Annotated in this window: 195 protein-coding genes, 1 tRNA gene and 5 pseudogenes (2 of these 201 only partly in view); 79 read left to right on the top strand and 122 right to left on the bottom strand. The window is 39.4% G+C overall.

The window, feature by feature from the left end:
• The 4 genes in view from RB214_RS08360 to RB214_RS08345 are tightly spaced (at most 8 nt apart) and all read left to right on the top strand, a layout consistent with a single transcriptional unit that may run on beyond the window.
• Positions 1 to 734, top strand: partial view of a MoxR family ATPase gene (locus RB214_RS08360; RefSeq protein WP_309168859.1) — the 3' portion only. The gene continues 172 nt to the left of window position 1, outside the view; only the last 734 of its 906 coding nucleotides appear in the window; the start codon falls outside the window, past its left edge; its stop codon occupies positions 732 to 734.
• Positions 735 to 740: 6 nt separating this feature from the next.
• Positions 741 to 1,727, top strand: coding sequence for a DUF58 domain-containing protein (locus RB214_RS08355; RefSeq protein WP_309168857.1), 987 nt, complete (start codon positions 741 to 743; stop codon positions 1,725 to 1,727).
• A complete protein-coding gene (locus tag RB214_RS08350; protein ID WP_309168855.1) occupies positions 1,727 to 3,697 on the top strand; it encodes a DUF3488 and transglutaminase-like domain-containing protein in 1,971 nt (656 codons plus the stop codon). Before RB214_RS08355 ends, RB214_RS08350 begins: the two co-directional genes overlap by 1 nt.
• 8 nt (positions 3,698 to 3,705) lie before the next feature.
• Positions 3,706 to 5,028, top strand: a complete 1,323-nt coding sequence (locus RB214_RS08345; protein WP_182194527.1) for a Na+/H+ antiporter family protein — start codon at positions 3,706 to 3,708, stop codon at positions 5,026 to 5,028.
• 267 nt (positions 5,029 to 5,295) lie between these two features.
• Here RB214_RS08345 and RB214_RS08340 read toward each other — a convergent pair whose 3' ends face one another.
• Genes RB214_RS08340 through RB214_RS08330 form a run of 3 tightly spaced genes read right to left on the bottom strand, consistent with a single transcriptional unit; the run spans position 5,296 to position 7,401 of the window.
• Positions 5,296 to 5,727 carry an acyl-CoA thioesterase gene (locus tag RB214_RS08340; protein WP_007582749.1) on the bottom strand — a complete coding sequence of 144 codons (432 nt, stop codon included), beginning with the start codon at positions 5,725 to 5,727 and terminating at the stop codon, positions 5,296 to 5,298.
• Positions 5,728 to 5,732: 5 nt separating this feature from the next.
• Positions 5,733 to 6,551 carry a M23 family metallopeptidase gene (locus RB214_RS08335; protein WP_182194524.1) on the bottom strand — a complete coding sequence of 273 codons (819 nt, stop codon included), beginning with the start codon at positions 6,549 to 6,551 and terminating at the stop codon, positions 5,733 to 5,735.
• Positions 6,544 to 7,401, bottom strand: coding sequence for a 6-carboxytetrahydropterin synthase (locus tag RB214_RS08330; RefSeq protein ID WP_024595367.1), 858 nt, complete (start codon positions 7,399 to 7,401; stop codon positions 6,544 to 6,546). The genes RB214_RS08335 and RB214_RS08330 overlap by 8 nt, the downstream gene beginning before the upstream one ends.
• 203 nt (positions 7,402 to 7,604) lie before the next feature.
• Between RB214_RS08330 and fabA the strand changes: the two genes are divergently transcribed.
• On the top strand, positions 7,605 to 8,120 hold the full coding sequence (fabA, locus tag RB214_RS08325; RefSeq protein ID WP_002960896.1) for a bifunctional 3-hydroxydecanoyl-ACP dehydratase/trans-2-decenoyl-ACP isomerase: 516 nt from the start codon (positions 7,605 to 7,607) through the stop codon (positions 8,118 to 8,120).
• A 65-nt stretch (positions 8,121 to 8,185) separates the two neighbouring features.
• Here the strand turns inward: fabA and rmf are convergent, their stop codons facing one another.
• Positions 8,186 to 8,356, bottom strand: a complete 171-nt coding sequence (gene rmf, locus RB214_RS08320) for a ribosome modulation factor (RefSeq protein WP_002960897.1) — start codon at positions 8,354 to 8,356, stop codon at positions 8,186 to 8,188.
• Between the two features lie 399 nt (positions 8,357 to 8,755).
• On the opposite strand from rmf, the gene RB214_RS08315 reads away from it, so the two are divergent.
• From RB214_RS08315 to RB214_RS08305, 3 genes are all read left to right on the top strand, one after another.
• On the top strand, positions 8,756 to 9,391 hold the full coding sequence (locus RB214_RS08315; RefSeq protein ID WP_290192058.1) for a TetR/AcrR family transcriptional regulator: 636 nt from the start codon (positions 8,756 to 8,758) through the stop codon (positions 9,389 to 9,391).
• Positions 9,392 to 9,440: 49 nt separating this feature from the next.
• Positions 9,441 to 10,433, top strand: coding sequence for an MDR family oxidoreductase (locus tag RB214_RS08310; RefSeq protein WP_290192057.1), 993 nt, complete (start codon positions 9,441 to 9,443; stop codon positions 10,431 to 10,433).
• A 72-nt stretch (positions 10,434 to 10,505) separates the two neighbouring features.
• Positions 10,506 to 10,922 (top strand): VF530 family DNA-binding protein, encoded by a 417-nt coding sequence (locus tag RB214_RS08305; protein WP_002960902.1) that lies wholly within the window; start codon positions 10,506 to 10,508, stop codon positions 10,920 to 10,922.
• A 98-nt stretch (positions 10,923 to 11,020) separates the two neighbouring features.
• Here RB214_RS08305 and RB214_RS08300 read toward each other — a convergent pair whose 3' ends face one another.
• Complete coding sequence (locus tag RB214_RS08300) at positions 11,021 to 11,452, bottom strand: DUF3859 domain-containing protein (protein ID WP_138489047.1); 432 nt, start codon at positions 11,450 to 11,452, stop codon at positions 11,021 to 11,023.
• A gap of 206 nt (positions 11,453 to 11,658) precedes the next feature.
• Between RB214_RS08300 and RB214_RS08295 the strand changes: the two genes are divergently transcribed.
• Together RB214_RS08295 and RB214_RS08290 are read left to right on the top strand one after the other, a co-directional pair.
• A complete protein-coding gene (locus RB214_RS08295) occupies positions 11,659 to 12,663 on the top strand; it encodes a YHYH protein (protein ID WP_309168847.1) in 1,005 nt (334 codons plus the stop codon).
• Between the two features lie 13 nt (positions 12,664 to 12,676).
• A pseudogene (locus tag RB214_RS08290) lies at positions 12,677 to 13,208 on the top strand (hypothetical protein).
• 106 nt (positions 13,209 to 13,314) lie between these two features.
• Here the strand turns inward: RB214_RS08290 and RB214_RS08285 are convergent.
• The 6 genes from RB214_RS08285 to RB214_RS08260 form a co-directional block, all read right to left on the bottom strand.
• Positions 13,315 to 15,132 (bottom strand): serine/threonine protein kinase, encoded by a 1,818-nt coding sequence (locus RB214_RS08285; RefSeq protein ID WP_309168844.1) that lies wholly within the window; start codon positions 15,130 to 15,132, stop codon positions 13,315 to 13,317.
• Positions 15,133 to 15,331: 199 nt separating this feature from the next.
• A complete protein-coding gene (locus tag RB214_RS08280; protein ID WP_309168842.1) occupies positions 15,332 to 15,781 on the bottom strand; it encodes a hypothetical protein in 450 nt (149 codons plus the stop codon).
• A gap of 267 nt (positions 15,782 to 16,048) precedes the next feature.
• The gene (locus RB214_RS08275) at positions 16,049 to 16,708 is read right to left on the bottom strand and encodes an NADPH-dependent FMN reductase (protein ID WP_024604406.1); all 660 of its coding nucleotides are present in this window, start codon (positions 16,706 to 16,708) and stop codon (positions 16,049 to 16,051) included.
• A gap of 274 nt (positions 16,709 to 16,982) precedes the next feature.
• Positions 16,983 to 17,786 (bottom strand): hypothetical protein, encoded by an 804-nt coding sequence (locus RB214_RS08270; RefSeq protein ID WP_309168840.1) that lies wholly within the window; start codon positions 17,784 to 17,786, stop codon positions 16,983 to 16,985.
• Between the two features lie 292 nt (positions 17,787 to 18,078).
• Complete coding sequence (locus RB214_RS08265) at positions 18,079 to 19,092, bottom strand: DUF5924 family protein (protein ID WP_182194502.1); 1,014 nt, start codon at positions 19,090 to 19,092, stop codon at positions 18,079 to 18,081.
• 136 nt (positions 19,093 to 19,228) lie between these two features.
• Positions 19,229 to 19,978: a spermidine synthase gene (locus RB214_RS08260; protein WP_002960918.1), complete on the bottom strand. Its 750-nt coding sequence runs from the start codon at positions 19,976 to 19,978 to the stop codon at positions 19,229 to 19,231.
• 628 nt (positions 19,979 to 20,606) lie between these two features.
• Between RB214_RS08260 and RB214_RS08255 the strand changes: the two genes are divergently transcribed.
• Both RB214_RS08255 and RB214_RS08250 read left to right on the top strand, forming a co-directional pair.
• Positions 20,607 to 21,584: a DUF1852 domain-containing protein gene (locus RB214_RS08255; protein ID WP_024604410.1), complete on the top strand. Its 978-nt coding sequence runs from the start codon at positions 20,607 to 20,609 to the stop codon at positions 21,582 to 21,584.
• 78 nt (positions 21,585 to 21,662) lie between these two features.
• Positions 21,663 to 22,691 (top strand): methionine synthase, encoded by a 1,029-nt coding sequence (locus RB214_RS08250; protein WP_024604411.1) that lies wholly within the window; start codon positions 21,663 to 21,665, stop codon positions 22,689 to 22,691.
• 113 nt (positions 22,692 to 22,804) lie between these two features.
• On the opposite strand, the gene RB214_RS08245 is transcribed toward RB214_RS08250, so the two are convergent.
• The 3 genes from RB214_RS08245 to RB214_RS08235 form a co-directional block, all read right to left on the bottom strand.
• Positions 22,805 to 23,227 (bottom strand): retropepsin-like aspartic protease, encoded by a 423-nt coding sequence (locus tag RB214_RS08245; RefSeq protein WP_024604412.1) that lies wholly within the window; start codon positions 23,225 to 23,227, stop codon positions 22,805 to 22,807.
• 101 nt (positions 23,228 to 23,328) lie between these two features.
• On the bottom strand, positions 23,329 to 23,709 hold the full coding sequence (locus RB214_RS08240) for a hypothetical protein (protein ID WP_024593617.1): 381 nt from the start codon (positions 23,707 to 23,709) through the stop codon (positions 23,329 to 23,331).
• A 635-nt stretch (positions 23,710 to 24,344) separates the two neighbouring features.
• Positions 24,345 to 24,566, bottom strand: coding sequence for a hypothetical protein (locus tag RB214_RS08235; RefSeq protein WP_002961860.1), 222 nt, complete (start codon positions 24,564 to 24,566; stop codon positions 24,345 to 24,347).
• A gap of 355 nt (positions 24,567 to 24,921) precedes the next feature.
• Here RB214_RS08235 and RB214_RS08230 point away from each other — a divergent pair, with 355 nt between their 5' ends.
• Positions 24,922 to 26,190 carry an IS110 family transposase gene (locus RB214_RS08230; RefSeq protein ID WP_002963310.1) on the top strand — a complete coding sequence of 423 codons (1,269 nt, stop codon included), beginning with the start codon at positions 24,922 to 24,924 and terminating at the stop codon, positions 26,188 to 26,190.
• A 28-nt stretch (positions 26,191 to 26,218) separates the two neighbouring features.
• Here the strand turns inward: RB214_RS08230 and RB214_RS08225 are convergent, their stop codons facing one another.
• From RB214_RS08225 to RB214_RS08190, 8 genes are all read right to left on the bottom strand, one after another.
• On the bottom strand, positions 26,219 to 26,986 hold the full coding sequence (locus RB214_RS08225) for a hypothetical protein (protein ID WP_024605402.1): 768 nt from the start codon (positions 26,984 to 26,986) through the stop codon (positions 26,219 to 26,221).
• Positions 26,987 to 27,670: 684 nt separating this feature from the next.
• Positions 27,671 to 28,441, bottom strand: coding sequence for an SDR family oxidoreductase (locus RB214_RS08220; protein WP_165744342.1), 771 nt, complete (start codon positions 28,439 to 28,441; stop codon positions 27,671 to 27,673).
• A 9-nt stretch (positions 28,442 to 28,450) separates the two neighbouring features.
• Positions 28,451 to 29,350 carry a 3-hydroxyisobutyrate dehydrogenase gene (gene mmsB, locus RB214_RS08215; RefSeq protein WP_002961865.1) on the bottom strand — a complete coding sequence of 300 codons (900 nt, stop codon included), beginning with the start codon at positions 29,348 to 29,350 and terminating at the stop codon, positions 28,451 to 28,453.
• Positions 29,351 to 29,360: 10 nt separating this feature from the next.
• Positions 29,361 to 30,512: an enoyl-CoA hydratase/isomerase family protein gene (locus RB214_RS08210; RefSeq protein WP_309168833.1), complete on the bottom strand. Its 1,152-nt coding sequence runs from the start codon at positions 30,510 to 30,512 to the stop codon at positions 29,361 to 29,363.
• Entirely contained in the window at positions 30,512 to 31,303 is a 792-nt protein-coding gene (locus RB214_RS08205) for an enoyl-CoA hydratase (RefSeq protein ID WP_165744340.1), read from the bottom strand. Before RB214_RS08205 ends, RB214_RS08210 begins: the two co-directional genes overlap by 1 nt.
• A 10-nt stretch (positions 31,304 to 31,313) precedes the next feature.
• Complete coding sequence (locus RB214_RS08200) at positions 31,314 to 32,471, bottom strand: acyl-CoA dehydrogenase family protein (RefSeq protein WP_002961869.1); 1,158 nt, start codon at positions 32,469 to 32,471, stop codon at positions 31,314 to 31,316.
• A 162-nt stretch (positions 32,472 to 32,633) separates the two neighbouring features.
• On the bottom strand, positions 32,634 to 34,124 hold the full coding sequence (locus RB214_RS08195) for a CoA-acylating methylmalonate-semialdehyde dehydrogenase (RefSeq protein WP_165744339.1): 1,491 nt from the start codon (positions 34,122 to 34,124) through the stop codon (positions 32,634 to 32,636).
• A 125-nt stretch (positions 34,125 to 34,249) separates the two neighbouring features.
• Positions 34,250 to 35,431 carry an acetyl-CoA C-acyltransferase gene (locus tag RB214_RS08190; RefSeq protein ID WP_165744338.1) on the bottom strand — a complete coding sequence of 394 codons (1,182 nt, stop codon included), beginning with the start codon at positions 35,429 to 35,431 and terminating at the stop codon, positions 34,250 to 34,252.
• A 330-nt stretch (positions 35,432 to 35,761) separates the two neighbouring features.
• Between RB214_RS08190 and RB214_RS08185 the strand changes: the two genes are divergently transcribed.
• The 9 genes from RB214_RS08185 (at position 35,762) to RB214_RS08145 (ending at position 45,568) form a co-directional block, all read left to right on the top strand.
• On the top strand, positions 35,762 to 36,196 hold the full coding sequence (locus RB214_RS08185; RefSeq protein WP_008135264.1) for a MerR family DNA-binding transcriptional regulator: 435 nt from the start codon (positions 35,762 to 35,764) through the stop codon (positions 36,194 to 36,196).
• A gap of 56 nt (positions 36,197 to 36,252) precedes the next feature.
• Positions 36,253 to 37,428 (top strand): isovaleryl-CoA dehydrogenase, encoded by a 1,176-nt coding sequence (locus tag RB214_RS08180; RefSeq protein WP_077537936.1) that lies wholly within the window; start codon positions 36,253 to 36,255, stop codon positions 37,426 to 37,428.
• A 10-nt stretch (positions 37,429 to 37,438) separates the two neighbouring features.
• On the top strand, positions 37,439 to 39,046 hold the full coding sequence (locus tag RB214_RS08175) for a carboxyl transferase domain-containing protein (protein ID WP_165744336.1): 1,608 nt from the start codon (positions 37,439 to 37,441) through the stop codon (positions 39,044 to 39,046).
• 12 nt (positions 39,047 to 39,058) lie between these two features.
• Complete coding sequence (locus tag RB214_RS08170; RefSeq protein WP_149602667.1) at positions 39,059 to 39,829, top strand: enoyl-CoA hydratase/isomerase family protein; 771 nt, start codon at positions 39,059 to 39,061, stop codon at positions 39,827 to 39,829.
• Positions 39,830 to 39,837: 8 nt separating this feature from the next.
• A complete protein-coding gene (locus tag RB214_RS08165; RefSeq protein WP_309168829.1) occupies positions 39,838 to 41,826 on the top strand; it encodes an acetyl/propionyl/methylcrotonyl-CoA carboxylase subunit alpha in 1,989 nt (662 codons plus the stop codon).
• Entirely contained in the window at positions 41,826 to 42,722 is an 897-nt protein-coding gene (locus tag RB214_RS08160; protein WP_309168827.1) for a hydroxymethylglutaryl-CoA lyase, read from the top strand. Before RB214_RS08165 ends, RB214_RS08160 begins: the two co-directional genes overlap by 1 nt.
• A 261-nt stretch (positions 42,723 to 42,983) precedes the next feature.
• Positions 42,984 to 43,682 carry a CoA transferase subunit A gene (locus RB214_RS08155; RefSeq protein WP_008135270.1) on the top strand — a complete coding sequence of 233 codons (699 nt, stop codon included), beginning with the start codon at positions 42,984 to 42,986 and terminating at the stop codon, positions 43,680 to 43,682.
• 14 nt (positions 43,683 to 43,696) lie between these two features.
• The gene (locus RB214_RS08150) at positions 43,697 to 44,353 is read left to right on the top strand and encodes a CoA transferase subunit B (RefSeq protein WP_039489749.1); all 657 of its coding nucleotides are present in this window, start codon (positions 43,697 to 43,699) and stop codon (positions 44,351 to 44,353) included.
• Positions 44,354 to 44,686: 333 nt separating this feature from the next.
• Positions 44,687 to 45,568: a LysR family transcriptional regulator gene (locus RB214_RS08145; RefSeq protein ID WP_024590165.1), complete on the top strand. Its 882-nt coding sequence runs from the start codon at positions 44,687 to 44,689 to the stop codon at positions 45,566 to 45,568.
• An 881-nt stretch (positions 45,569 to 46,449) separates the two neighbouring features.
• Here the strand turns inward: RB214_RS08145 and RB214_RS08140 are convergent.
• Both RB214_RS08140 and msrA read right to left on the bottom strand, forming a co-directional pair.
• Entirely contained in the window at positions 46,450 to 47,037 is a 588-nt protein-coding gene (locus RB214_RS08140; protein WP_309168823.1) for an amino acid ABC transporter substrate-binding protein, read from the bottom strand.
• Positions 47,038 to 47,358: 321 nt separating this feature from the next.
• Entirely contained in the window at positions 47,359 to 48,648 is a 1,290-nt protein-coding gene (msrA, locus tag RB214_RS08135) for a peptide-methionine (S)-S-oxide reductase MsrA (protein ID WP_309168822.1), read from the bottom strand.
• A 248-nt stretch (positions 48,649 to 48,896) separates the two neighbouring features.
• Between msrA and pxpB the strand changes: the two genes are divergently transcribed.
• The 6 genes and pseudogenes from pxpB (at position 48,897) to RB214_RS08105 (ending at position 54,129) form a co-directional block, all read left to right on the top strand.
• The gene (gene pxpB, locus RB214_RS08130; RefSeq protein ID WP_309168820.1) at positions 48,897 to 49,562 is read left to right on the top strand and encodes a 5-oxoprolinase subunit PxpB; all 666 of its coding nucleotides are present in this window, start codon (positions 48,897 to 48,899) and stop codon (positions 49,560 to 49,562) included.
• A complete protein-coding gene (locus RB214_RS08125) occupies positions 49,555 to 50,481 on the top strand; it encodes a biotin-dependent carboxyltransferase family protein (protein ID WP_197098677.1) in 927 nt (308 codons plus the stop codon). Before pxpB ends, RB214_RS08125 begins: the two co-directional genes overlap by 8 nt.
• Before the next feature lie 44 nt (positions 50,482 to 50,525).
• Positions 50,526 to 50,806: pseudogene (locus RB214_RS08120) on the top strand (5-oxoproline transporter, DUF979 family subunit); the annotation flags it as partial.
• Positions 50,799 to 51,467, top strand: a complete 669-nt coding sequence (gene pcp / locus RB214_RS08115) for a pyroglutamyl-peptidase I (RefSeq protein WP_309168818.1) — start codon at positions 50,799 to 50,801, stop codon at positions 51,465 to 51,467. The pseudogene RB214_RS08120 and the gene pcp, both read left to right, overlap by 8 nt.
• 153 nt (positions 51,468 to 51,620) lie before the next feature.
• A complete protein-coding gene (gene asnB, locus RB214_RS08110) occupies positions 51,621 to 53,294 on the top strand; it encodes an asparagine synthase B (protein ID WP_309168817.1) in 1,674 nt (557 codons plus the stop codon).
• Positions 53,278 to 54,129 (top strand): PhzF family phenazine biosynthesis protein, encoded by an 852-nt coding sequence (locus tag RB214_RS08105; RefSeq protein WP_309168816.1) that lies wholly within the window; start codon positions 53,278 to 53,280, stop codon positions 54,127 to 54,129. Before asnB ends, RB214_RS08105 begins: the two co-directional genes overlap by 17 nt.
• A gap of 18 nt (positions 54,130 to 54,147) precedes the next feature.
• On the opposite strand, the gene egtD is transcribed toward RB214_RS08105, so the two are convergent.
• Positions 54,148 to 55,122 carry an L-histidine N(alpha)-methyltransferase gene (gene egtD / locus RB214_RS08100; protein ID WP_309168814.1) on the bottom strand — a complete coding sequence of 325 codons (975 nt, stop codon included), beginning with the start codon at positions 55,120 to 55,122 and terminating at the stop codon, positions 54,148 to 54,150.
• Positions 55,119 to 56,390 carry an ergothioneine biosynthesis protein EgtB gene (egtB, locus tag RB214_RS08095; RefSeq protein ID WP_309168812.1) on the bottom strand — a complete coding sequence of 424 codons (1,272 nt, stop codon included), beginning with the start codon at positions 56,388 to 56,390 and terminating at the stop codon, positions 55,119 to 55,121. Before egtB ends, egtD begins: the two co-directional genes overlap by 4 nt.
• A 628-nt stretch (positions 56,391 to 57,018) precedes the next feature.
• On the opposite strand from egtB, the gene RB214_RS08090 reads away from it, so the two are divergent.
• A complete protein-coding gene (locus RB214_RS08090) occupies positions 57,019 to 58,599 on the top strand; it encodes a BCCT family transporter (protein WP_309168809.1) in 1,581 nt (526 codons plus the stop codon).
• A gap of 96 nt (positions 58,600 to 58,695) precedes the next feature.
• Here RB214_RS08090 and RB214_RS08085 read toward each other — a convergent pair whose 3' ends face one another.
• From RB214_RS08085 to RB214_RS08065, 5 genes are all read right to left on the bottom strand, one after another.
• A complete protein-coding gene (locus tag RB214_RS08085) occupies positions 58,696 to 59,406 on the bottom strand; it encodes a 3'-5' exonuclease (RefSeq protein ID WP_309168808.1) in 711 nt (236 codons plus the stop codon).
• Between the two features lie 3 nt (positions 59,407 to 59,409).
• Entirely contained in the window at positions 59,410 to 61,305 is a 1,896-nt protein-coding gene (locus RB214_RS08080; protein WP_182675597.1) for a DUF294 nucleotidyltransferase-like domain-containing protein, read from the bottom strand.
• A gap of 212 nt (positions 61,306 to 61,517) precedes the next feature.
• Positions 61,518 to 62,696, bottom strand: coding sequence for an IS4 family transposase (locus RB214_RS08075; RefSeq protein ID WP_165745053.1), 1,179 nt, complete (start codon positions 62,694 to 62,696; stop codon positions 61,518 to 61,520).
• Between the two features lie 41 nt (positions 62,697 to 62,737).
• The gene (locus RB214_RS08070) at positions 62,738 to 64,048 is read right to left on the bottom strand and encodes an IS4 family transposase (protein ID WP_309168806.1); all 1,311 of its coding nucleotides are present in this window, start codon (positions 64,046 to 64,048) and stop codon (positions 62,738 to 62,740) included.
• 129 nt (positions 64,049 to 64,177) lie between these two features.
• A complete protein-coding gene (locus RB214_RS08065; RefSeq protein WP_002961191.1) occupies positions 64,178 to 65,185 on the bottom strand; it encodes a rhodanese-related sulfurtransferase in 1,008 nt (335 codons plus the stop codon).
• Positions 65,186 to 65,393: 208 nt separating this feature from the next.
• Here RB214_RS08065 and RB214_RS08060 point away from each other — a divergent pair, with 208 nt between their 5' ends.
• Both RB214_RS08060 and RB214_RS08055 read left to right on the top strand, forming a co-directional pair.
• Complete coding sequence (locus tag RB214_RS08060) at positions 65,394 to 66,722, top strand: DEAD/DEAH box helicase (protein WP_309168804.1); 1,329 nt, start codon at positions 65,394 to 65,396, stop codon at positions 66,720 to 66,722.
• Between the two features lie 2 nt (positions 66,723 to 66,724).
• Complete coding sequence (locus RB214_RS08055; RefSeq protein WP_309168802.1) at positions 66,725 to 67,558, top strand: S1-like domain-containing RNA-binding protein; 834 nt, start codon at positions 66,725 to 66,727, stop codon at positions 67,556 to 67,558.
• A gap of 39 nt (positions 67,559 to 67,597) precedes the next feature.
• Here the strand turns inward: RB214_RS08055 and RB214_RS08050 are convergent, their stop codons facing one another.
• The 10 genes from RB214_RS08050 to gyrA all read right to left on the bottom strand — a co-directional run bounded on the left by RB214_RS08050 (position 67,598) and on the right by gyrA (position 78,409).
• Positions 67,598 to 67,951 (bottom strand): hypothetical protein, encoded by a 354-nt coding sequence (locus RB214_RS08050; RefSeq protein ID WP_309168981.1) that lies wholly within the window; start codon positions 67,949 to 67,951, stop codon positions 67,598 to 67,600.
• A gap of 114 nt (positions 67,952 to 68,065) precedes the next feature.
• Positions 68,066 to 68,770, bottom strand: a complete 705-nt coding sequence (gene pyrF, locus RB214_RS08045; RefSeq protein ID WP_309168800.1) for an orotidine-5'-phosphate decarboxylase — start codon at positions 68,768 to 68,770, stop codon at positions 68,066 to 68,068.
• A gap of 44 nt (positions 68,771 to 68,814) precedes the next feature.
• Entirely contained in the window at positions 68,815 to 69,951 is a 1,137-nt protein-coding gene (lapB, locus tag RB214_RS08040) for a lipopolysaccharide assembly protein LapB (RefSeq protein WP_002961182.1), read from the bottom strand.
• Between the two features lie 2 nt (positions 69,952 to 69,953).
• The gene (locus RB214_RS08035) at positions 69,954 to 70,235 is read right to left on the bottom strand and encodes a lipopolysaccharide assembly protein LapA domain-containing protein (protein WP_002961180.1); all 282 of its coding nucleotides are present in this window, start codon (positions 70,233 to 70,235) and stop codon (positions 69,954 to 69,956) included.
• 21 nt (positions 70,236 to 70,256) lie between these two features.
• On the bottom strand, positions 70,257 to 70,544 hold the full coding sequence (ihfB, locus tag RB214_RS08030) for an integration host factor subunit beta (protein WP_002961178.1): 288 nt from the start codon (positions 70,542 to 70,544) through the stop codon (positions 70,257 to 70,259).
• 67 nt (positions 70,545 to 70,611) lie between these two features.
• Positions 70,612 to 72,279, bottom strand: coding sequence for a 30S ribosomal protein S1 (gene rpsA / locus RB214_RS08025; protein WP_002961176.1), 1,668 nt, complete (start codon positions 72,277 to 72,279; stop codon positions 70,612 to 70,614).
• Between the two features lie 95 nt (positions 72,280 to 72,374).
• Positions 72,375 to 73,085 carry a (d)CMP kinase gene (gene cmk, locus RB214_RS08020; protein WP_002961166.1) on the bottom strand — a complete coding sequence of 237 codons (711 nt, stop codon included), beginning with the start codon at positions 73,083 to 73,085 and terminating at the stop codon, positions 72,375 to 72,377.
• A 97-nt stretch (positions 73,086 to 73,182) separates the two neighbouring features.
• A complete protein-coding gene (gene aroA, locus RB214_RS08015; protein ID WP_002961165.1) occupies positions 73,183 to 74,469 on the bottom strand; it encodes a 3-phosphoshikimate 1-carboxyvinyltransferase in 1,287 nt (428 codons plus the stop codon).
• The gene (gene serC, locus RB214_RS08010) at positions 74,469 to 75,551 is read right to left on the bottom strand and encodes a 3-phosphoserine/phosphohydroxythreonine transaminase (protein ID WP_033021486.1); all 1,083 of its coding nucleotides are present in this window, start codon (positions 75,549 to 75,551) and stop codon (positions 74,469 to 74,471) included. The genes aroA and serC overlap by 1 nt, the downstream gene beginning before the upstream one ends.
• A gap of 158 nt (positions 75,552 to 75,709) precedes the next feature.
• On the bottom strand, positions 75,710 to 78,409 hold the full coding sequence (gene gyrA / locus RB214_RS08005) for a DNA topoisomerase (ATP-hydrolyzing) subunit A (protein WP_002961163.1): 2,700 nt from the start codon (positions 78,407 to 78,409) through the stop codon (positions 75,710 to 75,712).
• Positions 78,410 to 78,585: 176 nt separating this feature from the next.
• Here gyrA and ubiG point away from each other — a divergent pair, with 176 nt between their 5' ends.
• From ubiG to yfaE, 5 genes are all read left to right on the top strand, one after another.
• Positions 78,586 to 79,296 carry a bifunctional 2-polyprenyl-6-hydroxyphenol methylase/3-demethylubiquinol 3-O-methyltransferase UbiG gene (ubiG, locus tag RB214_RS08000; protein ID WP_002961162.1) on the top strand — a complete coding sequence of 237 codons (711 nt, stop codon included), beginning with the start codon at positions 78,586 to 78,588 and terminating at the stop codon, positions 79,294 to 79,296.
• Positions 79,296 to 79,976 carry an HAD family hydrolase gene (locus tag RB214_RS07995; protein WP_002961161.1) on the top strand — a complete coding sequence of 227 codons (681 nt, stop codon included), beginning with the start codon at positions 79,296 to 79,298 and terminating at the stop codon, positions 79,974 to 79,976. The genes ubiG and RB214_RS07995 overlap by 1 nt, the downstream gene beginning before the upstream one ends.
• Before the next feature lie 408 nt (positions 79,977 to 80,384).
• Positions 80,385 to 82,667, top strand: a complete 2,283-nt coding sequence (gene nrdA / locus RB214_RS07990) for a class 1a ribonucleoside-diphosphate reductase subunit alpha (RefSeq protein ID WP_002961160.1) — start codon at positions 80,385 to 80,387, stop codon at positions 82,665 to 82,667.
• Between the two features lie 65 nt (positions 82,668 to 82,732).
• Positions 82,733 to 83,863 (top strand): class Ia ribonucleoside-diphosphate reductase subunit beta, encoded by a 1,131-nt coding sequence (gene nrdB, locus RB214_RS07985; protein WP_002961159.1) that lies wholly within the window; start codon positions 82,733 to 82,735, stop codon positions 83,861 to 83,863.
• Entirely contained in the window at positions 83,863 to 84,135 is a 273-nt protein-coding gene (yfaE, locus tag RB214_RS07980; RefSeq protein ID WP_309168794.1) for a class I ribonucleotide reductase maintenance protein YfaE, read from the top strand. The genes nrdB and yfaE overlap by 1 nt, the downstream gene beginning before the upstream one ends.
• An 89-nt stretch (positions 84,136 to 84,224) precedes the next feature.
• Here yfaE and RB214_RS07975 read toward each other — a convergent pair whose 3' ends face one another.
• Positions 84,225 to 85,514 (bottom strand): HAMP domain-containing sensor histidine kinase, encoded by a 1,290-nt coding sequence (locus RB214_RS07975; protein ID WP_309168792.1) that lies wholly within the window; start codon positions 85,512 to 85,514, stop codon positions 84,225 to 84,227.
• Complete coding sequence (locus RB214_RS07970) at positions 85,515 to 86,195, bottom strand: response regulator transcription factor (RefSeq protein WP_309168790.1); 681 nt, start codon at positions 86,193 to 86,195, stop codon at positions 85,515 to 85,517.
• A 278-nt stretch (positions 86,196 to 86,473) separates the two neighbouring features.
• Here RB214_RS07970 and RB214_RS07965 point away from each other — a divergent pair, with 278 nt between their 5' ends.
• Positions 86,474 to 86,869 carry a hypothetical protein gene (locus tag RB214_RS07965; RefSeq protein ID WP_309168789.1) on the top strand — a complete coding sequence of 132 codons (396 nt, stop codon included), beginning with the start codon at positions 86,474 to 86,476 and terminating at the stop codon, positions 86,867 to 86,869.
• Here the strand turns inward: RB214_RS07965 and RB214_RS07960 are convergent.
• The 7 genes from RB214_RS07960 to RB214_RS07930 all read right to left on the bottom strand — a co-directional run bounded on the left by RB214_RS07960 (position 86,825) and on the right by RB214_RS07930 (position 98,247).
• On the bottom strand, positions 86,825 to 88,861 hold the full coding sequence (locus tag RB214_RS07960) for a glycoside hydrolase family 97 protein (protein ID WP_309168788.1): 2,037 nt from the start codon (positions 88,859 to 88,861) through the stop codon (positions 86,825 to 86,827). The two genes, RB214_RS07965 and RB214_RS07960, sit on opposite strands and share 45 nt — an antisense overlap.
• Before the next feature lie 91 nt (positions 88,862 to 88,952).
• On the bottom strand, positions 88,953 to 91,757 hold the full coding sequence (locus RB214_RS07955; protein ID WP_309168787.1) for a TonB-dependent receptor: 2,805 nt from the start codon (positions 91,755 to 91,757) through the stop codon (positions 88,953 to 88,955).
• Between the two features lie 191 nt (positions 91,758 to 91,948).
• Positions 91,949 to 93,937: a glycosyl hydrolase family 28-related protein gene (locus tag RB214_RS07950; RefSeq protein ID WP_309168786.1), complete on the bottom strand. Its 1,989-nt coding sequence runs from the start codon at positions 93,935 to 93,937 to the stop codon at positions 91,949 to 91,951.
• The gene (locus RB214_RS07945) at positions 93,849 to 94,409 is read right to left on the bottom strand and encodes a CBM35 domain-containing protein (protein ID WP_309168784.1); all 561 of its coding nucleotides are present in this window, start codon (positions 94,407 to 94,409) and stop codon (positions 93,849 to 93,851) included. The genes RB214_RS07950 and RB214_RS07945 overlap by 89 nt, the downstream gene beginning before the upstream one ends.
• Positions 94,345 to 94,926, bottom strand: coding sequence for a CBM35 domain-containing protein (locus RB214_RS07940; protein ID WP_309168783.1), 582 nt, complete (start codon positions 94,924 to 94,926; stop codon positions 94,345 to 94,347). Before RB214_RS07940 ends, RB214_RS07945 begins: the two co-directional genes overlap by 65 nt.
• Before the next feature lie 112 nt (positions 94,927 to 95,038).
• Positions 95,039 to 96,901, bottom strand: a complete 1,863-nt coding sequence (locus RB214_RS07935) for a glycoside hydrolase family 13 protein (protein ID WP_309168781.1) — start codon at positions 96,899 to 96,901, stop codon at positions 95,039 to 95,041.
• 65 nt (positions 96,902 to 96,966) lie between these two features.
• Positions 96,967 to 98,247, bottom strand: a complete 1,281-nt coding sequence (locus RB214_RS07930; protein WP_375144343.1) for an alpha-amylase family glycosyl hydrolase — start codon at positions 98,245 to 98,247, stop codon at positions 96,967 to 96,969.
• 700 nt (positions 98,248 to 98,947) lie between these two features.
• Here RB214_RS07930 and RB214_RS07925 point away from each other — a divergent pair.
• Positions 98,948 to 99,310, top strand: a complete 363-nt coding sequence (locus tag RB214_RS07925) for a hypothetical protein (protein ID WP_309168776.1) — start codon at positions 98,948 to 98,950, stop codon at positions 99,308 to 99,310.
• A gap of 32 nt (positions 99,311 to 99,342) precedes the next feature.
• Here RB214_RS07925 and RB214_RS07920 read toward each other — a convergent pair whose 3' ends face one another.
• From RB214_RS07920 to RB214_RS07910, 3 genes are all read right to left on the bottom strand, one after another.
• Positions 99,343 to 100,545: an IS256 family transposase gene (locus RB214_RS07920; RefSeq protein WP_309168774.1), complete on the bottom strand. Its 1,203-nt coding sequence runs from the start codon at positions 100,543 to 100,545 to the stop codon at positions 99,343 to 99,345.
• 100 nt (positions 100,546 to 100,645) lie between these two features.
• Positions 100,646 to 101,074, bottom strand: coding sequence for a tetratricopeptide repeat protein (locus tag RB214_RS07915; protein WP_309168773.1), 429 nt, complete (start codon positions 101,072 to 101,074; stop codon positions 100,646 to 100,648).
• Between the two features lie 199 nt (positions 101,075 to 101,273).
• Positions 101,274 to 101,453, bottom strand: coding sequence for a hypothetical protein (locus RB214_RS07910; RefSeq protein ID WP_024592379.1), 180 nt, complete (start codon positions 101,451 to 101,453; stop codon positions 101,274 to 101,276).
• Positions 101,454 to 101,733: 280 nt separating this feature from the next.
• On the opposite strand from RB214_RS07910, the pseudogene RB214_RS07905 reads away from it, so the two are divergent.
• Positions 101,734 to 102,122, top strand: a pseudogene (locus RB214_RS07905) (YkgJ family cysteine cluster protein).
• Positions 102,123 to 102,337: 215 nt separating this feature from the next.
• A complete protein-coding gene (locus RB214_RS07900) occupies positions 102,338 to 104,707 on the top strand; it encodes a TonB-dependent receptor (protein WP_309168770.1) in 2,370 nt (789 codons plus the stop codon).
• Between the two features lie 402 nt (positions 104,708 to 105,109).
• Here the strand turns inward: RB214_RS07900 and ltrA are convergent, their stop codons facing one another.
• The 8 genes from ltrA to RB214_RS07860 form a co-directional block, all read right to left on the bottom strand.
• Positions 105,110 to 106,384: a group II intron reverse transcriptase/maturase gene (ltrA, locus tag RB214_RS07895; protein ID WP_294118655.1), complete on the bottom strand. Its 1,275-nt coding sequence runs from the start codon at positions 106,382 to 106,384 to the stop codon at positions 105,110 to 105,112.
• Positions 106,385 to 107,181: 797 nt separating this feature from the next.
• Complete coding sequence (locus tag RB214_RS07890) at positions 107,182 to 107,802, bottom strand: FKBP-type peptidyl-prolyl cis-trans isomerase (protein WP_002962890.1); 621 nt, start codon at positions 107,800 to 107,802, stop codon at positions 107,182 to 107,184.
• 69 nt (positions 107,803 to 107,871) lie between these two features.
• Entirely contained in the window at positions 107,872 to 108,258 is a 387-nt protein-coding gene (locus tag RB214_RS07885) for a hypothetical protein (protein WP_002962891.1), read from the bottom strand.
• Positions 108,259 to 108,311: 53 nt separating this feature from the next.
• A tRNA-Ser gene (locus RB214_RS07880) sits at positions 108,312 to 108,402 on the bottom strand.
• A gap of 144 nt (positions 108,403 to 108,546) precedes the next feature.
• Positions 108,547 to 108,924 carry a hypothetical protein gene (locus tag RB214_RS07875; RefSeq protein WP_002962892.1) on the bottom strand — a complete coding sequence of 126 codons (378 nt, stop codon included), beginning with the start codon at positions 108,922 to 108,924 and terminating at the stop codon, positions 108,547 to 108,549.
• A 202-nt stretch (positions 108,925 to 109,126) separates the two neighbouring features.
• Complete coding sequence (locus tag RB214_RS07870; protein WP_002962894.1) at positions 109,127 to 109,675, bottom strand: NAD(P)H nitroreductase; 549 nt, start codon at positions 109,673 to 109,675, stop codon at positions 109,127 to 109,129.
• A gap of 129 nt (positions 109,676 to 109,804) precedes the next feature.
• A complete protein-coding gene (locus tag RB214_RS07865; protein ID WP_002962895.1) occupies positions 109,805 to 110,488 on the bottom strand; it encodes a DoxX family protein in 684 nt (227 codons plus the stop codon).
• Between the two features lie 93 nt (positions 110,489 to 110,581).
• The gene (locus RB214_RS07860) at positions 110,582 to 112,543 is read right to left on the bottom strand and encodes an FAD-dependent oxidoreductase (RefSeq protein WP_002962897.1); all 1,962 of its coding nucleotides are present in this window, start codon (positions 112,541 to 112,543) and stop codon (positions 110,582 to 110,584) included.
• 219 nt (positions 112,544 to 112,762) lie between these two features.
• Between RB214_RS07860 and sppA the strand changes: the two genes are divergently transcribed.
• Both sppA and ansA read left to right on the top strand, forming a co-directional pair.
• Positions 112,763 to 114,628: a signal peptide peptidase SppA gene (gene sppA / locus RB214_RS07855; RefSeq protein ID WP_309168765.1), complete on the top strand. Its 1,866-nt coding sequence runs from the start codon at positions 112,763 to 112,765 to the stop codon at positions 114,626 to 114,628.
• 82 nt (positions 114,629 to 114,710) lie between these two features.
• The gene (ansA, locus tag RB214_RS07850; protein ID WP_002962901.1) at positions 114,711 to 115,721 is read left to right on the top strand and encodes an asparaginase; all 1,011 of its coding nucleotides are present in this window, start codon (positions 114,711 to 114,713) and stop codon (positions 115,719 to 115,721) included.
• Between the two features lie 68 nt (positions 115,722 to 115,789).
• On the opposite strand, the gene gndA is transcribed toward ansA, so the two are convergent.
• A complete protein-coding gene (gene gndA, locus RB214_RS07845) occupies positions 115,790 to 117,163 on the bottom strand; it encodes an NADP-dependent phosphogluconate dehydrogenase (RefSeq protein ID WP_002962903.1) in 1,374 nt (457 codons plus the stop codon).
• A gap of 377 nt (positions 117,164 to 117,540) precedes the next feature.
• On the opposite strand from gndA, the gene pyk reads away from it, so the two are divergent.
• Positions 117,541 to 118,977 carry a pyruvate kinase gene (gene pyk / locus RB214_RS07840; protein ID WP_002962904.1) on the top strand — a complete coding sequence of 479 codons (1,437 nt, stop codon included), beginning with the start codon at positions 117,541 to 117,543 and terminating at the stop codon, positions 118,975 to 118,977.
• A 278-nt stretch (positions 118,978 to 119,255) separates the two neighbouring features.
• Here pyk and RB214_RS07835 read toward each other — a convergent pair whose 3' ends face one another.
• The 11 genes from RB214_RS07835 to thrS form a co-directional block, all read right to left on the bottom strand.
• Positions 119,256 to 120,080, bottom strand: coding sequence for a LytTR family DNA-binding domain-containing protein (locus RB214_RS07835; protein WP_024596642.1), 825 nt, complete (start codon positions 120,078 to 120,080; stop codon positions 119,256 to 119,258).
• Complete coding sequence (locus tag RB214_RS07830) at positions 120,073 to 121,149, bottom strand: sensor histidine kinase (protein ID WP_024606563.1); 1,077 nt, start codon at positions 121,147 to 121,149, stop codon at positions 120,073 to 120,075. Before RB214_RS07830 ends, RB214_RS07835 begins: the two co-directional genes overlap by 8 nt.
• Before the next feature lie 249 nt (positions 121,150 to 121,398).
• Positions 121,399 to 122,955, bottom strand: a complete 1,557-nt coding sequence (locus tag RB214_RS07825; protein ID WP_002960702.1) for a SulP family inorganic anion transporter — start codon at positions 122,953 to 122,955, stop codon at positions 121,399 to 121,401.
• Between the two features lie 129 nt (positions 122,956 to 123,084).
• On the bottom strand, positions 123,085 to 123,543 hold the full coding sequence (locus tag RB214_RS07820) for an Lrp/AsnC family transcriptional regulator (protein ID WP_002960703.1): 459 nt from the start codon (positions 123,541 to 123,543) through the stop codon (positions 123,085 to 123,087).
• Between the two features lie 106 nt (positions 123,544 to 123,649).
• Complete coding sequence (locus RB214_RS07815) at positions 123,650 to 124,291, bottom strand: MBL fold metallo-hydrolase (RefSeq protein WP_309168762.1); 642 nt, start codon at positions 124,289 to 124,291, stop codon at positions 123,650 to 123,652.
• Between the two features lies 1 nt (position 124,292).
• A complete protein-coding gene (locus tag RB214_RS07810; protein WP_309168760.1) occupies positions 124,293 to 126,110 on the bottom strand; it encodes a M14 family metallopeptidase in 1,818 nt (605 codons plus the stop codon).
• Positions 126,111 to 126,535: 425 nt separating this feature from the next.
• Positions 126,536 to 127,846, bottom strand: coding sequence for an IS4 family transposase (locus tag RB214_RS07805; RefSeq protein WP_309168758.1), 1,311 nt, complete (start codon positions 127,844 to 127,846; stop codon positions 126,536 to 126,538).
• Between the two features lie 130 nt (positions 127,847 to 127,976).
• Positions 127,977 to 128,336, bottom strand: a complete 360-nt coding sequence (rplT, locus tag RB214_RS07800; protein WP_002960711.1) for a 50S ribosomal protein L20 — start codon at positions 128,334 to 128,336, stop codon at positions 127,977 to 127,979.
• Positions 128,337 to 128,351: 15 nt separating this feature from the next.
• Positions 128,352 to 128,552, bottom strand: a complete 201-nt coding sequence (rpmI, locus tag RB214_RS07795; RefSeq protein WP_002960713.1) for a 50S ribosomal protein L35 — start codon at positions 128,550 to 128,552, stop codon at positions 128,352 to 128,354.
• A 211-nt stretch (positions 128,553 to 128,763) separates the two neighbouring features.
• Complete coding sequence (gene infC, locus RB214_RS07790) at positions 128,764 to 129,324, bottom strand: translation initiation factor IF-3 (RefSeq protein ID WP_309168752.1); 561 nt, start codon at positions 129,322 to 129,324, stop codon at positions 128,764 to 128,766.
• Positions 129,325 to 129,383: 59 nt separating this feature from the next.
• Positions 129,384 to 131,294: a threonine--tRNA ligase gene (thrS, locus tag RB214_RS07785; RefSeq protein ID WP_309168751.1), complete on the bottom strand. Its 1,911-nt coding sequence runs from the start codon at positions 131,292 to 131,294 to the stop codon at positions 129,384 to 129,386.
• Positions 131,295 to 131,648: 354 nt separating this feature from the next.
• Here thrS and RB214_RS07780 point away from each other — a divergent pair, with 354 nt between their 5' ends.
• Together RB214_RS07780 and RB214_RS07775 are read left to right on the top strand one after the other, a co-directional pair.
• Positions 131,649 to 132,095, top strand: a complete 447-nt coding sequence (locus RB214_RS07780) for a DUF3010 family protein (RefSeq protein ID WP_002960715.1) — start codon at positions 131,649 to 131,651, stop codon at positions 132,093 to 132,095.
• A gap of 198 nt (positions 132,096 to 132,293) precedes the next feature.
• A pseudogene (locus tag RB214_RS07775) lies at positions 132,294 to 134,026 on the top strand (AMP-binding protein).
• Between the two features lie 142 nt (positions 134,027 to 134,168).
• Here the strand turns inward: RB214_RS07775 and hflX are convergent.
• The 7 genes from hflX to RB214_RS07740 all read right to left on the bottom strand — a co-directional run bounded on the left by hflX (position 134,169) and on the right by RB214_RS07740 (position 142,286).
• Positions 134,169 to 135,521: a GTPase HflX gene (gene hflX / locus RB214_RS07770; RefSeq protein WP_309168748.1), complete on the bottom strand. Its 1,353-nt coding sequence runs from the start codon at positions 135,519 to 135,521 to the stop codon at positions 134,169 to 134,171.
• A 208-nt stretch (positions 135,522 to 135,729) separates the two neighbouring features.
• Positions 135,730 to 137,082, bottom strand: a complete 1,353-nt coding sequence (gene gdhA, locus RB214_RS07765; protein ID WP_011328073.1) for an NADP-specific glutamate dehydrogenase — start codon at positions 137,080 to 137,082, stop codon at positions 135,730 to 135,732.
• 433 nt (positions 137,083 to 137,515) lie between these two features.
• On the bottom strand, positions 137,516 to 137,989 hold the full coding sequence (locus RB214_RS07760; RefSeq protein ID WP_011328072.1) for a DUF1456 family protein: 474 nt from the start codon (positions 137,987 to 137,989) through the stop codon (positions 137,516 to 137,518).
• A 134-nt stretch (positions 137,990 to 138,123) separates the two neighbouring features.
• Positions 138,124 to 139,368: a lipoprotein-releasing ABC transporter permease subunit gene (locus RB214_RS07755; protein WP_165743562.1), complete on the bottom strand. Its 1,245-nt coding sequence runs from the start codon at positions 139,366 to 139,368 to the stop codon at positions 138,124 to 138,126.
• Positions 139,358 to 140,056, bottom strand: coding sequence for a lipoprotein-releasing ABC transporter ATP-binding protein LolD (lolD, locus tag RB214_RS07750; RefSeq protein ID WP_165743560.1), 699 nt, complete (start codon positions 140,054 to 140,056; stop codon positions 139,358 to 139,360). Before lolD ends, RB214_RS07755 begins: the two co-directional genes overlap by 11 nt.
• On the bottom strand, positions 140,049 to 141,266 hold the full coding sequence (locus RB214_RS07745) for a lipoprotein-releasing ABC transporter permease subunit (RefSeq protein WP_309168744.1): 1,218 nt from the start codon (positions 141,264 to 141,266) through the stop codon (positions 140,049 to 140,051). Before RB214_RS07745 ends, lolD begins: the two co-directional genes overlap by 8 nt.
• 147 nt (positions 141,267 to 141,413) lie before the next feature.
• Entirely contained in the window at positions 141,414 to 142,286 is an 873-nt protein-coding gene (locus tag RB214_RS07740) for a LysR family transcriptional regulator (protein ID WP_309168742.1), read from the bottom strand.
• Positions 142,287 to 142,415: 129 nt separating this feature from the next.
• On the opposite strand from RB214_RS07740, the gene RB214_RS07735 reads away from it, so the two are divergent.
• Together RB214_RS07735 and fghA are read left to right on the top strand one after the other, a co-directional pair.
• Positions 142,416 to 143,537, top strand: a complete 1,122-nt coding sequence (locus tag RB214_RS07735; RefSeq protein WP_309168740.1) for an S-(hydroxymethyl)glutathione dehydrogenase/class III alcohol dehydrogenase — start codon at positions 142,416 to 142,418, stop codon at positions 143,535 to 143,537.
• Between the two features lie 68 nt (positions 143,538 to 143,605).
• Positions 143,606 to 144,448: an S-formylglutathione hydrolase gene (fghA, locus tag RB214_RS07730; protein WP_309168739.1), complete on the top strand. Its 843-nt coding sequence runs from the start codon at positions 143,606 to 143,608 to the stop codon at positions 144,446 to 144,448.
• On the opposite strand, the gene RB214_RS07725 is transcribed toward fghA, so the two are convergent.
• Entirely contained in the window at positions 144,402 to 144,776 is a 375-nt protein-coding gene (locus RB214_RS07725) for a hypothetical protein (protein ID WP_008134020.1), read from the bottom strand. The two genes, fghA and RB214_RS07725, sit on opposite strands and share 47 nt — an antisense overlap.
• Positions 144,777 to 144,851: 75 nt before the next feature.
• A complete protein-coding gene (locus RB214_RS07720; RefSeq protein ID WP_309168738.1) occupies positions 144,852 to 145,076 on the bottom strand; it encodes a hypothetical protein in 225 nt (74 codons plus the stop codon).
• A gap of 213 nt (positions 145,077 to 145,289) precedes the next feature.
• On the opposite strand from RB214_RS07720, the gene RB214_RS07715 reads away from it, so the two are divergent.
• The 3 genes from RB214_RS07715 (at position 145,290) to RB214_RS07705 (ending at position 148,570) form a co-directional block, all read left to right on the top strand.
• Entirely contained in the window at positions 145,290 to 145,706 is a 417-nt protein-coding gene (locus RB214_RS07715; protein ID WP_002960738.1) for an MgtC/SapB family protein, read from the top strand.
• Positions 145,707 to 145,855: 149 nt separating this feature from the next.
• The gene (locus RB214_RS07710; protein ID WP_309168737.1) at positions 145,856 to 147,040 is read left to right on the top strand and encodes a heparan-alpha-glucosaminide N-acetyltransferase domain-containing protein; all 1,185 of its coding nucleotides are present in this window, start codon (positions 145,856 to 145,858) and stop codon (positions 147,038 to 147,040) included.
• 156 nt (positions 147,041 to 147,196) lie between these two features.
• Positions 147,197 to 148,570, top strand: coding sequence for an IS4 family transposase (locus RB214_RS07705; RefSeq protein ID WP_024598303.1), 1,374 nt, complete (start codon positions 147,197 to 147,199; stop codon positions 148,568 to 148,570).
• 44 nt (positions 148,571 to 148,614) lie between these two features.
• On the opposite strand, the gene RB214_RS07700 is transcribed toward RB214_RS07705, so the two are convergent.
• Positions 148,615 to 150,522 carry a beta-ketoacyl synthase gene (locus RB214_RS07700; protein WP_309168736.1) on the bottom strand — a complete coding sequence of 636 codons (1,908 nt, stop codon included), beginning with the start codon at positions 150,520 to 150,522 and terminating at the stop codon, positions 148,615 to 148,617.
• A gap of 126 nt (positions 150,523 to 150,648) precedes the next feature.
• Here RB214_RS07700 and RB214_RS07695 point away from each other — a divergent pair, with 126 nt between their 5' ends.
• Together RB214_RS07695 and RB214_RS07690 are read left to right on the top strand one after the other, a co-directional pair.
• Complete coding sequence (locus tag RB214_RS07695; RefSeq protein ID WP_309168735.1) at positions 150,649 to 151,659, top strand: helix-turn-helix domain-containing protein; 1,011 nt, start codon at positions 150,649 to 150,651, stop codon at positions 151,657 to 151,659.
• 69 nt (positions 151,660 to 151,728) lie between these two features.
• Positions 151,729 to 152,964 (top strand): EAL domain-containing protein, encoded by a 1,236-nt coding sequence (locus tag RB214_RS07690; protein WP_309168734.1) that lies wholly within the window; start codon positions 151,729 to 151,731, stop codon positions 152,962 to 152,964.
• Positions 152,965 to 152,992: 28 nt separating this feature from the next.
• On the opposite strand, the gene RB214_RS07685 is transcribed toward RB214_RS07690, so the two are convergent.
• Genes RB214_RS07685 through RB214_RS07675 form a run of 3 tightly spaced genes read right to left on the bottom strand, consistent with a single transcriptional unit; the run spans position 152,993 to position 156,028 of the window.
• Positions 152,993 to 153,508 (bottom strand): MgtC/SapB family protein, encoded by a 516-nt coding sequence (locus tag RB214_RS07685; RefSeq protein ID WP_024605988.1) that lies wholly within the window; start codon positions 153,506 to 153,508, stop codon positions 152,993 to 152,995.
• 8 nt (positions 153,509 to 153,516) lie between these two features.
• On the bottom strand, positions 153,517 to 154,629 hold the full coding sequence (locus tag RB214_RS07680) for a GNAT family N-acetyltransferase/peptidase C39 family protein (protein WP_309168733.1): 1,113 nt from the start codon (positions 154,627 to 154,629) through the stop codon (positions 153,517 to 153,519).
• A gap of 4 nt (positions 154,630 to 154,633) precedes the next feature.
• The gene (locus tag RB214_RS07675; RefSeq protein WP_309168732.1) at positions 154,634 to 156,028 is read right to left on the bottom strand and encodes a RimK family protein; all 1,395 of its coding nucleotides are present in this window, start codon (positions 156,026 to 156,028) and stop codon (positions 154,634 to 154,636) included.
• A gap of 293 nt (positions 156,029 to 156,321) precedes the next feature.
• Here RB214_RS07675 and RB214_RS07670 point away from each other — a divergent pair, with 293 nt between their 5' ends.
• Positions 156,322 to 156,660 carry a zinc ribbon domain-containing protein YjdM gene (locus RB214_RS07670; protein WP_309168731.1) on the top strand — a complete coding sequence of 113 codons (339 nt, stop codon included), beginning with the start codon at positions 156,322 to 156,324 and terminating at the stop codon, positions 156,658 to 156,660.
• Positions 156,661 to 156,789: 129 nt separating this feature from the next.
• On the opposite strand, the gene RB214_RS07665 is transcribed toward RB214_RS07670, so the two are convergent.
• The 6 genes from RB214_RS07665 to RB214_RS07640 form a co-directional block, all read right to left on the bottom strand.
• Positions 156,790 to 157,089, bottom strand: coding sequence for a type II toxin-antitoxin system RelE/ParE family toxin (locus tag RB214_RS07665; RefSeq protein WP_309168730.1), 300 nt, complete (start codon positions 157,087 to 157,089; stop codon positions 156,790 to 156,792).
• Complete coding sequence (locus tag RB214_RS07660) at positions 157,077 to 157,334, bottom strand: type II toxin-antitoxin system Phd/YefM family antitoxin (RefSeq protein ID WP_010555056.1); 258 nt, start codon at positions 157,332 to 157,334, stop codon at positions 157,077 to 157,079. The genes RB214_RS07665 and RB214_RS07660 overlap by 13 nt, the downstream gene beginning before the upstream one ends.
• A gap of 322 nt (positions 157,335 to 157,656) precedes the next feature.
• The gene (locus tag RB214_RS07655) at positions 157,657 to 158,133 is read right to left on the bottom strand and encodes a GreA/GreB family elongation factor (RefSeq protein WP_096792984.1); all 477 of its coding nucleotides are present in this window, start codon (positions 158,131 to 158,133) and stop codon (positions 157,657 to 157,659) included.
• 185 nt (positions 158,134 to 158,318) lie between these two features.
• Positions 158,319 to 159,254 (bottom strand): protein translocase subunit SecF, encoded by a 936-nt coding sequence (gene secF / locus RB214_RS07650; RefSeq protein WP_165724116.1) that lies wholly within the window; start codon positions 159,252 to 159,254, stop codon positions 158,319 to 158,321.
• Complete coding sequence (gene secD, locus RB214_RS07645) at positions 159,247 to 161,085, bottom strand: protein translocase subunit SecD (protein ID WP_309168729.1); 1,839 nt, start codon at positions 161,083 to 161,085, stop codon at positions 159,247 to 159,249. The genes secF and secD overlap by 8 nt, the downstream gene beginning before the upstream one ends.
• A 107-nt stretch (positions 161,086 to 161,192) precedes the next feature.
• Positions 161,193 to 161,654 carry a hypothetical protein gene (locus RB214_RS07640; RefSeq protein WP_309168728.1) on the bottom strand — a complete coding sequence of 154 codons (462 nt, stop codon included), beginning with the start codon at positions 161,652 to 161,654 and terminating at the stop codon, positions 161,193 to 161,195.
• A gap of 101 nt (positions 161,655 to 161,755) precedes the next feature.
• Here RB214_RS07640 and RB214_RS07635 point away from each other — a divergent pair, with 101 nt between their 5' ends.
• From RB214_RS07635 to RB214_RS07615, 5 genes are all read left to right on the top strand, one after another.
• Positions 161,756 to 163,534: an ABC transporter ATP-binding protein/permease gene (locus RB214_RS07635; RefSeq protein WP_309168727.1), complete on the top strand. Its 1,779-nt coding sequence runs from the start codon at positions 161,756 to 161,758 to the stop codon at positions 163,532 to 163,534.
• 240 nt (positions 163,535 to 163,774) lie between these two features.
• Positions 163,775 to 165,853 (top strand): M13 family metallopeptidase, encoded by a 2,079-nt coding sequence (locus tag RB214_RS07630; RefSeq protein ID WP_309168726.1) that lies wholly within the window; start codon positions 163,775 to 163,777, stop codon positions 165,851 to 165,853.
• A 258-nt stretch (positions 165,854 to 166,111) separates the two neighbouring features.
• Positions 166,112 to 166,825 carry a YebC/PmpR family DNA-binding transcriptional regulator gene (locus RB214_RS07625; protein ID WP_002959761.1) on the top strand — a complete coding sequence of 238 codons (714 nt, stop codon included), beginning with the start codon at positions 166,112 to 166,114 and terminating at the stop codon, positions 166,823 to 166,825.
• Positions 166,826 to 166,866: 41 nt separating this feature from the next.
• On the top strand, positions 166,867 to 168,189 hold the full coding sequence (locus RB214_RS07620; RefSeq protein WP_309168725.1) for a leucine-rich repeat-containing protein kinase family protein: 1,323 nt from the start codon (positions 166,867 to 166,869) through the stop codon (positions 168,187 to 168,189).
• Positions 168,190 to 168,286: 97 nt separating this feature from the next.
• On the top strand, positions 168,287 to 169,255 hold the full coding sequence (locus tag RB214_RS07615) for an IS30 family transposase (RefSeq protein ID WP_309168724.1): 969 nt from the start codon (positions 168,287 to 168,289) through the stop codon (positions 169,253 to 169,255).
• A 111-nt stretch (positions 169,256 to 169,366) separates the two neighbouring features.
• Here the strand turns inward: RB214_RS07615 and RB214_RS07610 are convergent, their stop codons facing one another.
• The 6 genes from RB214_RS07610 to glk form a co-directional block, all read right to left on the bottom strand.
• A complete protein-coding gene (locus RB214_RS07610; RefSeq protein WP_309168723.1) occupies positions 169,367 to 170,491 on the bottom strand; it encodes a sterol desaturase family protein in 1,125 nt (374 codons plus the stop codon).
• A 205-nt stretch (positions 170,492 to 170,696) separates the two neighbouring features.
• Complete coding sequence (gene gap / locus RB214_RS07605) at positions 170,697 to 171,701, bottom strand: type I glyceraldehyde-3-phosphate dehydrogenase (protein WP_002959757.1); 1,005 nt, start codon at positions 171,699 to 171,701, stop codon at positions 170,697 to 170,699.
• A 9-nt stretch (positions 171,702 to 171,710) separates the two neighbouring features.
• Entirely contained in the window at positions 171,711 to 172,331 is a 621-nt protein-coding gene (eda, locus tag RB214_RS07600; protein WP_200220214.1) for a bifunctional 4-hydroxy-2-oxoglutarate aldolase/2-dehydro-3-deoxy-phosphogluconate aldolase, read from the bottom strand.
• Between the two features lie 33 nt (positions 172,332 to 172,364).
• A complete protein-coding gene (edd, locus tag RB214_RS07595) occupies positions 172,365 to 174,215 on the bottom strand; it encodes a phosphogluconate dehydratase (protein ID WP_002959754.1) in 1,851 nt (616 codons plus the stop codon).
• Between the two features lie 335 nt (positions 174,216 to 174,550).
• Entirely contained in the window at positions 174,551 to 175,564 is a 1,014-nt protein-coding gene (locus RB214_RS07590; protein ID WP_197120992.1) for a LacI family DNA-binding transcriptional regulator, read from the bottom strand.
• A gap of 38 nt (positions 175,565 to 175,602) precedes the next feature.
• Positions 175,603 to 176,595, bottom strand: coding sequence for a glucokinase (gene glk, locus RB214_RS07585; RefSeq protein WP_309168722.1), 993 nt, complete (start codon positions 176,593 to 176,595; stop codon positions 175,603 to 175,605).
• 290 nt (positions 176,596 to 176,885) lie between these two features.
• Between glk and RB214_RS07580 the strand changes: the two genes are divergently transcribed.
• Positions 176,886 to 177,905 carry a LacI family DNA-binding transcriptional regulator gene (locus RB214_RS07580; protein WP_309168721.1) on the top strand — a complete coding sequence of 340 codons (1,020 nt, stop codon included), beginning with the start codon at positions 176,886 to 176,888 and terminating at the stop codon, positions 177,903 to 177,905.
• Positions 177,906 to 178,085: 180 nt separating this feature from the next.
• On the opposite strand, the gene RB214_RS07575 is transcribed toward RB214_RS07580, so the two are convergent.
• The 6 genes from RB214_RS07575 to RB214_RS07550 all read right to left on the bottom strand — a co-directional run bounded on the left by RB214_RS07575 (position 178,086) and on the right by RB214_RS07550 (position 190,189).
• Positions 178,086 to 180,500: a glycoside hydrolase family 15 protein gene (locus tag RB214_RS07575; protein ID WP_309168720.1), complete on the bottom strand. Its 2,415-nt coding sequence runs from the start codon at positions 180,498 to 180,500 to the stop codon at positions 178,086 to 178,088.
• 9 nt (positions 180,501 to 180,509) lie between these two features.
• Positions 180,510 to 182,009, bottom strand: a complete 1,500-nt coding sequence (locus RB214_RS07570) for an MFS transporter (protein WP_309168719.1) — start codon at positions 182,007 to 182,009, stop codon at positions 180,510 to 180,512.
• Positions 182,002 to 183,861: an alpha-amylase family protein gene (locus RB214_RS07565; protein ID WP_309168718.1), complete on the bottom strand. Its 1,860-nt coding sequence runs from the start codon at positions 183,859 to 183,861 to the stop codon at positions 182,002 to 182,004. Before RB214_RS07565 ends, RB214_RS07570 begins: the two co-directional genes overlap by 8 nt.
• 88 nt (positions 183,862 to 183,949) lie before the next feature.
• Complete coding sequence (locus RB214_RS07560; RefSeq protein WP_375144340.1) at positions 183,950 to 185,704, bottom strand: alpha-amylase family glycosyl hydrolase; 1,755 nt, start codon at positions 185,702 to 185,704, stop codon at positions 183,950 to 183,952.
• A 95-nt stretch (positions 185,705 to 185,799) separates the two neighbouring features.
• Positions 185,800 to 187,296: a tryptophan halogenase family protein gene (locus tag RB214_RS07555; RefSeq protein ID WP_165724085.1), complete on the bottom strand. Its 1,497-nt coding sequence runs from the start codon at positions 187,294 to 187,296 to the stop codon at positions 185,800 to 185,802.
• Between the two features lie 109 nt (positions 187,297 to 187,405).
• On the bottom strand, positions 187,406 to 190,189 hold the full coding sequence (locus tag RB214_RS07550) for a TonB-dependent receptor (protein ID WP_309168716.1): 2,784 nt from the start codon (positions 190,187 to 190,189) through the stop codon (positions 187,406 to 187,408).
• A 661-nt stretch (positions 190,190 to 190,850) separates the two neighbouring features.
• Here RB214_RS07550 and RB214_RS07545 point away from each other — a divergent pair.
• Positions 190,851 to 192,473, top strand: a complete 1,623-nt coding sequence (locus RB214_RS07545; protein WP_309168715.1) for an alpha-glucosidase family protein — start codon at positions 190,851 to 190,853, stop codon at positions 192,471 to 192,473.
• Positions 192,474 to 192,984: 511 nt separating this feature from the next.
• Positions 192,985 to 193,227 carry a hypothetical protein gene (locus RB214_RS07540; protein ID WP_002959734.1) on the top strand — a complete coding sequence of 81 codons (243 nt, stop codon included), beginning with the start codon at positions 192,985 to 192,987 and terminating at the stop codon, positions 193,225 to 193,227.
• A 357-nt stretch (positions 193,228 to 193,584) separates the two neighbouring features.
• Here the strand turns inward: RB214_RS07540 and topA are convergent, their stop codons facing one another.
• Complete coding sequence (gene topA, locus RB214_RS07535) at positions 193,585 to 196,293, bottom strand: type I DNA topoisomerase (RefSeq protein WP_165724080.1); 2,709 nt, start codon at positions 196,291 to 196,293, stop codon at positions 193,585 to 193,587.
• A 260-nt stretch (positions 196,294 to 196,553) separates the two neighbouring features.
• Complete coding sequence (locus RB214_RS07530) at positions 196,554 to 199,991, bottom strand: hypothetical protein (protein WP_121955494.1); 3,438 nt, start codon at positions 199,989 to 199,991, stop codon at positions 196,554 to 196,556.
• Between the two features lie 193 nt (positions 199,992 to 200,184).
• Here RB214_RS07530 and RB214_RS07525 point away from each other — a divergent pair, with 193 nt between their 5' ends.
• Entirely contained in the window at positions 200,185 to 201,519 is a 1,335-nt protein-coding gene (locus tag RB214_RS07525; protein WP_309168714.1) for a dicarboxylate/amino acid:cation symporter, read from the top strand.
• A gap of 95 nt (positions 201,520 to 201,614) precedes the next feature.
• Here the strand turns inward: RB214_RS07525 and sohB are convergent, their stop codons facing one another.
• Together sohB and RB214_RS07515 are read right to left on the bottom strand one after the other, a co-directional pair.
• Positions 201,615 to 202,631, bottom strand: coding sequence for a protease SohB (sohB, locus tag RB214_RS07520; RefSeq protein ID WP_309168713.1), 1,017 nt, complete (start codon positions 202,629 to 202,631; stop codon positions 201,615 to 201,617).
• Between the two features lie 100 nt (positions 202,632 to 202,731).
• Positions 202,732 to 205,188 carry a VolA/Pla-1 family phospholipase gene (locus tag RB214_RS07515; protein ID WP_309168712.1) on the bottom strand — a complete coding sequence of 819 codons (2,457 nt, stop codon included), beginning with the start codon at positions 205,186 to 205,188 and terminating at the stop codon, positions 202,732 to 202,734.
• 206 nt (positions 205,189 to 205,394) lie between these two features.
• On the opposite strand from RB214_RS07515, the gene RB214_RS07510 reads away from it, so the two are divergent.
• Complete coding sequence (locus RB214_RS07510; RefSeq protein WP_007375386.1) at positions 205,395 to 206,141, top strand: YciK family oxidoreductase; 747 nt, start codon at positions 205,395 to 205,397, stop codon at positions 206,139 to 206,141.
• 81 nt (positions 206,142 to 206,222) lie between these two features.
• Here RB214_RS07510 and rluB read toward each other — a convergent pair whose 3' ends face one another.
• The 4 genes from rluB to RB214_RS07490 form a co-directional block, all read right to left on the bottom strand.
• The gene (rluB, locus tag RB214_RS07505) at positions 206,223 to 207,095 is read right to left on the bottom strand and encodes a 23S rRNA pseudouridine(2605) synthase RluB (protein ID WP_024595359.1); all 873 of its coding nucleotides are present in this window, start codon (positions 207,093 to 207,095) and stop codon (positions 206,223 to 206,225) included.
• Positions 207,092 to 207,682, bottom strand: a complete 591-nt coding sequence (scpB, locus tag RB214_RS07500) for an SMC-Scp complex subunit ScpB (RefSeq protein ID WP_002959713.1) — start codon at positions 207,680 to 207,682, stop codon at positions 207,092 to 207,094. Before scpB ends, rluB begins: the two co-directional genes overlap by 4 nt.
• Before the next feature lie 151 nt (positions 207,683 to 207,833).
• Positions 207,834 to 208,355 (bottom strand): EF-hand domain-containing protein, encoded by a 522-nt coding sequence (locus RB214_RS07495; protein WP_165721507.1) that lies wholly within the window; start codon positions 208,353 to 208,355, stop codon positions 207,834 to 207,836.
• Between the two features lie 226 nt (positions 208,356 to 208,581).
• Positions 208,582 to 209,013, bottom strand: a complete 432-nt coding sequence (locus tag RB214_RS07490; protein WP_024604862.1) for a hypothetical protein — start codon at positions 209,011 to 209,013, stop codon at positions 208,582 to 208,584.
• Positions 209,014 to 209,253: 240 nt separating this feature from the next.
• On the opposite strand from RB214_RS07490, the gene xthA reads away from it, so the two are divergent.
• The 3 genes from xthA to RB214_RS07475 are packed head-to-tail and all read left to right on the top strand — an operon-like array spanning position 209,254 to position 211,525.
• Entirely contained in the window at positions 209,254 to 210,060 is an 807-nt protein-coding gene (gene xthA / locus RB214_RS07485; protein ID WP_024596546.1) for an exodeoxyribonuclease III, read from the top strand.
• A gap of 5 nt (positions 210,061 to 210,065) precedes the next feature.
• The gene (locus RB214_RS07480; RefSeq protein ID WP_165742938.1) at positions 210,066 to 210,713 is read left to right on the top strand and encodes an energy-coupling factor ABC transporter permease; all 648 of its coding nucleotides are present in this window, start codon (positions 210,066 to 210,068) and stop codon (positions 210,711 to 210,713) included.
• Entirely contained in the window at positions 210,710 to 211,525 is an 816-nt protein-coding gene (locus tag RB214_RS07475; RefSeq protein ID WP_309168711.1) for a putative RNA methyltransferase, read from the top strand. The genes RB214_RS07480 and RB214_RS07475 overlap by 4 nt, the downstream gene beginning before the upstream one ends.
• On the opposite strand, the gene yfbV is transcribed toward RB214_RS07475, so the two are convergent.
• Positions 211,522 to 211,968, bottom strand: coding sequence for a terminus macrodomain insulation protein YfbV (yfbV, locus tag RB214_RS07470; protein WP_309168979.1), 447 nt, complete (start codon positions 211,966 to 211,968; stop codon positions 211,522 to 211,524). The two genes, RB214_RS07475 and yfbV, sit on opposite strands and share 4 nt — an antisense overlap.
• Before the next feature lie 277 nt (positions 211,969 to 212,245).
• On the opposite strand from yfbV, the gene RB214_RS07465 reads away from it, so the two are divergent.
• The 7 genes from RB214_RS07465 (at position 212,246) to RB214_RS07435 (ending at position 218,914) form a co-directional block, all read left to right on the top strand.
• On the top strand, positions 212,246 to 213,460 hold the full coding sequence (locus RB214_RS07465; RefSeq protein WP_165742936.1) for an acetate kinase: 1,215 nt from the start codon (positions 212,246 to 212,248) through the stop codon (positions 213,458 to 213,460).
• Positions 213,461 to 213,462: 2 nt separating this feature from the next.
• A complete protein-coding gene (pta, locus tag RB214_RS07460) occupies positions 213,463 to 215,622 on the top strand; it encodes a phosphate acetyltransferase (RefSeq protein ID WP_309168710.1) in 2,160 nt (719 codons plus the stop codon).
• 227 nt (positions 215,623 to 215,849) lie between these two features.
• Positions 215,850 to 216,236 (top strand): ACT domain-containing protein, encoded by a 387-nt coding sequence (locus RB214_RS07455; RefSeq protein ID WP_002959696.1) that lies wholly within the window; start codon positions 215,850 to 215,852, stop codon positions 216,234 to 216,236.
• Positions 216,237 to 216,239: 3 nt separating this feature from the next.
• Positions 216,240 to 216,737, top strand: a complete 498-nt coding sequence (locus RB214_RS07450; RefSeq protein WP_002959694.1) for a PTS glucose transporter subunit IIA — start codon at positions 216,240 to 216,242, stop codon at positions 216,735 to 216,737.
• 4 nt (positions 216,738 to 216,741) lie between these two features.
• Positions 216,742 to 217,089 (top strand): ArsC family reductase, encoded by a 348-nt coding sequence (locus tag RB214_RS07445; RefSeq protein WP_309168709.1) that lies wholly within the window; start codon positions 216,742 to 216,744, stop codon positions 217,087 to 217,089.
• Positions 217,086 to 218,216 (top strand): succinyl-diaminopimelate desuccinylase, encoded by a 1,131-nt coding sequence (gene dapE / locus RB214_RS07440; RefSeq protein ID WP_309168708.1) that lies wholly within the window; start codon positions 217,086 to 217,088, stop codon positions 218,214 to 218,216. Before RB214_RS07445 ends, dapE begins: the two co-directional genes overlap by 4 nt.
• On the top strand, positions 218,216 to 218,914 hold the full coding sequence (locus RB214_RS07435; protein ID WP_309168707.1) for a M15 family metallopeptidase: 699 nt from the start codon (positions 218,216 to 218,218) through the stop codon (positions 218,912 to 218,914). The genes dapE and RB214_RS07435 overlap by 1 nt, the downstream gene beginning before the upstream one ends.
• A 6-nt stretch (positions 218,915 to 218,920) precedes the next feature.
• Here RB214_RS07435 and RB214_RS07430 read toward each other — a convergent pair whose 3' ends face one another.
• The 5 genes and pseudogenes from RB214_RS07430 to RB214_RS07410 all read right to left on the bottom strand — a co-directional run bounded on the left by RB214_RS07430 (position 218,921) and on the right by RB214_RS07410 (position 223,404).
• Complete coding sequence (locus RB214_RS07430; RefSeq protein ID WP_309168706.1) at positions 218,921 to 219,790, bottom strand: DMT family transporter; 870 nt, start codon at positions 219,788 to 219,790, stop codon at positions 218,921 to 218,923.
• Between the two features lie 169 nt (positions 219,791 to 219,959).
• On the bottom strand, positions 219,960 to 221,270 hold the full coding sequence (locus tag RB214_RS07425) for an IS4 family transposase (protein WP_309167426.1): 1,311 nt from the start codon (positions 221,268 to 221,270) through the stop codon (positions 219,960 to 219,962).
• A 76-nt stretch (positions 221,271 to 221,346) separates the two neighbouring features.
• Entirely contained in the window at positions 221,347 to 222,030 is a 684-nt protein-coding gene (locus RB214_RS07420; protein ID WP_309168705.1) for a putative DNA-binding domain-containing protein, read from the bottom strand.
• On the bottom strand, positions 222,027 to 222,857 hold the full coding sequence (locus tag RB214_RS07415) for a DUF692 domain-containing protein (RefSeq protein ID WP_309168704.1): 831 nt from the start codon (positions 222,855 to 222,857) through the stop codon (positions 222,027 to 222,029). Before RB214_RS07415 ends, RB214_RS07420 begins: the two co-directional genes overlap by 4 nt.
• A gap of 89 nt (positions 222,858 to 222,946) precedes the next feature.
• Positions 222,947 to 223,404: pseudogene (locus tag RB214_RS07410) on the bottom strand (hypothetical protein).
• A 226-nt stretch (positions 223,405 to 223,630) separates the two neighbouring features.
• Here RB214_RS07410 and RB214_RS07405 point away from each other — a divergent pair.
• Genes RB214_RS07405 through RB214_RS07390 form a run of 4 tightly spaced genes read left to right on the top strand, consistent with a single transcriptional unit; the run spans position 223,631 to position 226,584 of the window.
• Entirely contained in the window at positions 223,631 to 224,995 is a 1,365-nt protein-coding gene (locus RB214_RS07405; RefSeq protein ID WP_309168703.1) for an adenine DNA methylase, read from the top strand.
• 8 nt (positions 224,996 to 225,003) lie between these two features.
• Positions 225,004 to 225,429: a YcfL family protein gene (locus RB214_RS07400; protein ID WP_002959678.1), complete on the top strand. Its 426-nt coding sequence runs from the start codon at positions 225,004 to 225,006 to the stop codon at positions 225,427 to 225,429.
• Positions 225,430 to 225,440: 11 nt separating this feature from the next.
• Complete coding sequence (gene lpoB, locus RB214_RS07395; protein WP_002959677.1) at positions 225,441 to 226,061, top strand: penicillin-binding protein activator LpoB; 621 nt, start codon at positions 225,441 to 225,443, stop codon at positions 226,059 to 226,061.
• A 55-nt stretch (positions 226,062 to 226,116) separates the two neighbouring features.
• Entirely contained in the window at positions 226,117 to 226,584 is a 468-nt protein-coding gene (locus RB214_RS07390) for a glycine zipper 2TM domain-containing protein (RefSeq protein ID WP_309168702.1), read from the top strand.
• A gap of 64 nt (positions 226,585 to 226,648) precedes the next feature.
• Here RB214_RS07390 and RB214_RS07385 read toward each other — a convergent pair whose 3' ends face one another.
• Both RB214_RS07385 and RB214_RS07380 read right to left on the bottom strand, forming a co-directional pair.
• Positions 226,649 to 227,866: a pyridoxal phosphate-dependent aminotransferase gene (locus RB214_RS07385; protein WP_024597609.1), complete on the bottom strand. Its 1,218-nt coding sequence runs from the start codon at positions 227,864 to 227,866 to the stop codon at positions 226,649 to 226,651.
• Between the two features lie 105 nt (positions 227,867 to 227,971).
• Positions 227,972 to 228,316: an Hpt domain-containing protein gene (locus RB214_RS07380; protein WP_002959674.1), complete on the bottom strand. Its 345-nt coding sequence runs from the start codon at positions 228,314 to 228,316 to the stop codon at positions 227,972 to 227,974.
• A gap of 137 nt (positions 228,317 to 228,453) precedes the next feature.
• On the opposite strand from RB214_RS07380, the gene RB214_RS07375 reads away from it, so the two are divergent.
• Positions 228,454 to 229,050, top strand: a complete 597-nt coding sequence (locus RB214_RS07375; protein WP_165742922.1) for a tRNA-uridine aminocarboxypropyltransferase — start codon at positions 228,454 to 228,456, stop codon at positions 229,048 to 229,050.
• A 24-nt stretch (positions 229,051 to 229,074) separates the two neighbouring features.
• On the top strand, positions 229,075 to 229,860 hold the full coding sequence (locus RB214_RS07370; RefSeq protein WP_309168975.1) for a CLCA_X family protein: 786 nt from the start codon (positions 229,075 to 229,077) through the stop codon (positions 229,858 to 229,860).
• A 16-nt stretch (positions 229,861 to 229,876) separates the two neighbouring features.
• Here the strand turns inward: RB214_RS07370 and dcd are convergent, their stop codons facing one another.
• Both dcd and apbC read right to left on the bottom strand, forming a co-directional pair.
• Entirely contained in the window at positions 229,877 to 230,461 is a 585-nt protein-coding gene (gene dcd, locus RB214_RS07365; RefSeq protein ID WP_002959670.1) for a dCTP deaminase, read from the bottom strand.
• 6 nt (positions 230,462 to 230,467) lie between these two features.
• Positions 230,468 to 230,686, bottom strand: the final stretch of a protein-coding gene (apbC, locus tag RB214_RS07360) for an iron-sulfur cluster carrier protein ApbC (RefSeq protein ID WP_309168701.1). It continues 858 nt past the right edge of the window; only the last 219 of its 1,077 coding nucleotides appear in the window; the start codon falls outside the window, past its right edge; the stop codon is at positions 230,468 to 230,470.

Below are 230,686 nucleotides of genomic sequence, written 5' to 3'. Positions count from 1 at the left end.
GTTTATCGTATCAGCGTATACAATTTACCAGTGATCTTCTCCCTGCTGATATTTTGGGTACTAACGTGTTTAATTCTACTGAGCACAGTTTTACGTTTCATAAAGGCCCTATTTTTAGCCAAGTTGTTTTAGCTGATGAAATAAACCGCGCAGGGCCTAAAACACAAAGTGCGTTGCTTGAAGCAATGGAAGAGCAACAAGTAACAGTTGATGGAAAAAAATATACGCTGCCAAATCCATTTTTTGTGATAGCAACACAAAACCCGCTTTATCAATCAGGTACCTACCCGTTACCTGAGTCGCAATTAGACCGATTTTTAATGCGCATTAGCTTAGGTTTTCCTCCTAAAGAAGCCGAAAAACGCTTAATTTTGAATATGCAAAAACGAGATTACAGTCAGTTACCTAAGCGTATTGACCAACAAGAGTTAGCGGCAATTCAAACCCAGATAAGCCAAATTACTTTAAGTAGCCCGGTTATTGACTACATTATAGAGCTTGTTAATTACACACGCACAAGCAATGCGTTTGCATCATCGCTATCACCTCGTGCTAGTATGGCTTTGGCTAAAGCAGCTAGGTCGTGGGCCTTTATTGATGGTCGTGATTTTGTAATGCCAGAAGATGTTCAAGCCGTATTTGCAAGTGTGTGTCAGCATCGATTAGGTTTGCATAACGAGTCAGGTGAAGCGCAAGTAAACGATATTTTAAAAAACGTATTAGTTCCGGTATAAACTTTTATGCCAAAAAAAACAGCTAAGCGCCCTTCTTTATTTAAGTCATTTAAGCAAAGTGTATTTAATAAGTTATTAAAAAATAAACATTTAAAAAACTCAATTACACTTGAACACAGAACAATTTATGTATTGCCATCATCCCTTGGTTGGTACTTTATAGTTGTAGCTATTTTAAACTTTGTGATGGGCATTAATTATCAAAATAATTTAATTTTAATAATGTCTTATCTTATGTTTGTGGTAATGATTATTGCTGTATTAATGGGCTACAGTAACGCTAAAGGCTTAACAGTTAAATTTAAAGATGCATTTAACAGCTACGCTCCTCAAAAACCGAGTATTATATTTGAATTACAAAGCCCTTCTGTTACCCAATCTATTAATTTAACATATCAAGGTAGTGAGCAAACTCACAAACATACCGGCCAAGTTGATAGTAAACCTCAGTTACTTACACTCAACTTACCCTACAGCTCACGCGGTAAGTACTCAGTGCAACGTATTAAAATAGCGAGTAACTATCCCTTTGGTTTGATAACTGTTTGGAGCTACATTCAATTACAACAAGATGTATTTGTATACCCGTCGCTTGAACAGGTTCACTGTGATGCGCATGTTTCTATGCTTGAAGAGCAAGCCGATAAAGGTATTTCTACACAATCTGGTAGCGAAGAGTTTGAGTCTCTTATCCCACACGTACCAGAAATGGGCTTGCAAAGAGTGTCGTGGAAGCATTACGCAAAAACACAGCAGTTGTTAGTTAAAGAGTTTGTAGACTTTAAAACAGCGAATGCGCTCTTCGATTTTACGTTAATGAATGGAGATACAGAACAACGGTTAAGCCAGTTATGCTTTTTAGTGTGTGAAGCAACCGAGAAAAACACCCCTTTTATGTTAAAGCTACCGAATAAAACAATAAATACAAATACCGGACAGCAACATAAGCAGCAATGCTTAGAATTCTTATGCTCATTTAATGGTGATGTGTAATGGACATACTTAAAAACGAAAAAGTAATAAATTATTCGCTTTCTTTTATATATGCATGTTTGATTGTATTTTTTGTATCACATTTACCGCTTGTTTTTGTTGGTGTACTTTCACTTATTTGTGCATGGAACTTTTACATAACGCTGAGTAATAAACCAAAGCCAAATGCTTGGCTGGCAAATATACTCGCAGGTGTGTCACTCGGTTTAATGCTCTACACAGTAGGCATGTCGGATACGGTTATTTTATTTGTGGCCATGCTGCTACTTGCTAGTTTATTTAAACTGCTACAGGCTAAAACCAAAAAACACTATCATGTAATTACAACGCTTACGTTTTTTTCACTCTCATCGGTGTATTTATTTAACCAAAGCATTTTAACAACTTTAACTGTAAGTGGTTTATACATATTAAACTTTGCAGTACTTGGCTTACTCGAGTCCAAACATAATTTAAAAATAGCCTCTAAACAAAGCGGTAAACTGCTACTTTTAGCGCTTCCTTTAGCTATATTTTTACTGCTTTTTTTGCCAAAAATGCCCGCCTTTTGGCAGCTTCCTGGGCCTAAGCTTGCTAAAACAGGGCTTTCTGAACAAGTCGATCCATTCGATATTGCAAAGCTTTCAAACTCAGATGAACTTGTGTTTAGAGCTAAATTTAACGAAGAAAAACCTGTAGCGCCTTATTATTGGCGAGCAATAGTCCATGATGAGTTTAATGGTAATGCGTGGCTTACGTCTGACTTTTTAAAATATAATAATGTAAAAACAAATACGCAGAGCGAAAATGATGAGCAACTTATTGCAAGCTACTCAGTTATTACAGAGCCTGCGACACAAAAATGGCTCTATGGTTTAGCGTATTCCAGTAGTAACTCACCAAATGTTGAAGGTAATTCACTAGGTTTATTGCGTAAAAAAAGTCTCCAAGCTAAAAACTTACAATACGATGTAAATAGCTTTAACTTCACAGCTTTACCGCTTGGCGAATTTGAAGAAAAACGCTACAAATACCTCGCTTATAAAAAGAATATAAAAACATCATTACTTGCTAAAAACTTAAAGCAAAATACACACTCTGATCGCGATTTTTATAACCGCTTATTACAATACTTTGCAGGTACGGGATTTACTTACACATTAACACCCACTCCTATGAGCGGCGATAACACCATAGATCAATTTATATTTGATAATCAACGTGGCTTTTGTGGCCACTATGCCAGTGCCGCTGCGTACATTTTTAGAACCGCAGGTATACCCGCTCGACTAGTAAGTGGCTATTTAGGTGGCGAATTAAATCAAGATAATAACACGCTCACTGTTCGCCAATACGACGCACACGCATGGGTAGAAGTATATTTACAAAACGAAGGTTGGGTTATTTTTGATGCAACCGCTGTTGTAGCTCCGGAGCGTTTAAATGGCTCGCTTTCGCAAAACGAAGAGCTGAATGACGAATTTAAAAGTAACCTTGATTTTGGTTTAGTGAGTTTAAGTAATTTCCCCGCTATTAATTGGTTAAGGTTGGAACTTGAAAACCTCGATTATCAATGGTCTAGCTGGGTACTTGGTTTTGACGAAGAAAAACAAAATGATTTTTTAAAATCAATTTTTGGTAGTAAAAATATTTGGCTTGTACCATTAATGGTTTTACTAACAGCTGGTTTTTGTTTTATAGGTTATTTTATTTATTTAAACTTGCCAAAACGCCCGTCTAAATTAGCGCCTATAGTTAAAGAGTTTTATGAAGTAAAAGCATGGGCTAAAAAACAAAAAATAAATACACCCGATAATTTAACACCGAGTCAGCAGTTAGACTTTTTTGCTGATCAACTTCCTCGTTCTGCACAATCTATAAACACTTTTAGGCAGTTATTTAACCAAGTACGCTATGGTAAAAAACCTTTTACGAAAGAGCGTAAAACTCAGGCTAAAGATCTGATAAAATTAATTAAAATTTCCAAATAGAGAATACTATGAATGCTGTTGTTATAGGCGTTATTTTAATGCTCGGGCTATCTCTGGCTCGCGTTAACGTCATTGTTGCCATGATCATAAGCGCGTTAGTTGCAGGTCTTACTGCTGGCTTGGGCATAAAAGAAAGTGTTGATGCGTTTAATTCTGGCCTTTCAGCTGGAGCTGAAATTGCACTAAGTTATGCTATGCTCGGTGCGTTTGCCGTTGCTATTTCTAAGTCGGGTTTAACACGCATTCTCGCTGATAAGCTACTTGCTAAAGTAAATGCAAAAGGCTGCGGTAATGAAACATTTTTAAGTTACTTCATTTTATTAATTATTTTGGGTTGTGCAATTTCTTCACAAAACTTAGTCCCTGTACACATAGCGTTTATTCCTATTTTAATCCCGCCGTTACTCGTTGTTTTTAATCAGCTAAGATTAGACAGGCGTGCTATAGCGTGTATTTTAACATTTGGATTAGCAACGTCTTACATGGTGCTTCCTTATGGCTTTGGGGGGATTTACTTATATTCTATTTTGCACAAAAACCTAGTTGATAACGGCCTAGATATTGTAAATACCCAAGTACCCGTGGCGATGATAATTCCTGCATTAGGTATGTTTATTGGATTACTTATTGCGGTATTTATTACCTACAAAAAACGCCGCGAATACACAGAGCTCCCATTAACAACTGTGAGTAAATCGGCTGAGGTAGAAAATCCTAAAAAAGTAATGATTGTAGGACTTTTTGCAGTACTTGCCTCACTTGTTGCACAAAACCTAAGTGGCTCAATGATTTTAGGTGGCTTAGTAGGTGTAATGATATTTAGTGTTTTTGGTGTAGTTAAGTGGGAAGAAAACGGCGACGTATTTAGTAAAGGCGTTGCGATGATGGCCATGATTGGCTTTATTATGATATCGGCACAAGGTTTTGCATCGGTTATGCAAGCCACTGGCGATGTAGCAAGCTTAGTACACAGCGCAGCCGCCCTTTTTGATGGTAATAAACCTTTGGCCGCTGGTGTTATTTTGTTAGTCGGGTTATTAATTACAATGGGAATTGGCAGTTCGTTTTCAACAGTGCCTATTATTGCAACTTTGTTTGTTCCTTTATGTTTAGACCTTGGCTTTTCTGTTATGGCTACCGCTGCGCTTGTTGGTACTGCGGGCGCTCTAGGTGATGCAGGCTCCCCTGCTTCAGACTCAACGCTTGGCCCAACATCGGGTTTAAATGCCGATGGCCAGCACGACCACATTAGAGATTCTGTTATTCCAACGTTTATTCACTTTAACATTCCGCTGCTGATATTTGGCTGGATTGCAGCAATGGTACTTTAATCACATTTATGTAAGTTTAATAAATGTAATTAAAAGCTAAATATAACCAAAAAGGTATGTTAAAAGCATACCTTTTTAGTATCCAAACCCAACAACTCTCACCCCTATCAATCCCCCTTGTATGATTACTTTTTAGTTAATACTAACTCTGTTGTTGAGGTTATATTTAATGAACACCTAGTATGATGTGTTCCTTTAAAGGATTTATATAAGCACCAATTAAGGTGCTTATATAAATTTACTTTAGCGCATATTCAAAGCTTTAAGTTAATCAAAACCATAAATCATTTTGTCGCATACTACCGGAGTCGGTCTGTGGTTATCATCGACTGCAACAAACGTAAAGCTACCACTAATGGCAGAGTGCTTATCATCTCTGTGCATAGTTTCTAATAATATATCTACGTCAACTTTTAAGCTGGTGTTACCTACATGGACTACTTTAGCAATTAACTCTGCAAAAGTACCTGCTGGTATCGCTTCTTTAAAATCAACTCTATCGGAAGATATGGTAACCAAAGGTTTACGACAAAAACGCGTAGCAGCTATAAATGCCACTTCATCCATCCACGCCAATGCATCACCACCAAATAAAGTATTGTGATGATTAGTACGCCCTGGAAACACAGTTTTAGTTACCGATGTGGTTGAGTCTTCAATACGCTGAGCAATTATTGCATCGCGATTTACGTCAGTCATAATCTCTACTTTTTGTTTGCTAATGTATCTTGCATTAGTAATGCAGGATCAAGGCGTTCGCCTTTCCAGTTAAAACGCCAATCTAGGTGAGGACCCGTTACACGCCCTGTTGCACCAATTTCAGCCACTTTGTTACCTTGCTCAATTTTATCACCCACTTTTACATCAAGCTTACTTAAGTGAATGTAAGTTGAGGTAATACCATGGCCATGATCAATAATTAATGTACCGCCAGAGTAGTATAAATCAGGTTCAGCAAATACCACGGTACCACTAATAGGCGCGTAAACAGGTGAGCCTGTTTTATTCGCAATATCTAAGCCAAAGTGCGGACGACGAGGCTCGCCATTAAAATAGCGCTGACTACCATAAACACCCGATATGCGCCCTTCTGCAGGCTTTAAAACAGGATCTAAAAAGTACAATAAATCAGACTCTACTTCTCTGGCTTTTCGTACCGCAACTGCTTCGCGGCTTATACGCGCACTAACTTCTTTTGGCGGAGAGACATATTTTTTAGCTACGCCGGTAATTTTATCAATTTTATATTCGCGCTTAGTGATAGCTATTGGCTGAGAATGCGATTTACCATTGTTATCTACCCATTTTAAAGTATGAGTAGTATCAGCGTCACGACCAAAGCCAAATACAAAATCACCATTTGCTGAAATTTTTAAGTCTTTGCCATCCAAGCTTACTGATTTAACATTTTCTAACTTTCCAGTAACTAAACCGCCCTGAGTTAAATGCCCTTTTAACTCAAGCGCCATAGCACTAAAACTAGCAGAGGCAACAAGCGCTGTTGCTAAAAGTGTTTTAAACATAACTAATCGATCCTTTTCCAACACCTTCATAAGCGGTTACTTTCACTGCTTTTTCTGGATATTGGGCTTTAATTTGGCCAGCTACATGTTCAGCAATACATTCTACAGTGGTATCTACTGGTAAAATATCGCAACGAGACTCGCTAATAGCCATTTCAAAATAGCCTTGTGCCGATGTATAAGCAAAACATACATCACCCGCTTTGGCTGTTATGTGTTTTAAATCAGCTGCGTTAATTTGATCTTCACTGGTGGCTAAGTAAATATCTTCCCACTTTTGAGACCATTCTTTTTGCAAGCGCGGCATAGAGATGCCATCTAGGCTAATACCAATTTGAGAACGATGCCCATGAATAATACGCTGGCAATTACCGTCATGCTTTTTAAGGCCATGGCTGTAATGATAGTAAAAACTTTGGCTGTGCTCTGGCTTAAGAGACAGCTCAATTTTTTCAATGTTATCTGGTAGCTTCGGTAAAATAGTCGCAATTAAAAATTCAGTAACCGATTCAACCGTTACTTCGTCTGCGTTAATCATGCAATAAGCTTGATGAGGAGCACTCATAGCTAAGTGGTTGTTTTCACCAAATGTACAGTCGAGTGTTTTATGCTCGTCAAATTCAGATACAGTGCCATTAAGGCCCGTAGGAATTGCTAAACGGTGATCAATACACTCATCTATAATGCCTTTAATTTGCTTTTTAACTAAACCAAAGTCTAAAACCATAGACTCTTCGTTAAGTTTACCGTGCAAAGTTAAATCAACAATCCAGCTCTCGCCAACGGCGCCGCGTTTGTTACATAAGTAAGAAAAATCAATCACAGTTAGTGAGTTAACAAAAAGGATCATAAACTTCCTTTAGACTGGTTATAAGACAGCGTTAATTATAATGATTTCTGATTGTAATTGCGCGGTTTTATAGTGCAAAAACCAATCGCGTTGATTGATTGATGATTTAATATGCAATATTTTGATTTTTTAACTGCTCCGAGTTGTTTAGCGTACAAGTGTACGCTAAAGTACTTGGCAATTTCTAAGCGAAGATAAGTGTTATGGAACCTAAAAATAGCTATACAAAAGAAGAGTTGATCCTGTGTGGTCAAGGTGAAATGTTTGGTGAAGGCAACTGCCGTTTACCAAGTGACAACATGTTAATGATGGACCGCATTACCTCTATTACTGCTGATGGCGGAATTCATGGTAAAGGCGAAATTGTTGCTGAGCTTGATATTGACCCTAGCCTGTGGTTTTTCGATTGCCATTTTAAAGGCGACCCAGTAATGCCAGGTTGTTTAGGATTAGATGCTATGTGGCAACTAGTTGGCTTTTACTTAGGTTGGTCTGGTGGCCCTGGTCTTGGTCGTGCCCTAGGTGTGGGTGAAGTTAAATTTACTGGCCAAATTTTACCAACTAATAAAAAAGTAACTTACCGTCTTGTAATGAAACGCGTAATTAAACGTAAATTGTTTATGGGCGTTGCCGATGGCACTGTAGAAGTAGATGGCCGAGTAATCTACGAAGCAAAAGATTTAAAAGTGGGCTTGTTCCAAGACACTAGTGCATTTTAATTTTTAAATGCGTACAAAAAGGCCTCCAACGTGGAGGCCTTTTTGCTTAAATTCGATTATTGATTTTAGGTTTTGTACATGTTGCGGTTTTCAATCGCTTCACGCCAACCTCCTAACCACTCTGATTTGGGATCTACTTGTTGATAAGGGCATAGCTCTTTTGAGCGACCTGCTAAACCTGCTTTAAAACCTTGAGAATGAGCTCTTTCTAAACGATCTCTTTTCTGTCTCTTCATCGGTAATATCCTCACCTTTTTATTTGTATATTGTGTAGCATTAGTGAAATCTACATTTAATGAATAGTTAATAAAAATGTAAAATTCAAATCGTAAAAGCAATTAAATTGTTTGACTTTAACTAAGCTGCTGATGCAAAAATGAATTAACATTTAAAAAAGTAAGTGGTCATACAACATTTAATTTGACCGGTTTTATGCTAAATAAAATGCGACTCAATAATCGCTAAAAAGCACTTATGTGCTTTATTTGTGACCGACTAATATTGACTAAGTTCCAAACAAAAATGTAATCGTGACACTTTTATTTCAGTTATTTTTATTCACCCGATTTGCATTCTTTTTGAACAATTAAATATTATACTTGATTATTTAAAGTCGACCGGTCTAATATGTGTGCATGAACAAAAATACATCAACACCAATACGCCGTGGTCGCCCACCTAAAATAGCCAGAGAGAACGCCGATACCAAAGCGTTACTTATTCGCACGGGCCTAGAAACCTTAACTGAATTTGGCTTTAGCGCCACGGGGCTCGATACTATTTTAAAAAAAGCGGCTGTACCTAAAGGCTCCTTTTATCATTACTTTAAAAGTAAAGAAGCCTACGGCATTGCCCTCGTTGATGCATACGACAGTTACTTTATTGCAAAGCTTACCCATTACCTACAGCAAGAAGATATTCCCCCACTTGAGCGAATCGTTAATTTTACCCAAAGCGCAATTAAAGGAATGAAAAAATACGATTACAAACGTGGCTGTTTAGTCGGTAACTTAAATCAAGAGCTTAACCATTTAAGTGGTGAGTTTAAAGCCAGATTAATGCAAAGCTACACCGCTTGGCAAAACCATGTAGAGGTTTGCTTAAACCAAGCTAAGCAACAAGGCACTATTGCAAGCCATGTAAATACAAAATTGATGAGTGAGTACTTTTGGATTGGCTGGGAAGGTGCGGTTATGCGCGCCAAGCTCACAAAATCAAATACCCCACTTACTTTATATACAGAAATGTTTTTACGCGCATTACTAACCTAATGCGTTTTTATTTACCAATTAAAAGACGATCGGTCTAAAAGGATATCCTATGAATAACGCAATTAAAGCCATTGTTATTAATAAAGAAGATAATAACTACAGCGCCTCATTATCGACTATCGAAAGCAGTGATTTACCAAACGAAAACGTCTTTATCGACGTGCTATACAGCACACTTAACTATAAAGATGGTTTAGCAATTACTGGTAAAGGCCCCGTTGTACGCAGTTTTCCAATGGTGCCAGGTATCGATTTAGTGGGTACGGTTACAAATTCCACCAGCGATGAATTTAAAAACGGCGATAACGTAATATTAAATGGCTTTGGTGTAGGCGAAAAACATTGGGGCGGGCTTGCTCAAAAAGCGGCACTTAATAGCGATTGGCTAATCCCCTTGCCTGCAGGTATTTCTCCAAAACAAGCGATGCAAATAGGTACAGCCGGTTATACCGCTATGCTAAGTGTTATAGCACTTGAAAAACAAGGAATAACTCCTGAATCTGGCGAAATACTGGTAACAGGTGCCAATGGTGGCGTAGGCAGCTTTGCTATTTATTTATTAAACCAGCTTGGCTACAACGTAACAGCAGCTACTGTTCGATTAGATCAAAGTGAATATTTAAAAGAGTTAGGTGCTAAACAGGTAATTGACAGAAACGAGCTTTCAAATCCTGGTAAGCCTTTGCAAAAAGAGCGCTTTGCAGCGGCAATAGATTCAGTAGGTAGCCATACACTTGCCAATATTTGTGCATCATTAAAATATGGTGGTGTAGTAACCGCCTGCGGACTTGCCCAAGGCATGGATTTACCTGCCTCAGTTGCCCCATTTATATTACGTGGAGTGTCACTAATAGGCATTGATAGCGTAATGCGCCCTAAAGCCGACAGAATTGAAGCGTGGGATCGTTTAGCAAAATTAGTTAGCGCTGATTACTTAAATAAAATTTCGACAGAAATATCACTAGAACACGCCATTGATAACGCAGAGCTACTTATGCAAGGCAAAATTCGCGGTCGTGTTGTAGTTAATTGTCAAAGTTAAGCTATTTACTCTGTTAAAGCCTCGTTATTAAATTTATAATGCAATTTGTATTTTAATAACGAGGCAACACCTATGAGCAACCAAGAACTTTTCAGTAATAATCCACTGCAAGGCGTTAAATTAGAACAAGTGGTTGAAGAGCTGGTTGAACAATACGGGTGGGAGCTCCTACACGCTTATTTACAACTTAACTGCTTTAAAAACAATCCTGATATAAAGTCAGCGGTTAAATTTTTACGTAAAACACAATGGGCACAAGAAAAAGTAGATAACTTTTACCTTTATCGTCTTAAAAACTTACCTAGACCTGATGATGTGCAATACGAATTACCGCCACGTGATCGCGTTATCCCAGCTGATCATAAACCTGGTGAGCCATGTGAGTTAAGTTTTAGTGATGCAAAACGTATTATGGAAAAAAAAGCATCAAAGCAACGTGCTCGCGATCGTAAACAACGCTCTAATTCTAGTAACCCTTGGGGTAACTAAACACGCTAATTTAATTTTGTAGAGCTATTTTAAATGGCTCTACAAGTCTCTTTTATTAATTTCTATTACATCCACACCATATAGCTAACAAATAGAAATCAATACCCTCGGTTTTTCCAAAAATCTGTTTCAGTACGCTCTACCTCTAATGCCACCTTAAAAGTTTTATCAGCAATAATTTTTCCATTTAGCTCAATCGTCATACGCCAATCACCCAACTTATTCTCTATTGGTAACCAAAGCGTGTCGCCTAAATAAAAGTTCCAATCACTGTTTTTAACGTATACGTCGCCTTCAAAGGGGTCCATTACATCACCGTCACTGTCTGGAATATCTGGATGGTATATACAATAGTGAAGCTTTTCGCCTTTACCCTTTTTAATATTTACGATTAAGCCAAACTCAACATCTACCTCAGCTATTACATTTGTTGTAAATTGCTCTATTTGTGGCAATGCTTTACTTTCGCTGTCCCACTTAGAGTAAATACCGTGACTTTGTAACGTCACTACAGGTTTTGTTTTAGCCATTAAGGTAACCTTTTATATTAGCTATTTTTGCATTAGTTTAACTTTTTGAATTTTTAAAATAAAACACAATTCAATAAAGTTAAATCTCAACTTAGCTTTAATACTTTGTCTATTTACATCATTGCTAATTTGTCATCATTGTTTACACACTATTTGCACAATTGCTGATTATTGTTTGAGTAACTTAATTGATCAGGTAAGCAGCAATGAAACTACACGCACTTAATAATAAAAACTCAAATAGGGTAAATGCTATAAAGCTAGGCACCTTGGCTCTAGTTGTTTTATCGTTAGTTGCTTGTGGAGGTGAAGAAGGCATAGTTGATACCTCAACAACTACAGATTCATCATCAACCACCTCAGATAACGGTACAGGTACGAGTAGCTCAACCCAAGGCGTGTTTTGTGAATATAGCTACAGTGAATATAACGAGTCAGAGTCAGTACAGGCCACCAGCGCTGCAGATTGGTCATGCACAGGAACTACACGCGACTTAGTAGCTAATGGGATACCTGATCACGAAGTAGGTACATTCCCTAATGCCGATAACCCAAATACTATTTCTGAACAATCAGTAAATGAAAGCTACACACTTGAGCCTGTAGAAACAACACAAGTAACCATGCTTGGTGGCCCTCGCGGAATGATAGGCGCTGTACTTAACGGCATTAAAATAGACGCCGGCACAGGCGGAAGTTGCGATGATTCAGGCACCGATTGCGATTTAGGCGACAACAGCGGTAATTGGAACATAGAAGCCTTAAGCCAAGACACGTTTAGTTTTGGAACAGACGACAACAATGCACACGTACAACCCGATGGCACATATCATTATCATGGTATGCCTGAAGGCTTTGTAACACTGCGAGGTGGCAATAGCTCCACTATGACTCTAATAGGCTGGGCAGCAGACGGCTTTCCTATTTATGCACGTTACGGCTATTCAGACTCAAATGATACAACTTCAGCGCTAACCGTAATGACCGGTAGCTACCAACACATAACATCTGTAAGCGCAAACCGCCCTTCTACCGATATATACCCACTAGGTACATTTGCACAAGATTGGGAATACGTAGCAGGCTCTGGTGATTTAGATGAATGTAATGGCCGCGTTGGCGTAACACCTGAGTTTCCTGATGGGATATACCACTACTACTCAACAGACACTTACCCGTTTTTTCAACGCTGCGTTAAAGGCGAAGTTTAATTAGAAGTAAGTTATGACTTATATGAAAAATTATCTGTTAAGTGTAACCACATTGGGCTTATTGAGTACATCAACATTAGCAAACGCGCATTTAATGGTTGCAGAGCACGGTACGCTGAATTTTGTTGATAATAACGTGTTTATTGTACTTTCAATCCCTATGTCGGCTTTTAAGGGGGTTGATGAAAACAAGGATGGCAAAGTGTCAATAATTGAGTTTAACGCTCATAAAAAGCTAATAACTAAACGAGTTAAAAAGAACGTTTATTTAGCGGATCATCAATATAAATTTACTATTGACGGACTTTTGCTAAAGCCAGAAGCGTCTCATACACATAAAAACGACAATATAGACCAAGCAACCATTACTGGGCGCTACTCTTTGCCTAGTAAACTAACCAAGGTTAACTTTAACGTTAAGCTATTTAGTAACAATGAGCACAAGCAGCACTATCAAATTACAGCGATTAAAAAAAACGCAAAAGCTAACTCATCAATTTGAGCTATCACCAACGTGGCCCTTTAGTAAGGTGTTTAATAATTAGTAATACTTACCTAAATAATTAAGTGGCAAAGAGTACAAGTTAAACCAATTTGTGCTCTTTTTTATCTTTGTCTTCTTATTTAACACTCTTTAGTGAAGTGTTCTTTCTATAAAGATACAAGCTTGGGATTTTTAGGAAAATAATGCTCTTCTTGCTGCTCACATAAACTAAACTCACGGGTGTTTTTATATGGGAGCTTCATAAAGCCCGCAACACCCACGTCCGTAATATTTACCGCGTATTGCATAAGTTTATTTAGCAAACGTTTAAACTCAACCTCTTTGCTCGAATCGAGTAAGCGGTAGTAATGGTGAATCTTCATTCTGTCGGGCAGTGCTTCAAAAATAATACACCCCGTATGATGAATTTGGTTAAGCTCAAATACGCATTTAATAACTTTTTTAGGTAGCTGTAGTTGCTCATCAGGGTCTTTACCGTCTTCAAAATATGAATGCGGGCGGGTTATATCGTTTGCCTTCATGCTTACAACTTCGTATTCAAGCTCCGGTAGGCTATCAAACTTAAATGCACCCGTGCCATCTCGCTCTAACTGAATAGTTTTACGGGCATCAAACAAACAACACTTAAATAACCCTTTTTGATTAATCGCTTGCGCAAGCATTACCGTGTTATTAATAGCATCACTAAAGGCATCACCCAATGATTCGTCATGCATAATTAAAGACGATTCAACAAACATCGACTCATCCTTCCAATGAAAACTAAGCCCACCAACAACAGGGTACTTAGCTAATCGGCTTATTGATGCTAAAAATGCTTTTTCGTTATCGCCTGTATCAAACAAAAACTCTTTATAATAACGGTCAAGTTGCGCGTCGTTTATATCTAGTAATTGCTGGTTATGATCGGCTTGGCGTAAAAACTGTTTTCGTGAACTATATACAACCGTGTCGGGTTGCTCTGCCTTGCCATACCAAAAAGGAATATCTGCTTTTTTTTGTTTTTTATCAAGCTCAGGTAAATACGCTTTAGCCATAGTTGTAATGTTACGCATAAAGTAATCACCGGCACCATCACGTTGTGCCTTACTTTTAGAGAGCATGCCATCAATCACTTTAGCCAGTTCTTTTGGGAGCCCTAAGCTGCTTGCAGGGATGGCTTGCGCACCAAAGCGACACGACTGCGCCGACGCTAGCGCATACAACGTAGCGGCTACACCTTGTTCGTCAAATCGTGGGGATGATTGCTCCCCCGACATTTGCGCTTCACCAATAAAGTACACATCGCCCATACGCGCATTAGTTGTACTTAAATCGCCCGACATTAAATCCATAAAGTTACTCGCAACAGGATTACCATCACTATCTAACTGTGCATACACAGAGCTACCCCAATCCACTAACGACAGCGCATCAGTGCTTGCATCCCATACAAGGTTTGAAGGCTTTATATCGCCATGCACTATAGGTTGTGGGCTAATGCCATTTTTATGACTGCGTAAATCAACCAGTACATTACGAAGCCTAACCGCGAGCGCCATTATTTGCGCGGCACTAAAGCGCCCTGTTTTAAGCGATACTTTTTCAAGGTCCTCTCCAATGGCGCGTGCCATCATTAAAATCCCTTGTTTTTTAATACGTTCAAAAGCATAAAAGGTAGGCACTAACGGATTATCAATTTGCGAAAGCATATACGCTTCATCTTCTAAGCGGTCACGCACACTTTGGGCAAGCGTAATACGCGAAAACTTAAATACCCAAGGTAAGCCGTTATCGTCATCTCCTGCAAACACAAAACCAAAAGCACCCGAGCCAATCATTTCTACATTTTTGTACCCCAGCAGTGTTAACTGCTTAATACAAATGTTAAGCCACTGGCGGTGTTTTTTAGCATCGCGGTGCGAAAGCAAATAAACAGATTGCTCTTCGTTGATATAAAAATTGCGGATTTCTTTGGCTTTCAATACAGGTACTCAAACTTATAAAACTAACTAATTATTAGTTTTATATAATGAGATTACAATAGGTTAAATAGGAGTTTTGAAATCGTTGAATAAAACAGCGCTAAAATAGTGCCAGAACAGTAAATTTAAGTGTAAACGTTAAAGCTCAAAGCAAGCTTTTCACAATGCACTGTATATAAATACAGTGCGTTGTTTTTTTCTAACTTTTAATAACACGAAGCTGCTTAATTGATGACACAGCTATGTGCGTTTGATAATAATATTTATTAGAGGCTCTACCACGGCTCATAAAATCGATAGTTACTCGTTTAGCTTCGCCTGTTACTTCTATTGTTTTATCAATAAAAAAGGTGTCTGCTGGTTGCCCGTATTTACTTTGAAGCTCTGCTACCACATTGGGCTGTATTGATATCGTAATAGAACGCCTATCACGATAATCAGTTTCTGTATTTAAATACAACCAACTCCCCTGAGCTCCCGCCGCTTTAATATGAAACTGGTAAGTGCCAGCAACACCCTTTGGTGCACTTTGCTCAGTTAAAGCAATAAGGTTCATATTTGCAGCCGTACTTTGGCTCATTTCAATTTTATGGGGAACAGAACTACATGCACTAAGCGTTAGCACACTTAGTAAGGCTAGATATTTCAAGACACAATTTCCTTGTTTCTTACACCAATTCGCATAATTAAGTAATCTATTTTGAAACAAGAAAATCGTGTTGATAACAAAGCAAAAATTTCGTTATTGAGTTGTTCTATATCAAAAATTTTTAATGCAGTTAGCGATTTAATCCCTTAAATTGATTAACTATTATTGAGAATTGGTATTATGCATTATTAAAAATATGTAGCGTTAATGATACCACTTTATGCAGCCATGTTTCTATAATCAATCCAAACAATTAGTTAGCGAGTATTAAGGTGCATTACGCTGAGAAGGAGCTGTTTTAAAGCTTTTTAGTAAACTTTGCGGGTCAACCACCTCGGTATGCTCTTTAGCAGCCTGCGCCCACCATATTAGTTGGCTAAACGTGCGTGAGAAATAATTAAACCACGATGATTGACTCTCTCCTGCAACAGGTTTGCCATCCTCACTAAACACATCTTGCGCTTTTGGTACGTGGATCATAGCTGATACCGGCAAACAGCCAAGTTCAGATAAAAATGTGCGCATACTAATGGCCGCTCTTACGCCACCCCACTGTCCTGCTGAGTAAGTTACTATTGCACTTGGTTTATACGAAAATAGTGAGCTACCAAAATGATTAAGTAAGTCAGCGAGGGCTGGACTCATGCTGTGATTGTACTCAGGGCTAATCATTATATAACCATCTGCGGCTTTAATTTTATCAGCTAAAAGAGTGAGCTCTGTAGGTGCATTACTTTTAGCGTATGCAAAATGTGGTTTAAATACGTTTTCGCTAGGAAAATCCAACGCATCAATTAGCTCAAACTCATGATCGCCAAAATGCTCTGTTAAGCATTCTATACAAGCACTAGAAACCCTTAAGCCCAAGCGAGCTGGTTTTGGTGGAGTGCTATCGCGTACTGTGCCTAAAAATACTAAAAACTTCATATGTAATTCTCAACTTTTTTAAACGATAGCTAAACACTAACATTTTTTAGTTATTGTGTATTACACATACGCATAGTTTATTGATTCAAAGCATAATAATAATTAAATTTAAAACTGAAATTTAGCAACAACCGCGCCGTTAAACATACTTTATCGTGTGTTACTATTTGCTCCTAAGATCTATTTAATCATGCAGCAAGGGTTTTACCAATGGGCTCTGAACTGCCTAAAAGTAAAACACACTGCTTCAAACTCAACCTTGAAAAAGCACGCCCTAGTATTGATAACTTATCCCTACACCACCCCAAAATATATTTCGAAGTGTCTCGTCACCTGTAAAGCGTTTTTCATCTTTATTAACTGCAATGCTATAGCTTGTATATGTGTATAAGGCTAACTGATTAAAAAGCTGATACGACAAGTTTGCAGTAAACTTTACGTTGTTAATTCCGTTGTGCCCATCATTAACATACCCCGCATTAAACCCCACGCCCGATTGAATATCTACTGATAGTAAATCGTTAATATAAAAATCTTTTTTTACTGCCATCTCCAAAAATATACCGCTGGCATCAAATGAATGATAAACACTACTTAATAACTGAATATCGTCTGCATAAAAATACGCAAAGTCGAGGCTTAGCTCATTATCGTGAGCATCAATGCCTTCTTCACGAGCTTTAATATAGTTATAACCTACATACATCTCTATCCGCTCAGATAAGTGAGCGGTATAAATAGCATTTAAATTCAGCTCTGAATAATCACTACTAATACCTTTTGCCGCCCAAGGGATCACCGCAAAGTTTTTATAATTAAACTCAGTAGCAATTGATGCAATACCATTACCGGCAAGGTTATCCCGACCTTCGGTTACATATCGGCTTTCCCATAATGGGTGAATATGTAAATCAAACTCTTTATTTTTATAATTTACGTTATTATTAGTATGCTTAATATTTCCGCCTACGCCCACTTCAAGCTCTTGGTAGTGCTCTTGTGATTTTGCTTGTGCGTAAGCTGCATTTACTCCCGCTAGAGTCGAAATAACAAATACATATTTTAAATAGTGAGTCATTTATTAGTGAGGTGTTCCCTATTGCAAAAACAGGAAAGCTATAAGTAGAAAGTGTAAAAAAGTGCGGTAACGGGACAAACATAGATGCAAAGTCTTTAAACTCGCTTTTATACTGCCCCAACGTTACCACTTTTAATAGCAGCCAACCGGTCGAGTAAAATAAAAAACTCAAACCAGTTTCAACAATTAGCCAAATAAAAATCTCAAAAGCAATACTCATAAACTATGTCCATTAGTTTGGAATACAAAAACTATATAAGCTATGTGTTTAAAATACAGCCAGCTAAGTTAATTAAGGTGTAACAGTAAATTTCGTTAAACCTATTAGCTGACCTGACTCGGTGACTACTTTTACTTGCCACTTACCAACAGAGTCTCTAGGAAAATTTACCTTGTGGGTCCATGCTCTGTAACCTAGCTCTCTTCCGCCATTTATATTTAACGTGATCCGATCAACTTCCTTTTTATTATGAAGCCACACGTGAAATATTTTTTCATTTAAGCCTCTTGGTGCTTTAACAGCGGTCCAACTATATAAACCTTGATGATGCAGTGTATAAGAGTCTAACTGTTTAATACTCCCAACTGGCTTTTTATGTTGTAAATCAACTTCATGAGCTAACGTAATATCGGTTAATCGCAGCGCTGCAGGAGGCACATAGCTTCTTAATTGCCACACAGCAGTGCTCAATGCACATAAAATCAATACAAGAATAGGAAAACGCCACCAGCGTGCATTAGGCATTAAATTGTTTAAACTCGGAAGAGTAACCACTACAGCCGTTACAAGGGCTGCAGCTAAACTTTGGCTCGTTGTAAGGTTTAACAAAATAGGTAAGGTAACAAGTAAAACAACGAATAAAGCAAAGTTATGAAACACACTAAATAACGTAAGGTTTTTAGCAAGCTTCTTATAATAAAAGGGGTCGATTACCGATATAACCGCACATACCACAATGAGGGAGGTAAAAAACGCTTGAGGATGGTCCCACTGCGTAACCGCTAAAAAAAACGGCAAAGCAAAAAATAGACTTTCTTGTTGTACCATTTGTAGAGCAAAACGCATTACATTAGGAGATACAGCCACACCAAATTTTTCTTCTACTTTGTCTCGTAGCCAATTATCAATAATTAGCCACAACCAACTAAAAAGTAAAAATATCGCAATAACTTGCGAAAAAGACTCTTTTCTATCTACAAGTGCAAAGCTGGCAACGCCCGACAAAAACGCCAATACAGCCAATAATCCAGGCCGCTTTTGCATCGCGCTTATAAATTTAGCGATTATATTTTTACAGTAATCCATGTATGAGTGTTTCCGTACGGGTACGTACTTTATTATTTTTATTCAGAGTATGATTAGTTTAACCAAGTTTAAATGAACAACAGATAGACGGATGGATTCAAACGCGCCATTTAACAGTACATCAAACTAACCATTTTTAATTAAATAAAAGCTCGGCATAGCGCGTCATTGTTACGTTTATTAATTTTTGTAACGTGTGAGCCTTAGCAAGTAATTCATCCTCACTAAGTACTGGCATTTTATTGTTAAAAGCAAAAACAATTTTATTGCCGCCTTCAATAATAAAACTAAAAATCTGTCCTGCAAATTCTTTATCAAGTAGTTGATCGAACTCTTCTCTTTGCCCAACTTTGGTATGGCAAATATTAAGTACTAAAACACCATCAAAAGTGAGCGCATTTTTACAATCACGTAAGTAGGATGATTGCACCTGATCTGATTCCATCCCTTCTGAGCTATATAAATCAGAAAAAATAACATCCGTTTTTATCTGCGTTTTTTTCATGTAGTTTGCCGCATCATCAATGTGAATAAACAAACGTTCTGACACAGGCAGTTCAAAATATTTTATAGCCATTTCAGCAACGGCTTTACGGTATTCAACGGTATGTATAGTTAGTGCAGGAAACGCATGATAAAGACTTTTTGCTATAGAGCCCGCCCCAAGTCCCATTATCATCGCGGTTTTTAAATTTGGTATAAAAAAAAGCGCAGCCATCATAGCTTGCGTATAAGCTAAGCTTAACCCGTTAATATTATTTAACTTAATACAGCTTTGATAAATTTTTCCGTCAAAGCTGAGAATTAGATTCTTTTTTGTTTGATATACATAAACAGGGCCATGCTCATCAATAGTTGATGCAATACAAGTGCCTTTGATATCCACGAGTACTCAATAGGTGAAGTGATAAAAAACGAGTATAACTTAGTTAACGTACTACCATTGCTACTAATATGACTAATAACGCTTTTATTAATTTACAAGCATTTATATACGTACTCAAAAAAGTCGGTTTATCATTTAGGCTAGATGAGCTGAAGTATATGCTTTTATAGCTAATTAAAACGTTTCCAGTGATGACTCTTAGTACAAGCAACGACTTAACCTACTAAAAATTTGGCTAATGTACTGTTATAGCAATAAAAAACCCCTTTGAATATTCCTCATGTTCAACATGAATAAAGTACACGCCAGCACCAAAGAAGTCTAAACGGCTAAACATCCATACCTTATTTTTATCGATTTGTGCCTTTTTTTCGCCAATTACTACGTAATCGAATCTAACAATAATGATTAATGAATATGACTCATGTTTTATGTGAAATTAAACCGTTTTTCTTCATATCCCAATCAACGTATAAATTACTCATCCCTTAGCGCTAAACACTATTGCTAACAACTTAAAGCTGCTGAATACCTAAACCAGCTAAGCCAGCTTAGTAAGTTGTGTTGTAAGGCTAGTAAAGCGCAAAGCATCAATCAGGTTTAAATTATAAAATTGGATATAAACACGATGAAAAAAGATTTTACATTTAATATAAAGAGCGTTTCACTCGACGAAAATTATCATCCATCAACTAATACGCGTATCACAACCAACTTTGCTAATTTAGCCAGAGGTGAATACCGCAAAGCAAACTTGCGTAACGCCTTAAACATGATTAACAACCGTTTTAATGCCCTAGCCCATTGGGATAACACCAAAGGTGAGCGTTATGCTGTTGAGCTTGAAATTATCTCTGTTGAAATAGGTATTGAAGATGGCGGCGAAAGCTTCCCCTCTATCGAAATATTAAAAACAAATATTGTTGACCATAAAACTAATAAGCGCATTGAAGGCATTGTAGGAAACAACTTTTCATCGTATGTGCGCGACTACGATTTTAGCGTACTTCTACAAGAGCATAATAAAGGTAAGTCTCAATTTAGCATTCCAGATGACTTTGGGGTTTTACATGGCAAACTATTTCAGTCATTCGTAAATTCGGATACATACAAACAAAACTTTAAAAAACCACCGGTTATATGCCTAAGTGTGTCAGATAACAAAACCTACAACCGCACTGAAAACCAACACCCGGTACTTGGCGTTGAATACGAACCAAATGAATCGTCTTTAACTGAGCAATACTTCAAAAAAATGGGCTTGCAGGTACGTTACTTTATGCCGCCAAATAGTGCAGCGCCTTTAGCATTGTTTTTCTTTGGTGATTTACTTAATGATTACAGCAATCTTGAGCTTATAAGCACCATTAGTACGATGGAGACGTTTCAAAAAATCTACAGACCAGAGATTTATAATGCCAACGCAACAGCGGGTAAATCATATAAACCAAACTTAAAAAACTTGGACCACTCACTAACGCAAATTGTGTATGACCGAGAAGAGCGCGGCAAGTTAGCAAACGAGCAAGGCAAGTTTGCGCAAGAGCATTTTATCAAGCCGTACCAAAGAGTTCTTGAGCAATTCTCTACTAGCTATCTGTCATAACAACTAATAGTAACAAGCAGTAATAACGCGCTTAACGATACGTTTAATAATTAACTAAAATATACGGCATTATTTATTATGAAAAAATTACTACCTACATCTACCGCTGGCAGTTTACCTAAGCCTTTATGGCTTGCAGAGCCAGAAACACTTTGGTCACCTTGGAAATTACAAGGTGATGAATTAACCCAAGGAAAACACGACGCCCTACGCTTGTCATTATTCGACCAACAACAAGCAGGCATTGATATTGTTAGCGATGGTGAGCAAACAAGGCAGCATTTTGTAACTACATTTATAGAGCATCTAAATGGCGTTGACTTTGAAAAACGTAAAACAGTAAAAATTCGTGACCGATACGACGCAAGCGTACCCACTGTTGTTGGCCCTGTTAGCCGTCAAAAGCCTGTGTTTGTTGAAGACGCTAAATTTTTACGCAAGCAAACCAAGCAATCAATAAAATGGGCATTGCCAGGCCCAATGACAATGATTGACACGCTTTACGACGATCATTATAAAAGCCGCGAAAAACTAGCGTGGGAATTTGCCATAATTCTCAATCAAGAAGCAAAAGAATTAGAAGCCGCAGGCGTTGATATCATCCAATTTGATGAGCCCGCGTTTAACGTATTTTTTGATGAAGTGAACGACTGGGGAATCGCCTGTTTAGAGCGCGCAATTGAAGGGCTTAAATGCGAAACCGCAGTGCATATTTGCTATGGCTACGGCATTAAAGCAAATACAGATTGGAAAAAAACACTAGGATCTGAATGGCGACAGTACGAAGAAGCATTCCCTAAGCTTCAGCAATCTAATATCGATATTATCTCACTAGAGTGCCATAACTCGCATGTACCAATGGATTTACTAGAACTCATTCGCGGTAAAAAAGTAATGGTAGGCGCAATTGATGTAGCAAATCATACTATCGAAACGCCAGAAGAAGTAGCTAATACGCTACGTAAAGCACTGCAATTCGTAGATGCCGACAAACTCTACCCGTGTACAAACTGCGGCATGGCTCCACTGCCTCACCATATAGCCAGAGGTAAACTAAATGCCTTGAGCGCAGGGGCTGAAATTATAAGAAAAGAACTAGAAAAGTAGCTTTAAAATACAAATTGTAAACAATAACAACTGTCGCACCATGCCATAGTAAAATCCATAAACATGGTGCGTTAGCTAAAACCGACTAAAGAACAAAGTTTAGGTTAGTTATTTTATTTTTTTTTATTAAAAAGCTCTAATCTATTTTTTGAAAAATCGATAACTGCTTGGTATTTGGTAAAAAAGGGAGAGCCTAACAAGCCATGTACTCCCTTTTCACCACCCGCTACCTGAACATGGTCAAGATTAAGTGACACAAAGTCAGGACTTTCAAACAAGGCATTTCCAAACTCAATTGAATGAACTTCTATATCTCCCATAGCGTGATCCGAAGTGCCTAAGCCTGCTGCATTCTCAACATTTAGTGTCTCTTCAATGCCTAACTCACTTAGGCATCCCCTGTCTAAAACAGATGTTCCAGCGCCAGTATCTAAAATAAAACGTAACAATTTACCGTTAATTTTAGCTTCAACAATTTGGTGGCCTGTTTCTGATATTTCAAACTCAATTACAGTTTTGCCTTCAGATAAATTCATATACGTTCCTTGTTATAAAGTTTTTAAAATCTTACTTACTATTTTCAGCTTCCCACAATTAATAGCCAAATTTTACTAGTCGCCCACCTCAGCGCGTTTTGTTAGGTAACGTTTATCACCTGAGGCTCAATATTTGTTAAAACATGGATGATTTCATTTGTAGTCATTACTGAATAATGAAACAGCTTATTGTTGTTTAAACTGAAAGTATTCGTTTTAGTTTGAGCATACTCCAATAAGCTTGAATCAGAATACACGCCGATTACGCCCGAATCACGGTTTTGATGATAGTCATGAAAATGGCTACTTTCATCATAAGTTTCAAATAAAACGGTATTCGTAAACACAACCATAAACCTTACGGGATCATCGCCTTTTATATAAGTTTTAAGGTTCAGTGTTAGTAACCCATCAACATACGATAATTTGTCTAAGCTCCAGTCTTGGTAATTATTTGTGACTTCATCGATGGCAGTATTCATTTAATTACCTAACGAGCCTGTAGATTAACTCGTTTCTATTTGTTTTTATTGATAAGCAAACCATAGCTGAGTTCCTATTTTGGTTCAATTGATTACTGTCTTTTTACACAGAATATAGAAGTGTTTGATATTGTTTTAATTGGCGTTTTGGAAGGGATTAAGGGTGGTTGAGTGGCTTTTATTTAGAGTAAGAGGGCTTACCCTTCTTAATTCATCGTGTTTTGCAGCTTTTCTATATTATGAGCAAGGCAATACAGTTGCCACACAATAAAGTAAAGGCATTGACTTTCGCTTGCCCCCGTAAGGTCAGTTTATTCATGCCTTTGTTCACTGTAATATTCCGCTTTTTATTTAAAGGAAAGCCGGTTTAATACAGCCGAGTCGTTTGCCATTCTTTAATAAACAGATATCGTAGCCCGATTGTGCTGTCTATTTTTACTTTCATTTTGTCTACATAGCTCAGCTTTTTGCGTGATTCATTATTTATAATAGTGCACTCTTCATACTGTTTTTGTTGGCTTTTTTCCTAATGATTAGGATAGGTGTCATCCTAATCATTATTTTCCTCAAAGTGATGAGGAGGTGTCCACTAAAACGGGTCAGGAGCATTGTCCTTGTTTAACAGCTTGTTATAACTAATTACCACTTCTAAGCTGTTCTTTTAAGTTAAGGTTTTCATTTTTCAATATTTCAACTTGCTGCTTGTAAGATGCAACTTCACTTTTTAAACTAGAAACATCAGACTGTATCTCATCTAGTTTTTCTACAATTTCTATGGAACGTGCATTCCCCAAAAAGAGAACAATTAACGCTATTACGAATAACGTGCCACCAGTTAACTTTACTTTTGATTCCATCCACTACAGCTCCTTTGGTTATAACGCCACCTTAAGCGGCAAAAAATTGTTTGCTAAAATGTTGAACGGAGTGAAAACAGCAAACTGTTTTTTGTCCGTTTGAAGGTCTTATAGTTACTCCGTTCCATTAATTAATGTATTTACCTATCTCATTAATACATGGAATATGCTTCTGTTGATTACGAATATTTGAGCGGAAACAATTAATGTTTGTAACAAGACTTTCGGATCAACAGGAGTAATTTGTTTCAATACGCATACTCAGGGATTGTCGTAATGCCGACTATCTATAAGACCTGCGAGAAACACTATTAGCCTCTATCTATTCTTTCACTTTACCTCTAGGAGGCCCAAAATGGAAGCCTTTAACGTCTCAGATTTTGCTGCCCTTATCGGGATCGATTGGGCCGACCGTAAACACGATATTTGTGAAATAAATCGCGACACAAATACACAACTTTTAAGTGTGATTTCCTCTGAACCTAAGTCAATCAATGCATGGGCGCTTGAGTTAAAACAACGCTACAACGGCAGACCTGTTGCTGTCGCGTGTGAGCTAAAAAAAGGCCCACTTATATATGCACTCAGTAAATTTAAGCACATTGTATTATTTGTGATTAACCCATCAAGTGTTGCTAAATACCGTGCAGCATTTACGCACAGCGGGGCTAAAGATGATCCTACTGATGCGATTATTCAAGTTGAAATTTTACAACTTCATATGGATAAATTAACGGTTATTAGACCTGACTCAGAAGACGTTAGGTGTCTTGCGCAGCTTGTCGAATATCGCCGTAAATTAGTACAAGATCGTGTTAATTTAACCAATAAAATAGCTACAACGCTAAAAAATTATTATCCCCACGTGATTGATTGGTTTAAAGAAAAAGACACTCAAATATTCTGTGACTTTTTACTGCGTTGGCCCTCTCTTACTCACGCTAAAAAAGCGAGAAAACAAACACTACTCGACTTCTTTAATCAACATAATTCCCGCTACCCACTCGTTAATGAAAAGCGGATAAAAGAAATAAAGGATGCTGAAATTCTCACCGATGATATGGCGGTGATCACGCCAAACTTATTGCTTATTGAATGCCTCGTTCCGCAACTTAAACAGCTGATGTTGGCAATAACACGATTTGATGACGAAATTAAAACACTTTATAAGCAACATGCAGATCGCGCTATTTTTGATAGTTTACCAGGTGCAGGCCCACAATTAGCACCTCGACTATTAGCCGCTATGGGGTCAAATCGTGAGCGCTATAAGTGCGCCGCTGACATACAAAAATACGCAGGCATTGCTCCAGTAACCGAACGCAGTGGCAAGAAAGAATGGATACACTGGCGGTACTCATGCACTAAGTTTTTAAGGCAAACGTTTGTGGAATGGGCTGGATTATCTGTGCGTTATTCATTTTGGGCTAAAGCATATTATCGGCAGCAAGAAGCCAAAGGAAAACCTCATAATACCATCATCAGATCATTGGCATTTAAGTGGATACGAATCCTATTTAGGTGCTGGAAAACACATACGCCCTACGATGAATCAACTTACTTAACCGCATTGAAAAGTAAGGGATCACCGCTGTTAAAATTTGCGGTGGAAAGTGAGCTTTAGCGCTTGCTGTCCACCTCAGGGCGTGTTGTTATGTGTGTTTATCGAACAAACTTGCAACAACACCGCTTTCCAGCACAACTAATACACGATCAAAGTAATTCTTTTCAATTATGTTATCAATAGCCTCTTGATACATTAATATTTGCTCATTATCGTCGTCACTAAATTTGTTTGCATAAAAATCATGTAATGCAAGCCAAACTGGTGGCTTAACTTCACTACATTTTTGTTTTTTCACACAAATGCTTTTTCTAACAATACTTTCAAATATAACGTCTAACGGTTGTATCATATTGTTTAAAAAACTATTAATGTCATTGCTTTTTCTTATGGGAGAATTTGAAAAAGACATAGGGAAATGTTGACCATTTTTTGAAGTGTTGAATTTTTTAAATGTTATTTTCACACTGTCTTCAAAAAATATATATTCATCATTTGAAAACCCTTGAGCTAAAACCCTTTGTTCAAAGAAACGAATGAATTTTTTTCTTATTTTTCCAACTTTTATACCTGAGTGACGAACGCTAATAAAGTAACTAATATTTTTCGGCAATACGCTTTGCTTTTTAGCAATCACTTCTTTAATAAAACCATGATAACTATGTGCTAAGTTTGTTCTCCTGTTTATAGAGTTTTCGTCAACTTTAGTAATTTCTACCGAATAACTAACCTGATCGATATTTAAAATAACATCAGGTGGATCTTGTGGTGGTTCACTATAAGTTACAGATTTATGACCATTATTTAAGTAATGAGTAACTAGTGCATCTGAAACGACTACTTCATCTTTTGTCATTTATATAGACCTCAGGTGCTCAAAGTTGATACACACATAACAATTTTGTCTACGACATTTGTCGTTTTATAAACCGACAAATGTCCATATATTACAGTGCATTTATCTTAACCATCAAATAAACACCTGTAAACAATTAGTTAACTGGAAAATATTTTTAATCAATGCACAAATGCACCGAAATGGTGGAGATCAGTAATATTGGATAAAATAACAAGCACTGTCTGTATATACAGTTAACTTTTACTAGAGATTCATATCATGAAATCACCTTTTTAACTATGATAGCCGAACAAATGTATCTAAAGCGTTATGCTAAAAGTACTATTAAAGCGTACTTATACTGGATAGCTTCGTTTATTTGATTTAATTCTATGAGGCACCCAACAACGATGGGAAATAATGAGGTCGAACTTTTTTTAGCTTTTTTAAACTCGTTTAGTCAACCAACAAAATGTTGCTCATAACCTCAAACACAAGCCTTAAATGCGTTGAGCTTTTTATTTAAAGAAGTGATTAAAAAGCCACTCTCATTAGGTTTTATTAAGAGCAAATGAGCAACTAATTTCACAATAAAATGCCAACGCCGTTATCAGTCCTTTTCAAGATTATAAACTCCCCGATTTAAAACAAAAAAGCACGCCCCAAAAGCCATGCTTTTTTAAATTCAACCTCAAATTTACTTTACAAACGAATACCGCCGTCTATTTCAACCACACGGCCGGTAAAAAAGTCGTTTTCGATTATGTATTGTGCAGTATGGGCAATTTCGTCGCTTTCGCCTAAACGCCCTACTGGCGTTACTGCGAGCATACGTTGTTTGGCTTCGGGCTTCATGGCGTCGGTCATGGCGGTGCTTATAACACCTGGCGCAATAGCGCCTACGCGTATACCAAATCGACCAAGTTCTTTAGCCCATGTGGTGGTAAGTGCCACTACGCCTGCTTTTGATGCCGCGTAGTTTGTTTGGCCTATGTTACCTGCACGCGCTACGCTCGACATATTGACTATAACGCCGCCTTTGCCTGATTCAATCATGTGGCTTGCAGCTTCCCGCCCTGCTAAAAACACACCGGTCAGGTTTACATCAATAACTGATTGAAATTGCTCAAGAGACATTTTTTTAACGACCTTGCCATCTTTAGCCTTTATAAACATGCCGTCGCGTAAAATACCGGCGTTGTTTATAAGCACACCAATGTGGCCAAAATCGCTGTTAATGGTATTAAATACGCTTTCTACTTCGCTCTCATTTGTTACGTTTGCGGCATAACCTTTAATATTGCTGGTTACACCTTCAAGCTGAGTTAATTGCTCGCATGCTGTGTTTACTAAATCTTGCGCCATATCTATTAAAGCAATGTTAGCACCCATAAGTGCAAACTTTTGCGCCATTGCAAAGCCTAAACCTTGTGCGCCACCGGTTATTACTACCGTGTTATTTTTAATTTCCACGCGTTGCTCCTACTTTGAAAACAGTTTAAAAATGGCACTAAAGTCATCACTACCCGCACCTTGGTGCTGTAGCATAGTGTATAAATTTTTAGCCATTGAACCCATAGGGGTTGATGAATTACTTTGCTGCGCGGCTTCCATGGCAAGGCCTAAATCTTTAGCCATTAAATCGACCATAAAGCCAGGTTTGTAATCGTTACTTGCTGGGGCTGTATCCATTACACCTGGGCAAGGGTTGTAAAGTTCAAGCGTCCAGTTACGGCCCGAACTTGCGGTCATTATGTCGCTAAGTACTTTAGGATCGAGGCCGTTATTAATACCCATTTGCAGTGCTTCGCTGGTGCCTGCCATTAAAATGCTAAGTAGCATGTTATTACATATTTTTGCTACTTGCCCTGCGCCAATATCGCCTGCATGGAATATGTTTTTACCCATATCACTCAGCACTGTATTTGCTTTATCAAACGCTGCTTTTTCGCCGCCTACAATAAAAGTAAGTGTGCCTGCGGTTGCGCCTGCAACACCGCCCGATACTGGTGCATCTACAAAGCTTATGCCTTGTTTGCCAAGTGCACTGCCTACAGTGCGTGCTGATTCTGCATCTATTGTTGAGCAATCAATTACTAATGTATTTTTGCTCAGCACGTTAATTAAACCGCTGTCGTCGTTATTTCCTAAATACAACGATTTAACATGCTTGCCTGCAGGTAACATACTAATAAGTACGTCAGCATTGGTTGCGCACTGCTTTGCATCAACTGCTGCTTTTGCGCCTTTGCTTGCAAGTTCATTTACGACCGACTGGTTTAAATCGAACACACTCACAGTATGTCCAGCTTTAATTAAGTTAGCCGCCATTGGGCCGCCCATATTGCCTAAGCCGATAAAACCGATATTGAGTTTAGTCATCGTCTTTCCTTTATTTGTGTATTGGCGTGTCTAAGCCATCGAGTGGGTGGTTTTTGCCAAAGCGATTAGCAAAAAAGCTGTCTATTATTGTTTGTGGGACATCACTAAGTGTTTTGTACTGCCAATTAGGCGCGCCGTCTTTATCTATTAATAACGCCCTTACACCTTCTTGAAACTCACCTACTTCGCCAGCACGAACCGACATACCCAGCTCCATTTTAAAACACGTTAATAAGCTTTTGCCTTTACTTGTTTTTAATTGCTCACTAACGAGTGCGCAGCTTAGTGGGCAGCCGTGTTTAAGTGATTTTTGAGCGCGTTGTAGCCATTTATCGTCAGTAGCTAACCCTAAAATATAATCAACTTGCTCCTGCAAGGTTGTAAATTCACCCAGCTTTTGAATTGTTTTTAAATTAGCTTTTATATTGCCTTTTGGCATACGCGCAGATTGGTTGTCTAAATCGGTTAATAACTTAGTTAAACGCTCATGATTTAAGCTTGCGGTTTTGCCCCATTTAGCTGCTAAAATTTGCGCAAGCATGGAATCATATTTAGTGCTGTCGATAAAGTGATCGGCAAGCGATACAAAACGCGCGTCGTCGCAGTTAATTGATGCCGTCGTTAACCCTAAAAATAGCCCCACACTTTGTGGCATTTTATGTAAAAAGTAACTGCCGCCTACATCAGGGTATAAACCTATGGTTTGCTCTGGCATGGCAATGCGTGATGTTTCGGTTACGACGCGGTGGCTAGCACCGGCCATTAACCCTAAACCGCCGCCCATTACTATGCCGTTACCCCAAACGAGGATAGGTTTATCAAAGGTATGAATAAGGTAATCAAGCTTGTACTCTAGCGTAAAAAACTCTTCAACTAAGCTTGTTGGTTTACCTTGCGCCATTGCATGATGAAGGCTTACAACATCGCCGCCTGCACAAAATGCTTTATCGCCTGCGCCTTTTAACAACACCATTGCAATAGCATCATCGTCTTGCCAAGCTCGCAATTGCGGTTCAAGTAATTTGATCATCTCAAAATTAAGTGCATTTAAGGCTTTTGGCGCGTTGAGTGTAATAAGCCCAATTAAACTGCCATTTTCTGCGGTTGCGGTTTCAAATACCACGGGCTCATCGGCGCTATTTAATAATGTTAAAACACTCATTAGCCATTTACCCAGTTAGCGCGGCGTTTTTCTAAAAAGGCATTTACGCCCTCTTGTTGATCTTCGGTATCAAATAAACCAACAAATAACTCACGCTCAAGAGGCAATACACTTGCCATTGATTGATGGCGCCCTTTTTGAATCAATGTTTTACATGCTGCAACTGAGGTGGGGCTTTGATCGGCCACTTGGTTGGCAAGTTTTAGTGCTGCCGCAAAGCTTTCACCTTTTGGTACTACTTCTTCCACTAAGCCGATTTGCAAGGCTTTATCAGCTTTTAAGCGCTCGCCGCATAAAATCATCCGTTTTGCCCAGCCTTCGCCTACAAGCCATGCTAAATTTTGTGTGCCACCCGCACAGGGTAATAAGCCAACTTTAGCTTCAGGCAATGCCATTTGTGCTTGCTCTTCCGCAATACGTATATCGCACGCAAGCGCAACTTCTAGCCCGCCGCCCATTGCATAGCCATTAATGGCTGCAACCGACACACCTCTAAAATTAGTAAGCGCTTCAAATGCTTCACCAAATACACGCGACATATCAGCGGCTACGCCTTTATCGCCACCAGCAAATACGTTTAGGTCGGCACCAGCGCTAAAAAACTTCTCGCCTTCACCAGTCAGTACTAAGGCGTAAATATTTTTGTTATTATTAAGCGCGTTAACGGTATTTTTTAAATCAACTAGGGTGTCTTTTGTCCAGGTATTAGCTGGCGGATTAGACATAGTTAAAATAGCAACATGACCTTCGGTTGTAAGTTCAATACTCGGATTAGATTTAGATTCTGACATACATTGCTCCTTATAAAACGTCGCTTGCTGACTCAGCCAAAATACGGCGCGCTATAATCACACGCATAATTTCGTTAGTGCCTTCTAAAATTTGATGAACGCGTACATCACGTACATGGCGCTCAAGCGGGTATTCTTTTATGTAACCGTAACCACCATGAATTTGCAGTGCGTCGTTACACACAGTAAAGCCAACATCGGTAGCAAAACGTTTAGCCATGGCGCAGTAAGTTGTTTTTTCAACGTCGTTATTATCAAGTTTAAATGCAGCAAGCCTAACCATTTGGCGCGCAGCTACAAGCTCGGTGTTCATATCGGCAATTTTAAATTGCAATGCTTGAAACGCAGCCAATGGCTTACCAAATTGTGTACGTTCTTTTAAATATTCACGGGCGGTATTAAGTGCTGCCTGCGCTGTACCAATTGAACATGTGGCAATGTTAATTCGACCGCCATCAAGGCCTTGCATCGCAAATTTAAAGCCTTCGCCCTCTGCGCCTAACAAGTTATGCGCAGGGATGCGCACATCTTCAAAGCTAATTAGGCGTGTAGGTTGTGCGTTCCAACCCATTTTCTCTTCAGCTTTGCCGTATTCAACGCCTTTTGCGTCGGCCGGGACTACAAATGCCGAAATACCCGCAGCGCCTTCGCCGCCTGTACGTGCCATTACCACTAATACTTCGGTTTCGCCCGCGCCCGATATAAACATTTTTGAGCCGTTAATAACGTACTCATCACCCTCAAGCACGGCTTTTGTTTTAAGTGATGCGGCGTCTGAGCCCGAGCCTGGCTCTGTTAAACAGTAAGACGCAAGTAGCTCGCCCATTACTAATTGCTCTACGTATTTGTCTTTTACGGCATCGGTACCAAAACTTGCTACCATCCAGGTAGCCATATTATGAATAGTTAACATGGCCGTTGTTGCGGTACAGCCCATAGCAAGCTGTTCAAAAATAATGCTCGAATCTAAACGAGATAAACCAAGGCCGCCTGCTTCCTCTGGCGTGTATAAACCACAAAAACCAAGCTCGCCCGCTGCTTTAATCGTGTCTTTTGGAAAAATATGCTCGCGGTCCCATTTTGCTGCATGGGGCGCAAGTTCTGACTCGGCAAATTGGCGTGCTGTTTGAGCAAAGGCTTGTTGATCTTCAGATAAGTTAAAGTCCATGTTAGACCTCTTTAATTGTGTTAGTTGTGTTGTTAGTGTTTCCCGTCACAGGGATAGTTTGTGACGAGCGGCGAAGGCTTATGTGTGTGTTGTGTGTGAAGTAGCCTTCGCGCCCATCTTTTTTATTAATTATTCTTTTATTTACTCATTTTTTAATTACGATTATTTTAAGTTAATGCTCATGTTTGGACCCGACGCAATGTCGTCTTCAAACCAACGTGAGGTAATCGTTTTAGTTTCTGTGTAAAAGCGAATACCTTGTTTACCGTACGTGTGAGTATCGCCGTAAAACGAGCCTTTCCAACCAGTGAACGAAAAGAACGGAAGTGGCACCGGAATTGGCACATTAATACCTACTTGGCCTACTTCAATTTCGTGTTGGAATTTACGAGCCACTGCGCCGCTTGAGGTAAATAACGAGGTGCCGTTACCGTAAGGGCTATCGTTAATAAGGGCGATTGCTTCATCAAGCGTGTTTACAAACATACACGCGAGTACTGGACCGAATATTTCTTCTTTGTATAAATCCATCTCTTTGGTTACATCGGTAAATAACGTTGGGCCAACCCAGTTACCTTGCTCATACCCTTCAACCGTAAAGTCAGAGCCATCAATTAAACAGGTAGCGCCTTGCTCTTTACCACCAGCAATGAGTGATAAAATACGTGCCTTTGCTGCTTTTGATGTTTGTGGACCGTATGCCGCGTTTGCATCATCCCACACGCCTGGGCGTACATTTTCAAAGCCTGCTTTAATTTCATCTACCCACTCACTTGCTTGACCTACAAATACAGCAACCGAAATACCCATACAACGCTGGCCAGCAGCACCGACTGATGCACCTACTAGGTTATTTACAACGTGCGATTTACTTGCATCAGGCATAATAACCATGTGGTTTTTAGCACCAACACACGCTTGTACGCGTTTTAGGTTTTGCGTGCCTTTAGAATAAATATAAGCACCTACACCACACGAGCCAACAAACGAAATAGCACGCACTGCTTTATCTTCTAGTAAGCGGTCTACTTGTGGTTTTGTACCGTGAACAACTTGTAATACGCCTTTTGGTGCGCCGGCTTCAATAAATAGCTCTGCTAAGCGCATTGGTGTAAGTGGATCTTGCTCAGACGGTTTTAAAATAAAGGTGTTACCACACACAATAGCCAGCGGGAACATCCAAAGGGGGATCATTGCAGGGAAGTTAAACGGGGTAACGCCCGCACATACGCCAAGTGGCTGCATGTAAGAATACGTATCGATTTTACGCGCTACGTTTTCCATTGTTTCACCCATCATTAATGATGGTGCGTTTGCTGCTTGTTCTACTACTTCAATACCGCGCCAAACATCGCCTTTTGCATCTTCAAATGTTTTACCCAATTCGTGGCAAATAATGGTAGCAAGCTCATCATGATGTTCTTTTAATAGCGCTGCGTACTTCATCATAATGCGAGCACGTTCTGTAATGGGTACGTCTTTCCATGTTTTAAACGTCTCAGAAGCTGAGGCAATTGCCGCGTCCATTTCTGATTTTGTGGTACATGGCACTTGTGCAAGTACTTCTTGAGTTGCTGGGTTTATAACATCGATAAGCTCTTTTGATGCTGATTGAATAAATTCGCCATTAATAAGTAGTGGTACTTGGTGCATGATTAAATCCTAGTGTGTGAGTTGTGTGTTCTCTTTTAAAATTGGTAGCGCCGCTTTGTTAGCATTATTAGTGCAGCGCTTTTGTAGTTATTCGTACAGCTTTCTTATAACTATTTAATACCTAGTTAATACGCTTCTACGGCCATAGCAACCGCTTCACCGCCACCAATACATAAAGACGCAATGCCTTTTTTAAGACCTCGGTTTTTAAGGGCATGAATCAGCGTTACTAAAATACGCGCGCCGCTTGCACCAATTGGGTGGCCAAGTGCACATGCACCGCCGTTAACGTTTACTTTGCTTTCATCAAGTTTTAACTCATTAATAGCCAGCATGGTTACCATGGCAAATGCTTCGTTAATTTCCCAAAGGTCAACATCGTTTACAGCCCAACCTGCTTTTTCAAGCACGCTGTTCATAGCCCCTACTGGCGCTACTGTAAATTCACTTGGTTTTTGAGAATGCGTGCTGTGCGCCACAATTTTACAAAGCGGTGTTAAGCCCTGCTCTTTTGCTTTTGATTCGCTCATTAATATAAGCGCTGCGCCACCGTCTGAAATTGACGATGAATTAGCCGCTGTAATAGTGCCGTCTTTTTTAAAAGCTGCACGTAAGGTAGGAATTTTTTCTGGGCGGGCGTTACCTGGTTGCTCATCAATCGATACTGTTACATCGCCTTTGCGTGTTTGCATCGTGTTCGGTGCAACTTCGTTATCAAAGCTACCATTTTGTATTGCTGCTTTTGCTTTACTTAATGAGCCTAATGCAAACGCATCCATTTGCTCGCGGCCAATGCCGTATTCGTCGGCGGTGTCTTGTGCAAAACAACCCATAGCTTTGTTGTCGTAAGCATCTTCAAGGCCATCGCTCATCATGTGATCTTTTATTTCGCCATGTCCCATGCGCATACCGCCACGCGCTTTTGGTATGAAGTACGGTGCGTTTGTCATGCTCTCCATGCCACCGGCAATAGCAGATTGAATAGAGCCGGCTTTAATTAAATCGTTTGCAAGCATGGCCGCTTTTAAACCAGAGCCACATACTTTGTTAATTGTCGTAGCGCCAGTGCTAAGTGCAAGGCCTGCTTTTAACATTGCTTGGCGTGCGGGTGCTTGTCCAAGGCCTGCTGGTAATACACAGCCCATAATTACTTCGTCTATTGCATCATTAGCTAAACCAGTTTGTGCAAGTGCACTTGCAATGGCGGTTGCGCCAAGCTCGGTAGACTGCGCATCACTTAACGCTCCCATAAAACCACCCATTGGGGTGCGTTTTGCTGCTACAATTACCACTGATTCTAAAGTCATAACTAACTCCATTGTATTTATATGCAAATAGTTGTTAGTATATTTGCTCTATTAATTTAGTATTCATTTATTATTTAATACCCTCACACAATACTAACGTTTACGCCAACGTCAACTAAAAACAGCTTAATTTTTAGTTTTATAAGTGTAAGGATTATTTTCCATCGGTTAGACTACACTGATGAAATAAAAATAACCCATTGAATATTAACAACATAAATCAACGCCTCGCTTAAACATCCCTTTATAAATAGTTTCAAAACAAACCAAGCTTTACCTTTACGTAAACTTCACTTATATTGGGGTTATTCGAATGAGGTAAATACAATTATGAAACCAGATAATCAAACAAACTTTGCAAGCTCAGCCAAAATGCCGGCCAGTAATGAACAAACATTTAGCATTAGCGAACTCGCTAAAGAATTTGACATTACAACCCGCTCTATTCGCTTTTACGAAGACCAAGGGTTAATAACTCCAGAGCGTAATGGTCAAACCCGTATTTATTCAAAACGCGATAAAGTGCGTTTAAAACTAATATTACGTGGTAAGCGCCTTGGCTTTACATTAGCTGAAACCGGACGTTTGTTTGAACTGTACGACGCAGATAAATCAAGCGCTAAGCAGTTGGTTACTATGCTTGACCTTATTTCAGAAAAAAAAGCAGATCTATCTCAACAAATGGACGACATTAAAGTTGTTCTTATGGAGTTGGTGACGGCCGAGCGCCGCTGCAGAGACACGCTTAATAAAATAGACGAGTAAGTTTATTTTTAAAATAAAAACACACTGACAACACACACGTCACACAGGAATGAATCATGAGCACTATTTCACTATATAAAGAAATGAACTTTGGCCTTGGCGAAACCGCCGATATGATCCGCGACCACGTAAACAGTTTTGCGAGTCAGGAGATTGCCCCGCTTGCTGAAAAAACGGACTTAGATAACGCTTTTCCAAATCAACTTTGGACTCAAATGGGCGAAATGGGCGTACTAGGTATGACCGTATCTGAAGAACTTGGCGGCGCCGGTTTAGGTTACTTAGAACATGTTATTGCTATGGAAGAAATTAGCCGTGCCAGTGCCTCTATAGGGTTGAGCTATGGAGCACATTCAAACCTGTGCGTTAATCAAATTAACCGTAACGGCACACAAGCTCAAAAAGAAAAATACTTACCTAAGCTTATTAGTGGCGAGCACATTGGTGCCCTTGCAATGAGTGAGCCTAATGCGGGCTCTGACGTTGTATCGATGAAACTCAAAGCCGAAAAAAAAGGTGATAAGTACATTTTAAATGGTAATAAAATGTGGATCACCAATGGCCCAGACGCACACACACTCGTTATTTACGCTAAAACAGATTTAAACGCTGGCGCTAAAGGCATTACCGCATTTATTGTTGAAAGTGACTTTCCTGGTTTTTCAACAGCACAAAAGCTCGACAAACTGGGTATGCGCGGCTCAAATACCTGTGAGCTAGTATTTGAAAACTGCGAAGTACCCCAGGAAAACATTTTAGGTAACTTAAACGAAGGCGTTAAAGTTCTTATGAGTGGCCTTGATTACGAACGCGTAGTACTTGCAGCGGGCCCGCTTGGCATAATGCAAGCGTGTATGGACATAGTGGTACCGTACATTCATGAGCGTAAACAGTTTGATACCCCGATTGGTCAATTTCAGTTAATTCAGGGCAAAGTAGCCGACATGTATACACAAATGAATGCTGCCCGCTCATACGTATATACAGTAGCTAAAGCGTGTGACCGTGGTGAAACGACCCGTAAAGATGCAGCCGGAGCAATTTTATACGCAGCAGAGCTTGCAACTAAAATGGCGCTAGATGCAATTCAAATTTTAGGTGGCAATGGCTATATAAACGAATACGCAACGGGTCGTCTTCTTCGTGACGCTAAATTATATGAAATTGGTGCAGGTACATCAGAAATACGCCGCATGCTTATTGGCCGCGAACTTTTCACAGAAAGCCGTTAAGGATTAAACCATGACTATTTTAAAATCGAGCGTTAATCCTCACGATCCAACGTTTGTGCAAAACCATAAAAATATGTCAGCGCTGGTGGATGATTTACGCAGTAAAGTAGCCACAATTTGCCAAGGTGGAGGCGCTGCATTAAAGGAGCGCCACGAAGGCCGTGGTAAATTATTTGTACGCGACCGCATAAATACATTAATTGACGAAGGCTCACCGTTTTTAGAAATTTCACAGTTTGCTGCCTTTGGTGTGTACGAACAAGCAATACCTTGTGCAGGCGTTGTAGCCGGTATTGGCCGTGTTAAAGGCGTTGAATGCATGATTATTGCAAACGATGCCACGGTTAAAGGCGGTACATATTTTCCGCTTACCGTTAAAAAGCATTTACGCGCACAAGATATCGCCGAGCGTTGCCACTTACCGTGTATTTATTTGGTGGATTCGGGCGGTGCAAATCTGCCAGAGCAAGATGATGTATTTCCAGATAAGTTGCATTTTGGTCGTATTTTTTATAACCAAGCCCGTATGTCGGGCAAAGGCATTCCACAAATTGCCGTGGTAATGGGATTATGTACCGCAGGTGGTGCGTACGTACCTGCAATGGCCGATGAAAGCATTATTGTAAAAGATCAAGGCACTATATTTTTAGCAGGTCCGCCCCTTGTAAAAGCAGCAACAGGCGAAGAAGTAACCGCCGAAGAGTTAGGCGGCGCCGATGTGCACTGTAAAATTTCGGGTGTTGCCGATCACTACGCTGAAAACGATGCTCATGCGCTGTCTATTGCGCGCCAATGTATTGAGCGTATTAATTACACACGCCCTACTGCCCCTCTTCTAGATGATGTAAAACCACCCCGTTACGATATAAACGAGCTTTACGGCATTGTAGGCACCGACCTTAAAAAGCCGTTTGATGTACGCGAAGTAATAGCGCGCACAGTGGACGACTCATCATTTGATGAATTTAAACGTTACTTTGGTGAAACGCTGGTCACCGGCTTTGCCAGTATTTATGGCAATCCGGTTGGCATAGTAGCTAATAACGGTATTTTATTTAGTGAGTCGGCGCAAAAAGGCGCGCACTTTATTCAGCTGTGTGCTCAGCGCAGTATTCCTTTAGTGTTTTTACAAAATATTACCGGCTTTATGGTGGGTAAAAAATACGAAGCCGAAGGCATTGCAAAGCACGGCGCTAAAATGGTGATGGCGGTTTCGTGTGCTGATGTGCCTAAATTCACTGTACTTATTGGCGGCTCTTACGGCGCAGGTAACTACGGAATGTGTGGCCGCGCATTTGAACCAACCATGATGTGGATGTGGCCTAATGCCCGTATTTCGGTAATGGGCGGCGAACAAGCTGCTGGTGTAATGGCGCAAGTTAAACAAGATGGTTTAGCACGTAAAGGCCAAAACATGAGCGAGCAAGAAATCAGTGATTTTAAAAAGCCAATTATTGATCAATACGAAGAGCAAGGTCACCCGTATTACGCAAGTGCACGCTTGTGGGATGACGGCATTATAGACCCTGCCGACACGCGTAATGTATTAGGGCTTGCGTTAACGTCTGCGAATAACGCACCAAAACGTGATTCGAAATTTGGCGTATTTAGAATGTAACCGGAGCGCAAAATGTCAGTAACACTACAAATAACAAAATCTAATGTGGCTGTACTTGTGTTAAGCCGCCCAGAAAAAAGAAATGCATTTAACAGTGAAGTAATACACGAACTTATTCAGTGTATTGAACATGCAAATACGCTTGATATTCGTGCTTTGGTTTTAAAAACAGAAGGTAAACACTTTTCAGCCGGTGCTGATTTAGCTTGGATGAAATCGATGGCGGATAACAACTACGCCGATAACCTAGCTGATTCAATGCAATTAGCTAAATTAATGCAGGTATTGGCAAGCTCCCCGCACCCTACAATTTGCGCTGTGCAAGGTGCTGCTTTTGGTGGTGCTCTGGGCTTAATAGCTTGTTGCGACATAGCCCTTAGTAAAGACGATGCTCAATTTTGTTTAAGCGAAGTAAAGCTAGGTCTTATTCCGGCGGTTATTAGTCCATACGTTATTAAAGCTATTGGTGAGCGCGCTGCTCGCAGGTACTTTTTAACGGCTGAAGTGTTTGATGCACATACTGCTAAGCAACTTGGTTTAATTCATCAAGTAACCGGTAATTTAGACTGTGCGCTCGATAATATGCTGCAAACACTGATTGATAACGGACCTGTTGCAGTAAAAGCCGCAAAAGCATTAATTAACGATGTAGCAAATAAAGAAATTACCGATGAACTCATTGAGCTTACCGCAGAACGTATTGCAAAAATTCGCGTATCTGAAGAAGGTCAAGAAGGGCTAAGTGCTTTTTTTGATAAACGCCCACCCGCTTGGCAACTGTAGGATTGATTATGAAGACACAACGATTACAAAAAATACTGATTGCCAATCGTGGAGAAATTGCGTGCCGAGTAATACGCACCGCAAAACAAATGGGCTTAACCACGGTCGCAGTTTATTCTGATGCAGACAAACATGCCCAGCACGTAAAAATGGCTGACGAGGCTTACCATATTGGTGCTGCGCCAAGTAAAGATTCGTATTTAGTAGCAGACAAAATTTTACAAGTTGCCAAAGACTGCGGCTCTGATTGTATTCACCCAGGCTATGGTTTTTTATCTGAGAACAGCGAATTTGCTAAAGCCTGCGAAGCTAATAACATTGCTTTTATAGGGCCACCAGCAAGCAGTATTGAAGCAATGGGGTCTAAAACCCGCGCTAAAGAAATAATGGCAGCTGCTAATGTACCGTTAGTACCTGGTTATTACGGTGATAAACAAGACCCTGCTTTTTTACAAAGTGAAGCTGAAAAAATTGGCTACCCTGTACTAATTAAAGCCGCCTTTGGTGGCGGTGGTAAAGGCATGCGCGTTGTACAAAAAGCAAAAGACTTTATGAGCGCACTACAAGGTGCGCAACGTGAAGCGATTGCCGGTTTTGGTAACGATTTAGTATTACTTGAGCGCTACGTTAACCAGCCTCGCCATGTTGAAGTGCAAGTATTTGCAGATAACTACGGTAACTGTGTTTATTTAGGCGATCGTGATTGTTCTTTGCAACGTCGTCATCAAAAAGTAATTGAAGAAGCCCCTGCTCCGGGTTTATCTGACGAACTACGCAAAGAAATGGGCGAAGCGGCTGTACGTTGTGCACTGGCTATAAATTATAGAGGCGCAGGTACGGTTGAGTTTTTACTGTGTGGCGATGAATTTTTCTTTATGGAAATGAATACGCGCCTTCAAGTAGAACACCCTGTGACCGAAATGGTAACGGGTGTAGATTTAGTCAATTGGCAAATTAATATTGCGGGTGGGCAAACATTGCCACTGACACAAAGTGATATTCAATTGCAGGGTCATAGCTTTGAAGCACGTGTATACGCAGAAGATCCAGCCAACGACTTTATTCCGTGCTCGGGCACTATTGAAGCACTACACACACCGCTTAACAGTGAATTTGTACGCATTGATACAGGCATTGCACAAGGCGACGAAATCAGCCCGTTTTACGATCCAATGATTGCAAAACTTATTGTGCACGACGACAATCGCGAACAAGCACTGAGCCGTTTACAACAAGCCCTTGAGCAATTTCATTTAGCGGGTTTTAGCACTAACATTGGCTTTTTACATAATTTAGCAAGCCACCCTACCTTTAAACAAGGTGCGCCAAGCACACACTTTATTGCTGAGCAAGGTGATTCGTTAGTTGCGGTTAATGAATCGTTATTACAAGCAAATCAGCTTATTGGTGCTTTTGCATATTTAGAATCGCTAACTAACACCCAAAATGCGCAATACAGTGCAAGCCCGTGGCAACAACTGAGTGGTTTTACACTCAATGCACCACAAGTAATTAAAATCCCTTTTGCCGATTTGCAGCTAAGCGCTATAAGAACGACAGCGGGCTATAGTATTACGCATAACGAGCATGTATTTAAACTACAAGGCACATTAAATAATAATCTGTGCAGTGTATTTATTAACGGTGAAAAACATAGCGCGCACGTAACTACGGTAGGTAATAGTGTGACAGTTATGAATAAAGCACTGCAAACTAAGCTTGAACTAGTTGATAAACATTATATTAGTTCGCACGAAAGCGAAGCTTTGCCACTTGCCGCGCCGCTTAATGGCACAGTAGTTAAGCACTTAGTCGACATTGGTAGCACAATTACCAAAGGCGATGCGGTTGTTATTATCGAAGCCATGAAAATGGAATACACGCTAAACGCACCGCATGACGGCATTTTAAAAAGCTACTGTTTTGGTGAAGGCGAACTGGTAACGCACGGTGCCCTGCTTGCTATAGTAGAAGATACGACTGAGGAAGGTGCATAATGAGTGCCTTTCCAAGTAAAGTACGTATTGTTGAAGTTGGCGCGCGAGACGGCCTACAAAACGAAAAAACAGTAAGCACAGCCGATAAAGTAGCGCTTATTAACGCCCTAAGTGCTGCAGGTTTAAAAGATATTGAAGCGGGCGCGTTTGTCTCCCCTAAGTGGGTGCCACAAATGGCAGACTCAGCGGATGTAATATCAGCGCTAGATTTACCCAATGTAAATTTAAGCGCCCTTACACCTAACTTAAAAGGTGCACAAGCAGCGCACGCTGTTGGCATTAAAGAGTTTGCTATATTTACCGCTGCAAGTGAGTCGTTTTGTCAAAAAAATATCAACTGCTCAATTGAGCAAAGTATTGAACGTTTTAGTGAAGTAATGGCGTTTGCTAAAGCTAATAATATTCGTGTACGTGGTTATGTAAGCTGTGTGCTAGGTTGCCCTTATGAGGGTGAAATTAACCCGCAAGCAGTACTAAGTGTATCGCAAAAGCTATTAGATTTAGGCTGTTACGAAGTAAGCCTTGGCGATACCATAGGTGTTGGCACCGCAAAAAAAGTAACGCAATTAATCGAGTTACTTTTAACGCACATTGATAAAGCCAAGTTGGCCGTGCATTTTCATGATACATACGGCCAAGCGCTCACAAATATTTACGCAGCTTTAAGCCTAGGTATTGCAACGGTTGACGCGGCAGTTGCGGGCCTTGGTGGCTGTCCTTATGCAAAGGGGGCGTCAGGAAATGTTGCCACCGAAGATGTAGTTTACTTACTGCAAGGGCTTGGCATTGAACACTCAATTGATTTACAAAGGTTAAGTGAGGCTGGCTGGGAGATAACCAAAGCACTTGGTAAGCAACCTGTGAGCAAAGTATCTGTGGCACTGCACACAAAATAACCTGATCTCTGGATAATAAATCTATCTCGAGCAGCTATTTTCAGCACTAACTGCGTTGAATTTACTTGCAATAGGTCAACTATTGACGCGTAAATTCGCCTTGTTTTCACTGAAAATCTCTGGCTAGAGAAAATAAATTTAAATATCACCCTGATTCATATGTTAGTAAATCTATTAACCAGAGTTCAGGTTAAATAGCTATCTTATGAAATGATGATTAAAGATAGTTAACAACAAATAGCACACAATGAGGAGAGACTCATGGCCGGTTTTGATAAGGTAGTTTCTAGTTACGAAGCTGCAATGGAAGGGTTAAAAGACGGCGATACCATTATTGCCGGTGGTTTTGGTTTATGTGGTATTCCTGAGGGCTTAATTAAACAAATTAAGCACATGCAAACAAAAAACTTAACCGTAGTATCTAATAACTGTGGTGTTGATGACTTTGGTTTAGGTATTTTATTACAAGACAAACAAATTAAAAAAGTAGTTGCCTCGTACGTTGGCGAAAATGCCCTATTCGAGCAGCAGTTATTAAGTGGCGAAATTGATGTAGAGCTTACGCCTCAAGGTACACTAGCTGAAAAAATGCGTGCTGGTGGCGCGGGTATACCTGCGTTTTACACCGCAACCGGTTACGGTACTCCTGTGGCTGAGGGTAAAGATGTAAAAGAGTTTAATGGTCGCCCGTATATTTTAGAAGAATCTATAACGGGTGAATTTGCTATTGTTAAAGCGTGGAAAGCCGACCGCTTTGGTAATTTAGTGTTTAGACACACCGCCATGAACTTTAATCCAATGGCGGCAACAGCGGGCAAAATTACCGTTGCCGAAGTAGAAGAAATTGTAGAGCCGGGTGAGCTTGAACCAAGCCAAATTCATACCCCGGGTATTTTTGTAAATCGCGTTATTAAAGGCAGCTTTGAAAAACGCATTGAACGTGTAACAACACGAGATTAAGCAGGAGCAAAATTATGGCATTATCACGTGAACAAGTTGCAATGCGCGTTGCACAAGAACTTCAAGATGGTTACTACGTAAATTTGGGCATAGGAATTCCGACACTCGTCGCAAACTATGTACCAGATGATATTGAAGTTATGTTACAGTCCGAAAATGGCCTTTTAGGCATGGGCCCGTACCCGACTAAAGCAGAGCTAGACGCCGATATGATTAACGCGGGTAAAGAAACCGTGACAGCAGCCACTGGTGCAGCCATATTTAATAGTGCAGATAGTTTTGCCATGATACGGGGTGGTCATGTAGACTTAACCGTTCTGGGTGCATTTGAAGTTGACCAGAATGGCAACATCGCATCGTGGATGATCCCTAAAAAGCTGATTAAAGGCATGGGTGGCGCGATGGATTTAGTCGCTGGCGCGAAAAACATTATTGTTACTATGACCCATGCAAGTAAGCATGGTGACTCTAAACTATTAGAAGCCTGCTCTTTACCGCTTACTGGCGTTAATTGCGTTAAAAAAATAGTGACAGATTTAGCCGTATTAGAAGTTAAAGACGGCGCATTTCATCTATTAGAGCGTGCTCCGGGCGTATCTGTTGATGAAATCATTAGTAAAACAGCAGGTAAATTACTTGTTGACGGTGAAGTTCCAGAAATGGTTTTTTAGGCTTTAGCTTAAAATAACGCTTTACCCTGTACCGACCTCATTCCCAGTGCCAATGGCGCTGAGTTACCCAAAATCCCTCTCACGAGGGATTTTTTTTATCTTTTGTCATTATTTTTACCGTCATTCATACATCTGTAGTAAATTTTATCTATAATACAAATATAAATTAAATGTAAGCGCTTAGATTCTTTGCACTATTTTGTGGATAGCCTGCACCCTTTTTGTGAACTAGCGCTAAATTTATTTTTAACATACTGATATTTATGTATTAAATAGTTGGTTTAAATTTTGCCTAAGTAAGGCGTCTCAATAAATTAAATAATTCTGGAAAACATGCAAACTCCTATTCGTGGCCTTCGCTCTTTTTGCTTTGCCGCAAGAAGCCTAAGTTTTAAGCATGCAGCTAATGAGCTGTACTTAACGCCGTCTGCGGTAAGCCATCAAATAAAGCAACTTGAAGAACAACTTGGTATTGAGCTTTTTCAACGTAAAACGCGTTCAATTAGCTTAACCACAGCGGGTAAAAACTTTTTTGATGCTGTGTCTCCTATCATCACAATGTTAGAGGGCACCATTAACGAGTTTAGTCAGATGCAGCAAAATACAAATTTGACGATTACGCTGCCTGAATTTTTTGCCAGCGAACTACTCATGCCTAAATTAAGTGAGTGGACGTCAGAGCATCCTAATATAAACCTGCAAATGGACACGCTTAAAACACGCAAAGAATTAACGCGTCATAGCGATTTATCTATTGTATTGTCCTCTGGTAAACCTACTGAAGGATTAGCGACTGAGTTGTTTAACCTTGAATATATTCCTGCATGTAATAAAAAATTGCTCGATCAGTGGAGGGACGATCATCGTCAAGCCCTTAACCAAGTTCCGCTAATCTTGCACAAAGCTCGCCCTTGGGCTTGGCATCAGTGGGCCGAAAAAGCAGGGATTGATGATTTTTCTCCTTCGCAGATTATTCAAATAGATAGCATGTTTGGTGTAGCGCGTGCAGCGCAGCAAGGCATGGGCATTGCACTTATTCCACTGCCTATTAGCCAAAGCTGGCTAGATGAGCAATGGCTTTACAAATTATTCGAACAGCCTTTAACAACTAAAGATAAATACTATTTAGTGCAGCACGAATCAAGCACGCCTAATCACCCACTTGATTTATTTGCGAAGTGGGTTGTAAATACGTTTAGAAAAATTCAAGAATAATCCCCTATTAGACGAGTTGAGTAATACAACCTACTCTGTGTTGTATTACTGAACTCGTCTAAACCTCTCTGCAAATTTGAATGATATTTTTTAATTAAATACATAAACTTAGCACCATACATTAGACTAAAGTCTATAGTTTAATTTTTTTCACTCATTGGTTTTGTTTTTATCGTTTGTCGAAAATAAAGTTAAATATTAAAGTTGCTTTATCAGCTCAAAACAACTTAGTTAAATTGTTTCTTAAGAGCAATAAATGCAACCTTTAGAGTTCTAGTAACTCAAACGTAGCAGTGAAAAGAATCTTATATTGTGTGTGTAAGATGTTGTCAGTGTGAAAAAGCGGTTCAAGTTAGGTGGTGACTTGGCTTGAACTGTTTTTATTTTTGGCGCAAACCACATGGTATGCAATACAAAGCTACCAAAGCGTAGTAAACAGAATCTTTATATTGTGTGTGAAGATGTTGTCAGTGTGAAAAGCAGTTCAAGTTAGGTGGTGACTTGGCTTGAACTGTTTTTATTTTTGGCGCAAACCACATGATATGCAATACAAAGCTACCAACGTGTAGTAAACAGAATCTTTATATTGTGTGTGAAGATGTTGTCAGTGTGAAAAAGCGGTTCAAGTTAGGTGGTGACTTGGCTTGAACTGTTTTTATTTTTGGCACAAACCACATGATATGTAATACAAAGCTACCAAAGCGTAGTAAACAGAATCTTTATATTGTGTGTGAAGATGTTGTCAGTGTGAAAAGCGGTTCAAGTTAGGTGGTGACTTCGCTTGGACTGTTTTTATTATTAAGCACATACATAATATAGCTATATACAGATTAATACATTTTAAAAAGCCCCGTAAGTTATAACTTACGGGGCTTTTTTAGTTAATTTTTTATTTGATACTCTTTTTTTAATTTACTTATTTGCACTTTATGTGAAAGCAAAAATGTATCAAATTGCTTAACTACCTCAGGATAGTCAATCGACGATAATAAAAAGGCTTGTAAATCTGTCGGCAATTCGTTTTGAAAATAAACGGGTCGGGTTAATTTGAAATATTTAACAATATTATAGTTTAATACATCGTTAGATATGTAAATACACTCCACTCGCTCTTTTAAAAGCATCTCTATTAATTCCATTACGTTAGCTGTTTCAATTAGCTCAACGTTTTCGTTATTCATTAAAGGTTTAAAGCTTTGAGACGTAAACCCTCTCACCGTTGCAAAACTAACGCATTCATCAATAGTGATATTTTTATTTAAACTCGCAATACCCGTTTTAGTCACAACGGTTGGCTGCGAATAAATAATTTCATTTAAATCACCAAAGGAAGCTTTATAACTTGGTTTCCATTGTGGATTATCTGGGTATTTAAAATCAACATGATGGTGATCAATGAATTCTTTATAGAGACGATTAATTGGCAGCGTGTAAAACTCAAATTCAAAATCGTGCTGCTGGGCAAACAAGGTAAGTAACTTTTGACTGAAACCATAATAGTCGCGGTTATCAGCCCCACTACCATGTAGTATGGAAGGTATTCTATATTCTCTACGCCGATGACATAGTGCGTTGCCGACTTAGCATCGGTTATAAAAATTAATAAAGCTAAAGGCAAATACATTAACTGCGTTGTTATTTTTATAAATTGATTCATTTACAACCTAAGTAATATTATTGATGTGTAGCTCAACGCTTTAATTTTAACAAATTTGCAAAGAATATGATAAATCTATTTTATTTTATGCAAAAAAAGTCTGATTAAAATCAGGCTTTACAAAGTAAAAGGTTTAGCTTTTATCTCTTGGTACAAAATCGAGTACTGTTGCGTTTATACAGTAGCGGTCTGTGCCTCTAGGGCCTTCTCCTGGGAATAAATGACCAAGATGAATACCTGTACTTTTAGAACGTAGCTCAATACGTGTTATTCCCCAGCTGCTATCGTCATGCTGCGTTACACTACTTTTTACTGGGTGCTTAAACGACAACCAACCAGTACCGGAGTTAAACCTATCGCTTGTATCAAATAGTGGCTCGCCACTTAATTTATCAACAAAAGTACCGTCAGGTGTGTTTTTAAACTCTTTGTACTCTTTGCAGTAAGGTCTATCTGTTCGTGCATCAAATGCAACTTTATAAGCATCACTGTTACCTAATTTAAAAGCGCCTAATGCTTTATAAAACTCTTCAGGCGTTGCATAACCTTGACGACCATATACCTCAATACCATTTTCTAAAAACAAAATGGTTGGTGTTGCCCACGTGGCTGACTTAATAGTTAAATCATCAAGTTGGTCAGCATGGCGAAACGACATTGGTATTGTCCCTTTGTAATCATTTGCGACTGCTTTTTTAAACTTTTCACAGTATGGGCAGTATTCACGTGAATCTAAGACTACGATTTGTTTTCCTGATAATAAAGCCGTGTTATCTACTTTTTCTACAGGTGTTTTATTAAAAACAACACCGGTAGAGTGATCGGGACAATAGCCATTAGGGTTCTTTTCTAAATAATTTTGATGATACTCTTCTGCCGATACAAAACCTTGAAGCGGTTTAATAACCGTTTCAATTTTGCCATAGCTCGCATCAGTTAAAAGCTGCTGATATTGCGATTTAACTTGTTCAGCTACTTTAGCTTGCGCATCAGTAGTCGTTAATAAAATTGAGCGATATTGCGTACCAATGTCGTTACCTTGGCGATTTTTTTGCGTAGGGTCATGACTTTCAAAGTAGTTTTTTAAGAGATCTTCTGCTGAAATTATATTGCTGTTATACATAACTTGTACAACTTCAGCATAATTGTTCTCGTCAAAACGACGAGACTGATCAGTAATGTTTCTGTAGGTAGCTTTAAAGCCATTGCCGTCAGCGTACCCCGATTCAGCATCAATAACGCCATTAAGCGCTTCGTAGCGTTTTTCGGCTCCCCAAAAACAACCCGATCCAAGTACAATGGTTTCTACATGCATGGTGGCTTCTACATTACTGTGCTCAACCTTTTCCATAGATAAAGCAAAGCTGCCTGCGCTAAATATAATAGCAGCGCCTGATAAATATAATAAATGCTGGTGTTTCATAAAGTACCTCTTAAACAAGTGCGTGCTAACTAAGACCTCCTTATCCTAATTTTCATTTCAACCTAATTACTTATTTAGTACGAAGCGTATTAAGTTTTGGTCTTCAATAAGTTAAATACGATTAATTGAATATAAAACTATTCTTAAAGTAAGTTGGGCAATAAACATAACCACTTAGTCGCAATGGTGTAAATAAATTAATAAAACTGTGTTACGTTTAAATTATGTTGTACAAATAGGTTTATTTAATGAAGCCAGCTCCTCATATTTATGCATTAACAAACAGTAGTTTACTGTTTGATGCATCGCATTTAGACGCTACAGATAGACTCTCTATTCAAAAGAAAATTTGGGCTTTAGCTAGCCACTGTAAAAGCACTGATGAATTTAGCGATTTGGTGCCCGCCATGAACTCGCTCACTCTTTATTTAAAATCAGATAAACACTTAAAACAGTGGTTACAAGTGCTACCTTCGCTGTGGGATGAAATTAAAACGAGTACTTTTAAGGGGCAGCATCACTTAATCAAAACCACATACAAGGGTGAGGACATTAATTACGTGGCTCGCTATCATAATTTAAGTGCCGATGAAGTTATTAATATTCATAGTAAAACCAAGTACCACGTTTTATTTTTAGGCTTTCAGCCCGGTTTTGCTTACCTACATGGCTTAAATGAGCAATTACATACACCAAGACGTGATGAGCCACGCATTAAAGTTCCTAAAGGCTCTGTTGCGATAGGTGCTGCACAAACCGGCATTTACCCCGCAGATACCCCAGGTGGTTGGCATATAATAGGTCATACAGATACTGTTTTGTTTGATTCGACCTCTGAGCAACCTTGTTTAATTCAACCAGGCGATACGCTTGAATTTGTTCCGCTCGTTAATAAAGGAGCAAATCATGATTAAAGTACTTAAAAGTGGTGTATTACTTACAATTCAAGATTTTGGCCGTGAGGGCTACCGCCATTTAGGTGTAAGCAAAGCGGGTAGCTTAGACCCTATTGCACAAATCATTGCTAATAGATTACTTAACAATAACGACAATGATGCCGTTTTAGAAATAACTGTAGGTTTGTGCGAACTGGAATTTACCTGCGACACAGTAATTGCGCTTCATGGTGCAGATTTGCAAGCAACCCTTGATGGACATGCAATTTATCCTGGTTGGACATACGCAGTAAAAAACAAACAAATCCTAAGTTTTGCTACTGGTAGAGCGGGCTTAAGAGCTTATTTAGCAGTGAAAGGCGGTATACAAAATGCTGAGGTTATGGGTTCTAAATCTACAGATTTAAACGCATGTTTTGGTGGTTTTGAAGGTAGATCTCTCACCACTGGTGATGAAATACCTATTACTCCTTATTATGGAGAGTTTATAAAGGTAGGCGCAATCGCTCCCGCCCAGCGCAAGCTTATACGCCTGCATCCAAGTCCTCATGCTAATTTGTTAGGCGAGACTTTACTTAGCAACTTTGTGTCTACCGCTTTTAAAGTCAGCAATAATAGTAACCGAATGGGTGTAAGGCTTGAGCATAAAAATAATTTGGGCCATTCACACTCTTTGCCATCATTAGGGGTGAGCCCTGGGAGTATTCAATTACCACCAAGTGGAGAGCCGATTGTGTTACTAAATGATGGCCAAACTACAGGGGGCTACCCTCTGCTAGGGACTGTTATTGAAGCCGACTTACGTCAATTTGCACAGTTTAGACCTTTAGATACTGTTGAGTTTAAATATGTAACGTTTGAAGAAGCAGCAAAGGCGAAGCAGAAACTTGACGGACACCTGCATCAATTGAGCCTTGCACTTAAAAATAACCTATAAAAATATTCTAAAAATAAATAGGAAAACTATGTTCGACTTAAATTATTGGCCCTGATAATCGTTTAATACTGGTTGTTTTGTATTGTGTAGGTATATTTTTAATTGAAGGTCATGGCGCAAGCCCTGCTCCATTAGTTGCGCTCGGCATGTATAGCGGCAATTGCGGTACGTTAATGACGCCTATGACAGCAAATTAAATATTATTCCTACAGCTATTTTAGACTTAAAAGATAAGTACCATGTAATAAAGGTTCAAATTCAGACGGCAATTACCTTACTCGCCGTTAATATTATTTTAATGTATAGCTTGGTGTGTAATGACTAAATCAACTTCTTCTATGGCGTGTGTATTAATTACCGGCTTTGCGCCTTTTGATGGCGATGCTATCAATCCTTCTTGGCAAGCAGTGCAAAAACTTGATGAAACTATCATCATGAAACATAAAATATGTACACTAGAACTTGCCTGTGAGTTTAATACGTCTATTAGTCAGCTTATAAACGCCATTGAGTCGCACAATCCGGCGGTTGTTTTATGTATAGGTCAAGCTGGTGGGCGCAGCGAAATATCAATTGAGCGTATTGCAATAAACGTTGACGATGCACGCATTAAAGACAATGCAGGTAAGCAACCAGTCGATTCACCAATAGAAAAAAATGGCCCTGATGCCTATTTCACTAATTTACCCATAAAACGTATGTTACAAGCACTGCACAACAGTAACATCCCTGCTGCTATTTCAAATACGGCAGGCACCTATGTGTGTAATCACGTTATGTATGGTCTTATGCATTACATAAATGATCACTGCGCTGTAATGAAAGGTGGCTTTGTGCATATTCCTTATTTACCAAGCCAAGCTGTGCACTACAATGGCGCACCAAGCATGAGCGAAGAAACCGTTATTAATGCCCTGAGAGTTATGATTGCACAAGCTTTGAACAATAATAGCGACGTAAAAATAGCAGCAGGAACCACGCATTAACCACTTTGGTGCAATTACATCTAGCTTGGTGCATAAATTATTCTTAATTAATTGTAAAAGCTATGTGACTTGAGTAATTTTTTCTGATAAAACAAGGTTTCGCAGCACAGCAAATTGGCTCTGCTCCACACATAATAGGAATGAGGAGTTACTATGTGTTCAATTTTTGGGGTATTAGATATTAAATCTGATCCCACTCAATTGCGTACCCAAGCAATTGAAATGTCAAAGCTGCTTAGACACCGTGGCCCAGATTGGTCTGGTGTATATGCATCTGAAAAAGCTATTTTAGTACATGAGCGTTTAGCTATTGTTGGTGTATCAAGCGGTGCACAGCCTTTATACAATCCTGAAAAAACAAATATTTTAGCTGTTAATGGCGAGATTTATAATCATAAAGAACTTGCAGCAGAGCTAGATGTTGATTTTACTTTTCAAACTCAATCAGACTGTGAAGTTATTTTAGCGCTTTATAAACAAAAAGGGCCTGACTTTTTAGATGATCTAAATGGCATTTTTGCATTTTGTTTATACGATGAAGAAAATGACGCTTACTTAATTGGCCGTGACCATATTGGTATTATCCCGCTTTACACTGGTAACGACGAACACGGTAACTTTTACGTTGCTTCTGAGCTAAAAGCACTTTCTCCAATTTGTAAGCATATTGAAGAATTTCCTCCTGGGCATTACCTGTACAGCAAAGATGGCAAAATGACGCCTTATTACAAACGTGATTGGGAAACATTTGATGCAGTTAAAGATAACAGCGCACAAGCGCAAGACGTTAAAGACGCATTAGAAGCGGCCGTTAAACGCCAGCTAATGTGTGATGTACCATACGGTGTATTACTTTCTGGTGGTTTAGACTCATCAGTTATTTCTGCTATTACTCAGCGTTTTGCTGCAAAACGTATTGAAGATAACGACGAAAGCGATGCATGGTGGCCTAAGCTGCATTCTTTTTCAGTAGGCCTTGAGGGCTCACCTGATTTAGCCGCTGCCCAAAAAGTAGCTGACATGATTGGTACTATTCACCACCCTATCATTTTTACCATTCAAGAAGGTATTGATGCACTGCGTGAAGTGATTTACCACATTGAAACGTATGATGTAACAACGATTCGTGCCTCTACACCTATGTACTTAATGGCTCGCCAAATTAAAGCGATGGGCATTAAAATGGTGTTATCTGGCGAAGGTGCTGATGAGCTATTTGGTGGTTACTTATACTTCCATAAAGCCCCTAACGCACAAGAGTTTCATGAAGAGCTAAACCGTAAAGTATCAAAACTGCATATGTTCGACTGTTTACGTGCTAATAAATCAATGGCGGCATGGGGTGTTGAAGCACGTGTACCGTTCCTTGATAAAGAATTTGTTGATGTTGCTATGCGTATCAACCCTGAAGCCAAAATGTGTAAAGATGGCAAAATTGAAAAACACATTTTACGTGAAGGTTTTGATGGCTACTTGCCTGATGAAGTTTTATGGCGCCAAAAAGAGCAATTTTCAGACGGTGTTGGTTACAGTTGGATTGATACGTTAAAAGAGTTTGTAAATGAGCAAGTGAGCGATCAAGAGCTTGCAAATGCTAAATTTAAATACCCTATTAATACGCCAGATTCAAAAGAAGCTTACTACTACCGTACTATTTTTGAATCGCACTTTCCGGGTGATGCATCAGCTAAATGTGTACCGCATGGTAAATCGGTAGCGTGTTCGACTCCTGAAGCACTTGCATGGGACGCATCGTTCCAAAACAATGCAGATCCATCAGGTCGTGCTGCGGGCGTTCATAACGACGCGTATGCAAGCAAAGGATAACACTCTTTGTTTAACGAAGCGTAAGCCCAAATGGCTTACGCTTCGCTTTATAAAACTCACTTCCACCGAATCTGTTTTTTATTGCCCTGCAAATAACTTAAAAGGCTCTAGTGCTTTAATTGTTATTTATAAAAATGGGTTAACATCAAAAACAATGCAATATATTGCATCACAATCAAACCACCCTGCTACCGTATTTTTAAATCAAAATGAGATGACTAAACGCCATTGTAAAATTCGCTGGTTTAACCAAACAAGTGAAATTAAACGCTGTGGACATGGTACTTTAGCGGCCGCTAATTTTTTAATAAAGTATTTTGGTTATTGCCCTGAAGTATTTACATCAATGAGTCATGAGCGCTTTACTATAAGAGTAAAAAAACAACGCGCCCAGTTGTTACTAAAAAGTATAGAGCCTAAAAAAAGCGAATTAGCTAAAGGTGAGTTAAAAAGTGTGTTTTCATACGCAATAAAAGCAGCCTACAGTACCGGTGATAAAAACGGTTATACGGTTGTATTATTTAATGAAGAATTTGGTAAAGACGATTTAAAAAGCTTACACGTTGATTTTAAAGCTTTGAGTAAACTCCACAAAAATGCAGTAATTGCCCTTAGTATAAAAAGTAAAGACAAGAAAAATGCCATAGCGCATTTTAGATACTTTGCACCCCAGTTTGGAGTAAATGAAGATAGTGCAACGGGCTCTGCAGTATCAGTTATTGCCCCTCTACTATTTAGACTATATGATTTAAATAAAGCTAAGCTTATACAGCAATCAAATAATGGCGCATTGCTAAACTATGAGTTTAACAATGCTAAAGTTGTCATTTATTAAAGATAACTTAAGTAACGTTTATAGTGGTCGTAATAAGCACAATGCAAAATAGTTACTATCGTCTTGCCATGTTTGTTCTAACTTTAAATTAGCTTGCGCTGCAAGTTGCGTAAACGATTCGAGCGTGTACTTGTGAGAGTTTTCTGTATGGATACTTTCACCTTCGTTAAACTCTATTTGCTGATCATTTATAATCACGCTTTGATTACAGTTACTTACTAAATGCATTTCAATACGGCTATGTTGCTCGTTAAAGCGTGACTCGTGACTAAAGTTATTTAAATTAAATGTGCCACTTAGCTCATTATTAATACGTTCCAGTAAATTTTTATTAAATGCAGCGGTGACTTCCGCTTTATCGTTATATGCATCAAGTAACACTTGGCGCTCTTTTACTAAATCAATCCCAATTAATACATAACCATTTACACCACATAAGCGATGAAAATTATTCATAATTTCTATGGCTTTAACTGGGGCAAAATTACCAAGAGTAGAACCTGGAAAATACACCAAATTGGTTTGACTGTCTAAAGCGGTGTCTTTTGTGAGCTGTTTAACCACTTGGCTATGTGTAAAGTCTCCTAGTAATGGCGAAATTGCCAAATCAGGAAATAACGGTGACAAATGTGCAAGTGAATAACTGAGCATCTCCTCAGAAATTTCAAACGGTACGAAGGTTTTTACGTTTGCCATGTGCGCTAATAAATACGCGACCTTTTTACCCGAACCACACCCAGGCTCAATAATAGAGAGGTTTTCAGGTAGCATTTGAGCAATCGACTGCGAATATTGCTCTAAAATAGACAACTCCGTACGTGTAACATAATACTCTTGTAAGGATGTTATTTGCTCGAATAATGCAGCACCTTTATCATCGTAAAAATACTTACACGGAAGCGTTTTTTGTTGTTGAGTTAATCCGCTTATCACATCGTTTAAAAATTCAATGTCGGTTATGTTGCTTTGTTTAATCGCTGTTACTTGGCTCATACTATATCCTTAGCTAGTCTTATCCCGCTGCACATCCACGCTTGATGTGGGTAATAAAAATTTCGGTATGTTTGTCGTAAATGGTTTTGAGGGGTAAACACACACCCGCCCCGTAACACCATTTGGTTATTCATAAATTTACCATTGTATTCCCCTGCTACTCCTTCAATAGGCTTAAAACCGGGGTACGGCAAATATGCACTGTTTGTCCATTGCCAACATGAATCCGTTAACTGGTTTATTTCAGTATCATCTTTTGCTTGTTGTGGTGTTAGGTCGTTATTATTAGTGTCTGTTAAAGGTGTATTTTTAGCTGCATATTCCCATTCGAACTCTGTAGGCAAGCGAGCCTTTACAAAATTAGCATAGGCGCTGGCCTCAAAATAACTAACATGGCTGATGGGAGCACTTAAATTTAAAGGCTGGAATCCATAGTGTGTAAACTCAAACCATTCGTTATTTATGTAATGCCAATATAATGGATGCGTTAAACGAGTGTTTTGAATATGCGCCCAACCGTCGCTTAACCAATATTGTGGATTGCTATATCCACCGGCATTTATAAAGTCTAAATATTCACCATTAGTGACCAATCTATTAGCAAAACTGAATGGATGAATTAGTACTTGGTGTTTGGGGCACTCGTTATCATATGCAAATTCATCTTCGGCATTTGTGCCGATATTAATAATGGCTTTTTCAAAATTGATAAAATTAAGGGGTTTAATATCAGCTGATTTTTTTTGGCTATTTAAAAGCGATGTTTTATATTGAGGAAATAATGGATTTACTGAAAAGTTATATTTGATGTCCATAAGCATTAGTTCTTGATGCTGTTGCTCGTGGTGTAACCCAAGTTCAATAATATCTTTAATGTGCGGGTTAACGTCAGTCTTAAGTAATTCAATCACGCGGCTATCCACATGTTCTCTGTAAGCTAGTACTTCGTCTAAACATGGCCTAGATAAGCTTCCTCTGTTTGCCCGTTTAAATTGCTCTCCAATCCCATTGTAGTAAGAATTAAAAAGCATTTTATAGTGAGGATTAAACACTGCGTACTGTTTACAATGAACACTAAGTAAAAACGTTTCAAAAAACCACGTGGTATGCGCTAAATGCCATTTAGTAGGACTGGCATCAGCCATAGCTTGTAATTGGCAATCTTCTACAGTGAGTGGTTCGATAATGGCTAGGCTTTCGTCTCTAACGCTACAAAAGCGTTTAACAAGTTCGTTTTGATTGGTATCGTTTGTAACGCTTTCACGCATAATAGTATTAATCCTTTGCCTATCTATTTATAAAATATAGCTTAGTGTTGTGTTAAATCATATTCATATTACAACTTGATTAAAGATGCTTATCGGCTTATAAATTTATAATAGCCTTGAAGAGAAATTTGCTCTTTGCTAGCCGGTCTTTGATTATTCTTACGTGCATGCAAGCATGAGAAATAACGCATAAGCTGTTACCGAACCGCTAAGCTATAAAACTAGGAGCGATTAAATTGCGCCTAGATTAAATAAATTTCAATCCTTAAAGACTAACAAGTCCTAATATTTAAGCATTAATTAAGCTACTTAAAAATGATCTTTTTTTACTTAACCAAGTAAATTAATACTTTTAATAGCAAACTAAATTTTAACGTTCACTGAATTTTTAAATTTAGGGCTTTTAAATGAAAAAATCATGAATTTGGCCATATAAACAGCGTTTTAAATACAAATTCATTTACATTTAATATTTAACTCATACACTACTAGCTGTATGATCACGCTTCAAATTAGTTAGTCTTCAAATAATTACGGTATTACTTTTTACTTAATATTTAAAGACTAATGTAATTCGATATGACGCCGAATTTATTTTGGCTTGTTAGGACAACTAAAGAGGTATTGCATGAAGGAAAATCATGACAAATATAGTATTGACAACACGGATTACACCGTAGGTCAGGACAACGTACAAAAGTGGGGGTTTGATATTCACAACCCTGTTTTTGGAACTAGTGCGGGCCTGATTGTCATCTTTTTAATCGCCATACTTGTTACCGACCCACAAGCTGCAAAAACAGCGCTTGATAGTATCAAGACCGATATTATTAATAATTTTGATGCCCTATTTATGTGGGCTGCTAACTTCTTTGTACTCTTTTGTTTAGCACTTATTGTTTCTCCTTACGGTAATATTCGCCTTGGTGGTGATGACGCTAAACCTTCTCACTCTCGCGTTTCATGGCTTGCTATGTTATTTGCTGCCGGTATGGGTATAGGCCTTATGTTTTGGGGCGTTGCTGAACCAGTTGCTTACTTTACTGGTTGGTACGAAACCCCGCTTAATGTAGCCGCTAATACACCAGAAGCTGCAAAATTAGCAATGGGCGCAACTATGTTTCATTGGGGTCTTCACCCTTGGGCTATTTACGCTGTTGTTGGTTTATCTCTTGCGTTTTTTACATACAACAAAGGTTTACCTCTTTCAATTCGTTCTATTTTTTATCCTATATTAGGTGATAGAGCTTGGGGTTGGCCTGGTCATATCATTGATATCTTAGCTGTACTTGCTACGTTATTTGGCCTTGCAACATCTTTAGGTTTAGGTGCGCAACAAGCTTCTGCTGGTATTAACCATGTATTTGGTACAGAAGGTGGTGTTGGCTCTCAAATATTAGTAATAGTGGGCGTAACACTACTAGCTATAATTTCTGTTGTGCGCGGAATTGATGGCGGCGTAAAACTTTTAAGTAACATTAATATGCTAATTGCTTTTGCTTTATTAGTGTTTGTTTGCTTAGTAGGTTTTGCTGTTGCTATGGGTAACGTACCCACTACCGTGATGGGCTATGTAGAAAATATTATTCCATTGAGTAATCCTCACGGTCGTGAAGACGAAACATGGATGCATGGTTGGACTGTGTTTTACTGGGCTTGGTGGATTTCCTGGTCGCCGTTTGTAGGTATGTTTATCGCGCGTGTATCACGTGGTCGTACAATTCGTGAATTCTTAATTGCAGTTTTACTTATTCCTACTCTAGTTACCGTTTTATGGATGTCTATTTACGGTGGTATTGCGATTGATCAAGTAGTTAATGGTGTTGGTGCGTTAGGCACTAATGGTTTAACTGATGTACCTTTAGCTATGTTCCAAATGCTTGATGAATTACCTTTATCTAATATTTTATCGTTTATTGCAATTTTATTAGTGTTGGTATTTTTCATTACGTCATCTGACTCTGGTTCATTAGTAATTGATTCAATTACAGCTGGCGGTAAAATTGATGCACCGGTACCACAACGTATATTTTGGGCATCGGTTGAGGGCGCAATTGCAGCTGCTTTACTTTGGATTGGTGGCACACAAGCAATTGAAGCACTACAAGCAGGCGCTGTCTCTACAGGCTTGCCATTTACTATTGTATTATTATTTATGTGTTTAAGTTTAGTTTTAGGTTTACGAACTGAGCCTCGCCCAGTTAAGTAATACTTTTAGTGAGTAATACTTTTAGTGAGTAATACTTTTAATTAGTAACGAAAGCGCCGCAATTTTTGCGGCGTTTTTTTGTTTGGTCATTAAAAGCTAGAGCCACAGCTCTGAGATTGGAGTATCTACACGATAATGATAACTCAGCTGCGCTTGTAAAAGTTCTGCTGTAGCAAGTGCATCCGTTAACGCATTGTGATTTTGATATGCTGGTAGGGAATAACGCGCACGGCAATCTGTTAGCCTAAGAGAACCTAATTTTGTGTTAAACAACCGCCCTAATAACCCCTGCCTTGCTTTTAGTGCTCTTTTTTCTATTTCCATTGTATCAACAAGTGCAAACTCAATACCTTCTTTAAGCCTTAACAATAACGCATTATTTAAAAAGTGACGTTCTATTGCTGCATAATGCACCACGACAACTTTACCACTGAGCGCTTCAAGTAAAGGCTCTATAATTTGATTAAAGTCGGGGGCGTCGTCCACCTCAGAGTGCGTTATTCCATGTATTAAAATAGACTCTTCATGAAGGTTTCGCCTAGGCTGCACCACCCAATGCCGACTGTGCTTACAATAAATGCGCTCTAAATTGAACGGCACTAAACCAACACTCACTATATCGTCGTTTTGGCTATTTAAGCCTGTTGTTTCAAAATCCATTGCTACAAAAGGCACGTCTTTTATTGCAGCTTTGTCTTGATTATAAGCAGCCGCATAAAAGTGTTTTAGGAGTTTATTTTTGGTGCTATTGGCAAGCTCGTTATACCTAGCTTGCCAATCAATTGCTTTATGATTACGCGGATTCATAGGCTACTTCACACCAGAGTTTGCTGTGTAGCTAAATTTTAAATAGCTTTGTGCTTTTTCTAAAATGGCGAACGCCTCTTTTAAGTTTCGTTGCTCGAACGGAGAAAGTAAATGTGGATCTAAGTCGTTATCGGGCTCTTCGCCCTTCTCTATTTGCCACGCTTGATGGCGAATTCGCATCATGGCAATATACTCAAGTGCATCACGTAAATCTTGCGCTTTACCCTGTGGTAAAAGTTTCGCTTCAATAATATCTTCTAGTCGTTCAAACGAATTTTGTTTACGTGAACCAATAGCCAATGCGTGCACGCGAATAACATCAGAAAGAGGTGCAGTCCCTCTTCGCTTTAAGTTCATTGAACGCTTATGTTGGCCATTATGCTCCATAACAAAGCCTTTAAAGAAACCTAGTGGAGGTGTTCTATTTCTAGCATTTGCTGCCATATTAGCTAAAAATACGCGATTTACTTTACTTTGTTTTGCTATAAATATTTTAAGCTCGTCGGCCCACTTGGTTTTACCCCACACACCGTCTAAGTCAAAAAATATAGAACTATTAAGCAATGCTTGTGGTTTTGGCTGCGCGATCCAATCTGCAAATTGATCGAACCACTGTGAGCGAGTTTTACGCCATTTTTTAAACGACGCCATAATTTCTCCATCACAGTAGGTGTAACCACACTGCGCTAAACCATCACACACAAAATCGGCAATATTTTGAAAATACGCGTTATGTTTTTCGTCGTCATAACTGTCATCTAAAATAAGCGCGTTGTCTTGATCGGTTACAATAAGTTGCTCGTCTCGAGCCATTGAGCCCAGAGCAATAAAACAGTAAGGCACAGGAGGTGGTCCAAACTTTTCTTCTGCTAATACAAGTAGTCTTTGTTTAAATGTACGCCCTATAACAGCCATGGCTGTACCAACCATGTGTGAGTTTGCATCTTCATTCACCATACGAACAAACACATTGGGCAATTGGCGTGCATAATGCGCCAAATCCTCTATTGTTTGTTGAGCCAGTATGCCACGTACAAGTAATAAGCTGCTTTGGGATTCATAACGCAAAATATCAGAGAGGGAGATAACGCCTATTGGGCGTCTTTTTTGTACTACTGGCAAATGATGTAAGTTATCTCTAAGCATGGCCAATACAGCTTCGAAAATATAGTCATTAGCATCTAATAGTACTAAATTAGTGGACATAATGTCTTTTGCTTGCGTGTTAAAGGCAAGCCCTTTAGCCACTACTTTAGTGCGTAAATCCCTATCGGTTATTATACCAACTACTTGTCCATCATCTTCTTCTGGGTCATCATTTATGGGTTTATTTACATCGGTTACCAACACTGATGATACCGCCTCTTCGGTCATTAATTTAGCGATATCTTGTATCGTAGAGGTTGCATCTACGGTAACTACATCTCTGTGAATTAATGATTTTACCTTCGCGGTTGTCAGGTCATTGCCATCGGCTTGCTCGACAATAGCTTGATGCAAACGCACGTTACCGTCTGTTTCGAAGTAATCAGCAAATGCATCAAACTCATCACAGTAACAATTAAAGAGCTCGACATTTATGCAATAAACTAACGTATCTTCCAGAGCAGTTGCAGGAAAACGTACCTTACGGTTCATCAATAAACCCATTTGACCAAATATACCTGCGGTAGCCAAACGATTGTACAGCTCGCCATTTCGGCGATACATTTCTACAGAACCACTTCTAATTACATACAAATCAGAAATGTCTTGTCCAAAACTCAAGATATCTGTTTTTGCTCTAAAATAAGCCACTTCTACTTGTTGAGCTAGCTCATTAAGCGCTTTTTGAGGTAAGTCATCAAAAGGAGGATGTTGTGCTAAAAATTGTGCGATTTCAACTTGTTCGGCTTGCATAAATCCCTTCCTGTATGCGCATTAAAATGACTAAATCTATTTTGCAGATTAACACTATCATCGGGGTGTGAAAACAATTACTGTACAAATTTAGGCACAAAAAAAGAGCCTAAATAGACTAATGCCAGTCAGTTAAGCTGACTGGCATCTTTCTTTTTATGGGGATACTTAGATGGTTTTGGCTTAACCCATCGGGCTGAGGGATCCCCACTTTATCCAGCGGCCTCTTTTTCGTAATTCAAAATAAAGTTTTTTAAACTTTTTTCTATATAGCTTTGTGTAATACGTCTCTTACATAGCTTTATGACTTGCTTGGCTAAGGTTAAAAATGAAAGAACTCGGCGATTCTTAACGCTATTTGCTTGAAATTTTATATGCCACTTTCTTTTTTCTGCTTCACACCCTATAAACCATAACGCAGTGCTCGCTATTGTCGCTATCAAGCATAATATTCCTATTCTATTTATGCCGGTGCTTTTACTAAAACGCCACGAAAAACCATATCTCAAACTTTTGTCATCGCGGAAATTTTGCTCTATTTGCATTCTTTTACTATATAAACCAACTACTCGCTTACTCGTCATTGTATTGTCTGATGTCGCGAGTAACCATGGCTCTTTAGCTAAGTTTTGATACATTTTTGTATCTTTCGTAAATCTGCTTTTTCCTTTTCTTCCTTTATTTTTTCCATGATATACGTGTAAAAATGCATCGCATGCTGTCGGGCTGGACTGAGTTAGTCGTGCTTGACCTAACGCCTTAGGTATATCGCTGGCACCAGCCCTAAGTTGTTTTAATGTATGCCATTGTGATTGCATGGCTAGTTTACACTTCATTGAGCCTCTTAATCGACCTATCATATGCCAACCAAGTTCGCGTACTTTACTATACCAAGGCGTAAGAAAGCCGCCGTCTGTTACAATATAGACACTAGGATGTCGTCCAAGCACTTCATAAAGTTCATCTAAAAACAGGCTGTTGGTTGCTGGGCTATCAAAATCCTTCTGCTCAACAATCATGTTATAAATCACGATAGAGCGCCCATCCACAAGTAAGCTTGCTCGCAGTAAGTGATAGTCGTGACCACAGGCACCGCTCCAGTCAACGGCAATTGCAAGCATGGGTAAAGAGTCAATAATAGGATGAGCTAATGCTTCATAGATAGCGACCCTTTCATTGTAGAGGTGAGTATTTTTTAAGAAGCGATCAACGCGTTTTATTTTATGTTTTACATCCACAGCGCCAGACAAATTTCTGCCGATTTCAGTTAAGGTAAGTTTATTGCCCGAAATTAATGCATTACTGCAGCTTAGTAATGTTTTTACTCTGGCATTATTGAATGGCGCTAATGCATGTTTAAAGTACTTATGGCAAACTGATGTCTCAGGCATAGCAGTTGTGACTTATGTGGGTTGTGGTGATTTACATAAGATCATAAATTGCTGTGCCTGTCACGTTTTGGGGATTCGTCAGCCCATCGGGGATATCTTCTATCCTCTCGTCTAGCTGGAAGCTTAAATAAGACCAGTGTATTGAGTAAGTGCTGCCAGTGTATTGGAATGTTCCCTGGACTCATTATAGATACTGACGAGAAATACTGAATGACAGCCATCGAACTGCTAGAGAAACTAAGCTGGTTAGGCCATATCCCTGTAACTGTCGCCGCCATCGTCATTATTCTTCGTATTAAATTATAGGCGAGTAACACGCCCCATAGCTCCTGACGCACCATGTCTGGACGCTTACTTCTTAAATGGTATGCGCTATCAAGCATGGTTTGTTTGATTTCTCTAAACCCAAGTTCTATCTCCCAACGATGACAATATAATTCAACAATTTCATTACCTGGATAACGCAATCTATCCGTCATCGAGGTTAATATACGGTAGCTTTTGCCCTTTATTGTTTTGCTGATTAATCTCGCTTTAATCGTTTCAGGAACATCGGGAAAGTTTTTTTGTGCATGCTTTGTGGTTTTCAATTCAATGATATGGTCATTTTTACCCGCGCTGGAGATGATTTCATACTGTAAGTCGGGCCTTGCTGGTATCAACCAGTGCCTCATCTCCCCAGTTTGGTGCCAAAGGTTTAACAGGCCTAAAGAATAATATCCTTTATCAAACATAGTCAGTGAATTATCTGGTGTACGTTCAATTAAACGCTCAGCTAATTTCATCTCGTTGGTTTTATAGTTATCAAACTCGCTACTGAGAAGTTGATGGCTGGTCAATTCCATATGACAGACCATGCGTATTTGAGGAAAGGCTGTATCACCGTATTGGTTGCTACCTGAAGAGAAGGCTTTACGATTATCAGGCGTGTCGGCTGTTCGCCACACAACACCGTCAACAGCTAATAGGTTCAAACCATTCCATGTTTCGAATGACTGTTGCTTATACATTGATTGAGCAGATTTATTGAAAACGTGTTTAACGGAATCATCACCTAACCTTTGTCTCGCCTGTACCATCGCACTTGGAGCAACGAGTTGGTTCTTGCCAGGTAACATGATATCTAGCTTATTAGCGATATTCCAAACTGATTCTTTTCGAAACAATGCCATGCCAATAACTGACCACAAAACGGCTTCAAGCGGTAATCTTCGCTTACGAACGGTTGCAATCCCTGCTTGTTGAAAACCTTGTTCAATGATTTCAGGGTCAAGAATTTCTGATAATTTTTCAAAGGTATGGTATCGGCTGCTTTCTTCAAGTGTTGCTTGCAGTGCTTGTTCTATATTCACAAAAAATCCGTAGTTAGTTTCCTAACTACGGATTTTGCATGATCGTTTGGATCGGTCAACCGGTCATTTTCTTAACTGATCGGCATTAGCCTAAATAGACTCTTTAAATGTAATACTTATTGTATAAATTTATTTACCGCGCTGAGCGTCTTTTTGGGCTTTTTTAGCTTCTTTACGTTGCTGTAAAACAGCTTGTGCTTCATTACCAATATGGCCTTCACCACGCGCTTGCGCTAATTCTATTTGCTTTTGGCGCTCTGCAAAACGTGCGCGTTGTTCATCCGTAACTTCTTCAATACAATGATGACAAGAGACGCCCTCCATGTATTCAGGCTTTAACTTTTCGTCTTCTGTAATTGGCATACGACACGCGTGGCATTGATCATAAGAGCCTTTTTGTAGGTCGTGATCAACCGCAACGCGATTATCAAATACAAAACACTCGCCTTCCCACATGGTTTCTTCTTTTGGCACTTCTTCTAGGTATTTTAAGATACCGCCTTCAAGGTGATAGACTTCATCAAAACCTTGCTCTTTCATGTAGGCTGTCGATTTTTCGCAGCGGATACCACCTGTACAAAACATCGCCACTTTTTTGTGTTTTTCAGGGTCTAAGTTTTCTTTTGCCCACTGTGGAAATTCACGGAACGTTTTGGTATTTGGATCGACCGCATTTTGAAATGTACCAATTTCAATTTCGTAATCATTACGTGTATCAATTAAAATTACTTCAGGGTCAGATATAAGTGCGTTCCACTCATTTGGTTTAACATAGCTACCCACAACTTTAAGCGGATCTACGCCTTCAACGCCCATTGTTACAATTTCTTTTTTTAGTTTTACTTTAGTGCGGTAAAACGGACATTCATCGTCGTAAGATTCTTTTGTAACGATGTTTTTTAAATTTGGTTGCTCATCTAGCCATGCTAATAAGTTGTCTATCCCTTCACGTTTTGCAGAAACAGTGCCGTTTATACCTTCGGCAGCGAGCAATAAAGTACCGCGTACTTCATTTGCTTCCATCACTTCTAGTAATGGCTTACGGATAGCTTCAAATTCAGGTAAACCTACAAACTTATACAGCGCACATACTACAAAGTGATCGCCCGTTACATTATCTTTATGAACAACAGTCATTATATTTCCTATTTTGCCTTGTTAGCCAATATTGGCGTTTACCGAATCGTAAATCCGGCGCATATGGGGCGCGTATTTTACGCTTTTTTAGTTTAATTGCAAAAAATAGCGCTATAGATTGGTTTTTACTGTTAGCGACCTAGCTGTGTAAGCTATAATGCGCTAATAAATTTATAGAGTTAATTTGCTCATTTTGGAGAAACACACATTGCAGTTTACTGATCTTGGGATTGATACACGCCTTGAAACACAATTAGCACATCAAGGGATCACCCAGCCCACCGATATTCAAGCGCATGCAGTGCCTACCGCACTTGCAGGGCATGACATTTTCGCTCAGTCTAAAACTGGGTCGGGCAAAACCTTGGCGTTTTTATTACCTGCTGTACAAAGGGTTATGAAACAAAAAGCACTCAGCAAACGCGATCCCCGTGTACTTATTGTTGCTCCTACGCGTGAGCTTGCTACGCAAGTATTTACTCAGCTGCGTTTATTAATTGCTGGCACAGCGATTAAGGCAGTTAAAATACTTGGCGGCGAAAACTTTAATGACCAAATAAAAGCACTTAGAAACGACCCACAATTCGTAGTTGCTACACCTGGGCGTTTAGCTGATCACATAACAAAACGCTCATTGCAATTGAGTGGACTAGAACTGCTTATTTTTGATGAAGCCGATCGTATTTTAGATTTAGGCTTTACCGAGCAGTTAAAAATGATTAACGAGCAAGCTAATCACCGATTACGCCAAACGTTATTGTTTTCTGCAACACTTGACCATGCACAAGTAGATGCACTATCACGTAACCTATTAAAAAAACCAAAGCAAATTACGCTAAGTGCAGCAAATGAGCAACATAGTGATATTAAACAAACGTTATACCTTGCCGATCACCTTGATCATAAAGAAGCGTTATTAGAGCATTTTTTAAACCAAGATGATGTTGGTCAATGTATTATCTTCACAGCAACGCGTTCTGACACGAGCCGTTTGAGTGAAGCCCTTAATGCTAAAGGCTTCCAATCTGTAGCGCTTGCTGGTGATTTAACGCAAAACAAACGTTTAGATATCATGGATTCGTTTAGTCGCGAAAACTTTAAAATATTGATTACCACCGACGTTGCATCTCGTGGTTTAGATTTGTTAAGCGTAACGCACGTTATTAACTTTGATTTACCAAAACACGCTGAAGAGTATGTACACCGCATAGGTCGTACAGGACGTGCTGGCTTTAAAGGAAATGCAATTTCATTAGTTGGCCCAAAAGATTGGGCAAGTTATTTAGCTATTAAAGCATTTTTAAATGACGAATTAAAATTTGCGAGCGTAGAGAGCTTAAAAGCTAAGTTTAAAGGCTTAAAAGAGAAAAAGCCTGAGGCAACGTGGGATAAATCTAAAGAAAAATCCGCCGCTGTTAAAAAGCCTGTATTTAAACGCAAAACCAAAGCTAAAAAGCCAACAGCACCTATTAAAGCACCAATGAACATTGATGGCGATACACCAATGCGCCGTAAAAAAAAGACTGAGCAGGAATAATTATGAGTTACCTAGGAACCACACAAACATTATTTGTAAAAGAAGTGAGTAACGAAGGTGCTTACTTAGACGGTCATGATTTAGGTGAAGTGTTTTTACCAAAACAAGAAATTAAACATGAGCTTGAAGCGGGCGATAGCATTAGTGTATTTATCTTTTTAGACAATGCTAATTTAGCCACAGCAACAATAAAGAAACCACATGCTCAAGTTGGCGAGTATGCCCTACTACGCGTTAAAGAAATAAATAGTATTGGGGCATTTTTAGATTGGGGGCTTGAGAAAGATGTGCTTGCACCTTTTAATGAACAAAAGCCACGCATGCAAGAAGGCCATTCTTATTTAGTACGCCTGTACCTTGATAATGCAAGCCAACGTATTTGTGCCTCAAACAATTTTAATCGTTTCTTATCAAAAGATGAGCCGCAATATACTCACTTACAAGAAGTGGATTTAATTGTTGCTGGCAAAACAGATATTGGCTACAAAGTATTAATTGAAGAGTCGCACTTCGGTGTTGTTTTTTACAATATGGTATTTAAAAGCTTATTTGTGGGTCAAAAGCTTAAAGGCTATATTCAAAAAGTACGTGACGACGGAAAAATTGATGTTGTACTAGAAAAGCCAGGTATGGGAAAAGTAAGTGACCTTGGTGAAACTATTATGCAAAAGCTTAAAAACGAAGGCGGTGCTATTCCACTTGGTGATAAGTCTGATCCTGAAGCAATAAAAAAGATGTTTTCTACAAGTAAGGCTAATTATAAAAAAGCAATTGGTGGCTTATTTAAACAAGAGTTAATAGATATTGAAGCGAAATCCATTCGCTTAAGATCTTAATTATAATTGGCTGTAATTACTAATAATACCTGTTTGTAATTAACCTAAAATATATTTATAAGGCAATGTACATTGCGTATATTGCCTTGAATAATCAAGCACTTCAACTTCCGACTCAAGATTGAGCGGCGCCAAACGAAAAACCTTTTTTTCACATTCTGTTTTTTTATCATCAAGCTTTGATATACATTCACTAACGCTTACATGCTGAGATATGAGTGTATCTTCATTTTTGTAACACAGATGATGAGCATAATCTTGCATTGTTTTTTTAAAATCAAACATATCGACTGGGTACGTTGGAATTATATCTGTAACGGTTGTTACACCATCGTATGCTTTATTAGAAAAAACGTACTTATTTACTGAAAAACCCGCAATAACAATTACTATAGAACCAAAAAATAACTTAAAAACAAACCCCTACTTCATTTTGATTTTATTAATGTAACATAAAACTCACATAAGGTAAGGGGTTTTAGCACTATATGACTGCTTAATGTTAAATTAAGCTATAGAGTTATTAACATCACTAAGCACTTTTACAGGATTATCTGCTTGAGTAATCGGTCTGCCTATAACTAAATAGTCACTTCCTGAATCTATAGCTTGCTTAGGAGTCATTATACGCTTTTGATCACCCGCATCACTCCCTTCAGGGCGTATACCAGGCGTAACAAGCTTAAAGCTATCACCTAACTCTGTTTTTAAAGCTTTTGCTTCTTGTGCAGAGCACACAACACCATCAAGCCCAGCTTCCTTTGCAAGCTTAGCTAAATAGATAACTTGCTCTTGAGCTGATTTATCAACACCTAAACGCTTAAGTTCTGTTTCATCCATACTTGTTAATACAGTAACAGCGATAAGTAATGGCGCTTTGTCACCAAATTGCTCTAGAGCCGATTTAGCTTTGCTCATCATTTCAAAGCCACCAGAAGCATGAACGTTTACCATCCACACCCCCATTTTAGCAGCTGCAGTAACCGCTTTAGCTACTGTATTAGGAATATCATGAAACTTTAAATCTAAGAAAACATCAAAACCTAAATCAATTAACTCTTTAACAAATACAGGTCCAAAATAGGTAAACATTTCTTTGCCGACCTTGAGACGGCAAGTATCAGGAGAAAGTTGTTTAACAAAGTTTAAAGCAACTTCTTGATCATCGTAATCTAATGCAATAAGAATTTTTTTTGAGTGTTCGAAAGACATAACTATCCTAGTGAATGGCAGTAAAGTTATTAATTATGGGGTTATTAAAATCCGTCTAAGCCTCGACTTGGAACAATGGTTTCCCAATGCTTACAAGAAGGGCAGTTCCAATATATGGTGTAGCTTGTAAAACCACAATGCTGGCATTGAAAATCTGGTTTTGTAGCAATATAAGAGGTTACAAGCTTATCAATTTCGTTAAGTACTTCTTTAGTATTTTTATTTTGGTCACCCATTAATTGCAGTAAAAAACTAAAACCACGAATAGTAGGTTGACGTTTTAAGCTATCAGTTAAAAATTCAAAGGCTTGCTTGGTGTGACCTTGCTCAAGTAATGCTTGGCAATGCTTTATTTTAATTAATACACCGCCCTTCTCTAACAAGTCACTGACTAACTCGTGAAATTGATGCGTCAAATTCAATTGTTTATAACTGTGTGCAAGCTCATCAATAAACAACGGAGCAAACAAGGTAAATTGAGAGACAAGTTCACGCCAGTAATAAATAGCTTTAACGTAATCTTCTTTTGCGTAAGCAACTAACCCTAACTCGTAAAGCGGACGCACGGCTTTATAATTTAAGCTAATCGCTTTTCTCATTAGTTGGGGTGTATTGTCACTTAAAGCTGACTCACAATAAAAATTAGCAATTGCTTTAAATTGCTGTTCTTTTGAAAATAGTTCGCTATGGGCTTCAAACATGTTGATGCCTTTTTCCCACTCACGGGTTTGCGAATATAAAGTGATAATAGGGTCCAGCGCTTCTACATGCCCTGCTTTAACTAACCAAACTAAGTGCTCTTCCGCACTATCTAGTAGTCCGGCCATTATATAATCTTCGGCTAGTTCTAAACGGCTAGTTGCAGCTTGTTGTTCATTTAAGCTTGGGTGTTTTAATAGAAGTTCATGAATTTTTATTGCGCGGTCTAATTCACCTCTACGGCGAAACATGGTGGCAAGTGTAGAATAGTGTTCAACCGAGTCGGCTGAAACTTCAAGTAAGTTGATTAAATGCTCTAAGCCTTGATCTTCTTCTCTATCGAGTAGAAATTTTAAGCCTTTGCTATATTCAGAAGTGATCTGACGATTAAGTTGATGAGCTTGGTTTTTAGCACTGTTTTTACCCATAATCCAACCGTAACCAGCGGCAACAGGTAATAGTAAAAACAAAAGCTCAATCATAGTTAGGTGTCTTTATTCGCGGCAAGCTTTTTTTTATCTTTTTCAGGCGCTAATTTCTTTTTTAAGCGGTAGTTTTGCCACTTTAATTGCGAAAACAATTTAAAGCTAATAAAACAACCAATCAAAACACCTAATAAAAAGCAGATACTTATTATTACAGCTAAAGGTAGTGTATTACTGGCTATAATGTAATTTACTTGTACTAACTGTGGGTTTTGTGACCCTAATACAAATGCACTGATAAGGCATAGTGCAACCAGAATAATTTTTAATACCTTGAACAAGTAACTACTCCACTAAGTTAACTAGGCAATGCTTTCATTCACGCGGTCGCGCAATTCTTTGCCTGGTTTAAAATGAGGTACATGCTTTCCTTCAAGCTCAACTGTATCGCCAGTCTTAGGATTACGACCTGTGCGAGGAGCGCGGAAATGCAAAGAGAAACTACCAAAACCTCTGATCTCAATACGATCTGAAGTAGATAATGAGCCGGCCATTTGTTCAAGAATTTCTTTTACAGCATTCTCAACATCTTTCACTGGAACGTGTGCGTGTTGTTCCGCAAGTATTTCTATCAATTCTGACTTAGTCATAGCGTTTCCTTAAAAAGAGATATAGGAAGGGCAAAAAATGCCCTCCCAACTAAAAACTAATTATATATTAGTCTTTTTGTGCATTTGCGAAAGCAGCTGCCATTGCGTTTTCAAACACTGGCTCTTCTTTCTTAAGCTTCTCTAGTACTTCTTTCTCTTCTGCTTCGAAAAGAGCTTTTACAGATAAGCTTAAAGTGCGGTTCTTACGATCAACACCAACGTATTTAACTTCAATCTCGTCGCCTACAGAAACAACAGTAGTTGCATCTTCAACGCGCTCTTGAGCGATATCAGCTACACGGATGTAACCTTCAACGCCTTCGATAAGTTCAACAGTTGCGCCTTTCGCATCAACTTCAGTCACTTTACCTTTAACAATAGCACCTTTTTTGTTTGCATCAAGGTAGTTATTGAATGGGTCAGCTTCGATTTGCTTAACACCTAGAGAGATACGTTCACGCTCTGGGTCAACTTGCAATACGATAGCAGTGATTTCGTCGCCTTTCTTGAATTCACGTACAGCTTCTTCGCCAGGTGTATTCCAAGAAATGTCTGAAAGGTGTACAAGACCGTCAATACCACCGTCAAGACCGATAAAGATACCGAAGTCAGTGATTGATTTGATCTTACCAGTAACTTGATCGCCTTTGTTTTGTAGACGAGCAAATTCCTGCCAAGGATTAGCAATACATTGCTTAAGACCAAGAGAAATACGACGACGTTCTTCGTCAATTTCTAAAACCATAACTTCAACAGTGTCGCCAAGGCTTACAACTTTTGAAGGATGGATGTTCTTGTTAGTCCAATCCATTTCAGAAACGTGTACTAAACCTTCAACGCCTTCTTCGATTTCCACGAAACAGCCGTAATCTGTAAGGTTAGTAACACGACCAGAAAGTTTAGAACCTTCTGGGTAACGACCAGCGATAGCTGCCCATGGATCTTCACCAAGCTGTTTAAGGCCTAGAGAAACACGAGTTTTATCTTTGTCGAATTTTAGAACTTTAACTGCGATTTCGTCGCCAACATTAACGATTTCTGAAGGGTGCTTAACACGCTTCCAAGCCATATCAGTAATGTGTAGTAGACCATCAACACCACCAAGGTCAACGAATGCACCGTAGTCAGTAAGGTTCTTAACGATACCTTTAACTTCTTGGCCTTCAACAAGGTTAGCAAGAAGCTCTTCACGTTCTTGTGAGTTTTCAGATTCGATAACTGCACGACGTGAAACAACAACGTTGTTACGTTTTTGGTCAAGCTTGATTACTTTAAATTCAAGCTCTTTGCCTTCAAGGTGAGTTGTGTCACGTACTGGACGAACATCAACAAGTGAACCAGGTAGGAAAGCACGGATTGAATCAACTTCAACTGTGAAACCGCCTTTAACTTTACCGTTGATAACACCAGTAACAGTCTCTTGCTCTTCACATGCTTTCTCAAGACGGATCCATGCTTCGTGACGCTTAGCTTTCTCACGAGAAAGGATAGTTTCACCGAAACCGTCTTCAATTGCATCTAGTGCAACATCTACTTCGTCGCCTACAGCAACTTCTAGTTCACCAGCAGCATTTTTGAACTGCTCTGCAGGGATAGCACTTTCTGATTTAAGACCAGCATCTACAAGTACAATGTTATTCTCGATAGAGATTACTGTACCTTTAACGATAGAGCCTTGCTCTGCTTCAAAACCCTTTAAGCTTTCTTCAAATAACTGCGCAAAATTTTCTGACATACGAATATACGTCTCATATATTAATACCAATAAGCAACCATGCTGCATGGGGTTGTTAAAATAGCACTGGCATCCTGCTGGCGCATAAAATGTGTTTAGCTTCGTTTAGGAAGCTTACCTTCAGAGATAGCAATATCCAATAAAGTTATTACCTTATCAAACACTTGCTGTGCATTAAGATCGCTAGTATCAATCTCAATAGCATCCTCTGCAGGTACAAGCGGAGCAACGGTGCGATTCATATCGCGCTCGTCACGAGCTTGAATGTCCTGTAATAGACCACTTAGTGTAACATCAAGGCCGCGCGTATTCAACTCAACAAAGCGTCTACGAGCACGCTCTTGTGCACTTGCTGTTAAATATATTTTTAACGGCGCATCTTGAAAAACCACAGTGCCCATATCACGGCCGTCGGCAATTAAGCCATTTTCAGTGCGAAATGCACGCTGGCGACGTAATAACGCTTCACGAACGCGAGGTAATGCTGCAACTTTTGATGCCGCAGCGCCTACTTCTTCATTACGAATAGTAGTGGTGACATCTTCGCCTTCTAAAATAACTTTTCCTGCATTAGTTTGGCTATCTACCAAAAACTGCACATCTAAATTTGCAGCAAGCGGGACAAGCCCTTCTTCATTGTCTAATGCAATTTGGTGATGAAGTGCAGCTAAAGATAAAACACGATAAATCGCACCGCTATCTAATACATCCCACCCTAACTTGTCGGCTAACAAGCGACAAACAGTTCCTTTACCTGAACCACTTGGGCCATCAACGGTGATCACGGGCATTAATAACGCCTGCATTTAAAACCTCCTGCAATGCACACCTAAATAAACCGCGACATTATACGTCAGTTATTAAAATATATCTGCTATTAGTGTGTAACTTTTGTAATTACTTCTAATTAGCGTATTCACTGACTGACGCTAAAACATTGAAAAATGTAGGAAATGTTTTATAGGTACACTTTGGATCATTAATTGTTATTGGCTTTCCACCAACGGCAACCATTGCAAAACACATGGCTATACGGTGATCGTCGTAAGTATCAACAGCAACATCATTAAATGTTTCAGGTGGGGTGATCTCTATAAAATCTTCACCTTCTACAACCTGTGCGCCTACTTTACGAAGCTCAGTTGCCATTGCATATAAACGGTCTGTCTCTTTTACTCGCCAGTTATAAATGTTACGAATGGCTGTTGGGCCTTTGGCAAAAAGAGCAACAGTTGCAAGAGTCATGGCTGCATCAGGAATTGCATTGGCGTCAATATCCACGCCTTTTAATTCGCCTTTGCGAACAACTAAACGTTCATCATACCAATCAATTTTTGCGCCTACTTGCTCCATTACTTTGGCAAAGCCTATATCACCTTGAACCGATTTAGCGCCAACGCCCTTAATTTCAATCTCACCGCCTGCAATTGCAGCCGCAGCAACAAAGTAAGAAGCAGAAGATGCATCGCCTTCAACCATTATGCGATCTAATGATTGATATTGTTGACCACCTTTAACTTTAAAAGTTGCATAATCACTGTGCTCAACATTAACCCCAAAACGTGCCATTACATCAAGTGTAATATCAATATAAGGTTTAGAGACTAAAGTACCTTTAATAGTTATTGTTGTATCACCGTTAAATAATGGCGCTGCCATTAATAGAGCGGTTAAAAATTGACTTGAAATACTGCCGTCAATTTCAACTTCACCGCCTTTTATTTGGCCACCCACAATTTTAAGTGGTGGGTAGTCTTTGTGCTTTGTATAAGTAACATCACCACCCAATGCTTGCAGCGCGTCAACCAAGTGCCCTATTGGGCGCTCTTCCATACGTGGCTCGCCTATTAGCTCGTACTCACCAGCAACGGCAGCAAGTACTGCCGTTAAAGGTCTATAAGCAGTACCCGCATTACCTAAAAACAATGGCTCAGTCGGTGTATTAAACACACCACTAACACCCTCTACGGTGGCTACAGTGCGTTCATCATTTAAAGTTACATTTACACCTAATAACTTTAAGGCGCCCAGCATATGGCGTATATCGTCACTATCAAGTAAGTTTTCTACAACGGTAGTACCGCTTGCAAGTGCTGCTAATAATAAAATTCTGTTCGATAGACTCTTTGAACCTGGTAGGGTTACTGTGCCATTTACTCTAGAAATAGGTTCTAAACGAAGCTGCTCCATTAGCTGTGCTCCTTTGCAAAAGCAGCCATAAAGTCTACAAGTGCTTGAACACCTTCAATAGGCATTGCGTTATAAATACTTGCGCGCATACCGCCCACAATTCTGTGGCCTTCAAGAGCAAGTAACCCTGCATCTTTAGACTGAGCAACAAACTTATCATTTAAGCTTTCATCATTAAGCCAAAACGGAACATTCATACGTGAACGGCAATGTTTAGCTACTTTATTGGTATAAAAGCTCGATTCATCAATAAAGTCATAAAGTAGCTGCGCTTTAGCAATATTTTGAACTTCCATCGCTTTTACGCCACCATTACTTTCAAGCCATTGAAATACTTCAGCAGCTAAATACCAAGCAAATGTAGGAGGCGTGTTAAACATGCTGCCTTGTTTTGCTTCTAATGCGTAATCTAAAATGCCTGGCTTAGGTAAGCCTTCACGCTCAAGTAATGTTTTACGAACAATAACGATTGATATGCCCGACGGGCCGATATTTTTTTGCGCACCAGCGTAAATTAAATCAAATTTATTAACGTCTATTTCGCGTGATAAAATAGTTGACGACATATCAGCAACGATCGGTGCAGTTGGGTGGCTTGGTACATCAAAAATTTCTAAGCCGTCAACCGTTTCGTTAGGGCAATAGTGAATGTAAGATGCATCTTCTGGTAACACCCAATCAGCAACCTGTTTAATAGAAAACTCGCCATTGTCATCATTACGCACATCAATAGAGGTTGCTTGAGTAAACTTGTTGGCCTCGTCTGTTGCACTTTTTGACCACACGCCGTTTTCGCAATAAACCGCAACTTTGCCTTCTTGGTGTAAATTTAATGGCACAGCACTAAACTGACCACGACCACCGCCATGCATAAACAGCACTTCAAATTCATCACTGATATTCATTAGACGACGAAGGCTGGCTTCACATTTAGCTGTAAGGGCTAAAAACTCTTTGCTACGATGGCTTATTTCCATCACAGACACACCTAAATCTTGCCAATCTAGAAACTCTTTTTGTGCTTTTTTCATAACCGCTTGCGGAAGCATAGCTGGCCCCGCACAAAAATTATATTTACTCATTACCTTTGCCTCATTCCAGTAATTTAACTACTAAGCATGAACGCTCAATACCCACTCACTAAACCTTTGAGTTTTAGTGAGTGAATATAACTTCACACCCTATTAATTTTTTTCAACAACATTAAAAAAAGCGGCCAAGGCCGCTTTTTCAATATCAATTATTCTGAAGGAGGATTATCATCCGCTACTTCATCAATAACCGTATCTACAGTTTCAACGTCTTCAATATCAATCAAGTCACTTTCTGTAACTTCAATCTCTTCTATACGTTGTAAACCAACTACTTGCTCTTCGTCAATAGTTCTGATCAAAATAACACCTTGGGTGTTACGTCCAACCGTAGAAACTTCATTAACGCGAGTACGTACTAAGGTACCACGATTTGAAATAATCATGATTTCGTCGTTGTCATCAACTTGTACAGCACCAACAACAGCACCGTTACGCTCACTCACCTTAATAGATACAACACCCTGTGTTGCACGGCTCTTAGATGGGTAATCTTCAAGTTGTGTACGCTTACCGTAACCATTTTCAGTTACCGTTAAAATAGCACCGTCAGTTTTTGGTACAATTAACGATACTACGCGTTGATCATCGGCCATTTTAATACCACGAACACCTGTAGCAGTACGACCCATTGGGCGAACACCTTTGAAGCGAATCTCAGGGTTACCTTCTTCGTCTAATACTGGGTTACCGTTTTCATCAACAACTGTTGTTTCTTCAGCTTCTTTAAAGCGTACAACTTTACCTGCATCAGTGAACAACATAATTTCGTTGCTACCATCGGTAATATCAACACCAATCAAGCTATCGCCATCATTTAAGTTAACAGCAATAATACCGCTTGCACGTTGACGGCTGTAAGCCGTTAATGGTGTTTTCTTAACTGTACCAAACGCTGTTGCCATAAAGATGTATTTATCTTCTGCGTACTCGCGTACTGGCAATATAGCAGTAATACGTTCATCAGCTTCAAGTGGTAACAAGTTAACAATTGGCTTACCGCGCGCTGCACGACTCGCTAGTGGTAACTGATACACTTTAAGCCAATATAAACGACCGGCCGTAGAGAAACACAATATAGTATCGTGTGTATTTGCAACTAATAGACGCTCAATGAAATCTTCATCTTTCATCTTCGTTGCTGACTTACCTTTACCACCACGACGCTGTGCTTCGTAATCAGACAATGCCTGATACTTCACATACCCTTCGTGAGAAAGCGTTACGACTACGTTTTCTTCAGTAATTAAGTCTTCAAGGCTGATATCGTGAGCAGCTGCATTAATTTCAGTGCGACGCTCATCACCATATTGCTCTTTAATTTCAACTAGCTCGTCACGAATAACTTCCATTAAACGCTCAGGAGTTGCCAAAATATAAAGTAGTTCAGCAATTAGTTCTAATAACGCTTGGTATTCGGTTAAGATTTTTTCGTGTTCAAGACCTGTTAGCTTATGTAAACGCAAATCAAGAATTGCTTGAGCTTGTTGCTCAGAGATATAATATTGACCATCGCGAATACCAAGTTCGCTTGCTAACCAATCTGGACGAGCAACATTATCTTCACCTGCTTTTTCAAGCATACCTTGTACATTACCTAATTCCCACGGACGCGCTGTTAAAGCAATTTTAGCTTCAGCAGGTGTAGGGGATTTACGAATAAGTTCGATAATTGGGTCAATGTTTGCAAGCGCAATCGCTAAGCCTTCAAGCGTGTGTGCACGGTCACGGGCTTTACGTAAATCAAATACTGTACGACGAGTTACTACTTCACGACGGTGAATAATAAACTCTTCTAACATTTCTTTTAAATTGAAACATTTAGGTTGGTTATTAATTAGCGCAACCATATTCATACCAAACACAGTTTGTAACTGAGTTTGTGAATACAAGTTGTTTAAAATAACTTCGCCTACGTCACCACGTTTAATTTCAATAACGATACGCATACCGTCTTTATCTGATTCATCACGTAGCGCACTAATACCTTCAATTTTCTTATCTTTAACCAGCTCAGCAATTTTTTCAATTAAACGAGCTTTATTAACCTGATAAGGAATTTCGTGAACGATGATTGTTTCACGGCCTGTTTTTTCATCGGTTTCGATGTCGGCGCGTGCACGCATGTACACTTTACCACGGCCAGTTAAGTAGGCTTGTTCAATACCCTTCTTACCGTTGATAATTGCAGCCGTTGGGAAATCAGGACCAGGGATATAATCCATTAACTCTAAAATAGTTAAATCTGGATTTTGAATAAGTGCCAAACAACCATTTACAACTTCAGTTAAGTTATGTGGTGGTATATTTGTAGCCATACCTACTGCAATACCTGACGAACCATTCACTAATAAATTAGGAACTTTCGTTGGTAAAACATCAGGGATGAACTCAGTGCCATCGTAGTTAGGAACGAAATCAACCGTTTCTTTTTCAAGATCGGCTAATAACTCATGCGACATTTTAGCCATACGTACTTCTGTATAACGCATTGCCGCTGCTGAATCACCATCAACCGAACCGAAGTTACCTTGGCCATCTACTAGCATATAACGCAGTGAGAATGGCTGAGCCATACGAACTATCGTGTCATAAACTGCACTGTCGCCGTGTGGGTGGTATTTACCGATTACGTCACCGACCACACGGGCCGATTTTTTGTAAGGCTTGTTCCAGTCATTACTAAGCTCGTTCATTGCAAACAAAACGCGGCGATGAACAGGTTTTAAGCCGTCACGTACGTCTGGTAATGCACGTCCTACAATTACGCTCATTGCGTAATCTAAGTAGGAGTTTTTTAACTCGTCTTCAATATTGACTGGCAGAATTTCATTGGCGAGATCAGTCATTTGATATCACATTCCTTCAGTATCAGCTCTCAACAACCCGGTATTGGGTATTAAGAGTATTGTTATTATTTCTAACAGCCATGCTATCACAATTAATTTTAATTTACAGGCGCAAAACTTTGCGATTTATCAATTTAGCCCTATATAATGGCCTCAGATTGACGAGGAAGTATTTTATGACCGAACATCAAAATGTAGATCACGCAGAAATAGCAAAATTTGAAGCCATCGCCGAGCGTTGGTGGGACCTAGACGGAGAATTCAAACCTCTTCACGAAATTAACCCGTTACGTTTAGACTTTATAGCAAACAAAACGCAAGGCTTATTCGATAAAGAAACACTCGATGTTGGCTGTGGTGGCGGTATTTTAAGCCAAAGCATGGCGCGCATGGGCGCAAAAGTAACTGGCATCGACATGGGGCAAGAGCCTTTAACTGTTGCTAAGTTGCACAGTTTAGAAACTGGCGTAAATGTAGATTACATAAAAGTGCCAGCAGAAGAGTTTGCATCGCAACACCCAGAGCGCTTTGATGTAATAACCTGTATGGAAATGCTTGAGCACGTTCCCGACCCAGCATCTATCATTCATGCCGTAGCTGCACTTGCCAAACCAGGCGCAGACGTGTTTTTTTCAACCCTAAACAAAACACCTAAGGCATATTTATACGCCATTGTTGGCGCTGAAAAGCTTTTAAAAATGGTCCCTGAAGGTACACACGACCATAAAAAGTTTATAAAACCTGCGCAGCTTATTGCATGGGCAGAGCAAGCGGGTTTAAAAGTTCGTGCAAGTACAGGCCTTTCTTATAATCCACTATCAAAGCAATATACGCTCAATAGTGACGTTAGCGTAAATTACATACTGTACTTTGAGAAGTTAGCTTAATGGCTAACTCTCAAGCCCCCCTCTCCCTTATTGAGTACGATGCATTTTTATTTGATCTAGACGGCACTCTACTCGACACCGCTGATGATTTAGGTGCGGCTTTAAATGCAGTTCTCATTAATAATAAAATAGAGCCTGTTAGTAGTGATGTATACCGCCCTGCGGCATCTAACGGCGCAGGCGCATTATTAGAGACTGGTTTTAAAGAGTTATGGGACACACAACCTCAAAGCGAACTTATTAAGCAATTAGTTGACGAATACGCTGCAAACATAGCAAATCACACGCATTGCTTCAGCGGTGTTGAATCGTTGCTTATTGCCCTTGATCAGAAAAAGATCAAATGGGGGATCATGACTAACAAACCAGGGTTTTTAACTGATCCTTTAGTGGCAGCAATTCCCGCATTGAAAAATGCTAGTGTAGTAATAAGTGGCGACACCTTAGCTGAAGCTAAGCCATCCCCTTTACCGCTGCTATACTGTGCAAAGCTTATGGGAGTGCAACCAAAACGCTGTTTGTACATTGGTGATGCACAGCGAGACATACAAGCAGGCAAAGCCGCAGGTATGCGCACAGCAACGGCACTTTGGGGCTACATACCAAGTATTGATGAAGCCAACAGCTGGAATGCTGATTTTAACTGGCAAAGCCCAATTGATGGTTTTAACCATATATAGTGCCATGTTAATTAATAAACACTATATATTGTGATTGTGTTAGTTTTTACGCAAAGCTTGCTGATAAAAAAAGCAGTCAAAATTTATTTTTAAAATGCGTAAATTTAGCAGATCATTAGTTGATTTTTGCATATTTCAACTTAAATGATTGTTCGAAGGTGAGTGTCTACTAACACAAATACGTTATCCCGAAGTTATCCACAAATAGGGGCAATTATGTCCCTTGCAAAACAACTCAGACCACACTATCTTGTGATCTCTAAATTGAACAACACCAGATATTGTGGCCAAATGTTATTCAATTAAATTCGCAAATATGGCGAAACTTATAATAAATGAGTATATACCTTGCCTCGGCGAGGTATAAAGCATTGGTCAAAATACATAATTCCCAAGGAATACAGGCAAATGAACCAACAGTTATCTGTAAGCAAACGTGACGGGCGTAAAGAGCCTCTTGATCTGGATAAGATCCATCGCGTTATTGAGTGGGCCGCCGAAGGTTTAAACAACGTTTCGGTTTCGCAAGTTGAATTAAAGTCGCACATTCAGTTTTACGACGGTATTCGTACTAAAGACATTCACGAAACCATCATTAAAGCAGCAGCGGATCAGATTTCAAAAGAATCGCCTGATTACCAATACTTAGCTGCACGTTTAGCTGTATTCCATTTACGTAAAAAAGCGTACGGTCAATTTGAGCCACCACGTTTATTTGACCACGTAACAAAAATGGTTGGCGATAAACGCTACGATGCTCATTTACTAGTAGATTATACAGAGCAAGAGTTAGATGAGCTTGATGCATACCTTGATCATTCTCGCGATCTTAACTTTAGCTACGCTGCTGTAAAGCAACTTGAAGGTAAGTATCTCGTTCAAAACCGTGTATCGGGTGAAATATACGAAAGTGCACAGTTTTTATATATTTTAGTTGCAGCAAGCTTATTTTCAGATTACCCACGTGAAACACGTACTGATTACATTAAACGTTTTTACGATGCAGTATCTTTATTTAAAATATCTCTACCAACGCCAATTATGTCGGGTGTACGTACGCCTACTCGCCAATTTAGCTCGTGTGTATTAATTGAATGTGGCGACAGCCTTGATTCAATCAATGCAACGTCGTCAGCTATTGTTAAATACGTTTCACAACGTGCGGGAATTGGTATTAATGCAGGTAGAATACGTGCGCTAGGTAGCCATATTCGTAACGGCGAAGCGTATCACACAGGTTGTATCCCTTTTTATAAGCACTTTCAAACAGCGGTTAAAAGTTGTTCACAAGGTGGTGTACGTGGCGGCGCAGCAACATTATTCTACCCGCTTTGGCATTTAGAAGTAGAGAACCTACTTGTACTTAAAAATAACCGTGGTGTAGATGACAACCGCGTTCGTCACCTAGATTACGGCGTACAGTTTAATAAACTAATGTACTCTCGTTTAATTAAAGATGACTACATTACATTATTTAGCCCATCAGATGTGCCTGGCCTTTATGATGCATTTTTTGAAGACCAAGCTGAGTTTGACGCACTTTACGTTAAATACGAACAAGACGAGTCTATTCGTAAAAAACGCATTAAAGCCATTGAGCTTTTCTCTATGTTTGCGCAAGAGCGTGCAAGTACTGGTCGTATTTATTTACAAAATGTGGATCACTGTAATACACACAGCCCATTTATTTCTAAAGTTGCGCCAATTCGCCAATCTAACTTATGTTTAGAAATTGCATTGCCAACTAAGCCACTTAATAACGTGAATGACGAAGAAGGCGAAATTGCCCTTTGTACACTTTCTGCGTTTAACCTAGGTGCAATAGAGTCACTTGATGAGCTTGAAGAGCTAGCTGAACTTGCAGTACGCGCACTTGATAACTTACTTGATTTCCAAGACTACCCTGTACCGGCTGCTAAAAATGCAACTATGGGTCGTCGTACACTAGGAATAGGCGTAATTAACTACGCATACTACCTAGCTAAAAACGGTAAGCGTTATTCTGATGGCAGTGCTAATGCATTAACACATAAAACCTTTGAAGCTATTCAATATTACTTAATGAAAGCATCAAACGAGCTTGCTAAAGAGCGTGGCGCATGTCCTAAGTTTAACGAGACAACGTATTCACAAGGTATTATGCCAACAGATACGTATAAACGTGATTTAGATAAAATTTGTGATGAGCCACTTCATCTTGATTGGGATACACTACGTGCAAGTATTAAAGAGCACGGTATGCGTAACTCAACACTAAGTGCGTTAATGCCATCAGAAACATCGTCGCAAATCTCTAACGCAACTAACGGTATTGAGCCACCACGTGGGCATATTAGCGTTAAAGCAAGTAAAGACGGTATTTTAAAACAAGTTGTTCCTGAGTATGAGCGTTTAAAAGATCAGTACGAGCTACTATGGGACATTCCATCAAACGATGGTTATCTACAACTTGTTGGCATAATGCAAAAATTTGTTGACCAAACAATTTCTGCAAATACAAATTATGATCCAAACAAGTTCGAAGGCGGTAAAGTACCTATGCAAGTCTTATTAAAAGACTTACTAAGCGCGTACAAACTAGGTGTTAAAACCTTGTATTACCACAATACTCGCGATGGCGCCTCAGATTCACAAGAAGATGCTCCAGAAGTGGAAGATGACGATTGTGAAGGCGGCGCGTGTAAAATATAACTGCTGATTTTTATTTTAAGCGGGCATTTAGCCCGCTTTTTCTGATAGTTTTTTGAGTGATAAACATGTCTTATACTACTTTTAGCCGAAACCATAATAACCAAATGCAAGAGCCAATGTTTTTTGGCCAAACTGTAAACGTATCTCGTTACGACCAACAAAAATACCCAATTTTTGAAAAGTTAATTGAAAAGCAACTGTCTTTCTTTTGGCGTCCTGAGGAAGTAGATGTAAGTAAAGACCGTTTAGACTTTCAAGCATTACCAGATCACGAAAAGCATATATTTTTAAGCAACTTAAAATACCAAACACTGCTTGATAGTGTACAAGGTCGTTCGCCAAACGTGGCTCTACTTCCAATTGTATCGCTACCAGAGCTCGAAACCTGGATAGAAACATGGGCGTTCAGTGAAACAATTCACAGCCGCTCATACACGCATATTATCCGTAACGTAACACAAGCACCTGAGCTTATTTTTGATGACATTGTTAGCAACGATAAAATTAGCGAACGTGCTGATGCCGTAACTAAATACTACGATGACTTAATTAACTCTGTATCGCTTTACAACTTATACGGTGAAGGCAAACACGAGATTAACGGTAAAACAGTTATCATTAATTTATTTGAGCTTAAAAAGAAACTTTACCTGGCTATGATGTCGGTAAATATTCTTGAAGCGATTCGCTTTTACGTAAGCTTTGCATGTTCGTTTGCATTTGCTGAGCGCGAGCTAATGGAAGGTAACGCTAAAATCATCAAGCTAATTGCACGCGATGAAGCACTTCACCTTTCTGGTACTCAGCATATTTTAAACATTATGCAAGACGGTAAGGACGATCCAGAAATGGCGATTGTTGCTGCCCAGTGCCGCGACGAAGCAATTAAAATGTTTGTTGATGCTGCAGAGCAAGAAAAAGAGTGGGCCGAATACTTATTTAAAGATGGTTCGATGATTGGCTTGAATAAACATATTTTATGTCAGTACGTTGAATACATTACCAATGCACGTATGACTGCAATTGGTTTGCCAGCACAGTTTGAAAATAACAGTAACCCTATCCCGTGGATAAACTCGTGGTTAGTGTCTGATAACGTGCAAGTAGCACCACAAGAAGCAGAAATAAGCTCATACCTTGTTGGTCAAATAGACTCTCAAGTTGATGCATCAGAATTTGGTGATTTTGATTTATAATGAGTGACAAGTCTACTGCAAGCATAACGCTTGCAGAAAACAGCCAGTGTATAGAATTTACCACAGGCTGCCCTTCTCTTTTACAGTGCTTAGAGTCCATGAAAATAGACGTCGCATTCCAATGCCGTGAAGGTTACTGCGGCGCTTGTAGAGCAACGTTAGTGTCAGGTAGTGTTGAATATAACGAAGAGCCACTTGCGTTTGTGCGCGAAGGCGAAATACTGTTGTGCTGCTGTAAACCCAATGGCGATATTACTCTGAGCTTTAAATAAACCCGCTAATTAGACTTGCCACTGAAACTTGGGGGTCTTGTATGATGGATGTATATAATTTCTGAACTAGCTTAGTGGAACTATAACATTTAAGTTAATTTAATTTCTACACTACGCCCAGCTTCAAGCTCTTGCATTGTATAGTCAAGTTCAAGTTTTTCTACAATACGCTCTACAATAATCAAACCAATACCGAAACCATGCTGTTTTTCATCCTCGCTTAGTATTTCGTCATTATGATTACTGATCATAAATCCATCTGTATCGATCTCAATCATGACTTGCCCTTTAGCCGTGTTTTGAAAGGCATTGCGAACCAAGTTGTTACAAGCAATTTGCAGCAATGTAGGATGAGTCCTAAAAGTGAGATCATCACCAATAACCAACACTTTCACAGTATCATGACTTAAGTAGAGTTGGTTCTCTGCCACAGACTTACTCATAATTGTTTTTATACTGCAATTTTCTTTTACTAACTCTTTTTCAGTTTCTTTACTTAACCACAGTAAAGCCTCCATTTGATATTTCATATCTTCAATCGCAGTTAACATGCGATTTAACACTCGTCGCTCTTGCGGTTTTAAATCATTCATTATTAACTCTAACAATTCCATATTTGCTGATAACACAGCCACTTGAGTACGAAGTTCATGGCTGCTAAAACGCGCAAATGCATGCTCTTTTTCTAAAATATGGCTAAAAGTATCGAGGCTTTTATTCATGGTTTTCGCAAGGTAATTAATACCACCCGATTTCATTCTCGGCAGAGCAAGCGGTTTACCTGCCGCAATGCTATCTGCCCATTGTGCAAGTTCTGCGACCACAGAGTTAACTCGGGCGATTTGAAATAATTGAAACATAAACAAGGCGATTATCATTGTAGTGGCAGTTATAATTGCTGGTTGCATCTTATCGGTTAGATAAGTTTTTAACTCAAGGTCATTAAAGCGCGTATTGTTATGATAGTACGCATAATAATCACGACCCTCATGGCTAATTCGGTAAATAAGAATGATTTCAGAGACCGTCCATAGCCCACCAAACTGATTAATATACAAATTCACTTTCCCAGTATTAATTTGCGGCTCAGTGGGGACATTATAGACATGTAAGCTTAATTGCTGATACCCCGAAACAAACTGCATACGGTCATCACCTAAAATCGTAGCCTGATCACCTTGATAAAGCGATGGATTAGTCTGTAAACGACTCATAGAGCGCTCAGCGAAGTCTTGTAACACTTCAATTTTTTGAGTGATATATTCTTTTTGATAATTAAACGAGCTATAACTTAAATAAATCACAATGAAGATAAATAACAGCAAGGCAACCGTTAAAGTCGCCTTAAACTGTTTAAATTGTAATTGCGGAAAGCCCATTTATAGATTGGCTCTTTTCAAAACAGCCCCGCCATTGACAATATGCAGCAACGGCTCGGAAAAAGGTTTGTCTACACGCTGTCGTAGGCGATGTATGTGCACTTTTAACGCTTCACTGTCGGGAATATCGTCTCCCCAAATAACATGCTCAAGCATTTGCCTATCCACACAATTAGGATACGCTCGCGCTATAACTTCTAATATTTTCCATCCCGATGGTGTTAGTTTTAATTGCACCCCTTCGCGAAAAGCAAGATGCTCACCTAAATTAAGTTCAAGTGCCAAGTCTTTTATAACGAGTTTTTGTGCATTACCACTACGTCGTTTTGATAATGTTTTAATACGTGCAACTAACTCTTTTAATTCAAATGGTTTAGTTAAGTAATCATCTGCACCACAGTCAAAGCCAGCTAACTTATCATCTAATTCATGTAATGCGCTCAGCATCAAAATAGGAGTGTCAATGCCTTGCAAGCGTAACTCCTGACACATTTGCCGACCATCAAGTTTTGGCATAGTAATATCGGTCACTATCACATCGTATTGGTTTTTCTTTGCGAGCGTAACACCTTGTAAACCGTTATCTGCGTAGTCACAAATCAGTCCCATCAATTCCAAAAATTCAAGTACTGTCGCGGCAAAATTTTTATCATCTTCAACGTATAATATCCGAATACTCATAGGGTATTTTTACCTCACACTACTTTGCATACGTATGTAGCAAAAAATAGCTAATAATGATTGGGGTTCGTCCCATCTCCAGTTAACATACTGTACATAATTTCATTCTGGTTTTGTACAAATTTATCATGAGCAACTCGTACCTATTTATTGTTTTCTCGGTGTTTTTTCTCACTGCTTGTGATTTCCACTATACCTTTGATGAAAGAAAACCGGTCCCGCTCTCTCAACACGATTTTGCTACCAGTCCGGGTTATAAACTCGATTATGAGGTGTATATGCCTAACTCATTCTCAGGTTGGAAAGCAGAGCAAAACAATCAATTACGTTATCACGGACAAATGCAAAGCTACCAGATCAACAATATTTTTATTGGTGGCACACAAGTTGATAGTTGGGGCGCGAGATTCAAAATTGCCAGCGCTGATTGGAACCATGAATTCGCTTTTGCCAAAGCTCACGATACACCTGAGCAGTCTAAGTTTGGCATCAAACAACAAGGCAGCGTGGTGCAGCTCAAACATATTTTTTATGCCTCTGATATGTATTTTGAGCTGCCGATTAATAACCAAGCAAATTACTTACATGTTGAGTTTAAAGTAACTCGTTTAGCTGAACATCCCGACGCTTTATTGTTTATTTATGTTACCCAAATGCCCATCGAGAGGGATTAGTGATATAGCAGCACCACCAGCTGCAGCTAATTGTAGATTTAGCACCGTACTGGCATCAACAACTTGCTCTTTTATTTCATACGCTTCTGGATTATTTTGCCAATCAGTGTTGGCTGCGTCCTGGTAAATAGTCGCAAAGTACTGCCTATTAGCAGGTAAAAAATCTAGTTTTAAACTTAGTTTACGGGCTTCAGAATTTGTTGCGCTGGCGATAAACCACTGCTGCTTTGCTCGCCGTGCAACACTGATGTACTCACCTATTTCAGCGTTTAATACTTTGCTGTCGTCATAATCAACGTTAAGTGCTTTAATAAATTCAAATGCAGGATGGTCTTGATAGTTTTCAATCATATCTGCCGCCATTTGAAGCGGACTATATAGCACCAACATATTGGCTAACTGCCGCGCAAGAGTGGTATGTACACGATAGTGACTTTTCTGTGGGTTGCCTTGCCAATCAAAACGTTGCCCTTGAAACCGGCTGTAATCGATATCAAAAATTCCAGGAGTGTAATCCATCGGCCCACTAAGCAGGCGAGTAAAAGGTAAGATCATCGTATAATCTGCTGAGTTTCCGTCACTCCATGCATTATATTCACCTCCGCGTGCCCCCTCTCTGGTCATCATATTCGGCCAAGTACGACGAATGCCGGTATCTTTGATTGGCTCATGGGCATCAAGCATAATATGGTACTTTGCTGCCAGTTTAACAATTTTACGATAGTGATTAACCCCAAACTGACCTTGATGATGCTCGCCATTGCTAAAGCCTTTTTCAGCCACATAACCTGTTTTAACGGTGTTGATACCTAACTTGTTATAAATAGAAAATATTTCGTTCACATGACTTTCATAAGCAGCAATATTCCCACCGGTTTCATTATGCCCAACAATTGCAACGCCTTGGCGTTTGGCATAATCGGCGACTTTTTCAAGATCAAAATCATCGGTTGCGACTAAATATGCTTCGCGAGTGCCCCATTGTTCCCACCCTTTATTCCAGCCCTCAAACAATACCCCTTGAATATTATGCTGTTTTGCAAAATCAATATATTGCATTGCTCGCTCGGTAGTCGCAGCATGCCTTTCTCCTTCTTGCCATGTGTGCACACCTAAATGAATCCCCCACCAAATACCTATGTATTTCATGGGTTTTATCCATGCTGTTTCGCTGATTTTATTGGCTTCATTTAAATTTAAAATCAAATCTGAAGATGCCAGTTGTGCTGCACTATCAGCTATTTGCAGCGTTCGCCAAGGAGTTCTAAATGGAACCTTTGTTTTAACTTTTGTGCCATCTTGCCAAGGCACTAGTTCAGCGCTTAACTGGCTATTATGCTCATGCTTTAACGTCATACTCGCGTAATCGGTTAATGCTGCCTCATGAATACTTAAGTGCACGCCGTTTTTGCTGCGCATAGTGAAAGGTGTTTGTACGTGCTCAACCTGTGAAACGGGACTGTGTTTATATAGTTTTTCGTAACTATCGTAGTCAGCTTCTATCCACCAACTTTGATAATCCTGCGCTAGATTAAACTGGGTTTTTTCATCCATAATAACGACATTACTGAGTGCTGTTTGTTGAGGGAACTCATAACGAAATGCAATGCCATCATCATAGGCCCGAAAGCGCATATTTATTTTACGTTCACTTTGCTTATCTTTTAACGCGATGAAAAGCTCATTATATTCATTCGTGATATTTTTGCGTTCTCCCCAAACTGCCTGCCAGTCTTTTTTAAATGACTTGATCTGACTACTGATAACTTCAAATGTTTCCAGTGTCGGCTGTTTTTGTAACGTAAACCCTAACTTAGAAGGCATCAGTAACTGGGTATCATTTTTATCAACCTGATAAGTAAGCTGGCCTTTATCATTGAGCTGCACAGTAATATGTATTTGATTATTGGGGGAGTGAACTGAATGTCTGGTTGGCTCTTGAGAGCATGCTTGGCAAAGCCAGCAAAGCAAGATTATTGCGATCGTTCGCATACCTATTCCTTAAACTAAAAATAAAAAAGAGGTAAAGTATATGGAAGGGTAACTAACCACATACTCCACCTCTTTTGACAACACTTGGGACTTAAAACTTATAACTTGCTGATAGTAATAAGCTGCGGCCATATACTTGGTAGTCACTCACCAATGCTTTATTTTCTGCAACATAAGCTTTAAAAGGTTCATCTGTTAAGTTATAAGCTTGCAACATGACCGTTAAACCTTCGAGAGAATCAATCCCTGATTCAGAGAAGTCGTAACCAATTTGTGCATCGACTAACGTACTGCCTACGATAACTTTTGCGGCATTGTTGTAACCCAAAGAATCGGGGTACTCATCGCGTTTTCGCATACTGGCTCTGATCTGCCAGCCATTACTTTCATAGAAGGCAGTAAAGTTAAAGATTGAGTCTGAAAGACCAGGCATACGCAGCTCACCTTTATCTTCAACTTCTACTTTAGCATCAAGGTAAGTAATACTAGCAACAACACCAAAACCATCAAGCTCATCGGCAATTATGTGGCCTGGAATAGTCGCAGAGAGTTCAACTCCATCAATTTTGCCGTTACCCGTTTTGCCCCATTCATATAAATAACCTTGGTTGTAGTTAATTGTTTCATCTGGGCCAATATTGGCATATTCACTGTATTGGCTAAAATCAATCGCAGTTGGTACTACTTCTTGCCAATTTGGCATGTCTTTATAAAAGCCTGCAACCGAGATATAACCATCAGCAGCAAAGTAATATTCATATGATAAATCCCAGTTTATTGCCTCCAGCGGTTTTAACTTAGATGTACCAGAGTATGCACTCCATGGCGTTCTATCTAAACTAAACCCTTCTTCTCCAGGGTCTTGGTTTACAGTATTATTAAAATTGATTTCAAATGCTGGGCGCAGCCTATCCATACGTGAACGCGAAATAGTTTTCGCTACAGAAAAACGTAGGTAGTGGTCATCATATAAATTAAGATTTGTATTAAGTGAGGGCAACGTTTGGCTATATGATACACTATCACTTACTGGATCACGTTTCACATAACTATCTATTGGTAAATCCCCTTCATAAGGAACCGTTGAGCCAATGTAGCTTAAACCGTCTTGCTCAGTTTTAATGTACTGCACCCCCATATTACCCGACAGATAAATATCGTCGCTAATTGCGGTTTCAAAATCGGCCTTAGTATAGAAAGTTATCACTTCTTCACCAATGCTCCAGCTATTCGTGGCACGCGACATTTCAGTTAAGTCACTGACAAATTCATCGTAGTAACCTTGGCTGTATATGCCTTTTGAGTCATAGCTGATCATACTACCCATGCCTAAAAAATCTAATGAGGTAGGCGATAACGCTAAACCTGCCGGTACATCCAGCATATTTGGGTAGTCTTTTAAGGTAAGGTAGCGACCAGTATCCAGTTTCGATTTTTCACGGTCACTGTAATTAATGCCAAATTGAAGTTGAGTGAAAAAGCCCCCTTCTAATACTTGTTTGGCGTCCAAACGTAATGTAGTTAACTCATCTTCTATTTCGATAATAGATAAAAATCCATCTTGGTCGTCACTTGCAGCATAAAGTGGATTGCCCCCACCCCAACTTAATGGCCCGCCTAACTTATAAATCGCTGAATCGCTGTAGTCTTGATCTGAATCGAATTCAACCCCTTCATTTACATCCTTCATCCAAAACTCAATATTTTCCATAGCACCAACGCCATCACCACGGCCACTACCTGCGTATGTTTCTAACTGCCATTTATTGCGTGTTACTTGCGAATAGCTCGCATCAAAATTAACACTCAATGTGTCAGTCATCTGGTAATCAATATTTAAGCCAAACGCTTTCAGTGCTGAGTCTTCAGTTTGATAGTCACCATGTAATACTGATTGCGTGTTACCAATAATGCCATGACTTACAACTCCATCTTTCGTTTCAAGGACTTGCATATTAGCCCCACTCCACGCCGCAGGAGTTTCAATACCACGTTGAATTTGCTCATCTTCAAAATCAATATAAAGTGCATCAGCGATTATGTGAAAGCGTTCGGTTGGCTTAAATTCCACGACGGCCATAACCGTATCACGAGTTTGTAACGTCGAACGCACTCGTGGATTCGCACCACCGAGAATATAATTTGTTTCGCCATCAACCTCTGTTGTCGGCCATGCATCATCGCCCCACGCTAACCATTTTTGTTGTTGGGTGGGTGACGTCATATGATTAAATGACAGTGCTAAGCCAAGATTATCGTCTGCGAATTGATCTATATATGAAAAGTTATAACGCTCACCCGAATCATCACCATCGGGATTTAGATTACCTAATGTATTTTTTTCGTAAGTCGCACCTACTTGGATATTTTGTTCACCATAAGCAAGTGGTTTAACCGTTTGTAAGTCAACTACCCCAGCTATACCTTGGGTCATTAAACTCGCATCTGCAGACTTATGAACCACTACGCCTGACATTATTTCAGCAGGGTAAATAGAAAAATCCACACCTCGATTATCATTTAAAGTAACTTGTTCGCGACCATTTAGCGTTGTCGCTGAGAAGTCTTGGCTTAGACCACGGATAGATATTTCACTGGCTTTGCCATTAATACGTCGTGCAGCGATACCAGGTAAACGAGTGATCGTTTCCGCAATACTTGGATCAGGTAGTTTGCCGATATCCTCAGCAGTGATCGCTTCAATAATCGACGTGCTGTCTTGCTTGACTGACTGGGCTTTTATTAAACTTGCTCGAAATCCCTTAACTTCAATGACCTCAACGCTATCTTCGTCAATAGCCTGCTGTTGTATTTGTTGTGCTGCATTTACGTTCAGCGTAAATAAGCCAGCGGCAGCCAATGCTAAGGTAATGGCTTTTGGTTGAAAGTTTTGCATCACATGCATCTCCAAAAATATTATTATGTGTGTGAAAGTAGGTAACAACTTAATCCCTTAACAACCACTTTATTGTTAACCAAGTTACAAAATGGTTACTGGCCCCAAATTAATTCAAAACACTGCACCAAACCAGTAGTAAGGCGCAGTAAATAGGGAAGTAAACCATTTAAAATACAGTGAATTAAATATTAAAACCCAGAATTATCAGGCCCCAAAATTAAGTTGTATGTAGGCCATTTATTTACCCCATTTGCACCATTTGTGACCGTTACATTCTCTAAATAGGCCTCACCTTGTGCTTGAAACTCCATACTAAAATCACCTGCGCTGCCATTTGCTTGAACACCATTAATGTTGACGTTTTTAAATAGCAAATTTTCAACTCGTTTTTGCCAGCTAACTAAAATAGCTTGGTGTGTACTATCAATAATATCGACATTGTTAACCTCGATTGGTGCTGTGATGTCAGCAGAATCTGCATAAACCCAGATTGCGCCTAACTGTGATTGCCAATTAGGCTCATACCCGCCTGTTCTCAGTAATGTCGTATTTTCAACCCGATTTTCAACCCGTGTGGTACCTGCCAGCGGCGTTGGATTAAAACGCGTGCCAATTGCAACACCTGCAGAGCCTGTTAATGTATCTGCAAAAATGTTATTAAGAATCGCATTATCAGTACCGCCATAAATCCCAGCACCATTGCCAAGCAGTGGTACTTGTACTGTGTTATTAATAAATGCGCTGCGTGTGACAGGTGAACCAGATGACCACATTGCCAACGTATCATCACCAGTATTACGGATCATTGATTGGGTAATATGGGTATCTTTTATATCGGTGTGAAGATTTACACCATCTGCGAAAGTGTTACGGATCCTAAGTCCTACGGCTAATAAACCGTCAGTGCCTGCAGAGCCCCACAGACCAACTTTAGTATGTTCAATCCAAATATTTTGTAGTAGTGAGCCCGTACCAAAATTACCTTCCAGTGCAGCATGAAAAGCAGCGTCATCACGATAACGTACATCGCCATCAATCATTAAATGCGCAATTGTCACGTTATCACCTGTAGCATAAAACCCACCTTTACCATTTAAGCCAGCAATAACTGAATACCAAGGGCCGGCTCCAATGACAGCAACATCGGCAAGATTAAACCGATCACTGACAATAAAACGTCCAGCAGGTATCCATACCCCTGTACCTTGATATTTTGCGCTATTAATTGTATTGCGAATAGCGGTTAAATCATCAATGCCATCATTAGCTACCGCTCCAAAATCTTCGATTGATACAAATCCAGCTGGTTTACTGCGCGGTGCCTCGACTAATTCCGTTTCAATTAAGTCAATATCATAATGCTGTGAGCTTGCATTTGCGTCTTTTTCAAAGCGTAATATCGTACCTGCTGGCAGTGTTTGCCCCAACATCATCCGTGAACCATCGAAATAACGCTGCGGGGAACCTTGCGATGGATTATTACCATATGGGTAACTTCCATAAACCCAGCTAAATAAACTACTTACTTGATGATCACCAAGCTTAACGCCATTGGCGAACACTCCCAGAGTCTGTATTTCACCACTGCCACTCGCTGTATCCGGGATAGAGCTGCGTAATACAAACGCATTTGCAGGTTCATTAAGAGTAAACTCTACATAGTCACCATAATTAGCTAACCTTACGGCTTGGCGGCCGGATGCTTCGGCGGCAACTTCATGAAATACACGGCTTGGTGCCATTACCTGCGCATTTGTAACCCCTTGTTCTGCTTCATAAGCAATATATGGCGTAGTGGCTCCTCGAGCTTGCAACTGCGCGCCTTGTTCAAGAGTAATATTATCAATTGCATATTCCCCTGTTGAGCTACTATGTTGCGCGAGAGTAAGTGTTCCGATGCCTTTTTTTAAATTAAGGCTATAAGCTTTATCCGTAAAGCCAGTGGTAGACTCAAAAGTAAGTTCACCAGCTGCTATACCATCGATAAGCAAATTAGCATGCTGTGTACTACCAGTATTATTTTGATAACGAAAGGTCACCGTTTGCGCACCACTTTGAGCCGCATTAACGGTTGTGATAATGCGTGAACTAATTTGTGCGCTTTGGACTGCTGCGCCAGTGCCCTGATAACCTAAAATTGATGTAGACAGATACGCCCCCCCCTGAGAGAAATGCATTCTCAGCTTCGTAGTAATTGCCATCAACAGGGTTTACTACCGGCGGCTCTGTGGGATCAGGCCCAGGGTCTGTACTTGTAACTTGGATTAATCCAACCGTATCTAAATTTATGTTCCCTGAGTCACTATTGGCAAATAAATAACTTAATGAATGACTGCCCACATCTAAATACACCGTATGTGCAAAGCTTGTCCAACTATTCCAATTAGCAGTTGCAGGTAAACTAATTTGCTCGCTGTTTTGATCTGTAACCAGACTCAATGTGCGTACACTGCCCGTACCATTTGCGTATCTCAATTCTAATTCATACATACCAGCTTGCATTACATCAACGTTAAACTGGCTACATGCTTGACCTTTATGACTATCAACGAAGCCTCTGCCACTGTAGCCTGCGTGCGATGTATCAACAACTGCACCTCCAGTCAGCGCCGCCTGCTCTAATTCTAGCTGTTGATTGACGATTAACACGGGTGTTGAGGGGGGTGGTTTGGCTACTACTAATAGTAAAGCTATCAAGGTTTACATTTCCACTATCTTGATTATCAAAACGAAGGTTAATCATATGATCTCCCGCGCTTAAATTCATCGTGTTAGCTTGGTTCAACCAATCTCCCCAATTACTACCGTTACCAAAATTGAGCTGTTGAATATATTGATTATCTACATATAAACTTAATGACTTGCTGCTTCCTGTGGCATTAGCATATCGCGTGTCTAAGCTATAAACCCCAGCTTGTGGTACATTAAATGCAAAGTTAACAACAGCATTACCCTTGTTACTATCGGTAAAGCCGCCTAGGTAGCCTGAACCTGAGAAACCGGTATGTTCTGACTCAAATGCTGCACCACCTGTATAATTTGCATTTTCAGCTTCTTGTTGCGAAAGTGTTTGCGCATATGCTTGATTAGATAGCGCATTGAGCCCCGCAATAGCAGGGATCAATAAAGCCTGAGTTAAGCTTAATAGTAAACGCTTGACGTTCATTTTTAAGCTCCTTATTTTGTATGTGAATGAAAATAAACGTGCTTTTTATTGTACAAAACACAAACTACACACAATAAGGTTACTCATTGGTTACATAAACTTAACCTTGAAATTAATTCAATTGAAAGACCGCAGCGCTCTTTGCAGGCACATTTATTGAAACTGCCTGCCCTGCAATCACTGCTTTGCTTTGGGAAAACAAGGTTGTTACGGCATTAAACTTACCAATAGGCAATGTAATATTCTGCTGCTTTTGCGCATTATTAATCACCACCCATACTGTTTCGTCTTTATATTGTCGTTGAAACACAAATACATTAGCTGCGCTATCAGCCAGTATTGTTTTATAACTACCAATACTCAATGCTTGATGCGTCTTTCGCAAAGCGATTAATTGCTTATACAGATTTTTAAGCTGGTAATTTATAGACACTGAATCTGGTTTACGCTGACTACCATCCGGATCATGTATTTCTTGCTTATACTCTATATCGCTCCACAACATAGGCTTACGTGTATCGGGATCATTTGCTCCCCACATGCCAACCTCATCACCATAATAAATCATTGGTGCACCTACATATGTCATCTGCAATACGGCAAATAATTTTTGTAATTGAATATCCTTTGCTTTAGGTTTACTTACATCATAAGCTGGGTTTATCGCAACTTGAGATGCGCTAAAGTATTTTTGCCAATCTCGAAAATTAGCAACGCCTCGGTTAACAATGTGCGAACCTATTCGGTTTGAATCATGACTACCAAATAAATTTTGCACAACATACGCTACACCTTTTGGATAAAGGCTACGTAGTTCAGCGAGTTTGCTATCAAACTCAGCTGCTGTAATTGCCATATGCGGTGGATTAAATAAAAACTCCGCGGCAGTGAAAGCAAAGTTATAATTCATTTCACCATCAAACTCATCTCCTTGCATATAAGGCTTCACATTTTCTGGGGTATCTACTATTTCTGCAGTTAAATACGCCTCTGGATTAATAGCTTTAACTAAGCTGCGCCACTCTTTCCAAAAACCATGGCCGATGCAATAGGCAACATCTAAACGCCAACCATCAATTCCATACTCACTCCCCATGCCTTTGGGGTTCATCCAACGCTGTGTCGCAGCAAAGATATACTCTTTTGGACCTTTCGCTAAACCCTGTTGATCTTCTTTAAATTCAGGCAGTGACTTAACCCCAAACCAACCTTCGTAATCAAACTTCGTGCCGCGTTTTTGATCGTCAAAACTAATCACACTAAACCAATCTTTATAAGGAGATTGAGCTTGGTTTTTTGTTAAATTTTGAAATGCGAAACTATTGATGCCCATATGATTGAACACCCCATCAAATATAATTCGAATCCCTTTATGATGAGCTTTATGTATCAGTTCAATTGCTAATTCATCGGCTTTGGTCCACACCCATGTATTTGGATCAAGCGGGTTTTCCGTCATCATTAGCGCGCGGTCCCCTTGTGGATCTGGACCAAAATTTGGATCTATATGATGGTAACTAGCCGCATCGTATTTATGTAATGAGGGGGCATCAAAGACCGGATTTAAATAAATCGCATTTATGCCTAAGTCAGCGAGGTAATCGAGCTTATCAATGATCCCTTGCAAATCCCCCCCATAACGACGCCTTAGTAAATGCGTACTAATCGCCGTTTCGTTATTGGCTTGTTGGTTTGCTCGTTCATAGTCTTGTAACTCATACCAGTCGCTGCCCCATGGGTGAACACGCCATTGCACAGGCGGTTGGCGCGGATCTGCACCTTTTATATCATCGACCGTTGGGTCATTCGTTAAATCGCCATTTCGAAAGCGTTCGGGGAAAATCTGATACCAGACAGCTTTTTTCGCCCATTGTGGAACAAATTCAGCCGTGTCTGCGGAAGTACTAGAAAGTGCTGTAGCCGCATATACATTGACGGATGCGGCCAATAAACCTAATTGAAAAAACCGTTTCATTTTTAACCTTGCAAAATCACTCAATTAATAAACAGAATAAATAATGCAAGGTTACAAACAGGTAACTATTGAGCAATCAGAATGCTAAATTGCCAAGCAGCTAAGGTTAATGTTTGTTGCTTATTAATAGTAATAGCTTTTTGGTTTAGAGCATCAATATACTTACCTTGCGCATAGTCCGATTGTAATTCAACTGTTTGCTCATCATCAGATAAGTTGAACATCGCTAGCACTTTATTGTCTCCTTTTGCCCTTATAAAACTGAGGACATGGTCGTTTTTATCATTTTTTACCTGCACCATAGGTGCGCCCCACTTCCCATTAAACAATGCTGAATTTGTCTTTTTTATAGCAAATAATTGCTGGTATAAATCGCCCACTGAATGTGATTGCCATTGGATAGGGTCGCGTTCAAAAAACTTTAAGCGTTTTTGATTGCCGGCCTCTTGGCCGTTATAAATCATTGGGATCCCTTCCCCCACAACAGACAATGCAATCACCGCTTCAAGCGCATCACCAAACGCTTCAAACTGGGTTGCTTCCCAAGCATTAGCATCATGATTACTTACGTAGTTAAGCCGTATGGCTTGCTCAGGATAATAACCGGTATTCCAAGAATAGTATTCATGCAGCTTACCCAAACCTGTTTTTCCTTGCGCGATATCATGCACAGCCTTCCACCAACTCCATGCATAGGTTGCATCGAACGCTTGGTAATGAAAATCACGCCCTTCCCACTCTGCGAGCATAAATACAGGCTTTATCGCTTCGAGCTCTTGTCTTACATCTTGCCAAAATTGTAATGGCACCAATCCTGCAGCATCACAGCGGTAACCATCAATACCCGCTTCTTTGACCCAAAATTGCATGGCACTTGACATATATTTACGCAGTTCAGTATTAGAATAATCCAAATCAATAATATCCTCCCAATCAAACCATGGCGTTGAAGTTAAATTACCAGCGTGATCTTTCATATACCAATCGGGATGCTCGCGTAGCATTGGGTTATCCCAGGCTGTGTGATTAGCCACCCAATCCAGAATAACGTACATACCTTGTGCGTGGGCGGCATCAACAAATGCTTTTAAATCATTGAAACTACCAAGCTCAGGGCTGACGCCAAAATAATCTTGGATTGAGTAAGGACTCCCCAATAACCCTTTACGGTTTTGCTCACCAATTGGGTGTATGGGCATCAACCAAATAATATCAACACCGAGGGTTTTTAATCTGGGTAGTTGCTCTTTCGCCGCGTTTAATGATCCTTGTTCGGTAAATTGCCGGGTGTTAATTTGATAGATAGTGGCATCTTTTAACCAGTCAGGATTGTTTACAGTCGCCATTGACGAAACTTGATGTGGTTCTCTCTGTACTGTACTTGGTGACTGTTGACAAGCAACCAGCAGTAACATTGATGCTGTAATTAGTAATGTTTTCAGGTGCATAAAATACTCATTATTAGTTTTAGTTCACTGAATTATATGTATTAAAACCAATAAAATCGTATCCATTCGTATTCATTCAAAAAACAAACGCAGCACGTAACTTTGTAACGTAATAGTAACCTTTGAAGCCGTATAATAAGATGTGCAAAGAGTGAATTAGAATAATGCGAACGATAAGGATATTTCAGCTTTTTTAAAAACGCTACTGTGCTGCTGCAAACCCGATGGTGATATTACTCTGAGCTTTAAATAAACCCGCTAGAATAGACAAATATTTAAGTCGATTGCTATTAGTGCCAATCAAATTGTTTTGTTTCATAGCAATGCAATTTATCACTGATCATTAAACTACTCTCATCGATGATGACATCCCGTTCTAAATGATATAAAGTTATTAGTGTTAAGTTAATCTTAATTTATAATTAGCTTTAGTACTTATAAAACAAAGAAATAGATTAAATTTAAAGCCTCTTTTAAATGTTAAGTTTAGAGAGGCTTTTTTATTATTCAATAAAAAGTAAACTTAAAAAATCGTATAATAAGAATGTTGTAAAGTTATCTATTTTCTACTACCTTTAGTTTAAAGTTAGGAGAGATTATGAAAGTAGAAATTATTACACATGAATCAGGAGATTTACTCCCATTGCTGCTTGATAGTAACGACATGCCCATTTCTGCTCCTAATGAATTTATTATAAGTCGTCGGTCATTGAGCCCAAACACACTTGTTCGTAATCTTCGAGAGTTATCTGTCCTTTACCTTTGGCTTGAAAGTGAGAGTATTGATTTAGAGTTACGTATTACAAGTAAGAAATTTTTTAATGAAGCTGAGATTAAAGGTGGGTTGGTTGAGTATTTAAAGCGGGATCATGAAAAACGTAGAAAGGTAAAAAAAATAGTTGTTACACCAAATACCTTCAATCAAAGGTTAACAACAGTAAGGCAATTCCTGTCTTGGTGAGGGCGTTCAGAATTCTGTGTCAGCCTAAATTGCTAAATATCTAGCACACCATCTAATCTACCTTCAAAGTGGATGGCCAATTGCGACAATGTCAGATTCCAGTTATGGATTGGCATTGTCCATTTCTTTGAGGCATTTAATATGCCTGCATACAATAGTTTCATCAAGCTGTTTTCATTAGGGAATCCTCCCTTTGTCTTGGTGAGTCGCCTAAACTGACGATGTACAGCTTCAATCGCATTCGTGGTATAAATAGCTTTACGCACGTAATCTGGATACTTGAAATAAACCGACAGATTGCCCCATTTACGACGCCAAGACGCGATAACAATAGGGTATAACTTGCCCCATTTGGCATCTAATTCGTCAAGAGCGGCTTCTGCTGCATCCTTAGTGGCAGCCTTATAAACGGGTTTCAAGTCAGTCATAAACTCTTTTTGGTGCTTTGAAGCAACGTACTTCATCGAATTACGAATTTGATGAATGACGCACTCCTGCACTTCGGTGTCGGGGTAAATTGTTGCTATTGCTTCAGGGAAGCCTTTTAGTCCATCAACACAGGCAATTAAAATATCGGATACACCACGATTATGTAAATCAGTTAATACTGATAACCAATAGTTAGCCCCTTCACTTTCAGAGATATATAAACCAAGTAACTCTTTTCGGCCTTCAATATTGACACCTAGTACGGTATAAATAGCCTTACTCACGTAGCGGCCATTTTCTTTAATCTTATAATGAATGGCATCAAGCCAGATAAATGGGTAAAGCGTATCTAAACTGCGCGCTTGCCATGCTTTAAGCTCTGGTATCAGTTGGTCTGTTACGGCAGTGATGGTGGCCTTTGATACTTCAACGCCATACATATCCTGTATATGGCCTCGAATATCTCGGTAGCTCATACCTAAAGCAAACATAGATAGAATTTTCTCATCAATTTCAGGCGTTAACTTAGTTTGGTTCTTTTTAACTAGCTGAGGTTCAAACGAACCTGCGCGGTCTCTGGGCGTTTCAAGTTCGAATTGCCCTATGGATGACTTAACTGTTTTTTTGGTTGAACCATTTTTACGGTTAACTTGCGTCTCAGATTGTAGATGCTGCTCTAATTCGGCTTTAAGAGCCGCTTCGGTGAGTTGTTTGATTAAGGGTGTTAGAACACCGTCTTCGCCAGTAAGACCTTTACCAGCTTGAAGTTCAGCTAATGCTTTGTTGAAATCGAAAGATTGAGTCATGTGTCACTCCTGTTTTCTTAATAATACTGAAATGACACAGATTTCTAAACACTACCTGGGTAGCTGTCAGATCAAGTCTGAGCTAGTAAATTTTAAGTATTTAACCTTCTTCTTCAATAAGCGACTCTAGTAGGTCGTGTATTTCAGCTTTAAGCTCTTTGTCTTCAATTTTATTGGCGCTGACTTTAGCATTTTGAAGGCTTTTAATAGCTTCATCTTTTTGGCCAAGCTCAAGCTGTAATGTAGCCATTGAAAAAGAAACCGACGACATGTGATCTTTGTTATTAATCGCAATCGACTTTTCTAATGCTTTTTCGTAAGTAGTAATTGCCTCTTCTAACTCTTCGGTAAAATCAGCTAAAGTTTCCCATTGTACAGGGTGATCTTTTGAGGTGTTTTCGTTTTCAATACAAATAGCTTTTAATTGAGCAAATAACGGCTCAAACTTTTCACGGTTATTTTTGTTAGCCGCCACCATTAAATCTTCTGCTAGATCATGTACCGCTTTATATACTTTTGTATTCATCATCACTGGTTATCCTTTAATGCAGCTAAACTCATTTACTCACTCAATTTAGCTAAAATGTATCATTACAGTCATTATAAAACGTATTTAAACAACTGATTTATTTAATTTGGTGTATAGCGTAATAATACATTAATAATGAACATCGCGTAGGCGTTAAACACTCTGTGATTAAACTTTATCGCAATTGCTCTTGGTAAACTTACACGCTGAATAAACTTGCAACCCAATCCAACGTAAAAATGGTCGTAAACACTTTAAGTGCAATGACAACTAAAAATAATAGGATGATTGCCGCTTTAGCTTTGCTACTTTTAAGATTGTTCCAATACAATAACTTTGCATTAAATTCTGTTTTTAACTTAGTGACAGCTTCTTTCATAATTACATCCTACTTAGGGATCCCGCTCAGCAACATTTAATAACTACACAGCTGCCCAAGCAGGTTTCATAATATTTTTCGCCACCTTAGAGTAAAGCATTAAATAAAGCCTGTACTATATAAAATGTAACAAGGGGTTTTAACTTAAGTTATTGTATCTAACTTTTTTACACACCCAAAAAGCAAACAATGGGGCAATTCAGTAGAGCGTTAATAATAAATTTGGTGCAACACTAATACCTAACTTAAATGTGTTAACAGTCAACTAAATTAGCAAATTATGAAAGAGTGCAACCAGTGTGGTAAATGCTGTATTAAATATGGTGGCGGCGACTTAAGCGCAACGAAAGAAGAAATAGGTTATGGGAGCTCTTTAACCCCGAAATTTATGAGTACGTTAAAAACAACGAAATTTGGTTTGACCCAAAAACAGGCTTAAGACTTCAAGTGTGCCCATTTTTAGAAATTGCGCCTAAAAAGGAGCCTCTCGCTAAAAATATGTATACCTGCAGTATTTACCTTGACCGTCCAGAAGACTGCCGTCACTACCCTAGCCTTATTTCAGAGATGATCCGCGACGAATGCGAAATGATTGAATCTATAGATATAACAAACCAGACAAGAGCGCAGCATAAACTAGATTTGATAATGATAGATAGCCACTCTTAAATACCCAGATAAACCTGCAGCGCTATGAGTCTCGCATTTGAATAAATAGGTATTTCTATTAACATACCTATTATTATAATTTTTATAAAATTGGTTTAATCGTCATTTTTAGATCATTCATCGCAAAATACAAAGTTATACTATAACATTGTTGATTCACTGATTTTGCGGTGTTATATTATATCACAACATAATAACCGCGAACCAATATATCCATGACAAAGTTAACATTAATCTCCTCTGCTATTTTTTCTGTTTTATGTTCTCAATCAGCTTTGGCTGCCACTGTTACTGGCAAAGTAATGGATGATAAAAATCAACCAATTAAAAATGCCTCAATTCATGTGCATGGTAAAAACCAAAGCGTTAAAAGTAATGATTTAGGCGAATTTGCTATAGAAATCGATGCAAATAGCCAATTACATATTAGTAAAGACAACTACGTAGACTCTCGTATTGCTGTTAGCGAATCTTCAAACAACCTGTCTGTATCGCTTAAACCAACATCGGTTGAGACAGTGGTTGTTTATGCCTCTGCACTTCATAAAAATAGCCTCGAGATGATATCGCCAGTAAGCGTGCTCTCAGGTGATGAATTAAGAAATAAATCTAAACCAACTCTTGGTGAAACTCTAAAAGGTTTACCAGGCGTAAATGCAAGTTACTTTGGCCCTGTATCATCAAGCCCAATTATTCGTGGTTTAGATGGCCCTCGCGTTAAAATCACACAAAACGGATTAGATGCCAGCGATGCATCACGCATTGGCCCAGACCACGCGACATCAAGCGACAGCCTAGCAGCAGAACAAATTGAAGTATTACGTGGCCCAAGTACCCTACTTTATGGCTCTGGCGCAATTGGCGGTGTTGTAAACGTGGTTGATAACCGCATTCCTACAGACAATATCGACGAGCTTACGGGTGCTGCTGAATACAGCCACGATACAGTGTCAAACTCAAACACAGTAGCTGCAAAACTTGAAACAGGTAATGAAGGCTTTAACTTTCATTTTGATGGCACTAAGCGCAGTGGCGATGATTACCAAACACCTACCTTTACTATTGCCGACGATGATGGCGATGTAGAAACAGAGAATTCTGTAGAAAATACTTTTATTGATAGCGAAACACTCAACTTTGGTACCAGCTATGTTGGCGATCATTTAACGATTGGTTTTTCTTACGGTAGTATTGATACTGATTACGGTATTCCTGGGCATGAGCATCATCACGATCACAAAGGTGAAACTGAAGAAGAGCATGCAGAACATGAAGATGAAGCTGCTGAGGAGCCAGTTTACGCACATTTAGAGCAAAATCGCTGGCAAGGGCTTGTAAGTTACGCCCTTCATAATAACTGGATTGAAACCATCAACCTACGTGTTGGCTATACAGATTACTCGCACAGCGAAATTGAAGATGGCGAAATTGGTACTACTTTTAAAAATAAAACGACTGAAGCACGTTTAAATGTAGAGCATAAGTTTGCTGATTGGCACGGAATGATGGGCTATCACTACAGCGATTCTGACTACGATGCAATTGGTGAAGAAGCCTTTACACCCGCAAGTGTAACTACAACTAACGCATTATATTTACTAGAAGAGCGTGAATTTGGCGACGTTACAATTGAACTTGGCGCACGTGTTGAAGATTACAAAATTGAAAGCCAAATCACGGCACACGAGCATAGCCACGATGAAGTAGAAATAGATCACAGCGACGAAGAAACCATTGGGTATAATGAAAGTTTTACCAATTTAAGTGCCTCTGCTGGTGCCATTTGGCAATACAAGCCGGGTCATAGTATCGCTACAAGTATTTCTCATTCAGAACGAGCACCGCTTTCGGCAGAACTTTTATCTAACGGCTTACACATTGCAACTGGCACTTACGAGCTAGGCCTTGGTTACAATATTGAAGATAATGAAGCGCATTTTGAGCCAGAAAATATCAAGCAGGAAACTTCAACAAACTTAGATTTAAGCTTTAGACGCTTTAGCGGTGATTTTGGTTACACCGTTAACTTTTTCTATAACGATATCAAAAACTTTTATTTTCAAGAAAATACGGGTTTAGTTTACGATGAAGAAGATGGTTTAGAATCAGCTATTGGTGCACATGACGATGCTGTTGCGGTTTATCAGTTTACAAGTAAAGACGCAGAGCTTTATGGAATTGAGTTTGACGCGCATTACCAAGTAACACCAAGCGCTATGGTTAAAGTATTTGGTGACTCAACTCGTGCAAAACTAAAAGACGACGAAGGCAACTTACCGCGTATTCCTGCCAATAAATTAGGCTCTGAGTTACAGTACGATTTAGGTGACTTACAACTAACATTAACGGGTACTCATTACTTTGATCAAAACGATGTAACTGCATTTGAAACAAAAACGGACGGCTATACGTTATTTGATGCACAAGCTAATTACCAATTAGGTTTAGGCAGTGTAGATGCACAGCTTTATATAAACGTGGATAACATTACTGATGAGTTAGGCTTTGTGCATAGCTCATTTATTAAAGATAAAGCCCCACTACCTGGCAGAAACTTCCGCTTTGGTGTTCGTGGTTATTTTTAATAATTAAAAATAGTTTTTAGTTTATATATTTACAAACCGCATTTTATTAATGCGGTTTTTTTTATTTTTAGAATATATAATATCAACACGCAGTTATACTTAATCGATTTGAAGGATTAAACCTGATGCTAACTGCGTTAAGAATTTCTGATATACGACTGCATGGATGCTGGAGGTAGAGCAATGCAAGAGCAATTAGTGGTAACAACTAAACAACGAAATTTTTGCCTTGTTATCGACACAATTTTCTTAGCGAAAAATAGATCACTTAATTAAGCTAATTGGTATAAAACTCTTAAATTACAGACACATCGAGTAGGGTGAGGCTTTTGCCTCATCCCTCTCACAGAACCGTACGTACGGGCCTCGTATACGGCTCCTGTATTCTTCTATCCCTTCGGCTTATTTTCTAAACGCCGATTGAGCAAGCCATCCTGTACTTACGTTTTCCATTGAATATAAACCTTGCTCCTCAAACCATTGGTTTGGCATCGCTACATTCGATAATGGACTTAGAGAGTTTCGCCATGAGTTCATTTTGATGAACTTAAATGGCGGCTTTTTCCCTAATTGTTTTAGTCGCTTATGCAACCTCGCTGGGTTTTTCCACAACCTTAACTGAATTGCCCTTAATCGTCGTCTCACCCACCTTGCCAACAAATTTAGCACTCGTTTACAATTGGCTATACTGAAATAATTTACAAAGCCGCGCACCACTGGATTGAGTCTTTTTATTACTTCAATTAAGTTCATGCCACTATTTCGCTTTGTTAATCGTTTTACTCTTTGTTTAAAGCCTTTGAGTTTTGTGGCTTGGATACGCGTCCAATTACTGCCTATCTCCACTCCCAAAAATTTTACGCCTTCACTACTATGCGCTATGTGCGTTTTCTTTTGGTTGACTGTTAACTTTAAGCCTTTTTCGAGTATCTGAGTCGCTACTGTGAGTGCATTCTTGGCTGCTTTTTCTGTGCAGCATAAGATCAATATGTCGTCGGCGTACCTCACTATTCTGTGATTTCGCTTTTTCATTTCTTGATCAAATGCATCTAGGTAGATATTCGCCAACAATGGACTGATAACACCACCTTGTGGACTTCCTAGCTCACTCGCTTCCCAATTATTGCCTATCATTACTCCGCTTTTTAAAAACTGTTTGAGCAGTTTTAAGATGCTACCGTCTGTCACTTTGCGTTTGACGCTGCTTATGATCAAGTCGTGATCGAGTAGGTCAAAACACTTCGACAGATCCATATCAACCACCCACTCACGGTGATATTTACGAATAAATACCGTGGCTTTGCTGATGGCGTCATGACAACTTCGTTTCGGCCTGTACCCATAACTTGATGGGTGAAAGTCGATGTCGAAGAGCGGTTGGAGAATGTTCAATAGTGTTTGTTGTACTATGCGGTCGCGAACTGTTGGAATTCCCAGCAGTCTCACACCACCATCATCTTTCGGTATTTCTATCCGTTTGACTGGCTGTGCGCGATACTGCTTGCTTTGCAGTTCACCTTGCAGTTGTTTCAAGTTTTCTTCTAAATTCAAGGCGAACGCGGCTATGGACTGCCTATCTATTCCGGCCGCTCCTTTCGCTGCTTTCACTTTTTTGAATCCCTTGTACAGGTTATTAATATCTAATAATTGCCCATACAAGCTGTAGTAAACTGTCATCAATTGCCTTTGCTTACGGTATGTCTGTCGTTTCACATTGATGTATAGTGGTGTTCTTCATGAGGACATTAGGTGTGCTAGCCGAATGGCAATCTGCCTAAGTGGTCGCTCATTACTCCCATGCTCGGCCTTCAGTTCTCAGCGTCCACATTCCTGCTTAGCCGTCATCTCTTGCCTATTTCCGTCGAAATACATGTGAGCCTATACGTCGATACTCCTGATTTTCATACACTTAAAGAATACTTCCCCCCTTCGCAATCAATTAAAACTTTTGATTAAAATTGACCCTATCAAACATTCTGTTGATAGTCGGCTTGGTTTTCCCCTCCACACCATTACTGGCTTTCATCGGCCTAGCCTTACTCACTACTACGGGTTCATCTGCCACCTCACACCGACACTAAATCTTGGCTTTCACCTTGTATTTAGGCCACTTACTCTCATTAAGTTTAGATGCCAGGCTTCCCCAGTTACTGCACTGGCTCCCTGTTAGAAATCCCACCCTCAAGCACAGTATTGGTCTGACTAAGTATAGGGCGTTGCGCTATTTTGCACGCTGACCCACCAATACTGCCGAAACAGGTTACGGTTAGTTGTGTACCTCTAACTTCTTATGGCTTCCTTCAGACCCCACCGTTGGCCAGTGACGCCCTTGCCATTCAGATTATCTTCCCCTTAGTCAGGGTGATAAGGCATCTTTCAGCCTATCGGGTTTGCCAGCTTCGCTGGGCAAACAAAAAAGCCGTATTCAGATTGAATACGGCTTTTTAAACTCTTAATTTTAAAATTTATTTAAATTAAGAAATGATTTCGTGTAGTTCAACGTCAAATACAAGCGTTGAGAAAGGTGCGATTGCAGCACCTGCGCCACGTTCTCCATAAGCAAGCTCATGAGGAACGTAGATACGCCATTTAGTACCTACAGGCATCATTTGTAATGCTTCAGTCCAGCCTTTGATCACGCCACCAACTGGAAATTCAGCTGGTTGACCGCGCTCGTATGAGCTATCAAACACAGTACCGTTAATTAGTGTACCGTGGTAATCAACACGTACTGTAGACTCAGCTGTTGGCTTTTCGCCTTCGCCAGTCGCTAGTACTTCGTATTGAAGACCAGACTCAGTTACTGTGATTTCAGGACGTTTTGCGTTTTCTTCTAAGAATGCAATACCTTCTGCAGAAAGTACTTTAGATTCTTCTTCACGACGAGCTTGGATCTCTTCGTTAATCTTTTCGAATGCAGCTTGAATCTCAGGGATCTCAACTTGAAATGCGCTACCAGCGTACGCATCTTTCATGCCTTCAAATACTGAATTTAGGTTTAAGCCTTCAAAAGGATTAGACTTAAGTTGCTCACCCATTTGTAAGCCAATACCGTAACTTGCTTTTTCAGCATCTGTAGTAAAATTATCTGACATAATGTGTTTTTCACGTTTTGTTAGTTAAAAGACACGACTATGCTATCACAAAATAAACCCCGTTTGGGGCTAGTTTTTGCTGAGTTTTAGCTTAATTAGGCCAACAATATAACTACAAAGCGGTAAAGTGAATAAAATTCCAACAAGTAAAGGAATAGCTAATAATCCAGATTCACCAGACAATAAAAATGGCACTGCAACTAAGCCTACTAAACCAATAAAAGCAGAGCCAATTACTGGCCAATGTTTATCATATTTAGTAATAAGATGGGCAGCCAAAATATTAAAACCAAGACCATAAGCAAAAGCGGTAATTAATGGATATTCTGGTTGTGCGTCGACCGCCATTTTTGCCAACAAGCTAATAGCACTTTGATAGCAGTAACCAAATACCACCCATAATAAAAGATGTTTTATTAATTGCTGTGAGGTTGATAGGTTCGTTGCTTTAGTCATTAATTAAACTCCACAAAGCAAAAAACCGCCTATAAGGCGGTTTTTTTAAATAATGGTGGAGAGATAGGGATTTGAACCCTAGATGGGCTATAAACCCATGCCGGTTTTCAAGACCGGTGCATTCGACCACTCTGCCATCTCTCCGTACGGCGCGAATAATATGGTTAAACGTGTTACTTGTAAAGAGCTAAATATAAATTAATCGTAAATAATAATTAAACGATTAAAAACAAGTCACATTGCTCTTTTGTTGCGCTATTTACTGCAGCACGCTTATTAATTCAATACTCAGTAATATTGTTTGGGCCTGCGAGCAATCCAAGAACAAATCAAACAAGCCAATAAACTCAGTGCCGTGAATGTTACACTTTGAAAAATTAAGTCAAACCGATTTAAATCATCACTTGGCACTATTACAAACATAAAAGCGGGGAGTACACTTAGCGCTAAAACATAACAACACACTTTAAATGCCCGTCCAAAGTCAAAACGTTTAGACTGTTGCATCCACAAAGTTAACAGTATTAGCATACCTATTGCAGAGCCTGCTATAAAATGCGCTGCATTTGTACTCATTGCAACATACAAGGTTACAAAAGCACCAACAATTCCCCAAATTGACCACGCAAGCCAGTTTTCTTTTTCCTGTAAAAATAAATTTCCCATTGTTTTCGTCTTCTTTATCGTTATTTTTATTAAGACTTTCCATAATGTATCAAAAAACAACCGATTAAAAAACAAACTGAAGAAGAATTATTAACTTTTGTGCTTCCAAGCGCTTCTCACAGCCAAACCACTAACTCTTTTATATTACTCTTAGTAACCTTAATGAATATGACTATGCAAATTGCATAAAGTTCATACTATTTCACAAATTACTAAAATAATATTCTGGTTTATGGCGAGGCGACTTTTTACAATCGACTTCGGGTGTACCTATATATAAATACCCTACTATTTCATCTTGCTCATGTAAGTTAAGCGCTTTTTTAACCGCGCTACTTTGTGCAAAGTAGCCTGTGCGCCAAACACCGCCTAACCCTTGGGCAAATGCAGCTTGTTGCATCGCTAATACACTACAGCCTGCGCTTTGTACTTGTTCTATTCGAGGAACTTTTGGGTGTTCTTGATATTTAGCAATTGCTATTACAATCATAGGCGCACGAAGGGGAAGCTCTTTAGCACGGTTAATTACTTTTTCTGTCTGTTGCTCTGCCACTGCACTTTGATGGTAAATGTCACCCAGTTTATTGCGTGCATCACCTTGAGCTATGATGAACTGCCACGGTGCTATACAGCCATGATCAGGAACACGTAATGCTGCTTGCTTAATTATGTCGAGCTGCTCAGGCGTAGGGCCCGGCTCTGTTAGTTTAGAGTCTGATTGGCGGGTAAGTAAAAGCTCAATAGCGTTCATAACGATTCCTCAAAATTCAAAACGATAGAGTAACATTTAAAACCTTAAATAATAAATACCGAGAAATTAAAATGCAAAACGACCGCAAAGGGTCAACTATGCAGCCGTTAATAAAATACATTTAATGCGCTATTTTTTTATAACGTTTCGCTTTAACCAGTAATCAAAACTAACAAAACGCCCACCGCCCATAAAAAATAAACTTAGGAGCATAGCAAAATAAATTGCCGAAAATTCTATGCCATTATTTAAAATAGATGGTTTACCTTTTTCGTATAGGTAATCAGGAAAGCCGTGCTCTTCAACTAAGCCTCGAATTTTCCCTATCCTGTCCTGTACTTCTAATGAGTTTTCGAGGCTTTCTTTTGCACCTGGGATAGATAGCCAATCAAGTACTTGCGCAGCACTTGTTTCTGGATTAGTCGGCGCTATTGCAAACCACCCGTTATGCCAATGTACTGAAGTAGCCGCTACAACCATTGTGAACATAAGCGGGATACTGACTAAGCGAGTTAAAAGGCCTAATAATAACAACCAACCACCTAAAAATTCACTCCATCCAGCTAAGAAAGCTAGTAAGTCAGGAAACGGTAAGCCTAAACCCCATTCACTATTACCAAACCATTGAACGACATCAGGAGATGCTAAAAAGTTATTTAGAAAGCCTTCTGTTTCAGTGCTTATAGCAAGTTTGTTATAACCTGCGATGATCATAACGGGAGCTAAAATTAAGCGAAATAGTAAAGCAGGTAAACCATCTAAAAACGATAGTTTACCCAATATTGTGTTATAAAAACTGATTAGTTTATTCATGCGTATCCTGTGTGTTCAATGTTTATTAAGTTATAGACTATAAACAACAAAGACCGTATAAATTGATAAACTATTTCAATTTATTTACAAAGGTTAAATACTTCTCGCCACTTGTAGGGCTTCAAAAATAGCGCGTTTAGCATCAATTGCAGCAGCCAGTTTAGCTCCGCCTATCACATGCACTTTTGCGTTATCTGTGTAACCTTCTAGCACTTCGCTATTAGAAACCTGACCAATACAGGCAATAACAGTATCTACCGGCAGCACTTGTACTTCTCCAGCAACATTAATTGTTAACCCATTTTTATCAAAACTTTGATATTGGCAATCAGCAATTTGTTTAACGCCATGCTGTTTAGCAACTTGGCGATGTATCCAACCAGTGGTTTTACCAAGCTCACTACCAAAACGACCCGAACTGCGTTTTAACATATACAATTGGCGCTCGTCTTTATGAGGCTGTGCATCACACTCAATCCCCCATTGCGTTTTAAACTCGCTAATAGATTGTGATTTATGTTCGCTTAAAAACGCAACCATATCAAAACCAATACCGCCAGCACCTAAAATAGCGATTGATTTGCCCAATTCTACTTCGCCGCGTATGACTTCGTCATAGGCAAACACACGCTTATCATCACTACATTTAATAGAGGCTTCACGCGGCCTAACGCCTGTTGCAAAAACAATATCATCATAATCTTTAAGCATTGAATCGTCGTAAGCTTTACTAAGCTCCACAGTTACTTTTAATCGCTCGAGCTCATTAGTGAAGTAAGTAAGTGTATGGTTAAAGTCTTCTTTACCCGGTATCTGCATGGCTAAATTAAATTGACCGCCCATTTGCGATTTTTGATCAATTAACGTGACGTTATGCCCTTTTTGAGCCAAGTAACAACTTGCTGATAAACCAGCAGGACCTGCACCGACAACTAATACATTTTTAGCTTTGGTTGCTTGCTCTAGCGGGTAATCTAGCTCAAATGCAGCTTGTGGATTAACTAAACAAGTAGCACGTTTATTTTTAAATACGTGATCTAGACAACCTTGGTTACAGCCAATACAAATATTAATTTGTTTAGATTGATTGTTTACATACTTATTAAAAAACTCAGGATCAGCCAATAACGGACGTGCCATCGAAATTAAATCAGCCTCGCCTGCATTTAAAATATCGTTAGCAATTTCTGGAGTATTAATTCGGTTAACAGCAATAACTGGCACGCTCACCACGTCTTTTAAACGTTTTGATGCTTCTTTAAATGCACCCGGTGGCACCATACTCGCAATAGTCGGTACACGCGCTTCGTGCCAACCAATGCCAGTGTTAAATATATCAACACCCGCTTTTTCAAGTTCGGTAGCCTGAATAACAACTTCCTCTGGTGTTGAACCGTTTGGAATCAAATCAATGACCGACAATCTAAAAATAATTAAGAATTTTTCAGATACTTTTGCTCTTACAGCTTTAACTATTTCAAGTGCAAGTCGCATTCTATTTTCTAAGCTGCCACCAAACTCATCATCGCGTTTATTGGTGTGCGGCGCCATAAACTCATTGATCAAATACCCTTCAGAACCCATGACTTCTACGCCATCGTAGCCGGCTTTTTCAGCCATATAGGCAGAATACGCAAAGTCTTTAATTGTTTTTTTAATCGAGCCAAGCGACATCGCTTTAGGTTTATAAGGATTAATAGGTGCTTTTATTGCACTTGGTGCTTGATTGAAAGGATGGTATGCGTAACGTCCAGCATGTAATAATTGCAAACAAATTTTTCCACCGTGTTTATGCACAGCATCTGTGTAAGCGCGATGCTTAAACACATCGTAATAACTATTAAATGAGGAAGAAATAGGTGTTAGCTTGCCACGTAAATTAGGGCTGTATCCGCCTGTAATTAACATTGCGGTGCCACCTTTTGCACGTGCTTCATAAAATGCGCGTAAGCGCTTGCGGTTATGCCAGCCCTCTTCAAGACCTGTATGCATTGAGCCCATAACCAAGCGGTTACGTAATTGTGTGTGTTTTAGTTGTAATTGTTGTTCTAACATCTTGTGCCCCGTTAACTGGTCTAACCTGTATACATTAGCTAATTCTGCTTTAATGGCAAGTAATAAGCAATATGTGCATGCATTTAATTAAAAATAGCAGTAAAAACTTACGTTTATATAGGTTCATAAACACTTCGTTACGATTTAGCAGTTAAATTTATTTTTATTCTAGGCTAAGATGGAACTAATGTATTAACTGTACCAAATTAAGGAGCTATTTTGATAGCAAAGGTATTTAAAGGTATTTGGGCTGGAATTAATTTTTCTCGTCGCTTAATACTAAACATTTTGTTTTTATTACTGGTAATTGTTTTCTTTGTGTCACTCTCAAGTGACGATGATCAAATAATAGTTGAAAATGGCTCTGTACTCAGGCTTAACTTAAATGGCCCTATTGTTGAAGAGAAAACATATATAGACCCAGTTGAAGCCGCAATTAGTGATGCAACTTCTGGTTCTGAAGCGCCAAGCGAAATATTACTCGACGATATTGTTGAAGTAATAAATGAAGCGACTAAAGACGATCGTATCACGGTGATATTGCTTGATTTACAAGAGATGCCTAAAGCACATTTAAATAAACTTAAGCAAATTACAAAGGCTATTGATGCCTTCAAGCAAGCTGGCAAAAAAGTAATTGCATCGGGTTATTACTATACTCAAGCACAATACTATATTGCATCGCATGCTGACGAAATAGCTATGCACCCATACGGCAGCGTAGGTATTGAAGGTTATGGCATGTACCCGCTTTACTTTAAAGATGCACTTGAAAAGCTTGAAGTAACGCAGCATATTTTCCGTGTTGGTACATTTAAGTCTGCAGTAGAACCTTTTATTCGTAACGACATGTCCGATGCAGCTAAAGAAGCTAACCGCGTTTGGTTAGGCGCTCTTTGGAGCGAATACAAACAAGATGTTGCCGCTGTTCGCCCGTTTGATGAGTCAAATTTTGACGAAACAATGGACGTATATCTAGAAAAAATGAAAGCTGCCGATGGCGATGCAGGTAAATATGCACTTGATCACCAGTGGGTTGACTCTTTAAAAACAAATCAGCAAGTTCGCAAACAATTAATTGATTTAGTGGGCACACGAGAAGATGGTAAGACATTTAAGCAAGTTTCATTTCGTGAATACTTAAGCTTAATTAAACCGCCTATTGAAATTGATAACCCTATTACCGAAAAAGTAGCGGTAGTTGTTGCTAAAGGTACGATTGTTGATGGTGAGCGTAAAGCGGGCGAAATTGGGGGTGACTCTACAGCTGCCCTACTTCGTAAAGCACGCCTTGATGATAAAGTTAAAGCGGTTGTACTACGTATCGACTCTGGTGGCGGTAGTATGTTTGCCTCTGAAGTTATTCGTGCTGAAGTATTAGCCCTTAAGGCTGCTGGTAAACCTGTTATTGCTTCAATGAGTTCTGTGGCTGCATCAGGTGGTTATTGGATTGCCTCTGCTGCAAACGAAATTTGGGCAGCACCAAGTACAATTACAGGCTCAATTGGTGTATTTGGTACGTTTATGACATTTGAGAAAACCTTATCAAAAATTGGTGTTTATTCAGATGGCGTTGCAACAACCGAAATGGCTGGCTTTTCTATCACTCGTCCACTAAATGAAAAGATGGGTCAAGTAATTCAAATGAACGTTGAGGAAGCATACGGTCGCTTTTTAAATGTTGTTGCTGATGCGCGTAATATGACGCCTGAGCAGGTTGACAAAATTGCCCAAGGCCGTGTATGGATTGCATCTCAAGCACTTGAACTAGGTTTGGTTGATAAGCTAGGCGACAAACAAGATGCGATTGAAGCCGCTGCTGCACTTGCCAAGCTTAATCATTATGAAGTTAAAACTATTAAACAAGATTTAAGCTCGCAAGAAAAAATGATTCAAAACATTTTTGGTAATGCGTCTATTAAATCTATGCTTGGTTTGCAAACACAAAAAACATCTGTGTTAGCAACACAAGCTAATTTACAAAGTGTTATTAACCAATTAAGTACTGAAGTTGAAAACCTTAAAGATTACAACGATCCACAAGGTGTATACGCACGCTGTTTAGTGTGTAACGTTGCACAATAAAAGTGCATAGCTTCACCTAATCAGCTGTATTTAAAGCTGCTTAACGTTATACTAGGCCCAGTTTTTTTACTGGGCTTTTTTTATGAAACGTAAACGCATTTATATCGCTTATACTGGCGGTACTATAGGTATGAAAAAATCGAGTCGAGGCTATATTCCTGCTGAAGGTTTTTTAACAGAAACCGTAGTGAATAACGCAGAATTTAATCGTGATGAAATGCCTTTGTTTGATATTCACGAATACTGCCCTCTTATAGATTCTTCAGACATGTCTCCAGAGCATTGGCAACTCATTGCTAATGATATCAAAGATAAATACCAAGATTATGATGGTTTTGTGGTGCTCCATGGCACTGATACTATGGCGTATACAGCCTCAGCGCTGTCATTTATGTTCGAAAATTTGACTAAACCTGTGATTGTAACCGGCTCACAAATTCCGCTCTCACAATTGCGTTCTGATGGCCAAGTAAACTTACTTAATGCCATGTATTTAGCTGCAAATTATCCTATTGCTGAAGTAAGTCTCTTTTTTAATAACCAACTGTTTAGAGGTAATAGAGCAACTAAAGCACACGCGGATGGGTTTAATGCTTTTGCCTCGCCTAATCTAGACCCCTTAGCGTTATCAGGTATTAATATCCAACTGATTAAAGGTCAGCTTAGCCCATATGTTGAAAATGAGCTGCAAGTTACACCTATTACACCTCAACCTATCGGGGTGCTTTATTTGTATCCTGGCATTAGCCAAGAGGTAGTTAAAAGCTTGGTCAATGGCAATATTAAATCATTGGTGCTACTGAGTTTTGGTGTGGGTAATGCACCACAAGATCCGAGCTTTTTGTCAATACTCGAAGAAGCAAGTAAACGTGGCGTCGTAATTGTTAACTTAACTCAGTGTTTAAAAGGTCATGTAAACATGGGTGGCTATGCAACAGGTAATGCGCTATTAAATATTGGTGTAATAAGTGGGTACGATATGACCCTTGAAGCATGTTTAACTAAGTTACATTATTTATTTAGCCAAAAGCTTGAAGTCGAAACGATTCGTCATTTAATGCAAGATAACTTACGTGGTGAGTTGAGCCGTTAATTTTTACAGGCTAAAAATACAAAAGGCACGCTAAATAGCGTGCCTTTATCGTTTTAAACAACTGTTTTTTATCTAACTTTAGCGTTTATATCTACTAAATCAGTTAAATGACACATTTCACCACTGTGGGTTTTTATGCCATGCTCACCAAAGTAATCACGCTGGGCTTGAACTAAATGCCCATTACTCGGTGTAGTTAATGTTGCTAAATACGTTTGTGTAGCTCCCAATACAGGGAATGCTAAACCAGTCATTATTGCTTGACCGGTAATTTTGCGCAAAGAGTTAGACTCTTTTTCAAGAGTGTCAATAAATTCAACACCTTGTGCAACGCTATCAAGGTAGTCAGCACGGATTATACAACCAGCGCGCCATGTTTGAAGCGTTTTAGATAAATCGACTTTCCACTGATGAGTACGTGATGCACCTTTAATTAGCGCTAGACCTTGACGATACGCAAGTAAGCTTGCAAGTAAGAACGCGTCTTTTAGCTCTTCTAAATCAATTTCAACATTGTTCGTTGATTTAGATGCATATGTCATCTCTTGTGCAGCCGTTGTGTTACATGCATTAGTTAAATGACGAGCTTGAACAGCAGCAACAAGTGAAGGGACAGCAATACCAAGTTCGAGTGCATTTTGCGCAGTCCAAAGACCAGTACCTTTAGCGCCAACTTTATTATCAATTAAGTCCGCAAGCGGTACATTATTATGATTTTCAAGTGACAATATATGGCTAGAAATAGACAGTAAGTAACTATTTAATTGACCTTCTGACCAGTCATTAAATATCTCAGCTACTTCTTTTGGAGAACGATTAGTACCTAAACGAAGTAATTGGTACACTTCTGCAATAAGTTGCATCAGTGCGTATTCAATACCGTTGTGAACCATTTTTACAAAATGACCACTTGCTGATTGGCCAACACGTGCAAAACACGAGTCGCCATTATAGCTAGCAGCTACTTTTTCAAACCATGGCTCAATACGTTCCCAACCACCTTCAGAACCACTTGCCATCATTGCAGGACCATGGCGAGCGCCTTCTGCACCGCCAGAAATTCCCATAGTGGCAAATTCAAATTTATTTTGGTATTTGAGTTTACGCGTTATACCGTCTTTATAATTACTATTACCGCAATCGACTATCATATCGTCACAATTAACGCCGGCCTCTACAAGTTCATTACAAACTGTATCAACTAACTCACCAGCAGGTACAAGTAATAAAATAGAACGAGGTGCCTCTAAACGCCTTACCATGTCACTTAAATCAGAGACAATGTGAAGCCTATCAGCCATGCCTTGTGATTTGGCACAACTTAGTAACTCTTCACCCGCATGTGGGTTTTTATCATAAGCGACTAGCGTTATCCCTTTTTCAATCAAGTTTAGGGCAAGATTTTTTCCCATAACGCCTAACCCTACTAATGCAACTTGCATCTAGTGTCCTCCTCGGTAACAACTATTTGGTTAGAAAATTCAGTGTATAAATTAAATAATACCGCGTGCATTATACTCATACAGTCATAAAATACTAACTATGAGCCCATACAACATGCTTTTTTATTACAGATAAATAAGCTACGTAATTATATCAAACATCAATGCTCTCGGGGTGACTAAAAGCAACGCTAATTGAAATTAAGATCATTGACGCATTCTGACACCGGTGTCATAATGATGACACAATAGTTTTGTATAAAATAGTGGCAAACCTTTGAAGTTTGCACATAATTAAAATATTTTAATCCAATATAGATATTTTAATTCAACAAAATAACGTCAACATGCTTTCACCAAGCAAACAGGAGAAATTGATGCTAAGACGCACGAAAATAGTCGCTACCCTTGGACCTGCTACCGATAGAGATAACAACTTAGAAAAAATTATTATCGCTGGGGCTAATGTAGTACGTTTAAACTTCTCACATGGTGTTGCCCAAGATCATAAAGACCGTGCGCAAGCTGTACGCGATATTGCAAAAAAATTAGGCAAGCATATTGCTATCCTTGCTGACCTTCAAGGCCCTAAAATCCGCGTTTCTACTTTTAAAGAAGGTAAAGTAACGCTTGCTGTGGGTGCAAAGTTCACTCTTGATGCAAAAATGGAAAAAGGCGAAGGCGATGTTAACTCTGTAGGTATTGATTATAAAGAATTACCTAACGACGTTAGCCCTAACGACTTACTACTCCTAAATGACGGCCTTATTCAACTAACTGTTGATGAAGTAGCTGGGCACTTAGTACATTGTACTGTAACTGTTGGCGGTGTTTTATCTAACAATAAAGGTATTAACCGTTTAGGTGGTGGCTTAACTGCTCCAGCATTTACTGAAAAAGATAAAGAAGATTTAATAACTGCCGCTGAAATTGACGTAGATTACATTGCCGTATCATTCCCACGTAGTGGCGACGATATGCGCTACGTACGCTCACTTGCTGAAGCTGCTGGTTCAAAAGCACAACTACTTGCAAAAATTGAACGTGCTGAAGCCGTTGAAACACAAGAAGCTGTTGATGACATCATTCTAGCGTCTGACGCTGTAATGGTTGCCCGTGGTGATTTAGGTGTTGAAATTGGTGATGCAGCTCTTATGGGCAAGCAAAAACTAATTATTCGTCGTGCTCGTTCATTAAACCGTACTGTAGTAACAGCAACGCAAATGATGGAATCGATGATCGATAACCCTATGCCTACACGTGCAGAAGTTATGGATGTTGCAAATGCTGTTCTTGATGGAACAGATGCTGTAATGCTTTCAGCTGAAACAGCTGCTGGTGATTACCCTGAAGAAACTGTTGCAACTATGGCACGTGTTTGTTTAGGTGCTGAATCTCAAAAAGAAACGCATGTTTCTAAGCATCGTTTAGATAGTCGTTTTTCTAACAATGCAGAATCTATCGCACTTTCTGCTATGTATGCAGCTAATCACTTAGATTCTGTTAAAGCTATCATCACGCTTACTGAATCTGGTAGCACGGCTAAATTAATGTCACGTATCAGCTCTGGCTTACCAATCTACTCGCTTTCACGCCATGCGAGTACATTAGGTCAAACAGCACTTTATCGTGGTGTTTACCCAGTATTTTTTGATTCTACAAAAACTGAAAAAGACGGTATGGTAAAAGCGGCACTTGATACTTTAGTTTCTCAAGGTTCTTTACAGTCTGGCGATACAGTAATTATTACTCACGGTGACTCAATGGAAACTGTGGGCGCAACTAACACAATGAAAATTGTAACTGTCGCATAATTAATACCAATTCGCTTAATTAAGTGATCTATTTTGAGGATAGAAAAACGTGTTGATAGCTATTCAAAAAATTTGCTATTTAGTTGTTCTCGGCAATTGCTCCTGCATTGCTCTACCTTCTGCATCCATGCAGTCGTAAATGAGAATTTTTTAACACAGGTAGCGACACGTTAGCCCCGCAAAATAACTAAGTATTATTGCGGATTGGTATAATTACTAAATATAAAAAATGCGAGCTTAGCTCGCATTTTTTTGTGCCTGTAATAAAAGCGTTGGCTTTAACTTGCTAATGCCGCTTTAACCTTATCTCGGTAGCTACGGCTCACTTTTAATTCTTGTCCGTTTTCAAGTACTAATAAATACTCGCCACTTACTTGTGTAACCAGCTTACTAATTTGTTTTGTGTTTACTATCGCACTGCGGTGTACACGCACAAATAACTGAGGGTCTAGCTCTTGCTCAAGCTCTTTCATTGTTTTACGAAGTATATGCGTTTGTCCATCTTCACAGTGTAAACACATATAGTCACCTGCAGCATCAACCCATTGGATAGTCGCTACAGGTACTCGTATAATTTCACCCTGCTCTTTTACTGCAAGCGATTCTGGGTAACGTCTATCTGTTAAGGTATCGCCAGTGGCTAATTTTTTTAATATTTCTTCGCAATTATTACCAGTAATACCAGCTACAAAACTCGCTAGTTTTTTCTTATGGGCGTTGTCTTGCTGCGTTTTTAAATAAGTATGCACTTTTTCTACCGCCTGTTTTAATCTGTTATCATCAACGGGTTTTAAAATGTAATCGAGAGCATGAATTTCAAATGCTTTTACAGCAAACTGATCAAAAGCAGTTACAAATACAATAGCAGGTAGTACTTTTGTACTTTCGCTAAGCGCTCTTGCCACCTCAAAGCCATTCATACCTGGCATCTGAATATCTAAAAAAACCAAATCGATTTTCTCGCTTTGGCACATTTCAATTGCATCAGCGCCTGAACTACACAATTTAATTACTTCAATATCAGAATATTCTTCAAGTCTTACCGCTAAACCTTTTCGCGCTAACGGTTCATCATCAACAATGAGTGTTTTTATTTTAGTCATTTTTCACAGCCTTCTCAAAAGGTACTCGCAGATTAACTTTTAATCCACTTGGCGTATTATGTGATAATACAAACGAATAATTATTTTCATACAACGTTTTTAATCTATCTTTGGTGTTAGCAACACCTACACCTTGAGCGTTAACTAATTGGCCATCAAGTATTTCAGTGCCTGGGCCGTTGTCACCCACTTCTAGTAATAATTCATTCGCAAATACTTGTGCTTTAATATCAATTACACCACCTTCTGTCAGATGGGCAATGGCATATTTAATCGCGTTTTCTATAATTGGTTGCAAAATTAAGCTCGGTACTAAAGCCTCTTTTGCTTGCTCGCTAATATCTACATTTACTTTCAATCGCTCATCAAAACGGACGCGCTCTATTTCTAAATAAAGCATGAGAGCATGTAGCTCTTGCTCAAGCGGTACTTTTTTAATTGGATCGGTATTAAGTGTGTAACGTAAAAAGTCACTTAACCTTGCTACCATTAAGTTAGCATCTTTGTTTTCTTTAACCAAAATTAAAGTAGAAATAGCGTTAAGTGTATTGAATAGAAAATGGGGGTTGAGCTGATACCTGAGCATTTTTAGTTGCGCTTCGTGTGCCATCGTTGTGGCCTTTAACGCTTTTTGTCGCTCACTTTGTAATAACTGATAATATTTAACGCCAAAGTACAAACCACTCCAACATAAAATAATATAAACCGAATCTAAACCTTGCTGCAGGTAATAAAACCACTCCTCTGGTCTATAACCATGGCGGTATATTTCCCATAGATTGAATTTTTGAACGACAGCCCATAGAGTGCCCGTTATATAAGAGGCACCAAATACTACAATCATTAACACCCAGGGCGAGGCATTCCAAATTTTACGGTAAATATACCTAAGCGGCACTGTCATCAAACAACCAGCGTAAGCATTCAATAAAATAACAAATACGTATATATCACGCATTTCAAATACTTTAGAGCCGATATAATTTACTAACGCGTAACCAATCCAGCCCGCGATTTGCAAAAGCCAAAAAAAACGTTGCCTGTTATCGACTAAAGTTTGCCAGTTCAAAATAGATGTTTACTCCGTATGGTTAAAACTAATTCCATAAAATAGGCTTTTGTTATTTTTATTATTTTTACCCATGTAGGGCTAATTTTCACAAAATTAGGTAGTCTTATTATATAGATTTATGAGTTTGCATAGCACTACAGCTTGCCTTGCTTTTTAAGAGTCTTACCGCAAACAAATAGTCGAGACACTAAAAAAGCGAAAGGTTATCCGCCTTCCGCTTTTTAAATATCAATAGCCTTGTGTAAATTAAGCTAGTTTATCTGATGCTACTTTGTACGTTGGATCTTCAATCACATTCACTTCAACTAAATCACGTGCTTTATGAAGCAACTGCGTACAGTCTTTACTTAAGTGACGTAAATGAAGTTGTTTACCTGCTTTTGTGTATTTGTCAGCAAGTGTATCAATTGCTTCTATTGCACTGTGATCAGATACGCGGCTGTGTTTAAATTCAACAATCACATTTTTAGGATCATTTTTCACATCGAATAACTCAGAAAAGTTTTTAACAGAGCCAAAGAATAACGGACCGTGTAGTTCGTACACCTTAGCGCCTTCCTGATCAATGTAGTTAGTTGTATATATCTGCTTCGCATGCTGCCAAGCAAATACTAGAGCCGATACAATAACACCCACACATACAGCAATCGCTAAATCAGTAATAACAGTCACGCCCGACACAAGAACAATTACAAATGCATCAGATAATGGTACGCGCTTCATCATTTTAAAGCTTGCCCATTCAAATGTACCAAGTACTACCATAAACATAACACCAACAAGTGCAGCTAATGGGATCATTTCAATTAAGCTAGAGGCAAAAATAATAAAACCAAGTAGCATAAGTGCAGCGCTTATACCTGATAAACGAGAGCGACCACCTGAATTTATATTGATCATTGATTGACCAATCATTGCACAACCACCCATTGCACCAAACATACCGCAGGTAATATTTGCAGCACCTTGACCAATACATTCTTTATTACTATGACCACGGGTTTCTGTAATCTCATCAATTAAGCTAAGCGTTAATAATGATTCAATTAAACCAATAGCCGCTAAAATAAGTGCATAAGGAAAAATAATTTGTAGCGTTTCGAAAGTAAACGGTACCATAGGAATATGAAATTCAGGTAAGCCGCCAGCGATTGTTGCTGTTTCGTCGCCTGTCATTCCTTTTAAGAAATCTAATACTGTATGCGCTTCTAAATCAAACCCAATCACTAATCCAGTTACAGTTACAATAGCAACTAGAGATGAAGGCACTGCTGTAGTCAATTTTGGCAAAAAGTGGATTATTGCCATGGTTAATGCAACTAAGCCAAGCATGATAAATAATGGATTTCCTGTCATCCATTCTTGTCCGCCCATACCGTCTGGCACTTTAAACTGCCCTAGCTGAGCTAAAAATATAACAATTGCTAACCCGTTTACAAAACCAAGCATTACCGGATGAGGAACCATACGGATAAACTTACCGAGCTTAAATACACCCGCGAGAATTTGCAGTATTCCCATCAGCAACACTGTTGCAAATAGATACTCAACACCGTGATCAAGCACTAAACTTACCATGACAACAGCTAGTGCACCGGTTGCACCTGAAATCATACCAGGGCGACCACCAAAAATAGCCGTAATTAAACCAACGATAAACGCGGCATATAGACCAACCAAAGGTTCTACATTTGCAACAAAGGCAAACGCAACTGCTTCTGGCACTAAGGCTAACGCCACAGTTAATCCAGATAGAATATCGTTTTTAGCAGAGCTAGGCGCCCTACTGAGTAAGTTAAACATTGAGGTCCTCAAATGGTGTAATGGGTATCAAAAAAAGCGCTAAATTCTACCAAATTAGCGCTCAGTTAACAATTGTCATTATGTGGTTAAGCTAAACTAAAAATGGTTTAGCTTTTAAAAGAAGTGCTTTTACAAAGGAAGTGAAGTACTGCGTTTTACACATGTCATTGTTACATTAGAATGTACTTCTTGGACGTATTCTAAGCTTAGTAAATTATCACGCACAAAATGCTCATACCCTTCTATGCCTTGTGAAATTATGCGTAGCATAAAGTCCATGGTACCAGCCATAGTGTAACACTCTGTTACCTCGTCGTAGCTCATGATCAGCTTTTCAAACTCAGCAAGATTCTTTTTACCGTGATTTGATAAACGCACATGTGCATATACAAGCATATCAAAGCCAAGTTTTTTCTCATCTAAAAGAGCCACTTTGCTTTTTATATAACCATCTTGCTCTAGCTTAGCGATTCGACGCCAGCATGGAGATTGAGACAAGCCTACTTTATCTGCAATTTCTGCGGTTGATAAACTAGCATCTTGTTGTAAAAGTGCCAATATTTGGCGATCTACGTGATTTAGAGACATTTTATTTCTTATTTATCAAATAAACTGGTTAAATTATACAACCATTTTAAAACTCAGTCTGCTTATTTTTAATGTTTATGCAGTTTGTAAACTTAAAATAAGCAACTTAACCAAACTTACCACTCACAAAAGGATTTGTTTTCTTTTCAAATCCCACCGTAGTGTCGCTACCATGTCCTACCAATATTTTAGTATTATCAGGTAAGGTTAAAATATGCGCCTTAATCGACTCAATAAGTTGTTCACTGTTTCCCTTAGGAAAGTCAGTACGCCCTACTGAGCCTTTAAAAATAACGTCACCGACAATAACGCACTCATAGTCTGGTTGGTAAAACACTATATGACCGGGTGTATGCCCCGGGCAATGTTTAACTAAAAAGCTAAGTTTACCTACGCTCACTGTGTCGTTATGGTTTAGCCAAATATCCGGATAAAACGGTTCAATGGGTTTAAATTCAAACATCTGTGCTTGCATAGGTAAGTTTTCAAACCAGAAGTACTCATCTTTTTGTGGACCAATAATTTGTACGTTAAATTGATTTCGTAAAATATCAGCCCCACCCACATGATCTAAATGCCCGTGCGTTAACCAAATAGCACTTAATGCTAGTTTATGCTCATTAAGGACCGTTATTATTTTATCAGTGTCGCCACCTGGGTCGATAACCACAGCGTGTTTAGTTTCGCTACACCAAATAATACGGCTGTTTTGTGCAAAGGCAGTTACAGGTATAGTTATGATTTCCATATTAAATTTCTTTACTTTTTTGATCTGGAATAACAACTTCTTCTTCGAATGACATAAGTATTGGATACTTTAAATACGCTTGATCATAAAATGGACTTTGCTCATATAACCAGTTTAATCGAGCTTCTGCGTCACTCGCGAATGATTTATCTTTAAGTTTTTCATCAAACTTAAGCGCAAGCTTTGGGTTATCTTTTAGCATTTGGCGTGCATACGGAATTAGCGCATAGTTTTCCATATATTCAGTACGCTGAAAAATAGTATTAAACTCACCCCACGCAAAAAATGAATCAGGGGCTTCCGGGTGCAATAAATGAACCGCTAATTCGCCTGCTTTTTGTTGGGTATTTACTTGGTACCAACCATCTAAATCTACATTTATAGCAGGGACGTAATCAAAAGTTGCTGATACTCTAAAACGCCCTTCAAATGGTGCTTTATCAAACGTGTAGTCTGCCACCTTTGCAACTTTCAAAGGCTGTGTGTTTGCCCCTTCAAGTTTATTAATAGAGACACCATGTAACTTTAGTTTCTTAATTATATTGCGATATACAGGCGGAATAAAAAAAGCTTTAGGTACTTCAACTGTATGTTGTACATCTTTTTGCCAATAAATAGGTAAGTCAGTATATGTATGTGCTTTACCCAAATACTTCACTTCATTTTGACCCGAAAGTGAATTCATGCTTGATGAATATTCAATGCCTTTAAACTGTGCAATAGTATCTGCTTGTTTGGCATAGCCACGCTTTACTATTAACTGTTTAGGAACAAATTCTTGTTCTTTTTTTACTGCATTAGCTAATTCATGACTGTGCTTTGATAGCGCAGTAATAGCACCATCTAAAAATACATAAGTTCCCAATACACGTTGCTTGTAAGGCTTCAATGAATGATTTTCGACTAAAATAGTCGGCAATGACTTTAAATCCCCCCAACCATTTGAAAAACGTGGCGTAGCAACCCAGCCCGCTAACCCTTTTTTAAAGTCGCGTTTATCCATAACAAAAACAAGTGGTCCTGGGATGTGTCCTTGCCTCGCTAGCGTATCGTCAATGAGAGGTTTAAAAAACTGGTTTAATGTATCTGATACCGCAGGCGATTCGCTCGAAAATACCGGATTGTAACCATAAGTCACATCGTATTGGTAATCTGCGCCGTCGGTAACGTGTACATCAATGTATAAATTTGGGTTGTAGTCGTTAATAACCTTTAAAACACTTCTAACTTCTGGGGTATCTAATTTAGTAAAATCACGATTTAAATTAAGGTTATTAGCATTTGTTCTAAAGCCCATTTTTGCAGGGCCCCGTTGATTAATGCGATTGAATGCACTGCTACGTTCGTGACCATCTACATTTAAAATAGGAATAAATAATATGTTTACCTTTTTTAAAATGTCACGGCGCTTACCCGTCGCTATATCTCTGAGTAACATGAACATGGCATCTTTACCGTCTATTTCCCCAGAATGTATTCCTGCCTGGATAAAAATAGTTGGCTTAGTGCTATTAGCCATTTGCCTTGCTTCAAAAAAACCTTGCTCACTGGCAATCAACATTTTTATTGCACGCTTACTATTACTATAGCCAATGGTTTGAGATTGAAACTGAGTAGGGTTTGCAGCAACTAACCTATCTACAAATGCCATTGTATTTGCATAATCGGGCGACGCTTCACCTGCAGATAACTCGAAGTCAGTAGTTAACGGCCCTTGTTTTTGTAAAAGCTCTACGCTTTTCCCCTGCCACTCAATGAGTGGAGGTAAGTGTGCGTCATACGCCACACTTGCAGATAAAATGAGTAAACTTGCAAACATAAAATTCTCTAACAAACGCCTTAATTATATAAATTATATCAACTAAATTTTTTATAATGAGGAAACTGCGGTGATTCAACAAAAAAATGCAGCCAAATACATCTCACTCATTCGCACCTGTATTTTTAGGCTTTATAACCTTATTAAATATTATACCAATCCGCAGTAATACTTAATCATTTTGCGGGGCTAAACATGTCGCTACCTGCGTTAAAAAACTCTCATTTACGACTGCATGGATGCAGAAGGTAGAGCAATGCAGGAGCAATTGCCGAGAACAACTAAATAGCGAATTTTTTGCCTAGCTATCAATACGTTTTTACGCTCTCAAAATAGATCCTTTAATTAAGCGAATTGGTATTACTCATTGGTTTAAGTTACTAAATTACAGGCACAAAAAAAGGAGCCATAGGCTCTAATGCCGTTCACTTAAGGTGAGCGGCTTTTTTATTTCTAGCGTACCGCTGTGGTCTTGGCTTGACTGCACGAGGAAAACCTCGATCCCTTCGAGGCTCTAGAATTAGGCTTTCTGCCATCGCATAAAAGTATTTTAATTGACGTGGTATGGCTCCAGGTGTTGAATAAGGTAATCCAACAAGCAACCTCATTATTTGAGCTAAACTACCATTGAAACTCAGTTGGTACGGTAAATAATCACCTTTTAATGTGTGGCACATTTTTACCATCTGATATCGCACCATATTATAAGTAAGCAACACTCCCCACAGCTCTTGCTTTACAAGCGCTGGTAAGCGACTTCTTAATGTTAATCGATTGCCCAGCATATATTGCTTTTGTTCCCGATAACCAAGCTCTATCTCCCAGCGGTGACTGTACAAATCACCTATATCGGCTGATAGATATCGCATCGGATCTGTCATAGATGTCATCACACTATATGATTTCCCCTTTATTTTTCGAGTCACTAACCTCGCGATTAAGGTGTTAGGCAGCGTTGGCCACATCTTTCTTGCTCTTGGGTTGCTGCTAAGTTGGACTAATTTATCATTACGCCCTAATGTTTGAATAACTTCATATTGCACATTTTTTTTCAGGGGGATTAGCCAATGGCGTTCACTGCCAGTTGTTTGCCATTTATGTAAAAGCCCTAAAGAATAGAAACCTTTGTCGAATAAAGTGAGACTGTTATCGGGTGTGGTTTCTATAAGCTTTTCAGCCAGCACCATTTCATTGACCTTGTAATCATCAAAAGCACTCCCCGTGATTAGGTGGCTGCTTAGCTCCATTTGACACACCATTCTGACCTGTGGGTATTGTGTATTAGTCGGTTTTGTAAAGGCTTCATTGTTTTGGGGTGAGTCATCCGTACGCCAAACGACACCATCGACACCAAGCAAGGTAAGCCCATTCCAATGAGGATGATTAGCGTCATTATTCCAATGCCTTTGGGTGCATTCAAATAAGGCTTTCATGGCGGCTTCACCTAGGTTTTTACGACGCTGAGTTAAAGCACTTGGCGCAACAAATGGCTTACCATCGCGGTCAACAATGTCGAGCATATTAACGACATCGGCCATCGATTTGTCATTATAAATAACCATCCCGATCAACAACCAAGCCATCGATTCTAGGGTTGGTTTTCTTTTTCGTAGTGTAACGGTTTCGGTCAGTGCATAGGCTTCTTCGATAAGAGATAAAGGGAGTAAGTCTGCGAGTATTTCAACGTCATTAGGTTTGATGTTGTTAATAATATCGAGAGCATTAGAAAGTTGCATAAAAAAATCCGAATTCTACAAAAGAATTCGGATTCTTACATACCTAGAAGATCGTTCAAGTGCTATTAACTAATTCTTAAATGATCGGCATTAAGCCATAGGCTCCTTTTTAATACTTATATAAAAAAGCTTAAGCGGCTAGGCCTTCTTTTGCTTTTTCTACAAGCGCTGCGAATGCAACTTGGTCGTAAACAGCGATATCTGCAAGGATCTTACGATCGATTTCTACAGAAGTCTTTTTAAGACCATTGATAAAACGGCTGTAAGACAGACCATTTTGACGTGAAGCAGCATTGATACGTGCAATCCATAATTGACGGAAAGTACGTTTCTTCGCACGACGGTCACGGTAAGCGTATTGACCCGCTTTAGTAACAGCCTGGAAAGCTACGCGGTAAACACGTGAACGTGCTCCGTAGTAACCTTTTGCTTGTTTTAAAACTTTTTTGTGACGTGCACGTGCGACAACGCCGCGTTTAACTCTTGCCATTTCTAAAAACCCCTATTAAGCGAACGGTAACATACGTGAAACTAGACCATGGTCATTTTTATGAACCATCATCTTAGGACGTAGGTGTAACTTACGCTTAGAAGTTTTCTTAGTCAGAATATGACGAAGATGCGCTTGTTTACGCTTGAAACCGCCAGAAGCAGTCTTTTTGAAACGCTTAGCAGCGCCACTGTGACTTTTTAGCTTATAAGCCATTGCAATAACTCCAATTGTATTGCTTTTAAATTAGTAAGCAGGCGTGAGATATATTGCTATAGCTCCACTTTTAGGCCTGACTTACTGCCATGTTCCGGTGAAGACCCAACATAAATGCCGCAATCTTACTTTAAAACCGGTTAACTCAGGTGAATATTCGCATATTGCTTGCAGACCTGAGCTAATTTCGGTGCGTATTATCGCTTAAAAATTATTTTTTAGCAACAGGCGCCATCATCATAACCATTTGGCGGCCTTCAACACGATTTGGGAAAGACTCAACTACAGCAAGCTCTTCTAAATCGGTTTTGATACGGTTTAATAATTCTATACCAATTTCTTGGTGAGCCATTTCACGACCACGGAAGCGGATAGTAATCTTAGCTTTATCGCCAGCTTCTAAGAACTTACGTAAGTTGCGAAGCTTAACCTGATAATCACCTTCATCCGTACCTGGACGGAATTTGATTTCTTTTATCTGGATTTGCTTTTGCTTCTTCTTCTGCTCTTTTAGTTCTTTGCTTTTTTCAAAGATGAACTTACCGTAATCCATGATTCTACAAACAGGCGGCTCAGCGTTTGGACTGATCTCAACAAGATCAACACCCGCTGTATCGGCCATAGTTTGCGCGTCTTGTAATGACTGAATTCCAGCTTGTTCGCCTTCAATGTCAATTAAACGAACTTCTTGCGCTGTAATTTCTTCGTTAATACGATTTTTTTGAGCTGTTTGTTGCCCTTTCTTGCCGCCTCTAATAGTACGTTCCTCCAAGAATATCAATAATATAAGCGTGTAATTGGCTGTTTGTTAATGCCTTACACGCTCGATTTTTACTGTCGATTTTTAATTTCTTCGCTAATTTTAGCTACAAAATCATCAACATTAAATTTGCCAAGGTCTTCACCTGTGCGAGTACGCACTGCTACTTCTTGCTGTTCAACTTCTTTATCGCCAACAACAAGTAAATATGGAATACGCTTCAGTGTATGCTCACGGATTTTAAAGCCAATCTTCTCATTTCTCAAGTCAGCAGCGGCTCTAATTCCAAGTTTATTTAATTTTTGTACAACTTCTTTAACATAAGGAGCCTGTTTATCGGTAATATTCATAATTACCACTTGCTTTGGTGCAAGCCACGTCGGGAATAAACCAGCGTACTCTTCAGTTAAAATGCCAATAAAGCGTTCAATAGAACCTAAAATAGCACGATGTATCATTACAGGTGTACGACGCTCGTTATTTTCTGCTACATAAGTAGCACCTAAACGACCCGGTAATGCAAAGTCTAATTGCACTGTACCACACTGCCACGCTCTGTCTAAACAATCGTACAAAGTAAATTCAATCTTCGGACCGTAAAACGCGCCTTCGCCCGGAAGATAATCAAATTCAATATCGTTTAGCTTAAGTGCATCAGCTAAAGCAAGCTCTGCTTTATCCCACATATGGTCTTCACCAATGCGTTGTTCTGGGCGAGTAGATAGCTTAACTACAATCTTCTCAAATCCGAATGTTTCATATGTATCATAAACCATCTTAATACACGATGACACTTCGTCCATTATCTGCTCTTCAGTACAGAAAATGTGAGCATCATCTTGTGTAAAGCCACGTACACGCATTAAACCGTGTAGTGCACCTGATGGTTCATTACGGTGACAACAACCAAATTCAGCCATACGTAGTGGTAAATCACGGTACGATTTTAACCCTTGGTTAAAAATTTGCACGTGACCAGGACAGTTCATAGGTTTAATTGCGTATTCACGTTTTTCAGACTCAGTGGTAAACATTGCTTCTGAATATTTTTCCCAGTGACCTGATTTTTCCCAAAGTGAACGGTCCATCATCATTGGACCTTTTACTTCTTCGTACTCATATTCGCGTAATTTTTCACGTACAAATTCTTCAAGCTCGCGGTAAATGCTCCAACCATCGTTGTGCCAAAATACCATGCCTGGTGCTTCTTCTTGCCAATGCCATAAATCAAGCGCTTTACCAATACGACGGTGATCGCGTTTTTCAGCTTCTTCAAGGCGCTTTAAATACGCTTTAAGTTGCTTTTTATCGCCCCACGCGGTGCCATAAATGCGTTGTAGCATTTTGTTTTCTGAATCACCACGCCAATATGCACCCGCCACTTTCATTAGTTTGAAGTTTTGGCAAAATTTCATGTTAGGAACGTGAGGTCCACGACACATGTCTACATATTCTTCGTGATGATATAAACCTGGGCGGTCATCTTTAGCGATGTTTTCGTCCAGAATTTCTATTTTGTATGTTTCGCCACGCGCTTCAAATGTATCGCGTGCTTCTTGCCAGCTTACTGTTTTTTTCACTACGTCGTAGTTGGTTTTTGCAAGTTGCAGCATACGCTTTTCAATTGCTTCAAGATCATCTTGTGATAATGAGTGTTCCATATCGATATCGTAGTAAAAACCGTTATCAATGGTAGGACCAATTGCCATTTTTGCGTCTGGGAAAAGTTGCTTAACTGCATGACCGATTAAGTGAGCACAAGAGTGACGAATGATTTCAAGGCCGTCATCGTCTTTAGCGGTAATAATCTCAAGACGAGAATCTTCACAAATTTTATCACATGCATCAACACGGTTGCCATTTACACGGCCCGCAATGGTCGCTTTAGCTAAACCAGGACCAATGTCGTTTGCAACATCAAGCGTGCTTACAGGGTTTTCAAAACTACGTTGACTTCCGTCTGGAAGAGTAATAACTGGCATTATAAATCCTTGCTACAGTGGTGACACCTACAATGTATCACGTGTATTTTTAATAAATTAAATGAGAATGACTCGACAACGCTTTTACGAATAAGCATTGACTAATAAATGTAGATGAGGAGTCTATTCAACTACAAAGATATATTGTCGCGTGCCGCGCATTTAATTACAAGTTTAAAGGGGTGAAATCCACCCGTTTTATCCACAAAATGTAGCTTTTAAAGCAAAAAAATCATTTTATTAAAATATAAAAGCATCAATGCATTAATTACGCGCCTACAACTATACCCACACTCGCATTTTAATGTGCGTTGCGTATAATACTGCGTAATTAAGTTATTTTAGAGAATAAACATGAGAACATGTGGTGTAGAAATTACCGGTAGTGATGTACTACTTTGTATTTTAAGTAAAGATAATGACGTATTTGATATTCGCGATGTGCGCCAAACACGCTTTACCTTAGGTAACGGTAACGACACTGAAGTAATGCGTAAATTTCAATTCGATTTTGCAAAATTAATGCAAGATTACCAAATTGATTCTGTTGCAATTCGTGAGCGTCAGCCTAAAGGTAAATTTGCTGGCAGTGCAAAAGGCTTTAAAATGGAAACTGCAATTCAATTAATCGACAACTTAGATGTACGTTTATTTACTACAACTGAAGTTAAAGAGCAGTTAAAACGCAACCCCATCCCTATTGATTTTGAAGAAACAGGCCTTAAAAAGTACCAAGAAAATGCTTTTGTAAACGCTTACGTTTACATCATGAAAAAAACATACCGCAGCGACGAAATGTAAACTCATTACTCGTTTAAAAACGCGTACTTACATTGTAAGACGCGTTTTTTTGTGTCTAAAAAGTAGTATTAGCTTTTATTAATCTAATAATACATTAGTCTAACTGCACCTCTCTTTGTCGACAATATGTGTTTATTTTAACTTTGTAGTTTACATAACTCACACACATTTCCATGGAGAGAGCAATGCACACACACTATTGCGGTAAAAGAAGTAGAGCAAATAAATCACTTGCCGTTATCTCAAAGCTACTTTAGAGGTATACAAAGCACACCTTTAACAAATTCAACTATAGGCGAGTACTTTGACTTTATTGTCGACAAAAACCCAGAGGCGTTAGCTGTTGTAGTTCATCATCAAGGTATTCGCTTAACGTATAAAGAATTTCAAAAAGAAGTTAATCAACTTGCTATGGGGTTGCTGGCACTTGGCGTGAAACCAGGCGAGCGTGTTGGTATTTGGTCTCCTAATAATATTGAGTGGTGCTTAACCCAATTTGCAACCGCAAAAATTGGCGCAATAATGGTTTGCATCAACCCTGCATATCGCCCTAACGAATTACAATAAGCCTTAAATAGTGTTGAATGCTCTACTCTAATCACAGCATCAAACTTTAAAGGCTGTGATTATTTAGAAATGCTCAATGGTTTGGCTCCAGAACTTGCAACTTGCGATAAAGACACACTTAATTTAAAAGCACTACCCACTCTTAAAAATATAATCCGCATTGGCGATGAAGCATCTCCTGGTATGTACTCTTTTAATGATGTTATTAACTTGCCAACATCGGCACATGAGCTTGAATTAAAAGCAATAGGTGCAAACTTAAATGCTGAGCAAGACATCAATATACAATTTACAATTTACAATTTACATCAGGCACAACCGGCAACCCAGAAGGCGCAACGCTCACTCATAAAAACATTTTAAATAATGCGCTATTCGTCGCCGAATCTATGCACTTTACGAGCGATTACAAGTTATGTATCCCTATCCCATTATATCATTGCTTTGCAATGGTATTGGGTAGCTTGTTGTGTGTTAGTAAAGGTGCAGCAGCCATTTACCCAGGCGATTCATTCGATGCAAAAACCACACTAGATGTAGTTCAACAAGAAGGGTGTAGAGCGCTGCACGGTGTACCTACTATGTTTATTAGTGAGCTTGAGCTAAGTAATTTTAACGATTATGACTTAAGTACTTTACGCACGGGTGTAATGGCAGGCTCTACATGCCCAGAGCAAGTAATGCGCAAAGTACAAACACAAATGAACATGCATCAAGTACTGATTGCTTACGGGCAAACGGAGTGCAGCCCCATAAACAACATTACCGAAACAGACTCTTCAATAGAGCGGCAAGTAACGACGGTTGGCCGCGCACTTGCCCATACTGAGGTTAAAATAATTGACGAACTGGGTAACATTCAAAAAATTGGTCAACCTGGCGAAGTGTGTAGTAAAGGTGCAGGCATAATGCGCTGCTATTGGAATGACGATGCTAAAACAAAAGCCACAATAGATGACAACGGTTGGCTACACTCTGGCGATTTAGGTGTCATGGATACAGAAGGGTTTGTCACTATTGTTGGCCGCATTAAAGATATGATTATTCGCGGCGGCGAAAACATTTACCCTCGAGAAATAGAAGAAGTACTTTACACCTACCCGGGCATTCAAGATGCTGCCATATTTGGTATAACCGATGAAAAGTATGGCGAAGAAGTATGCGCTTGGATCCAACCAAAAGAAGATGCTGTGCTTGATGAGCAAGCAATTCGTGAGTTTTTAAAAGACAAACTCGCCTACTTTAAAATGCCACGACATATCCGTTTTGTAGAAAATTACCCAATGACAGTAACAGGTAAACTGCAAAAATTTAAAATGCGCGAGCAAATGCAAGAAGAGCTAAGCGAAAATCCTTTTTCCTAGTTTCGTTTTTAAGTAACTGAGACTCTGGATAGGGAATTTATCTCAGAGCTATATTTAGAGCTAGCAGCGTTAAATTTACGTATGTTAGGACTAATACTAAAACGCACAGCCAATTGGCTGTGCTTTTTATGTACTGAATTTATTATAAATTCAACATTCTCTTTTTTAAACGTTCTAAATCAATCGCACTCGAGCGCACTGTTAATTTAATATAGCTGTATTCATATTCTTCTTTAACAACACTCATACTCGATCGGATTTCGCCCACAATACCTTTAGCTGTGTACGGTATAAGAATCTCTTCTTCAATCATGTCCTCTTGAGCAATGCCAATAATGTATTTGTGCAATTTACTAATATCATCTGGATTACGTGTAGAGGTCATCATCGCATCAGGAAACTCATCCATTAGCGACTGCTGCTGCTCAGTACTTAATTGGTCTGACTTATTCAGTACTAATAATTTTTTGCTACCTTCTACCCCAACTTCTGCCAGTACTTTATGTACTACTTCAAGCTGTGAGCGAAAAGAAGGATCTGAAGCATCTACAACATACAACAATAACGACGCATCATGTGCCTCAGCGAGCGTTGAATGAAATGAAGCAACCAAATCATGAGGTAATTTTTTAATAAAACCAACCGTATCTGAAACCAATATACGTGGCTGCGTAATTGGATACAGCGCGCGAACAGTGGTATCTAGCGTTGCAAAGAGTTTGTTTTCGCCTTCTACATCACTACCTGTAATTGCGCGCATCATTGATGACTTGCCCGCATTGGTATAACCAATTAAAGCCACTGAGAATAGCTCAGAGCGCTGCGTACGTCTGTCCATCATTACATCTTGAACACTAACAAGTTCGCGCTTTAATTCTGCTAACTGATCGCGCACCTTACGGCGATTAAGCTCAAGCGTTGTCTCCCCTGCACCTTTACCCATTTGGCGTTCTTTATCACCTGTTGATGTTTCACGCAGCCGTGGCGCGACATAATTAAGGCGAGCAATTTCAACTTGTAATTTTGCAGTTTTAGTACGCGCATGACGACTAAATATTTCAATGATAATACCGGTGCGATCAAATACTTCTACACCCAGCTGGTTCTCAACATTACGCAGTTGAGAAGGCGTTAAATCGCAGTCAAACACGACAACATCGGCACAAGCAAAATCTAAACCGTCTGATGGAATTTCTGATGGCATGTCGGATAATGGATCGTCATCAAGAAAATTCTCACCCTCTTTCTCATCTGCAGCAGAACCTTTATTACCAGTAAGGTGCGCTATTTCAGCCAGTTTACCTGAACCCAGTACATTTACTTTTTGGGTAGAACTTTGCTTTTGTGATTGTGTACCAACTACTTTAAAGCCAAGAGTGGTAACTAGGCGTGCCAATTCTGCAAGCGACTCAATTGCTTCATCGCCTTTAAAGTGAGGTGTACTAATAGAGATAAGTAATGCGTTAGGAAGTGATGCTTTTGCAGTTAGTTGCATAATTTTTTATGTTAATGCACCGCGAAGTGCAAACCTATTTTCATTCGAAAGTAGCCTGATCCTACGCTGTTATAGCTTGGCTTTATAGCGTTATAACTAACTTAAGCGGTTATTTAAATAAAACACCCCATAAATAGCTAAATTTATGGGGTGTTTTTAAGTACAGGCTCTCACAGCAATAAGCTGCAATTGCTTTAAACTATTTTAGTTAAACTACGCCTTGCTCTATCATTGCATCGGCAACACGGCGAAAACCAGCAATATTAGCGCCAAGTAACAGGTTAGTAGGTTGGCCAAATTCTGCCGCTGTTTCGTTAGCAATATTAAAAATGTTTTTCATTATGTGCTGTAATTTTGCATCCACTTCTTCAAAAGTCCAGCTTTGCATACTGGCATTTTGCGCCATTTCTAATTGGCTGGTTGCAACGCCGCCCGCATTAGCAGCTTTACCTGGGCCGTAAGCTATTTTGGCTTTAATAAAGCAGTCAATCGCGTCTTTGGTCGAAGGCATGTTTGCACCTTCACTCACCAAAATACAGCCATTGCTTAGTAGCGCTTTTGCATCGCCTTGAGTTAACTCATTTTGAGTGGCACACGGGAACGCAGCATCGGCTTTAAAACGCCACACTGCATGCCCATCTTCTGGGTAATCTGCGCGAGCAATATAAGTGGCTTCTGGGTAGCTTTCTTTATATTTGCTTAAACAGCCACGTTGCTGCTCTTTTAACTCTTTAATAAGCGTTAAATCTATACCCGCGTCATGAAATAGTGTACCGCGAGAGTCACTACAGGTAATTGGTTTTGCATTTAATTGATACAGCTTTTCCATCGCATAAATAGCAACATTACCCGAGCCCGAAATTAAACAACGTTTTCCAGCTAGGCTATCATCGCGGTTTTGTAGCATGTAGTTTGCAAAGTACACTGCGCCGTAGCCAGTTGCTTCTTTACGAACTAACGAGCCACCCCACATTAGGCTTTTACCGGTTAACACACCATCGTAACGCCCTGTTAAACGCTTGTACTGGCCAAACAAATAACCAATTTCGCGTGCGCCAACACCAATATCCCCTGCAGGTACGTCGGTAGTTGGGCCAATGTGGCGGTATAACTCGTTCATAAATGATTGGCAAAAACGCATTATTTCACCGTCTGATCGCCCTTTTGGATCAAAGTTAGCACCGCCTTTACCACCACCAATAGGTAGGCCGGTTAATGAGTTTTTAAACACTTGCTCAAAACCCAAAAACTTAATAATACTGGCATTAACACTCGGGTGAAAACGCAAGCCCCCCTTATATGGGCCCAAGGTAGAGCTAAATTCAATGCGATAGCCTTTATTTACTTGAATATTACCTTCGTCGTCAACCCAAGGTACACGAAACATTAGTTGACGCTCTGGCTCTACCATTCTTTCTATAATGGCTTCTTTTTGATAATTTGTAGTTTTTGCAAAAAGAGGTTCTAAAGATTCTAGTACTTCTTCAACAGCTTGATAAAACTCACTTTGCGCGGGGCTAGTTTGCTTTAATTGAGCTATCGTACTATGTATATAATTCATAATTATTCTTCCGTGTAAGCTATTTTTAAAATTTGAGAATTCGGGTAAGTATGATTAAGTTTGTTTTTTGAATATAAATCTATTTTAAAATCATAATTTTCATACACCTTACCATTAGAAAGAGTGGTGTTGCACGTCATTCAAGTTGAATTATTTTACTGTTGTGTAAAAATAAAACAGCGACTAGCCGAATTTTTATTTATTTTAACGATATAAAAATACAGTGCGCGGTTGCTAAAACCAAACATACAGTTAACAAAGGAGGTAATTACTTGATATTTAAATGTTCTCATTCAATTGCTAGTTTATTAAGCGGTATTGAACAATTTTAAAGTAGGCGTGTAACAAGTTGAAATATATTTAACTTAAAAACAACAAAACGCTAAAACAAGGGCTGTTTTAGCGTTTTGAAAGAGTAATGGCTTTACCTTGCTTACTCAGCAGTGCTTTGTGGACGAACCTGCTGTTGTACACCCGTTAAAAATAAACGAAGTACCTGGTTGTTACATACGCGGTAGTGCTTGTTATCTACTTTACGAGAAAACGCGCTTAGCTCATGCTTACTCAAATTAAAGTCAACGAGTGCCAGCGTCGCAATCACATCTTCCGCTTTCATATTTAAAGCAATACGCAGCTTCATAAAAATAATATTGTTATTTAACTTGCTCTCAGGAGCAGGTTGATCGCCTTCGCGCTTACCACGTTGCGTATTAATAAAACCATTTAAAAAAGTTGCAAACTCTGTATCACTTATTTCAGTGTAAGCTTCTTCGCCTTCTTTAGTTAACCAAGCAATTACTTGCTCTGTAGTAACCGTATGCTCAGCTGCAGCAAAAACATTTACCATAGCGGTGTCAGTTAAATTAAAAGTGTAGCGAATGCGGCGTAAAATATCGTTATTTGTCAAAGTAAATCCCAGAGTAGTAAATGCTAACCCAATGGTTAGTTATTGTTAGCTTGTAAATAAGCGCCCTAGTTTAACAGACTTGCCAATACTGCCCTATTAGTTTTTATTTAGCAGCGCACACGCTACCAATGCCGCTAATTACCCAGCACTTTTGCAGGGTCAACTCTTGTTGCTTGCCACGCCGGATAAATAGTAGCAACTATCGCAAGCACAAACGTAACAATCACTGTAATACCAATGTCTTCAAGTACTAATTTACTTGGTAAAAACTCTATAAAATAAACGCCCTCAAGTGGATTGGCTCCAAATAATTGGCTTATCCACGTAAAAAGCTCACTTATATTAAGCGCTAATACCACACCAATTAGTGTTCCTAGTGCCACGCCTACAAATGCTTGCATTAAGCCCTGCATTACAAAGGTGGCTAAAATAGTACTGTCTTTCGCGCCCATGGTTTTTAAAATTGCGATATTGCCTTGTTTTTCGCGTACCTCCATCACCAAGGAGGAGACAATATTAAAACTGGCTACCGCTATAATTAAAAACACCACAATATAAACAATGGTACGTACCATTTGAATATCTTGATAAAGGCTGCCTTGGGTTCTAAACCAACTGGAAACATACACGTAGTCGTCAATAGTTTGCCCTACTTTTAGCGCTATTTGGTGCGCCGAAAACACATCATCAACACTTAAACGCAGCCCGGTTACTTGGCTTTCATCGTAACCTAATGTTTGCTGCGCTTTGTTAAGATGTATAAATGCAGCGGTACTATCAATCGGTCCGCCCATTTCTATAACACCTGCAAGGTTAAGTGTTACGCGTTTAGGCGCTAATAATGATTGACCTTTTTGACTAATTTGCGGAATAAGTAATGTAATGTTATCGCCTACTTTGGCGTCTAACTGTTTTACTATTTGCTTACCTAAAATTACATCATCAAGGCCTAACTGACTCACTAATTTACCACTGGTAAACTGGTTTACCGCCGATACATTACTCTCGAGCGATGGCTCAACACCTCGAATTTCTATCGCTTTTAGCTGGCTTTTATATTGCGCCATTCCGTTAACGGCAATAAATGGCGCAGCCCCTGTTACGTGAAGTTGTGTTTGTAAATCCTCAACCTTTTGCGACCAATTTGCAATGGGTCTACTTGGTGCTACATATTCAACCTGCGGCACAACACTTAGCAATCTATGTACTAGTTGCTGCTCAAAACCATTAATTACCGACAGCGCCACAATTAAAACCGCGACACCTAATAAAATACCAATAGTCGACGCTTTAGCGATAAAACTAACAAAGCCGTTTTTTTCATCTTTGTGGCCTGAATAGGCTCTAAAACGTTTACTTAAAAATGCACTAAGCAACATGCTGCGACTCTTTAATAGCTAGTTTTCCATCGTCTAAATAAGCTATTTTGCCTAGCTTATCGGCAAGTTCTAAATCGTGTGTAACTACCACAAAACTGGTGTTTAAGCTTTGGTTAAGCTCATTAATTAAATCGTAAATTTTAATCGCATTTTGTTTATCTAAATTACCGGTTGGTTCATCAGCAAGCACAAGCGCAGGTTTAGTAACTAGCGCGCGGGCAATAGCCACGCGTTGGCGCTCTCCACCAGAAAGCGCAGACGGTTTATGCGAGTTGCGATGTGCAAGGCCTACTTTTTCGAGCATATCGAGCGCTTGAGCTTTGGCTTCTTTTGCACTCAAGCCTTTAATTAATAACGGCATAGCCACGTTTTCAACTGCGCTAAACTCCATTAATAAGTGATGAAATTGATAGATAAAGCCCAAATTTTGGTTTCTAAATGCGGCTTGCTCTGTTCGCGAAAGTTTTGCAACTTCTTGGTTTTTAATTTTAGCGCTACCTGAGCTTGCGGTATCTAATGTGCCAAGTATGTGTAAAAGCGTACTTTTACCAGAGCCAGAACTCCCGACAATAGCGAGCATTTCACCTTGCTGAAGCGCTAAATCAACGCCTTTTAATACTTCAACTTGGTTGCTGCCGTCTTGATAAACCTTACTTAAATTTTCACAACTAATCACTAAATCATTCATAACGTAATACCTCTGCTGGTTTTACTTTTGCGGCTTTACGCGCAGGATATAAGGTAGCTAAAAAGCTCATAGCAATACTGGCAAACGCTATTATTACTAAACTCAAAATATCAAATTTTACCGGAAGCTCTATACCCGCCAGTAAGTTTAAGCCCACTAATGCAAGTAGCTCATTTATATATAAACTAAATATTACACCTAAAAATGCGCCTATTGCGGTACCAATTACGCCGTTATATAAGCCTTGCACCATAAACACTTTTTGCACTTGCGAAGGTGTTAAACCTAACGTTTGTAGTATGGCTACTTCACCTTGTTTTTCGCTTACCATCATGGTTAATGCCGATACAATATTAAATACAGCCACCAATACAATGAGGGCAAGCAACATAGACATAATGCGCTTTTCCATAGCAACGGCTGCAAATAGAGTACCTTGGGTACTGCGCCAATCACTGTAATTGTGATCTTTTAAAATACGTTGGCTTGCTTCAATAAATTCATCTAGTTCGAAAGGTTCGTGCAATGAAACACTTAAATTTGGGGCGGTGTTTTTATCCAGCTTTAATACCCGTTGTAGCGAAGCGCCACTCGTAAACGCAAGTGCCATATCTATCTCAGATCCGGTTTCGTATATTGCGGCTACTTTAAATAAACGCTGGCTGGGTACTCGCCCAAGAGGTGTATATGTTGAAGCATTAGGCATAATAACGCGAAGCTTATCACCCACGCTAACGCCTAATTTACGACTCAAATAACGGCTTATAGCAATGTTGTAATTTTTGTTTAATACAGTTTTCCAATCGCCTTGCACTATTTTATCGGTAATTTTATACAAAGAACCACTATCGTTATAAAGGCCTTGTAGTAAAACGCCGTGCAAGTCTTTATTTGTTTGCAAAATAGCTTCGCCGTGGCGATATAAGCTTACATGATCAACATAAGGAGATTGTTCGAGATCGGTTTTAAGGTTGCCCATTTGGGTGGCAGTGTTTTTACCTGCGCTAACTTCAACATGCGGAATAAGTCCAAGCATATTGGTTTTTAGGCTATTTTCAAACCCGTTCATTACACTGCTTACCGTGAATAATGCCATTAAACCAATAGCGATACCGGCAATAGAAAAAAACGAAATAAACGATATAAACGCGTTTCCTTTAGAGGAGCGACTATATCTAAGCCCTATAAATAAGCTAACCGGTTGAAACATATTATTTTTAACACTTATCGTAAAAGTATTGAGCAATAGTAGCACGAAAAAAGTGCCTTTGGGTATGGCGTAAAATGTAAGAAATAATTTATAAATCTGATACTTGGCTATATTTACAGCAATACATGTTTAACCATTAATTCGCGGTTAAGTTTTCAGCCCTTTAACTAAATAATCGAGCAATACCCGTACATTAGTGGCCACAAACTGCCTTTGTGGATATACGCCCCATACCCCTTCTTGCTGTGGTTGATAGGGTGTTAAAATAGGCACCAATTGCCCTGAGTTAATTTCGTTTTCAATGTAGTAGTCTGGGAGCTGCACAATACCAAGCCCCTTTTTTGCGCCATCCACCAGTGCCCAACCACTATTACACTGTAGCCGCCCTGCTATTTTAAAGTGTTTATCGCGCCCATTTTCGTTTACGCGCCAGTAGCTACTATTCCCAATTAAACATTCATGGCTGTTTAGCTCGCCTAAAGTATGCGGCTCACCAAATCGCGTTAAATACTGTGGTGCCGCGCACATAATAAAACGCCGCGCACTTAACCTACGCGCTTTTAAGCTCGAATCTTTTAAGTGCCCTAGCCTTATGGCTAAATCAAATCCGCCCTCTAATAAGTTTTCTTGCTCGTTACTTAGTGTGGCAACAACTTCTACCTCGGGATGATCCTTCATAAAATTATGCACTATGGGCATAATGAACGTTTCCCCATACATAACAGGGGCTGTGAGCTTAATTTTACCCTTTGGTGTACTTTGTTGCTGAGCAAGACCTTGAGTTGCCTCGTCCATAGCGTGTTGTAAGTGCTTTATTTGATGTAAGTACACTTCGCCTTCTTTGGTTAAAACCACTTTACGGGTTGTACGGGTTAAAAGCTGGGTATTTAAACGTTGCTCAAGCGCTGTAACATGGCGGCTAATATGCGCAACCGAAAGTCCAAGCGTTTTTGCAGCCGCAGTAAAGCTGCCCTCCTCCCCTACAGCTATAAACTCATCTATTCCATTCCAACGCGTCATTATTACCATGCTGTAAAAGTGTTTTAATAAAATTGAGATTATCATTGTTTGAGAAACAAATACAATAGCTACATTACCCAAGCAAATTGGGTCTACAATTATTATCTAACCACTACAAAGGATAAACACATGTCAGAATTTATTAAATCAAAAGCAGCTATTGCTTGGGGTCCTAATCAACCACTTAGCGTTGAAGAAGTTGATGTGATGATGCCTAAAAAAGGCGAAGTAATGGTAAAAATTACCGCTACTGGTGTATGTCATACCGATGCATTTACTTTATCAGGTGATGATCCTGAAGGTATTTTCCCTGCTATTTTAGGCCATGAAGGCGCAGGCGTTGTATACGCAATTGGCGAAGGCGTAACCAGTGTTGAAGTTGGGGATCATGTTATTCCTCTATACACTGCTGAATGTGGCGTTTGTAAAATGTGTACTTCTGGTAAAACTAACCTATGTTCTGCTGTGCGCGAAACTCAAGGTAAAGGCCTTATGCCAGACGGCACAACACGCTTTTTTAAAGACGGCCAACCAATATACCACTACATGGGTTGCTCAACGTTTTCTGAGTACACAGTGCTTCCAGAAATTTCACTCGCTAAAGTAAATAAAGAAGCCTCTTTAGAAGAGATTTGTTTACTAGGCTGTGGTGTAACAACAGGTATGGGCGCAGTAACAAACACTGCAAACGTAAAACCTGGCGACACAGTAGCAATTTTTGGCCTTGGTGGTATTGGTTTATCTGCCATTATTGGTGCAAAATTGGCAGGCGCTGGACGTATTATTGGTGTTGATATTAACACCACTAAATTCGATTTAGCGACAAAACTTGGTGCAACTGATTTAATTAATCCAAAAGATTTCGACAAGCCTGTTCAAGAAGTGATTGTTGAAATGACTGACGGTGGCGTTGACTACTCGTTTGAATGTATTGGTAATGTTGATGTAATGCGCTCTGCGCTTGAGTGTTGTCATAAAGGTTGGGGTGAGTCGGTAATTATTGGTGTAGCCGGTGCAGGCCAAGAAATATCAACCCGTCCGTTCCAACTGGTAACTGGGCGTGTATGGCGTGGTAGTGCATTTGGTGGCGTTAAAGGTCGCTCGCAACTACCTGAAATAGTTGAGCGCTACATGGCGGGTGAATTTGCGTTAAACGACTTTATTACTCATACAATGAGCCTTGAACAAATTAACGAAGCGTTTGATTTAATGCACGAAGGTAAAAGTATTCGTACAGTAATTCATTACTAATAAGCACTTAGTAAACGACTTAATAAAAAGCCGTAAAACCTAAAGGTTTGCGGCTTTTAAGGATTATTATGTTAGAGAATATCTCAAGTACAAAAGTAGCTGGTGGTTGGCATAAGCAATATACTCACCCTGCAACAAGTACACATTGCACTATGCGCTTTGCGGTGTTTTTACCACCAGGTGCAAGTGAAACAAACAAAGTACCGGTACTTTATTGGCTATCAGGTTTAACCTGTACCGACGAAAATTTTATGCAAAAAGCCGGTGCATTTAAAAAAGCAGCAGAGCTAGGTATTGCTATTGTGGCACCCGACACTAGCCCTCGTGGGGATAATGTTCCTAACGAAGACAGCTACGATTTTGCTCAAGGCGCTGGGTTTTATGTTAACGCGACACAAGCCCCTTACAACACTCACTTTAATATGTACGACTACGTAGTGAATGAATTACCCGCGCTTATAGAGCTGCACTTTCCAGTGACTAGCACAAAAGCAATTAGTGGTCATTCAATGGGCGGCCATGGTGCGTTGATGATCGCCCTTAAAAACCCACAGGATTATGTTAGTGCCTCGGCGTTTAGCCCTATAGTAAACCCTATTAATTGCCCATGGGGCGTTAAAGCGTTTACGGGTTATTTAGGAGCCGATAAAACAACATGGGCACAATACGACAGCTGCAAATTAATGGCTAAAGCTGAGCAAAGTAACTACTTGCCAATGTTAGTGAGCCAAGGCGATGCCGATAACTTTTTAGACGAGCAATTAAAACCACAAAATTTAGTGGCTGTTGCAAAACAAAAAGACTACCCACTGACCCTAGAAATGCAAACCGGGTACGATCATAGTTACTTTTTTATAAGCAGCTTTATTGACCAACACTTATTATTTCATCATCAGTTTTTAACTGCTTAGACTCATTAGTGTGTAGAGATGACTTTTCTACCTCTACACACTCTTTTAGACTTTTAGTGACCTGCCTACATACTTGCGTAGTAGTGCTTTCCCCTTTAACTAGGCTAACAAGAGCCGAATCTATCTTTAATCCCATATCAGTAAAGTTAAATCCGTTTTTATCTGTAGGTACTGGCTCTAGTGGGTTTTTATAAGGTGTTGACTGCGCCGGGCTAATACTATTTTTATCATTACGCGCCTGAGATTGTGCTTGCCCATCAATAATAGCGCCCGCAACTGTACAGCCAGAAAGGCAATAAAAAAACAAAAGTACAATAATTGTTTTCATCATTCATCCTAAACAAAATATTACCTAAATTGTATACGTTTTTTATTGTAACTCTGTAAAAAAATGTAAGTATTACTACCTAAAATCATTTATAAACTTTCTTGTAACACCCACCAGCTGCAATATAAAAAATGGTGATCCTAAATAACCTAAAATTTTATTAATGGTAGGTTGTAAGTGTTCTGTGAGAAATTCAGGAAATAAAAAAGCAAAAACAGATAACCCAGCGCAAAATAGTAACGCTGTTTTTTCAAGTTTAGTTGTTGTGATTAATGTTTTATTTAAAGGCAAAAGGTTCACATAGGTGTCTTTTAGGTATGATAAAAGAATACGGGGCTTTAAAACTCAGATCAAATTAACTATCGCGTAAAATAGTAATAAAAACATGTAAAAGTTTCCTCAATAATTTTTATTAAACTCAGCTTCCTATAATAAACCATTGATTATTAGTTATTTATACAATGGCCCGCTGTTTGCTTATTATTAACAAAATTAACCCGCATAGGCTCAATAATGGAAATTGATTTACAGTGGAATGAAATCATCGATAACTTAATACATTTAGGTATTGCATACCTACTTGCGCTACCTATGGCTTACGACAGAGAGCGTAGCCATGATGGTGCAGGCCTTCGTACATTTCCTCTTGTTGCTGTTGCATCGTGTGGGTATGCATTAATAGCTATGTCGGTTTTAGATGGCGCAGAAGCTCAATCTAAAATGTTACAAGGCATCATTACTGGCATTGGTTTTATTGGCGGTGGCGCAATTTTGAAAAATAACAAATCAACCTCCGGTACAGCAACCGCAGCCAGTATTTGGAATATGGGCTTAATTGGTATAGCTGTAGCCTATAGCCGTTACGAAATAGCCATTTTGCTCGCCATTATTAATTTTATAACGCTAAGGTATGTAAAAAAGTTTAAGTGATAATTAGCTGTATCATTACAAGTAATGCGAGCAAATATTGGTCGTATTACGTGTGTATAATCACTGGCAAAATATAAATACACGGTTTCAATTTGATACAATATAACATATGATAAATACAATTTTAAATCACTCTATATAGCTCTCTTATGCCGCTACCTTCAACCGATAACCGCTTACATCATATTGATATATTACGGGGCATTATAATTATATTTATGGTTATTGACCATGGTATGTATTATTGCCTTAATTACTCAGTTACCGATCCGATGACCATTCCAGGGACTGATCCCGTTACCTTTTTTACGCGTTTTGTTTCTCACTTTTGCGCACCACTCTTCGTATTCTTAGCAGGTCTATCTGCGGCAATAACAGAGCATAAATATGTATCCACTAAAGCATTTTCACAGAGCTTGATTATTCGTGGTTTAGTGCTAATTTTGTTTGAATTTACTATTGTTTCGTGGTCTTGGAGCTTTAACCCATTATACTCAATGCTATACGCACAAGTTATTTGGGCTATCGGCTGGAGCTTTGTTATTTTAGGACTGCTGCGTTTCCTGGGCATTTATGCCATTTTTGTAGCAGGCTTATTACTCGTGTTTGGGCATAATTTATTTGATGGAACAAGCTTTGAGCCTAATACATTTGCACATACTGCTTGGTCTATTGCACATCAAAAAAATGTACTTGATCTCCCTTTTGATTTTCAAATTAGAACAACCTACCCAGTTGCCCCCATTGTTGGCTTAATGGCATTGGCATATTGCGCTGGTGTTTATTACAAAGCGCAACAATACAGTAAAAAAGTGATGAATCACGCATTGTTATTAGGGGTTACTTGCCTTGCGCTTTATGGCATTTTACGTGGATTTAACTTATACGGTGATATGTCACAGTTTGCTATACATACAAGCTCATTACTCACTGTTATGTCGTTTCTAAACCCAACAAAGTATCCGCTTTCGCTGCAATTTATGTTACTTACTGTTGGCCTTGGGCTTATTTCTTTAAAGGCATTAAGTGGTTTAAAAACCGATTTTTCGCATAACTTTTTACAAGTACTGGGTAAAACAAGTATGTTTTCATACCTTGTGCATTTGTATTTATTACATGCTATTGCTTGGTTAATTATACCTATTCTTGGCTTTAATTTTAGCGATATGACCTACGCAGATACTCTCGTTGGTTTGCCTGAAGGTTATGGCATGAGTTACACAGCAACACTTTTATTTATAACCGTTGTAATAGGACTAACAACCCTACTCGCTAAGCGATACATTGTTTGGAAGCGAAGCCACAAACATAGCTTAATTGCTAAATATATATAGCGTTTATACAAATTAGCACAAAATAATAGACATTAAAAAAGGCGCTTAAAAAGCTGTCTCTTATACACAAATCCCTGCTAAGAAATTAGCGGGGATTTTTTTGAACTAAATCTCAATGTCATGATCAGATCTTCAAATCTTGTTTGAGGGCACATTATGATTAACGAACATACTCATTGGGCAAAACAACAATTCGGTAAATCGGACTTAGGTGATCCAAGAAGAACAGCGCGTCTGGTAAAGTTAGCATCAACGCTTGCAAATGAACCAGGAAAACCACTTGTGAACATCACTCAATCCCCCGCCGATATGGAAGGTGCCTACCGCTTTATTCGCAACGAGAATATTGACGCAACGGCTATAGCAGAGTCAGGCTTTAAAGCCACGGTTGAACAAGCAAAAAGTCATAACTTATTGCTCGCATTAGAAGACACGACCACACTAATTTATAAGCATTCCTCCATTCGAGATGATTTGGGTCATGTCGGACGAGGAGCAAAACAACGAGGCTTGTTAGCTCATAGCGTATTACTGTTTGCGCCAGACACAAAGCAAGTTGTGGGATTAATTGAACAGTCTCGCTGGAGTCGTGATATCAACACGATTGGAAAAAGAGAAAAACACGCGACGACTTCTTACGAAGAAAAAGAAAGTTACAAGTGGGAGTCAGCGTCACGAGCGATGGCAGAGCGGCTGCAAGGACAAATGGCGAACGTGATATCGGTGTGTGACCGCGAAGCGGACATCTACGAATACTTGCAGTATAAACTGACCGAGCAGCAACGATTCGTCGTACGCTCGATGCAAAGTCGTCATATTGAAGAAGGTGAGGATAAGCTCTATGCGTTTGCAAGCGAGCTGATGAGTGCAGGCACCAAACACATCCACATTGCACAAAAAGGAGGAAGAAAAGCCCGAAGCGCAACACTGGATATCACCTATGCGCCAGTGACACTCAAAGCGCCTTACAATAAGAAAGGACACTCCCTCCCAGTTTACTATGTCGGCTGTACAGAGCGAGGAAACGCTAAGAACGGCTTAAGCTGGCACCTATTAACCAGTGAACCAGTCACCAGCAAAGAAGACGCCTTAGCTATCATCACCTACTATGAGCACCGTTGGCTTGTAGAGGAATACCATAAAGTCTGGAAAAGTGATGGTACGGATATCGAAAGTTTACGCCTTCAAAGCCAAGATAACATGGAAAGATTGGTGACGATTAATGGCTTTATTGCGACGCGAATATTGCAACTAAAGTTCACCAATGAGCAGCCTGATTCTCCAAGTTGTGAACAACTGTTATCTCCCAAAGCATGGAAGTTATTGTGGTTAAAGAGAATAAAAACACCATTGCCTGAAACTGCTCCAAATATGTCATGGGCGTATCAGGAACTGGCAAAGTTAGGAGGCTGGAAAGATACCAAGCGCACAGGGCGTGCATCTGTGAAAGTGTTATGGAAAGGATGGCTTAAGTTACAAGCCATCCTGGAAGGCTACGATTTAGCAAAATCTCTTGAGTCAGACTTGTGATCAAGAGACAGCTTAAAAAGCGCCTTGCTAACAAGTATGTGTGCTTAAAACATATCTTGATAGGAGTTTGTTGTGCTAAACGTAATTGCTTTTTCAAAGCCTGGTAAATGAATACTTTGCTCGTCTATTACAATGTCGTTGTCGTCAATAAGTCCGTCGCCAAAGCGATAAATAAGCTCGTACTGGCCTAAATCTGCTTGCGTTTGATACGTTTTCTGCGAAGCGCTAACCACACTATTTTTCTGTGTGTAACTAGTCATAACATCATCGCCATGGCGCTTAGCAAGCATTTGCATTGTTACTTTTGGTGAAAGTACGGTAGCTGTTGCATTGTTACCGCCAAAGCCTTTTGAATTTATAAAAGCAATATCCATATCAGCGCACTCGTAATGGCTATTACGAATATCAAGATGGTCGCTATAAACATCATCAGCCACTTTATCAATAGTGGTAATACCCGGCATAATATTATGACTAAATATGCCTAACGCAATCGCTAACTGGTCACCACTTGCAGGTGCAATAGTATGGCCAACATACGCTTTTGGCGCTGTTACTTTCCAGTTATCAATAGCAAACGTTTGCGCTACTTTGTGATAAATCAAAGACTCTGTTACACGGTTTTGCGGTGTACTAGAACCATGAGCTAAAATAAAGCTACGTTCTTGCAGTGCTTCTTTACCTAATAAGCTGCTAGCAAGTGCGGCTGATTTTGCCATTGTAATATAGTTACCAGGTCCAGGTGATGTAATCGACTTTTTAACGCCATCTGCATTTACAAACACATCCGGTACGCTGCCCATAATATCAGCGCCCAACTCAAGGGCTAAAGCATCATCCATTAAAATAGCAACTTGCGCGCCTTCACCTAATGTAAAGCCACAGTTATCGCCAAATGGGCGGCTGCTATTACGGTAATCAGGTTCTTCATCATTTGATAAGTTATCTAAACGGCGCAAACCTTCAACGTTTGCAAGTGCGCTCATGTTACCAAAGCCTTCTACAACTTCTGGTGTAATAGCACACTCAACACTTGCGACAACCGCAACGCGTGTACGCCCTGCTTGTATGTCATTAACCGCTGCACGTAAATTATATAAAAACGTTGCACATGCGCCCGAGGTCGAAAACGTAGTACCTACATTGCCCGTAACATAGGCATTAATAAAATCGGTAGACATTGTATTTAAGCCCAGTGCTAACTGCTTAGTGCTAACACGGTCGCCTTGTTGGCGCGCTTTTACTAAACCACCTAGGCCTTTGTCGTCCATTTGGCCAATTACCGATGCTGAATAGGTACCAATTTTATCTGGCTCTACGCTATTCATAATATGCTGCCAATCAAGCCCAGTTGATTTAATCGCATCAGTAGCTGCAAAAATAGTGGCTTGCAAACCACGAGGCTGATAGCGGCTGTTATACATAACTGATGGATCAAACCCAGTCGGAAATTGCCCAGCAGATTTAATTGGGTTATCGCGTGTTGAGTCATGCTTTACGTCTAAGTCGGCTGCAATAGTTACTTTAACTTTTTTGCCTTCAAGCTCTTCAACTTGCCAGCTAGCTGGAACAGGTGCAGGTAAGTCGCGAGCACGCGTTTCAAACACAATTGCGTTATCGCTTGATGCGCTCAGTGTCATTTTTTGCTGCCACGGTGTGGCATCGGCATCAAAGTGTTCTTTTTCAATTTTACGAATAAGTGTACCGGCAATAATCTGCTCACCAAAGCGTGCTTCTATGTCGCTTTGCTCAACATTATTACCTTGTGTATCTTGTAATTGGCCGTTTACAACACTTACTAGATTCATCAGTGTGGCGAGGCCTAAAAATGTTTCACTGCGATCTTGAGCATTTAAACTATTTAACACGATACGGCGATAACCTTGATGAAAAGAAGTACGGCCAGCAGCGTTAATGCCACCCATGCCTACTATAACGGGTAATGCAGTCATAATTTACCTTTAAAAAGCGTGTTATTAGAAGAACAGGCAGTTTAAATGGATTACGCACTATGTATTGTGCTTTAATAGCCAAATATTCAGCACAAAAGGCCAAAACGTACTGGTCGGAGCATTTATATGACTGAAAAAAACACTAATCCACCATTAAACATTGCTATAGCGGTTTATCCGCACTTATTAGTTACCAGTTTAACGCTGCCTATTGAGATGTTAAGAGCTGGCGAAGCCTTTGCTAGAGGCCATATTGATAAGCAAAGTTTTAGACCGCTTGCTATAAATTTAGTGGCTAAAAATGCTGAATCTATAGCTACTCGCGTAGGCCTTGCGATAATTCCTGATTGCATAACAACTAATGCGCCCTACAGCGATTTAATTATAGTGCCTGGTATTTGGCGAAACCCACGCCCTGTAGTGCGTACAAATCAAGACGTAGTTGATTGGCTAAGCGAGAGCTTTAGCGCAGGCAGCCATATAATTGGTGTAGGCACTGGCAACTGCTTAGTAGCTGAGGCTGGCTTACTTGATGGGCACCCTGCTACAACCCATTGGCACTACGCCAATCAATTTAGCCACGACTACCCGTTAGTGCGTTTAAAACCCGACTTTTTTATAACCCAGTCAGAACGCATGTACACCGTAGCAAGCCTTAATGCCCTTGCAGATGTGATCGTACATATTATTAGTCAGTATTATGGCAAAGCTGCAGCGCAGCATGTTGAGCGCAATTTTTCCCATGAAATACGTAAACCCTACGAAGATCAACGCTATCTCGAGGGTGCAGTTGACCGCCACCCCGATGAGCTAATTGCGCAAATTCAATTTTGGCTAAAAACGAATTTAGCCACCGAGCTAAACTTGCAAGAAGTCGCTGCCCAATTTAGCTTAAGCTATCGTACTTTTACGCGGCGCTTTAAAGCAGCTACCAACCAAAGCCCTATTGAGTATTGGCAACAGTTACGCGTAGAAGGTGCTAAAGAGTTGCTCGCTTCGTCAAATTTATCAATTCAGGAACTAGCGTTAGAAGTAGGCTATAATGATCAAGGTCATTTAACGCGAATATTTAGAAAAATATTGAACCAAACACCCAGTGAGTATCGTAAAGTAGTGAGAAAAAAATTGTTTGGTTAATACTTTAAAAACAAGCCAAGCTACTGTATTAATATAAACCATTAACTAAAACACAAGGAAGTTGGAAATATGCATGTAAATTTTAGTGAAAATTTACTATTAGATATTGAAGCAGAGACTGATCTCAAAATTAGACTAACTCGCTTGCTAGCACTTATTCGTAAACACCTTGATATGGACGTTGCTTTTATTTCTGAGTTTAAAGACTCTAAACGTATATTTAAATTAGTAGATACCAAACGCCCTAACGAGATTGTAAAAGTAGGTAATTTTGATCCCATAAACGAAACCTACTGTAATAGATTAGCCAATAATGAACTAGATAATATAATACCTGACACCAGTAAAAATAGTATAACCCGCGATATGCCGGTTACTAAAAAGCTTAATATTGGCGCTTATATTGGGGTGCCAATTACCTTATCTAACGGCGATATTTATGGCACATTTTGTTGCTACAACGAGCAAAAAGACGACACATTAAACAAGCGTGATCTGGCGTTTTTAAATTTAATTTCAGATCTGGCTTCACAGCTTATTGATACACAAATACAAGACAATGAAGCAAAACAAATTATTAAATCTAACGTACTTAATATTATAAACACAAACAAGATTGAAATTTACTACCAGCCTATATATAGCTTAAACACAAATAAAGTTTCGGGTTACGAATCCTTGTCTCGCTTTTTTGTTGAGCCCTATAGAACACCTAACATTTGGTTTGATGAAGCAGCACAGTTTGGTTTAGGTGAAGCCCTAGAAATGTTGGCAATAAACAATGTTTTAGGCAATATGAGTCATTTCAATAAAGAGGTGTATGTGTCAATTAACACCTCTCCAGAGCATATACTAAGTGGTGCCGTTGCCAATGCATTAGCTGCTATTTCTGATTGCAGCAATATAGTATTGGAGGTAACCGAACACTCTCCTATTGCCAACTACAATGAAATGTTAACGGCACTCGCGCCACTGCGTAAAAAAGGCATACGCCTAGCTATAGACGATGTTGGTGCAGGGTATTCTTCTTTTCAGCATATTTTGGAGCTACAAGCAGATATTATTAAGCTTGATATTAGCCTTACCCGAAACATTAATAGCGACCGTCGAAAATATTTATTAGCTAAAGCATTATGCGGATTTGCTAAAGACATTGGTTGTAATATTATTGCCGAAGGCATAGAAACACTAGAAGAAATAAACACCCTCCGCAAACTAAATGTCGATAAGGTTCAGGGCTATTATTTAGGCCGCCCACAAGCACTTTGCGATGCTTTAGTGCATCAAAAATTAGTATTAAGTTAGTTATAAACTTAATTATAAAAACGCCACTTTATAAGTGGCGCTCTGTTTCATTTTCGCTCTTGCGATAATAGCGCTTTGAATAAATTTTAACTTTAGTGTGCACACCTTTACTTAAGCTTTTAAACTTAGCTTCAAGCACATCAACACCGTATAAAATACCGACCACCAGCACAGAAAGCTTAATAGCTGCGCCCAAGTTTTCGGTGGCTATCATTACGCCAATAGATGCCAGCACCCAAATAGTTGCTGCCGATGTTACTCCTACCACAGCGCCGTCTTTAGCTAGCATTACGCCTGCGCCCAAAAAGCCAATACCAGTAATTATTTGTCCCACTACGCGAGAGTGGTCAATTACATCGCCTTGTAAATTAAACGCGGTCGATAAAAATAAATAGGTACCTAAAGTAATTAACGCAGAAGTACGAATACCCACAGGTTTGCCACGTAATTGGCGCTCAATACCAATAATAGCGCCACAAAATGCCGCTGTACCAATTGCAGCCCATGAGTACGGGGCTACATCAATTAAATCTAAAAAAGTCACTGTTAACCTTATATTTTATTAGCTATAGCCACCGCCGTTCTTAAACGTTGGCTACCAAACGCTGACATTTTACTAAAATCACTTCGCGCAATAGGTACATATTGGCAATCTATTGCGAGCTGTTTGTCGTTACCGGGCTCACAAAATGGATCGTGAACATACACGCAGTGCTCATCAAGGTGCGTAACACACACCCAGTGTGGCGATTTTTTACCATCAAAACTGTATGTACTAATTAATAACAGCACACTAAAGCCTTTACTTAACCACTGCTCAATATGCTCAAGCTCTACATCTTTATGCTTAAGCGGTATATTTGCTTGCGCTATACCATCTACAAATTGCTGGTGTACGGTAGCTAACACCATTTTTTTGTTCTCGTTACGTACACCATCTAAAAACAAAGGCTCTGTGGTATTAACCATTACCTCGCTTTTAAAACCCCGCTTGTTAGCGGCAATTGCCAAACCAAACGGGTGGCAACCACCGTGACCCGAGGTCATAAAAATGGTGGTACCTTCACGCCAAAGTGCCAGCTCATGTGATTGAGTAAGCTCAGTTGTTGGCTCAAGTGCACCCATTGCCATTAATAGCGCAGCAGGCCCACAAGTAAACTCGGTAGTTTGCTGATACCACGGCGTTAAACGCGCCACTTTTAACTCACTCGTTTGTCGAATGTTTTTTTGCATTCGTAGTGCGTCACTGTGGTCATCGTAATAATCGCTATATTGACCAAACACTCTGTAACCTAAGCTTTTATAAAGCCCTATCGCACCTTCGTTATTTACAGCCACTTCTAAACGAAGGTAAATACGCCCTCGCTCATACGTTTCTTTTTCAAGGCTAGTAAGCAATGCCTTTGCAACGCCCTTACCTTGCATTGTGGGTTTTACCGCGAGCGAATATAAACGCGCTAAACGCGTCCCTTTATGGCACCACACTAATCCATATCCACATACTTGCTCGCCATTTTGGGCAACGAGTAAAATACCGTGTTTTGCACTAAGCCAGCGTTTTAGACTACGCGGACTTAATTTATCGTTATTAAAGCAAGCATTTTCAACGTCAATCAGTGCATTTAAATCACTGCTAAGCGCCTTTCGAATAACAAGGTTGCTCATGTTATTACCCACGGCCTCGTGCTTCTAAGCGTTGTTTAAACTCATCCATAATGATCATGTATAGCTCGTCGCCTAAATAGCCGTCTTCTACTTTGTGATCAATACTTGGGTTGTCGTTTACTTCAAGTACATATGCTTTGCCTTGATGCTCTTTAACATCTACGCCATATAAACCCCTACCCACTGTTTTACATGCTTTTAATGCTGCATCTAACACCGCTTTTGGTAACTCAAAGGTTGGTAATGTTTCAAAGCCACCTGAGAAAAAACGTTTCGCGTCGTGGTTATAAATTTGCCAATGGTTACGCGCCATTAAATAGCGGCATGCATAAATTGCACGGCCATTTAACACACCCACTCGCCAATCGTATTCGGTATACATGTACTCTTGTGCAAGCACTAATGCGCTATATTCAAACAGCTCTGTAAGCTTAGCGGCAAGCTCATCACGGTTTGATACTTTAAACACACCTTTTGAGAACGACCCTTCAGGCATTTTTAAAACAAGCGGATACGTAAACGCTTCTTCTAATTGCGCAAGCGTTTCATTTGCTTGATCAGCCACTACAACCGTTTTTAAACTTGGCACTTTTTGATAATTAAATGCATCGTGTAAATACACTTTATTACAACAACGTAAAATAGACTCAGCATCGTCAATAACCACTAAACCCAGGCTTTGCGCTTTGCTTGCAAGGCGATACGTTGGGTGGTCAATCGCTGTAGTTTGGCGAATAAATAACGCATCAAACTGGGCAATGTTATCAATTTCGTCAAAGCTTAATGCTTGTGCATAAATACCGTGTTTAGCCGCAGCTTTAATAAAGCGTGCAATGGCGTCTTTATCACTCGGTGGCACCTTTTCATTGTGATCAACAAGTATTGCCATATCCCAGCGAAAACGACGTCGCTCCGCAGTAATACGCCATTGCGTTTGGGTAAAGTTATTCAACTTAGCTACAAAATCGCTGTACTGTTGCTCATCTAATGACGATAACGACCCTTGTTGTAATAAGCCTTGTTCATCAACAAATAAAATAGGCGCTGGGTATTGTTTAAATACCGACTTTGCCGCTTTTGATTGTAAATCGTTTTGGGCACTACCAAAGTAAAGTGTGCCGTCTATTTGGCCCACATTTAACATAGGAGCTTGGCCACTACGAAGTGCATTAATGGTTTTTACACTGGGTAAAACTTGGTGCTTGCGCGCCTCAGCAAGTAACGAGCAATAGTAACCTTTGCTCAAGTATTGGCTTGAGTCGCACAGATTAATAATGCGTGTTTTTGGTTCGTTATGTTTTGGGTAATCACGTAAGTAGGTATTAAACGTAATTACATTTTCGAACGATTGAGCAAGCGTTTGCTCGTTGTTATCAACCACAATTAAGGTTTTAAACACGACTTTTCCTAGTTAAGTCAAAATATAAAAAGCATGCTTAATAAAATACTAAGCATTATAAATAGAAACACCCATCGTACTAAGTGGGCATTGCGCGAATCACTTAATATGATGGGTGCTTTAACAGGTACCTACTGTACGAGTTAGCGCTTAAATTGCTTAAGCGACATGTGCTTTATATGCCCTTTTTTAAAAACGCACAAACGAGATATTTTTAGCGTGAAGATGAAAAATATTGATTAACTAATAATGCAGATTAAAATACGCAAAACAATATCTTATGAGAGTTAAAAATGTCGCTGCCTGCTTGCCCAAAATGCCAATGTGAATATGTTTACGAAGACCAACAACTGCTTATATGCCCTGAATGCGCTTATGAATGGAACCCAAATACTGCACACGATGAAGACGCAATTTTAGTAAAAGATGCCAACGGCACTTTACTTAATGATGGCGATAAAGTGACCGTAGCCAAAGATTTAAAAATTAAAGGCAGCTCGCAAGTAATTAAAATTGGCACAAAAGCGGTAGTTAGACGTGTACTTGATAAAAAAGATCATGAACTTGATTGTAAAGTAGATGGCATTGGCGAAATGATGGTAACAGCGAAGTTTGTGAAAAAAGCTACCTAAAATTGGATATTTAAAATATAGGATGTTAGATGAGATGTTTGGATGGCTTTTTAATAATTGCTTCTTATAATAATTAGTATGAGGGTCATACTAATTTCACTCAGGGATTACCTACTTGTTAGCTGTATATTACGTTAGCAACAAAAATTTTCGTAAGTCTCGCTCTTGCCTCATTACGTGCAAAATATATACTTTATCGTTATCTTTTTTGTAAAATATACGACAAGGATTCACGACCAGTTCAAGATAATTTAGGTTAGCTAACTCAATTGGTTTTTTACCTGATTCTGGAAAGAGTTCGAGACGTTCAACTTTTGCAAATATTTTGGCAACCAATTTTTTCGCTGACTGCAAGTTGCTTAATGCGATATATTCAGCAATATCGTTAAGATCATTCAAAGCTGGATTAGTCCAAATTATTTCAGCCATTTATTCATTTTATCTTTAGCTTCAACATTCGACATCGTTTCACCACGACTTATTGCCTGCTCTCCTTTTGCAAGAGACTCAAGAATTTGCATACGCTTTTGCATAAATTCATAATCATCAACATCTACTAAGTATGCAGATGGTTGCCCATGTTCAGTTATCAACACAGGTTCTTTAGAGGAATGAAGTTCAGATAATATCTTCGTTGCTTGACGCTTCAATGTTGTGACTAGTTCTACTCTCATAATAATCCCCAAACAAATGTATCACTATAGTAGCACCGAGTAGCCAACTTGGGAAATACAACAAACGAGGCTGTAAAACCACTAAAATCAATTAAAAAGGGAGCACCTAACGTCAACCCTGCTCATTTTTAAACTATTAGGTACTTCTCATTATATGCCTTTGTACAAATTGAAATACACACCACGTTACGCTATAAAACATAGCTGTAGGTTGGATAAATGGCAAAGCTATGCCATCCGACAATTAATTTATGATTATAAATAAGCGATTATTACGTTGGCATAGCTTTTTCAGATGGTGTTCTCTTAAAAAACCAAAGCTTTATAAAATCTCTACCACAACATATTCGTGGGCTTTACCTGCAATTGTTAACGTAATTTCATCATAAATCTGTTTATTTAGTAACTGCTTACCCATTGGTGCGCCGGGTGTTACAACAGCAATTGCGTGCTGTTTAACGTTTACTGTTAAACCACCAGCGGCTGGGCCTAAATAAAACCATTTTTGCGCTGCGTTATCATCTTCTAAACACACCAGCGAACCGATAGCTATTTTGTCGGTTGGCTTTTCGTTAAAGGCAGGCTCAAACAACTCTATGCTTTTATAGCAATCGTTTACGCGCTGGGCTTGGCCTTGTGCTAAATAAGCGGCTTCGAGCCCTAGGGTATCGTATTTATTTTCGGCTATGTTTTCTTCATGTGTGGCGGTGTCGTGCGCAGTTTTTGCCGCTACTTTTGCTGTTGTAAGCTGCGCTTCTAGCGCAAAGCGAAGATGTTCGATAACGTGGGTTTTATTCATGGGGATTAGTACAATACAGGCTGTAAAAATAAGGTAGCTAGTTTAACATTTTTGCTAGGCTTAAAACCATTGTTTTAAACCCCGCAAATTTGTTGGGAATAATAGCGGGGTATAAATAAGCATTAAACTAACAAAGAGCCGCTGATTGGTTGGTACAGCTCTTTGCTTATGCTTTATTAAAAACCTTATGGCATATCTAATAATGTTTGCGTGTGGACATCTACTTTAACTTCGTAGTTTTTAGCGCTTAAGCCCAATAGCTCCGGCAAGGTTGCCGCTATACAAATAGACGAGAACGTACCCACTACAATGCCGGTAAATAATGCAATAGCAAAACCTTGCAGTGGTGCGCCTGCAAGTAGCCAAACGCTGGCAACCGTTGCAAGTGTGGTGCCCGACGTTATTAAAGTGCGTGTTAGTGTGCTTTTAATCGCATTATTAATAATAGTCGCAGGGCTAAGTACATTGTTTGATTGAACACGTAAAAGCTCGCGTACTCTATCCCCTACTATTATTGAGTCGTTAAGTGAGTAACCAATAATAGCCAGTAAGCTTGCCAGCACGGTTAGGTTAAACTCAATTTGTAATAGTGAAAATAATCCAAGTACGAGTATTAAATCATGCACTAGCGCAACCACAGAGCCAACAGCTAAACGCCATTCAAAACGCACTGCAAGGTAAAGCATTACCGCAATCATTGCAGCAAACATGGCTAAACAGCCTTGATCAAATAACTCATCGCCCACTTGTGAGCCAATATAAGCTGACGATAATACCTGTGCGTTTATATCATCGTTTTGTGTAACAGCACTTTGCCAATCAAGGCTATTAGCTGTGGCTGATGCACTTGGCGCTTCTCTTAATTGAAAATGGCTATTACCTTGCGCGGTTAGCTCAAACTCACCGTTGTGATTTTTAGCAATAAACGATTGAAGCTCTTTTAGTTCAACACTTTGGCTGGTTGTAAACTCAGTTAAATAGCCGCCGGTAAAGTCTAAGCCGAAATTTAAACCTTTTTGCGTAAGCGTAAATACGGATAGCAACACTAACATGGCGCTTAAAAGCATGCCTATAAAACGTAAACGTGTACCCTTTTCACCTTTCAAAAAAGTGTTAAGCATGTGCTTTTACTCCTGCTTTTTTACCCATTTTTAAATACAACGTTTGACTTAATATTTTTGATACGTACACACCTGTAAATACAGACGTTAAAAGTCCCAGTGCTAATGTAATGGCAAAACCTTTAACCGGCCCATAGCCTATGCCGTATAAAATAAGTGCGGTGATCATGGTGGTTATATTGGCATCAAATATTGTATTTGCGGCTTGTTTATAACCCTCTTGAATAGCTTGATATGGTGCACGGCCTTGGCGACGTTCTTCTTTAATGCGTTCAAATATTATTACGTTAGTGTCTACCGCCATACCTATGGTTAACACCAGGCCTGCAATACCCGGAAGCGTTAACACAACCCCTGGTAATAATGACATTAAGCCCACAAGCGACGTTAAATTTAATATAAGTGCCACGTTTGCAATAAGGCCTAAACGACGATACCAAAGCGCCATAAATGCAAGCGTAATACCCATGCCTAACATAAGCGCGGCTAAGCCATTACTAATATTTTCGCTGCCGAGACTTGGCCCTATTGTTTGTTCGTGCACAATTGTAACGGGCGCTGTAAGCGAGCCTGCGCGAAGTAACAATGCCAGATCGGCTGCCGCTTGTTGGCTTTTCATATTGGTAATACTAAAACGCGAACTTAAATGCTGAGCAATATTGGCAACGTTAATAACTTCGCTTTTTTTAACGACTTCGCCTTTAGCTTTTTGAGAGTACTCAGAGTAAACCGTCGCTATTGGCTTACCAATATTGGCTTTTGAAAACGCCGACATTGCATCCCCGCCTTGGCCGTCTAGGCTTAGCTGTACCAATGGTTTACCCCAATCGTCGCGGCCTATGTTTGCATTATTAATATGATCGCCTGTAAAAATTGGCACAGGATCGAGCTTTATGGTCCCGCCCGATTGCATATTAAATGTTTGCCCGCCAATTTCTTTTAATTGATAAAAGCCAAGCGATGCTGTTGCACCAATAATACGTTTTGCTTCGGTTGGATCTTGCACGCCCGGTAGCTCTATACGAATGCGATGTTTTCCTTGTTGCTGTGTTACCGCTTCGGTAATGCCTAACTCTTCAATACGTGAACGAAGGGTTGTGAGTGTTTGCCCCATTACTTCTTTATCAAAGCTGCTTCGGCCTTGCTCCGAATAACTAAATTTGGCAGTTTTAACGCTGCCGTTATTGCTTGTTACAACGGCTAAATTGGCAAATCGGCTTTGTAGCTCTTCAATAACGGGGGTTAACTTGTCTGTTGCATTAGGCAATGCGTTTATTTCAAACCCGTGCTGAGTTTGCTGCGCTTTTACGCCATGTGCTTTTTGTTTAATAATGATTGATTTAGCTTGTTGATACGCACTGACTAACTGCTCATCAACGGCTTTATCTAAATCTACGTCTAGTACAAATAGCACACCGCCATTTAAATCAAGGCCCAGCTTTATTGGTGATAAACCAAAATCTTGTAACCATGTAGGGCTGGTTGCATGCTCAACAATTTTAACTTGCGTGTTTGGGTATTGCGCTTTTATAGCCGCTTGCGCCTGAGCGCTTTTAGTTGGCTCGTTTAAAAGTACATTAATAGTTGATTGCTTATCTAAGCCCTGATCAACCTCTAACCCTTGGTTATTTAAAAAAGTAACTAAGGTTTTAGTGCTTGGTAAAGATTGTGTTTCGCTGTGCGGCACGGCACTGATATGCAACCACGATTTATTTGGATATAGGTTTGGTAATGCGCTAATAGCTAATAAAACCAATACTATTAGCATGGCGATATAGCTTAATTTAAACTTAGCCGTAGACGGCTTTTTATCTTTTTTAAAACTTAACATGTTTAATCCTTATTGCCAGCAAAGCTAGCAACGTACTTTTTAAAAGCACAATTAATCTGCAGGCTAAAACTTTAAAGTTAAAACCTAATAAAATTAAATAAGGGAAATTAAGCGTGGTAGGTAGTTACAGCTTTGTAGAGTAAATTAACGTCTTTCCAGCCACTCAAGCGCGACTTTTTACTATTAGTTACAAACGTATACCAAGGTTGTATACGGTTAACGGCTCTCGGTCGTAAAAATATATGCCTAACAAGATTTTGAGCAAAAAATTCAAAAACCATATCGTATTCTGGCTCACTTTGAACAGTGTGCAAAAACAATGAAGAATTATTGGCAGTTAACCTTGGTTGGTGCGCGTCAAAATCGGTTTGATGCGTTTTTTTATGTTGCGAAGTATCTACAGACTTACTAATAGGCTGTATTTTAGTTAAATCGGCAATATCAGTAAGCGAAACCTGCGTACTAATATTGATATTTAAATTTTGTGAGGCGCCCATAGCATTGCTCTGCACACTAAAAAGTGCAGCAAGTAGCAAAAAGGCAGTTAAAAACACTCTAAATTTAAACATTCACGTTTTAAAACTAAAATAAGGGATGCGTAGTATATAAGGGCAAGCATTTAAAATACAATGCTTATTAATTAAGTATTTAGTTTTAACAGAGATCACTAATGCGCCCCAGACAAAGCACAGAAAAACGACCAGACGCCATGAATTTACGCCAAAATGTAAAAACACTGTGGCCCTACCTTACAAAATTTAAAGGCCGTGTTTTTATTGCACTTATGGCGCTTATAGGCGCAAAAGGTGCCACACTTTTAATGCCTTGGGCGCTTAAAGAAATAATAGACTCTGTAGATAAGTCGATTAACCCACTGTTAGTTATTCCTGCTTTATTGCTATTGATGTACGGTGGACTGCGTTTTGCTAGCGTATTTTTAGGTGAGGTAAGAGATGCTGTATTTTCGCGCGTAACCGAGCACGCCATGCGTGATATTGGTTTAAAAGTATTTAAGCATTTGCACTCACTTGAGCTGGCTTTTCATTTAGATAGGCAAACCGGTGGCATTAGCCGCGATATAGAACGTGGTACAAGCGGGTTAAGCTTTTTAATGCGTTTTTTAATGTTTAACATTGTACCTACTTTATTTGAAATACTGACCGTTGCGATTATTTTTGGCACGTTGTTTTCTGTTTGGTTTGCGCTTATTACATTATTGGCAGTCGCTATTTATATTACCTTTACTGTGGTGGTTACTCAGTGGAGAAACCGCTTTATTCGCGAAGCAAACGCTGCCGACAATCAAAGTAATACCCGCGCTATAGACAGCCTACTTAACTATGAAACTGTAAAATATTTCAATAATGAACAGTTTGAAGCTAAAACGTACGACACCTTTTTAGCAAACTGGGAAAAAGCCCGTTTAAAAAATAGAATGTCGTTGCTCGCCCTCAACTCAGGCCAAGCACTTATTATTGCCTGTGCTATTACCGCGTTAATGTGGTTGGGCTCAACCGAAGTAGTTGCAGGTACGCTCTCTATTGGTGAACTTGTGATGATCAACGCGTATATGATTCAGCTATTTTTACCGCTTAACTTTTTAGGTTTTGTGTACCGCGAAATAAGGCGCGCGCTAACCGACCTTGAAAACATGCTTGGGCTACTTAACAAAAAACCTCAAATAACCGATGCACTTAATGCTAAAGAGCTCAGTATTAGCCAAGGTGAAATTGCATTTAAAAATGTAAGTTTTAGTTACGATGCGCATCGCCCTATTCTTAATAACCTTAGCTTTAGTGTTAAAGCAGGCAGCAAAGTAGCCATTGTTGGTGCCAGTGGAGCTGGTAAAAGCTCATTAGCCCGACTGCTGTATCGTTTTTATGATGTAAGCGGTGGTGAAATTAGTATTGATAATCAAGCAATAAACTCAGTAACACTTAATAGTTTACGAAAAGCCATTGCAATAGTCCCGCAAGATACTGTGCTGTTTAACACTACTATTCGTGAAAATATTGCTTACGGCAGGCCATCAGCAAGCGATGCTGAAATTGACGAAGCCATTGCAATGGCGCACTTAAAAGACTTTATAGCGACACTTGATAAAGGCGATAAAACGCTGGTTGGCGAGCGTGGTTTAAAAGTATCTGGCGGCGAAAAACAGCGTATTGCTATTGCGCGCGCTATTTTGAAAAAGTCCCCTATTTTAATTTTTGATGAAGCAACATCTGCACTCGATTCTCATTCTGAGCAAGCAATACTTGCTGCAATGCGTGAAGTTGCCAGTAACCATACGAGTATTGTTATTGCTCATCGCCTTTCTACTATTACCGATGCAGACACCATTATTGTGCTCAAAGCCGGACAAATTATTGAGCAAGGTAAGCACGATGAGTTACTTACTCTCGCCGGAGAATATGCCCGTATGTGGGAGCTTCAGCATAAAAAATAAATAGTGCGTAACCCCTCTTAGCTCGTATACTTTCAAGTATTCGAGCTAAATAAAGCGTTTATAGAACCTATTAGCCTTTCTCTTTTCTCCTATATTAGTTTTATCGAGCACTGTGGTGATTCACCTCAAAAGATTTGTTTGTCTGATTAATATCAATAACAATCGATAAGTTAAATATTCGTAACAATAAAAATACTTCACTGCAGCTTAAATTCAATCAGTGATACTCAGGAGTAAGTAATGAAAAAGAGTTTAATTGCCGCAGCATTAGCTGCCACATTTATTACCGGTTGTTCAGAACCGCAAACAACAAAAACAGACGAACAACAACCTAAAGTAGCCACTGCAGCAGTGACACAAAAAGCAGAGTTAGGTAATTTTGGTGTTGACCTAACAGCGCGTAACGAAGCTGTTAAACCAGGCGATGACTTTTTTATGTATGCCAGCGGCACATGGTATGACAACTACGTAATGCCTGCAGATAAAACCCGCTACGGTGCATTTTCAGGATTAGCTGAGCGAAGCGAAGGCGATGTTAAAGCTATTATTGAAGAAATAGCCGCACGTAAAGATTTAAACGCAGAAGAAAAACTCGTTGCTGATTTTTACAACGCCTACATGGATACCGAAACACTTAATAAACTAGGTGTGGCGCCTATTAAGCCATTGTTAAGTGAAATTAATGATATAGCGTCGACCGACGATTTAGCTGAAATGTTTGGTAAGTCTTGGTTAACCGGTAATAAAGCCCCTTTTGGCGGCGGCATGTGGTTTAATCGGCTAGACCCTAATAAATATGAAATGTCACTAGGTGCTGGTGGTTTAGGTTTACCAGATCGTTCTTACTACCTTGAAGACGCTGAGCGCTTTGTTAAAACCCGCACAGCTTATGTTGCTCACATTGCTGATATGCTTGAGTTTGCAGGAGTAGAAAATACCGCTGAGCGCGCTCAAGCAATTGTTGATCTTGAAACCAAAATTGCACAAGGTCATTGGCCCCGTGAAAAGCGCCGTAATCGCGATTTAACGCTAAACCAAATTGAACGCGCCGATTTAAGCACTACTTATCCTGGTTTTAACTGGGATTTATATTTTGCGCAAACAGGTTATAAAGTACCTCAGTTAAATATCTCTCAACCTGAACCTATAAAAGCGATGATTGAGCTAATCAATCAAGAAGATATTGCAGTATGGAAAGACTACCTAACGTATCACGCTATTAGCGGTAACGCAGGTTTACTGTCAGAAGACGTATTTAATACTAACTTTGCTTTTTTTGGTAAAGAACTAAACGGACAGCAAGAGCCTCGCCCTCGTTGGAAACGTGCAATCAGTGAAATGTCGGGTACAAGTTCGCTTGGTTTTGCTATTGGTAAAATATACGTAGCACGTTACTTTCCTGAGTCATCAAAACAACAAATGTCAGAGCTGGTTGAAAACCTTCGTACAGCCCTTGGTGAACGTATTGATAACCTAGAATGGATGGGCGATGAAACTAAAGTAAATGCGCGCGCTAAACTGGCTGCATTTGTACCAAAAATTGGTTACCCCGATGTATGGCAGTCTTATGAAGGTTTAAGTATTACTAAAAACGATTTGATTGGTAATGTGAAAAACATGCGTGAATTTTTTCATGCAGAAAGTGTTGAAAAAGAGCTACAAAAAACAGACCGTAACCGCTGGGGCATGACGCCACAACGCGTAAACGCTTACTACAATAGCTCGTTTAATGAAATTGTATTTCCGGCTGCGATATTACAACCGCCGTTTTTCGATCCAAATGCCGATCCGGCTGTAAACTATGGCGGTATTGGCGCTGTAATTGGTCACGAAATGGGTCATGGATTTGACGATCAAGGTTCAAAATCAGACGAAAACGGTGTGCAACGTAACTGGTGGACTGATGCTGACCGCGCTGCATTTGACAAAAAAGCCGATCAACTGGCTGCGCAGTACAGTAAATACGAGCCAATAGAAGGTAACTTTGTTAATGGTCGAAATAGCCTTGGCGAAAACATTGGTGATGTAGGTGGGCTATCAATGGCTTATCACGCGTACAAGCTCAGTTTAAATGGTAAAGAAGCGCCTGTTATTGACGGCGTTACTGGCGATCAGCGTTTCTTCCTTGCGTGGGCACAAGTATGGAAAGAAAAACGTACTGAGCAAAGCATGCTTAACCAACTGCGTGGTGGCACACATGCCCCAGGTCGCTTTAGAGCACAAGCGCCGCGTAACCATGATGCATGGTACAAAGCGTTTGATGTAAAACCAGGCGATGCGTTATACCTTCCTGAAGATGAGCGTGTACGTATTTGGTAAGTAACACTTACTTTTTATTACTTAGTAAGGCAACCTGTTATACAGGTTGCTTTTTTATTGAATTAAATTTACACATAATAGATATAATTCCAACGTCTAGAACCCTCGATGATCCCATTAATAAAATACAGTTTACATGGCTTTTAAACGTTACCGATTTAATCTGTTTTAATACTTACTAGCCCTTGAATGCATTTACCTTTAGAATACGCATTATAATTTTATTCTATTATTTACATATATTAAGGCGAAACGCAGATGGGAAGAGCTTACCAAAACAAAAAAGATTCAATGGCTAAGACTGCGGGTGCTAAAACTAAAGTTTATTCTAAGTACGGCAAAGAAATTTATATTTGTGCAAAAAACGGCGGTGTAGATCCAGATGGTAACTTATCATTGCGTCGTTTAATTGAACGCGCTAAAAAAGACCAAGTACCAGCACACGTTATTGACCGCGCAATAGACAAAGCAAAAGGCGGCGGCGGTGAAGACTACGCAGCAACACGTTACGAAGGTTACGGCCCTGGTAACTGTATGATTATTGTTGACTGTTTAACAGACAACAACAAGCGTACCTTTGCTGATGTACGTGTTTGTTTTACCAAAGCAAATGCTAAAATTGGCGCTCAAAACTCTGTTTCACACTTATTTGATCACCTTGCTATTTTTGTATTTGACGGTGATGACGACGAAGCAGTACTTGAAGCTCTTATGATGGCTGATGTTGATGTAACTGACGTAGAAGTAGATGACGGTAAAGTTACTGTTTTTGCTCCTCACACAGAGTACAACAATACACGTACAGCGCTTGAAGAAATGGGCGTGACTGAATTTGACGAAGACCTAATTAGCTTTGTGCCACAAATTGAAACGCCGATTGAAGGCGAAGACGTTGAAGTTATGGAACGCTTTTTAGCAATGTTAGAAGATTGCGACGACGTACAAAACGTTTACCATAACGCGCAATTCTAAAGAGCAATTTAGTAAGTTAGAACGACTTTAAGCCAACAGCTATGTTGGCTTTTTCATTTTTAGAACATGGTATTAATATGAACTCCCTTAAAGAGCTAAAAAGTGGCAAACTTGTTGGTGCTACTCGCCTGCAATTGGTAGAAGAGCTAACGACATTTCCTGAAGAAATCTTTAGTTTAGCTGACACGCTTGAAGTTCTCGATTTATCAAATAATAACTTATCAACACTACCTGATGAATTTGCCTGTTTAACACACCTGAAGCGTGTGCTTTTATCGTTTAATCAGTTTAAGCATATTCCTAAAGTGCTCGCTAAATGCCCTGCTTTAATTATGGTCGCGTTTAAAAGTAACCAAATTTCTGAATTTGCTTTAAACAGCCTGCCAAAAAATATTGAGTGGCTAATACTCACCGATAATACGTTAAGCGAATTGCCTGAAGATTTTGGTAATTATACCCAGCTTAAAAAGCTTGCGCTTGCAGGCAATCAACTTAAGCAACTGCCAAGTAGCATGACGCAGTGTAAAAACCTTGAGCTTGTTAGGCTCTCTGCTAATAACTTAACACACGTAGACGACTGGCTGTTTGAATTGCCTAAACTTGCTTGGCTTGCGTTTGCCGGTAACGAATTTAATAAAGCTCAGTGCTTAACTAAAAGCACTTTAAAAAATACCCCGCTTGAAAATTTTCAGCTTAAAAAAGTAATAGGCCAAGGTGCATCGGGCGTTATACACCTTGCAAAAGCGAAACATAGTAATGTTGCTGTAAAACTATTTAAAGGGGCAATTACTAGTGATGGCTACCCACTTGATGAAGTAAATTGCTGCCTACAAGCTGCAAATCATACAAACCTAATCAATGTATTAAGCTATATAGAGCAAGGTACACAGCTTGGCTTAGTAATGGAATTAATAGATACCAATTATACAAATTTGGGTTTACCACCAAGTTTAGAAACGTGTACGCGTGATACCTTTAATGATGATTGCCATTACTCAACTCACGCTATTTTAAAAATTGCACAGCAAATGGTAAGTACCTTACATCACTTACATGTTCGTAAAGTAAGTCACGGCGACGTGTATGCGCATAACACCATGATAAACAAAGATGCTGATGTATTATTTGGTGATTTTGGTGCAGCCACAAACTTAGCCATGTTAAGTGATTATCAACAAAAGCAAATCGAGTTAATTGAAGTACGTGCATTAGGGTGTTTAATTGAAGACTTATTAGGCACAGTAACTGGCGATGATAGACAAAGTGAGCTCTTTGTTAAAATGTCCGATATGGCAAAATGTGCCATGCAACTTACATTAAATCAAAGACCTACATTTACTGACTTATTAGCAGAGCTAAAATAACCTAGATTCAAATTGTAAGTGCATAACTTGTTTTGGCTAGATTAAGTGGTCAGTTGCTCATAAGCTAACTACTTTTTCTCCGGCAAGAGATTTTACAATGAGACATTACAAACAACTGACCTATGCGCAAAGATGCCAGATCGCCGTTCTAAAGAAAAGCGGTTTTACGCAACAAAGTATTGCTGAGCTAACTAATTTATCGCAATCTACGATTTCAAGAGAGCTTTCTAGAAATACAGGTAAGCGAGGTTACAGACACAAACAAGCTCATGAGCGGACTTTGTTTCGCCGAAGAAGTGCAAGAAAACCGCTTAAGATGACACCTGAAATGATAGCTTTAATTACCCAGAAGCTTAATGAGAAGTGGAGTCCTGAACAAATAACGGGATGGTTACACAAAGAAAGTGAACAGTCTGTCAGCCATGAATGCATTTATCTGTATATCTGGGAAGATAAAAAAGCAGGTGGTGATTTATACCTACATCTGCGCCGACACGGTAAGAAATATCACAAGCGCAGTCATGGTAAAACAAACCGAGGGCAAATAAAAAATCGCGTTAGCATTGAAGAGCGCCCACAAATAGTTGATGAGAAAGGCCGTATCGGAGATTGGGAAATAGATACCGTCATAGGCAAAGGTCATCGAGGCGCCCTTGTTACCATTGTAGAGCGGGTTACCCAATTCACTGTATCAACTCAGGTGGCAGGAAAAACAGCACAAGCCGTCACTGCGGCGACAATAGAACTATTAAGGCCATATAGGTCAGCGCTTCATAGCATCACGGCTGACAATGGAAAAGAGTTCGCTTATCACGAGCAAATCACAGAGGCTTTAAGTGTTCCTGTTTATTTTGCTCACCCTTATCACTCATGGGAGCGCGGATTGAATGAAAACACGAATGGATTACTACGTCAGTATTGGCCGAAGAGCACAGATTTTAAGGCGGTAACACCAGCGCAAGTTATACCAGTACTTGAGCAACTTAATAATCGTCCGAGGAAGACACTTGGATTTGAAACGCCTGCAAAATTGATGCAGGATCACTTGGCGGCTAAAGCCGCCTAAGCGTTATGCACTTCAGATTTGAATCCGCGTAAATTTAATGTTAATAATATAAGCGAGCAAAATGTAACATCTTACTCGCTTTTATTTTATGTTTATTCGGATTTTCCGTACTTATTTAGTGCGCTTAAACGGGTAAACCTGTTGTTTAAGCATACCTACGGGCATGTAATCCCCGACTACACCATACGCTTGTGGCCACTCTTTTTGGCCTTTAACAGCAGTACCAAACACATAATCTAAAAACGAAAAATGTGCAGCGTAATTTCGGTCAATCGCGGCTTTATCTGACGCATGATGCCAATGGTGAAACTGCGGTGTAACCATAAAATATTTTAGCCAACCAAATTTCACACGCACATTTGCATGGTTAAACACAGCCTGCAAACCCACAATTATTACGTACAAACTAATTATTTGCTGTGAAAAACCAAGTACAAATATAGGCGTGAGCACTAAGCTGCGAGTTACGAGTATTTCAAGAATATGCTGGCGAGAGCCCGCTAACCAATCCATTTCTTTAGCACTGTGATGTACGCCATGAAAGCGCCATAATAATGGGACTTCGTGATAAGCACGATGCACCCAATACTGCATTAAATCAGCCACGAGTATTATTAAACACAACTGCACTACAAATGGTGTTTGCTCTATATAACCTTGTACCGTAGATGATACAGCCCAGCCAAAGCCATAATGCACAAAGTGGTTAGTAACGAGTAATACAAAACCAATAATTAAATGATTTACAAAAAAGTGGTTTAAATCGCCCCGCCATTCGCTACGTAATATTTTTTGATCTTTACGATGAGGTAATAACTTTTCAATCACAATAAATATGAGTGTTGAGCCGAGTAAATCTAAAATAAACCAATCAAGCCCTATATAAGGTGTGTCGGTAGCAAATTCGTTTACTTCAACGTTTGGTCCGCCAAACATAATAGCGAGTAAAATAAAAAACCACGCTGTAGCCCCTAAACGCTTATTGGTATTACGGACAAAGTTAAGTAATCCTAAACTGCCCGAGACCAATAATGATGCAAACATAAGCTGACGTAAAAAGTCGACGCTGTAGCTTTTTCTCAGCTCTGGTGTGGTTAAGTATTCAGGGAAGTGAAACGCTAATACGCCTAAGCAACTCAGTATTGCTAAAAAGCAGGCTATGTAGCCACTTATGTTGCCCTCACCTATCTGAAGATGATTTGTGCGAAATACTTTTCGCGATAAAGCTCTGATCATTTTTATTATTCCTTGCGTCGTTGAGTTGATTAAATACAACGAAATTCCATTGATTTACACACCCACATATTAACAAAATTTAGGGTATAAAAAATACAAATAGTTCCCTCCTAATTTTGAATTGCAAATATACAGATAAACCAAACGCAAAAAAGCCACGCAATGCGTGGCTTGGTTGGATAAAGCTAAACTTTTACAAGGTCAATTATAAGTACTGACCTAATGCTTTAACTTGGTCTAACATGCGGTTTGAGAAACCCCACTCATTGTCGTACCAAGCCATTACTTTAACTAGTTTACCATTGGCTTTAGTTTGCGTTGCATCAAAGATAGATGACGCTGGGTTATGGTTAAAGTCGATAGAAACAAGCGGAAGCTCGTTATATTCTAAAATACTCTTCATTGAACCCGTTGATGCTTCTTTCATGATTGCATTGATTTCTTCTGCAGTCGTATCACGCTTAGTGATAAACGTAAAATCAACTAAAGAAACATTGATTGTAGGTACACGTACCGACATACCATCTAATTTACCAGCAAGTTCTGGTAATACTAAACCAACAGCTGCCGCAGCACCTGTTTTAGTTGGGATCATAGATTGAGTTGCACTACGCGCACGGTATAAATCTGGGTGGTATACGTCAGATAAGTTTTGATCGTTGGTGTAAGCGTGAATAGTCGTCATGCTACCTTGCTCAATACCTACTGTGTCGTTAATTGCTTTTGCAATTGGCGCTAAACAGTTAGTAGTACAAGAAGCGTTAGAAATGATATTGCTATCAGCATTAATTACGTCGCTGTTTACACCATGCACTACTGTTGCATCTAAACCAGTACCTGGAGCAGATACGATTACTTTTTTAGCGCCTGCAGTAATGTGCTTAGCAGCGTCATCACGTTTAGTGAAAAAACCAGTACATTCTAAAACGATATCTACGTTTAGCTCTTTCCACGGTAAGTTTGCAGGGTCACGCTCTTGCGTTAATGTAATTACGTCATCCCCAATTAGCATAGTGTTGTTTTCAAGTGTTACTTTTTTTGAAAATTGACCATGAACTGAGTCATATTGCGTTAAATGTGCATTTACGTTAGCTGGTGCTAAATCGTTAATTGCTACAATTTTAATTTCGCTGTTTTGAGCTGACTCATAAAGTGCACGTAAAACATTTCTACCGATACGGCCGTAACCGTTAATTGCTACATTAATCATTTTAGACTCCTATTTAAGTTCACTTGCTTGGCGAGCAAGCGCTTCAATTGCTTGCCAGTCTTTATTTTCAATTAGTTGTTTATCTAGCATCCACGTACCACCAACACAAATAACGTTGTTAAGCGCTAAATAATTAGGAGCAGTTGCTAGGCTAATGCCGCCAGTTGGGCAAAAAGTAATATGTGGTAATGGGCCACCGATTGATTTAAGCATAGCTGTTCCGCCTGCAGCTTCTGCTGGGAAGAATTTTAAATACTTAAAACCATGCGACGCAAGTTGCATAACTTCACTTGCAGTTGCAGCGCCTGGTAAAAATGGTATATCTGATGTTTTAGCTAAAGCAATAAGCTCATCGCTCACACCTGGACTCACCATAAAATCGGCACCAGCAGCAACCGAAAGATCAAAACTTGCCTTATCTACTACCGTACCAGTACCTACATAGGCTTCAGGTACTTCTGCTTTCATTAGCTTTAAAGCTTCTGCAGCAATGGGTGTACGTAGTGTTATTTCTAAGGCTTTTAAGCCACCGTTGTATAAAGCTCTTGCAAGTGGTGCTGCATCTTCTAATTTTTCGATTACAACCACTGGCACTACGGGTGCCGATGCTAAGATTTTTTCAATACTCATTACTTGTTCCTCATTACCCAGTATGGCTAATATTTATTCAAGTCCAAAAGCACTCGCGCCTAAATCGGCACTGCTTACGATATTTCTAAATCCAGTAAATAATTCACGACCTGTACCAAATGTTGCACTTGGCAGGCTAAGTTCTGCTTCACGCTTAGCAAGTTCTTCGTCGCTAACGTGTACTTTTAATATTCCGTTTGGCGCATCAAGCGTCACTAAATCGCCTTCTCGGATTTTAGCAATAATGCCGCCTTCTACTGCCTCTGGTGCTAAGTGAATAGCAGCAGGTACTTTACCTGATGCACCCGACATACGACCGTCAGTAACAATAGCTACTTTAAAGCCTTCATCTTGAAGCGTTGCCATTACTGGCGTTAACTTGTGTAGCTCTGGCATACCTTTCGCTTTAGGGCCTTGCTCTTTTAGCACGGCAATAAAGTCTTGGTTTAATTCGCCACGAGTGTATGCATCTTGCAGAGCACTTTGTGAGCTAAATACTTTTGCAGGAGCAGTAACGGTTTGATGTTCTTCAGCAACAGCTGACACTTTGATAACAGCTTTACCTAAGTTGCCAGTTAGAAGTTGCAGACCACCTTGCTTACTAAATGGGTTACTCACTGGGCGAAGTACTTCTTCATCGTGCGAGTTTGCAGGACAATCTACCCATTTAACTTTAGTTGGGCCAGTTGAGTCGCTCATGATCAAGCTATCGTCTTTATCTAAACGAGGCTCTGTCATGTATGGTGCTAAACCATCGCCAAGCATTGTTTTAACGTCTGTATGTAAGTAACCAGCGCTTGCTAGTTCTCGCATTAAGAAACCCATACCGCCAGCTGCTTGAAAGTGGTTTACATCAGCTGAGCCGTTAGGGTAAATACGTGTAAGAAGTGGTACAACTTCTGATAAGTCAGACATATCTTTCCACGTAACCTGAATGCCGGCAGCTTTTGCTATCGCAACAATATGGATTGCATGGTTAGTAGAACCACCTGTAGAAAGCAGACCCACTAAACCATTTATAATCGTTTTTTCGCTGATCACATCGGCTAAACACGGGCTTTCTTTATCATCTGTAAGCTGCTTAAGCATTGTTTCTACAGCATTCCCTGTAAGGCCATCGCGAAGCTCAGTGTAAGGGTTAATGAACGAGCTACCTGGAAGGTGTAAGCCCATTATTTCCATTAACATTTGGTTTGAATTGGCAGTACCGTAGAACGTACATGTACCAGCGCTGTGATAAGACGCACTTTCAGCTTCAAGTAAGTCTTCGCGGCTCACTAAACCTTGTGCAAACTTTTGGCGAATACGTGCTTTTTCTTTATTCGGAATACCTGATTGCATTGGACCTGCTGGTAAAAAGAACACAGGTAAATGACCAAACGACAATGCACCAATTAATAAACCAGGAACAATTTTGTCACAAACGCCTAAACAAAAAACACCATCAAACACATCGTGCGAAAGAGAAATTGCTGTAGACATAGCAATTACATCGCGAGAAAAAAGTGAAAGTTCCATGCCGTCACGCCCTTGCGTAACACCATCACACATTGCAGGCACGCCACCAGCAACTTGAGCTGTAGCATCGTATTTTGTTGCAATGTCTTTAATTAAATCTGGGTAGTCTTTGTATGGCACATGAGCCGATAACATATCGTTATATGAGTTGATAATAGCAAGATTTGGCTGCTCATCAGCCTTTAAGCGCGCTTTGTCATCACTGCTACATGCAGCCATAACATGGGCTATATTTCCGCAACCTAAACCGGCACGAACTCTTGTTTGTTTTTTTGCGTGCGAAATGCGATCTAAATAATCTTGACGGGTATTTTTACTGCGTTCGATAACGCGCTGGGTAACTTCTTGAATACGAGGATGTAACATAATTTAACTCATCTCTATTAGTTAGAGGATAAAGGCTCAGTAGCAACTACAGACTCCACGTAAATAACTGTACTGAGCATCTTTGATTTACCCGTTCAAAGGTACGCTACCAGGGAGCCTCTCACAACAGCCCTGACACCGGTGTCACTGTATTAACGCATAGCAATGACACCGGTGTCAACCCCGGGTAACAAAAATAGTTTAATATTTTAACATGACCGAATAATGACCTAATTGATTTTTAGGCACAAACCATGTTTTAGCAAGTTCAGAGTAAAAAAAGCCCGAATAAGCGTCACTCATATTCGGGCTACTGTGAAAGTGTTTTAAACTCACTATTTTATTGCTGAGGTAGACTCGCGTGTAATCAAGCGCGACTCAAGCGTTACCTGATACGGCTGCTCTTGTGGTTGAGCTATGTGTGAAATAAGTTGTGTTACGGCTTGTTTAGTCATTTCTTCAACGGGCTGTGCAATCGTTGTTAACCCAGGCCAAATATGACGTGCAATGGGTGCATTATCAAACCCAGCTATTGAAATGTCATCAGGCACTTTTAATTGGCGCTGAGTTGCTAATTTAAGTACGGCAGCCGCCATGTAATCGTTTGATGCAAATACAGCGGTTGGCCTAGGGGATAAATCTAATATGCTGCGTGCACTATCTACACCTGAGTGATAACTAAAGTTACCCTCCTCTACTAAGCGCTCATCAAATTCTATACCATGGCTTGCAAGTGAACGCCTGTAACCTTTAAAACGTTGTTGCGTGGCACTGTGATCTGGGTGCCCTTTAATAAAGGCTATAGATTTATGACCGAGGTTAATTAAATGCTCGGTAATCTCAAATGCGCCTTGCTCGTCGTTACTACGCACTGAAATTGAATCATCTTGTAGTAAAGCTGAAGCAACCCTTGCATAAGGAATTTTTTTAGATTTTAAAAAAGCAACAAGCTCAGCAAAATCACCAAAAGGAGGTGTTAGCACAATGCCATCTAATCGAGAAGTTTGTAGTAATTGCTCAATATTATTTATAAGTGCTTCACCACGAAACTCACAAGGGTGTATCAATAAATTATAGTTGTTTTCTTTACACGCTTCTAAGGCGCCCGTTTGCACTCGGGTAATATAACTTTTACTTGGGTTATCGTATAAACAGCCAATAATAAAGCTACGATTTTGAGCAAGACCTCGTGCAATTGGATTTGGGGTGTAATCAAGCTCTTTAAATACCGCAAGCACCTTTTCTCGGGTGGCGGCACTTACATTAGGCTCATTGTTTAACACGCGTGAGACGGTTTTTTTAGAAACCCCTGCATGGCTTGCTACACTATTTATGGTTACTTTTTTCATCTGTCCATTATCCAAATACAACCTGTAAGACCAAAGCCCTATTTGCTATTGTGTAAACACGCAGCAGCGCCAATAAGCGGTATGTTGTCTTGTGTTACGAGTGTTACAGGGATTTGTCCTGCGTACTGCGACATAATACCCTTTTGCGAAAATCGTTCAACAAAACGACTCTCAAGAAGTCTCGCTTGCATACGAGGTAGTATTCCACCGCCAATAAATAATCCACCTAACGCGCCATAAACAACCGCTAAATCACCGGCAACACTGCCAATCCAATCACAAAACTGGTTTAAGGTTGCATCACACACATCACATTCACCACTATTTGCAAGGCTGCTAATTTGTGCGGCATCTAAATTTTTAGCTGTTACACCCTTAACCGCAGACATTGCTTTGTATAAATGCGTTATGCCAGGACCTGAGAAAACTGTTTCGATAGAAACATGGGGATGATCTTTACGTAATTCATTCAATAATAAAGTATCGAGTTCATTAACAGGTGCAAGTGATATATGCCCCCCTTCTGAACTCAACACTGCGGTAGATTGGGACGTTCTAACTAAGCACGCGGCACCAAAACCAGTACCTGGACCTATAACACCAATGTTTGCGTTATCATCAGCTTGACCTGATTTAACAATGACATTTTGTTTAGGATCTAAGTAAGGGGCAGCGTAAGCAAAGGCAGCAAAATCATTAATGACTTCAAGTTGTTGTAAATCAAAATGAGTTTTAAATTCACCGACGCTAAAATGCCAACCTAAATTGGTTAAATGCACTTGCCCGGCTTTTATTGGCCCTGCAACGGCTAAACATGCGCGTTTGGGTGCAGTATGTGGGACTGTTAGCAAATATTGCTCGAGCGCACTTTCAAGAGAACCAAAGTTGGCACTAGGAAAAATATTAATGTGCTCTATTATAAATTGGTTAGTCTGTTCATTAAAAGCAGTTATTAAAGCAAAGCGGGCATTAGTGCCGCCGACATCAGCAACTAAGATGGGATCAAATTGGGCAGAAGCGTTTGGGCTCATAGTATTATCTCTTTTGTTAAGCGACTCATGCTTATTATTTTACAATGGTGTACCATTGTTATTTATACTTTGAGCTATCACCTCAAAGTAGCTATCACAGTAAAAAATGCTGCCTATAAAGATATAGACAGCGAATACGTTTTGACAACAAAATGATAAAACACTGACATTATGACACCGGTGTCAGGAATTTATCAATAAAAATATACGTTAATTCACAAAAAGCTTGAAATTATTCATCAATAAACGAAAATGACACAATTATTTATCAATTTAATTAAGTTGTAACAATGAAAGGTAAAGCTACCTCATTTGATATTGCCCACTATGCAGGGGTATCTCAATCGACTGTATCTCGCGCTTTACGTAACAGCCACCTTGTTAATGAAGAAACACGCAAGCGTGTTTTCGATATAGCTAAAAAGCTTAATTATAAAGTTGATAAAAATGCGAGTAACCTTCGCACTCAACAAAGTAGTACGCTTGCATTATTGTTGTTTGAAGATCCCACTTCTGACGAGTCCCAAATAAATCCTTTCTTCTTAGCCATGCTTGGCAGTATTACCCGTGCTTGCGCTACAGAAGGTTACGATTTATTAGTTTCATTTCAATCGGCCAGTGCTGATTGGCAAGCAGACTACGAAGACAGCCACAGAGCTGATGGCATTATTTTACTCGGGTATGGCGATTACATTGATTACCAACCAAAATTTAACACCTTACTTGAACAAAATACTAAGTTTGTTTGCTGGGGTGCAACGGTAGATAACCGTCCAGATTTAACTGTTTGTTGTGATAACTACGGTGGCGGTAAGCTCGCCGCTGAGCACTTTATTGCGCATAGCAGAACTGATTGCGCTTTTATTGGTGATGCATCTGATCACAGTCCTGAATTTTTTAGTCGATTTCAGGGTTTTAAGGATGAGCTATTGGCTAACAACGTTAAAATAAATGAGCGTAAAATGGCTAATGCTATCTCTACTGAAGAATCTGGCTATCACGCCACACGCTCACTAATTGCTAATAATATTAAATTTAACGCCTTATTTGCTGCAAGTGACTTAATTGCTATAGGGGCTATACGCGCACTTAAAGAAGCAAATATCAACGTGCCGAAAGATGTTGCGGTTGTCGGCTTTGATAACATAGCCATTGCAAGTTATGTAAACCCACCCCTAACTACAATAGAGCAAAACACCACTATTGCTGGGCAAATGTTAGTAGAAAACCTATTAAAACTTATACGTGGTGAAGAAGTTCAAAGTACCCTACTTCCACCTGTATTAATTTCACGAAAAAGTAGCAGTTAAAATTCAAATTTTATACCAATCCGCAATAATACTTAATCATTTAGCGGGGCTAAACGTGTCGCTAACTGCGTTAAAAAATTCTTATTTAGAACAACTAAATAGCGAATTTTTTGCCTAGCTATCAACACGTTTTGCCTGCCTCAAAATAGCTCACTTAATTAAGCGAATTGGTATTATATATTAGTGTTTTAGAGACTCGGTAACTACTGGGTAGTGATCCCATACTTGTTTATCACTGAGTGAGCGTACAAGCTTAATGTATTCTGCATGAGTCCATGCCAGTGGTGTTGCTGAGTTTGTGCCCTCGCCTAGCTCATAACCAGCTTTATTTACACCTACACCATCCCATACTTGCTCTGGTAGCATCATTCCATTATTGGCAAATTGCTCTAACCCTTTAACATAGCTGTTTTTAATTTGCGCTTGTTTAGCATCATCAAGGGCGTTGTTTGCGTTAGCTGCAGCTATTTCATAATGCCCACGTTCACCTGTGAAAAATGGCCAAACACGACCACGTTGGCCTGGTGTATTACTGCCATCCTCTGCGTAATTAGTACCTGTGGTTTCATCTTCGCCGTAGCCATCATTACCATAGCGGCGGTAGCCTGCAAATGTGCCGCTGCCGTCGTCAAAGCTGAAGCTGTATTTAACCTGTAGGTTATCTTCAAGCGTTTCGTCATCGTACTCAGGCAGTGTTTTAACAATGCTTTCGTCGTTAGCATCACGTACGCCATAGCGTACTAGCTCTAAGAAGCCGCCATCTAAAATTTGCTTTTTATTAAACCCTTCGCGGCCATTATTAGCGTTAATTTTAGTGTTTGAGTTTGCATCGGTATCTTGGCCTATACGGATAAAGTATTCACCATCACTATTTTCGCCTTTTAAGTTACCTTTAGTGGTAAACATTTGCGATTCAATATCGTTGTTATACTTTTTAGCCGTAGCTAGGTAGCGCTTTGCGTTTTTATCATCACCGCTAAGCGTTGCGATATCGCTTGCGGTAATAAGGCCTGCCACTATTGCTGCAGTTGTAGAAGGCGAATAACCGCTTTGCTCTTCCCAACGTTCTTGTTGGGTTGCCGGTGGTGTAATTTGCGTGTCGTTCCACAAAATTTTAGCAAGGCCGCCATCAACTAAAAAATCAGCCGCTGGTTTTAACATTTTGCCGTACCAGCTTTTTAGTTCATCATCGCTAAGTACATTGGCTTTATGTAACTTCCAAGCAAGCATAATAGGCATAGCTGTTTGGTCAAGCTGTACGCCGACCCATTCAAGCTCACCATCTACGTGCGTTTTTTGTAAAAACCAGCCTGTATCGCCTTTATTACCTGGTGTTTTGCTATTTACTTGCACTTTTTCAAGGTATTCGAATGCTGTTTTTGCTGTGGCAGTATCACCCACTGCCATAAAGGCCATGGCTACTTGATAAAAGTCGCGCACCCATACCGCTTTATAACCGGTTGAGCCTTCTTTAGCAGATACGGTTTCTCCCCATGGATTAGATAGAGAAGCAATTAATGCCCCTGCGTGTGTTTTATCTTCTTGTGCTTTTAGAACCATGGCGCTGGTGTATAAAAGCTTACCGTTATCGGCGGTTTGCTCAACCATGGTATTAAGTGGTTTAAGGCTTTGTAGGTAATCTTGCCAGCCTAGCGCTTCACCCTTACCGTTATAGTGATCAAGCACCGCTTGATAGCCTTTTGCTAAGCTTTTTTCGCCTTGCTTTATACTTTGCTGCTGCGTTTTACCAAAACTAAGTGCTAAATCAAAGGTGGTGTTAGCGCTTATATCGCCAAGCTCTGCAAGCATGCTTACGTTACCTGAAGCTTCGCCGGTATTTGTGTATTGGGTGTTTAAAGATTGAGTAGTTTTAAGTGCGTTTATGCCGTCACTTTTTCCTGTAAACCCTACCGTTTTTGCTTTAAAAGGGGTTGCTGATTGAAGCGATAAATAGTTATCGTCTTCCCATGCGACAAGGCCTTGCTCAGTCGTTTTAGCAAAGTCTCCTAGCCCGTTATTATTAATATACGGATTAACAGACACATATGCTTTTAGCCCTTCAAGCTCAGTGTTAAATACACTGCGTACAAATAATGTTTGCCCATCTGGGTCAGTAAAAATGTGTTTTTCTAGGCTAAAGCGCCCTTGTTTATCAGTGCTAGTTACTTTGTAGGCAAGCGATAACGGGCGACCTTGTGCATCTTTATGTAAGTAATCAATGGTGACATCTAAATCATCAGCTTCACTAACGGTAAAGTCTTTACCTGTTACTATAAATTGCATGTCTTTTATTTGTGCCTGGTGAATAAGCCCAAACATGGTTTCGGTGATCATACCTTTAGCGATTGAAAACCATACTTTAGATACATCCCCCGTTGCAGCTGTATCAGTGTATTGGCCGTTTTGGTATTGCTCGTACGATGTACCAATACCGGTTTTACCCGCGTAAGCCCAAAATGGTTCAGCACCTGGGGCGCCTGGTGCCGATTTAATCTGTGCGCCGGTACTTTCATTGGTTGTGCTTGTGTTTTGAGCGCCACAGGCGGTTAAACCTAACGTTAAAAGTGAGGCGGTTATAAGGTTATATTTTTTCATTGTGTGTCCTTAATGTGAATTTTTAACGCGCATTACCGCAACGGCAGCGACAACGAACGAGGCTGCACCAATTAACAATGCGTAAATAGGCTGATTAGAAAATACGTGGCGTAAAATGAGCCCTAAAATGCTGGCGGCAAGTAACTGAGGTATAACTATAAAAAAATTAAAAATACCCATGTAAACGCCCATTTTATTACTTGGCAGTGCGTTACTTAGCATGGCGTAAGGCAGCGATAAAATAGACGCCCACGCAAACCCCACCCCAATCATAGGAATAAGTAACATTTTAGGGTCTTGAATAAACATAAAGCTTGCAAGACCTAACGCGCCCAGCAATAAATTAAAACAATGCGCGCCTTTTGAGCCCATTTTTTTAACTAAAAACGGAATACACATAGCGGCAATAGCTGCAAAGCCATTGTAGGCGGCAAATAAAATACCCACCCAGTCTGCACCATCGTTAAATGCTTTAGAGGTTGCATCGCTACTACCATAATGAAAGCTTGTTACTGCTGCGGTGGTATAAATCCACATGGCAAATAAAGTAAACCAGCTAAAAAACTGCACCCATGCAAGCTGCTTCATGGCTTCTGGCATTGTAAATACATCTTGTACTACTTGGTAAAAACCACCTTGAGTTTTGTTAGCACTTTTAAGCGCTGCTGCAATCCACTGCACAATACCAAACGCTAATAAACCACCAGCTAATAGGTATAATTCTTTTTCAAGCGATAAGCCCATTACTAATGCAAGGGTTGCTAAACCCAGCACTACAAAAATAATGGCGCCTTTATTAAAGTTAATATCAACCAGTTTGCTTGTAGTAGGTTGAGCGCTTTGCTTTTCAAACTCAGCTAATTGCTCTGGGCTGTACTCTTTTGTACGTGCAACGGTCCAAAGCACTGCAACAAGTAGCACCACCCCACCCCAATAAAATGAGTATTTAACAGACTCTGGAATTTGCCCAGGCGCTGCAGTATTACTTACATCAAACCAGTTGGTCATCATCCACGGTAATGCTGAGGCTAGTACCGCACCAATACCAATAAAAAAGCTTTGTAACCCGTAACCTGTAGCGCGTTGTTTTTCTGGCAGGTTATCGCCTACAAGTGCTCTAAACGGTTCCATGGTTACGTTGATTGACGCATCCATGATCCATAACATACCAGCGGCAATCCAAAGCGTAGGAGAATGCGGCATAATAAATAATGAAAGCGTTGTTAACACTGCGCCTATAAAAAAGAACGGACGGCGACGACCAAAGCGCCCCCACGTTTTATCGCTCCAGTAACCAATAATAGGCTGTACGATTAAACCAGTAAGCGGTGCTGCAACCCATAGAATGGGAATATCATCAACTTGTGCGCCTAATGTTTGGAATATTCGGCTCACATTGCCGTTTTGCAGAGCAAAACCAAACTGTATGCCTAAAAAGCCAAAACACATGTTCCATATTTGCCAAAAACTTAAATTTGGCTTATCGGTATTATTATTTTGATTATTCATTATTAGCCTTATTTGTTAATACTGCGCTGCTAAATGCATCAAGTGTGAGTTTAAATGTAGCGCCTTGCGGGTGAGCTTTAAGCTGGGTGGTGTGATTTTCAAGTAAATCATTTAATAGCGTATTTTCACTCATTGCACCTAATTGTGCCTTTGATAAATTAACCGTAACTATTTGTGGCTGCTCGCTAAAGTTACTTAACACATGCACACTTTGCTGGCCTAAAGAGCGGGTAAAACCAACAACACGTTCACTTCCTACAAGGTTAAGTGCCGACATTTCTCCGCCTACTACAGCAGGTAAACTATTAAGTGACATAACCGCTTTGTAGTAATCACGAAGTGCTACTTGCTCTGAGGTTAAATTAGCGCCATCAAATTTTCCGTTATTCATCCATGCTTGGTGCGCTGGCACGCCAATGTAGTCAAAAATACTGGTACGTGTGGCTGTGCCAAATCCTGCGTTTTCAGAGCCATCTTCTCCCACATCTTGAGCAAAATATAAAAGCGTTGGCGCGCGACTAATTAGATTAGAAACTACTAAAGCAGGTTTACCCCACTGGGCATTACCTGCAAAGTCTGGACTTGCGATACGTTGTTCATCATGATTTTCTAAAAAGTGCAGCATGTGTGCTTCAATATCAGTAACTTGGCTTTGGGCAGCAAAAATAGTATTAGCAGCTTGCTTACCCTGCATAATGGCTTTTAGTGTGTCATAAAAGCCCACTTTATCGTAAAGGTAGTCCATTTTACCTTGGTGAATATACGCACGGTACATTAGCGGGTTATACACTTCGGCTAATAAAAAGGCGTCGCTTTTTTGCATTTTTATCGACGAATTTAAAAAACTCCAAAATTCTACAGGCACCATTTCGGCCATGTCGTATCTAAAGCCATCAACGCCTTTATCTAACCAAAATAGCGCTATGTCTCTAAATTTGTACCAGCTATTAGGGAGCTCTTTATCTTGCCAAAACTCGTAGTGAGCACGGTAATCCTTGTCCTTATAGTCGTTTGGCAGCTGAGCAAAATCGTAGCTGCCATCAGACTTTACACCGTAATTCACTTTTACAGTTTCGTACCAATCGTTAATGTCGGGTTTTGGTGCACGGGCACCGTTACCTGTCCATTTAGCAGGTGTTTCATCAAAAAAGCCATCAGCAAGTGGGTGAGCTTTTCCACCTAATACGTTATAGGTTGTAGAAGTAGGCACTTGAAATGACTGCCCAGGCACATAGTAAAAATTGTTGTTTTTATCGTACGTTTTACTGGTGTCGTCTTGCGCGCCAAAATCTTCAACCCCTTTAGGCTTTCCTAATGATTGATAATTTCGCGCAACATGGTTAGGCACGATATCAATAATGACTTTCATGCCATGGCTGTGCGTACGCTCAATGAGCTGGCTAAACTCTCCCATACGATTCGTCACGTTAATTGCTAAATCAGGATTTACATCATAATAATCTTTTATTGCATATGGCGAACCTGCTCGTCCTTTTACAACATCAGGATCGTCTTGAGAAATCCCATAATCGCTATAATCGCCTACTAAGGCATGGTGTAATACGCCGGTATACCAAACGTGCGTTGTACCTAGCTCCTTTATACCTTTGAGGGCGGCATCGTTAAAGTCGGCAAATTTACCTACACCATTTTGCTCTTTAGTGCCCCATGGCACATTGGCAGTTTCGGTATTACCAAACAAACGGGTAAATACTTGATATACAACCGGCTTGGTAAGCTCATTTTGTGTGTGTGCGGGTGTTTGCTGTTGTTCAGGTTTGTTATTTTCTGAACACCCTGTAGCAATAAGTGCACTACAAAGTACTGCGGGTACATAAACTAATTTTTTCATTGTGTGTCTTTTTTGTCAGTATTGTTATTACTTTATACTAAAGATTACTGCAGCAACCATACAGTTGCTGCATACGTATTCAGGTAAACTATTGAGAGGTATTTATAATTAATACCGTTGCACTCATTGCCGGTAAAGCAACTGTATTACCCAACACCTGTGTTTTGTGGGTGAATAAGTTAAGTGCTTTGGTATTTTTTGGTATTACTTCCTGCATATACTCAATATTCTTAGTTAGCTCTTTTGTGTTTTTATTCATAAATACCAACACAGTTTGCTCGTCGCTAATACGCGCGTAACTATACACGCCTTGTTGAGGCGTAAAATGCACAAGTTTTCCTTTTTCAAGTGCTGGGCTGCTTTTTCTAAAATTAAGCAAGGTACTAATTGTTTTGTGCATGTCTTTTTGCTGTTTTGTTAGCCCCTCGCCCGTAAAGGCGTTCCGAGTTTGGCCTTTAAATCCACCCGGGAAGTCTATTCTAATATCGCCATGATCTTTACTTGGGGTGTTATCTAATAGCACTTCCGTACCGTAGTACATTTGGGCTATACCTCGTGTGGTTAAAAATAGAGTCATTGCCATTTTAGTTTTGGCTTCGTCTTGGCCAAGCTCGGTGTATACACGGCTCATATCATGATTATCTGCAAATACCATAATGTTATTAGTATCAGGGTATAAAAAGTCATTAGCTAACGACTCATAGACTTTAACCCAGCCCGTGTTCCAGCTTTCTTCTTCATTTAGCGCTTGAATTACCGACTCTTGCAACGAAAAGTCCATAACGCTTGGTAAGCTTGATGTATATCCATCTTGGTTATGCTTACCACGTTGCCAGTAAGAGGCAATAGCAGGGTTAGAGGTCCACTCTTCTCCTACAATATTAAAATCCGGATACTCTTGCATAATTGCTTTTGTCCAATCGCTCAAAAATGCTTTATCTGAGTAAGAGTAAGTATCAACGCGAATACCACTTAAATCTGCGTATTCAATCCACCAAATCGCATTTTGAGTTAAATATTCGCTCAAGAGTGGTTGGCGCTGGTTTAAATCCGGCATGCTGGCTACAAACCAGCCATCGTTAAACTGGCGTTTATCGTAATCGCTTGCGTGTGGGTCTTGAATTGTTTGGCGGGCATGGCTTGTCGCATTTTTACCATTTTCAAATTCGCCATTAAAGTTGATCCAATCTTTGCTCGGTTTATCCTTCATCCATGTATGCTCTGCACCAAAGTGATTAAGCACCATATCCATTACCAAGCCTATACCCTGCTCTTTGGCCTTTACTGAGAGCGATTTATAAAGTGAATTAGAACCCATGCGTGGGTCTACGTTATAAAAATCAGTAATAGCATAACCGTGATAAGAGTAATCGGGCATGTTGTTTTCAAGCACCGGCGTTAACCACAACTGCGTTACACCTAAATCTTTTAAATATGGCAATGCATTAATAACACCTTGTATATCACCACCGTGTCGCCCTCCTTTAAATGTTGGATTTACTTCCTCCAACATACCGCTCACGGTGTCATTTTGTTTATCGCCATTTACAAAACGGTCAGGATTAATTAAATACACAGTATCTTTACTGCTAAAACCTTCTCGCACAGCACTATTTTTTGTTCTCTCAAGTAAAGAGAAAATGAAATTATTCTTACCATTGCTATTAAATTTTAATGTGCCTGCTTGGGCTGTATCGCTAATGGCTATATGTAAAAATACGTAATTAGGGTTTTCGGTGCGCGTAATATTGGCCAGCTCAACTCCTTGATAAGGTAAAAGCTTAAATTGGGTGTTTGCAATGTTTTGTTCATGCAACATTAGCGTAATTGTATTTTTTTTCATGCCCACCCACCAATTAGCTGGTTCAACGCTAAGAGCATAAGACATGCTTGGTATAGTATATAAACAGAGTAAGAGTATTTGCTGTATAAATCGCATTATGACGCCCTTTTAATACTGGCTAAAAATTCTTTGTGGGTAGGAAGTTTTTCAACTGTCGAATTTACTAATGTTTTTAAACTAATAAACAAATCACTTAACTGCTCGTCCGTAAACGAATTAGCAATAGTGCAATAGTCATCAGATATTAAGCCTTGTCCAATCATCACTTGCTGCCATGCTATTTCGGCAAATAACTCATCGTCTTCGCGCATAACCTTACCTGTTTGTTTAAATAGATTAAGTTTATGGATCAGTGAATCCGGTATATCCATTTGCATGCATTGACGCCAAAATGCGGAGTCTTCGCGCACAGTAAGTTTGTAATGCAGAATAATAAAATCACGAATATGCTCTATTTCAGTCACGCTTTGTTTATTAAACTCGCTTGCTAACGCATCGCTGATACCATGGTGTGGAAATAATTTGATCAGCCGTGTAACTGCGCTTTGAATTAGGTGAATGCTTGTAGATTCCAATGGCTCTAAAAAGCCACTTGATAAACCAACCGCGACTACATTTTTATGCCATTGTTTTACACGTCTACCTGTTTTGAATTTAATAAATCTAGGTTCTGTTATTGGATCTGCCGGTAAGTTATTAAGCAACAACGCCTTTGCGTCTTCATCCGATAAGTAACGACTACAATAAACCAAGCCATTGCCTATTCGGCTTTGTAACGGAATTTGCCACTGCCAACCGGCACTGTGCGCAATTGATTGCGTATAAGGTTTTAATTCATCGTTTGATTTTGTTTGTACTGCGATGGCACTATCGCATGGTAAATAATGAGACCAATCTACAAATCCGGTATTGAGTGTTTTCTCAATAAGCAACGCACGCAACCCTGTGCAATCTATAAATAAATCACCGTTGATTTGCTTATTATCATCGAGTATGAGTGTTTCTACATTACCCGTTGCTAAACATTGTGTAACTTCACTAATTTTGGCATCAATGTGTTTTACACCGCGCGATATTGCCAGCTTTTTTAAATATTCAGCGTAAAGTGTGGCGTCAAAATGATAAGCGTAACTTAGCCCAGGTAATTGGGTATTGGGTATTGTGTTTAAGGGAGCAAATTTATGCTGTTTAGCGGCTTGGTAATTTAACGAAAAATCCCATAAATCGTCTTCGCAACCCGTGATTCGACCTTTTAACCAAAAGTTATAAAAGTCGCAAAACGGGAAGTCTTTTCCAATCGGGCCAAACGCATGCATATAACTGTGCGTTGGTTTTTTCCAGTTTTCGAATTCAATACCGAGTTTAATTGTTGCGTTAGTTTCGTTTATAAACTCTTTTTCGTTAATGCCTAATGCGTTATTAAGTTGGATAATAGGTGGTATGGTTGCTTCTCCAACTCCCACGGTGCCAATAGATGATGACTCTATCAATGTGATATTAATTACTTTACCTAACACTTTATTAAGCAGTGCTGCAGTTATCCAACCTGCGGTACCACCGCCTGCGATCACGACGTGTTTTATTGATTTCATCTTATTATCCACGTTTTATTAAATCAAAGTATGATTAAAAAGTTAGGTAAAGTAGCTATAAAAAAGCCCTTGTAAAACAAATTACAAGGGCTCCTACACACAACCTTTATTATAGCTTGTAGCTAAAGCCTAACAAGTAAGTACGACCGTAATCTTGGTAGTCACGAACTTGTAGCGCGTTATCGCCAGAAAGCGATGTAAACGGCTCTTCTGTTAAGTTTTGAACTTGGAACTGAATTGATAACCCTTCAAGGCTTTCAACACCGCCCTCACTAAAGTCGTAGCCTGCTTGAATATCCCAAATTGTTTCGCCTAGGATATCTACTTGTTCAGTATCAAAGCCTAGCCCGTATACATCACCTTTAAAGGCACTACGTTTACGCATGCTGGTGCGCAGCTGAATACCATTCATTTCGTAGTAAACCGTTAAGCTTTGAATTTTGTCAGACAGACCCGGTAGCTCGTACTCATTACCGTTTTGATCTTCAATGTCTGATTCAATACCGGTATGGCTTGCAATTAAACCAAAGCCTTCAAGTGATGGGTGGAATATTTTAAATGGAAGCGCCAGTGATAGCTCGTAACCGTATAGGTCACCCCCACCGCCATTGATTTTACCACTCCCCGTACCCTCAGATGTAGCAGGAATTTCACCTGTTGATGGGTCAGCAACGCCCGACATATCAATTCCGTATGTGCCGTCAAAAATCCACTGGGTTAAATCTTTATAAAAGAATGCAGCAGAGAAGTAACCTTCATCACTAAAGTAGTTTTCGTATGTTAAATCGTAACCAGTGGCCTCTTTTGGCTCTAAATTAGGGTTACCACCCGATACAGACCAGTAGTTACCATTTTCATCAGGTATTGTGTTGTATGACGCATCAATAGATGAATTCATTTCGTCTAAACGTGCACGAGAAATTGTTTTAGCTGCACCAAAACGCACTGTTTGTTGCTCATCAATCGCAAGTGATAAGTTTAAGCTTGGTAATACGTGTGAATAATCGTGGCTAATATTAGTAGGTGAAGCCACTACAATACCATCTACAGTGCTAAATGCATTACCTTGAGATGATTGGTCGGTATGAACATAACGTACACCCACATTACCTGTAAGTGCTAAGCCGCTAACTTCTGCATTTATATTTGCTTGAACAAATGCAGAAGTGATTTCTTCTTTTACAGTCCACGATTTAGTCGCATGACTTGTATTTGTTAAGCTCTCTGCAAGTAAGTCATAATAACCATCGTTAACTAAGCCATTTACGTCATAAGCAATCATGTCGCCCATGCCAATAAAGCCTAAATCAACACTTCCGTTACGGTGCTGTTCTGGCACGCTAAGCATGCCTGGGTTATCAAGCGAAAAGCTAGATAACGTCATGAAGTAACCTTCTGAATCTTTTGTTTTCTCACGTTCTTTGTAAGACATACCAAATTCAATAGAGCTTATGTACTCGTTTTCTAATACCTTTGAAGCGGCTATTTTTAATGTTGATAATTCATCTTCAATAGTAGGTGCATTTATAAAACCGTCTTGCGCTTGGTTTTCATATTCAGTACCAGTTAAACCGTATTTATCGTTAAGTGCAGAGCTTTCACCCCACGAAAGCGGGCCACCTAACTGAATTAAACCATAATCGCTATAATCTAAATCATGTGAAAAAGTAGCCCCAGTGTTACCACCATTAAATGTGTAACCCAAGTTATCTGCAATACCGCGAGCATCGCCACGGCCAGTGCCTGAATAGCTTTCAACACTCCAGATTTTACGTTCTACTTGTGAATAACTTGCATCAAACTCTACTGACCACGAATCGTCAATATCGTATTTAGTATTAAAACCAAAAGCTGTAAGTTCTGCTTCGCGTTCTTCATAGTCATTACGAACTACAACACGCTGTCCTTGGGTTACTGCGCTTGTTATAAAGCCTGACGCTTCATCAACTACTACACTGTTTGAGTCGATACTACCTTGTCCCCACGCGAATGGAACTTCAATACCGCGTAAGATTTTTTCATCTGTAAAATCTACGTATAGCGCATCAAACGTCATACTTAGATTGTCTGTAGGTGCAGCTTCTAAAACAAGCATTGCCGAGTCACGCTCAAGCGTTGATGAGCGCACGTAAGGTTTAGCACCACCTAAAATTGAATAATCGTTACCATTTTCATTGAATTCTGGATAACCCCACGAGTTCCAACGCTTTTCTTGATTTGGTGAACTCATCGTATTTAAAGCAAATGCAACACCAATGGTATCGTCTGCAAACTGGTCAATGTATGAAACTGTACCTCGGTAACCGTCGTCGTTACCGTCTGGGTTTAATTTATCAAAGCTAGTTTGCTCATACTGTCCATTTACTTGTACAACACGTTCGCCTTTACTTAAAGGACGAACTGTTTGCATGTTAATTACACCTGCAATGCCTTCAGCATCAATACTTGCATTTGGCGTTTTATATACAGTTACACCGCTCATAATTTCTGAGGGGTAAAGGTCAAACTCTACGCCGCGGTTATCACCAATAGAGACTTGTTCACGACCATTAAATGTAGTACCACTTTCGTTTTCACCAAAACCACGAATTGATACTCTACTTGCGCGACCATCTAAGCGTTGCGCTGTTAAGCCAGGTAAACGTGCAATAGACTCAGCAATAGATGAATCAGGTAGCTTACCTATATCTTCTGCTGAAATTGACTCAACGACTTGAGTAGAAAAACGCTTTGTGTTGATTGATTCTACAACACTGCCACGAAAGCCTTTTACTTCGATAACCTCAACGTCATCATTTTTAACTGTATCTTCTTGTGCTGCTACAGAGGCAAAGCTTGCTAATCCTGCAGTAGCCATTGCCAACGTTAATATACTTGGTTTGAACATAGACATGATGTTTTTCCCGTTACCCATATTGTGATACTCGCTTCTTTATTTGAGTGATAGTCAAACAGGCGAGCTAATTTTGTTGTCAGGATGGATATTAACGCCAGTTTTATTTTATTAACAACTTTATGCATACGTATTCAACAGTTATAGCATGACTTCAGATTAATAGAAACCTTGCCAAACAAACATTAAACAATTGATTTTGTTATAAATAAAATTATTTAAAATGATGCAATCAACATTACATGTAAAATCTACTGTATCAAAAACTAAACTTAACAGGACGCAATGTAAACAAAGTGAAACTAATTAGTATCGCTATTCAAAATAAGAAATATTAGACGCAATTCAAATGTTTAATTGGTCAGACCATTAAATTCAAACATAAAATATATTTTCTCTTGTATGACAAACCGTTATGTTTAATAAAAGTCAGAAAGTAAGTGAGCACCATAATTGGTAAAAACCCAACACATAAATAAAACACCTTTAAACTAGCTATAAGTACTTATTTTTAATAATTTAATTGCGTTAATTTTAGTGCATACGTATGCAGACTTTTTACAGTGCACAAGGCTTCACGTATGCTTTTTGCAAATAACGTGATTAATCGTAATCACAAATAAAAATAGTCTAAATACTGTGTGGAATGAAGGAGAAAAGCATGACCCAAAAGCAGTGGTATAAAGGTGCGGTTATTTATCAAGTTTATCCGCGTAGCTTTCAAGATAGCAACAACGATGGCATTGGTGATTTAAGAGGGATTATTAATCGTATTGATTACATTAAAAGCTTAGGCGTTGATGCTATTTGGATTTCACCTTTTTTCAAATCGCCAATGAAAGACTTTGGCTATGATATTAGCGACTATCGTGACATTGACCCGCTTTTTGGTGACCTAAATGATTTTGATGAGCTAATAAGCGAAGCCCACACTCGTAATATTAAAATAATTATTGATCAGGTGTTAAGCCATACATCAGATCAACACCAATGGTTTACTGATAGCCGTGAAAATCAAAATAACAGTAAAGCCGACTGGTATGTTTGGGCTGACGCAAAAGATGATGGGACAGCCCCAAACAACTGGCTATCTATTTTTGGTGGTGGTGCTTGGCAGTGGGAGCCTCGTCGCGGGCAATACTACCTACATAATTTTTTAACCGAACAACCGGATCTTAACTTTCATAACCCAGATGTTCGAAAAGCTGTGCTTGATAATGTTGAGTTTTGGCTTAAAAAAGGCGTTGACGGTTTTAGGCTTGATGCAATTAATTTTTGCTATCACGACGCGCAATTACGTGATAATCCGGCTAAACCAAAAGATAAGCGCCAGGGGCGTGGTTTTAGTGAAGATAATCCGTATGCATTTCAGTACCATTACTACAATAATACTCAGCCTGAAAATATTGAGTTTATGCAAGATATTCGCACATTACTTAATAAATACCCAGGTACTGTATCGCTTGGCGAAATCTCATCAGAAGATTCATTAGCTACAATGGCGCAGTACACCCAAGGTGGCGACAAACTGCACATGGGTTATAGCTTTGAGCTATTAACAAATGATTACTCAAGTGAATATATTAGAACTACGGTTGAAACTCTAGAACAACGTATGACTGAAGGCTGGCCATGCTGGGCATTTAGTAATCATGATGTAGAGCGCGTAGCGAGCCGCTGGAGCGAAAATGGCGAAGTAAACCCTCAACAATGTAAAATGCTAACCGCCCTATTAGCTTCTCTTCGTGGCAGCGTGTGTATGTATCAAGGTGAAGAGCTAGGTCTAGGTGAAGCAAGTGTGGCATTTGAAGATTTACAAGACCCATACGGCATTACATTTTGGCCTAATTTTAAAGGGCGTGATGGCTGTAGAACACCAATGCCTTGGGATCTAGCTGTTTCATCTCATGCAGGTTTTAGTGAAGTAAAACCTTGGCTACCCGTTGATAATGCACATAAGCAGCAATCAGTAGCTATACAAACAGATGATAACAACTCAATTTTAAATGCCTACCGTGAGTTTATGGCATGGCGAAAAGGTCAAACAGTTTTACTTGAGGGTGATATTGAATTTATTGAAACGCCAGAGCCTGTGCTTGCTTTTTATAGAACGCTTGGAAAGCAAAGAATGCTTTGTATGTTCAATCTCAGCGCTAAGCAAACAAGTATTGATATGCCAACATCAATCGTTAAAGAATACACCGAGCTTAGCCACCACAGCGCAAAGTTAGACCAAGGCACCACAACGCTTGAGCCTTACGCATGTTTTTACGCTCAGTGTTAATGACTCAAAAGTTGCGTTTAATATTTACCTAAGTGCGTTACACACGAAAAAGCCCAAGCTATTCACTTGGGTTTTTTTATATTTAACGCATTCTAGTGACTTTTAGTTTCACCATTTAGACATTCAGTTAAAGCAAATAATACGGCTGATATTACAAACTTAAAATATCCTCATAGTAGAAATAAACAATGACGCTTATCCATTTCATTTTTGAACCTAAGAAATCAATTTTCCCTAAAACAATCTAAAGGTTATTAATATAAAGCGTAGAATCAGGTTTTCGTAGCTACTAAATATATTACTCCAGCCGATAATGCTGTACTTACTAAAATTAAAAAACTGACAAGTAAATTACTCATCCTCACGATAAAAAAATTTCGTTATCTTTTATTTCAATTTCGATTAAAAATCAGTATACCAACAGAGTTGTTCTGAATTGGGCACTACTGATTTATACCTAACTTTAAACTGGATAAATCAGTCATCACACCATTTTTTTAGGAATAAACGAATGAAAAAAGCATTGCTAGCATTAATCGTAGCACCACTATTTGCAGTATCTGCGACTTACGCGGTTGCAGACGATGCGCCAACAGCTTCAGCCGAAATGATAAAAGAATACACAGAAATGTGTGTTAACTGGGCTAAAGATGATGACGTAAGCAATGAAGAGCTAAATGCCTACGTATTAAAATGCGTAAATGATGAGCTTGAATCTGAAGGCTATAAAAAAGTATCTTCTGTTAAGATTTAATTATACCAATTACATTTAATTAGTGATCAATTATAGCGCTAAGAATAAAGCTCAATAGCTAAGCGAAAAAGCATGACATATATTTGTTCTCGGCAGCTGCTCCCTGCAATGCCTACTCTCTGCATCTATGCAGTCATATATGAATAGTTTTTAACGCAGTAACTGAGTTATTTAATACGCTAAAATGACCATGTTTTTAATCAAATTGGTAACACGCTTAGGTGAATGTACTGCTAATAAAGCCGTTGCGAAAGCATTCAACTAGGCACAAAAAAACCGGAATAGACACAAGCTGTGCATTCCGGTTTTTTTTTGACTTTTTAAATCTACAAAAGCTATGAATAAGCAATAACGAGCTTATTCATCTTCTTTTTTAGCTTTCGCTTTAGGCTTAGCTTTAGCTGGTGCCTTTTTTGCAGCTGCTTTCTTTTTAGGCGCTGCTTTTTTCTTCGCTTCTTCTGTCCATTTACCTGCCTCATAATGAGCAGTCCAGCCGGTAGCTTTACCGTCAACTTCAGTCATAACATACTGAGATTTATTTTTACGGCTATAGCGTACAACAGCAAGATTACCATCAGGATCTTTAGCTGGTGCATCTGCTAAATAATAAAACTTAGGCGAAATGCGGTCTCTAAAACGTTTTAGTTCTTCAACCTTAGGTGCACGTGTTTCACGTGACTTAGGAAAAGTATTTGCGGCTAAAAATATACCCGCAGCGCCATCACGTAAAACAAAATACGCATCTGACTTTTCACACTCTAATTCAGTAATGTGAACAGGATCTTCTTTTGGTGGAGCAGCCTCGCCATTTTTAAGTAACTTACGTGTGTTCTTACACTCGTCGTTATTACAACCAAAGTACTTACCAAAGCGACCCGATTTAAGCTCCATGTCAGAACCGCACTTATCACATTCGATAATTGGTCCGTCGTAGCCTTTAATTTTAAAGGTACCTTCTTCAACTATATGCCCTTTACATGCTGGGTTATTACCACACACATGTAGTTTACGGGTTTCGTCAATTAGGTATGAGTCCATTGCAGTTTCACAAATAGGACAACGCTTCATCTGCATTAATTTTTCGGTTTCTACGTCTTCGACATCAGCAGCAACCGCTTCATCGCCCGACACTAAGTTCATTGTTGTTGTACAACGCTCTTTTGGCGGAAGGCTGTAACCAGTACACCCTAAGAAAACACCGGTTGAAGCCGTACGTATACCCATTTTGCGGCTACATGTAGGGCATTCTATATCGGTTTCAACCATCTCATTAAGACGCATGCCGCCATTCTCTGGCTCGTCTTTAGCGACAGTTAGTTGCGTTGAAAAATCAGCATAAAACTTATCTAAAACTTGAGTCCATACACGCTTGCCTTCAGCAATGTCATCTAAACGACCTTCCATTTTAGCTGTAAAATCAAAGTTCATTAAATCAGTGAAGTTTTCAACTAAGCGGTCAGTAACAATTTCACCCATTTTTTCAGCAAAGAAACGGCGATTTTCTACACGTACATAACCACGATCTTGAATTGTTGATATAATCGACGCATAAGTAGATGGACGACCAATACCACGCTTTTCAAGCTCTTTTACTAAACTAGCTTCACTAAAGCGAGCTGGCGGCTTAGTAAAATGCTGCTTAGGATCAAGTTCTATTAAAGTAAGTATTTCACCTTCTTTAACAGCTGGCAGTGATTGATCTTCTTCGTTCTTTTTACGCACCGCAGGTTGTACTTTTGTCCAACCATCAAAGCGAAGCACGCGGCCTTTTGCTTTGAGCTGGAAATCGTTAGCTGCAACAGTCAGTGTTGTTAAGTCGTATTCAGCAGGTACCATTTGACACGCTACAAACTGACGCCAAATTAGCTCATACAGCTTTTTAGCATCGGCATCTACGCCTTCGATATGACCAGACAACACAGTAACGCTTGAAGGACGAATTGCCTCATGCGCTTCTTGTGCATTGCCTTTAGAGCTATAGTTAATTGGATCTTTTGGTAAATATTTAGCACCAAACTCGTTCGTTACATACTCACGACACATTTCAACCGCATCTTTTGAAAGATTGGTAGAATCGGTACGCATATAAGTAATATAACCGCCTTCATACAAACGCTGAGCGAGCATCATAGTCTTTTTAACGCCATAACCTAGGCGTGTACTTGCCGCTTGTTGCATGGTTGAAGTAATTAATGGCGCACTTGGGCGACTTTTACTTGGTTTTTCTTCAACGCTAATTACTTTGTATTCTGCATTCTCAAGGCTTTTAACAGCTGCGCTAGCCTGAGCTTCATTTACAGGCTTAAATGCCTTTCCTGCTTGTTTGGTTACTTCTAAGCGTAACTCAGACTCAGTATTCTTAACATCAGCGTGAATATCCCAAAACTCTTCAGGGATAAATGCCTTAATTTCACGTTCACGCTCAACTAATAAGCGTACCGCAACAGACTGAACTCGTCCTGCAGATAGACCACGTGCAACTTTTGCCCACAACAAAGGAGAAACCATAAAGCCTACAACACGGTCTAAAAAGCGTCGTGTTTGCTGAGCGTAAACCATGTCAGTATTAAGCTCACCTGGTGTTTCGAAGGCTTGTTGTATTGCGTTTTTGGTAATCTCGTTAAAAACTACGCGCTTATACTTTTCAGGTTCACCGCCAATGATTTCTTGAAGGTGCCAAGCAATTGCTTCCCCTTCTCTATCCAAATCCGTTGCGAGGTATATTTGATCTGCATTTTCAGCCAGCTTTTGTAATTCTTGAACAACTTTCTCTTTACCTGGCAGGATTTCATAATGCGGCTCCCAACCTTGCTCAGGATCAATACCCATACGCGCGACCAGGTTAGTATAATCTCGTTGCTTTTTATACGCTGCTTTCTCTTCAGGCTCCATTTTGCGAACTTCTGCTGGCGTTTTAGTTGCCGGCACTTTAGCTTTGCTCGAACCTGAAGTAGGTAAATCACGTACATGCCCAATACTGGACTTTACGATGAAGTCATTACCTAAATATTTATTAATTGTTTTAGCCTTAGCAGGTGACTCTACAATTACTAGCGATTTGCCCATAGTTGCCTATTTCTAACCAAATATTAAAAATGTGTTTTGCCGACATAAGCGGCGCGAATATTTATAGGTATATCTACAAACACTAGTTGTTACAAGCTTTTAATACAAACTTTTCAGTATTTACTGAATAAACGAACAATTTTTGTCGTTAAATTAAACAAACAGGTGTTTTTAGATTAATTGATGTGGAATATATAGAACAGAAACAAAAATGCCAACCTAAAGGTTGGCATTTTTTATTTTAAACTACTCATTAGCAATCAACTATCATCACTTATTGCAATTTGAGCTGTTGAAATGTTGCCTTTCCCTGTCGTAAATTCGACGGTTAAGAAGCCTTCAGTTTTATCATTTCCTTCTGCTTCGCGGCTAACTGATAGAGCTTCACCAAATGCAAACGTTGCATTTGAATTGCGAATATCAAAACCATCTGTACCGCTGTATTCACCATTATCAGTAGATATAGCTACGCTGGTACCTGCAGGCATTGGGTTATTATATATATCAGAGTAATAAACAGCGAAAGTTAACGCTGATAGCTGATTCCCTGAATCTGCAGTAGTTATGTTAATTGAACCCACATCACAGTAATCTGTATTATCAGTTGCTTCTAATCTCAAGATAATAGCGCCAGACTGAGTATCTGCTTGACGATAGATATAATTACACTCTTCGATATCCTGCGCTAGCTGCATAGCGTTATCAGTAAATACTGTAGGGTCATCTATAACTGTTTCTTCTAATGCTTCAGCAAAGCGATTACGTAGTTCACTTTTTGTTACCACAAATCTACTGTATGCGGTACTACCCGACATAATAATTTCAAAAGAATCACGAATATCAACTAGTTCTTTAGTACACAGACTTTCAAATGTGTCACCATCAGTTGGTGTTGTTGCTTCCGCTTTACATACTAAACCATTATATTTTCCATCAGCTAGCGTGTGCATACCATTGAGGTCAATATCCCAGTTTTCTTCAAAATGTCCAGCATTTGTATTCTCTGGGCTACATGGATCATCACTATCGCCTTCTTGACAGTTATCAGCGGCTTTTATCACTGTCGCTGTAACAGGATCATAAATACCAGCTAAGCCATCATAAACACCGTTTTCATTGTGATCGATAAATGCTTCTGTTAGATCATAGCCACTATAATATTCGTTGGTATCAAAACGCCCATTTCCGTTAATGTCAATGAACGATTCTTGACCTTTAGCGGTAACAAGCACTGTTGCACGACCACCAAGCGGGACGCCATTTTCATTGAAAGCAGCATTTAAAATACCGGCCATACAAGGTGCTGCAGAACCAAAGTAAAGATCACAGTTAAGTTCATTAGTTTCACTTTTAGGGTTAATGCTGTTAATCTTATTGCCCCATTTTGCATCTGTGAATGGTTTTGGGTTTTGTGAACGCCATTGAGCAACGCATTGACCGTCGACTGTATTACACTCAAGCTGCGCATTAAACTCTGTACCATCAATGGTACCAATAGCACCCCCTTCAGTTGTTAAGTATACCGATGTACCATCAGGAACAGGGTTGTTAAAATGATCAGCTAAATAAACATTAACTTCTTCAATATCACCGGTATAATTTAACGCTTCAATATTGAAGTTAGTTGGTGCAGCAGTGAAACTATTGCCATCAGGTAAACCCGAACTAATCGAAACTAAATCAGATACTGTTATTACTTGCTCATCTAATGAAACTAATGAGAGTTCTCCGGTTGGACATGAAACATTAACATCACGCTCTGCGTCATCAAGAAGACACTCATCATAAAGTTCTTTCCAGCATGTAACGTTGTCGTTTTGGTCAGCTGGAATAAGTTCGTCTGGGATGTAGCAAGCTTGCACACGCACACCCTGAGGAACAAAACCAGAGTTCACTTGAATACGTGCTAAACCTTCAGAGTCTGTTGAAACACTAGCATGCGAATAACCGGTTGCATCTGTAACTTCAGAAAGTGATATGCCACCATTAGTCGAGCTTAAACGAAAGTCTAAGCGCTTTTGCTTAGCAGTATTACCTATTTCATCTGTTAATTTGAATGTAAGTTGGCTGATTTCTTTACGAGAAACTCCACCAGTCCCTTTTAGTGCAATTACATTTTCTGATGCTTCAACAAATTCAATCGAGCTTACTGCGGCAGCCGATACAGGTACATTAACTGTAACAACTTTTGGTGTACCACCAGTAAGCACTGTCGCTGTAACCGTATCGCCTTGTGATGTGTTACAGCCATTACTTCGGTATGTCGCTGTTGCAATACCACTAATACTCGTTGCAGTATCATCCATAACAGCAAGATCAGATTCAACACAACCAGATGTAAATTCAACATCTAGTGGAGTCACAAACAAATCTCCATTTGCATCATAAATATTTACTGAAATAACCGTTGTAGCTCCAGCTGCTAGCGGCACAAATTCGTTATCAATCACATTGCCAGCATCATCTAATTTATTATATAAACCATTCGAAATTTCAACACTTAATTCTGCTGTAGCGATTTCAAATGCTTTTGAAGCAGTAACTGATTTAGCAGTAACAGATACTTCTCCCGCACCACTGTTTGCTCCTGGCTGTAATTTTAAAATTGCAAAACCAAAGTTATCTGTTAGTGCTTTACCTGATTCTGGTAACAAGGCACCAAGGTCTGTAGATAACTCAGCTATAATGCCATCAATACCATCACCTGAACTTGTATCTGTGACTTTAATCATAACGTCAATAAGTTCATCAGAAGAGAATTGATTTACAACATTACAACCAGATGCTAGATATGTGCTTTCGAGGGATGTTGTGTTGCGATTAGCATCCCAATCACTTGTACAGCCTTGTAATAACTTGATATCAAGCTCTGCTTCAGCACTTTCCACAGGTGCATCATCACCATTTGAAATAAAGCCTGCAACTTTAGTAATGCTATTACCGCTTTCATCCGTATAGATGGCAACGACTTGGCCCGCACCTTTTGAATCACCGCTACTGAGCGTTACGGAAGCTTTACCACTCCCGTCTGTTAATGCCGTACCTAACACAGGTGTGATTTTACCTGTGTAGTTAGTTGTAAAAGAAATTAGCTGGCCTTGTAAAGGTTCATCTTCATCTAACAAGGTAGCGGTAACCGTCCCTTTATTATCTTTACTGACTGGATTTTCAGCTGTAAATGGCGAACCAGTAATATCTAAAATTGAAATATCTAGTTCAATACTTCCACTCACACTTGAGTCATCATTCTCAGAACCATCTGATGCAAATCCAAACGAATCACTGTAGGTGTCTACACCGTTAATATAGGTAGCAGTAATAATACCCGCCCCCGCAGTATCGCCTGCCGTAAGAGTGATCGATGCTACACCTTCAGTGTTAGTTAAAACCGTGCCAGAGACTGGGTCAAGTAAACCAATAGAATCCGCTAACGTGAATGTAATACGCTCGCCAGACACTGCATCACCATCTTCATTAACTAAACTAGCTCTTAATTCTAAAGGAGCATTAACAGTCACACTATTCGACTCAGTATCACTCGCTTTCAAATAACCTTTCAAACTTATTGTATAGGTTGATGTTTCCGTCGTGGAATCACCATCACTAATAGAGCCGTCTTTTTCAAGTGACCCACCGCCACCACAGGCTGTGAGTAAAAAACTTAGCAATGAAATGCCGAGCAGTCGCATTAAAGGCATGAACCTCTCCCTAGCGTTGTTATTATAATCAAAATTAATTTTCACTTAATATTAACCTATAACTTAGTATAAAATCACAGTTTTTTATTACTTTTTTGAGTGAAATATTTTTAAATAAATACTAACTTTTTCTGTAGTAAATATTTCCTTGCTGGTAGTCTATGGCAAATTTATAAAATGTAGATCAGGAAATATGTCAAAAATCCGTTCAATGAGTTTAACCACTCGCATCATGATTGGTATGGCGCTTGGGGTTACAGTAGGTTTTATATTTCAGGCTATATTAGCTGGTGAAGACGATTATCTAATACCACTTGGGTTATTCTCTTTGCCAATTAAAGCCTTTTTTGTTGATGGTATTTTCCATGTTGGTGGTCAAATATTCATTGCCAGCTTGAAAATGTTAGTTGTGCCTCTTGTTTTTGTATCGCTTGTTTGTGGTACCTGTAGCTTAAGCGACCCTAAAAAACTAGGCCGCCTAGGTGGTAAATCTATTGGTTTATATTTATTAACTACAGCTATTGCTATAACAGTGGCGATTACACTTGCCTTATTATTTAGCCCGGGTGAAGGTATAAGCTTGCCATCTAATGCAACCTACGACGCTAAAGAAGCACCTACCCTTGCACGTGTAATTATAGATATGTTTCCTACAAATCCTTTTGAAGCAATGGCCAAAGGCAATATGCTTCAAGTTATTGTGTTTGCACTTTTATTTGGTGTAGCAATGGCATTAAGTGGTAAAGCAGGAAAGCGTGTTGCTACCGTATTTGAAGATTTAAACACTGTGATTTTAAAACTAGTTACGCTGTTAATGAATATTGCCCCTTATGGCGTGTTCTTTTTAATGGCAAAACTATTTACAACAATTGAGCTTAACTTAATTGTTAGCCTAGCCAAATACTTTGGCGTTGTAGTGCTTGCACTGTTATTACATGCTTTTGTAAACTACACATTGCTTTTAAAAGTATTAACGGGCTTAAACCCGCTTATTTTCTTAGCAAAAATGAAGCACACATGCTTATTTGCATTTAGTACCTCGAGCTCAAGCGCAACTATGCCTATTACACTTGAAACTGCTACTAAAAAACTAGGTGCTAATAACTCGGTTGCCTCATTTACTATCCCACTGGGTGCTACCATTAACATGGATGGCACTGCCATCATGCAAGGTGTGGCTACCGTGTTCATTGCACAAGTGTTTAGTGTCGATTTGACAATATCTGATTATTTAATGGTTATATTAACAGCAACACTTGCCTCTGTAGGTACAGCAGGCGTACCTGGTGTTGGTTTAATAATGCTGGCCATGGTACTTAACCAAGTTGGCTTACCTGTAGAAGGGATTGCAATTATTATCGGTGTAGACCGCTTGCTAGATATGACACGTACAGCAGTTAATGTAACCGGCGATTGTATGGTTACCTGTGTTGTTGCTAAATCTGAAGGGGAACTTGATGAGAGCATCTTTAACGACCCTAATGCAGCTAAAGACTTAGAAGATTATCATAAGTCTATTGACTCTTAAGCTACATTTATACAGCTATAAAAAACCTTGATGCAATACATCAAGGTTTTTTTTCGAGTAGAAAGAATTAAACTGAATCGTAAAAAAATTCTAATCTAAGGATTTAGGGATTTAAATTTAGAGAGTAAGTTTATTCCCACTTTATTTACACCACTACTCAGGCCAAGAGCTAGCTTATCGCTTAATCCCTTTTTAATTTTGTATTTAATCTTATAAATTTGGCGCTCATGTTGCTGCTCCAGCAATGCATCATCACTTGTCTTTATGACATCTACCAAACCTTTATCAATCGCTTGAGTTGCAAACCAATGCTCGCCTGTCGCAACTAAGTTTATATCTAAGCTTGGACGTTGAGTGCTTACAAACGTTTTAAATAAATCATGTGTTTGTTCAATTTCTTCACGAAATTTTTCACGGGCCTTATCTGTGTTTTCACCAAATAAAGTAAGCGTACGTTTAAACTCACCTGCAGTTATTTGCTCAAATTCCACATCATTTTTCTTTAATATTTTATTAAAGTTTGGTATTTGAGCTATCACACCAATAGATCCAACTATGGCAAAAGGGGCTGCCAGTATCTCATCGGCTACACACGCCATCATGTAACCACCGCTCGCTGCTACTTTATCAATTGCAACACTCAAAGGAATACCGGCATTTTTAATACGCTGTAGCTGAGATGCAGCAAGTCCGTAGCCATGCACTACTCCGCCGCCACTTTCTAAACGAATAAGTACTTTGTCTTTACTTGGGTTAGCAATAGAGATAATGGCTGTTATTTCTTCTCGTAAGCTTTCTACTTCGTGAGCGTCCATACTGCCTACAAAGTCAATTACATATAAACGAGGTTTAGGCTCATCTTTATCTGCTTTTTTACTTTGCGATTTAAGCTGTTTTTGGTGTGCTTTAAGCTCTTTTTTACCCAGCGTATTTTGTAGAAAACTTTCTTTAAGATCGACTAATTGCTCTGATATGTCGTCAATTTGTATTTCACCTTTTTTGGCTTTAGGCTTAACTGCAGCGCCAACTATTAGCATTAGAATAACTGCTATAGCGATAACAAAAGTGACTGTCTTAGCAAAAAACAAACCGTACTCGTATAAAAATTCCAACAGGTTTCTCCATTTATAAATTTCAGCTAATTTAGCATGCTTTAAAACAAAAAAAAGCCACTTTTCAGTGGCTTTTAAAGGTTAATTATTTTACTGGTTATTAATTAGTCACAATCTCAGGATTTGACACTAATAACATACGTCCACGAGAAGCTAAGTAAGTTGCTACTTGTAACTGCATTTCTGCATTAGCAGCAGCACTGCCCTCAACAGTCGAAGCCTCTGCATCATCTTGAGCTGGCGTTAAAATGGAACCATGATGGCCAGTCGTAAACTTCACTAAATAGCTAGAAGGTATTTCACTCAATGCTTGCGAAGTACTTACTGTTTCTAACCCCATAAAGTTGGCTAAAGGGATTGTACCTGCAATTGGATTGTTAGCAGTCATTGGCGGAATAACTTGATCTGGCTTGTTATTATCTGTGCCATCACCAACAACAACATTCATATACACAGGTGTTTCTAGTGCTTTAACCGTTGCTGCATAGTTAGTCGGGTCGCCGCTATCTAATGCTGTTTGTGCTGCAAATACAAACTGCGTCATTACGCCCTTTATATTAGCAAGTTTATCGGTTTCTCCCGCCATCGTTAGCGATGCTGCAAATTCATTAAAGCCACATGAGATACTTGCTTGCGTTTCCTCTGATTCGCCACAGTTAGAAACCGCGGGCCCATCTCTGAATGCCTTAAACTCTATCGATTCAGCAGTTCCAGCTTTAGCAAGGACAGAGCCTTGAATAAATGGACCAAACGCTGCTGATTCTAACAAGAAGCTAGCAATACCGCCGCCGCCACTTGCAAGCGCTACCGTATTTACATTAAATAGCGGATCAAGCGTTTCTGCCATTGGCGTATTAGCTTGAGCAATAAATGCTGGAGCAACAATTGAACCCAAAGAGTGTCCAACGTAAGTTACATCTTTACTGTTAATAGTTGCATCATTAATAAAGTTTAAGCCTAAACGCAAACCTAATAAATCAGCAGCCGATTGACGTAGACTATCACGTGCAACTAGTAACGAACTTAAGTTCATGTAGCTAAGGACAGAGCCCGTTGTAGCATTAAAATCGTCTGTCCCATCATCACCAACATCTATACCACGCTCACCGTGGCGAGGATGATCAATAGCAACCGTTGCAAAGCCTTGAATAGAAAGCTGCGCCGTTAAAGCAAGCATACTTTCTTTTTGTGTTGTAATACCGTGTTGCATAATAACAACTGGCCAGCCACCTTCTGGGATACTTTCAAGCTCAGGTAAACCATAAGCTGAACGATAAACATTTATATCTGCTAAAATTGGCTTTGTGATTTGTACAGGTATAGTCTCACTGCTTTGAGCTAGTGGAACTGGGTTATATTTAGTTAAATGCCGAGTAATATCTATTTTTGGATAGTCATGTAGACGGGTATTTATTTGCTGACAAACGTCTTCATAAGGCCCTTCGTCAAACATAGTTGCATCAATATCTTCTTCTTTACCCTCATCTCGTAACTTTTGATCCGCGGCTAACTGATTTAATACTGCAACAGGGCTTGAACACATTGCTTTCCAGTATGTGTCATTCAAAGCACTTATATCTGTACCTGTTGGTGTGCCTAGATACATTGGTAAAGTAATTTCACCTTTAATGTATTCAACAGCATCAAATGGTGCAAAAGTAGCTATATCTGGAAAATCTAAAAAATCTTTAACCGTTTCTTCAGACTCTGTGATAGTTATTTTTGGTATGGTTGCAGGATTTCTCAAACTACCAGCTAATAATTGTTTAATGGTACCAAGCACTGGCCCTGCAGACTGAATAGTCATTGCGCTAGAAAAAATAATATCGTCTTTTGAAATGTCACCTGAACTAACCACTACATTTTCGTAGCTATTTACAGCTCCTTGCAAACCAAGTTGAGCATCTGTAATTAATGGCGCTTCTTCACTCACGGAGGCATAAGTAGATGAAGGCTCAATAGAACGCCCTAATGAATCTTTAAGCCCTGTAGTTAATACATTGATGTATGAGCTACCGGCTGTAAATGGTTTTAAAGGAATAATGGCAACGGCATCACCTGAGGCCTGAGTTACAAAGTCAACGCCAAAAGTAAGCTCGCCAACCAGTTTACAAGCTGTTCCAGCAGCGACTACAGAACATTCTGCGTCGGTTAAACTCGCACCCATTACAACTTCAAAAATCCTTACTGTACCAGGGGTCCCCGCAGACGCTTCATCTAAACTCACATTTGGTGGAAATGTTAAATCAATTTTATAAGGAACCTGCGAAGACCAACCGTCAAGCGCACCTAGTGCAAGTTGAGGGTTTGCATAAGCCGCGCGAGAAACAAAAATATTATTATCATCTGTTTCATCTGGCAGATTTAGAGTCCCGTCTAAAGTACCACTGAGTAGTAAATCGTTAGGTACCGATAAGATACCTGCTGCAGGATCAAATGTAACTGTTGCTGTTGGGACAACTGGTGCTGTGTCATTTTTGACATCTGTTAACGTTTCTCCACCGCCACAACCTGCTAAAGCAGCTGTAACTGAGAGTGAAAGTAGCATTTTTTTCATATTGTTGGCTCCGCACGTATTTTATTTTTATAGTGTGTTTAATCAGTGTATTAAGTTAAAACAATGTAATCAGGTTATTAATGAGACATTAGACCAGTTAAACTTAACGTAAAGTTTCTATTTTCGCCACCTAATTTTACAATAAATTCGATTACTTCACGTTTCGCTATGTTAAAATCAAAAAAATTATATGAATTGGTACTTTTATGCACACATATCAAGCAGCTGAAAACGCACTTAAAGATAAAGTTATTTTAATAACAGGCGCCGGTGATGGTATTGGCCGAGTTGCAGCAATTACGTATGCAAAATACGGCGCTACAGTTATCTTATTAGGAAAAACAACTAATAAACTTGAATGTGTTTACGATGAAATTGTTAATGCTGGCTACCCTAAACCTGCAATAGTCCCTATGGATTTAAAAGGCGCAACGAAGCAAAACTACCGTGACCTTGCTGCAACAATCGAATATCAGTTTGGACGCCTTGATGGGTTGCTTAATAATGCAGGCATTTTAGGGTCACTCGGTCCGCTTGAACATTTTTGCTCATCTACGTTCGAAAACATAATGAAAGTAAACGTGACTGCACAAGCAATGATCACTAAAGCACTTTTTCCTGTTCTTCGTAAGTCTGATAATGCATCGATAGTATTTACGTCATCAGGTGTAGGCCGCAAAGGTCGTGAATTTTGGGGGCCTTATGCCATCTCAAAATTTGCAGTGGAAGGTATGATGCAAACATGGGCATGTGAAGTAGGTAAAACGAATATTCGTGTAAACTGTATTAACCCAGGCGCTACTCGCACTTCAATGCGAGCTGCTGCATATCCAGGTGAAGATAGAGACGCGCTTGCTACACCAGAGGATTTAATGCCTACATATTTATATCTAATGAGTGACGATTCTAGTGAAGTGAATGGCGAATCGTTAGATGCTCAAGTAAAAAAGTAATTTAGAGTTTAAATAATTTAAACAGCACATTAAAAAAGCCGCAATTAGCGGCTTTTTTGTGTTCAATAAATAACTAATTGATTATTTACGTTTAGTCGGCTTAACACGCTGATTGTGTTTTTTAACTGCTTTACGAATTTGGTTGATTTTAGCGCGTTTATCTTTGCGTTTTTCAGGCATAACAGAAAGCTTAGTTTGTGTTTCGCGGCCTAATTTAACGGTTTTACGCAAGTAGTTTACTGTTTCTAAATCATACTCCATCCAACCACCTTGCGGCACGCGCTTATCAAGCTCTAGTTTACCGTAACGAATACGAATAAGACGAGATACTTCCGCATCTTGAGACTGCCATAAACGACGAACTTCACGGTTACGCCCTTCATTTAACGTTACGTTAAACCAACGGTTAACGCCTTCGCCACCCATAGGGGTTACAGTCGTGAATTTGGCTGGACCATCTTCAAGCTCAACACCACGTAGTAAGTTTTTAACCGTTTCATTGGTTACTTCACCAAATACACGCGCAGAGTATTCACGCTCTACTTCATAGCTTGGATGCATTAAACGGTTAGCTAATTCACCATCATTAGTAAAGAGCATCAAACCCGATGTATTAACGTCTAAACGACCCACTGCAATCCAACGTTCACCATCAATGCGAGGAAGTCGATCAAATACTGTACGACGCCCTTCTGGATCTTTACGTGTGCTTAACTCACCTTCTGGTTTGTTATACATAATTACACGACAGATTCTATCTGCTTTTTCTTCAATCTTTACAGTGTGTCCGTCAACACGAATCAAATCGGTTTCTTCAACACGGTCACCTAACTTTGCCACTTTACCGTTTACGCTAACGCGGTTTGCGTCAATGTATTTTTCCATTTCACGGCGTGAGCCTACGCCTGCACGGGCTAAGACTTTTTGTAACTTTTCACCTTGTATAATACTCATTCGGATGGTTCTCTCACAGAAGGATCGCTCAATAACTGGTTAATTTTACTTTGCTGCTCAGTTGGCAACGCAGGTAAATTTTCAAGCCCAGTTAACGAAAAATAATCTAAAAATTGCTTAGTAGTTGCATATAAAGCCGGCTTTCCCGGAACCTCTTTATGCCCTACCACTTTAACCCACTCTCTTTCGAGTAAGGTTTTAATAATATTCGAACCCGTAGTAACACCTCTTACTTGCTCAATTTCGCCGCGTGTAATGGGCTGCCTGTATGCAATAAGTGATAATGTTTCCAGTAAAGCACGTGAATACTTAGGCGCGCGCTCTTGCCACAAGTTATTTAACCAAGGGCTTAAACTACTGCATGCCTGAAACCGATACCCACTACCAACTTCAACTAAGCGAATACCACGAGTTTGAAAATGTTCTTGTATTGTATCTATTGCGTCGTTTATTCGCGCCATAGAAATAGCTAAATCTATTAATACAGTGTCTTTAAGGTGGCGTTTACTCACAGGCTTATCTGCAACAAAAATAGCTGCTTCAATGATCTCAACTAGTTGTTCATCACTAATTCGCCGACCCGCCATACACACTCTTAACAAATAAAAATACACAGCAATCTATTATGACAGAACAACACCAAACTAGGAAAATATATCTATCAAATAACTAAATTTAAAACACAAAAAAGCCAGTGACTAGCACTGGCTTTAATCTTACTTACTAAAATGGTAACTATTAGTTACTTTTAAAAGCTTCTAATGCATCATCTTCAGCTACTGCGTTACCATATTTTTTAATGTAACCCATAAACTCGCTTTTACTGATGCGCTTATCTTGGTTTTTATCCATGTAACCAAAATGATTTGAAATATCATCATCGTTACCTTCAACTACCGAGATATAGCCATTGCTGTCGTTATCTAGACTTGCAAAGCTGCTTTCAATTTTATCGAATTTAGCAATTTCAGCTTTAAATGCCGACTCACTTACTTCAGAATCAGTGGCTACTTTACCATTGTTTAACTTCATGTAAGTGTTGAATTCTTTGCGGCTAATTTCGTTATCCATATTGGTATCAATATTTGAAAAATGGCCCCAAATGCTATCGTCATCAGCTTCAACTTTTGAGATGTAGCCATCGCTGTCATTATCTAAACTTGCAAAGTCACTGTCTATTCTTTCAAGACCTTGATTAGATGAACAAGCCGCTAGGCTTAATGATGCTAAAATAGTGGCTGCTAATGTTAACTTTTTCATAAGACGTATCCTTCGTAATTAATTAAATGTCACTTTAACTAATACAAATCCAATGCCAATAATAGTTAACTTATAATAATCAATAACTTAATCTCATTCTGTATATTTATTAAACAGTTTCAGTAAGTTAAGCTTGCAAGCTTTGCAAACAACCTTGTAATTTTTGCAAAAAAACACCCGGTAAAAACCAGGCATTTCAATTTTACTTATATAGTTAAGCTAACAATTAGATTGCTGCGTTTTGGTAGCGTTTAACAAACTCAGTAACTTTTTGGCCATTACATTTTAATGAGTTTAGGTTACCAATTTTTTGACGAACAGGTGCTAAACCTTGTTTTAAAGCCGTCATACATAATTGAGTTTCTTGTTGAGCGTCTTTTGCAAATACTTCTACTTTCTCAACTGATGCGTTGCTTAATGTCGTTTTTTTAGCAATATCACGAATATCTTCACCATTACATAAAATGCTTTTAGAAAAACGAGATAGGTAAACACCGTGCTGGGCAGCTTCTTTACGAGCAACGCTAAAGCCTTCGTTTGCACTTAGTACACATAACTTAGACTCAATTTTGTTATCTTGGCTAAAGTAAGTATTGCTTTGAGCTGACGCAGTTGCAGATGCTAGTAAAGCAGTGGCTAAAAGTAGTTGAGTTTTCATGAGAGATCCTATTTGAACGAGCTAAACAAGTGAATTTTGCGCATTATATATTCAATAAAGTTAAGTTCAATTGAATTTTTTATTTATTTAAATAATTAATATTGTATTCACAATGTTTAAACTTTACCCATCATTTGTTCAACATTTGCGCAGCTATTATCTCAATTCAGTCATGTTATGTACGCGTATTTACTGATACAATTTAATTCATTAAATAGATCCAATTTTAAGGTAAATTTTATGAAAGTGATTTCTTTCAATATCAATGGTCTGCGTGCTCGTCTTCACCAATTACAAGCAATTATCGACAAACATCAACCAGACGTTATTGGCTTGCAAGAGATTAAAGTTCACGACGAAGCATTCCCACTAGAAGATGTACAAAAAATGGGATATCACGTCTACTTTCATGGCCAAAAAGCCCATTATGGCGTAGCTATGTTATGCAAAAAAGAGCCTAAATCGGTCTTAAAAGGCTTTGCTACCGATACAGAGGAATCGCAAAAACGCATGATAAGCGTCACTGTTGAACAAGATAACGGTCGCGACCTTACCGTCATGAATGGCTATTTCCCACAAGGTGATAATATTAATCACGAAACTAAATTCCCTTATAAACGCCAATTTTATAAAGATTTAATGACACACCTTGAAACCAACCACACACCCGATCAAGACGTCATCGTTATGGGTGATATCAACATATCACCTACCGATTTAGATATTGGTATTGGCGAAGTAAATGCTAAACGTTGGTTAAAAACGGGTAAATGTTCTTTCCAACCGGTAGAGCGTGAATGGCTTGCAACATTACTTAATTGGGGTTTTAAAGACACCTTTAGAGAGCAAAACCCCGAAACAGACGATCAATACTCGTGGTTTGACTATCGCTCTAAAGGGTTTGTAGATAATCGAGGACTTCGTATAGATGTAGTGCTTGCAACCAATGAGCTTGCAGCACGCTGCATAGATACAGGTATTGATTACGAACTTCGCGGTATTGAAAAACCCTCAGATCATGCCCCTATATGGTCAACATTTAAGTAATTATTATGCTCAGCCTAACAATGCAGGGGCTACTTTGGGCTCTTGTGATTATTATTGCTCTATTAAGCTTTGATAAAAAAACATATAAAACATTGCTTAATACGCCAGTCCGTCAAACTGGCGTACTTGCGTGTGCGTTAGTGTTTGCAGTGCTTTGGCGAATAAAGGCTGGCATTTTAACTGGCCTTGATTTACACATACTAGGTGTTACGGCTGCTACATTAATTTTAGGCTGGCGATTGACTATTTTAAGTAGCCTACTTGCCACAGCCCTACTCGCTGCCTTTGGTCAAATTGAACTTGAGCTATTACCAGTACAACTGCTTATTGGTGCGTTTATTCCTATTTTATTGAGCTATCTTGGCTTTATAATTAGTTACCAATATTTACCTCGTCATTTTTTTGTTTATATATTTGTTTGTGCGTTTATAACCGCAGGATTTATAGCCTGTATAAAAATAAGCCTAGGTGCTTTATTTTACTTAGCTATAGGGCAATACAATTGGCAAGAACTTGCAGATAACTACGTTTATTTAAGTGCCATAATTTGGTTTCCTGAAGCAATGCTCAACGGCATGGCTATAACAATTATGATCACCTATCGCCCGCATTGGGTAAAAACTTTTTACGATAAGGACTACCTAGACTCATGAGTCTTGAATATCAATGCCCGCTGTGTAACCTAGCACTTTTGAAAACTGATTCAACACTTCGTTGTGCTAACAACCACAGCTTTGATTTTGCTAAAGAAGGCTATGTTAATTTACTGCCTGTGCAGCAAAAAAATTCAAAACAACCGGGTGATTCACTTGAAATGGTACAAGCCAGACGCGCATTTTTAGAGCTTGGTTATTATGGCTTCTTACAACGAAATCTTAGCGATATAATTAGTAATATAAGTGCGAATACTATTATTGATTTAGGATGCGGTGAAGGGTTTTATACCCAAGCAATCGCAAATAAAACAAATGCTGTTGTATACGGTGTCGACATTTCAAAATCAGCGGTTAAATATGCAGCTAAGCGCTACCCTAATTGCCAATTTAGTGTGGCATCAATCAGCCAAGCGCCCTTTAAAAGCCAATTTGCTGATGTACTTGTAAGTGTATTTGCACCTTTGTTTGAGCAAGAGCTTGAACGCCTAGCAAATCAAAACGCAACATTAGTGGTTGCAAGCCCAGGACCTTGTCATTTAAAAGAGCTAAAATCGTATATATATTCAGAAGTAAACGAACATACTGAAATAGCCACTCCAAAAGGATTTCAAAAATCAGAGCAGATCCTTTTAACAGAGCATGTAGCGCTTAGCTTTACTGATATTAAAAACTTAATAATGATGACGCCATTTGCATGGAAATTTAGACCCGATCACTGGACAGCACTCGAACAAAAAGGTGAACACAATGTCACCTTATCATTTTATATTACTCAGTTTACCAAAATAGATAATGGTATAACCCGCTAAAACTGCTCTTTAGTAAATGCTCTATCCATTTTTTCAAACATATCTTTAAGTAAATTGGCAAGCTCCATATAACGGGGCTTGTTTTCACTTAACTGCGTTTGATATCCATTAGCTGCCATTTTAGTGTACAGCTCGTTGTACCATTTTTGCATCGCAGGATCTAAAGGCGTTTGCGCTCGTTTACCTAACCAAAATAAACCTTGTAAAGGTAACGATATAAAAAATAATACACTCGCAATAGCTTGCGGTAAAAAATCATGACCTAAGTAGTTAAGCTGAAAAAACAACGTTAGCATAGCCAAGATTGGCATTACTGTAATGGCAAGCTCAGTCGCTCTAATCACTCTAAACTCTAAAAACAAAGGCGCAAGCTCTTTACGCATTGGCCATTTTTTACCATACAAACGGCCTGTTTGTAGTTGTGACATCACACTTTTTTGCATCATGACTCCTCACAGATACTGCTTTTAAATACAATAGAAAACGAGCTATACCCAAAGTGTAACACAAAATGAGGGAGTTACACTTTCTCAGTAAAAGAGCTTAAATTTACCCTTTAATGGCGAACAATCCTAACTTAAACATCATAAATAAGGTAAAATATTTAACATTGAGTTAACCACTTTGCAGTTGAACATTTAATTGTTTTAGCCTTATTTAATACCGTAAGTGTAACTATTACGTATTCACTTACTAAACTTGTTTATGGAAATTGAATTTATGCCTACAAGCTCTCCTAAGTCACAACACGTTTTAGTGCTAAATAGCGGCAGCTCTAGCTTAAAGTTCGCCATTATAGATCCAAATAATGGTCACGAGGTTATCTCTGGTTTGGCTGAGCGCTTAGGAAGCGAAGCCCCTTCAATAAAATATAAATATAATGGGACTAAGACCGCTATTAATTTGAAAGCTAACGAAGCTCACGCTGAAGCAATCAATACCCTAGTGGCATTAATTAAATCACATAAATTAGATGAGCATTTAATAGCAGTAGGTCACCGTGTTGTTCACGGTGGTGAACATTTTATACAATCAATACTTATCGACGAAGATGTTATTTTGGGAATTACACAAGCTGCTACACTTGCTCCACTGCACGGGCATGCTAATTTATTAGGCATTTCATCTGCAAAAGAATCTTTTAAAGGATTACCCCAAGTCGCGGTATTTGACACCGCGTTTCATCAAACTATGGATGAAGTCGCTTATCTATATGCCCTTCCTTATAAGTTATATACCGAGTTTGGCGTAAGGCGTTATGGTTTTCATGGTACAAGCCACTGCTATGTTGCAGATCAAGCCGCTCAGCTATTAAATCAATCCCTTGAAGAAAGTAATTTTATTAGTGCTCATTTAGGTAATGGCTGCTCTGTATGTGCAATAAAAAGCGGTAAAAGTGTTGATACAAGTATGGGCTTAACTCCCCTTGCAGGCTTAATTATGGGTATGCGCAGTGGTGATATCGATCCCGGTTTATTTAACTTTTTAACTACACAACTAAATTATAGCGCTCAGCAAATTGACGATTTACTAAATCAAGAAAGCGGTTTACTGGGCATAAGTGGGCTTTCTAACGATTGCCGTACAATTGAAGAGGCTTCGCTTTCTGGGAATCAAAGAGCAACTCTAGCAATCGATATGTTTTGCTATCGGCTTGCCAAACAAATTGCAGCCTACATGGTGCCATTACAGCGCCTAGACGCTGTAATTTTTACTGGCGGTATTGGCGAAAATTCAGATCTTATTCGTAAAAAAGTAATCTCTCAACTTGCCTTTTTAAACATTGATTGCGATGAGGAAGCTAACCTTAAAGCCCGATTTGGACAACAAGGGATTATTAGCACTAAAAAAACAAAAATTAAAGTTATCGTTATACCTACAAACGAAGAGTGGGTAATAGCAAACGATGCCGCAAGCATAGTAAAGGAGCTTTAATTATGGCACGTCGTATTATGTTGATTCCTGTATCTACCGGTGTGGGTTTAACGTCTGTATCGGTTGGTTTAGTGCGTGCACTTGAACAAAAAACAGTTAAAGTTAACTTTTTCAAACCCATCGCTCAGCCTCGTTCAGGCGAAACAGGTCCTGAAAAATCAACACAAATAGTTACTCAAGGCTCACCTATTAATCCACCTCTGCCTTTTGCGCTTGATTATGCTGAGCAAATGATTGCTGACGGTAAAGGTGATGATCTACTAGAGGAAATTGTTGAACGCTTTGAAAGTAAAATAAACGACGATGAAGTAGCTATTATTGAAGGTATGGTGCCTACTCGTCGCCAACCTTATGCTGGGCGTGTAAACCGCGAAATTGCGCAAACACTCGGCGCTGAAATTGTATTTGTACTTACCCCTGGTAATTACACCATTACTCAAATAGAAGACCGCCTAGAAATTGCAGCAGGTAATTACGGTGGAATCGATCATCCTCGTGTACTGGGCTGTATTTTTAATAAAGTAAATGCGCCACTTGATGAAGAAGGCCGTGCACGCGCCGATTTAGTCGACGCTTACAAACCTGAAGAGCTTGAAAACGAGTTAAATCGTTTAGCGTCTTTACCTATTTTGAAAAAAAATCCGTTTATGTTACTTGGTGCAATCCCGTGGGATTTTGACTTAGTAGCCCCGCGCGTAAAAGACTTAAGCGCATACTTAAAAGCCACGATTATTAACGAAGGAGATATGCTTCATCGTCGTCTGCGCCGTATTACTTTTTGTGCTCGTACGGTTTCAAATATTTTAAATTATTTTACGCCAGGTGCTTTATTAGTAACACCAGGCGATCGCTCAGACATACTTGTTGCTGCGTGTTTATCTACTATGAACGGCACTAAACTTGGCGCTATATTACTCACCGGTGGCTTTGAGCCAGAGCCACGCATTATGGCTTTGTGTGAACAAGCCATGCAAACCGGTTTACCAATACTCGCAACTGATGCCGACACATGGCGCACATCACTATTACTGCATAACTTTAATATGGAAGTACCAAATGATGATGACCAACGCATTGAAAAAGTAAAAGATCACAATGCAGAACATATCAATTCAAGCTGGCTCGATACTCTAGCTCAAAGTGTAGGCAAAACGCGTAAGTTATCACCACCTGCATTTCGTTATTTATTAACCGATAAAGCACGTAAAGCAGATAAAACCGTAGTATTACCAGAAGGGAATGAACCTCGTACAATTAAAGCGGCTGCTATTTGTGGTCAACGTGGCATTGCTAAAACTATATTGCTTGGCGATCGCGAAGAAATAATGCGTATTGCACAGCAGCAAGGTATTGAGCTAAACGAACATGTAAGTATCATCGAGCCAAAAAGTATTATAAATGATTATATTGCGCCTATGGTCGAAATTCGTAAAAGCAAAGGCCTAACTGCCGTTGTAGCACAAGAGCAACTACAAGATAACGTCGTACTTGGCACAATGATGCTTGAGCAAGGTAAAGTAGATGGTTTAGTATCGGGCGCGGTTAATACCACTGCCAATACAATTCGCCCGCCCCTGCAGTTAATTAAAACAGCGCCAGGATCATCACTAGTATCATCCGTATTTTTTATGCTGCTACCTGATCAAGTGTTAGTTTACGGTGACTGTGCTATAAACCCCGACCCTAATGCTGAACAACTTGCTGATATAGCGATTCAATCTGCCGACTCTGCAGCTGCATTTGGCATAGAGCCACGTGTAGCAATGATAAGCTATAGCACGGGTACATCAGGCACGGGTGCCGATGTTGAAAAGGTACGTGAAGCCACAAAAATAGCAAAACAAAAACGTCCTGATTTAATTATCGACGGCCCACTACAATACGATGCCGCTATAATGGAAAATGTAGCACTTAAAAAAGCACCTAACAGCCCTGTAGCTGGTAAAGCGACTGTATTTATATTCCCAGATTTAAATACAGGTAATACAACATATAAAGCAGTACAACGCAGTGCCGACTTAATAAGTATCGGCCCTATGCTTCAAGGTATGCGCAAACCCGTAAACGACTTGAGCCGTGGTGCATTGGTCGATGATATTGTGTATACAATCGCCTTAACTGCAATTCAGGCAGCCCAAGCAGAAGCGCTAATAGCACATTAAACACAACGTGTGCTTTTTATAGCCTAGCTATTATTTATTTAATAATTAACTAGTTAGGCTATTTATACCCTGCAACCCCCATACTTATCCACAGAAATTGTGGGTAAGTTTTTAATCTCTATTAAAACCCTCTTCCAAATGCTCATTTTAGTCACGCTTACACCTTTAACTTGAAGGCAATAATCTATACTATAAAGCTATCAATAATGCTGTATCGCAGGCGTTTAATGTCAAAACAAACATTACAATTACACAGCACGGTTTTATCTATTCACAGTTTAGATGTTGACGCCGATATACCTGCGGCGCTACTCAAGCTTCCTTTATTTTTTATATCTAAAACCCAGGATGAACTATCTATTGTTTGCCCTAGTAGCTTTGAAATAGAGAGTTTAGATACCGAATCTGATTGGCAAGCACTTGAGGTGGTTGGCCCACTTGGTTTTTCGCTGACCGGAATAATGGCTAATATATCGGGTGTATTAGCACGCGCTAAAATTTCTATTTTTTCAATCTCAACCTACGATACCGATTATATTTTAGTAAAAAAGCAAACGGCCTCACTAGCACTTAACGCCTTAAAAAAAGATGGTTACAACGTGGTGGCGCAATAGCATATGAAAGCACAAACAATTGAATATCTAGCACTCAATAAAACGCCTCGTAGTGCCATCCTTATTACAAGCCCATTTACAGGTAAAGTAATACCGCTTCAAGAACACCCCGAACCTATTTTTAGGTTTGGTATTCTCGGACCTGGTATTACTGTAAAGCTCAGTAGCCACAAAATTTTAGCGCCGTTTGATGGCACGTTATTACAAGTAAAAAACGCAGGTACTGAGTTTATTTTACAGGCTAAAAATGGTTTAAAAGTTTTAATCAACTTAACTATTACCGGTTCACAATCAATTACACATACCCATATTGCACAATTAAATGGTAGTGAAATAAGTAAAGGCCAACGCCTCGCTTATTTTGATTTACGTGAACTAGAAACGCCTATGCTGGCCAGTTTAATCTTACTTAACGGCCATAATCTCGGCACATTTCATTACTCACATTCGCATGTAAATGCGGATGTTGATACCTTATTAACTATTATTAAGAAGAATTAAATTTATGATCACTCTATACGGTATTAGCAATTGCGATACGATAAAAAAAGCAAAAAAATACTTAGCCGACAACAACATCGAATTTACGTTTCATGATTACCGCAAAGATGGCGTAGATGAGCAAATGATAAGTGATTTTGCAGATAAACTCGATTGGGAACAGCTTGTTAATAAACGTGGCACAACTTATCGCGCACTAACTGATGAGCAAAAACAGAGTTTGACTAAAGAAAGTGCTATCCCATTGTTAGTTGACCAACCTGCAATGATCAAACGCCCAGTACTTATTAACAATGGCAGTTACCATTTAGGTTTTAAAGCAGCTCAATACGATGAGATATTTAAATCATGAAAGATGATGTAATTAAACTCGCCCAAGCACTAATACAACGTGAGTCAGTAACGCCCGAGGATGCTGGCTGCCAACAGATAATGAACGATCGCCTTGCTGCGGTTGGTTTTAATATAGAGTCATTATTTTTTACCGACACATTAAATACATGGGCTCGAAAAGGCACACAATCACCGCACTTTTGTTTTGCAGGCCACACTGATGTTGTGCCAACAGGCCCAGAGAAAAATTGGCAACACCCGCCGTTTTCAGGATTAATAAAAGACGGTTTATTACATGGGCGCGGCGCTGCCGATATGAAAGGCTCGTTAGCTGCAATGCTTGTTGCAACCGAGCGTTTTGTTACTAAACATCCAGATCATAAAGGCTCGATTTCATTTTTAATTACCTCCGACGAAGAAGGCCCGTTTATAAACGGGACTACTCGTGTAATTGATACGCTAGAGGCGCGCGGTGAAAAAATTGATATGTGCCTTGTAGGCGAGCCATCATCACGCGATGTACTCGGTGATGTGGTTAAAAATGGCCGAAGAGGTTCACTTACCGCTTTTTTAACTGTTAAGGGTATACAAGGTCATGTGGCCTACCCGCATTTAGCACAAAACCCAATTCACCTAGCAACCTCTGCCCTTACTGAGCTTAGCCAAACGGTGTGGGATAACGGAAATGAATACTTCCCTGCTACCAGCTTTCAGATTTCAAATATTAATGGCGGCACAGGTGCAGGTAATGTGATCCCGGGTGAGCTTGAAGTACAGTTTAACTTTAGATTTAGCACGCAAGTAACACATGAGCAATTACAACAACGTGTAAATAACATACTGCAAAAGCATAACTTAAATTATGAATTAAGCTGGATAGTAAATGGCTTGCCTTTTATTACCGAGCACGGCCCACTTGTTGATGCCACAGTAAAAGCGATTAAATCAGTAACCGGTTTAACTACGAATCTAGAAACTACTGGCGGCACATCTGATGGTCGCTTTATTGCACAAACAGGTGCTAAAGTAATTGAACTTGGCCCACGTAACGAAACTATTCATAAAGTAGATGAATGCGTAAGTACCGATGATTTAATAGCCCTTACCGACATTTACGAGCAAATACTAGAGCAACTTTTAGCATAATGGATGTAACTAAACTAACATCGATAATGTGTATCACAGGGCAAAGTGATACACATTTAACTGACATACAAAATCATCGCTTGCACAGCGCTATTATTAGCGACTTTTTAGCGCTGCAAAGTGCAGCTCAAAAAGCAGGATTTGATCTTACTATTGCCTCAAGTTTTCGCGACTTTGAACGCCAGTCAATTATTTGGAATAATAAGTTTCTAGGTATTCGACCTGTTTATAATAAACAGCAAAAGGTTGTAGATTTAACTAAATTAAATGATGTAGATAAATGCATAGCAATAATGCTCTACTCTGCACTACCTGGCGCAAGCAGGCACCATTTAGGGACTGACTTAGATGTGTTTGATAAAGCTGCGGTCAGTGATGATTATAAGCTACAGCTAACACCTGATGAATACTTGCAAGCTGGGCCGTTTGCACCTTTAAGTAATTGGCTTGATACTAACTTAGTTAAATTTGGTTTTTATCGCCCTTATCAGCATGATTTAGGTGGCGTAGCACCTGAGCTTTGGCATATAAGCCATATTAAGCAATCACAATTATTAGTGAATAAACTTAGCGAGCAAGTACTTTTTGAGTGCATAAAAAACAGTGAACTACTGGGTAAGCAGGCAATACTTGATAACTTACCTGCTATTTATAAACGCTTTGTAACAAACGTAAGCCCACACCTAAAAGAAGGTTAGGTTATATTAAGCCTTCTTTTTATTTAAAATAAACACCAGCACGGCCCCTAATATTAAGGAACTTGCTACTAAAAACTCCATTGTTACCTGCTCTGATAAAAACAAAACACCAGCAATGGCTGCAAGTACAGGTACACAAAGCTGCACAACAGCAGCTTGGGTACTTTTAAGCAGTGGCATAGCCACATACCAAACACTGTAACCAATTCCAGACGCTATCGCACCCGAGGCACATGCAAGCAAAACCCCTTCAATACTCATATTTTTTAAATAACTCATACCAACAAGTAATAAAACAGGGATAGCCACTAAGCTTCTTATAAAGTTAAACCCCGTAGTACGCAGTGGCGATACGCACACTTTAGCGCGAATACTGTAAATACCCCATGCCACACCACTGAGTGCCATAAGTGATGCACCTAATAATGAAGGTACAGCAGCAGATGGCAGCATTAAATATACAAACCCACCTAGCGCCACTATAAACGCGCACCACTGAAGCACACTCAACTGCTCTTTTTGATATATACCCCAGCCAATCATAGTTAGTTGCACGGCTGAAAACAAAATCAGTGCACCGGTGCCTGTATCTAGCTCTACGTATGCAATCGAAAAACAAAGCGCGTAAACAAGCAGGCTAATACTGCTTCGCCAGCTTCCTCTGTCACTTAAAATAGCGGGATTGAATGTGCCTTTACGTTTTAAATTATGGGTATAAATAGCCATTATAATGCCCAAACATGCAGCCCCGCTGAGTAAGCGAATAACAGTAAAGTTCCAAGCATCTATATAACCTTCTGCTAAGGCCATTCTGCAAAATAGAGAATTTGCGGCAAACGCAATTAAAGCAATTAATGTGTATATGGTGGCTTTCAAAAAAATTCCTTCGCAACGAAAAATAACTATATTGTTTAAACTCACTCGCTAATTAACCAACCACGTTCAAGCCATTGATTAATTTTAGTAATTAAAAACCCAGCGATTTTCTCACCCGGGAGTTCATTTAAACAGGATTGACATAACTGTGCAAAGGGTGTAATGCCGTTCACTTAAGGTGAGCGGCTTTTTTATTTCTAGCGTACCGCTGTGGTCTTGGCTTGACTGCACGAGGAAAACCTCGATCCCTTCGAGGCTCTAGAATTAGGCTTTCTGCCATCGCATAAAAGTATTTTAATTGACGTGGTATGGCTCCAGGTGTTGAATAAGGTAATCCAACAAGCAACCTCATTATTTGAGCTAAACTACCATTGAAACTCAGTTGGTACGGTAAATAATCACCTTTTAATGTGTGGCACATTTTTACCATCTGATATCGCACCATATTATAAGTAAGCAACACTCCCCACAGCTCTTGCTTTACAAGCGCTGGTAAGCGACTTCTTAATGTTAATCGATTGCCCAGCATATATTGCTTTTGTTCCCGATAACCAAGCTCTATCTCCCAGCGGTGACTGTACAAATCACCTATATCGGCTGATAGATATCGCATCGGATCTGTCATAGATGTCATCACACTATATGATTTCCCCTTTATTTTTCGAGTCACTAACCTCGCGATTAAGGTGTTAGGCAGCGTTGGCCACATCTTTCTTGCTCTTGGGTTGCTGCTAAGTTGGACTAATTTATCATTACGCCCTAATGTTTGAATAACTTCATATTGCACATTTTTTTTCAGGGGGATTAGCCAATGGCGTTCACTGCCAGTTGTTTGCCATTTATGTAAAAGCCCTAAAGAATAGAAACCTTTGTCGAATAAAGTGAGACTGTTATCGGGTGTGGTTTCTATAAGCTTTTCAGCCAGCACCATTTCATTGACCTTGTAATCATCAAAAGCACTCCCCGTGATTAGGTGGCTGCTTAGCTCCATTTGACACACCATTCTGACCTGTGGGTATTGTGTATTAGTCGGTTTTGTAAAGGCTTCATTGTTTTGGGGTGAGTCATCCGTACGCCAAACGACACCATCGACACCAAGCAAGGTAAGCCCATTCCAATGAGGATGATTAGCGTCATTATTCCAATGCCTTTGGGTGCATTCAAATAAGGCTTTCATGGCGGCTTCACCTAGGTTTTTACGACGCTGAGTTAAAGCACTTGGCGCAACAAATGGCTTACCATCGCGGTCAACAATGTCGAGCATATTAACGACATCGGCCATCGATTTGTCATTATAAATAACCATCCCGATCAACAACCAAGCCATCGATTCTAGGGTTAGTTTTCTTTTTCGTAGTGTAACGGTTTCGGTCAGTGCATAGGCTTCTTCGATAAGAGATAAAGGGAGTAAGTCTGCGAGTGTTTCAACGTCATTAGGTTTGATGTTGTTAATAATATCGAGAGCATTAGAAAGTTGCATAAAAAAATCCGAATTCTACAAAAGAATTCGGATTCTTACATACCTAGAAGATCGTTCAAGTGCTATTAACTAATTCTTAAATGATCGGCATTAGTGCAAAGGGTGTGTTTTGTTTTAATAAACTCAGTAAGCGGTATTCTTGTGCATCAACGCTTAAATATTGTGTACGCCTTTGAGCATCACGTGCTACAACCCAAAAGCGAGGTTCTGAGACTCTTGGCTCTGGCGGTGTTTGCTTTTGTTTTATTGCCTGCCAACTTTCAACCGCCATAGTATTAAACACAACTAACTGTACACTTGGATGTAATTTTAATAGTAAAGTTGGCCATTGCTGAGGTTCAATACTTTCAAGCTCTAATACATTAAGTAATGTTTTATCGCTTGCATCAAAAGTACTTAGTAATAGTCGTTCAAATTTGGCTATATCTGCAAGTATGGGGTAATCACTAAAAGGAGTATTAGCGGCTAAATAATCTGGTAGTTTCTCTGCAAAAATTCGTAGTGACGTATGAGTTGAAGGATATAAAGCTAAATAACCATCAACCATCATCTCAAATAAATCATCACCTAAGTAAATGCCCAACTGTTCGTGATCTTGCTCAATCACGGCTCTTAAGCGAATTTTATAAGCGCTTTGATAAATAGAGAGTCGCTGTTGTGTATTTAACTGCCCTTGCTGCGCAATTTGCTCGCTAATATCCGAACTTTCTCCTTGCAGTAAATTCATAAACTGTTGTTGCAGCTTTGCTAAATCACTCATGATCTTATATCCCAAAACGGTTTCACTAGCGTTTTAGCATGCTCAAGCTCAGTAATTAAATCATCAAGGGAGCCAATATTATCATCGCGTTCAATCATGGTACTTACCGGATTTAATGTTTTTGCATACTGAGCATATAAGTCCCATACCGCATCGGGAACATCTTCATCGTGAGTATCTATAATATGCGTACCAAAGTCTTGATGTCCTGCTAAGTGTATTTGTGCAATAGCTGTACTCGGAATAGCTGATAAATAATCCATTGCATTAAAGTCGTGATTTCGTGCACTTACATAAACATTATTTACATCCATTAAAAACTTACAGCCTGTTTGCTTATGTAATTGCGCTAAAAAATCCCACTCACTCATTTGTGAATCGTTATAGGTTAAATAGCTCGATACATTTTCAAAAATCATTTCACGCCCCAGGTAATCCTGAACTTGTGAAATTTTATTTGCTAAATGATCAAGTGCCTCTGAGGTGTAAGCCATTGGAAGTAAATCGTGACTATTAACACCGCCCACTTGGGTGAAACATAAATGATCAGACACCCATTGCGGCTCAACCCTCGCAATTGTGTTTTTTAACTGATTTAAATAGTCTTTGTTAATAGGGTCAATACTGCCAATCGACATTGATACCCCATGCATAACAATCGGATAATCTGCTCTTATTTTATTTAAATAATGCCAAGGTTTTCCACCAGCTACAAAATAGTTTTCTGAAATGATTTCAAACCAATCTACAGCTGGTTTCTCTGCAATAATTTGCTCGAAATGCGGGGCTCTTAATCCTAAACCAAAACCTAAAAAACGATTTGTCATATACTTCCTCAAAAATCTGAGTAACACACCCGTAATTGAATGTATTACTCAGATTTATTATAATAGCTTTAACTATTAATTACTTTTTCTTAGCTACCTACAGAGCCACCAATATCACCACATGCTTTTGCAGGCATTGATACAAAACCGGTGCCTTTACATGATGCATGCCCAGCACAAGCATTATTAACAGTCTTACAATCGTTATGACCGCCACACACATTTACATCGTTACAATGTACTAAATCTGCTTTAGCTACACTGCCTACCCATTTATCTTTTACTGTACCGCCAACGTCAGCACATGATTTTGCAGGCACTGCTACAAAACCAGTCCCTTTACATGACGCTTGACCTGCACATGCATTCTCAGCTGTTTTACAATCGTTATGGCCACCACATACATTCGCATCATAACAATGAACTAAATCAGTTGTTGCGCCATTATTAGCAACTGCACTTGATGTTGCCGTTCTGCCTCTGTTGCATTACAACCAACTAAACCTGCTACCATTACAGCCATTGCTGCACCTGTAAACTTTTTCATTTTTTAATTCCTCTGAGTGATATAACTCTTAGCAAGACCGCTAAAGCGAAAGTACTATTTCAGTGGAGTTGATAATAAACCAAAAAAAATTCACAGTTTGTTCACTAATGTCACTTTATATTTCTTTATTAGCAGGCAGTTTTACTCTACGATTTTTTACAATATTTCACACATTTAGCTAAAAATAGTATGTTAATGTATACAGGTAAATTAAGAGGAGTGCTCAGTGCGCCGCAGTATAATTTTAAGCTTTTGTTTTATTTTAAGTGGGTGTAGCACAATGGGTTTTAATGACCTATTTAATGACTATGCCACGCAAATGACACCAATAAGAAATGCGATCGAGAAAAACAACATCGAAGAAGCGCAATCCCTTATTGCTAATAATAGCACCCTGCACAGCAGCTACTTACTTAACCAACTTGAGCAAGCTCGTTTAAACGACTTAGCAAATACACCAGATGATGCACAAAGTAAATTTGAGAACGTGTATACGCAAATGCAAAAAAAGCGTGAAGCCGCCAAAATACAAGCAAGTGCGGGCCTTGAACAAAGTAACGCTTTATTTACCAACGACTCAGCAATAACTTATGTGCCACCCGCTTACGAAATGAGCATGCTTCATAGTTATAAAGCACTTAACTACGTGTATAAAAATGATGTTGAAGGCGCATTGGTCGAAATTCGCCGAGCTAATAAAGTACAAGTTGATGCGCTTAGCGAGAATGAAGCAGAAGTAGACTCAACCGTTAAAGAAGCTCAGCAACACTACCCAAGCATGAGCAATGTAACCAGAAACATAAAAAATGGCTTTCAAAATGCCTACACATTTTACTTATCTGCTTTGCTTTACCAAAGTGCTAAACAATACGACGACGCCTATATCGATTATAAAAAAGCATTGGCTATACAACCTAACAATATTTATTTACAGCAAGATGTAATGCGCCTTGCTAAAAAACAAGGGTTTGACCAAGATCTAAATGAATTTAAAAAACGCTTTGGCGATACGCCCACTATTTCTTCATCACAAGGCGAAGTAATTGTTTTATTTGAACAAGGATTAGTACCAAAACAAGATGAATTTAAACTGCGCTTGCCAATTTATTCATCACATGGCGATGCACGCTTTTACAGCTTGGCGATGCCGGTATATAAAGATAATGCCTATGTGCGCCGCCTTAACAATATAAATATAGATGCACAAAGCTTAGAGCTGAGACCATTAGTACACATTGAAGCACTTGCAGCTAAAACTCTAGAAGATCAAATACCTGCAAAAGTCGCTCGCCAAGTACTTAGATTAGTAGCTAAAGAGAAAGTGCGGGCAGAACTTGCTCGCAGTGCCGGTGATGTAGGTAACATACTTGCTAATATTTATAATTTGGCGTCTGAGCAAGCTGATACACGCAGCTGGCTTACACTTCCAAATCAAATAAGTGTCGCAAGGCAAAGCCTAAATACAGGTGAGCATTCTGTGCATATAGGCACACAAGCACCTATAAATTTTACCATTAGTAAGCAAGGGTTAACGTTAATTTACTTAACCTCTATTAATAACTACTTTAATTACCACGTAGTTCAACTTTAGGAGCCATCATGAAATACATAGCGCCATTATTAGCAGCCTTAATGCTCAGTGCATGTTCCAGCCAACCGGTTACATCGGGTATTTCTGTTGAACAAAATAAAAACCAGTTTAATGAGCAATTACGTGTAGATAACCCAGAGCTTGGTAAAAAGCTTGCCATTACTGATGTGAAAACACGTCAAACCAACCAGTTAACCGATGTAGTAGTGACACTTTCGAGCCAGTATAAAAAATCACAATATTTGCAGTATCAGTTTAATTGGTTTGATAAAGACGGCTTTGTAATTAAAGGCAACCATTCACCTTGGCAAGCACTCACCTTATTTGGTTTTGCAAAAACACAATTACCAGGCTTAGCACCGAGCTCTGATGCGGTTACCTTTTCTTTAGCAGTTAGAGAAGTGTCTACCGAATCACAAGAATTTAAAGATTAAAGGAAACAACCATGATCATCAGTAACAAATTTAAAACAGTATCAACTTACGCTTTAGTTGGCTTGAGCGCTTTAGTATTAAGTGGCTGTGCTAATAAAGCCGTAGTAAGTTATGGCGATGCACAAGCAGTAGAAACAACCGATATTAATTTTGGCTCTACCGACTTACAAAAAGTAGCGAGCCAAATGACCGATTCATTACTCAGCTCACCAGTTGTTGGCACAATGACCGCTAATAAACGCCCTGTAGTATTTGTTGAGCGTATTAAAAACAAAACTAGTGAGCACATTGATACTGAATCAATCACCGATTCAATCTCAACGCAAATGCTACGCAGTGGTAAGTTCCGTTTTGTAGATATGACGCGTGTTGAGTCAGTACGTGAGCAATTAACGTTTCAAAACGAAGATGCCCTTGTTAACCCTGCAACAGCCGTTGCATTTGGTAAACAAATTGGCGCGCAATATATGTTATACGGAAATTTATCGAGTATAGTTAAATCAAATGCCGACAAATCAGACGTATACTATAAATTTACGATGCGTTTAATGGATATGGAAAGCGGCCTAGTTGAATGGGCAGACGAAACTGAAATTCGTAAAACTAAAGAAAAATCGACATTTGGTTGGTAGTTACTAAGCCTTTACGGGCTAATAAGCCCATAAAGGCTACCAATAGGAGATTATTATGAAAGCTATAATATTAATAATGTGTGCCCTACTTAGTGTGAGCGCGCCAACTTTTGCTCAATATGAGCGCAATAAAGCAGTTCCTGTGCAGCAAGTTTTATTTGGTGACGTAAAATCGGTACGCAATATTACCGAACAAGAAATCATTCAAGACAAAAACAACGGCTGGGAAACCTTCGGCGGTGCATTACTCGGTGGTGTTGTAGGCAACCAGTTTGGTGGCGGTAGCGGCCGCACAGTAGCAACAATATTAGGCTCGGTAATTGGCGGCAGTGTTGCGCATAACAGGCAGCAGCAAAGTCATTATCAGCAAAATCATTTTGTAGAGTTATTAATACAAATTGAAAACGGCGACCAGTTTATGGTTGTTCAAGATCAAGACCAATCAATGCGTTTTAGCAAAGGCGATAACGTAAGATTAGTGTACTTGAACGACAACACGGTGCGTGTAGATAAAGCGTATTAGCCAATATATTCATGACTAATGTAAAAACGAGCCAAATTTGGCTCGTTTTTTATTTTTTTAATAACTATACTTGGCGATAGTCTTTAAAAAAGCGCTTCATTTTTAACATCGCATCAGATAAATCATCTTTGCTTGGTAAAAATACCAATCTAAAATGATCCGGCTCGGGCCAATTAAACGCCCTGCCATGTACAAGTAATATTTTTTCGGCTTTTAGCAAATCGTACATCATCTTTTCATCATCTTTAACGTTAAAAAGTGCTGTATCTACTTTGGCAAACGCATAGAGCGCGCCTTTAGGTTTTTTACAACTAATACCTTCAATAGCGTTTAACCCGCGCCATGCTATATCGCGCTGCTCGTATAAGCGCCCGCCTGGGTTAATTAAATTATCAATTGATTGCACGCCGCCCAACGCTTGTTGAATTGCATATTGCGCAGGTACATTGGCGCACAAACGCATAGATGAAAGTATTTCAAGGCCTTTGCGTAAATCATCCATTACCGAGGTACGACCGCTTAGAACCATCCACCCCATTCTTAGCCCCGCTGCACGGTAGGTTTTTGCTAAACCATTAAAAGTAATGATTGGTACATCATCACACAGTGAGCCGATTGAAGTATGCGTTATACCATCGTATAAAATCTTTTCGTAAATCTCATCGCTCAATAACAGCAGTTTATGTTCACGCGCTATATCAATTAATTGCATTAACAAATCGTCACTGTAAACCGCACCTGTCGGATTATTAGGATTAATTAATACCAAAGCTTTAGTTTTAGACGTTATTTTGCTTTTTATATCTGCAATATCCGGAAACCAATCTTGCTCTTCATCACATAAATAATGCACCGGATTACCACCCGATAATGTGACAGAAGCAGTCCAAAGTGGATAATCTGGAGCTGGAATAAGCACTTCATCGCCATTATTTAATAGCGCTTGGGTGATCATCTGAATAAGTTCGCTTACGCCATTACCAATATATATGCTATCTACATCTAAATTATGTAATCCACGTTGTTGGTAGTGCTGATAAATAGCCACGCGGGCTGAATAGAGGCCTTTAGAGTCACAGTAACCTTGGGCTGAATATAAGTTGCGGATAATATCGCGGTGCATATCTTCTGGCATATCAAAACCAAAAGCAGCTGGATTACCTATATTCAATTTTAATACTTTTTGACCTTCGTCTTCCATTTTTTTAGCTTGTGCTAAAACCGGCCCACGAATGTCATAACATACACCTTCTAATTTGTGACTCTTTTTAATATCAGACATTTTTACCTCGACTAGTGAGCCTTTAGACTAACCTAGTAAAGGCGTAAAATGCCAGTCAATTTAGGTGCTTAATACTGAAATAAATTCACGTTTCAGCTTCAATAATTAACGAGATGCTAACCATTCATTTAGCTTAGCTTGAGAGCCTGTTACTTGAGCCATTAAGCTATTAGATGCGTCGATAGCTTCAGCTAAGTTATCTAGGTTTAAATTTTGTTCAATAACACGCGATACTTCAGCAAGGCTTGAAGCTCCAAACTGTGCCGCATTCGATTTTAAGCTATGGGAGTGGCGAATAGCTGCTTCTTTATCTTTACCAATTGTTGCTAACACTTCTGAGCCTAAACGTTCAAACTCTGAGCAGCAAAAATCAAGTGTATCAGCAAACTGCTCACCCAATAACGATTCCATACTCTCTAATGCTGATGTATCAATATTTATTTCTGTCATATTTTAAGCCCTTAAAACAATCCATGTAAGTTACAGTTTAATAGTACTACTTTATATTGATGCGTAAAAAAAACCAACTTAATTACCTTATAAATGTATAATTGCGAGGATCATACTGGCAACAAAAAGTTTATTAAATGGCACGCACACTTTGTAATCATTGTAACTTTTCACTAAACACCTGTATTTGCAACGCAATTACAAAAATAAACAACAAAGTTACGGTTATTATTCTACAGCACCCGAGTGAAGAAAAAATAGCAAAAAATACCGCTAAACTACTCAATTTATGCCTAACTGATTGCCAAATAATCAAAGGCGAAAATAATGATGACTTTTCCATACTAAAAACACTGCCAGTAAGTTCAACTGTTTTACTCTACCCTAACGAACACGCTGTAAATTTAGACGATAACACTGAGCAGCCAAATGTAAAAAACATCACCCATTTAATCGTGGTTGATGGTACATGGAAAAAAGCCTACAAAATTTTGCAGCTCACCACATTACTAAATCAATTTAAAACGGTCAGTTTTAAACAGCTACCTAAAAATCGTTATGCTATTCGTAAAGCCCCTCGGGCCGACAGCCTATCCACACTTGAAGCTGTAGCGCATAGTTTGTTTTTAATAGAGCAGCTAAATCCCGCACCACTTTATAATGCACTAAATGAATTAATACAAAAACAAACCCAACACATGCCTGAGCACGTAAAAGCACGTTACTTAGATTAAATTCGTTACTATATGAAACTTGCAATGCGTAACTACCCTAACAGAATAAAACGTGGCTTTACTCGCCAAGGACCCGACTATCGCTTTGACGACCAAGTCGACTTTAGCGATATAAGAGATACCTTCGGCTTTAGGTCAATGGTCGTTGGTAAATGGGTAACTAAAGAAGAGCGCTACATTAGCGCCAATTTAATTTACGATGCACTGGCCGACCTTGCACAAATACTGCATTTACCACCTAAAGCAATTGGCCTGCGCGGCAAGCTTAACTTTGCATTTGGCCATGGTGGTCAAAAAGGCGTGCAAGCGCATTATAATGCAGCCTCTCAAACACTTGCTCTTGCAAAAAATGCAGGCGGTGGTGCACTTGCTCACGAATGGTTCCATGCGTTTGACCATCATATAAGCGAGCACTTATTTGCAGCAAAACCACAATTTGGTTTTGCATCAAAATTATGGCTTTCAAACACGCCAAATTTATCGCATCCACTTAATGATGCTTTGAACAGTTTTTATAAACATGTATTTTTAGATGAAGATGGTATTGATGCAAATAACTTTGTACAAACGTGTATAGAACACGATAAAGCCCACAATATGAATTATATGAGCATGCCAGAAGAGCTTGCAGCGCGGTGTTTTGAAGCCTGTATTGAAGGCCACACATATATAAAAAATAGCTTTTTAGTCGGAGGCTTAAAAAGTAGTAATTTAATCTACCCAAATTGTGAGCATATTAATAAAGCAAATGAAGCACTTAACCACTATTTTGAACTACTGGGCTATGCGCTTCATAAAATAGACGAGTGATGTCTATATTTGGTGATTATTTATCGTCACTAATACGACTTGCTACTGCGCTGCTTTGATCTTTATATTTTGCATCTTTACGAATATTGTATGGGTTTTCACACGGGCCCGATAACATTTCAAAGCTCATAGCACCAATTTTCATCAGTGGGCGTAGTGCCAGTGGTAATTTACCTGAGTTGTAAAACTCTAAAACAATATTGCCGCTCCAGCCTGGGTCTATTCGATGCGCGGTTACATGCACCATTAAACCCAAACGCGCAAGCGATGAGCGTCCATCTAACCAACCTACTATATCTGCTGGTAGAGTTACTTTTTCATGGGTAATAGCTAGTGCAAGTTCACCTGGGTGTAAAAAGAATGCTTCACCTTCATCAAGCACTATTTCTTCACTCATGATCGATTCCATGGCCTTATTTAACTGATCTTTTGGACCACTTAAATCGACGTATGCCGCGTTATGCGCATTAAACGTTCTAAATTTATTACCCAAGCGTAAATCGGCAGTCACGCCTGAAATCATCTCGCTCGTTGGTGCAGGCTCAATAACTATGCGGCCATCGCTTAAGTATTCTTTAATATGTGTGTCTGAAAGTCTCATTATTTATTAATCTTCCGTAATCACAATTTCAATCGCATTGTGATGCTGTTGATAATAAAGCGTGCTGGCTATTAGCCTTGCTGCTGCGCTGTATGTTTTGCTTATTGCGGCATCGTTATCGCTTGCAATAAGTTTACCTTGCTCAGAATACTCGCGTATATCTATTGCAAGTGGAATATGGCTAAGTACGGGTACGCCGTGCTTGTGCGCCAGCTTTTGGGCGCC

The sequence above is a fragment of the Pseudoalteromonas sp. HL-AS1 genome, from assembly GCF_031198785.1.
Lineage (GTDB): Bacteria > Pseudomonadota > Gammaproteobacteria > Enterobacterales > Alteromonadaceae > Pseudoalteromonas > Pseudoalteromonas distincta.
Note: the sequence above shows the minus strand (reverse complement) of the source record. Positions and strands in the feature narration are given on the sequence as shown.

Coding starts and splice junctions, on each gene's coding strand:
- RB214_RS08335 (WP_182194524.1), bottom strand. CDS start 6,551: ATGTTTAAAACACTTTTAGCAACAGCGCTTGTTGCCTCTGCTAGTTTT.
- RB214_RS08185 (WP_008135264.1), top strand. CDS start 35,762: ATGAAACCAGATAATCAAACAAACTTTGCAAGCTCAGCCAAAATGCCG.
- gap (WP_002959757.1), bottom strand. CDS start 171,701: ATGATTAATGTAGCAATTAACGGTTACGGCCGTATCGGTAGAAATGTT.
- RB214_RS08170 (WP_149602667.1), top strand. CDS start 39,059: ATGTCAGTAACACTACAAATAACAAAATCTAATGTGGCTGTACTTGTG.
- RB214_RS08330 (WP_024595367.1), bottom strand. CDS start 7,401: ATGATCCTTTTTGTTAACTCACTAACTGTGATTGATTTTTCTTACTTA.
- lpoB (WP_002959677.1), top strand. CDS start 225,441: ATGATCATCAGTAACAAATTTAAAACAGTATCAACTTACGCTTTAGTT.
- RB214_RS08175 (WP_165744336.1), top strand. CDS start 37,439: ATGACTATTTTAAAATCGAGCGTTAATCCTCACGATCCAACGTTTGTG.
- RB214_RS08305 (WP_002960902.1), top strand. CDS start 10,506: ATGAGCAACCAAGAACTTTTCAGTAATAATCCACTGCAAGGCGTTAAA.
- RB214_RS07425 (WP_309167426.1), bottom strand. CDS start 221,270: ATGCAACTTTCTAATGCTCTCGATATTATTAACAACATCAAACCTAAT.
- RB214_RS07930 (WP_375144343.1), bottom strand. CDS start 98,247: ATGGCGACTGTAAACAATCCTGACTGGTTAAAAGATGCCACTATCTAT.
- pyrF (WP_309168800.1), bottom strand. CDS start 68,770: ATGTCTTTCGAACACTCAAAAAAAATTCTTATTGCATTAGATTACGAT.
- pyk (WP_002962904.1), top strand. CDS start 117,541: ATGCTAAGACGCACGAAAATAGTCGCTACCCTTGGACCTGCTACCGAT.
- RB214_RS08105 (WP_309168816.1), top strand. CDS start 53,278: ATGCAAGCAAAGGATAACACTCTTTGTTTAACGAAGCGTAAGCCCAAA.
- edd (WP_002959754.1), bottom strand. CDS start 174,215: ATGTTACATCCTCGTATTCAAGAAGTTACCCAGCGCGTTATCGAACGC.
- RB214_RS07960 (WP_309168788.1), bottom strand. CDS start 88,861: ATGCGAACGATCGCAATAATCTTGCTTTGCTGGCTTTGCCAAGCATGC.
- RB214_RS08240 (WP_024593617.1), bottom strand. CDS start 23,709: ATGAATACTGCCATCGATGAAGTCACAAATAATTACCAAGACTGGAGC.
- RB214_RS07885 (WP_002962891.1), bottom strand. CDS start 108,258: ATGACTAAAGCAACGAACCTATCAACCTCACAGCAATTAATAAAACAT.
- RB214_RS07910 (WP_024592379.1), bottom strand. CDS start 101,453: ATGAAAGAAGCTGTCACTAAGTTAAAAACAGAATTTAATGCAAAGTTA.
- RB214_RS07865 (WP_002962895.1), bottom strand. CDS start 110,488: ATGAATAAACTAATCAGTTTTTATAACACAATATTGGGTAAACTATCG.
- RB214_RS07525 (WP_309168714.1), top strand. CDS start 200,185: ATGTCAAAAATCCGTTCAATGAGTTTAACCACTCGCATCATGATTGGT.
- RB214_RS07835 (WP_024596642.1), bottom strand. CDS start 120,080: ATGACTAAAATAAAAACACTCATTGTTGATGATGAACCGTTAGCGCGA.
- RB214_RS07705 (WP_024598303.1), top strand. CDS start 147,197: ATGATTAACGAACATACTCATTGGGCAAAACAACAATTCGGTAAATCG.
- rpsA (WP_002961176.1), bottom strand. CDS start 72,279: ATGTCAGAAAATTTTGCGCAGTTATTTGAAGAAAGCTTAAAGGGTTTT.
- RB214_RS07695 (WP_309168735.1), top strand. CDS start 150,649: ATGACTGAAAAAAACACTAATCCACCATTAAACATTGCTATAGCGGTT.
- RB214_RS07455 (WP_002959696.1), top strand. CDS start 215,850: ATGTCAAAACAAACATTACAATTACACAGCACGGTTTTATCTATTCAC.
- secD (WP_309168729.1), bottom strand. CDS start 161,085: ATGTTAAGTTTTAAAAAAGATAAAAAGCCGTCTACGGCTAAGTTTAAA.
- RB214_RS07420 (WP_309168705.1), bottom strand. CDS start 222,030: ATGAGTGATTTAGCAAAGCTGCAACAACAGTTTATGAATTTACTGCAA.
- RB214_RS08295 (WP_309168847.1), top strand. CDS start 11,659: ATGAAACTACACGCACTTAATAATAAAAACTCAAATAGGGTAAATGCT.
- RB214_RS08200 (WP_002961869.1), bottom strand. CDS start 32,471: ATGGACTTTAACTTATCTGAAGATCAACAAGCCTTTGCTCAAACAGCA.
- RB214_RS08355 (WP_309168857.1), top strand. CDS start 741: ATGCCAAAAAAAACAGCTAAGCGCCCTTCTTTATTTAAGTCATTTAAG.
- RB214_RS07555 (WP_165724085.1), bottom strand. CDS start 187,296: ATGAAATCAATAAAACACGTCGTGATCGCAGGCGGTGGTACCGCAGGT.
- pta (WP_309168710.1), top strand. CDS start 213,463: ATGGCACGTCGTATTATGTTGATTCCTGTATCTACCGGTGTGGGTTTA.
- RB214_RS07445 (WP_309168709.1), top strand. CDS start 216,742: ATGATCACTCTATACGGTATTAGCAATTGCGATACGATAAAAAAAGCA.
- RB214_RS07480 (WP_165742938.1), top strand. CDS start 210,066: ATGCTCAGCCTAACAATGCAGGGGCTACTTTGGGCTCTTGTGATTATT.
- RB214_RS07975 (WP_309168792.1), bottom strand. CDS start 85,514: ATGGGCTTTCCGCAATTACAATTTAAACAGTTTAAGGCGACTTTAACG.
- mmsB (WP_002961865.1), bottom strand. CDS start 29,350: ATGACTAAACTCAATATCGGTTTTATCGGCTTAGGCAATATGGGCGGC.
- RB214_RS07890 (WP_002962890.1), bottom strand. CDS start 107,802: ATGTCAGATAATTTTACTACAGATGCTGAAAAAGCAAGTTACGGTATT.
- yfaE (WP_309168794.1), top strand. CDS start 83,863: ATGAGTGACAAGTCTACTGCAAGCATAACGCTTGCAGAAAACAGCCAG.
- pcp (WP_309168818.1), top strand. CDS start 50,799: ATGACTAAATCAACTTCTTCTATGGCGTGTGTATTAATTACCGGCTTT.
- RB214_RS07755 (WP_165743562.1), bottom strand. CDS start 139,368: ATGTTGCTTAGTGCATTTTTAAGTAAACGTTTTAGAGCCTATTCAGGC.
- RB214_RS07450 (WP_002959694.1), top strand. CDS start 216,240: ATGAAAGCACAAACAATTGAATATCTAGCACTCAATAAAACGCCTCGT.
- fghA (WP_309168739.1), top strand. CDS start 143,606: ATGTTAGAGAATATCTCAAGTACAAAAGTAGCTGGTGGTTGGCATAAG.
- RB214_RS07670 (WP_309168731.1), top strand. CDS start 156,322: ATGTCGCTGCCTGCTTGCCCAAAATGCCAATGTGAATATGTTTACGAA.
- serC (WP_033021486.1), bottom strand. CDS start 75,551: ATGAGTAAATATAATTTTTGTGCGGGGCCAGCTATGCTTCCGCAAGCG.
- ltrA (WP_294118655.1), bottom strand. CDS start 106,384: ATGACAGTTTACTACAGCTTGTATGGGCAATTATTAGATATTAATAAC.
- ihfB (WP_002961178.1), bottom strand. CDS start 70,544: ATGACTAAGTCAGAATTGATAGAAATACTTGCGGAACAACACGCACAC.
- RB214_RS07490 (WP_024604862.1), bottom strand. CDS start 209,013: ATGAAAACTCAACTACTTTTAGCCACTGCTTTACTAGCATCTGCAACT.
- RB214_RS08080 (WP_182675597.1), bottom strand. CDS start 61,305: ATGCAAGCCGAACAAGTTGAAATCGCACAATTTTTAGCACAACATCCT.
- RB214_RS07710 (WP_309168737.1), top strand. CDS start 145,856: ATGCCGCTACCTTCAACCGATAACCGCTTACATCATATTGATATATTA.
- RB214_RS08075 (WP_165745053.1), bottom strand. CDS start 62,696: ATGCCTGAGACATCAGTTTGCCATAAGTACTTTAAACATGCATTAGCG.
- RB214_RS07875 (WP_002962892.1), bottom strand. CDS start 108,924: ATGGGAAATTTATTTTTACAGGAAAAAGAAAACTGGCTTGCGTGGTCA.
- RB214_RS08125 (WP_197098677.1), top strand. CDS start 49,555: ATGATTAAAGTACTTAAAAGTGGTGTATTACTTACAATTCAAGATTTT.
- RB214_RS07560 (WP_375144340.1), bottom strand. CDS start 185,704: ATGAAAAAAAATACAATTACGCTAATGTTGCATGAACAAAACATTGCA.
- RB214_RS07810 (WP_309168760.1), bottom strand. CDS start 126,110: ATGTTTGCAAGTTTACTCATTTTATCTGCAAGTGTGGCGTATGACGCA.
- RB214_RS08180 (WP_077537936.1), top strand. CDS start 36,253: ATGAGCACTATTTCACTATATAAAGAAATGAACTTTGGCCTTGGCGAA.
- gyrA (WP_002961163.1), bottom strand. CDS start 78,409: ATGACTGATCTCGCCAATGAAATTCTGCCAGTCAATATTGAAGACGAG.
- nrdB (WP_002961159.1), top strand. CDS start 82,733: ATGTCTTATACTACTTTTAGCCGAAACCATAATAACCAAATGCAAGAG.
- ansA (WP_002962901.1), top strand. CDS start 114,711: ATGAAACGTAAACGCATTTATATCGCTTATACTGGCGGTACTATAGGT.
- gndA (WP_002962903.1), bottom strand. CDS start 117,163: ATGCAAGTTGCATTAGTAGGGTTAGGCGTTATGGGAAAAAATCTTGCC.
- RB214_RS07740 (WP_309168742.1), bottom strand. CDS start 142,286: ATGACGCGTTGGAATGGAATAGATGAGTTTATAGCTGTAGGGGAGGAG.
- glk (WP_309168722.1), bottom strand. CDS start 176,595: ATGAGCCCAAACGCTTCTGCCCAATTTGATCCCATCTTAGTTGCTGAT.
- lolD (WP_165743560.1), bottom strand. CDS start 140,056: ATGAATGATTTAGTGATTAGTTGTGAAAATTTAAGTAAGGTTTATCAA.
- RB214_RS07915 (WP_309168773.1), bottom strand. CDS start 101,074: ATGATGAATACAAAAGTATATAAAGCGGTACATGATCTAGCAGAAGAT.
- RB214_RS08145 (WP_024590165.1), top strand. CDS start 44,687: ATGCAAACTCCTATTCGTGGCCTTCGCTCTTTTTGCTTTGCCGCAAGA.
- thrS (WP_309168751.1), bottom strand. CDS start 131,294: ATGCCAGTTATTACTCTTCCAGACGGAAGTCAACGTAGTTTTGAAAAC.
- RB214_RS08210 (WP_309168833.1), bottom strand. CDS start 30,512: ATGAGTGTTTTAACATTATTAAATAGCGCCGATGAGCCCGTGGTATTT.
- RB214_RS08315 (WP_290192058.1), top strand. CDS start 8,756: ATGAACAAAAATACATCAACACCAATACGCCGTGGTCGCCCACCTAAA.
- RB214_RS07950 (WP_309168786.1), bottom strand. CDS start 93,937: ATGCATTTCTCTCAGGGGGGGGCGTATCTGTCTACATCAATTTTAGGT.
- RB214_RS07690 (WP_309168734.1), top strand. CDS start 151,729: ATGCATGTAAATTTTAGTGAAAATTTACTATTAGATATTGAAGCAGAG.
- RB214_RS07725 (WP_008134020.1), bottom strand. CDS start 144,776: ATGAAAACAATTATTGTACTTTTGTTTTTTTATTGCCTTTCTGGCTGT.
- RB214_RS07825 (WP_002960702.1), bottom strand. CDS start 122,955: ATGTTTAACTTACTCAGTAGGGCGCCTAGCTCTGCTAAAAACGATATT.
- msrA (WP_309168822.1), bottom strand. CDS start 48,648: ATGAAACACCAGCATTTATTATATTTATCAGGCGCTGCTATTATATTT.
- dapE (WP_309168708.1), top strand. CDS start 217,086: ATGAAAGATGATGTAATTAAACTCGCCCAAGCACTAATACAACGTGAG.
- RB214_RS07815 (WP_309168762.1), bottom strand. CDS start 124,291: ATGGAAATCATAACTATACCTGTAACTGCCTTTGCACAAAACAGCCGT.
- RB214_RS07540 (WP_002959734.1), top strand. CDS start 192,985: ATGAAAAAAGCATTGCTAGCATTAATCGTAGCACCACTATTTGCAGTA.
- RB214_RS07870 (WP_002962894.1), bottom strand. CDS start 109,675: ATGAACGCTATTGAGCTTTTACTTACCCGCCAATCAGACTCTAAACTA.
- RB214_RS07510 (WP_007375386.1), top strand. CDS start 205,395: ATGCACACATATCAAGCAGCTGAAAACGCACTTAAAGATAAAGTTATT.
- hflX (WP_309168748.1), bottom strand. CDS start 135,521: ATGCAACTAACTGCAAAAGCATCACTTCCTAACGCATTACTTATCTCT.
- pxpB (WP_309168820.1), top strand. CDS start 48,897: ATGAAGCCAGCTCCTCATATTTATGCATTAACAAACAGTAGTTTACTG.
- RB214_RS08160 (WP_309168827.1), top strand. CDS start 41,826: ATGAGTGCCTTTCCAAGTAAAGTACGTATTGTTGAAGTTGGCGCGCGA.
- RB214_RS07745 (WP_309168744.1), bottom strand. CDS start 141,266: ATGTTTCAACCGGTTAGCTTATTTATAGGGCTTAGATATAGTCGCTCC.
- RB214_RS08345 (WP_182194527.1), top strand. CDS start 3,706: ATGAATGCTGTTGTTATAGGCGTTATTTTAATGCTCGGGCTATCTCTG.
- RB214_RS07780 (WP_002960715.1), top strand. CDS start 131,649: ATGAGAACATGTGGTGTAGAAATTACCGGTAGTGATGTACTACTTTGT.
- RB214_RS08350 (WP_309168855.1), top strand. CDS start 1,727: ATGGACATACTTAAAAACGAAAAAGTAATAAATTATTCGCTTTCTTTT.
- RB214_RS08235 (WP_002961860.1), bottom strand. CDS start 24,566: ATGGAATCAAAAGTAAAGTTAACTGGTGGCACGTTATTCGTAATAGCG.
- egtD (WP_309168814.1), bottom strand. CDS start 55,122: ATGAGCCAAGTAACAGCGATTAAACAAAGCAACATAACCGACATTGAA.
- RB214_RS08265 (WP_182194502.1), bottom strand. CDS start 19,092: ATGGATTACTGTAAAAATATAATCGCTAAATTTATAAGCGCGATGCAA.
- RB214_RS07550 (WP_309168716.1), bottom strand. CDS start 190,189: ATGTCTATGTTCAAACCAAGTATATTAACGTTGGCAATGGCTACTGCA.
- rmf (WP_002960897.1), bottom strand. CDS start 8,356: ATGAAGAGACAGAAAAGAGATCGTTTAGAAAGAGCTCATTCTCAAGGT.
- RB214_RS08155 (WP_008135270.1), top strand. CDS start 42,984: ATGGCCGGTTTTGATAAGGTAGTTTCTAGTTACGAAGCTGCAATGGAA.
- RB214_RS07565 (WP_309168718.1), bottom strand. CDS start 183,861: ATGAAAAAATTAGTTTATGTACCCGCAGTACTTTGTAGTGCACTTATT.
- yfbV (WP_309168979.1), bottom strand. CDS start 211,968: ATGCAAAAAAGTGTGATGTCACAACTACAAACAGGCCGTTTGTATGGT.
- RB214_RS07400 (WP_002959678.1), top strand. CDS start 225,004: ATGAAATACATAGCGCCATTATTAGCAGCCTTAATGCTCAGTGCATGT.
- rpmI (WP_002960713.1), bottom strand. CDS start 128,552: ATGGCTTATAAGCTAAAAAGTCACAGTGGCGCTGCTAAGCGTTTCAAA.
- RB214_RS08270 (WP_309168840.1), bottom strand. CDS start 17,786: ATGACTCACTATTTAAAATATGTATTTGTTATTTCGACTCTAGCGGGA.
- asnB (WP_309168817.1), top strand. CDS start 51,621: ATGTGTTCAATTTTTGGGGTATTAGATATTAAATCTGATCCCACTCAA.
- RB214_RS07580 (WP_309168721.1), top strand. CDS start 176,886: ATGAAAGGTAAAGCTACCTCATTTGATATTGCCCACTATGCAGGGGTA.
- RB214_RS07515 (WP_309168712.1), bottom strand. CDS start 205,188: ATGAAAAAAATGCTACTTTCACTCTCAGTTACAGCTGCTTTAGCAGGT.
- RB214_RS07530 (WP_121955494.1), bottom strand. CDS start 199,991: ATGCCTTTAATGCGACTGCTCGGCATTTCATTGCTAAGTTTTTTACTC.
- secF (WP_165724116.1), bottom strand. CDS start 159,254: ATGCTTAACACTTTTTTGAAAGGTGAAAAGGGTACACGTTTACGTTTT.
- RB214_RS07385 (WP_024597609.1), bottom strand. CDS start 227,866: ATGTCTGATATTAAAAAGAGTCACAAATTAGAAGGTGTATGTTATGAC.
- RB214_RS07660 (WP_010555056.1), bottom strand. CDS start 157,334: ATGAGAGTAGAACTAGTCACAACATTGAAGCGTCAAGCAACGAAGATA.
- RB214_RS07640 (WP_309168728.1), bottom strand. CDS start 161,654: ATGTTTAAATTTAGAGTGTTTTTAACTGCCTTTTTGCTACTTGCTGCA.
- RB214_RS08165 (WP_309168829.1), top strand. CDS start 39,838: ATGAAGACACAACGATTACAAAAAATACTGATTGCCAATCGTGGAGAA.
- egtB (WP_309168812.1), bottom strand. CDS start 56,390: ATGCGTGAAAGCGTTACAAACGATACCAATCAAAACGAACTTGTTAAA.
- cmk (WP_002961166.1), bottom strand. CDS start 73,085: ATGCAGGCGTTATTAATGCCCGTGATCACCGTTGATGGCCCAAGTGGT.
- RB214_RS08340 (WP_007582749.1), bottom strand. CDS start 5,727: ATGACTGACGTAAATCGCGATGCAATAATTGCTCAGCGTATTGAAGAC.
- dcd (WP_002959670.1), bottom strand. CDS start 230,461: ATGAGACTTTCAGACACACATATTAAAGAATACTTAAGCGATGGCCGC.
- RB214_RS07860 (WP_002962897.1), bottom strand. CDS start 112,543: ATGTTAGAACAACAATTACAACTAAAACACACACAATTACGTAACCGC.
- lapB (WP_002961182.1), bottom strand. CDS start 69,951: ATGATTGAGCTTTTGTTTTTACTATTACCTGTTGCCGCTGGTTACGGT.
- RB214_RS08225 (WP_024605402.1), bottom strand. CDS start 26,986: ATGACAAAAGATGAAGTAGTCGTTTCAGATGCACTAGTTACTCATTAC.
- RB214_RS08255 (WP_024604410.1), top strand. CDS start 20,607: ATGAAAAAAGATTTTACATTTAATATAAAGAGCGTTTCACTCGACGAA.
- RB214_RS07370 (WP_309168975.1), top strand. CDS start 229,075: ATGCGTAACTACCCTAACAGAATAAAACGTGGCTTTACTCGCCAAGGA.
- RB214_RS07415 (WP_309168704.1), bottom strand. CDS start 222,857: ATGACAAATCGTTTTTTAGGTTTTGGTTTAGGATTAAGAGCCCCGCAT.
- rplT (WP_002960711.1), bottom strand. CDS start 128,336: ATGGCAAGAGTTAAACGCGGCGTTGTCGCACGTGCACGTCACAAAAAA.
- RB214_RS07545 (WP_309168715.1), top strand. CDS start 190,851: ATGACCCAAAAGCAGTGGTATAAAGGTGCGGTTATTTATCAAGTTTAT.
- RB214_RS07435 (WP_309168707.1), top strand. CDS start 218,216: ATGGATGTAACTAAACTAACATCGATAATGTGTATCACAGGGCAAAGT.
- gdhA (WP_011328073.1), bottom strand. CDS start 137,082: ATGAATTATATACATAGTACGATAGCTCAATTAAAGCAAACTAGCCCC.
- RB214_RS08150 (WP_039489749.1), top strand. CDS start 43,697: ATGGCATTATCACGTGAACAAGTTGCAATGCGCGTTGCACAAGAACTT.
- RB214_RS07935 (WP_309168781.1), bottom strand. CDS start 96,901: ATGAAACGGTTTTTTCAATTAGGTTTATTGGCCGCATCCGTCAATGTA.
- RB214_RS07465 (WP_165742936.1), top strand. CDS start 212,246: ATGCCTACAAGCTCTCCTAAGTCACAACACGTTTTAGTGCTAAATAGC.
- RB214_RS07680 (WP_309168733.1), bottom strand. CDS start 154,629: ATGAGCAACCTTGTTATTCGAAAGGCGCTTAGCAGTGATTTAAATGCA.
- RB214_RS07940 (WP_309168783.1), bottom strand. CDS start 94,926: ATGAACGTCAAGCGTTTACTATTAAGCTTAACTCAGGCTTTATTGATC.
- RB214_RS07590 (WP_197120992.1), bottom strand. CDS start 175,564: ATGAAAAAAGTAACCATAAATAGTGTAGCAAGCCATGCAGGGGTTTCT.
- RB214_RS07575 (WP_309168720.1), bottom strand. CDS start 180,500: ATGAAAAAATATAACCTTATAACCGCCTCACTTTTAACGTTAGGTTTA.
- RB214_RS07900 (WP_309168770.1), top strand. CDS start 102,338: ATGACAAAGTTAACATTAATCTCCTCTGCTATTTTTTCTGTTTTATGT.
- RB214_RS07475 (WP_309168711.1), top strand. CDS start 210,710: ATGAGTCTTGAATATCAATGCCCGCTGTGTAACCTAGCACTTTTGAAA.
- RB214_RS07970 (WP_309168790.1), bottom strand. CDS start 86,195: ATGAGTATTCGGATATTATACGTTGAAGATGATAAAAATTTTGCCGCG.
- RB214_RS07655 (WP_096792984.1), bottom strand. CDS start 158,133: ATGAATAAAACCCACGTTATCGAACATCTTCGCTTTGCGCTAGAAGCG.
- RB214_RS08300 (WP_138489047.1), bottom strand. CDS start 11,452: ATGGCTAAAACAAAACCTGTAGTGACGTTACAAAGTCACGGTATTTAC.
- RB214_RS07390 (WP_309168702.1), top strand. CDS start 226,117: ATGAAAGCTATAATATTAATAATGTGTGCCCTACTTAGTGTGAGCGCG.
- eda (WP_200220214.1), bottom strand. CDS start 172,331: ATGAGTATTGAAAAAATCTTAGCATCGGCACCCGTAGTGCCAGTGGTT.
- xthA (WP_024596546.1), top strand. CDS start 209,254: ATGAAAGTGATTTCTTTCAATATCAATGGTCTGCGTGCTCGTCTTCAC.
- RB214_RS08245 (WP_024604412.1), bottom strand. CDS start 23,227: ATGAATTTATCTGAAGGCAAAACTGTAATTGAGTTTGAAATATCAGAA.
- RB214_RS07615 (WP_309168724.1), top strand. CDS start 168,287: ATGAGACATTACAAACAACTGACCTATGCGCAAAGATGCCAGATCGCC.
- RB214_RS07955 (WP_309168787.1), bottom strand. CDS start 91,757: ATGCAAAACTTTCAACCAAAAGCCATTACCTTAGCATTGGCTGCCGCT.
- fabA (WP_002960896.1), top strand. CDS start 7,605: ATGGAACCTAAAAATAGCTATACAAAAGAAGAGTTGATCCTGTGTGGT.
- RB214_RS08275 (WP_024604406.1), bottom strand. CDS start 16,708: ATGAAGTTTTTAGTATTTTTAGGCACAGTACGCGATAGCACTCCACCA.
- RB214_RS08065 (WP_002961191.1), bottom strand. CDS start 65,185: ATGACTGTTGTTCATAAAGATAATGTAACGGGCGATCACTTTGTAGTA.
- RB214_RS08190 (WP_165744338.1), bottom strand. CDS start 35,431: ATGACTTTAGAATCAGTGGTAATTGTAGCAGCAAAACGCACCCCAATG.
- scpB (WP_002959713.1), bottom strand. CDS start 207,682: ATGGCGGGTCGGCGAATTAGTGATGAACAACTAGTTGAGATCATTGAA.
- RB214_RS07820 (WP_002960703.1), bottom strand. CDS start 123,543: ATGTCTCTAAATCACGTAGATCGCCAAATATTGGCACTTTTACAACAA.
- topA (WP_165724080.1), bottom strand. CDS start 196,293: ATGGGCAAATCGCTAGTAATTGTAGAGTCACCTGCTAAGGCTAAAACA.
- aroA (WP_002961165.1), bottom strand. CDS start 74,469: ATGGAGCAGCTTCGTTTAGAACCTATTTCTAGAGTAAATGGCACAGTA.
- ubiG (WP_002961162.1), top strand. CDS start 78,586: ATGACCGAACATCAAAATGTAGATCACGCAGAAATAGCAAAATTTGAA.
- RB214_RS08055 (WP_309168802.1), top strand. CDS start 66,725: ATGAGTTACCTAGGAACCACACAAACATTATTTGTAAAAGAAGTGAGT.
- RB214_RS08090 (WP_309168809.1), top strand. CDS start 57,019: ATGAAGGAAAATCATGACAAATATAGTATTGACAACACGGATTACACC.
- RB214_RS07625 (WP_002959761.1), top strand. CDS start 166,112: ATGGGAAGAGCTTACCAAAACAAAAAAGATTCAATGGCTAAGACTGCG.
- rluB (WP_024595359.1), bottom strand. CDS start 207,095: ATGAGTATTATACAAGGTGAAAAGTTACAAAAAGTCTTAGCCCGTGCA.
- RB214_RS07665 (WP_309168730.1), bottom strand. CDS start 157,089: ATGGCTGAAATAATTTGGACTAATCCAGCTTTGAATGATCTTAACGAT.
- RB214_RS07700 (WP_309168736.1), bottom strand. CDS start 150,522: ATGACTGCATTACCCGTTATAGTAGGCATGGGTGGCATTAACGCTGCT.
- RB214_RS07635 (WP_309168727.1), top strand. CDS start 161,756: ATGCGCCCCAGACAAAGCACAGAAAAACGACCAGACGCCATGAATTTA.
- RB214_RS07965 (WP_309168789.1), top strand. CDS start 86,474: ATGCCTAACTCATTCTCAGGTTGGAAAGCAGAGCAAAACAATCAATTA.
- RB214_RS07620 (WP_309168725.1), top strand. CDS start 166,867: ATGTTGGCTTTTTCATTTTTAGAACATGGTATTAATATGAACTCCCTT.
- RB214_RS07925 (WP_309168776.1), top strand. CDS start 98,948: ATGAAAGTAGAAATTATTACACATGAATCAGGAGATTTACTCCCATTG.
- RB214_RS07375 (WP_165742922.1), top strand. CDS start 228,454: ATGGCACGCACACTTTGTAATCATTGTAACTTTTCACTAAACACCTGT.
- RB214_RS07715 (WP_002960738.1), top strand. CDS start 145,290: ATGGAAATTGATTTACAGTGGAATGAAATCATCGATAACTTAATACAT.
- RB214_RS07995 (WP_002961161.1), top strand. CDS start 79,296: ATGGCTAACTCTCAAGCCCCCCTCTCCCTTATTGAGTACGATGCATTT.
- RB214_RS07735 (WP_309168740.1), top strand. CDS start 142,416: ATGTCAGAATTTATTAAATCAAAAGCAGCTATTGCTTGGGGTCCTAAT.
- RB214_RS07570 (WP_309168719.1), bottom strand. CDS start 182,009: ATGAATAATCAAAATAATAATACCGATAAGCCAAATTTAAGTTTTTGG.
- nrdA (WP_002961160.1), top strand. CDS start 80,385: ATGAACCAACAGTTATCTGTAAGCAAACGTGACGGGCGTAAAGAGCCT.
- RB214_RS08195 (WP_165744339.1), bottom strand. CDS start 34,124: ATGCACCAAGTACCACTACTTATTAATGGCGAATTTATTCAATCAGCA.
- RB214_RS08205 (WP_165744340.1), bottom strand. CDS start 31,303: ATGTCAGAATCTAAATCTAATCCGAGTATTGAACTTACAACCGAAGGT.
- RB214_RS08230 (WP_002963310.1), top strand. CDS start 24,922: ATGGAAGCCTTTAACGTCTCAGATTTTGCTGCCCTTATCGGGATCGAT.
- RB214_RS07495 (WP_165721507.1), bottom strand. CDS start 208,355: ATGAAAAAGTTAACATTAGCAGCCACTATTTTAGCATCATTAAGCCTA.
- RB214_RS07805 (WP_309168758.1), bottom strand. CDS start 127,846: ATGCAACTTTCTAATGCTCTCGATATTATTAACAACATCAAACCTAAT.
- RB214_RS08310 (WP_290192057.1), top strand. CDS start 9,441: ATGAATAACGCAATTAAAGCCATTGTTATTAATAAAGAAGATAATAAC.
- RB214_RS08085 (WP_309168808.1), bottom strand. CDS start 59,406: ATGAATCCGCGTAATCATAAAGCAATTGATTGGCAAGCTAGGTATAAC.
- RB214_RS08250 (WP_024604411.1), top strand. CDS start 21,663: ATGAAAAAATTACTACCTACATCTACCGCTGGCAGTTTACCTAAGCCT.
- RB214_RS07630 (WP_309168726.1), top strand. CDS start 163,775: ATGAAAAAGAGTTTAATTGCCGCAGCATTAGCTGCCACATTTATTACC.
- RB214_RS07380 (WP_002959674.1), bottom strand. CDS start 228,316: ATGACAGAAATAAATATTGATACATCAGCATTAGAGAGTATGGAATCG.
- RB214_RS07920 (WP_309168774.1), bottom strand. CDS start 100,545: ATGACTCAATCTTTCGATTTCAACAAAGCATTAGCTGAACTTCAAGCT.
- RB214_RS07610 (WP_309168723.1), bottom strand. CDS start 170,491: ATGATCAGAGCTTTATCGCGAAAAGTATTTCGCACAAATCATCTTCAG.